We start from the raw sequence: 230,686 nt of genomic DNA, 5'->3' as shown, positions 1-230,686 counted from the left end.
CGTCTCGGCCTGGTTGAGCAGGAAGCGGCCGTCGCCGTCGGCGCTCGCCACCATCGCCTCGCGCGCATCATGGGTGAGGGGCAGGGGGCGCTCCTCCAGCGCCTCGCCGCGCGCGAGCAGCAGGTCGAGCGCTGTCGCATCGAGCCGGCGCAGGATCAGCACCTGCGCGCGGCTGAGCAACGCGGCGTTGAGTTCGAACGACGGATTCTCCGTGGTCGCGCCGACCAAAGTGACGGTGCCGTCCTCGACATAGGGCAGGAAACCGTCCTGCTGCGCGCGGTTGAAGCGGTGGATCTCGTCCACGAACAGGAGCGTGCGCTTGCCCAGCCGGGCATGATCGCGCGCCTCGGCGAACGCCTTCTTGAGATCGGCTACCCCTGAGAACACCGCCGAGATCGCGACGAAGCGCAGGCCCACCGCATCGGCGAGCAGCCGCGCGATCGTCGTCTTGCCGGTGCCGGGCGGCCCCCACAGGATCATCGACGACAGCCTTCCTGCCGCGACCATCCGCCCGATCGCGCCTTCCGGGCCGGTGAGGTGATCCTGCCCGACGACATCCGCCAGCCGCTGCGGGCGCAGCCGGTCGGCGAGCGGCGCGGTATCGGGCAGCGCCTCGGCGGTGGCGGGCGGATCGAAGGCGGCAAAAAGGTCGGCCATCTGCTCAAGATAGGGGCCCCGCGAAAAATTTCACAGCGGGGCTTGCGTCAAACACATCAAGATATATCTTAGCTGCATCGTGTTATTGAAAGGAACGATATGTTCGGAATGAACAAACGCGGCGGCCATCGCGGCCACCATCATCACGGCTTCGGTCATCACGGCATGGGTCGCGGCGGCTTCGGCGGTTTCGGCGGGTGGGGTGATCCATTCGGCGGCGGCCGGGGCGAGGGGCGTGGCGGTCCCGGCGGACGCGCGCGTCGCATGTTCGACGGTGGCGAGCTGAAGCTCGTGCTCCTCAAGCTGATCGCCGATGAGCCGCGCCACGGCTACGACCTGATCCGCCAGATCGAGGAACTGACCGGCGGCGCCTATGCGCCGAGCCCCGGCGTGGTCTATCCCACGCTTACGTTGCTCGACGACATGGGGCTGGTCGAGGTCGGCAAGAGCGAGGGCGCGAAGAAGCTGTTCACCGCCACCGAGGCGGGCAACGCCAATCTCGCGGAGAATGCCGAGCTCGTCGAGGCGCTGTTCGCACGGCTTGCCGAAGTAGGCCAGCAGAGCGCACGCACCGATGGCGCACCGATCCGCCGTGCGATGGGCAACCTCGCCATGGCAGTCCGCGGTCGGCTGATGGCCGATGGCGGCGAAACCGAGACGCTCCACCAGATCGCCGCTTTGCTCGACGAGGCGGCGCAGAAGATCGAGCGCCTCTGACATGACCCGGTTGCAGATGCTGCGTAAGCGGCTCGCGATCGTAACGCCGGGGCCGCACGCCCCGGCGGGAAAGGAAAAGACCATGACCACCAGCGCAACCGCCAGCGTGCCGACCACCAGCGCCAGCAAATACCTCCAGCAGCTCTGCAAGCACTGGCAGCACAATCTCGCGGTCGAGTTCACGCCCGAGCACGGCACGATCGTCTTCCCCAGGGATGCGCGCGGTGCCGACTGGCCGGCCGACGGGCTGGTGACGTTCGATGCGGGCGCCGAGGCGCTTGCGGTGCGGATCGACGCGAGCTCGGACGGTCAGCTCGAAGGGTTGAAGGGCGCGGTCGCGCGCCATCTCGATCGTTTCGCCTTCCGCGAGGCACCGCTCCGGTTCGACTGGCAGGCCGCCTGAGCGCACCCTATATCCGGCGGCGAAAGGATCTCTCATGGCCAACTATGCGAAGACCGACGCCGCCGTTGCGGCGCTCACCCCCGAACAGTTCCGGGTGACCCAGCAATCGGGCACCGAGCGGCCCGGTACCGGCCCGCTGCTCTACAATAAGGAGCCGGGCATCTACGTCGACATCGTCTCGGGCGAGCCGCTGTTCGCATCCTCGGACAAGTTCGAATCCGGCTGCGGCTGGCCGAGCTTCACCAAGCCGATCGAACCCGCGAATGTCGCCGAACTGCGCGACGTGTCGCACGGCATGATCCGCACCGAGGTCCGCTCGCAGCATGGCGATAGTCACCTCGGCCATGTGTTCGACGACGGCCCGCGCGATCGCGGCGGTTTGCGCTATTGCATCAACTCGGCCTCGCTGCGCTTCGTTCACCGCGACGACATGGAAGCGCAGGGGTACGGCGACTATCTGTCGCAGGTCGAAGAAGTGGCGTGAGCCGCGTGTGATCGTGAGTGACGAGAAGGGCCGCAGCGATGCGGCCCTTTTCGATGTTGCGGCTGGTAGATCGCCAAGCACTCCGTTCGTGCCGAGTAGGGATCGAGTAGCCCGCAGGGCGTATCGAGAACCCGTTTCGAAACACAGTTCCGCGCGAGGCCTGTCCTTTGATACGCTACCTCGATATGGGCCTTCGGCCCTACTCGGCAGCTACTCGGGACGAACGGAGCATAAGTGGTCAGCGCGGATTGGTCTTGGCATCCTGCTCCAGCAACAGCTTGGCAATCCCGGACCAATCCTTGTCCTGCATCCCCGCCTCGACCGCCTCGCTCATACGCCCGCGCACGGTGTCGAGCATCGGCAACCGCTTGCCCGCCTTCTCTGCCGCTTCGGTCGCGAGCCGCAGATCCTTGAGGCCGAGCTTCATGCGGAATCCGGGTTCATAATCGCCCGCCGCGATCTTGCTGCTGTAGGTCTGGTAGATCCGCCCCGGAAACAGCGTGCCGAGCATCAGCTCGAAAAACGCCTCGGCCGACACGCCATTGTCGCCGGTCAGCACCAGCGCCTCGGCCATCGCTTCAATCGCGAAGGTAATCATCATGTTGCCGGCGATCTTGGCGGCATTGGCCTGATGCGGTTCGTCGCCCAGTTCCCAGATTTTCTGCGTCATCGCCTCGAACGCAGGGCGGGCGGTGGCGTGCGCGGCGGCGTCGCCCGCCACCACCATGTTGAGCGCACCCGCTGCCGCCGCATCGGGCCGGCCGAACACCGGCGCGGAGAGATAACCGACCCCCGCCGTCGCATGCGCCGCCGCCAGCTCGTCCGCGAACGCGACCGAGATCGTCGCGGTGACGGCATGAACCAGCCCGGCGCGTGCACCGGTCAGCAACCCGGCGTCGAGTACGACCGAACGGATCGCGGCATCGTCGGCCAGCATGGTCAGCACCAGCTCGGTCTGGAACACCTCGGCCGGCGTCTCGACCATGCGCGCGCCGTCCACGGGCTTGCCGCCGTCGCCCGAGCGGTTCCAGATCAGCACCTCATGCCCGGCCTTGACAAGGTTGTCCGCCATGCCGCGCCCCATCGCGCCCAACCCGATCAAGCCTACCTGCATCATACGTCCTTTCAGTAGCGGTCGAGCGACAGGTCGCCCGTTTCGATCTCGGGTTTGCGGCCCGATATGATGTCGGCGATGACCTGCCCCGATCCGCATGCCATCGTCCAGCCGAGCGTGCCGTGGCCGGTGTTGAGGAACAGGTTGGGCAGGCGGGTCTTGCCGATCACCGGCACGCTGTCGGGCGTCATGGGGCGCAGCCCGGACCAGAAGGTTGCGCGCGCCAGATCGCCGCCTCCCGGAAACAGCCCGCCCACCGAATGTTCGAGCGTGGCGCGCCGCGCCTCGGGCAGATGGTTGTTGAAGCCTGAAATCTCCGCCATCCCGCCGACGCGAATGCGGTCGCCAAGTCGGGTGATCGCCACCTTGTAGCTTTCGTCAAGCAAGGTCGACACCGGCGCGCGGGTCTCATCGGTGATCGGCACGGTGATCGAATATCCCTTGACCGGATATACCGGCAGCCTGAGCCCGAGCGGTTTCACCAGCACCGGCGAATAGCTGCCCAGCGCGACAAGATAGGTGTCGGCGGTGATCCGTCCCGCATCGGTGACGACGCCGGTGACGCGCCCGCCCTCCTGCTCCAGCCGCAGGATCGTGCGGCCGTAATCGAACACCACGCCTGCATTTGCCGCAAGCTCGGCGAGCCGGTTGGTGAACTTGAAGCAATCGCCGGTCTCGTCATGCGGCAGGCGCAGGCCGCCCGCGATCGGCACTGCGCTGTTCGCCAGCCCCGGCTCGGCGGCGATGCAGCCGGCGCGGTCGAGCAACTCGAACGGCACGCCGCCCTCCTTCAACACCGCGATATCCTTGCCGGTGCCGTCGAGCTGCTTCTGTTCGCGGAACAGTTGCAGCGTGCCCTGCATCCGCTCGTCATAACGGATGCCGGTGAACTGGCGCAGCGCGTCGAGCCGGTCGCGGCTGTATTCGGCCACGCGCACCATCCGCGCCTTGTTGATCGCATAGCGTTCGGCGGTGCAGTTGCGCAGCATCGCCACCAGCCAGCGCAGCATCGCCATATCGGGCTGCGGGCGCAGGATCAGCGGGGCGTGGCGCATCATCAGCCACTTCACCGCCTTTTGCGGAATCCCCGGCGCCGCCCAGGGCGAGGCATAGCCGGGCGAAATCTCGCCCGCATTGGCGAAGCTCGTCTCCAGCGCGGGGCCGCGCTGGCGGTCGATCACCACCACCTCGTGCCCGGCCTGCGCGAGATACCAGGCAGAGGTGACGCCCACCACGCCGCTGCCGAGGACAACCACCTTCATCGCACGTCTCCTTGGGCGCGATCAGCCATCGCGCAGCAGCCGGTGTACCCGCGCGGTCAGATCGCTTACCGCGAAAGGCTTGGTCAGCACCTCCATGCCATGCCCGATATGACCGTGGTTGAGCACCGCATTCTCGGCATAGCCGGTGATGAACAGAATGCTGAGGCCCGGCACCAGCGCCCGCGCGCGCTCGGCCACCTCGCGCCCGTTCATGCCGCCGGGCAGGCCGACATCGGTGATGAGCATGTCGATCCGCTCGGCGCCGCGCAGGATCTCGATGCCCTCCGCACCCGTCGCCGCCTCCGCACAGGCATAGCCGAGTTCGGCCAGCGCATCGACCACGAGCATCCGCACGGTCGGCTCATCGTCGACGACGAGGATGGTCTTCTCGGCGGTGACATGAAGCGCCTCGGGCAACACCGGTGCGACCTCCTGCTCCTCCGCATCGCCGAGGTTGCGCGGCAGATAGAGGCAAACCATCGTGCCCTGGCCCACCTCGGAATAGATGCGGACCTGGCCATGGCTCTGCCGCGCGAAGCCATACACCATCGATAGGCCGAGACCGGTGCCCTCGCCGATCGGCTTGGTGGTGAAGAACGGATCGAACACCCGGTCGAGAATGTCCTTCTCGATGCCGACGCCGGTATCGCTCACGCAGACCGCGACATATTGGCCGGGTTCGAGGCCATGGCCCCTGGCACTGCGCTGGTCGATCCAGCGGTTGCCCGTCTCGATGGTAATCTTGCCGCCATCGGGCATCGCGTCGCGCGCGTTGATGCACAGGTTGAGGATCGCGTTCTCAAGCTGGTTTGCGTCGACCAGCGCGGACCACAGCCCGGCAGCGGCGACCGTCTCGATCTCGATCGCGGGGCCGACGGTACGCTGGACCAGTTCCACCAGTTCGCTCATCAGCCGGTTGATGACGATCGGGCGCGGGCTGAGCGTCTGCCGCCGCGAGAACGCGAGCAGCCGGTGGGTGAGGGCAGAGGCGCGCCGCGTCGCGCCCTGTCCTGCGGAGAGGTATTTCTCGACATCGCGCGTGCGGCCCTGCGCGAGCCGCGTGCCGATCATCTCGAACGAGCCCGAGATGCCGGCGAGCAGATTGTTGAAATCATGCGCCAAGCCGCCGGTGAGCTGTCCGACCGCCTCCATCTTCTGCGCTTGCCGCAGCGCTTCCTCGGTCGCGCGGAACCGTTCCTGCTCGGCGAGACGGTCGGTGATGTCGTAAGCGAACTGGAACGCCCCGATCCGCCGGCCATCGGCTGCCCGCAGCGCATTCAAGCGCAGCTCGTACGAGCGCGGATCGCCGCTTTCCTCGCCGTGACGGGCGATGGTGACGAACTCCTCTCCGGCCAGCGCGCGGTCCCACACCGAATGCAGCGCGGCGACCTGTTCAGGCCGATCGGCGAGCAGATCGAACATCCGGTCGCCGATCTTCGGCAGCACGCCGAAATTGCGCTGGAACTCGCGTGCGGCGGCGCTGTTCATCGCCATCCAGCGGCCGGTCAGATCGACGATCGAGACGAAGGCGTTCGCCGCCTCGACCACCTCCGCGAGCAGCCGCCGCTCGGCAAGTGCCTGCGTGACGCGCGCCTCCAGCGTCTCGTTGAGGCGGAGCAGCTCAAGCTCGGCCTTGCGGCGCGCGCTCACATCCTGGAACAGCACCGCCACCTGCTTCTTGCTTGGCGGCTCGATGCGGAAGGCGGAGAGCGAAAGATAGCGCCCGGTTTCCTCCAGCGCGCGCTCGAAGCGGATCGGCACGCCGGTGCGCAGCACGCCGCCATAGCGCGCCACCCAATCGTCCGCGGCTTCGCGGCTGACCATCTCGCGCAGCTTCTGCCCGACGACGTTCGGAATGCCGGCGTTGACCGCATAGGCGGCGTTCGCCTCGACATGCACGTAATCGCTCAACGGACCGTGCGGACCATCGAAGAACTCGATGATGCAGAAGCCCTCGTCCATCGTATCGAACAAGGTGCGATAGCGGTCGGCCTGTTCGGTGCGTTCGCGGATCGCGCGCTGCATCTCGAACTGGCTCATCACCTGGTTGGCGAGCACGGTGAGGGTGCGCCGCTGAAGATCGCTCAACTCGTGCGGCTTGGTGTCGAGTACGCAGAGCGTACCGATCGGCAAGCCTTCGGGCGTCTTGAGCAACGCGCCCGCATAGAAGCGCAGGCCGCCATCCCCGCTGACGAGCGGATTATGGTCGAACCGCGCGTCCTGGGTCGCATCGGGGATGAGCAGGAAATCCTGTTCGAGGATCGCGTGCGCGCAGAACGAGGTTTCGAGCGGCGTCTCGCGTACGCCCAGCCCGACCTCGGCCTTGAAGAACTGCCGGCCCTCGGCGATCAGGTTGACGACACCGATCGGCGTTCCGCACAGATCGGCGGCAAGCTGCGCCAGTTCATCGAACGCGGGTTCGCGCGGCGTGTCGAGGATCTGATACCTGTCCAGCGCCTCCAGCCGGCGTCGCTCACGCCCGGCTGCGTCAATTTCCTTCATGCCCGTCGCATATCCGATGTTGGCTCCGCTGTACGAGCGGATTTTCTAAACTGTCTCGGGGGCGGCAACGCATGTCGTGCGGCAACGATCCGGTGACGTGTCAGACGTGGGTCGCGGCGGCCTTCAGATCGTCCACGAAGCGGGCATATTCCTCCGCCTTGGCGGCAGGATCGGGCAGGCGCAGCAGGAAGCTCGGATGTACCGTGATCCACGCCGCGCCGCCACCGGGCAGATCGATCAGCCGCCCGCGCTCGCGGCTGATCGTCACCGTTTTGCCCAGCAGCGAACGCGCGGCGGTCGCGCCCAGCGCCACCGTCAGCTTGGGGCGGACCAGCGCGCGTTCCTGCTCGATCCACCAGCGACAGGCGGTGATCTCGCCCGCATCGGGCTTGGCGTGGATGCGGCGCTTCCCGCGCTGTTCGAACTTGAAATGCTTGACCGCGTTGGTGACGTACACGCCGCTGCGGTCGATCCCCGCCTCGACCATCGCACGGTCGAACAGTTGGCCAGCGGGACCGACGAACGGCGTACCGGCGAGATCCTCCTGATCGCCCGGCTGTTCGCCGACGAACATCATCGCCGCATCGACCGGTCCCTCGCCGAACACCGTCTGGGTGGCGTGTTCGAACAGGTGGCAGCGCGTGCAGCTCATCGCTTCCTCGCGCAAAGCACCCCATGCGCTGGCGATATTGCCGCCGGGCTTCACGCGTGCCGTTTCCACCATACCCGCCTCCCGCGCCTGTGCGCCTGCGATCAACTGCGGCACCAACGCGGTTTCGGGCATGTTTTTCCAATATTTGCGGGGCATCTCCTTGAGCATCGCGCCGACCTTCAGCCGTGCCGGGTTGAAGATCGCCGCGTAATAGCCGTGCCACAGCGCCTCGACCGGATCACCATCGGGCGCATCGGCCTTGGTCGCGCCCGGACCTTCGCTCAGCGTCTCGCCGTCCCAATGGATCGAGATTTCCGGGGTGAGGATCGACCAGCGCATCGCCGCGAACCGGTCGGTGAAGAAGCCGGCGTTGGCGCGCACGATGTGGAACTCGGGCTCGAACCACGCCACGAAACGCGGCGTGCCACCCTCATCCATCTCGCGGAAGCGCACGAACGCGCGCATCTTGTGGATGTCGCGCCGTACCGTCCGCGCCAGCCCCTCGACGCGGCGCACCAGCGGGTCGGCGGCATCGTCGAGCAGACCCGGCCGTTCGCGCAGCCGCACCAGCAATGTGTGGAGCAGCGCGAACCGCTCGCGATCGGTATGGAGGATCGCCTTGCGCGCGAGATCGACGAAAGCGCGCGGCACCGTGAAGTTGGCCGCAGGGGCGGGGGAGGGCAGATCGCCACCGAACAGTTCGCCCGCCTCGGTGCCGACGCGCCAGACGATCCGGTCGGGCGGCACATCGTCGCGCACCGCCGCGCGCACGCCCTCGCGCCAGCCGTCGAAATCGTCCTCGCTCTCGAGCGCGACGACCCGCATGTCCTGCGCGAGCGTCGTCACCCGAACAGCTCCATCTGTTTCGGCGCGGGCTTGGGCAGCGCCAGATCGAGCTTGTCGGCGAGCGCCACCGGCCGCCAGTCGCTCGCGATCAGGAACGGCCGCAGCTTGGTGATCGAGACGGTGAGCCGCCCGATATCGGCGAGCGCCAGCCGCCGCACGCGCCGCGCCGCGACGATCTTGTCGACCGCACGCGTGCCGAGCCCCGGTACGCGCAGCAACATCTCGCGCGGGGCGGTGTTGACGTCGACCGGAAAGCGATCGCGGAACTTGAGCGCCCATGCCAGCTTCGGGTCGATGTCGAGCCGCATCATGCCGTTATCGTCGGCCGCCGCCGCGACCTCGCTCGGCTTGAACTCGTAGAAGCGCATCAGCCAGTCGGACTGGTAGAGCCGGTGTTCGCGCATCAGCGGCGGGCGTTGCAGCGGCAGCACCGCGCTCGCATCGGGGATCGGCGAGAACGCCGAATAATAGACCCGCTTGAGATTGAACGCACCATACAGCCCGGCCGCGCGCGAGACGATATCGCGATCGGTCGCGGCATCCGCGCCGACGATCATCTGCGTGGATTGCCCGGCGGGCGCAAAGCGTGGCGCGGACTTGTAGTGTTTCTTGGCATCGGCGGTGTCGAGGATCGCGTCCGACATGCCCGCCATCGCGCCCTCGATACTCTCCTGCGTCTTCTCGGGCGCAAGCCGCTTCAGCCCGCTGACGGTCGGCAATTCGACGTTGATCGAGATGCGGTCGGCATGCAGCCCGGCCTGATGGATCAGTTCGGGATCGGCATCGGGGATGGTCTTGAGGTGGATGTAGCCGCGAAAATCGTGATCCTCCCGCAGGCTGCGCGCAACCTCAACGATCTGCTCCATCGTATAGTTGGACGAGCCGATGATGCCGGAGGAGAGGAACAACCCCTCGATATAGTTGCGCCGGTAGAAGGAGAGGGTGAGCCGCACCACCTCCTCGGCGGTGAAACGTGCGCGGCGGACGTTGCTGCTCTTGCGGTTGATGCAATAATGGCAGTCGAAGATGCAACTGTTGGTCAGCAGGATCTTGAGCAGGCTGATGCAGCGTCCGTCCGGCGCATAGGCATGGCAGATGCCCATGCCGGCATCGGTCGAGCCGATCCCCTTGCCGTCGCGCGACGAGCGCTTGACCGTGCCCGAGGAGGCGCAGCTCGCGTCGTATTTGGCGGCATCGGCAAGGATTTCGAGCTTCGCGCGGGTATCGAGCTGGGCCATATGTTCAATATATGTTCTTTGTTGCGGATTGTCGAGGAGACAACGCGTCAGCCTCGATAACGGCTGCAAAGATGGCGCCGCTCAGCGCAGGCAGGCATCCAGCCCGTCGTTGCGCACCACACCGACCCTCCGCGAGATCGTGTTGCCATGCCGCCGCACGAAGCCATGCGGATCGATCGCCGCGCGCTTCTTGGGCTGGGGCAACACCGCCGCGATCCGTCCGGCCTCGGCCGGGGTGAGCGACGACGCGTCATGGTGGAAGTAGCGCATCGCGCCGGCGTTGACCCCGTAGGTGCCGATGCCGGTTTCCGCGACGTTGAGGTACACCTCCATGATGCGGCGCTTGCCCCAGAGGTTCTCGATCAGAACGGTGAAATACGCCTCCAGCGCCTTGCGCGCATAACCGCCGCCCTGGATGAGGAACACGTTCTTTGCGGTCTGCTGGCTGATCGTCGAGCCGCCGCGGATGCGTCCGCCCCGCGCGTTGCGCTGATACGCCTTCTCGATCGCGGCAATATCGAAACCGTTATGCGAGCAGAACCGCGAATCCTCCCCCGCGATCGCCGCGCGCGGCATGTCCGGGTCGATCCGCGAGAGCGGCATCCATGATTTGGTGATGCCGTGCCCGCCGACCGCGTCACCGAGCATGGTGAGCGTGACGGGCGGCGGCACGAAACGGTAGAGCAGCACCATCGCCAACGACAGCATCAGGAACGCGACCACCAGCTTGATGATCCACCCGATCAGCCGGACGATCATCGAGCGGCGGGGCGGTAGTGGTGCTTCATATTCGGTGTTCCTGCGCAGCGGCGCCTCGACGGGTTGCATGCGTCACCATCACCCGTCGCGCGTCGCTCCGCAAGCATGGGCGTCAAGCGGCGACCAGCATCCGTTTGTCGCCGGCCAGTCGCATCATCGCCTTTTGCAGCTTCTCGAATGCGCGCACCTCGATCTGACGGACCCGCTCGCGCGAGACGCCATAGACCTGGCTGAGTTCCTCGAGCGTCTTGGGCTCGTCGGTCAGGCGGCGTTCGGTGAGGATATGCTGCTCGCGCTCGTTGAGATCGCTCATCGCATTCTCGAGCATGGTGTGACGCACGTCCGCTTCCTGCGCATCGGCGACGACCGTGTCCTGCAACGGCGAATCATCGGCGAGCCAATCCTGCCACTGACCTTCGCCGTCCTCGCGCATCGGCACGTTCAAGGAGGTGTCACCGCCCATCGACATGCGGCGGTTCATGCTCGTCACCTCGTCCTCGGTCACGCCGAGGTCGTGCGCGATCTTGGCGAGATGTTCGGGGCTGAGATCTCCATCCTCGAACGCGTCGAGCTTGGACTTCATGCGGCGCAGGTTGAAGAACAGCTTCTTCTGTGCCGCCGTGGTGCCCATCTTCACGAGGCTCCACGATCGCAGGATGAATTCCTGGATCGAAGCCCTGATCCACCACATCGCATAGGTGGCGAGGCGGAAGCCGCGATCGGCCTCGAACTTCTTCACGCCCTGCATCAGGCCGATATTGCCTTCCGAGATCAGCTCCGACACGGGCAGGCCATAGCCGCGATAGCCCATCGCGATCTTCGCGACGAGGCGGAGGTGCGACGTGACGAGCTGCGCCGCCGCATCGGTATCGCCATGCTCCTCGAAACGCTTGGCGAGCATATATTCCTGCTCGGGCGCGAGGATCGGAAACTTCTTGATCTCAGACAGATAGCGGTTGAGGCTCGCCTCGCCGCCAAGAGCGGGGATCGTCGCCGGTACGTTGCTGCCGGTGGCCATGATCAATCTCCCTTCAACGCGCACGCCCCATGAACGAGGCAGCGTGCGCTACGAAACCTATACGTTAAGACTATCGAACAGTTCCTGCATGTCCGACGGCATTTCGCTATCAAATGCCAAAGCGTTGCTTTCCAGCGGGTGAATGAACCCCAGACGTGCGGCGTGCAACGCCTGCCGGCGGAAATCCAATGTTTCCAGAACAGGCCGGTGGGCTGGTTTTGTTCTGCCATAAACCGGGTCGCCGAGCAAGGGGTGACCAATCGAGGCCATGTGGACGCGCACCTGATGCGTGCGTCCGGTCTCCAGCCGGCACTCGACCAGAGCGGCGTCGCGCAACCGAGCGAGCGTGCTGAAATGCGTGACCGCGCGCTTGCCGCCCTGGACGATCGCGACCTTCTTGCGGTTCTGCGGACTGCGCGCGAGCGGCGCGTCGACCTTGCCCGCCGCCGGGGTCGGCCGTCCGCCGACGATCGCCTTGTAGCGCCGGTCGATGCTGTGCGCGGCGAACTGCTTCGCCAGCCCCTCGTGCGCGCGGTCGGTCTTGGCGGCGACCATCAGCCCGGAGGTGTCCTTGTCGATGCGGTGGACGATGCCCGGCCGCGCGACCCCGCCGATCCCCGACAGCCGCCCGGCGCAATGGTGGAGCAGCGCGTTGACCAAAGTCCCGTCGAGATTGCCCGCCGCGGGATGGACGACCAGCCCGGCCTGCTTGTCGATCACGATCAGGTGATCGTCCTCGAACACGATCTTCAGCGCGATGTCCTGCGGCTCGTTATGCGCCGGACGCGGGGCGGGCACGTTGACGTGGTAGGTGCCGCCCGGCACCGCCTTGCTGGCCGGATCACGGCGCAACACCCCGGCCGCATCGGAAACGGCCCCGCTCGAGATCAGCGCCTTCAGCCGCTCGCGCGAGATCGTCGGCAACGCATCCGCAAGCGCGCGATCGAGCCGCAGCCCTTCGGCGTCGGCGACGCACGCTTCGATAGTGGAAACCCCCCGGTCCATAGAGTACGGATCTGGGTAGCATGTTGGAGATTTCAAGCACCGCGCTACATCGCATCATCGCGGATGCACATGCAGATCCCGCACGCGAGCGCTGCGGCTTGCTGTTCGGCGAACCTTTGCGGATCGTCTGGGCCGAGGCGTGCGCCAACGTCGCCAGCGATCCGGCGCGGACGTTCGAGATCGACCCCGGCGCGCTGTTCGCCGCGTTGCGGGCCGAACGCGCCGGCGGCGATCGCGTGATCGGCTATTGGCACTCGCACCCGAGCGGCGATGTGCGTCCCTCCGCCACCGATGCCGCGATGGCCGCGCCGGACGGCAAGCTGTGGCTGATCCTTTCGGGTGAGACGTTTGCGGTCTGGCGCGCCTGCAACGACGCCGCGTCCGCGCGCTTCGAGCCCGTGGCGTTCCGTGTCCGAGACGCTGACGCGGACCGGGCGACGGACGAACCGCGCCGCAACAACGGCGCCTGACCTCGGGCACGACTTGCGGCGACGCCGCCGCTGCGCCAAAGAGGCGCGACACGCGGGAGCCATGTCCTTGACCATCAACGCCGTCGACTTCGCCAGCCTGTTGTGCTCGCGCCTCTGCCACGATCTGCTGAGCCCGGTCGGCGCGCTCAACAACGGCCTCGAACTGCTCGCCGACGAGCATGATCCCGACATGCGCGCGCGCTGCCTGGAACTGCTCAGCGAAAGCGCCAAGGCATCCGCCAACAAGCTGAAGTTCTTCCGCCTCGCGTTCGGCGCGGCCGGCGGCTTCGGCGAGACGATCGACTCGCGTGAGGCGCGCGCCGCGATCGAGGGGCTGTTCGGCGATACCCACCGCGTGAAGCTCGGCTGGCTGGTCGAGGATCCGGTTCTGCCCAAGGCTGGCATCAAGGTGCTGCTCAATCTCGCGCTGATCGCGGGCGACGCGCTCATTCGCGGCGGTCAGCTCGATGTAGGCGCGGAATGCGTCGGCAAGCAGATGGAGATCGTCGTGCGCGCCGACGGGCCGCGCATCGTGCTCGACAACGAACTTCGCACCGCGCTGACCGGGGCGAGTGAAGGCACGGTCATCACGCCGCGCGCGGCGGCCGCGTATCTGGTCCAGTCGATCGTGGCAGAGTGCAAGGGCGAGATCCAGGTGTCCGAGCCCGAAGACCCGGTGCTGCTGTTTGGCGCGCTACTGACGGTAGCGTAAACCCGGCTTTAACGGCTGATCCTGCAAAGAGGCCCTCGCGCACGCCGAGGGCACATGGACGATCTTCTTCAGGAATTCATCGCAGAAACGCGCGAGACGCTGGAGGCACTTTCCGGTGAGATCGTCGCGTGGGAATCCGCGCCCGCCGACCGTGAACGGCTCGATGCAATCTTTCGCTTCGTCCACACGGTCAAGGGGAGCTGCGGCTTCCTCGATCTGCCACGTCTCAGCCGGCTGAGCCACGCCGCCGAGGATGTGCTGGCGGCCGTCCGCTCGGGCGAGCGCACCCCGGACACGCGCCTCGTCAACGCCGTTCTCGCGATCGTCGACCGCATCGGTGAGATCGTCGAGGCGATCGACGTCGGCGTCGCGCTCGACGACAGCGGCGAGGAACTGCTGATCGCCGCGCTCGACAAGAGTGCGGAGGTCGCCGCGCCCGCCGCAGCCACCGTAGCCCCCACGCCGCGCAGCAACCCGGCGCGCAGCGTGCGGCTCAACGTCGATCTGCTCGATCGCATGATGAGCGGCATGTCCGACATGGTGCTGGCGCGCAACGAACTCGCCCGTCGCCTGCGTGACGAAGGCGCCGATCCGGCCATCGAGGCGGCGCTCGAACGGCTGTCCACCACCGTCGCCGAGATGCGCGACACGGTGACGCGCACGCGCATGCAGAAGATCGACGCGCTGTTCTCCGCGTTGCCGCGCATGGTGCGCGATACCGCGGCCGAACTCGGCAAATCGGTGACGCTGCATATCGAAGGCAGCGATGTCGAACTCGATCGCGAGATGATCGAGATGATGCGCGATCCGCTCGTCCACATCGTCCGCAACGCGATCGACCACGGCATCGAGGCGCCAGCCGCGCGCCGTGCGTCGGGGAAGCGCGAGAACGGGCGGCTCACCGTCTCGGCACGCCAGTCGGGCAACCAGATCATCGTGCTGATCGAAGACGACGGCGCGGGGATCGACACCGCCGCGCTGGTCGCGAAGGCGGCGCGCAGCGGCGCGCACAGCGACGCCGAGCTGCGCGCGATGAGCGATCGCGCCAAGCTCGACCTGATCTTCGAGGCGGGCGTTTCGACCAAGGACAACGTCACCGCCATCTCCGGGCGCGGCGTCGGCATGGACGTGGTGCGTGCCAACGTCGAGCAGATCGGCGGCCGCATCGACCTGACCAACCTCCCCGGCAAGGGCCTGGCGATTGCGATCCACGTACCGCTGACGCTGTCGATCATCGCCGCGATCGGCGTGAGCGTGGGCGATCAGCGCTTCGCCATCTCGCGGCAGGCGATCGAGGAGATCGTATCGGTCGGCGGCGAGGCGATCCGCGTCGATCTGCTCGGCAGCACCGCCGTCGCCACCGTGCGCGACCGCCGCATGCCGCTGGTCGATCTCGGCGGCATGCTCGGGCTGTCGCGTGGCCGTGAGGCGGGCAAGCTCGCCATCCTCAGCATCCCGGGCGGCAGCTTCGCGCTGGCGGTGGACGACGTGCTCGACCACGAGGAACTCGTCATCAAGCCGGCCGCGCCGGCGGTGATGGCGACCGGTCTCTATGCCGGGCATACGCTGCCCGACACGGGCGTGCCGATGCTGCTGCTCGACTGCGCGGGCATCGCCGCACACGCCGGCATCCGCTTCTGGCGCGAGACGGTCGCCGAGGATGAGGGGCATGAGGCGGAGGAAAGCGCCGCCTCGGCGTTGCTGTTCGACGATCTCGACGGCGAACGCCGCCTGGTCGCGCTCGCCGCGATCGACCGGATCGAGCCTGTCTCGACCGCCGCGATCCGCTATTCCGCCGGCCGGCTGCGGCTGTCGCTCGACGGGAGGATCATCCCGCTGGTCGCGCAGGGCGATTGGGCGGCGCACGCGCAGGTCCACATCCTCCGGCTGCGCGATGGCGATACCGAGGTCGGCTACGCGATCCGCGAAGCGCGCGACATCGTCGATCTGCCCGAGATGGTGATGCCGGCGAGCGTGCCCGGCCCGATCGCCGGGGTCGCCTCGGTCGCGGGGCAGCAGATCGAGCTGCTCGACCTGTTCTGGCTGTTCGCCGAACATGGCGCAACGCCGCAGCACGCGGCGCCGCCGCTGTGCCTGCTCGACGGCAGCGAAACCGCGTGGATGACGAGCTTCCTCAAACCCGTGCTCGAAAGCGCCGGTTACCGGGTCGCGACCGCGATGAAGGGCGCCGATCTGCCCGACGTCGTGCTGACGATGGACGCCGCCGCGCCTGCGGTCGCGAGCACGGTGCCGGTGGTGCGCCTGCGCCGCGATCGTGACGCGACCGTCGCCGGCACCATCTATCGCTATGACCGCGAGGGCGTACTCGCCGCGCTCAACCTTTCCAGCGGAGCCCGTCGATGAGCGGCCTGTTCCTGATCGCCCACCTCGCCGGGCGCGCCGTGGCGATCGATTCGGCGCAGGTCGATTCGGTCGTGGATATCGGCACGATCATCCCGGTGCCGCGCGCCGATGCGCAGGTGCGCGGGCTCGCCGCGCTGCGCAGCCGCGTCGTCACCGTGATCGATCCGCGTGCGGCGATCGGCACGGCCAGTTGTGACACTTGCGGCAACCGCGCGGTCATCACCCGGATCGACGGGCACCATTATGCCATTCTCGTCGATACGCTCGAGGATGTCGCGCCGTTCGATTTCCGCCCGCTCGCCGCGGGCGTGGTCCTCGACGGGGTGTGGAGCGCGATCGGCTACGGCACCGTCGAGCTGAACGGCGAGCCGATCCTGACCGTCGATCTGCGCGCGCTGGTGCCCGGCGCAACTCCGTTAGCTGCCTGAGGCGCGAGTTAACCGGAATCGAAGGCTTTTGCGCCAAAACGGATATGTAAAGCGTTAAACGGGGTCGATAATGAAAACCTGCCTGGTGGTCGATGATTCGAAGGTGATCCGCAAAGTCGCGCGGCACATCCTGGAGACCCTGAACTTCAAGGTGACGGAGGCGGGCGACGGTCGCCAGGCGCTCGACAGCTGCCTTGAATCGGTGCCGGATGTGGTGCTGCTCGACTGGAACATGCCGGTGATGAGCGGGATGGACTTCCTGCGTGCGCTGCGCGATTCGACCGTGTCGCGCCGCCCGAAGGTGGTGTTCTGCACGACCGAGAACGGCATGGCGCACATCCGCGCCGCGATCGAAGCGGGCGCCGACGAATATGTCATGAAGCCGTTCGATCGCGAGACGCTCGAAAGCAAGCTGCAAATTGTCGGCATGGCCTGAGCGGAGCTGCGCCGGTGCCACTCGCCAGAGTGATCGAGCGGCCGATCGTCTCCGCCGCAGGCCAGACCCGTATCCTCGTCGTCGATGATTCGGCGGTGGCGCGGGCGGTCATCACGCGCGCGATCGAGGCCGATCCGCGCTTCAAGGTGGTGGGATCGGTGCCGCACGCGGCGGCCGCGCTCGGCTTCCTGCGGATCAACGCGGTCGACGCGCTGGTGCTCGATATTGAGATGCCCGGGGTCAACGGGCTTGCCGCGCTGCCCTCGCTGATCGCGGAGGGCAAGGGTGCCAAGGTGCTGATCGTCTCCTCATCCGCCGGTGTCGGCGCGTCGGCGACGATCGAAGCGCTCGCGCTTGGCGCGGCGGACACTCTGGTCAAGCCGGCGACTGGCGGCTTCACCGGGCGATTTTCCTCCGATCTGGTGGAAAAACTCAGCCGGCTGTGCACACGCGAGCAGGGCGGCGAACCAGTGCGTCCCGTACCGCGACGCGCCCCCGCCGACGGCTTCGACATCGTCGCGATCGGCGCTTCGACGGGCGGCATCCACGCTCTGAAGCTGATCCTCACCGAACTGCCCGCGAGTTTCACGCTGCCGATCCTCATCACGCAGCATCTGCCGGAATCCTTCATGCCCTATTTCGCGGCGCAGGTCGCGGTTCTCGCCAACCGGCCGTGCACCGTCGCCGAGGATCGCATGCGCATCCGTTCCGGCCAGGTCATCGTCGCGCCGGGAGACGCGCACATCCGCCTCGTCAGCACAGGCGAGGGCGCGGCGATCCGGCTGGTCAACCAGCGCGCGACCAGCGGCTGCATGCCCTCGGTCGACCCGATGTTCGAATCGCTCGCGGAGGTTTACGGCGCGCGCGCGCTGGCGATCGTGCTGAGCGGCATGGGGCGCGACGGCAACGAAGGCGCGGCGCAGGTCGCGCGGGCCGGCGGCGCGGTGGTGGTGCAGGATCGCGAGACGTCGGTCGTATGGGGCATGCCCGGCACAGTCGCGCGCTCGGGCTCGGCGCACGCCATCCTGCCGCCGGGCGAGATCGCCAAGCTCATCGTCGCCGGACGACGTCCGTCATGATGCCGCCCAGCAGCACGCCGCATGCGCGTGGCGCGATGAACCTGCTCGCCGCGCTGCTCGAATCGCGTACCGGCCAGCAGATCGGCAACGACCGCGCATGGCGGATCGAGACCGCGCTGGCTCCGCTGATGCGCGAGCGCGGTTACGAGACGCTCGATGCCTTCGCGGCCGCAGCCACCGGATCGAGCGAACTCGCCACCGCCGCCGTCAACGCGATGCTCAACCACGAAAGCTCGTTCTTTCGTGATGGCGGCGTGTTCGACCTGGTGGCCGAGGTCGCGCGCGATGTCCGTGCAAGCGCTGGCCCGCACCATCGGCGGCTGCGCGTCTGGTCGGCAGGCTGCTCGATCGGGCAGGAGCCGGTGTCGCTCGCCATCGCGCTCGCCGAAGTGACAGGTGGCGACGACGCTGCCGAGATCATCGCGACCGACGTGTCCGACGTGGCGCTCGCCCGCGCAAGGTCTGGTGTCTACTCGCAGTTCGAGATCCAGCGCGGGCTGTCGATCCGGCGCATGATCGGCTGGTTCGAGCCGCACGGCAACGAATGGGCGGTGAAGCGCGATCTGCTCCGCCATGTCCAGTATCGACGCATGAACATCGTCGCCGATCCGCTGCCCGGTGGCCGCTTCGACATGGTGCTGTGCCGAAACGTGCTGCTCTACCTTTCGCCCACGTCGCGCCGGCTGGTGCTGGATCGGATCGCCTCGACGCTGCGTCCCGACGGGTTGCTCGTGCTGGGCGCGGGCGAGACGGTGATCGGCCAGAGCGACTGCTTCCGCCCGAGCACGCGCTACCGTGGTCTCTATGAGTTGGCGAACGCGGCGAGACCGGGTATCGCAGCCGCTTGACCGGCGCGCCGCTGCCGCGCCGGGGCGAGCAGGAGCGTGCATGACGATCACCGAGACGGCGTCCCCCAATTTCGACGAGCGCACGCTGCCTGTCACCATGATCGTCCTCCATTACACCGGCATGGTCGATGCGCCGTCCGCGCTCGGCCGGCTGTGCGATCCGGCCGCCAAGGTGTCCGCGCATTATCTGGTGGACGAGGACGGTGCGGTTCACCGGCTCGTCGCCGAGGACAAGCGCGCCTGGCACGCCGGCGCGTCGCGCTGGCGGCGGATCGAGGACGTCAACAGCGCCTCGATCGGTATCGAACTGGTCAATCCCGGTCACGAACACGGCTATCGCGACTTCCCGGAGGCGCAGATCGACGCGCTGCTCGGCCTCGTCGGGGAGATCAAGGAGCGCTACGGCATCACGCGGGGCAACATCGTCGGCCATTCCGATATCGCGCCGACCCGCAAGCAGGACCCGGGCGAGCTGTTCCCCTGGGCGCGGCTCGCCCGCCTGCGCCTCGCGCTGCCGCGCCCGACCCGCAACCTTATGGACCCGATGTGGAGCGATGCCGGCTTCCTCATCGCGCTCGAACGCTTCGGCTACGACGTGACCGACAAGCTGGCGGCAGTCGTCGCCTTCCAGCGCCGCTACCGCCCCGAACTGATCGACGGGGAGATCGACGGCGAATGCCGCAGCATCCTGCTCGCTTTGTTGTTGCCGAAACCGCAGGGTGACGACTAAGGCACCCCATACCAGAGGGTCGGGCGGCCGCGTCGTACTTCGAGTACGCCGAGGAAAGTCCGGGCTCCGCGAAACGACGGTGCCGGGTAACGCCCGGCGGGGGTGACCCCAGGGACAGTGCCACAGAGAGCAAACCGCCGATGGTCCGTTGCGCAAGCACGGAGACAGGCAAGGGTGAAAGGGTGCGGTAAGAGCGCACCGCGCCTCCGGTAACGGCAGGCGGCATGGCAAACCCCACCGGGAGCAAGACCGAATAGGGACGGCACATGAGCATCGTTTCTGCTCGTCGTCCGGGTTGGTTGCTTGAGGCGGCGTGCAAGCGTCGCCCTAGAGGAATGGTCGCCTATCTTCCGCAAGGGGGTGGACAGAACCCGGCTTACAGACCCTCTGGTATCCTCCCCTTTGGCGACGCGCGGGCTTTGCCGGCGTCGCCCGGGCGGCTAGGCTCGTGCGATGCAAAGACATGACGCTGCGGCGGACGCGTACCGGCAACAGGGCTTCGCGCATCTTGAGGGCCTGTTCCCGCCGGAGGTGCTGCTCGCCTTCTATCGCCGGATGGAGGCGGATCTGAAGGCCGCGGGCACGCCGCTTCAGGGCTTCGCCGCGCGCGGGCCGTTGCTGCGGCAGCCGGCGCTGGAGGTCTATGCCTACCACTATACGCCGATGCTCGCCTTTCTGTGGGGGCTCACCCCGCGCATCGCGCTTGCGGTAGGGCGCGAGCTGCTGCCGACCTATGCCTATTTCCGTGCCTATCAGCAGGGTGACGTGTGCCGCGTCCATTCCGATCGTCAGGCTTGCGAACACAGCCTGTCGCTGACGATCGCTTACGGCGATAACCAGCCTTGGGCGCTGTCGGTCGAACGCGTCCGAACCGAGCATCCCATCGGCGAGGTGCAGGACGATTTCGGCGGCGCACCGTTCGCGTCGGTGGCGATGCGGGCGGGGGACGGGGTGTTATACCAGGGCGTTCACCACCGCCACGGGCGGCTCGATCCCAACCCGAACAGCTGGTCCGCGCACCTGTTCCTGCACTGGGTCGAGAAGGGCGGCCGCTATGGCGACCACGCGTTCGACCGTCCGGCGATCGAACGCGCCGCGCAGCCCGGGCGGCGCTGATCCGGTCAGCCCGGCGCGGCGGCGGAGCCGGCGAGCAGGCCGCCGTCGATCGTGATCTCCGTACCGGTGATGTAGGTCGCCTCGTCCGACGCGAGCATCGCCGCAACCGCGGCGACCTCCTCGGGCATGCCGAAGCGCCTGAGCGGGGTATCCGCAACCAGCGCCTGCATCCGCGACGCGCGCTCCGCCCCGGTGCCGAGCATCGGCTCCCACATCGGCGTGAGGATCGCGGCGGGATGCAGCGAGTTGCAGCGGATCTGCCAGCCCTGTTGCGCACAATACAGCGCCACCGTCTTGCTGTGGTTGCGGATCGCCGCTTTGGAGGAGGCATACGCGGCGGCGCCGGGGATGCCGACCAGCCCCGAACGCGACGAGATGTTGATGATCGACCCCGCGCCGCCCGCCTTCATCGCGCCGATCGCATAGCGGCAACCGAGAAAGGCGCCGTCGAGGTTGACGCGGTGCACCGCACGCCAGTCGGCCAGGCTGGCGTGTTCGGGATCGTGCGGCACTATACCGGCTTCGAAGCCGGTCACGCCGGCATTGTTGACCACCACGTCGGCCACCGGAACGATCCCGGCCAGCCGCAGCCAATCGGCCTCCTCGCGCACGTCGAGCGCTTCGAAGCGGCAGCCGATCTCGGCGGCGGCCGCAGTTCCGGCGGCCGTGTCGCAGTCGGTGAGGATGACGGTCGCGCCTTCGTCGTGGAAGCGCGCGGCGATCGCACGGCCGATGCCGCGCGCTGCGCCGGTGACGACGCAGGTCTTTGTGTTCAGTCGTTGCATGATGCTCTCGAAACAGGAGGTGCGTGGGCGGATCGCGTCCGCCGGTGCATGTCGTGCCGCCTTAGCGGTGACGCTGGATCATCTCGAAAGCCCCTCGATCATGCGCATCGCCGTAACCGGGCGCGGTTCTCGGCGCAAGGCAGCCACCCACCCCCACGCGAAAACTCGCGTTTGTCACCAATCGGTCATGGCAATGCAGCGCCCGGCTGCCTAGATGGATCGCTATGGCGCGTGCGACGAGACGAGACGATTGGGGCTTTCCGCGCTGGCGCGCGTATGGCGAGTCGAGCCGCGAGGCGGCGAAGGTGCGTTTGTGCGATCGCCACGGCTGTACCGAACCCGGCAACTGCCCCGCGCCCAAATCCCCCAACAGTCCGGAGCGCTGGTATTTCTGCCAGGAGCATGCCGGCGAGTATAATCGCGGCTGGAACTATTTCGAGGGGCTGAGCGCCGAGGAAGCGGCCGAGCGCGAGGCGGCGGAGACGCGTACCGCGGACGGTTACACCACGTCGCGGCACCAGCAATGGGCGGGCTCGGGCGACGGCACGCGCTCGCGCGACGAGTTGCGCGCGCTAGAGGTGCTCGGGCTGGAGGTGGATGCCGAATTCGAGGCGGTGCGCGTCGCGTGGCGGCGGCTCGCCAAGCAGAACCATCCGGACATCCGCCCCGGCGACAAGGAGGCGGCAGCGCGCTTCGTCGCCATTCAGGCCGCCTACGACGTGTTGCGCGTCGCGGAGGAGAACCGCGAGTGGAAGCCGCAGGCGTGAAGACGGTCCGCTCCGGCTGGTCGCGCACGCTGATGATCTGCACGAAATGTTCGAAGAAGGTCGGCGGCGGGTTCGGCCCGGGCGGCAAGAAGCCGCTTGCCAAAGTGCTGCGCAAGGAACTCGGGCTGAAATCGGGCCGCAAGGCGGCGATGGGGATCCTCGAGGTCAAGTGCCTTAAGGTTTGCCCCAAAGGCGCGGTGACGGTGGTCGACAGTCGCGACAATCATCACTGGAAGATCGTCCGGGCCGGCGCGCCGATCGACACGGTGATCGAGGAACTGGAACTGAACCCGTCAGCGCCGGTTCAGCATCTACAGGCTATGACGCCGTAATCATTCGGAGAATAGTCAAGATGCGTGTCACCCAGTGTCTTACCGCTCTCGCTGCGCTGGCCGCGATCGGTTCCGCCGTGCCGCTTCAGGCGCGCGACCACCTGACCGGCGAAGCCAAGCTCGCCAAGCTGCTCGAAGGCCGCACCGCCGGCAAGCCGGTCGATTGCGTGCCGATCACGCAGATCCGTTCCAGCGAGATCATCGACCATACCGCGATCGTCTATACAGGCAGCAACGGCACGCTGTACGTCAACCGGCCGAGCGGGGTGAACTTCCTCGACGACGACGACATCCTGGTCAGCGAGCCGCACAACGGCGAAGCCTGTCGGATCGATATCGTGCGGCTGATCGACCGTGGCTCCCGCATGCCGAGCGGGTCGATCGGGCTCAACGATTTCGTGCCCTATCCTCGCCCGCCCAAGCCGCCCAAGGCGGGCTGAACGCGAACCTCTTATTCCGCGGCGTAGCGCGCCGCCGTTTCGCGGATCAGCGCGATCATGTTGGGGATGCCCTGCGTCCGATTCGAACTGAGCTGGTTGCCGAGATCGAACGGGGCGAGCGCCCCGGCGATGTCGGTGGCGTTGATCGCCTGCGCCGATCGGTCCTGCACGGTCAGGAGCACCAGCGCGATGATGCCCTTAGTGATGGCGGCGTTCGAATCGGCGAGGAAGTGGAGCGTCCCGTCCTCGCGTCGCATCGGATAGACCCACACCGAGGCGGAGCAGCCGCGCACCAGCGTGGCGTCGGTCTTGAGCGGATCGGGCATCGGTTCCAGCGCCTTGCCAAGATCGATCAGCAGCCGATAGCGATCGTCGGGTTCGAGGAAGCTGTATTCGTCCTGTAGTTCGGCGAGTGTGGTCATGGCGGTGGCGGTAACGGGGCGGGGCGGGGACGTCCACAGGGTTCGAGGCGACCAGGGCAGTTCCCCGGCCTCCGCCGGGGATGAGCATTAAAGATCCACCCCCGCCGCGATCGCCTCCAGCTTGCGGATCCGTTCCTTGAGGTCGGCGATCTCGATGCGTGCGCTGGCGTTGGGCAGGGCAGGCGCGGTGCGGTCGCCCGGATGCTGCTGCAATTCCTGCTGCTTGAGCGCCAGCCAGCCGCGCCAGCCGGTCAGCGTGGCGTAGGTCAGCATCGCCAGCCCGGCGAGCGCGCTTGCCGCCATCGTGAGGTAGAAACCCGGGTCGGTCATGATCCCTGCTCCTGTGGGCATGAAGGTCACTTCTCGCGCAGCCGCTCGATCTCGCGATCGAGGCGGGCACTGCTGGTGTCGGCGTCGGTGGCGAGGCGTTCGAGCACGGCGATCCGCTCCTTCAGACCGCGCAGTTCGTCGCGCAGCCGCTCGTTCTCGGCCTTGCCCGCGCCGTCGTCACGGAAGGCGACGCTCTCGCCGGGCTTGCTGTGGACGACGCCGTAGCGCGCCATGACCACGCGACCGACCGTGATGACGACGATGATGGCGACGACCATTTCAAACGGGTTCATGCGGAAAACTCCCCTGATGCTGGAGCGATGTTACTGCGCGTGCGGCTGCGCGGCGAGCCGTTCCTGGCGGCGGCGTGGGCGATCGACGCTTTCGGTGGCGAACACGCCGGTCGCGGTCGCGGCGGCGAGGACGAGGAGGAAGCCGGTGAGGAACATGGGCGTACCTTTCCTGGCGCTGCGGCGGGGGCCGCGCGCTGGTGCGATTTGAGGTTTCGGGAGGGTGGAGGCGGGCGGCTCAGGGGAGCGCGCGCAACGCCTCGATTTCGCGCGAGGTGCGCTCGGCCGGGTCGGTGGCGATGCGTTCGAGCACCGCGATCCGCTCCTCGAGCCGGCCGATCTTCTGCGTCAGCCGCTCGTTCTCGGCGCTCAGCAACTCGGTCTGGCGGTCGCTCGACAACCGGTCGCGATCGTCGCGCTTGGCATCATCGAGCGGGTAGCCGTGCCTGGCGCGAACCCAAGTGTTGAACACCCGGCTCAGCGGCCAGATCGTGATGGCGGCAAGCGGTACGAGCATTCCCCAGGTGGACGACATGAGAGGTGATCCTGTTATCGGTTCGAGATGATGGCGGACGATCAGCGCAGGCTGTCGATCTCGTCGGCGAGGCGGGTGTTGCGGCTGGTGTACATCGTCTCGATGTCGCCGAGCCGGCGGTCGATGTCGCGGAACTTCGAGCGGACCTCCGCAGTCGAGCGAGTCGGGTTGCTGCGCACGCCCTGCCAGAATTTCTGGTCTTCCGGGCTTTCGTACAATCCGTAAGGCTTGGCATCCGCCATCCAGGCGACGAGGCCATAGGCGATCAGCGTCCAAGGGAAGCCGCCGACGATCGTCAGCACGACGATGCCGACGCGGACCAAAGTGACGTCGAGGCCGGTATAATCGGCAATCCCCGCGCAGACGCCCAGCCATTTGCGGTTCTGCTTGTCGAGGTAGAATTTGGTGCGGCTCGCGCTCATGGGTCAGTTCCTCTTGGAAAGGTCGTAGGATGGGCGCGGCTCGTGCGGCACGCCCGGGCGCCAGTCGGGATGATCGGCGGCGACGATGCGTTCGATCGTCTGGAGCCGATCCTCCAGCCTGCGGGCGAGCAGGTGGAGTTCGTCGAGCAGCTTCTCGTCCTCGTTGGTGATCTTGGGCGCCTGCTTCCACTTGGTGATGTAGTGCAGGATCACCCACGGCATGCCGATAAACAGGACGGCGCAGATGACGATGGGGAGGAAGACGTCCTCCATCTCAGCCCTCCTTGCCCATGCGGGCCTTCAGTGCGGCGAGTTCGGCATCGACCTTGTCGGCGGACTTCAGTTCGGCGATCTCCTCCTCGAGCGACTTGGGCGCGGCGCCGAACCCGGCTGCCTCCGCGCGGCCCTCGGCCATGTCGACGCGGCGGTCGAGCATGTCGAAGCGCGAGAACGCGTCCTGCATGCGCGGCCCGTTGACCATCTCGCGCAGCTTCACGCGGTTGTGTGCGCTTTCGAGCCGGGTGACGATCTGGTTCTGGCGGGTACGCGCCTCGCGCAGCTTGGTCTGGAGCTTGTTGATGTCCTCCTCCGAAGCGCGCAGCGCCTCGTCGAGCACCGCGATTTCCTGCTCGAGCTGATCGGCCATGTCGGCGGCTTTCTGCTTCTCGACCAGCGCGGCCTTGGCGAGATCCTCGCGGTTCTTGGACAGCGCCAGCTCGGCCTTCTCGGTCCAGCTATCCTGAAGCTTGCCGAGCTTTTCGATATGGCGGCGCATCTCCTTCTGGTCGGCGATGGTCCGCGCGGCGGAGGCGCGGACCTCGACCAGGGTCTCCTCCATCTCGAGGATGATCATGCGGATCATCTTCGAAGGGTCTTCCGCCTTGTCGAGCAGGTCGGTGAAATTGGCGGCGATGATGTCGCGGGTTCGGGAGAAGATGCCCATAACCAAAAATACTCCTTGGTAAGCAGGAAAAGCGGTGGTGTACCCTCACAGCTTTGCAGGGTCCGTGCCAATTTTCAAAACGGCGGATTTGCGGGCTTTCCTGAACGGATTGGCAGCTTGCGCGCCGCACGCTCTTGCCAAGCGTTGGGATTTTACGCCAAGCCTTGGCAATGGAGCGCACTACCCAGGTCATCGGCCAATCCGGCCCGTTTCTCGACGCGCTGGAGCGTGCCAGCCGCGCCGCCGCGCTCGACCGCCCCGTTCTGGTGATCGGCGAGCGCGGCACCGGCAAGGAATTGGTGGCCGAGCGGCTCCACCGGCTCAGCCCCCGCTGGGACCAGCCGCTCGTCATCATGAACTGCGCGGCGCTGCCGGAGACGCTGATCGAGGCCGAGCTGTTCGGGCACGAGGCGGGCGCGTTCACGGGCGCGACCAAGGCGCGGCAGGGGCGGTTCGAGGAGGCGCATGGCGGCACTTTGTTCCTCGACGAACTCGGCACCTTGTCGATGGCGGCGCAGGACCGGCTGCTCCGCGCGGTCGAATATGGCGAGGTGACGCGGATCGGCTCCTCGCGCCCGCTCCGCGTCGATGTGCGCATCGTCGCCGCCACCAACGAGCATTTGCCCGACAAGGTGATGCGCCACCAGTTTCGCGCCGATCTGCTCGACCGGCTGTCGTTCGAGGTGGTGACGCTGCCGCCCTTGCGCGCGCGCACTGGTGACGTGCCGGTGCTGGCCGAACACTACGGGCGCCGCATGGCCTCGGAAATGGGGCGGCTCGACTGGCCCGGTTTCTCGCGCGAGGCGATGGCGGAGCTGGTGGCGTATGACTGGCCCGGCAATGTGCGCGAGTTGCGCAACGTGGTGGAGCGCGCGGTGTATCGCTGGGAGCGCGATACGCCCATCGACGCGATCGAGTTCGATCCGTTCCAGTCGCCGCATCGGCCGCGCTCGGCACAGGGCGGGGCGATGGTGGTGGAGGCGGCGTCTGCACCTGCGGCCCCCGCGCTGCCGGCCGAAGACGAACCCGGCGACTTCAAGGGGCGCATCGCCAAGTTCGAGCGCGACCTGCTCAAGAAGGCGATGGCCGAGCATCGCTTCAACCAGCGCGCCACTGCCGATGCGCTCGGGCTGAGCTACGATCAATTGCGCCACGCGCTCAAACGGCACGGGTTGATCTCGGCCGGGGCGTAACTCCCATGGTCGCCCCGGCGCAGGCCGGGGCCGCTGTGTAGTTTGCGACTCGACTGCTCAAACGATGAGCCTACCCCAACCGTCACCCCAGTGAACGCTGGGGTCTCTCGCGGCTCTCTCGCGCGTCATCATGGAGAGACCTTAGCTTTCGCTGGAGTGACGTAAAGCGCGGAGTTGCGAACGGCTCGCAGTAAGTATCTGCGATTCATTCTCAATTCCGAATCGGTTGCGTAATAATCCCGGCGGACCCATTTCCGGGCGACAGGCGTTTGCCCGCTGATCCTGAACGTCTCTCAAGGAGGATATCCTATGGCTTTCGAACTTCCCCCGCTTCCTTTCCCCAAGGATGCGCTTGCGCCGACCATGTCCGCCGAGACGTTCGACTTCCACCACGGCAAGCATCACAAGGCCTATGTCGACAAGACCAACGGCTTCGTCACCGAAAAGGGTCTGGAGGGCAAGTCGCTCGTCGAGGTCATCAAGCATGCCAAGGAAACCGGCGACAAGGGCCTGTTCAACAACTCGGCGCAGGTTTGGAACCACACCTTTTTCTGGAACTCGCTGACCCCGAACTACGCCGCGCCGACCGGCAAGCTGGCCGAGATGATCGAGCGCGATTTCGGCTCGACCGAGGCGTTGGTGAAGGCGCTGGTCGCCGAATCGACCAACCATTTCGCGAGCGGCTGGGGCTGGCTGGTGCTGGAGGGCGACAAGCTCAAGGTCACGTCGCTGCACGACGCCGACACGCCCGTCGTCTATGATTACAAGCCGCTGCTGACGATCGACGTGTGGGAGCACGCCTATTACATCGATTACCGCAACGCGCGTCCGGGCTATCTCGAAGCGCTGACCGGCAAGATCCTCAACTGGGAATTCGCCGCGCAGAACCTCGACGGCGAGGGCGTGAGCCGGGCCGACCAGCAGGGCTAATCGCACCGTCGACAGGAAGAGGGGCCGGGAACCGTGGGGTTTCCGGCCCTTTTTCTTATCTGCACGTCGCCCCGGCGCAGGCCGGGGCCGCTCTGTTTGGGCGGGTGGCTTTCAAACAACCCGACGACCCCGGCATGCGCCGGGGCGACGTAAAGTTCACGCAGAGGCGCAGAGGGCGCAGAGATCCGACCCTGCTTGGCGAGGCGAGCGGCCACCTCAAGCGCAACACCTCGGCGTCCTCCGCGCCTCTGCGCGAACCCAATTTCGTGTCTGCGTTTAGGATGTGTCACGCGGAGGCACGGAGGCGCAAAGAGGTTGCGGGTCGGGCCGCTGTCAGCGTTCGGGCCGCGAGATGATCGGATCACGCGTGGGGCAAAGGCCTTTGCCCCACGCGTGATCGTGCCTGATGCTCACCCCTCCGGCGGGACGACCGGCGGCTTGTCGTCGCCGAGCGTCAGGCCGTGCTTCATCAGCATCGGTACGTTCGCCATCGCGAACACCAATGTGATGATGACGCAGCCGGGGAATTTGTACCACAGCCACGCATTCCACCCGGCATCCTTGCCCCAGGCGGCGAGCGTACCGCGCCACACCGCCTCGTTGGCGATCGCCATCGCCACGAAGAACACCGCCCAGTTGCGCGTCAGCTTGTGCCAGCCCGCCGCGTCGAGCCCCGGATAGGCGGTTTCGAGCAGTTGCTGGAGCAGCGGTCGCCCGGTCAGCCAGCCGAACAGCAGGATGCCCCCGAACAGCGCATAGACGAAGGTCGGCTTCATCTGGATGAACTGCTGGTCGTGGAAATAGATGGTCAGCCCGCCGAACACGAGCACCAGCACGCCCGTGATCCACAGCATCGGCGAGATCGAGCCGAGCTTGATCTGCGAGAACAGCAGCGCGGCGACCTCCGCGATCATGAACGCGATCGTCGCCGCGACCGCCTTCGCCACGGTCGGGCCGGGTGCGAGGTAGTTGACCGCGAAGAACACCAGCAGCGGCCCGTAATCGACCGCCATGCGCAGCATCGGCGCGTTGACCGGCTTCTTATCCACGGCTGCGTACTCCATCGACGCCGGCGATGATCCGCGAGACTTCGTTGGCATCGAACGGACGCAGATCGCCCATACCCTCGCCGACGCCGATCGCGTGGATCGGCAGCCCGTATTTCTCCGCCGCCGCGACGAGGATGCCGCCGCGCGCCGAGCCGTCGAGCTTGGTCATGACGAGCCCGGTCACCCCCGCCATCTCCTTGAACACTTCGATCTGGCTGAGCGCATTCTGCCCGGTGGTCGCATCCAGCACCAGCAGCACGTCGTGTGGAGCCGCCGGATTGAGGCGACCGAGCACGCGGCGGATCTTGGCGAGTTCGTCCATCAGCTCGCGCTTGTTCTGGAGCCGGCCGGCTGTGTCGACGATCAGCACGTCGGTGCCGATCGCGGTCGCCTGCTTGACCGCTTCGTACACGATGCCCGCCGCATCGCCGCCTTCCTTGCCGCTGATGATCGGCACACCCGCGCGTTCAGCCCAAGTGGCGAGCTGGCCGATCGCGGCGGCGCGGAACGTGTCGCCCGCCGCGAGCATCACCGCGTAGTCCTGCTCCTTCAGCCAGTGCGCGAGCTTGGCGATGGTGGTGGTCTTGCCCGACCCGTTGACGCCGATGACGAGGATCACCTGCGGACGCGGGAAGGCCTCGATCTCGAGCGGCTTGGCGACGCGCTCCAGTACCTTCTCGATCTCCTCGGCGACGGTCAGGCGGATGCCGAGATCCTCCATGTCGCGCTCGAAGATGCCGCCGGCGAGCCGGTCGCGGATGCGTGCCGAGGTTTCGGGGCCGAGGTCGGAGGCGATCAGCGCTTCCTCGATGTCGTCGAGCGTCGCGTCGTCGAGCGGCGCGGTGCCGAGCCCGACGAGGTTGCCGATCAACCGATCCGAAGTGCGTTTGAAGCCGCCGAGCAGGCGCTCGTGCCAGCCGGGGGTGGTGCTCATGCTGTGGTTTCCAGAAGCCTGATCCCCGGCGACGGCCGGGGTCCGGTCGGGGAGGTTGCGGTAATGGAGCGCAATGCGCCGTTACCGCCGTCCCCCAACTGGACCCCGGCCTGCGCCGGGGAACCAATGAGTGTTGTGCCGTCGACCGAGCCGATCACGACACGCTGAAGAGAACCGATCTCGGCGCGCGGCATCCGCACCTCGGCGAAGTTGCCGGCATGGCCCCGGTCGCCCGGCCGCTCGACCAGCACGTCCTGCGTGCTGCCGACCAGCCCGCGCAGCCACGCCGCCTTGCGCGCTGCCGCCGCCGCGCGCAGCTCGGCCGCGCGCGCCTTGCGGACCGCATCCGGCACCTGCGGCATCCGCGCGGCGGGTGTGCCCGCGCGCGGCGAATAGGGGAAGATGTGCGCGTGGACGATGTCGCAATCGTCGATCAGCGCGCGCGTGCCGGCGAACATCGCCTCATCCTCGGTCGGGAAGCCCGCGATCAGGTCCGCGCCGATCGCGATCTCCGGCCGTGCCGCCTTGAGCCGCGCGACCAGCGCCACTGCCTGTGCGCGGCCGTGGCGGCGCTTCATCCGCTTGAGGATCATGTCGTCGCCTGCCTGAAAGGAGAGATGGACATGCGGCATCACGCGCGGCTCGTGCGCGATCAGGTCGAACAGCCGATCGTCTATCTCGACCGAATCGAGCGATGAGAGCCGCAATCGCGCCAGCCCCGGCACGTGCGCAAGAATCCGCTCGACCAGCATCCCGAGCGACGGCGCGCCGGGCAGGTCGGGGCCATAGCTGGTGAGATCGACCCCGGTCAGCACGACCTCGCGGTAGCCAGCCTCGACCAGTGCGGCGATCCGCCCGATCACGCCGCCGGCCGGGACCGACCGGCTGTTGCCGCGCCCGTAGGGGATCGCGCAGAAGGTGCAGCGATGGTCGCAGCCGTTCTGCACCTCCACGAAGGCGCGGGCGTGCGCAGCGAAGGCGCTGGCGAGGTGCGGCGCGGTGTCGCGGACCGCCATGATGTCGCCGACCTGCACCTTTGCATCAGCCTTCCAAGCTGATTGCGTCAGTTTTTCCGCATTGCCGATCACGCGATCGACTTCGGGCATCGCCGCGAAGCTTGCGGGGTCGATCTGCGCCGCGCAGCCGGTCACGACGATCTCCGCCGCCGGGCGCTCGCGGCGCGCGCGGCGGATGGCGGCGCGCGTCTCGGCGACGGCGCTGTTGGTGACGGCGCAACTGTTGACGACCACCGTATCGCGGTCACCATCGCGTTCGTCGGCGAGCAGCGCGCGGATCGTCTCGCTCTCGGCGATGTTGAGCCGGCAGCCCAGGCTGACGATGTGAGGATCAGCCATACGCGTGGCCGGGGCGGTCGATCATGCGCGGTGATCTAGGGACAGGCGAGGCCGATGTCCATTCTAGCGCGACGCGCGGCGTGGATCGAAGCCGATCGGTGCACCAGGCTGACGCACCAGCCCGCGCGCGGCGAGCAGGCTGCGCGTACCCGCGACGCTCGCCGGTCGCCCGTAATGATGGCCCTGGCCGCGTGCACACCCCAGCACCCGCAGCCGCGTCGCCACGTCGTCGCTCTCGATGCCGACCGCAGTCGTGGGCAGGTTGAAGCAATCGCCGAGCCGCGCGGCCGCGGTGACGATCGCGCCATGATCGGGGTCGCTCATGCTGCTCACGAAGGCGCGGCTGATCTTGATGCGGTCGAACGGCGCCGCACGCAGATGCGCGAGACTGGAGAAGCCGTTGCCGAAATCATCCAGCACGAGCCCGACGCCCTGGTTCTTCAGGCTGGCGAGGGTCGACTGGACAAGCGGCAGATTGTCGAACAACGCCGCCTCGGTCACTTCCACCTCAAGCCGGGTGGCGGGGAAGGACGCCTCGGTCAGCACCTTGATGATCTTCTGTGCGAGCCACGCATCCTGCAACTGGCGCGGCGAGAGGTTCACCGACAGCGTCAGCGCCGCGTCCCAGTCGCGCGCCGCGACGAACGCCTGCCGCATCACCGACAACGCCAGATCGGCGATCATCCCGGTGTGCTCGGCGATCGGCACGAACGCGGCCGGCAGCACGAGCGTACCGTCGGGCTTCTCCCAACGCGCCAGCACCTCGAAACCGCACAGCCGGCCACTCACCAGATCGATCTGCTGTTCGAAATAGGGGGCGATCTCGTGGCGGTGGATCGCCCCGCGCAGGTTCGCTTCCAGCGTTGCGCGGGCCTCCTCGGCGCGCTCCATCGACTGATCGAACCAGGCGAAGCGGTTACGCCCGGCTTTCTTCGCCGCATACATCGCGGTGTCGGCGGCACGGAGCAGCGCGTCGATGCTGGCGCACCCCTGATCCGACCGTGCGACCCCGACCGAGGCGCTGATGTTGAGCACCAGCCCCTCGCACCGGAACGGCTGGGCAAGCTTGCTGATGGTACGCTCGACCACGCGTTCGACCGGGCCGGGGTGGCCTGCATCGAACAGGAAGGCGCAGGCGAACTCGTCCCCGCCGATCCGCGCGGTGAGCGCACCGCTCGGCATGGCTCGGGCGATCTCCCCGGCGACCTGTGCGAGCAGCGCGTCGCCGATTGGATGGCCGTGCAGATCGTTGACCGCCTTGAAATGATCGAGGTCGATCATCATCAACGCCACCGCCTTGTAGCGTCGCTGGGCCTGCGCATAGAGCGCCGCGCCTTCTTCCGCGAGGCTGCGGCGGTTGAGAAAGCCGGTGAGCGGATCGCGCGCGGCAAGCTGGTGCGCGCGCTCCTCGGCGGCGGTGCGCACCGCCACTTCGGTGGAAAGCTCACGGTGGCGACGCCAGCCGAACAGGATCAGCGCGACGTTGAGCAGCAGCGCGATCACCAGCGTCTGATCGACCTGTGGGCCGCCGGACAGCCCCGCGCTCAGCACCCGCGACAGCACGACGCTGCCGATCGCGACGAACAGCAGCGTCGCCGACACTGTGATCGTGCCGATCCAAAGATCGTGGCGAGGCGGCGTCTTCGTGTCCTTTCCGTCCTCGCGGTGCTTCAAACGCATTCCAACCTGCCCCGCAAAATCGTCGCCGGACTATGCCGACAAGCCGTGTATTTCGGGTTAAGCACCGGTGACTTGCGGTTTATGCGGGAAGCCGTTAAAGCGCGCCGCGAACGTCTCCTGCATGGGATTCGTAAAAGGCTCGCCCCGAGGGGTAACGCCGGCCGACGAGGTTTCGTCCGCCGGCGTCTTTTGCGTTTCTCGAGGCGGGTGAGCGTTCGAAGTGGAAGGTTTGACGATGTTCGACAGTCTCAGCGATCGTCTTGGCGGTGTGTTCGATCGGTTGCGCGGCCGTGGTGCGCTGACCGAGGCGGACGTGCGCGCCGCGATGCGCGAGGTGCGCGTCGCGCTGCTCGAAGCGGACGTCGCGCTGCCGGTCGCGCGCGAGTTCGTCGACAAGGCGACCGAGCTTGCGGTCGGTCAGAACGTGCTGCGCTCGGTCACGCCGGGGCAGCAGGTCGTCAAGATCGTCAACGACGCGCTGGTCGAGATGCTCGGCGGTGCGGACGGCGGCAATGCGGCCGAACTCGACATCGGCGTCACCCCGCCCGCCGTCATCATGATGGTCGGCCTGCAAGGCTCGGGCAAGACGACGACCACGGCCAAGATCGCGCGGCGGCTGTCGAACGGGCAGGCCGGACGCGAGCGCAAGAAGGTGCTGATGGCGTCGCTCGACGTCAATCGCCCGAACGCGCAGGAACAGCTCGCGACGCTGGGCACGCAGACCGAAGTGGCGACGCTGCCGATCGTGCCCGGTCAGCAGCCGGTCGATATCGCGCGGCGCGCGCTCCAGGCGGCGAAGCTGCAAGGTTACGACGTGCTGATGCTCGACACGGCGGGCCGTCTCCACGTCGATCAGGCGCTGATGGACGAGATGCGCGCCGTCGCCGACGTCGCCAAGCCGAACGAGATCCTGCTCGTCGTCGATGCGCTGACCGGGCAGGACGCGGTCAACGTCGCGACCAGCTTCTCCGAACATGTGCCGCTCACCGGCGTGGTGCTGACCCGCATGGACGGCGATGCGCGCGGCGGTGCGGCGCTGTCGATGCGCGCCGTCACCGGCAAGCCGATCAAGTTCGCCGGCACCGGCGAGAAGATGGACGCGCTCGAGCCGTTCCATCCTTCGCGTGTGGCGGGCCGCATCCTCGGCATGGGCGACGTGGTCAGCCTCGTCGAGCGCGCCGCCGAGACGATCCAGCAGGAAGATGCCGAGAAGATCGCGGCGCGGCTCGCCAAGGGTGAGTTCGATCTCAACGATCTGCGCGCGCAGCTCCAGCAGATGCGCAAGATGGGCGGCCTCGGCGCGCTCGCGGGGATGCTGCCGGGCTTGAAGAAGGCGCAGGGCGCGGTCGAACAGGCTGGCGGCGACAAGGTGCTGATCCACATGGATGCGATCATCGGCTCGATGACCGCAAAGGAGCGCGCCAAGCCCGAACTGCTCAACGCCAAGCGCAAGATCCGCGTCGCCAAGGGCGCGGGACTGACCGTGCAGGAGGTCAACAAGCTCCTCAAGATGCATCAGGAGATGGCGGGCGCCATGAAGAAGATCCGCAAGATGGGCGGGTTAAAGGGCATGGCGGCGATGTTCGGCAAGGGCGGTCTCGGTGGTGGTGGCATGGGCGGGCTCGGCGGGGCTGGCGCGCCGGATATCGGCAGCCTGATCGGCGGCAACTCGGGTGGTCTGCCTGGGCTGGGCGGCGGGCAAGCCAAGCTGCCGCCGGGCTTCGAGAATTTGATGAATCGCAAGAAGAAGTGATCGCGGCTGCGCCGATCGCGCAGTCTCAAACAACCGTTCCGGCACGCGCCGGAGCATCGGAATGAAGAAGAAGGAAACAGTTTAAATGGCACTCAGCATTCGTTTGTCGCGTGGCGGCTCCAAGAAGCGTCCTTACTACCGCATCGTCGTGGCGGACGCACGCAGCCCGCGTGATGGCAAGTTCATCGAGAAGATCGGCACGTACAACCCGCTGCTCGCCAAGGACGACGAGAAGCGCATCGTGCTCGACGCCGAGCGTGCCAAGCACTGGCTCGGCAACGGCGCGCAGCCGACCGACCGTGTCGCCCGCTTCCTCGACGTCGCCGGCGTGAAGGAGCGCGCAGCGCGCAACAACCCGAACAAGGGCAAGCCCGGCGAGAAGGCGACCGAGCGCGCTGAGGAACGCGCCACCAAGCTGGCGGAAGCCGAGGAAGCCGCCAAGGCAGCCGCAGCCGCTCCCGCCGAGGAAGCGCCCGCTGAAGAGGCTTCGGCCGAAGCGTAATGGCTGGAGATCGCCCCGTCACGCTGGCCGTCATCATCGGCGCGCATGGCGTGACGGGCGAAGTGCGGCTCAAGGTCTTCACCGAGGATCTTGGCCGCTACACGACGCTGAGCGCCAAGTCCGGCGTCGCGCTGACGCTCAAGTCGGCGCGGCCCGGCAGCAACGGCACGATCGCGCGCTTCGCCGAAGTGACCGATCGCAATGCCGCCGAGGCGCTTCGCGGCACCGAACTGACGGTGCCGCGATCGGCGCTGCCGCCGCTTGAGGACGGCGAATATTATCATGCCGACCTGATCGGCCTGCCCGCCGTCTCCACGACGGGCGAGGCGCTCGGCCTTGTCGTGACGGTCGAGGATTTCGGCGCGGGCGACGTGATCGAGATCGAGCGACCGGCGGTGGACGGCAAGCCGGGCGCGCGTTTCATGGTGCCGATGAACGCCGATGCTGTTCCCGAATGGGGCGAGGATCGGCTCGTCGTCGACGCTGCGTTCGTCGTGTGAGTTCCTTCGCCGCCACCATCCTCACGCTGTACCCGGATATGTTTCCGGGCCCGCTTGGCCACTCGCTCGCCGGGCGGGCGCTGGCGGAGGGGCGGTGGAGCCTCGACGCGCGCAACATCCGCGACTTCGCGACCGATCGCCACCGCACCGTCGATGACACGCCCGCAGGTGGCGGCGCGGGGATGGTGTTGCGCGCGGACGTGCTGGCTGCTGCGATCGACAGCGTCACAACCGGCGCGCCGCTGCTGGCGATGACGCCGCGCGGGCGGCCGCTCACGCAGGCGCGCGTACGTGATCTTGCGAGCGGTCCCGGCGTCACCATCCTGTGCGGGCGGTTCGAAGGGTTCGACGAGCGCATCTTCGAAGGCCGCAGGATCGAGGAAGTCTCAATCGGCGACTATATCCTGTCGGGCGGGGAAATGGGGGCGCTGGTGCTGCTCGACGCTTGCATTCGGCTGCTTCCCGGCGTAATGGGCGCGCCTTCCAGCGGGGATGACGAGAGCTTCGAAAGCGGCCTTCTCGAATATCCGCATTATACCCGACCTTATGAATGGGAAGGGCGCACGATCCCCGAAGTGCTGCGATCGGGGGATCATGCGAGGATCGCGGCCTGGCGAAAGCACATGGCCGAGACCGAGACACGGCTACGGAGGCCGGACCTTTGGGAACGTCACGAGGGCGTTCGGGTCAAGCCTCCCTCTGGCGCGCGGCGACAGACTAAGGACGCATGAGATGAATCTCATCCAGACGATCGAAGCCGAGAACATCGCAAAGTTTCTCGAATCGAAGAAGATCCCGGAGTTCCGCCCCGGCGACACGCTGAAGGTCGGCGTGAAGGTGGTCGAAGGCGACCGCACCCGCGTCCAGAACTACGAGGGCGTGTGCATCGCGCGCTCGAACAAGGGCATGGGTTCGAACTTCACCGTGCGCAAGATCAGCTTCGGTGAGGGCGTGGAACGCGTGTTCCCGCTGTATTCGCCGAACATCGACAGCATCGAAGTCGTCCGCAAGGGCGCGGTGCGTCGTGCCAAGCTGTACTATCTGCGCGGCCGCACCGGCAAGTCGGCGCGTATCGCCGAGCGCCGGGACAACCGTCCGGCCAAGGGCACCGTCGCCGCCGAATAAGCGGAGACGCCCACTCAGGCATCAGGAAAGGGCGCGGGAGCGATGCTCCGGCGCCCTTTTTTCTTGTTACGGCCCCGATGCGCTGATAACGCGCGCCTTAGTTGGGGAGTAGCATCCGGCCGAGTGCCGGGGGCGTGTCAACACACTTGCGCCTGCGTGGCGCATGGCACGACCAGCGGGCATACCGCCTTGCGAGACCAGCACGCTCCAAACCGCACCGGCCGGCATGGGGTGTGCTGTCGCGCGTCCGGTGGATAGTGTCATGAGCCCCGTTTCCATTGCGATCCTCTCCCTCAGCATGTCCGCGGATGCGTTCGCGGCCGCGATCGGGCGCGGCGCCGCGCGGCGGCCGAGCGTCGGTGGAGCGGTGCGCAACGGGCTCGTCTTCGGCGTGATCGAGGGGGTGACGCCGCTGCTCGGCTGGCTGGTCGGTTTCGCGACCAGCGCCTATGTCGCGGCGATCGACCACTGGATCGCGTTCGTGCTGCTGGGTGTGGTCGGCGGCAAGATGATCTGGGAGGCGATCCGCCGCGACAGCGAGCGCGGCGATCAGGGTGAGGAGGGCAACGGCGTCTGGTCGCTGATCCTCACCGCGATCGGCACCAGCATCGATGCGGCGGCGGTCGGCGTGTCGCTCGCGCTGCTCGACGTGCCGATCGTGGTGGTGGCGGTGTCGATCGGCTTCTCCACCTTCGTGATGGCGACGATCGGTCTGCTGATCGGTCGCGCCGTTGGGGGACGGTTCGGCGCGGCGGCGGAACTGCTGGGCGGCGTGGCGCTGGTGTTGATCGGCACCGGCATCCTGCTCGAACATCTCGGCTATCTGCCGGGCTGAGCGCCGCAGCCGTGTTGTGTTTGCAAGACACGACCGCCGCGCATAGAAGCGCGGCGATGAGGGCAGGGACATGAACGACGTGTCGATGACGACCGCTGCCGAGCCGGACGGCGCGCCCCGTATCGCGGTGCTCGACATCCTGCGCGGGGTGGCGATCCTCGGCATCCTGTTCATGAACATCAACGACATGGGGCAATCTTTGTTCGCCTCGTTCGACGACATCCGCCATCTCGGCTGGAGCCCGAGCGACCGCGTCGCCTGGATCTGCCGCGAGGTGTTGGCCAACGGCACCGCGCGCTGCCTGCTCGAGATGCTGTTCGGGGCAGGTATGGTGATCCTCACCACACGCGCGGCCGAAGCGGCGGGGCAGTTCGAGGTGCTGGGGCACTATTATGCGCGCAACCTGATCCTGCTAGCCTTCGGGCTCGTCCACGTCTTCATCCTGTTGTGGCCGGGCGATATTCTCCACACCTACGGCATCGCCGCGCTCATCGCGTTCCTGTTCGTGCAACTCCCGGGCGAGTGGCTGGTGGTGATCGGGCTCAACCTCGCGGCGATCACCTTGGTGTCGGGAGCGGCCGACCTCGCGACGGTGGCGCAGCGCCGTGCGACTTTGGCCGGCGTTGCGGTGAAACAGCATGCGGGCGAACCGCTCGATGCAGCCGACCGGGCCGCAGTCGTCGCGCAGACCGCGGACGATGCGCGCAAGGCCAGGATGAAGCGCACGCTCGCCGCGCAGGTCGTCGCGGAGGACACCGCGCGGCGTGGCACCGCGTTAAGCTGGGCGCAGGCTCAGTGGCATACGTTCGCGGTGATCGAGGGTTACGGGCTGGAGCTGCTGTTCGTGTGGGAGGCGGCCTCCACCATGCTGATCGGCGCGGGGCTGTTCAAGCTCGGCATCTTGCAGGGCGGGCGGTCGCGGCGGTTCTACGCACGTCTCGCGCTCGCCGGTTATGCGGTCGGCATCACCCTTCGCGGGGTTGCGGCGTGGCAGACGATGCGGTTCGACACCGCGCCCGGCATCGGCGACGCGACCGCCGAGGTGGCGCGGCTGGCGGTGACGCTTGGCCATGTCGGCGCGATCAACTGGCTGGTGACGACGACGCTCGGCGCGCGGCTGCTGCGGCCGTTCATGGCGGCGGGGCGGACCGCGCTGACGCTGTACATCGTGCAGACCCTCATGTGCCTGTGGGTGCTGTTTCCACCGTTTGCGCTGGCACTGTACGGCAAGCTGACCTGGGGACCGTTGATGGTGGTGGCGCTGCTGATCGATGCGGTGCTGCTGTGGGCCGCGAACCTGTACCTGCGGCATCTCGATATCGCGCCGGTGGAATGGGCATGGCGCTCTCTGGTCGAGGGCCGGCGCTTGCCATGGCGGCGGCGTCCGACCGCCTGACCGCCCAAGCGGCAGCCCCTTTACGTGCCGCGCGGCGACCGCGATAAGGCCGCTCCCGCCTGCCGTTCGCGCAGGCGATGTCGACCTGTGAGATGCGGAGATGATGTTTGCGAAAAGGCGCTTTGCTAGCCGGGATGCTGTTGTCGGCCGCATCGGTTCCGCTGATGGCCGCTGAACCCGCGCCGCCCGTGCAGGGCGCCCAAAGCGAGCCGCTGACGCTGTCGCGCGTGTTCGGCAGCCCCGATCTTGCCGGGCCGCAGCCGCGCGCGCTGAAGCTCTCGCCCGACGGCCTGTTGCTCACCTCGCTGCGCCCGCGCGCCGACGAGAAGGAACGGCTCGACCTGTGGGCACGCGACACCCGCACCGGCGCGGAACGCATGCTGGTCGATTCGCGGAAAGTCGGCAGCGGCGCGGAACTGTCCGAGACCGAGAAGATGCAGCGCGAGCGGGCGCGCATCGCCGGCAGCAAGGGCATCGTCGCCTATGATTGGGCGCCCGACGGCAAGTCGATCCTCGTGCCGCTCGACGGCGATCTCTATCTCGCCGGTCTCGATGGGCAGGTGCGGCGGCTGACCGATCAGCCGGGCGGGCAGCTCAATCCCGGCGTCTCGCCCCGCAGCGGCTTCGTCAGCTTCGTGCGCAACCAGAACCTGTACGTCCAGCCGCTCGCCGGCGGCGCGCCGCGCGCGCTGACGCAGGACGGCGGCGGCACCGTGCACTGGGGCGAGGCCGAGTTCGTCGCGCAGGAGGAAATGCACCGCTTCGCCGGCTATTGGTGGTCGCCGGACGAACGCCGCATCGCGGTCGAGCGGTTCGACGAAGCGCCGGTCGGCGTCGTCACCCGCGCGGCGATCGGCGCGAACGGGACCAAGGTGTACGACCAGCGCTATCCGGCGGCGGGTACGCCCAACGCGTTGGTCGACCTCTACGTGGTCGGGCTGGACGGCAAGCAGGTGAAGGTCGATCTCGGCGCCAACCGCGACATCTATCTCGCCCGCGTCGACTGGACGCCCGATGGCTCCGCTTTGCTCGTCCAGCGCCAGAGCCGCGACCAGAAGACGCTCGACATGCTCAGCGTCGATCCCGCGACCGGCGCGTCGAAGGTGTTGTTCACCGAGAAATCCGGCACGCGAAGCTGGCTCAACCTCAGCGATGCGTATCGGATGCTTGATGACGGCGGCCTGATCTGGTCGTCGGAGCGGACCGGCTACCGCCAGCTCTACCGCTACGCCAACGGCAAGTGGACCGCGCTGACGCATGGCGACTGGGTGGTGCAAGCGCTGATCGGTGTCGATCAGGCGGCGGGCAAGCTCTACTTCGTCGCCAACAAGGACGGCCCGCTCGAACAGCATGTCTATGCGCTCGATCTCAAGCATGGCAACGCGATCACCCGCCTGACCGAGGCCGGCTATTGGAACACCGCGACGATGGATGGCGCAGCGAGCCGCATCATCGTCACGCGCTCCAGCCCCGACCAGCCGCCGCAGACCTACCTCGCCGATACGGCGGGCGCACGGCTGGCGTGGATCAACGAGAATGCGGTGGTGCCGGGCCATCCTTACTACCCGTACCGCGCTGCGCACCGCGAAACGCAGTTCGGCACGCTCAAGGCCGAGGACGGCACCACGCTCTATTACGAGATGATCACCCCGCCGCTGGTGCCCGGCAAGAAATACCCGGTGTTCTTCCAGCATTACGGCGGCCCCGGCACCGGCCAGCAGGTCACGCGCGGCTGGGGCGGCCCGCTCGCACAGTATCTGGTGCAGCACGGCTATATCTTCTTCCAGATCGACAATCGCGGCTCGTTCAACCGCGGCAAGGCGTTCGAGGACCAGATCTACCGCGCGATGGGGACGGTCGAAGTAGCGGACCAGTTGGCGGGCGCTAAGTTCATCAAGAGCCAGCCGTTCGTCGATCCGAACAAGGTGGCGATCTACGGCTGGTCCTATGGCGGCTACATGACGCTCAAGATGCTGGAGGCGAACCAGGGCGTCTATGCGGCGGGCGTATCGGGCGCGCCGGTGACGAAGTGGGAACTCTACGACACGCATTACACCGAACGCTATATGGGCAGCCCCACCAAGGATGCCGCCGCCTATGCCAAGTCCGACGCGCTCGGCGATGCGGTGAAGATCGCCGATCCGCTGCTGCTGGTGCATGGCATGGCCGACGACAACGTCGTGTTTGAGAACTCGACCGCCTTCGCCGCCGAGATGCAGAAGAACGATCGCCCGTTCGAGATGATGTTCTACCCCGGCTACACCCACCGCGTCGGCGGGCCGGGGATCAGCGAGCATCTGTGGCACACGATCCTCAATTTCCTCGATCGCAACGTGAAGGACAAGTAATCGCGGCGCGGGCGGCACCCGCGCACGATTAGCAAAGCGGGTGGACGTGAGTGCGCAATCTCGCTACGCGCACGGCCCGCATTGGAGAAGATCATGGGTTATCGCGTAGTCGTCGCAGGCGCCACCGGCAATGTCGGGCGCGAAATGCTCAACATCTTGGCGGAGCGCGAGTTTCCGGCGGACGAGATCGCCGTCGTCGCCTCGTCGCGCAGCCAGGGCGACGAGGTCGATTTCGGCGAGACCGGCAAGAAGCTCAAGATCCAGAACATCGAGCATTTCGACCCGACCGGCTGGGACATGGCGCTGTTCGCGATCGGCTCGGACGCGACCAAGATCCACGCGCCGCGCTTCGCCGCCGCGGGCTGCACGGTGATCGACAATTCGTCGCTCTACCGCATGGACCCGGACGTGCCGCTGATCGTGCCCGAGGTGAACCCGGAGGCGATCGAAGGCTATCGCGCCAAGAACATCATCGCCAACCCGAACTGCTCGACCGCGCAGATGGTCGTCGCGCTGAAGCCGCTCCATGATGCCGCGAAGATCAAGCGTGTCGTCGTCGCGACCTATCAGTCGGTGTCGGGCGCGGGCAAGGCTGGCATGGACGAGCTGTTCGAGCAGAGCCGCAACATCTTTGTCGGCGACAGCGCAGAGCCCAAGAAGTTCACCAAGCAGATCGCCTTCAACGTGATCCCGCACATCGACAGCTTCCTCGACGACGGTTCGACCAAGGAAGAATGGAAGATGGTGGTCGAAACCAAGAAGATCCTCGACACCAGGATCAAGGTCCATGCCACCTGCGTGCGCGTGCCGGTGTTCGTCGGCCATTCGGAAGCGATCAACATCGAGTTCGAGAACGAACTCTCCGCCGAGGACGCGCAGAAAATCCTGCGCGAAGCCCCCGGCGTGATGCTGGTCGATAAGCGCGAGGACGGCGGCTACGTCACGCCGGTCGAGTGCGTCGGCGAATATGCCACCTTCATCAGCCGCGTGCGCGAAGACCCGACCGTCGAGAACGGTCTGTCGTTGTGGTGCGTGAGCGACAATCTGCGCAAGGGCGCCGCGCTCAACGCGGTGCAGATCGCCGAGCTGCTCGGCCGGCGCGCGTTACAGAAGGATTGAGGACGATGGACGCCGCCGGATCTTCGACCAGAATGACCGGCGGCTGCCAGTGCGGACGCATCCGCTACGCGGTCGCGGTCGACAGCGACGATGCGTATCTCTGCCATTGCCGGATGTGCCAGCGCGCCACCGGAGGCGTGTCGATCGCGTTCAAGAGCGTGCGGATCGCCGATCTGGAATGGACGACGCACGAGCCGGAGCGGTTCCGCTCCTCGCTGATTGCGCATCGCGGTTTCTGCCGGGATTGCGGCACGCCGCTCACCTTCGAGTTTATCGCGCCCGACGAGACGATGGATCTCACCGTCGGCAGTTTCGACCAGCCCGGTCGGTTCGTGCCGCGCCACCATTTCGCCGCCGAAAGCCTGCACGAAGCGTGGCTCGACACGCACGCTTTGCCGCGGATAAGGAGCGAGGATAACCCCTCGACCTCGAACCGCTGGATGGACGCCGTTGGCAAGCTCCCCGATTGAACCGCAGTTTTTCCACAGTTTCGATGGCGCGCGCCTCGCGTGGCGCGAAGTTGGCGAGGGGCGGCCGGTCGTCCTGATCCACGGCTATTTCTCCGACGCGTTCACCAACTGGATCCGCTACGGCCATGCCGCGCTGATCGCCGCGCGCGGCTTTCGCGTCGTCATGCCCGATCTGCGCGCGCACGGCAGCAGCGCCAAGCCGCATGACGCCGCCAGCTACCCGCCCGATGTGCTGATGCGCGACGGCTTCGCCCTGGTCGAGCATCTCGGGCTGACCGACTACGATCTCGCCGGCTATTCGCTGGGGGGACGCACGACGATGCGGATGCTCGCTAATGGCGCGCGCCCGCGCCGGGCGGTGCTGTCGGGCATGGGCTATCAGGGCATCATCGACACGCATGGCCGTGGGCGCTACTTCCGCCACGTCCTCACCAACCTCGGCAGCTTCGAGCGCGGCACCAACGAGTGGATGACCGAGGCCTTCCTCAAGACCACCAAGGGCGACCCGGCGGCGCTGCTGCGCATCCTCGACACGTTCGTCGACACGCCGCCGGCGTCGATCGCCGCGATCGCCACCCCCGCGCTGGTGCTGACCGGGGTGGATGACGATGACAACGGCTCTGGCGCGGAACTGGCGATGGCACTGCCCAACGGCGCGTTTCGCGAAATCCCCGGCAACCATATGAGCGCGGTGATGAAGCCCGAACTCGGCCAGGAAATTGCTGACTTCCTCGCGGCTTGACCGGGGCCGAGATGCGCCACAGTCTGTCGCATCGATAGATAAAAGGGACGATCATGAACCGCTTCGGTATCTCCACCGCCGCGCTGGCGCTTGCGCTCGCGGCAAGCCCCGCGCTCGCCCAGACTGCCGCACCCAAGCCGACGCCCGCACAGGCCGACGCCTTCGTCGCGGATGCCGAAAAGGCGCTCGCCGATTTCTCGACGCCGACGCAACAGGCCACCTGGATCAACGAGACCTACATCACCGACGACAGCGATGCGATCGCCGCGCGTTTCGGGGCCGAGAGCACCGAAATGCAGGTGAAATACGCGCTCGGCGCGGCACCCTTCGCGAGCCTGCCCGGCCTGTCGTTCGACACCAAGCGCAAGCTCGACCTGCTACGCGGCGGCCTGACGCTGCCCGCGCCGACCACGCCGGGCGCGGCGACCGAATTGTCGACCATCGTCACGCGTATGTCATCCGAATACGGCAAGGGCAAAGGCACGCTCGACGGCAAGCCGATCAACGGCAGCGATATCGAGGCGGCGATGGGCACCACGCGCGACCCCGCCAAGCTAAAGGAGATGTGGGTCAGCTGGCACGATCAGGTCGGCGCGCCGATGCGCAAGGACTTCGCGCGGCAGGTGGTGATCGCCAACCAGGGCGCAAAGCAGCTCGGCTTCGCCGATACCGGCGCGCTGTGGCGTTCGGGTTACGACATGCCGCCCGACCAGTTCGCCGCGCTTACCGACACGCTGTGGAAGCAAGTCGAGCCGTTATATGTCGCGCTCCACACCTATGTCCGCTGGAAGCTCAACGAGAAGTATGGCGACGCGGTGCAGGCCAAGACCGGGCCGATCCGCGCCGATCTGCTCGGCAACATGTGGGCGCAGGAATGGGGCAATATCTACGACGTGGTGGCGCCTAAGGGTGCGGGCGATCTCGGCTACGACGTCGGCGATCTGCTCAAGGCCAAAGGCTATGACCCGATCAAGATGTTCAGGACCGGCGAGGGTTTCTACACCTCGCTCGGCTTCCGCCCGCTGCCGGAGACGTTCTGGAAACGCTCGCAGATCGTCAAACCCGCCGATCGCGAGGTGCTGTGCCACGCCTCGGCATGGGACGTCGACAACAAGGACGATCTGCGCATCAAGATGTGCACCAAGGTGAATTCGGACGATTTCACCACCATCCACCACGAGATGGGGCACAACTTCTACCAGCGCGCCTATAACACCAAGCCGTTCCTGTACGAGAACGGCGCGAACGACGGCTTCCATGAGGCGATCGGTGACTTCATCGCGCTGTCGATCACACCGGACTATCTGGTGAAGATCGGCCTGCTCGATCCTGCGCACGTGCCGAGCCCGGACAAGGATATCGGCCTGCTGCTACGGCAGGCGATGGACAAGGTCGCGTTCCTGCCGTTCGGGCTGCTGATCGACAAATGGCGGTGGGAGGTCTTCTCCGGCAAGATCCCGGAAAGCCAGTATGAGAAGGCGTGGAACGACCTGCGCCTGCACTATCAGGGCGTCGTCCCGCCGGTGGCGCGCGACGAGAGCAAGTTCGATCCCGCCGCGAAGATGCACGTCGCCGCGAGCGTGCCGTACACGCGCTATTTCCTCGCGCGGTTGCTCCAGTTCCAGTTCTACGAGGCGGCGTGCAAGCAGGCGGGCTGGACCGGGCCGCTGCACCGCTGTTCTTTCTACGGCAACAAGCAGGTCGGCGCGAAGCTGAACACCATGCTGGCGATGGGGCAATCGAAGCCCTGGCCCGATGCGTTGCAGGCGTTCACCGGCAGCCGCGAGATGTCGGGGCAGGCGATGGTCGACTATTTCGCGCCGCTGAAGACCTGGCTCGACCAGCAGAACAAGGGGCATCCGAGCGGCTGGTAACGCCTCACCTGCCGCCCCGCGCGAGGGCGCGGGGCGGCAGCGCGGAGGATCAGGCGGTGGGCTTTGCCGTGTCGGTGTCGGTCTTGGTCTCGGCCGTCGCGTCCTTGCCCATGCCGACCGCATCCTGAACCTTGTCGACCAGACCTTCGACCGCCTTGGGCTTGCGCAGCGCGAACACCGCCGCACCCGCGGCTGCTACAGCCGCGACCGCGCCGCCCGCGATGGCGGGCCAGCGCGTAGCGGTCTTCGGAGTGGACTTGGCCTTCGCGGGCGTCTTGGCGCGCGTAGCGGGCTTTCTGGTGCTGGCGGGTGCGGACTTCTTCGCAGGCGACGCCTTCTTGGCGGGAGCAGGCTTGGCGGCGGCCTTGGCCGTCGCCGCCTTGGGCGCGGCTTTCGGCGCCGTCGACGTGGCGGCGGGCTTGCGTCCGCGCGTTTTGGTCGCGGTCTCGGGCTTCGAAGTTTCGTCGTCGGCCATAGCTCGATCCTATATCGTTGAGCGGCCGTAACGCATGGAACCCGTGACGGTTGCGAAATTTAACGGAACGGCGGCTCGTTGAACGCGCGCAGCTTGCGCGAATGGAGCTTGGCACCTTCACGGCGCAGTTCCTCGCACGCCTCAATGCCGATCTTCAGATGCTCGGCGATGGCACGCTCGTAGAAGCGGTTAGCCTGCCCCGGCAGCTTCAGTTCGCCGTGCAGCGGCTTGTCCGACACGCACAGCAGCGTCCCATAGGGCACGCGGAAGCGATAGCCTTGCGCCGCGATCGTCGCGCTCTCCATGTCGATACCGACCGCCCGGCTCAGCGAGAAGCGCAGCGCCGACTTCGAATAGCGCAATTCCCAGTTGCGATCGTCGGTAGTGACGATCGTGCCAGTCCGCAGCCGCCGCTTGAGTTCCTCGCCCGACTGGCCCGAGATCGTCTCGGCCGCGCGTGCCATCGCGAGCTGGACCTCGGCGATGGCGGGCACCGGGATCTCTGGCGGCAGCACGTCGTCGAGCACATGGTCGTCGCGCAGATAGGCGTGGGCGAGCACATAGTCGCCGATCCGCTGGCTCGGGCGCAGGCCGCCGCAATGCCCGATCATCAGCCACGCTTCGGGGCGCAGCACCGCGAGATGGTCGCAGATCGTCTTGGCATTGGCCGGGCCGACGCCGATGTTGACCAGAGTGATGCCGGTGCCGTCCGCCGCCATCAGGTGATAGGCGGGCATCTGATGGCGCCGCCACGCGCTCGTGTCGGCCATGAACGCCTCGACGTCATCACCGGCCTGCAACATCCGGCCGCCCGCGCCGGACAGACCGATGAAGCGGCTGCCTTCGCCGAGCTGATCGAACGCCCAGCGAATGAATTCATCGACATAGCGGTGGTAGTTGGTGAACAGAACGAAGCGCTGGACATGCTCGGGCGGTGTGCCGGTGTAATGCCGCAGCCGTGCCAGCGAGAAATCGGTGCGCAACCCGTCGAACAGCGCGAGGGGGCGGATCTCGTCGGTGATCGTGTAGAGGCCGTCGGCGATCTCGTCGCCGATATAGGCAAGCTCGGTCGCGGGGAAATGCCGCGACAGCTCGGCAGTCGATACGGTGTCGAGCCGCAGCGCATGGCCGGAATCGATCACATAGGGGAAGGGGATTTCCTGCCGCCCCTCGACCGCCTCGACCGAGACGTCGTAATCCTCGATCAGCAGCGTGAGCTGCTCGACCAGATAGTCGGCGAAGATCGCGGGTTTAGTGACGCTGATGCGATAGTCGCCTGCCGACACGAGCCGGCCAAACGATCGCGGCGGCGCGGTGGTCGCCCCACCGTTATAGCGGACGTGGATTTCCGGGTAGGCGAAGCTGCCGTCGTGCCGGCTGGCGGCATCGGGCACCGCGCCGGAATCGAGGAACGCGGTGAGCGCGGCCTGAAGGCGCTCGACTGAGGCAGTGTAGAGCCGATCGAGTTCGGCAACGATTTCGGCGGCGGATGCGGTTGTCGTCATCCACCGGGGCTAGAACAGCGCCGTTACGCTGGCAAGACAGCGTAACGGCGCGTGCCGGGTTCAGGCTTTCGCCTTGGCCTTGCCGGTGCCGGCGGGCTCGTCTTCCTCAAGCAGCTTCGATACGCCGAGCGCGGCGCCCGCGACCGTCGCGGCGACGCCCGCGCCGATCGCTGCGGCGGCGAGCGGATGCTCCTTCACCGCCTCGATCGTGGTTTCGACCGCCTGGCCGATCGCATCCTTCGCCTGCGTGAACAGCGAAGCGGAGGTGTCGGCGACGGTTTTCGCCGCATCCTGCGCGGCGGTCGTGGCGGTCTTGGCGGCGTCCTGCGCAGTGGTGGTCGCCGATTCGAGGATCGACGTGGTGCCGCCGGTTTCGGTGGTGTTGGTGGCTTCGGTGGTAGCTTCGGTCATGGAACAACCCTCCTTTGCTTCACGCCCTCAACGGACCGTGCGCAAGGGCGTTCCATGACCGCAACGGTTTCTCAGAGCTGGTCGAGCAGATATTCGGCGGTCGAGACCCTGAATTCGCCGGGTGCCTCGACGTTGAGCTGTTCAACGACGCCATCGTTGACCAACATCGAGAAGCGCTGGCCGCGCGTGCCCATGCCGAACTTGGCCGCATCCATCGTCAGGCCAAGCGCGGTGGCGAGATCGGCGCTGCCGTCCGCCAGCATGGTGATGCCGTCCGCGTGCGCATCCTTGCTCCACGCCGCCAGCACGAACGCGTCGTTGACGGCGGTGCAGGCGATCTCGTCCACGCCCTTCGCCTTCAGCGCATCCGCCTTTTCGATGAAGCCGGGCAGGTGGCGCGCCGAGCAGGTCGGCGTATAGGCGCCGGGCACGGAGAACAGAGCGACCTTGCGGCCGGCGAAATACTCCTGCGAGGCGACCTGATCGGGGCCGTCTGCGGTGACTTTGGTGAGGGTGACGTTGGGGATACGGTCGCCGACGCTGATCGTCATGGGAATCTCCGGATGATGGACGTGCCCTGATCGGCGCTTGGGCGTGGCATTTCAAGCGTGACGCGCGCGGATCGCCGGCTATGATCGCGGGCAATGGATTCGACGGTCTTCCTCACCGGGCAGTTGCTGCTCGCGCTTCCCGGCATCGGCGACCCGCGCTTCGAACGCGCGGCGATCGCGATGTGCGCGCATGACGAGCATGGCGCAGTCGGCATCGGCACGGGCGCGGTGATCGCCGATCTCGGCCTGCATGAATTGCTCGCCCAGTTCGAGATCGAGCCCGGCGTCGCACCCGATGCGCCGGTCCATTTCGGCGGGCCGGTCGAGCCGCAGCGCGGCTTCGTGCTGCATACGCCCGACTGGGGTGGGCAGGACACGATCGACGTCGCCGGGCGCTGGTCGCTGTCGGGCACGATCGACGTGCTGCGCGCCATCGCCGAGGCGAAGGGGCCGGCCCGGTGGCTCGTCGCACTCGGCTATGCCGGCTGGGGTGCGGGGCAGCTCGAGAGCGAACTGACCCGCCACGGCTGGTTCAATGCACCCGCCGACGCCGATCTTCTGTTCGGCAACGCCGCCGAGGACCGCTGGGAAAACGGGTTCAAGCGCATCGGCATCGATCCGCGTATGTTGGGGAGCGAAACCGGGCGGGCGTGATGCGCATCGCCTAGCTGTTCAGGTGCGCGAGATGACCCAGCTTGTCCGGATTGCGCATGATGTAGATCGCGCGGACCAGCCCGCCCTCGATCAGCAGCGCGGTGGTCTGAACGATCCCGTCGCGCTCGCGGGTGATGAAGCCGGGCAGGCCGTTGATCGTCGTGTAGCGCAACAGCTCTGCCGTCGCCCCTTGTGCCAGTCGCGCGAGCGCCGCGTGGGTGCGCACGATCTCGTCTGGCCCGCGGATCACGCGCGCCACCGCCGGGCGCTTGCCGCCGCCGTCCGAATACATCGCCGCATCGCCCGCGAGCAGCGTGCCGAGCCGTGCGATCTCACCGCCGCGCGCCGCCGCGAAGAACGCCTGCGCGATCTCCAGCCCGTGGCCGGGCTCGACCGGGAAGCGCGGCCGTTCGTTGCGGACATGCGCGCGCGCCCTCGCGGCGAGTTGGCGGCAGGCGGCGGCGTCCCGATCGAGCGTCCCGGCCACCGATTCGAAACTTTCGCCGAACACGTCGTGGAGCAGGAAGGCCGCGCGCTCCAGCGGCGAGAGCCGTTCGAGCGCGAGCATCAGCGGCAAGGTCACGTCGTCGTCGGGCTCGTCCTCGACTAGCGGCTCGGGCAGCCATTCGCCGACATACGCCTCGCGCCGCACCCGCGCCGACTTGAGGTGATCGAGGCACAGCCGCGTCACCACGCGGCGCAGGAAGGCAGCGGGCACCTGCACCGCCGCGCGCTCTGTCGCGGTCCAGCGCAGCCACGCGTCCTGCACCACATCCTCGGCATCGGCGAGCGAGCCGAGCATGCGGTAGGCGACACGCAGCAGCATCGGCCGCTGCGCATCGAACGTGGCTGCATCGGCGCTCACGCCTTCCAGCCGTAGCTCGGATCGAACATGTCGAAGCCGATCGCAACGCGGTTCCAGCCGTTGATGACGATGATCGCCATAGTCAGCTTCACCTGTTCCTCCTCGCTGAACTGCGCTTCCAGTGCGCTATACACCCGATCGGGTGCGCGGCTGGTCGCAACCTGCGTCAGATGCTCGGTCCAGTCGAGCGCGGCGCGCTCGCGCGGGGTGAACACCGGCGCCTCTTGCCAGGCGGCGAGAAGGGCGATGCGCTGCTCGGTCTCGCCCGCTTGCCGCGCTTCATAGGTGTGCATGTTGAGGCAGTTCGCACAGCCGTTGATCTGCGAGGCGCGGATCTTGACCAGTTCGACCAGCGGCTTTTCGAGGCCACTCGCCGCGACCTGATTGGAAAAGGCGAACCACGCCTTCATCAGTTCGGGAGCGGCGGCCATGTAGTTCAGGCGTGCGGTCATCGTCAGGTTCCTTTGCATCTTGCGGTTGATGCAAGCCTGACGAGACGGCGCGGCCGGATGTGACATGGCGCGACGAATTTTCCGCCGCGCCGACATATAAAGATATCTTTATGTTTGATCCGCCGGGCAAGCCGCGCTACGGGGCCGCCATCAACCGCGTAATCTGGAGATTCCCCACGTGGCCACCGTACTCGACCGCAAGAACGACTATGTCGTCGCCGACATCGCCCTAGCCGATTACGGCCGCGCCGAGATCAACATCGCCGAAACCGAGATGCCGGGCCTGATGGCGCTCCGTTCGGAATTCGGCGTGTCGCAGCCGCTGAAGGGTGCGCGCATCACCGGCTCGCTGCACATGACGATCCAGACCGCCGTGCTGATCGAGACGCTGACCGCGCTCGGCGCCGACGTGCGCTGGGCGACCTGCAACATCTTCTCGACGCAGGACCATGCCGCTGCCGCGATCGCCGCGTCGGGCGTGCCGGTGTTCGCTATCAAGGGCGAGAGCCTCGCGGATTACTGGGACTATGTCGGCTCGATCTTCGATTGGGGCGACGAGACCTGCAACATGATCCTCGACGATGGCGGCGACGCGACGATGTTCGCGCTGTGGGGCGCCAAGCTCGAAGCCGGCCAGACCATGCCCGAGCCCGAGAACGAGGAAGAGGTCGAGATGCAGCGCGCGCTCAAGGCGTTCATCGCCAAGAAGCCGGGCTACCTCACCGAGACGGTCAAGAACATCAAGGGCGTGTCGGAAGAGACCACCACCGGCGTCCATCGCCTGTACGCGATCTCGAAGAAGGGCGAGCTGCCGTTCCCGGCGATCAACGTCAACGACAGCGTCACCAAGTCGAAGTTCGACAACCTCTACGGCTGCAAGGAATCGCTGGTCGACGCGATCCGTCGCGGCACCGACGTGATGCTCGCCGGCAAGGTCGCCACCGTCGCCGGCTTCGGTGACGTGGGCAAGGGCTCGGCCCAGTCGCTCCGCAATGGCGGCGCGCGCGTTCTCGTCACCGAGATCGACCCGATCTGCGCGCTTCAGGCGGCGATGGAGGGCTTCGAGGTCGTGACGATGGAAGAGGCGGTTACCCGTTCGGACATCTTCGTCACCGCCACCGGCAATGCCGACGTCATCACCGCCGATCACATGAAGGCGATGAAGAACATGGCGATCGTCTGCAACATCGGCCACTTCGATAGCGAGATCCAGATTTCGGCGCTGTCGAACTACAAGTGGACCGAGGTGAAGCCGCAGGTCGATCTCGTCGAGTTCCCCGATGGCAAGCAGATCATCGTCCTGTCGAAGGGCCGTCTGGTCAACCTCGGCAACGCGACTGGGCACCCGTCGTTCGTGATGTCGGCGAGCTTCACCAACCAGACGCTGGCACAGATCGAGCTGTTCACCAAGGCCGAGAACTACGGCAACGACGTGTACGTCCTGCCCAAGCACCTCGACGAGAAGGTCGCGGCGCTGCACCTCGAGAAGCTCGGCGTGAAGATGACGACGCTGTCGCAGAAGCAAGCCGATTACATCGGCGTGCCGGTCGAAGGCCCATTCAAGCCGGACCACTACCGCTACTAAGGTTTGCGCTTAGCGTGACCGGAAAGGGGCTGCGGGAAACCGCGGCCCCTTTCTTTATACGGCTTCCGGGCCAGTCCACGGATCGAACGCGCGCGCGCGGATCCAACGGGTCGCGATCCATTTGACGCCTTGCACCACCGGCCGGCCCGCGTGCTGCGATGCCGGGTCGGGCGCGCCGCCGGCGAGCGTGTTGGCGAACAGGATCGCGTCGCCCGCTCTGGGGCGGATCGTCAGCCCGGTTGCGGCGAACACCGTCTCCCCGCCGGTGAAGCCGTCGTTCAGATAGACGATGACGGTCAGCACGCGCTGGTTGTGCGTCTGCGCGATCGTGTCGAGATGCGGGCGGTACTGCTGGCCGGGCCGGTAGCGCAACACGGTGAGCGCCTCGCCCTGATCGGTGTCGGTGCCGCTGATCGCCGCGATGCGGTGGTTGAGCGCGCGGATGACGAGATCCTCGCGCGCCGGCCCGATCACCGCTGCGTCGGAGGTACGGATCGGATGCGGCCGCCCCCGCCCGGTGACGGGATCGACCACCATCGCCGGTTCGAGCAGATCGCCGGACGTACGCGCGATGTGCGCGCACTCCGCCGGGGTGAACAGCCGTTCGAAGCGGAGGACGTGCGGGGCTTCTGACAATATCGCCGGCGACAGCGGGCTGGCCGGCCGACCATCGTCGGTGAGGTCCATCGCCGCGAGCAGATCGCGCTGAGACGCCGCGACCGGATCGCCCAGCGCCGCGCGGTCGAGCAGCGCCCGCGCCGCCGGCCAGGATGCGGGACCGCCGCTGCCGTTGGCGGTCAGCGCGATGTCGAGCAGCGCGGCATCGACATGCCCGATCCGCACCGCCTGCCGCAGCAGATCGCGCGCGCGCAACATATCGCGCGGGATCACCGCACCGATCAACAGCAGCCCGGCGAGGCGGAAGCACGCCGTCGCATCGTCGGCCGCGATATGACGCTCCAGCAGCGCGACTGCCTCGGCGGTGCGTCCCGCCGACAACAATGCGTTCCAGGGCGGACCGGCGTAGGGTGCAACCATCGGTACGGCTTACATAAAAAAGGGGCCGGTGACACCGGCCCCTCGTAGTGGGATGATCGTGGCGATCAGAAGTTCAGCTTCACGCCCGAGTAGAAGTAACGGCCCTTGTTGTCGAAGATGCCGGTGCCCCCACCGATGCCGGTCGAACCCAGCGGCGGCAGCTTGTCGGTGACGTTATCGACGCCGACGTAGAACATCGTGTCCTTCTTGATGTTCACGCCGACGCGAATGTCGTGGTACATGACCGCCTGATAGTAATTGTAGTTTGCGTAATCGAGGTTCTGCGCAGGCCGACCCTCGAAGCTGTTCAGGTTTTCATACGCGTCGACCGTCTGGCGCGACAGATAGCGCCCTTCGTAGTTTACGAAGAACTTGCCCACGAAATAATCGAGGTTGATGTTGAACTGATCCTTGGGCGAGCCGATCTCGCCGACGATCGTGTCGCCGTAGGTCGGATCGGTCGGATCGGTGAACGTGGTGTTCTCGAACTGATGCGTCCAGATCGCACGCGCGTTGACGCGCATGTTGTCGCCGATGCTGTGTGCATAGGTGACGGCGGTGTTCAGGCCGCGCGTATGGTATTGCGCATAGTTGAGCGAGCTGGCGAGCAGGCTGCCCTCGATGATGCGGAACGGCGTGCCGGTGATGCTGCCCTGTGCGTTGTCGCGCTGGAACGATCCGCAGAACGGATTGCTCAGCGACGGCGAATCGTAGCACTGGTTGGCGATGGTTTGCGCGTCGACCGTCGTGATGACGTTGTTCACCTTGATGTTGTAGTAATCGACCGTGATCGACAGGCCGCGCACCCAATGCGGTTGGACTACGACGCCGTAGGTGTACGAGTCCGACGTTTCCGCCTTCAGATCCGGGTTGCCTCCGCTCAGGATCTGCAACGACGACTGATAGATATAGTCGAACGGCGTGGCGCCTCCGGTGTTGATGCCGGCCGCGGCGCAGTTTGCGGCTCGGTACTGGGTGCCCTCGCCGATCTGGCGGGCTGCGCAGGGATCGCTGAAGCCAGGAGCGAAGTTCTGCTGCTGCGGCGCGTACAGTTCCTGCAGGTTCGGCGCACGCACCGACCGTGAGTAGGATGCGCGGAACGATAGGTCCGCAGCCGGCGAATAGGTGACGCCAGCGTTATACGCCCACACCGTACCGGCAGCACCGCGATAATCGGACACGCGGAACGCGCCCGTCGCGGTCAGTTCCTTGATGAGGAAGATATCCTTGAGGAACGGCACGCTGACTTCGCCGAACGCTTCCTTCACCGCGAACGCGGGCGGCGTGTAGTCCTGGATGGCGTTGTAGAACGTGTAGCCTTGCGAGACGAGCGGGTCTTCCTTGAAGAAGTTGGTCTCACGCCGGTATTCGCCACCGAACGAGAAGCCGATCGGGCCGCCTGGCAGATTGAAGAAGCTGCGCGTGCTGCCGGTGATCGAGCCGAGCAGATCGAGCTGGGTGATCTTGCCGCGGGCGATCGTGTCCTGGAGCACGTAGTTCTTCGCCGCCTGCGAGACCGCGCCGTAGCCGAACGGGTTGAACGGCTGACACGCCGCGATATCGGCCGCGAGCGTGGCGGGATGGCCGCCGAAATCGTCATACGCACGGCTTGGATCGATCTGCGAGCCGCAGACGATCTGGCCGGCAGCGTTGCGCTGTGCGTCCATCGCGAGCAGGAAACGCTGCTGGTTCAGGTTGCCCAGCACCTTGGTACGCTCGTCGAACTCGCCGTAGTTGGCGGACACTTCGTACTTCCAGTCGGTGTTGAACGTACCACGCAGGCCGCCGACGATGCGGAACGTCTCGCGCCTGGCAGCTTCCGACCGCGAGCCGAGATCGAGCAGGTTCTCGCGCAGCGGGAAGCGGAACGAGCCGTCTGCGATCGCGGCACGGTCTGCCGCGGTCAAGGCAACCTTGGTGGTGGGGAAGTTGGGATTCAACCCGCTGGCGAGGATCTGCTGCGTGATCAACGTGCGTGCCTGCGTGCTCAGGAACGGGTTGTTGAGTTCCGGATCCTCGTAGAAGCCGTCGATCGTCTGACCCTGGAAGAACGCTGGACCCGAACCGCCCGAGCTATACGATTCAGTGCGGACGTAGCTCGCCTCGATAAACGGCACGAGTGCCGGCGAAATCTCGAAGTGACCGACCAGGTTCGCGGAATAGCGGTCCAGCTTCGGCAGCATCTGGACGAGGTCGCCCTCGCGATTGGTGGTGCCGTTACCGCCGATGAACGACCCGTTGGGGCCAAGGCCGACGCGCGTGCCGGTCTGCGGCACCAGCGTTCCGTCCGGATTGAAGACGTAGCCGCACGAAAAGGCGAGGCCGTTCTTGTCCTTGCCGCAGATGCCGGCGCCCGTGTTCGACTGTGGGAACAGGATGTTGCCGCCGAGCGAGATCGTTGCCGAGCGGATGTCGCGCATGAAGGTGCGATCGGGAATGCCGTCGCTGCCGCCGGTCAGGCCGGCCGGGTCGGTATCGGTCGTCACGAAGCCGTTGGTTTGCGAGAAGGCCGAGGTATCCGATGCGAGATACTGGTTCTGACGCGCATATTCGAGGTCGATCGCGATGTTGCCGCGATCCTGCGCGAAGTTCTTGCCGGCAAGGATGCTGGCGTAATAAGCGCCCGCCGCGCCACGGCTGCTGACGCCGCCCTGTGCGTGGGCCTGCAGCCCGTCGAAATGGTCCTTCAGCACGAAGTTTACGACGCCGGCGATCGCATCCGAACCATAAACGGCCGACTCGCCGCCGGTCAGAATGTCGACGCGCTCGATCAGGTCGGTCGGCAGCGTGTTGATGTCGACCGACACCGCGTTGTTGAGGATGTCCGCGCCGACGTGGCGGCGGCCGTTGACGAGCACGAGCGTGCGCTGCGAACCGAGGCTATAGAGATCGATCAGGTTGAGGCCGCCAGTGCCGAGGAAGCGGGTCGAGTTCGACTGGCTGAAGGTGTTGGCGACCTGCGGCAGGTTGTTCAGCACGTCGCCGATCGAAACGCCGCCGGTCTGCTGGAGCTGTTCGCCCGTCACCGAGGTGATCGGCGAAACCGAGATCAGGTTGGGCGACACGATACGGCTGCCGGTGACGACGACGTCGGTGGCATCCTCGTTCGCTGGCGCCTGCGTGCCTGCGGCGGGCTGCTCGTCCTGCGTGGCGACCGGCGACTGTGTCTGCTGATCCTGCGCGCTCGCCGGCCCTGCGATGACGAGGCCGCCGAGGAAAGCGGCCGACCCAAGCGCGCTCGATGCGAGGAATTTGAGAGAACGCATTGCTTACACCCCTTTTATTTCTGCGATGACACAATCTGCCGCAATTTTGGCAGCGTTCAAGCGATGTTCAGGTTCAGGGTCCGTTCCGCAAATATGTGTTACAAAAAAGCAACATTATTTCTGCGTGATACTCAACTAAGTCACCTCCGCTGCAAGGATGGGTCGGCCCGGCTGGTGTTCGGAAGCGAGCGGGCTTTGCCTTGGCCGGAGCGCACGCTAGGGATCATGTGCGAGGGATACCCGGACATGGCGCCAAACAACGAACATCATCAATGAACGCGACGAGTGTTTCCGGGCTGGTGCTGTCGGGGGCGGTGCTGGCGGCGTTCGTCGTCGCGACCGCGTGGACGCTCTACGTCGGTCTGCGCGCCCGGCGCGAGGCTGCGGAGGCGGTGGCGGACAATGCGCGGCTGGCCGCACTGGTGGCATCCTCGCCCGCGCTCGTCGTGATCGTGCGCGCGGACGGCCGGATCGACGCGCCGGACCGGCTGGGCGAATGGCTCGGGCTGGCCAGTCCGCCGCGCTACCTTGCCGATCTCGGCACGGCTGGCGAGGGCGGGCTCGACCCTGCCGACGCGCGGGGCCTCGCCGAGGATATCGCGGCCGCGCAGAAGGCGGGGCGGCCGTTCTCGCGCTCGGTGCGGGCGCGCGGCGCCGCGCGTGCCTTGCTGGTGCGCGGCGCCAAGGCGGCCACCGATCTGCGCGCGCCGGGCGGAGTGGTGCTGTGGCTGTTCGACGCGACCGACAGCCTCGCCGAGATCGAGCGGTTGCGCGAGGAGGTCGAGGGCGCGCACCGCGCATTCGACGTGCTGACCGGGCTGATCCAGGCCGCACCGATGCCGATGTGGTATCGCGGCCCCGACATGCGCCTTGGCATGGTCAACAGCCACTATGCCGATGCGGTCGACGCCGCCGACCCCGAGGATGCCGTCACGCGTGGGCTCGAACTGGTCGAGGGCGGCGGGTTGGGCGGTCCGCTCGCGGGTGCAGTGGCGGCGCGCGAGAGCGCCCGGCTCCAGGTCAAGGCGATGCCCGCCACGATCAAGGGCGAGCGGCGGATGCTGCGCGTCTATGACGTGCCGATGCCCGACGGCGGCGTCGCCGGCTTCGCGGTCGATGTCGAGGATCTCGAACAGGCGCGCGCGACGATCAAGCGGCTCGGCGAGACGGAGCGCGCCACGCTCGATCGCCTGTCGGCGGGCGTCGCCCAGTTTGGGACCGACCGCGCGCTGACCTTCTTCAACCAGCCGTTCCAGCGTATCTTCGGGATCGAGAGCGAGTGGCTCGCCGATGCGCCCGAGTTCGACCGCGTGCTCGAACGCATGCGCGAGGCGAACCGGCTGCCCGAAGTGCGGGATTTTCCCGGCTGGAAGGCGGAGCGGCGCGCGTGGTTCGTCGCGACGAGCGGCGGGCTTGAGGAGCAATGGCATCTGCCCGGCGGCGTCCATTTGCGCGTGGTCGCACAGCCGCTTCCCGATGGCGGGCTGCTGCTGATCTTCGAGGATCGCACTGAGCAGGTTCAACTGGCCAGCGGCATGGATACGCTGCTGCGCGTGCGCACGGCGACGTTCGACAATCTGTTCGAGGCGCTTGGCGTGTTTGCCGCGAACGGGCGGTTGCAACTGTGGAACAACAAGTTCCGCACCTTGTGGGATTTCGAGGAGGCGTTCCTCGCCACGCATCCGCGTGTCGATGCGCTGGCGGAGGTGGCGGCATCGCGGCTCGCCAACCCGGATCGCGCGGCGCTGATCGGCGAGCTGGTCCGCGCCGCCACGGTCGAGCGGCAGCAGCGCGGCGGGCAGGTGCGCTTCGCGGACGGGCGCTATTTCGAATTCGCGGCGGTGCCGCTGCCCGATGGCAACGGGCTGTTCACGATGCTCGATACCACCGACCGCAGGCGGATCGAGACGGCCTTGCGCGACCGCAACGAGGCGCTGGAGGCGGCCGACCGGGTCAAGACCTCGTTCGTCGCCAATATGTCCTACGAACTGCGCACCCCGCTCACCTCGATCAGCGGGTTCGCGGAGATGCTCAACGCGGGCTATGGCGGTAAGCTCGGCGCCGATGCGGCGAGCTATGTCGAGGCGATCATGGACTCGGTGCAGCGACTGGGTGCGCTGATCGACGATGTGCTCGATCTCACGCAGATCGACAGCGGCGCGCCCGTGGTCGTGCGCGACGAGGTCGATCTGGTGCCGCTCTCGCGCGCGGCGGCGGCGACGATCGGCACGCTGGTGGAGCGGCGCGGGCTCGAGTTCGTGGTCGAGGTGATGCCCTCCGCCGGGATCGTGCGCGGCGATACCAAGCGTATTCGTCAGGTGATCGAGCATCTGCTCCGCCACGCGGTCGCGGGTACGCAGGCGGGCGGGCGCATCCTGCTCCACGTCGACGGCAATTCGAGCGCGGCGCGGATCGTCGTGTCAGATGACGGCGCGGGCATGAGCGCACAGGCCATGGAGCGCGCGTTCGATCGCTTCGCCCAGCCCGAAGTAACGCGCGACGGCGAGCGTGCGCTGGGGCTTGGGCTGCCGCTCGCGAGGCAGTTCGTCGAGGCGCATGGCGGCACGATCGAGCTGATGTCCGAACCCGGCGAGGGCACCGCGATCACCGTGCTGCTGCCGCGCAATCGATGACTGTGCTCGACCTTGCCGATGACGCTGCGAGCGCGGCGTTTGGCGCGCGGTTGGCGGCGGTGGTGCGCGCGGGCGACGTGATCACGCTGACCGGCTCGCTCGGCGCGGGCAAGACCAGCATCGCGCGCGCATTGCTCGCCGCTTTGGGGCTGGAGGGGGAGGCGCCGAGTCCGAGCTTCGCGATCGTCCAGCCGTATGCGCCGCCCGAAACGGCGCTGCCGGTGCTGCATGTCGATCTGTATCGCATCGAACAAGCCGAGGAGATCGAGGAACTCGGGCTCGACGAGGCGCTCGCCGATTCGGTGCTGATCGTCGAATGGCCCGATCGCGCGCCCGGTTGGTGGCCCGACGCACTCGCGTTGACGCTCGATTTCACCACGAGCGGTGGCCGCCGCTTGACAGCGCAGGTGCCGGCGGCATGGAAGGCGCGATGGCCCTTTCCATGATTCCGCCGCCGCAAGCGCGCGATTTTCTCCGCTCGCTCGGCTGGGGCGATGCCGCGATCGAGCCGCTCGCCGGCGATGCGTCGTTCCGGCGCTACTTCCGTGTCGTCGAACCGGCGCGCCGCGCGGTGCTGATGGACGCCCCGCCGCCGCATGAGGATCCGCGGCCGTTCATCGTCATCGCCAACTGGTTGGCGGAGCGTGGTTTCCGTGCGCCCGCGATCCTCGGCAGCGATCTGGAGCACGGCCTCGTCCTGCTCGAGGATTTCGGCGACGTGCGCTTGTGCGAAACCGCCGATGCCGAGCCTGCGCGCGAGAATGGACTGTATGCGGGCGCGATCGACCTGCTGGTCGATCTTCACGAACACGCCGCCGGCGATGTGCCGCCGTATGACCGCGCGGTGTTGCACCGCGAGGCCGACCTGCTGGTCGAATGGTATTGCCCGGCGGTCGGGATCGACCCCGACCTCGCGGGCTACACCGCCGCGTGGGACGCGGTGTTCGATGTCGCGCTTGAAGGCACGCCGGTTACGGTGCTGCGGGATTATCACGCCGAGAATCTGATGCTGCTCGAGGGCGGCGGCTTGGGTCTGCTCGACTTTCAGGACGCGCTCGCCGGGCATCCTGCCTATGATCTCGTCTCGCTGCTCCAGGACGCGCGCCGCGACGTGCCCGAGCGCGTGGAGACGGCGATGCTCGCGCGATACCGCGCCGCAACCGGTGCGGATGCGCGCTTTGATACCGCTTACCGGGTGCTCGGCGCGCAGCGTAACGCCAAGATCGTCGGTATCTTCACCCGGCTGTGGAAGCGTGACGGCAAGCCGCGCTACCCGACGCTGTGCCCGCGCGTATGGGGATATCTCAACCGCGATCTCGCGCATCCCGATCTCGCCCCGGTCAAGGCGTGGTTCGACGCCAACATCCCCGCCGACATGCGCGGCGATCCCATGGTGGTGGCCTCCGCATGACCGCGAAGAAGACGCTCGCGCTGCGTCCGAAGCCACCGGTGGCGGTGCCCGAAACCGCGATGGTGATGGCGGCGGGCCTCGGCAAGCGTATGCGTCCGCTCACCGCGACGCGCCCCAAGCCGTTGGTGGAGGTGGCGGGCAAGCCGCTGATCGACCATGTGCTCGACCGTCTGCGCGCGGCCGGCGTGAAGCGCGCCATCGTCAACGTGCATTATCTCGCCGATGCGCTCGAGGCGCATTTGCGCAACCGCGTGACCGGCATAGAGGTGGTCGTGTCCGACGAGCGTGGCCAGTTGATGGAGACCGGCGGCGGGCTCGTTCACGCACGCGACCTGATCGGTGACCAGCCGTTCGTCGTGGCGAACAGCGACAATCTGTGGATCGACGGGCCGACCGACGCGATCCGCCTGCTCGCCGCACAGTGGGACGATGCGCGGATGGACGCGCTGCTGCTCATGGTGCCGCTGGCGCGCGCGAACAACCACGAGGGGCAGGGCGACTTCCGGCTCGCGCCCGATGGCCGCATCACCGGCTGGCGCACCCCGGGCAAGCCAGCGCCGTTCGTCTATACCGGCGTGCAGATCCTGTCGCCGCGCGTGATCCGCGACTGGCCGGAGGGGCCGTTCTCGACGCGGCTGTTCTGGGACCGTGCGATCACGGCCGGGCGCGCATACGGCATGGTGCATCAGGGGCTGTGGTTCGACGTCGGCTCGCCCGCGTCGATCGGCAAGACCGAGGCGATCCTCGCGGATGGCTGAAGCCGTCGGGCTTCTCGTCCGTTCGTACCGAGCGAAGTCGAGGGACCAGCGCTTGTCCCTCGACTTCGCTCGGGACGAACGGTTGAGGTGGTTCGGGGTATGAGCCGCGTCGACAAACCGCAGCTCTATACCATCCCGGCTCACCGTGCGTTCGCCGATGCGCTGGCGGCGGGGCTGATCCGGCAGTTCGGCGCCGATCCGCTCGGGCTCGCGCGTGGGCTGGTGCTGCTCCCCAACAACCGCGCCAAGCGCGCCGTGACCGACGCGTTCGTGCGCGCGAGCGGGGGCGGACTGCTGCTGCCGCGCCTCGTCGCGATCGGTGATCCTGCGCTGGACGAGGCGGTGGGCGCGGCGCTCGACCCCGCTGATAATCCCGATCCGGCGCCGCCGGCGGTGCCGCCGATGCAGCGCCGGCTCATCCTCGCGCGGCTGGTCGCCGAGGCGCGCGACCGTGCCGGCCATCCGGTCGACGCGGCTGAGGCGGTGCGCCTCGCGGGCGATCTCGCGCGCACGCTCGACCAATTGCTGGTCGAGGAGGTGCCGCCCCGCCGCCTGCGTGAGATCGACCTTGGCGAGGAACTCTCGACCCATTGGCGGCGCGCGCTCGACCTGTTCGAGATCGTGCTCGATCGTTGGCCGGCGGAACTGGCGCGGCTCGGCTGTATCGATCTGGCCGACCGGCGCGCGCGGCTGCTGCGGCGGCTCGCAGGCCGCTGGCGGGATGCGCCGCCCACCGGCTTCGTGTGCGCGGCCGGCGTCACCGACACCGCTCCCGCGGTCGCCGCGCTGCTGCGCCGGGTGGCGACGATGCCGCAGGGCATGGTGGTGCTGGCCGATCTCGCCACCGACATGCCGCCGCCCGAGTGGGATGCGCTCGGCCCACACGAGGCCGACCCCGTCACAGGATTACGCAAGCGCGCGATCGAGACGCATCCGCAATTCCATCTCAAGCTGCTGCTCGACCGGATGGGGTTCAACCGCGCCGAGGTGATGCGCTGGCGCGACGCGAGCGAGTTCGACGCCACGCCCGCGCGCGGAAAGGCGATCGCCAACGCGCTCGCGCCGGCCGACTTCACCGGCAAATGGACCGATCTTCCCGCCGCCGAGCGCCGCCTTGCCGGGATCGAGGCGGCCGAACTCGCCACCCCGGCGGAAGAAGCGCAGGCGATCGCGCTTGCCTTGCGGGAAGCGCTGGAGACGCCCGAACGTACCGCCGCGCTCGTCACGCCCGATCGCGCGCTCGCGCGGCGGGTGGCGGCGCATTGCGGACGGTGGGGCATCGCGATCGACGATACCGCCGGGCGGCCGCTGTCGATCCTGCCGTCGGGCACCTTGCTGCTCGCGCTCGCCGATGCTGCCGCGCAGCGGTTCGCGCCGCTTGCGCTGCTGACCTTGCTCAAGCATCCGTTGGTCCGTTCGGGTGAGACGCGGCTGGCTTGGCTCGACGGCGCGCGTTCGCTCGACCGGGTGCTGCGCGGGCCGCGGCCTGCGGCGGGGCTCGACGGCATCGACGCACATCTCGCCGACGCGCCCAAGCGCGAGGCCGCGCGCCGGGCCGCTGCGGCGGTGTGGTGGCCGGAGGCGCGGGCGCTGCTTGCGCCCATCGAGAGCGTGTTCGCCGCCGGGATGCAGCCGCTCGGCACGCTGGTTGCGGCTTTGCGGGAGACGGCGCAGGCGCTGTGCGGGGACTTCCTGTGGAGCGGCCCGGCCGGGCGCGCAGCATCCGATTTCCTCGCCGACCTTGAGGCACGCGCGGACGAGGGGCCGCGGCTGGTCGAACCCGATACGCTCGCCGCGCTGCTGCGCACGCTGATGGACGAGATCGCGGTGCGTCCGCCGCAGGGCGGGCATCCGCGCCTCGCAATCTACGGGCTGATCGAGGCGCGGCTTCAGACCGCCGACCTGATGATCCTCGGCGGGCTCAACGAAGGCGTGTGGCCGGGGCAGAGCGCGCCCGACCCATGGCTCGCGCCGCGCATCCGCGTCGCGCTGGGTCTGCCGGGGCAGGAGCGCGGCGTCGGCATGGCCGCGCACGATCTGGCGAGCGCGCTCGGTGCGCCGGATGTGCTGCTCACACGCGCGCGGCGCGATGCCACGCAACCGGCGATCGCCTCGCGCTTTTGGCTGCGGCTTCAGGCGCTGGCGGGCGAAACCTGGGCGCGAGGCCGCGCGCTGCCGCTCGAACGCTGGACGCGCGATCTCGACGATCCCGGCGTGCACGACCCCGCCGATCAGCCTGCGCCCGTGCCCGACGCGTCGCTGCGGCCCAGGCAGATCGCCGTCACCGATGTCGACCGCCTCAAGGCCGATCCGTTCGCCTTCTACGCGCGCGCGATCCTGCGGCTCGCCCCGCTCGATCCGGTCGATGCCGATCCGAGTGCGGCATGGCGCGGCACCGCCGTTCACGCGATCCTTGAACAATGGGCGCGTGAAGACGACTGCCATCCCGACAAGCTGCACGACCGCGCGCGGGCGATGCTCGCTGACGAGCGCACGCACCCGATGATGCGCGCGCTGTGGCAGCCCCGCCTGATGCAGGCGATCGACTGGATCGCGCGCACGATCGCACAACAGGGCGAGGACGGCCGCACAGTGCTGGCGGTCGAGCAGCGCGGCAAGATCGACATCGCCGGCGTGACGCTGAACGGCACGTTCGACCGGATCGACCGGCTGGCCGACGGCGGCCTCGCGGTGATCGACTACAAGACCGGCACGCCGCCTTCGCCCGCGGCGGTGCGCGCAGGGTTCAGCCTGCAACTTGGCCTGCTCGGCCTGATCGCGGAGCGCGGCGGGTTCGAGGGCATCGCGGGGCAAGCGCGCGGCTTCGAATATTGGTCACTCGGCAAGCGTAGCGACCAGTTCGGTTACATCACCTCGCCGGTCGATCCGGCGGGCAAGAACGACAAGATCCTGCCCGAACAGTTCACCGCCATCGCCGCCGAGAATTTTGCGGGCGTGGTCGGCCGCTGGCTGACTGGCGTCGAGGCATTCACCGCCAAGCTCCACCCCGAATTCGCGCCCTATAGCGAGTATGACCAGTTGATGCGTCGCGACGAATGGTATGGCCGTGAGCGATAGCGGCACCGCATCCGCGCTCCCGCCGCTCAAGGACGATCAGGCGCGGGCGAGCGCACCCGACGGGCATGTCTGGCTGTCCGCCTCGGCCGGCACCGGCAAGACGCAGGTGCTGACCGCGCGCGTGTACCGGCTGCTGCTGCGCGGGGTCGATCCGTCGGCGATCCTGTGCCTCACCTTCACCAAGGCGGGCGCGGCCGAAATGGCGGGGCGGATCGGTGCACGGCTGGCGGCGTGGGTGCGCATGCCCGACGCGCAGCTCGGCAGCGACCTGATCGCGCTGGGCGAGGAGCCAAGTCCTGAGTTGCGGGCGAGGGCGCGGACGTTGTTCGCCAAGGTGCTGGACGCGCCGGGCGGCGGCATCCGCATCCAGACGATCCACGGCTTCTGCCAGAGCCTGCTCGCCGCCTTTCCGGTCGAGGCGGGGCTCGCCCCCGGCTTCCGCCCGATCGAGGCGCGCGAGGAAGCGGTGCTCGCGCGCGAGGCGCTGGCCGAGTTGCTGGTCGAGGCGGATGCGCAGGGCCGCACCCGTCCGATCGAGGCGGTCGGCGCACTCAGCGTGCGGCTCGGCGAGGGCGAGGCGGAGAAGTTCCTGATCGCCTGCGCGCGTGCGCCCAAAGCGATGGCGGCGCTGCCGGCCTTGTATGACGGTGTGGCCGCGTTCGTGCGCCGCCAGCTCGACCTGCCGGCCGGCGATATCGAGGCGGCGATCGTCGCCGGGTGCGAGGATTTCGACTGCGACGCGGTAGCGGCAATCGCCGCGGCCAACCGCGCGTGGGGCACCGCGACCGGTGGCAACCATGCCGACATTGCCGAATGCTGGGTCGAGGCGAACGCGGAGATGCGCGCGCGCATGCTAATCGATCTCGTCGGCGTGCCGTTCACCGCCAAGGGCGAGCCGCGCAAATATTCCAAGAAGTTGCTCGATGCCGACCCCGACTATGCGGAGCACGCGCAGGCAGTCGGCGAGGCGGCGACCGCGTTGCTGTCGATGCGCCACCGCGCGGGCTATGCCGATCTGCTCGCCGATGCGCTCGATGTCGGGCGCGACTATGCCGCCGCCTATGCGCGCGCCAAGCGGCGGCTTGGGGCAGTCGATTTCGACGATCTCATCGCCGCGACGATCGATCTGCTCGGCCAGCCCGGCATCGGCGAATGGGTGCGCTTCAAGCTCGACCGCGAGACCTCGCACATCCTGATCGACGAGGCGCAGGACACCAATCCGGAGCAATGGGCGATCATCGGTGCGCTCGCCGACGAGTTCTTCGCGGGCGAAGGCGCACATGGCGGCGAAACGCGCACGTTGTTTACGGTCGGCGATTTCAAACAGGCGATCTTCGGCTTTCAGGGCACCGATCCGCTCTATTTCGCGGCGGCCGAGCGTCGCTTCGGCACGCTTGCGCGGGCGGCATGGGACGCGGAGGACGAGGCACGCAAGTTCGGCGCACCAACCCAGGCAGGCGCATGGAACCGGCTGTCGCTGACGCAATCCTTCCGTTCGACCGCGCCGGTGCTGGAGTTCGTCGATGCGGCGATGGCGGCGGTGCCCGAGCCCGGCCTCGGCGCGGTCGCGACCCTCGAACGTCATGCCAGCGAGGTGCCCGGCCCAGGCACCGTCACGCTCTGGCCGCTGATCGTGGCGGGCGGCAGCGAGGAGGACGAGGAGGGCTGGATCGCCGATGCGACCCGCGAACTGGCGCGGCGCATCGCCAGGGCGATCAAGGGCTGGATCGGCACGCTGATGCTCGACAGCAAGGGCCGCACGCTCGAACCGCAGGACGTGATGATCCTCGTCAAGCGGCGCGGCGATCTCGCCTCGCTGATCGTCGCGAGGCTTTATGCGGAAGGGGTGCCGGTCGCGGGCGTCGATCGGTTGCGGCTCAACGCGCCGCTCAGCGTACAGGATCTGCTCGCCGCGATCCGCTTCGTGCTCCAGCCCGAGGACGATCTGTCGCTCGCGTCGCTGCTGGTCTCGCCGCTGATCGGCTGGACGCAGGACATGCTGATGGCGGCGGCGCCGCGCGGATCGGTGAGCCTGTGGCGACATCTCGAACGCACACGGGGGGACGATCTCAGTGCGCTGCGAGCGATGCTCGACCGCGCCGATATCGCCACGCCCTACCAGTTCCTCGAGGAACTGCTGTCGGGGCCGCTCGGCGGCAGGCGCGCGCTGCTGCGGCGGCTGGGGCAAGAGGCGCGCGATCCGATCGAGGAACTGCTCACCGCCGCGCTTCAGTTCGAGACGCAGGGCACGCCGTCGCTGCAACGCTTCCTCGACTGGTTCGATCGCGGCGAGGTCGAGATCAAGCGCGACCCGTCCGCGCCGCTCGACGCGGTGCGGGTGATGACCGCGCATGGCGCCAAGGGTTTGCAGGCGCCGCTGGTGATCCTCGCCGATGCGGCTGTCGATCCGACCAAGTCGCCGCGCAACACATTGCGCTGGCCGGTCGCCGAGATCGACGCGACGCTGCCGATCTTCCGCCCGCGCAAGGAGGAGGCCGGGCCGCTCGCCGAGATCGTTGAGGGCGTCGCCGCGCGCGAACTGGAGGAGCATTGGCGGCTGTTCTACGTCGCGGCGACGCGCGCGGAGGAACGGCTGGTGGTCGCCGGATCGCTCGGGCCCCTCGCCAACGGCGAGCCGCCGCCCGCCAGTTGGTACGCCGCCGCCGATCAGGCGATGACCGACCTCGCCGTCGAGACTGCGGCGGACGGCACGCGCAGCTACACCGGCAGCGCCAACCTCAAGCCGGTCAGGCGGCGCGAGCGCCCGAGCGTCACGACCGAGTCGCATGCGCCGGTGCCCGATTGGGCGCACCGCGCGGCCCCGATCGAGGCGCGCCCGCCGCGCCCGCTCGCGCCCTCGTCGCTAGGCGACGATGCGGTCGCCGACCCGCCGCCGACGCCGCTGATGCGCGAAGCTGCCGAGCGCGGGCGCTTGATCCATGCGCTGTTCGAGCGCTTGCCGCCGATCGCGCCGGAGGCACGCGCCGCCGCCGCCGAGCGCTGGCTTTCCGGACCGGGCGGCGTGGCCGAGGCCGCCACCCGCGACGAGATCGCGGCGACGGTGCTGACGATCCTCGCCGACCCGCGCTTCGCCGCTTTGTTCGGCGCGGGGGCGCTCGCCGAAGCACCGATCGCGGCGGTGGTTGGGGATGGCGTCGTCGTGTCGGGTACGGTCGACCGGCTGCTCGTCACGCCCGATCGCATCACCGTGGTCGATTTCAAGACCGGCCGCCGCGCGCCGCAGTCGCTTGCCGAGGTGCCGCCCTACCACGTCCGCCAGATGGCCGCCTATGTCGAGGCGCTCGGGGTGATCTTCCCCGGCCGCCCGGTCGAGGCGGCGTTGCTCTACACCGCCGCGCCGGTGCTGTTCGCGCTTCCGCCTTCGCTCCTCGCCGAGCACAAGCCCGGCTTTGCCGCCACGCAGCAAAGCTAGGCAAAGGGCGCTTGAGCCCGGCGGGTCGCCGCCCTACTTTATCGCCGACAAGGAGACGCTATCATGGCCACCAAGCAGATCACCGATTCCAGCTTCGACACCGACGTCCTCAAGGCGGACGGCCCCGTTCTCGTCGATTTCTGGGCGGAGTGGTGCGGGCCGTGCAAGATGATCGGGCCGAGCCTCGAGGAGATTTCCGAGGAACTCGGCGAGCAGGTGACGATCACCAAGCTCAACATCGACGAGAACCCCGATGCGCCCGGCAAGTACGGCGTGCGCGGCATCCCGACGATGATCCTGTTCAAGAACGGCGTGCCCGCCGCGACCAAGGTCGGCGCCGAGCCCAAGGGCCGGCTGAAGGCTTGGCTGGAGGGTGAACTCGCCTGATGAGGACTCCCGGTGCGTGACCATCCGTAAAAGCCCTGAGGGGTGTCTTACGGGTGGGCGCGTTAACCGCCCGGGACCTTCGATCCCCTAGAATGAGCCCATGGTTGCCACCCGGCGATCGTGGGCTTTTTCCTGGGGATTTTGATGAACAAGGTCGTGAATGCCGCGGTCGCCGTGGCGATGATGGTTTCGGCTGTGCCGGCGGGCGCACAGATGTCGGTTGCGGCGGTTGCCGCCCCGCTCGCAAGCGCGCCTGTCGCGGCGGCGGTTGCGCCGATGACGCCGCAGGCCGCGCAGTTGCTGCTGAAGTCGGGCACCGCCATCCGTCTGGTCGCCACGTCTGCGGTGACGTCGAAGGACGCCAAGGTCGGCGATACCGTGACCATGAAGGTCGCGCGCGACGTGGTCGTGAAGCACCAGCTCGTCGTTCCGGCGGGCGCGCTCGCCACCGGCGAGGTGACGCGCGTCAAGCACAACGGCCGCCTGGTGAGCGCCGGCCAGCTCGACGTCAAGGTTCAGTCGGTCGAGATCGAGGGCGTGCAGGTGCCGCTCAACATGCTCGTCCACGTCAAGGGTAAGGACACGTTCGGCACGTCCGGGCCGATCGACGGCCTGCTGTCGTTCGGTCCGTTCGCGGCGCTGATCTTCGGGCACAATGCGATCGTGAACCCCGGCACGAAGATGAAGGGCAAGCTCGTCGCGGACGTGCAGATGGCCGCACTTCAGCGCCCGTCGAAGACCGCGACCGCCGCGCTCTGAGCGACACGGCCGGCGCACCACGCGGGTGCGCCGGCACCGCTCGTCAACTGAGCGGGATCATCACCTGCGTCGCATAGCCCGGCCGATCGCGCAGCGCCTCGTACCACGCGCGCACATGCGGCAGATCGGGACGGGCGATGTCGAGCGTGAACCAGGTATGCGCATAGACGCCCATCGGAATGTCGCCGATGCCGAACGCCTCGCCCGACAGCCACGGCGTTTGCGCCAGATACCGGTCGAGGATCGTCATCTGCGCCGCGCAGGCCTCGGCCGAACGGACGATCGCCGCCGCATCGCGCTTTTCCGGTGCGTAGCGAACGAGGTTGAGGAAAGCGTCGCGCTGCGCGTCGGCATAGCCGAACTGCCAATCCATCCAGCGATCCCCCAGCGCGCGCATCGTCGGATCGTCCGGCCATAGCGCCGGCGCGTATCGGGCGGCGAGATAGCGCAGGATCGCGTTCGATTCCCACAGCACCAGCCCCGCGTCCTCGATCGTCGGCACCAGCCGGTTCGGGTTCATGGCCAGATACCCGGCGGTCATCCCGTGGACGCCGCCGACGTCATGGCGGACATAGGCGAGCCCGATCTCCTCGGCGAGCCAAGCGACTTTCTTGACGTTGTGCGAGTTGAGCCGCCCCCAGATCGTCAGCATCGCGCGCGTCAGCTCCGATAGTCGGCGTTGATCGAGATGTAACCGTGGGTCAGATCGCAGGTCCACACCGTCGCCGTGCCGTCGCCAAGCCCCAGATCGACGCCGATCTCGATGTCGCTGCCCTTCAGATGCGCGGCGACGGGCGCCTCGTCATACCCGTCCACCGCGAGCCCGCCGGTCGCCACCTGCGTATCGCCGAAGCGGATCGAGAGGAGGTCGCGCTCGGCCGGTTCGCCCGCCTTGCCGACTGCCATAACGACCCGGCCCCAATTGGCATCCTCGCCCGCGATCGCGGTCTTCACCAGTGGCGAATTGGCGATCGACAGCGCGACGCGGTGGGCGCTGCGGTCGCTCTCCGCCCCGGTCACGGCGATCTCGATGAACTTGGTCGCGCCTTCGCCGTCGCGCACCACCAGATGCGCAAGCTGGAGGCACAGATCGGACAGCGCCGCGCGGAACGCGTCCGCGCCGGCATCGTCCGACGCGGCGAGGGGAGCATTGCCCGCCCGCCCGGTCGCGAACGCCAGCACGGTGTCGCTGGTCGATGTGTCGCTGTCGACGGTGATGCAGGAGAAACTCGCGCGGTTCGCCTCGGCCAGCGCGGCTTGCAGGAAGCCGGGCTCGACCGCCGCATCGGTGAAGATGAAGCCGAGCATCGTCGCCATGTCCGGCGCGATCATGCCCGAGCCCTTGATGATACCGACCAGCGTCACCGTCCGACCGTCGACCACGGCGGTCGTCACCGCGCCCTTGGTGAAGGTGTCGGTCGTGCTGATCGCGGCCGCCGCATCCTCCCACCCGCACAGCGGTGCGGTGAGCGCGGCGTCGATCCCCGCCTCAGCCTTGTCGATCGGCAGCGGCACGCCGATCACCCCGGTGGAGGCGACGAACACGTCCGAAGGCTGGCAGCCGAGCGCACCGGCGGCACGCGCGGCGATCGCCTCGACAGCGGCGCGCCCGCGTGCACCGGTGAAGGCGTTGGCGTTACCGGCGTTCACCACCAGCGCGCGCGCGGCCCCGAGCGTCAGCGCCTTGCGGCACCATTCTACCTCGGGCGAGGGGCATCGGCTCTGCGTCGTCACCCCGGCGACGGTCGTGCCGGGATCCAGCGCGGCGAAGGTCAGGTCGCAGCGGTCCCACGCCTTGTAGCCCGCGCGCGCGACGTGCAGCGCGACGCCGGCGACCGGGGGTAGCGAGGGGAAAGCGGCGGGGGCGAGCGGGGAGCGGGTGTAGGCCATGATGCGCTCCTTAGATCGTGTCCGGCATGAGGCAAGACCCCGCACGCGACGGGTCGGGCCTTAATGACGATCAAGGCGGTTTCCTTGCGTCGACAAGGGAACTACTGCACTGCACAAACGTATCAAAAGCAAACGGGGGTTTGACAGGGCGCTGGCCGCAGACCCGCATCGGATGCAAGCGGAGCAAGCCTGCCAATGTCGATCACGCGCGAGATCCTTGATCCCGGCCTCGTCTTTCTTGCGACGATGAGTCTTACGACGACGATTCTGATGGCGATAACCATCCATCGTCCGTTCGTCGTCAAGATCGACTTGCAGCGCGAGCCGGCGGAACTGGCGCTTTCCATGGTGCTGTGCGGTGTAGTGGCGAGCCTCGCGACCGGTGTCGTGGCGGGATCGGTACTCGTCACCGGCGTCGCCACTTTGGTGACGCTCGGGCTCCGCTTCGCGCTGCCGCGGCTGACGATGGCGGGGGCGCAGCAGCTCGCGATGTTGCCGCTCGGCTGGATCGTCGGCTCGGCCTGGACGCTGCGTTTGTTCAGCGAGGCGAACATGCCCGCGTGGATCCTGGTGCTGACGGTCATAGCCAGCATCTTCTCCGCGCTGTGGCTGGCGGTGTCGTTCGCGGTCGCGCTGTCGCGGCAGGCGCTGATGACGCACCGCGAATGGCAGCGCCCGGTCGAGCCAGCCGATCCGCTCCATCCGCGCAAGGCGCCCAAGGTCTCGATCCACATCCCGTGCTACGCCGAGCCGCCCGAGGTGGTGATCGCCACGATCGATGCGCTCGCCGCGCTCGACTATCCCGATTTCGAAGTGATCGTGATCGACAACAACACCAAGGATCCCGATCTCTGGATGCCGCTTCAGGCGCATTGCGAGATGCTGAACCACGGCCGTACCGACAATCGTTTCCGCTTCTTCCACGTCGCCCCGCTCGACGGCGCGAAGGCGGGCGCGCTCAACTATCTGCTCAAGGGCGGTCATGTCGCCAAGGATGCCGAACTGGTCGCGGTGATCGACGCCGATTACCTGTCGACTCCGGACTTCCTGGCGCGGCTTGCCGGGTTCTTCGAGAACCCGCGTATCGGCTATGTCCAGACCCCGCACGATTACCGCGAGCATGAGGACAGCGCCTATCTGACTGCCTGTTATTGGGAATATATGCCCAACAACAAGATCGAGCTGTCGGGCCTGAACGAATATAACTCTGCGATCACGATCGGCACGATGTGCATCATCCGTAAGGATGCGCTGATCGACGCCGGCATGTGGGCGGAATGGTGCCTTACCGAGGATTCGGAAGTGTCGGTGCGCATCCGTGCGCTCGGCTATGATGGCATCTATCTGCGCGAGACGTTCGGTCGCGGGCTGATCCCCGAGACGTTCGAGGATTACAAGAAGCAGCGGTTCCGCTGGATCGCCGGGCCGGTGCAGCAGTTGCGCCGCCATTGGCGGCTGTACCTGCCGCAATCGATGGGCGGCTCGCCGAGGATTAACTGGTGGTCGAAGCTGCTCGAACTCCAGCGCGGAATCGAGCCGCTGCTCGGCGCGTTTGGTACGATCTTCGCGTTCGGCAGCGCGGTCGTCGGAGTCGCCCTGATCGCGCTCGGCCGTTTGCCGACGATCGATCTGCCCACCCCGTTCTGGGTGGCGGCGTGGATGGCGCTCGCGGGCACGCTGGCGAGCACGTGGTTCCGCTATCGTCTCAGCGACTGTCATAGCATCCGTGAGATGCTGCTCGGCGAAATCGCGCGCATGTCGCTCACCTATATCCAGATGCTCGGCGGCATTGCCGGCATGTCGCCGCGCCCGCTCGGCTGGCGGCGCACCCCGAAGTTCCAGGGGACCGCCGCCGGTATGCGCGCCTTGAAGGAGACGCTGCCGGAGACGCTGATCGGGATCGCGCATATCGTGCTAATCGTCGCGGCGTTGATGTTGCGCCGCGATCAGCATGACGACGTCGGCTTGCTGGTGGCGATGGGGGCGGCCGCATCGGGCATCCGCTTCCTCTGCGCGCCGGTCATGGCGTGGCTGAGCGAGCAGCGGCTGGCGAGCCTCACGGCCGAGCAGGAGCCTGGCGACGACGACGTCATGGTGACGCTTCGCGCGGCCTGACGCGGGTGGGTCGCGGGGCAGCCGGCGAAGCGTTCGTGTTCGCCCGTTCGGCTGGACGGATGCGACGAACCGCATTAGAGCGCACGGCGACTATGGAGTTCCTGCTTTTCCTCTGCGCGGCGCTGTCGGCATTGACCGGTGCGATCACCGGCGGCCGCGCGCCGGGCGTAGAGGTGCAGATCGAGCGTGTTTCGGCGCATGTCCGTGCGGTCCAGCCGATCGCGGCGCGTGCCGTTTCCGCGATCGTGCAGGCGCAGCGGCTGCCCATGCTCGGCGCGCTGCCCACGATAGTCATGCCCCATCCGTTTGCGCTGACCGGCACGATCCCGGCACGCGGCGAACGCCGGCGCGAATAGCGGCGGCGGGCGCGTCCGCTCGTTTTCAAGGCGGCGCACAACCATCTTTCCGTACAGCACCGCTGCCGGGCATCGTCCCGTGCGCGACCACCTTGAACAAACAGGACATCCCATGCTCGGCGGCCTTGCCAAATCCCTGTTCGGCTCCTCGAACGAACGCTACGTCAAATCGCTCGGCGCGATCGTCAACAAGATCAATGGGTTCGAGCCCGCAGTTTCCGCCATGTCGGACGAGCAGCTTTCCGCGCAGACGATCAAGTTCCGCGAGCGGCTGGCGAACGGCGAGAGCCTCGATAGCATCCTCCCCGAAGCGTTCGCGACCGTGCGCGAGGCGGCCAAGCGCACGCTCGGCCAGCGCCATTACGACGTGCAGATGGTCGGCGGCATCGTCCTTCATCGCGGCGAGATCGCCGAGATGCGCACCGGCGAGGGCAAAACGCTGGTGGCGACGCTCGCCACCTACCTCAACGCGCTGCCGGGCACCGGCGTCCACGTCATCACCGTCAACGACTATCTGGCGGCGCGCGACGCGGGCTGGATGTCGCAGGTCTATGCGTTCCTCGGGCTGACCACGGGCGTGATCGTGCCGAACCTCAGCGACCAGCAGCGCCGCGACGCTTATGCCGCCGACATCACCTACGGCACCAACAACGAGTTCGGCTTCGACTATCTGCGCGACAACATGAAGTACGATCGCGCGTCGATGGTGCAGCGCGCGTTCAACATGGCGATCGTCGACGAGGTCGATTCGGTGCTGATCGACGAGGCGCGCACCCCGCTCATCATCTCTGGCCCGACCGACGACAAGACCGACCTGTACCTCAGCGTCGACGCGGTGGTGAAGCAGCTCACCGCAGAGGATTACGAGAAGGACGAGAAGCAGAAGTCGATCATCCTGACCGAAGACGGCACCGAGAAGGTCGAGCGGATGCTCGAGGCGGCCGGGCTGCTCGAGGGCGCGAACCTCTACGATTTCGAGAACACGCAGGTCGTCCACCACGTCAACCAGTCGCTGCGCGCGAACATGATGTTCAAGGCGGACACCGATTACATCGTCAAGGACGGCAAGGTCGTCATCATCGACGAGTTCACCGGCCGCATGATGGACGGCCGCCGCTGGTCCGACGGTCTGCACCAGGCGGTCGAGGCGAAGGAGGGCGTCAACATCGAGCCCGAGAACCAGACGATGGCCTCGATCACCTTCCAGAACTATTTCCGCATGTACCCCAAGCTGGCGGGCATGACCGGTACTGCCGCGACCGAGGCGGCGGAGTTCTACGACATCTACAAGATGAACGTGGTGACGATCCCGACCAACGTGCCGGTCAAGCGCGTCGATGAGGAAGACGAGTTCTACAAGGACACGCAGGACAAGTTCCAGGCGATCGCCAAGAAGATCCGTGTCCATGCCGAGCTGGGCCAGCCGGTGCTGGTCGGCACCGTCTCGATCGAAAAGTCCGAACTGCTCAGCGAGTTCCTCGTACAGGAACAGGTGCCGCACAAGGTGCTCAACGCCCGCTTCCACGAAATGGAGGCGCATATCGTCGCGCAGGCCGGTCGCAAGTCGGCGGTGACCATCGCGACCAACATGGCGGGTCGCGGCACCGACATTCAGCTTGGCGGGAACCTCGAGTTTCGTATGCTCGACGAGCATCCCGATCTCGTCGAGGGCACGCCCGAGTATGAAGCGCGCGCCGCCGAGATCAAGGCGGAGATCGCCGCCGAGAAGCAGGCGGTGCTCGATGCGGGCGGGCTGTTCGTGCTCGGCACCGAGCGGCACGAGAGCCGGCGTATCGACAACCAGCTTCGCGGTCGCTCCGGGCGTCAGGGCGATCCCGGCCTGTCGCGCTTCTACCTCAGCCTTGATGACGATCTGCTGCGCATCTTCGGGCCGGATACGTTGTTCGCCCGCATGATGCGTTCGAACATCGGCGATGGCGAGGCGATCGGATCGAAGTGGCTTTCGAAGGCGATCGAGACCGCGCAAAAGAAGGTCGAGGCGCGCAACTACGACATCCGCAAGCAGGTCGTCGAATATGACGACGTGATGAACGATCAGCGCAAGGTGATCTACGAACAGCGCGCCGACATCATGGATGCCGATACGGTCGGCGACGTGGTCGAGGACATGCGGAGCGAAACAGTCAACGCCATTGTGGGCGAGGCGTGCCCGCCGGGCACCTATCCCGAGCAATGGGATATCGCCGGCATGAAGGAGAAGCTGCAAACGCAGCTCAACATCACCCCGCCGATCGACGACTGGCTCGCGGAGGAGGCGATCGACCCCGAGATCGTCGAGGAGCGCGCCCGCGCCGCCGCCGATGCGCAGGTCGCCGAAAAGGCCGCCGCGCTGGAGCCCGAGACATGGGTGCAGATCGAGAAGTCGATCCTGCTCCAGAACCTCGACCATCACTGGAAGGAGCATCTCGCCACGATCGAGGCGCTGCGGCAGGTCGTCCACCTGCGTGCTTACGCGCAGAAGACACCGATCAACGAATATAAGCAGGAGGCTTTCCAGCTGTTCCAGCGCATGCTCGACATGATCCGTGAGGAAGTGACGCGCACGATCGCTTACGCCGAGTTCCAGCTTCAGCCGCCGCCGGAACTGCCCGAGCTGCCCGACTTCATCACCCAGCATTTCGACCCGTTCACCGGCGAGGACGACAGCTACGATTTCGGCGCCGGGCATGTGACCAGCGCGATGCCGACGCTGTCGATCCCCAAGCCGGACGGGCATGAGATCGGCCAGGATCCGGCCGATTGGGCGGGCAACGTCAGCCGCAACGCGCCTTGCCCGTGCGGATCGGGGTTGAAATACAAGCACTGCCACGGCGCAGTCTGATCGGGGCAGGGGCGGCGCGGTGCCGCCCCGCACGTGACCAATATCGCGCCCGCGCGGATACCTGCGCGCGGCGGTACGTTGAGGCACCATGCCCCACGCCAGCAACATCGTCTATTGCGACGGCCCCGACAGCCCGCATGCGTTCGACATCGTGCCGGTCCTGCCGCGCACCGGCACGCTTGATGCGCAGTGCCCGGTATGCAAGGGGCACGGCCAGTGGAATACCGAGATCGATCTGGTCAGTTTTCGCTGCAAGCGCACCGCCTGCGGGCGCTGCTACGGCGCGGGCTGGGTCGAGACCGGGGATGATCCGATCGGGCTGCCCGATATCGTGATGACGCCGGATGGCCACCCGCGCTGGACGATCCGCTATGTGCCGCACGACGCGGCCGAGACGCCCGATCCAGCCGCACCCGGTCTTGCGCAGACCTGATCGCGACCTACCTTCCGGCCATGGCGACGAGCGTGCCGCCTGCATTCACCGGTGGAGCGAGACGATCATGGCCGACGACACGAACGCGAGCCGCAACCAGCCTGAAGGCTATGTCCCGCCCGAGGTTTGGACGTGGGATAGCGCGAACGGCGGCCAGTTCGCCAACATCAACCGCCCCGTCTCAGGCGCGACGCACGACAGGGAACTGCCGGTCGGCAAGCATCCGCTGCAACTCTATTCGCTCGGGACGCCCAACGGGCAGAAGGTGACGATCCTGCTCGAGGAACTGCTCGCCGCCGGACACGCGGGGGCCGAGTATGATGCGTGGCTGATCGAGATCGGCAAGGGCGACCAGTTCGGCAGCGGCTTTGTCGCGATCAACCCCAATTCGAAGATCCCCGCGCTCGCCGATCACACAACCGATCCGGTGATGCGCGTGTTCGAGAGCGGATCGATCCTGATCTACCTCGCCGAAAAGTTCGGCGCCTTCCTGCCGACGACGGGAGCAACGCGCACCGAGACGCTCAACTGGTTGATGTGGCAGATGGGCTCCGCGCCGTTTGTCGGCGGCGGGTTTGGGCATTTCTACGCTTATGCGCCGTTCAAGATCCAGTACGCGATCGACCGCTATGCGATGGAGACCAAGCGCCAGCTCCACGTCCTCGACACGCACCTTGCGAGCCGCACGTATCTGGCCGGTGACGATTATACGATCGCCGACATGGCGGTGTGGCCGTGGTACGGCGGGGTGCTGAACGGCGCGTACAATGCGCAGACGTTCCTCGACGTCGGCGAATACACCAATCTCGCGCGCTGGTCCGAACGGATCGCCGCGCGCGAGGCGGTGCAGCGCGGGCGCATCGTCAACCGCGTTGCCGGGCCGGGCCGGTTCCTGCGCGAGCGGCACGACGCGGGCGACTTCGCGCACGCCGAGAGCTGAAGCGCGTTCAGGCTTCGGCGAGCAGGTCCGGCGTGGCCTTGTGGTCGAGCCCGCGCGTGCAATCGATGAACGCGAAGATCCCGGCGGCGATCAGCACCATCGCCGCCACGCCCTGTAGCGGCAGATCGTAATTGCCGGTCGCGGCGACGACATAGCCGAACGCGACCGAGCAGACGAAGCCGCCGATGTTGCCGGCGGTGTTCATCACGCCCGAAGCGGTGCCGCCGAACCGCCCGCCGATCGCCATGCACATCGCCCAGGCGGCGGGCAGCATCAGGTCCATCACCATGAACGCCGCTCCGGCCAGCAGGATGATCGCGACCTTGCCGTGCGCGAGGCTCATCGCCACCAGCAGCGCGGCGGTGATCGTCAGGCACACGCAGGCGATCAGGCTGTAGGCGCGGCGGATGCCGATCCGCTCGGCCAGCCGGTCGCACAGCACGCCGCCCGCCAGATTGCCGACGATGCCGAGCAGGAACGGGATTGATCCGTAAACACCCATCTCAGCCACGGTAAAGCCCGCGCCCTTGACCATCCAGGTCGGGAACCAGCCGAAGAAGAACCAGCTTCCGAACGCATAGCAGCCGTACGCGAGCGCGATCAGCCACAGTTGCGGCAACGACAGCAGCTTGCGCCACGGCGTGCCCGAATGGCCTGCACCGGCGTCGCTGCCGATCTCGGCGACTTCCTCGGCTGTGATGCCGGGCTGGTCGGCAGGGCGGTCGTGGAACCAGCGCCACCACGCGATCGCCCATACGAAGCCGAGCGCGCCGAGGATCGCGAACACCGCGCGCCAGCCGAACATCGCGTAGGCGGGCACCAGCAGCAACGGCGCCAGCGCCCCGCCGAAGCGGCTCGCCGCCCAGATCACGCCTTGCCCACGCGCCCGCTCACGCGCCGGCAACCAGCGGTAGAGCACGCCCGACATGTTGGGATACGCCCCCGCCGCGCCGAGCCCGAACAGGAAGCGCGCGGTGGCGAGCTGCCAGAAGGTGCGGCAGATCGCGGTGGCGGCGGTGAACACCGACCACCACAGGGTGATCCGCGACAGCTCCTTGCGATAGCCATGCCGGTCGCCGAGCGCGCCCGAGGGCACCTCGAACACCGCATAGGCGATCACATAGGCGCTCAGCACCCAGCCCCATTCAGACGGAGTGATGCCGAGATCCTTCTGCATCGTCGGCCCGGTCACCGCGATCGCCAGCCGGTCGATGAAGGTGATGACCGACAGTGCGGCCAAGAAGCCGAGGACGATGCGGCGCTTCTTCACTTGGGCAAGCTTGCCAGCACGTCGCGCGCGCGCTCCATGCCGAGTTCCGGGCTGGAGAGGACAGGGGCCGCCACCGCGCCCGCCGGCAGCGCCGCGACGACGCGCGCCATCGAGGCTTGCGCGAGGATGATGACGTCCATGCCCTGCATCGCCTGCGTCAGTGCTTCGCCGACGATACGGTCGTGCGTCGCGCCGTCGCCCGCCATCACCGCCGCGAACGCGCCTTCGCAGACATGCTCGACGATCTCGACCGTCTTGCCCTGCTCCTGCGCGACCAGCCGCACGAGATCGGCGGTGGGGGTGAGCGTGGTCGAAAGCGTCGCGACCACGCCGATACGCGTGCCCATCGCCACCGCCTTCTCCGCCATCGCACGATCGACGCGCAGCACGGGCTGGTCGTACAGTTCCGCCGCCATATCGACCGCCCGCCCGATCGAGGAGCAGGTGACGAGCGCCGCGTCGCAACCGGCGTTGAACGCCGAGCCGACGAGGCCGATCACCTGCCGCATCGTCGCCTTTTGCAGATGCCCGGCGGCGATGGTGTTCTTGATCGTGCTTTCATCGACGAAGTGCAGGATGCGCACATCGGGCATGATCCGCCCGGCGATCTCGTTGAAGATCGGCGCGAGCACGGGCGAATTGTGAATGAGTCCAAGCGTGGGCACGCGGCAATCCTCTCAGGTATCAATCGTGAAGTCGTAAGCGCCCGAGCCGACCTCGAAGCGGGCCAGTTGGCCCACCGTCGTCAGCTTGCGGATATCGGTGTGCGTACCGAGCAACTGCCCACCTTCGCGCCACGCGCCGCCGCGCGCGGGGAGTTCGACCTCGGCGACCGTGTTGGCGGGGACGGTCAGGCGGAAGCGGGTGAGGCCGCTCGCGTCACCCTCGGTTTCGGCGGCGATCTCGCCCATGCACGAGGCGTAACGCGCGGAGACGCGACCGATCCCGGCGTACCAGAGCGGCCGTGCGGCGATGCGCGCGAAGCCCGGCGCGGCTGGCGCGATCCCGGCGAGGCGGCGGTAGAAGAAGCCGACCACCGCGCCGAACGCATAGTGATTGTAGCTGTTCATCGACAGATCGCCGGTGTCGCCGTTCCAGCGTTCCCACATCGTCGTCGCGCCCTTGGCGACCATGTACCCCCAGCTTGGATATGCGTCCTGGAGCAGCAGGCCGGCAACGTCCTCGTGCAGCCCAGCGTCGGCCAGCACGTCGAGAATGTAGGGCGTGCCGAGGAAGCCGGTCGACAGCTTCAGCCCACGCGCGCGGATTTCGTTGGCGAGCACCTGCGCGGCGGCGGCGCGCTGCGCCTCGGGCACGAGATCCATGTAGAGCGCGAGCACCTGTCCGGTCTGGCTGCCGTTGCCGGCGGTGCCGTCGGCGGCGACGAACTCGGCCGCGAAGGCCGCGCCGATCTTCGCGCGCAGGTCGCGGTAGCGGGCGGCATCGTCGGTGCGCCCGCTCGCCTCGGCCATGTCGGCCATCTGCATCGCCGCCCACGCCCAGAAGGCGGTCGCGCAGAGGATGCGCGGCGTGGTCTCGTCATCCGGCTTGATCGCATCGACCGACAGCCAGTCGCCGAGATCGAGCCCGCGCTCATGCCGCCAGATATGATCGGGGTTGCGGGTGAGCAGAAACGCCATCCAGCGCTCCATCGCCTCCCAGTTTTCGTCGATCACGGCAGTGTCGCCATAGCGCTGCCACAGCAGCCACGGCAGCACGATGCCAGCCTCGCTCCACCCCGCCGTCACCACGTCGGGATAGGACTGCGGTTGCGGCACCACGATCGGGTAAGCGCCGTCGTCGCGCTGCGCCGCGCGCGCTTCGAGCAGGAAGCGGCGGATGAACGGATCGACCTCCATGTTGAACGCGGCGGCATCGAGGAAGACGAGGATGTCGCCCATCCAGCCCATCCGTTCGTCGCGCTGCGGGCAATCGGTCGGCACCGCGAAGAAGTTCGAACGCTGGCTCCACAGCGCGTTGTTCCAGAACGCCTGAAGCATCGGCGCGTCGTGGAAGGTCATCGCCCCGGTCTGCTGCGCAGCGGAGTGGACGACGATGCCGAGTACGTCGTCGGCGGTCAGCACGCCGGGATACCCCTCCACCTCGACATAGCGGAAGCCGTGGTAGGTAAAGTGCGGCTCGAAGACTTCCTCACCGGTGCCTGCGAGCGTGAAGCGATCGGTCGCGCGCGCGAGCCGCAGGTTGGAGAGATCGGCGGTGCCATCGGCGTAGAGCAGTTCGGCGAAGCGCGCGGTGATCGTCGTGCCGGCGGCTCCGCGCGCGGCGATGCGGACCCAGCCGGAGAAATTCTGCCCGAAATCGAAAACATAGCGACCGGGCGCCGGCTCGGTAATCGACAACGCGCGGCGCGTGCCCATACGCTCGAGCGCGGGCGAGGTCTGCGCGATCAGCCGGGTGTCCGGGGCCTTGCCGCGTTTTGCGGCGGGCCAGGCCGACGCATCGAACCCGACCGCATCCCAACCCGGCGTCTCCAGCCGCGCGTCATAGGTCTCGCCGTCGTAAATCTCCGAGGTGACGATCGCCGATGCCCCGATCCGCCAATCGGGGCTGCTCGTCACCCACTCGCTTACGCCATCCGCATAATCGATCCGCAATTGCGCGCGGAAGCGGCGCGGGGCGGGGCCGAAGCCGTAGCGCTCGATCCGCCAGCCGAACGCGCTCGCATACCAACCGTCGCCGACCAGAGCCGCCAGCACGTTCTCGCCCGGCGCGATCCGCTCGGTTACGTCGTAAACCTGATACAGCACATGATCCGCCGCGACGCTGATCTCGGGCGCGAGGATCGCGTTCGACACCGGCGCGCCGTTGATCCGCGCATCGTAGGCGCCGAGCGCGGTGGCGTAGAGCCGAGCCGCCACGACGGGGCGATCGACGGTGAAGCTGGTGCGAAGCTGCATCGCCGGCTCGGGCGGGCGTGGGTCGTTGTGGACGTTCGCGCCGCTCGGCTGTGCAGGCACCCAGTGGGATGCGTCGAAGCCGGGTTCGATCCACCCCGCGTCGGGTGCGGGCCGCACCCGCCAGTCCGGCCCGCTGACGATCCGTTCGACGCTACCATCGGCGCGGTGCAGGCGGATCAGCGCGGCGAACGCGCCGCCATCGACCGGGAAGAACCCCTCGGTCTGCGCCTCGACCAGCGCGCAGATGCAGGTCTTGCCGGGCTTCACCTCGCCCGCGTACCGGCCGAGCGTACCCCAGAACGGCAGGTACGTGTCCCACCCGAAATGCCAGTCCAGTGGCGACGCCGCGCCGTTGATCCACACGCCACGCAGATGATCCTTGCCCGCCAGCAGCACCTCCGCGCGGACGAGATCGGCCGGCGCGTCGAAATCGAGCCGGAAGGCGTGGAGCCGCGCGTCGAGCGCGGTTTCGCTCCACACCCATTGCAGCCCGGCCGCGCGATCGGCGGCGGCGAAATCGTCCTCCACCTCGATCCAGTCTGCGCGCCAGTCCTCGGGCGAGAGCAGGCCGGTCTCGAACCATGCCGGCTCGGAGCGGGTGCCGTCGATTTCGACGTCCCACCAGACGCGCTGCATCGACGTGAGCGCGGGGCCGCCCCAGGCGATATCGACGCTGGCGGGGGATACAACGGTTACACTGTCCCACAGCAGATCGTCGCCTGTCAGCGCCGCGACGCTCGCCGCGGCGCGGATGCGGTAGGTGGCTTGGGTGGTGCCGCGCTTATCGCCCTCGACACGCCATGACAGGCGCGGACGCGGCGCCTCGGTGCCGAGCAGATCCTTGGTGTATTCGGTGCGGAGGTCGACGGCGCGCATGGTGATCCTGTAAGTTCCTCGCCCTCACTCTTCCTACCCGGCTGCGCCGGGCGGGCCCCCTCCCTCTCCCGGCGGGAGAGGGAGGGAGGCGCCGTAGGCGCCGGAAGGGTGAGGGTGATCCGGGCGTTTAGTAGGAAGAGAACAGCGCCTCGCGCGCTATGTTGAGCGCGGCGACCGCGTCCTGCCGGTCCTGCGCGGCCTGCAACGCCTCGAAATCGAGCTTGTCGAGCGCGCGTTCGATGCCTTTCAGGAAGCCGATCGCTGACTTCGCCGCCTCGACCGAATCCTCACGGAACGGGAACTGGTCGAGCTGCCACACGCCCTCCCACTTGTTCTTGCGCAGCGTGTAGAAGAATTCGAACAACTCGATCGGGTGAACCGAACCCGCGATCATGTCATCGTCCCAGCCGCGCAGATTGTCGTTCACGTCCATGCCGAACAGCCGCCCGTGGTCGATCGCGAGCTGCGCCGCATCCGCCGGGCTCTCGCCGCCGTACAGCGAATGGCCGAAATCGAGCAGGATGCCGACGTTGGGCACGCCCATCTTCTCGATGCCGAGCAGCGTGCGCGCGACCGAGTCGTAGCTCATGTGGTTGCGCGGCTCGCGTGGCTTGTATTCGATGACGAACTTGAGATCCGGGTTCTGCGTGGCCAGTTCGGCGACGCCCTCGATGCTCATCTGCCACAATTTGCGGTGGTCGGCCTGGAACGGATAGTCCCAGCCGTCCTGGCCCGGCCACAGCTTCACATAGTCCGCGCCGAAGTGGCGGACGATGTTGGCGGCGTCGTTGCACATCTCGTTGGCGAGGCGGCGCACACCCGCATCCGGATTGGTGAAGGCGCCTTTGGCAAACTGGCGCGTGTAGATTTCGGGCGTAATGCCGATCACCGAGAGGTTGTTGCGCTTCAGCGCCTCGCCGATAGCCTCGAGCGAGGTCTCGCCGCCCGGGAACGGATAGTTGATATCGACAACCGACAGATCGCCGACTTGCCCCGCCAGATCGATCATCTCCAGCAGCGAGCGCGGCGGGCCGTAGCCGTCGGTCGCGTAGCGATCCACATAGGTCGCGAAATGCCAGATCCCGGCACCGTAGCGCTGATTGCTCATACCTCGTCCTCTTCCCAATGGTGCCGGACGGGACGCGCGCAGGCGGCCGCTCCCGGCGGTTATGCTATGATGATCTCGACGCCCGCCCGCTCGATCACCGCGCGATCGGCGTCGCGGATGCCCTCGTCGGTGATGAGGATGTCGACCAGATCGATGCCGCCCAGCGCCGAGAAGGAGCGCGCGCCGATCTTGCTCGAATCCGCGACCAATATGGTCTTCTCCGCCGCGTCGATCATCGCGCGCTTCACCGCGATGTCGGACAACGCCGGATAGGTGAGCCCCGCGTCGAGATCGAACCCGGCGGTGGCGAGAAACAATTTCTGCACGAACAGCCCACGAAACGACTCGGCGGCGCGCTCGCCGCTGAGCGACAGCGTCGGTGCCTTGAACTGGCCACCGCTGACATGCACCTCGAACCCCGGCTCCGCGCCGAGCATCAGCGCGATGTTGAGCGCGTTGGTGATGACAGTCATGTCGCGGTGGCCGAGGATGTTCGCGGCAACCTCTGTGGTGGTCGAGCCCGAATCGAGGATGATCGTCTCGCCATCGCCGATCATCGCGGCGGCGCGTTTGCCGATGCGGCGTTTGGCATCCATGTTGTCGAGATGCTGGAGCGCCATCGCGCGGACCTGCTGTCGCACCGACTTCAGATACGCGCCGCCATGCTCGCGCACGATATGCCCGTCGCTTTCGAGTTTCTCCAGATCCTGCCGCACGGTCACTTCGGAAACCGAAAACGCCTGCGCCAGTTCTCGCACGCGCGCGCTGCCCTGTTCGCGCAGCCATTCGAGGATCTTGTTACGGCGGGTCTCACCCAGCGCGCGAGATTGCGAAGTGGCATTGGCCGGGCGAGCGAGGGGAGCTGGACGTTGCATGCCGCGACTATCCGCAGGGACGCGCTCGTATAGCAAGTCCGGACTGCGCAGTTTCGGCATCGTCACTCCCAAACGCCGACGATTTCGGATCGCTGGCACCGTATGCCGCCTGTTAGCTCCAACCTTCGGATTTTGTCAATTTGTCTGAGTGAAGTTTTGAAACGCAAATAATCGAAAGAGAATATGTTGCGTTTTCCCGCCGCTGGCGCTATCTGCCGGTTCAGGAGAGGGGACCAATGGGCAATCCACAACAGCTTCGGCCAGACGCCGGCGTCCGCACGGTTTCGCTGGATGCGCGGGTTGCGCATGTTCGCGAACGCGCGGGCTGGATGCGCCGCCGCCTGCTCGGCATGATCGTCGATGCGGGGCAGGGGCATCCCGGCGGCGATCTTTCGGCGACTGACATCATCGCTTCGCTCTATTTCGATACTCTTCGGATTGACCCCGCCGCGCCTGACGCGCCGAGGCGCGATCGCTTCGTGATGAGCAAGGGTCATTGCACCGGCGCGCTCTATGCGGCGCTGGCTGCGCGCGGGTTCTTCCCCGAGGCGGAACTCGCCACCTATCTGAAGCCGCTGTCGCGCCTCAACGGCCATCCCAACCGCACCTATCTGCCGGGCGTGGAGACCAACACCGGCCCGCTCGGCCACGGCTTCCCGGTCGCGGTCGGCATCGCGGTGGCGGGGCAGATCGACAAGGCGGGTTACCGCGTGTTCGTGCTGACCGGCGACGGCGAGTTGCAGGAAGGCAGCATGTGGGAGGCGGCGATGTTCGCTGGTCATCGCGGCCTCGGCAACCTTACCGTGATCGTCGATCGCAACGGCTTGCAGCAGGGTGCCGGCACGGAGGAGACCAACCAGCTCGAACCGCTTGCCGACAAATGGCGTGCGTTCGGCTGGGACGTGGTGGAGCTGGACGGGCATGATCCCGCCGCGCTGCTCGCCGCGTTCGACGATGCCGCGCGCCCGCGCGCCAAGCCGCGCTGTATCATCGCCAACACGATCAAGGGCAAGGGCGTGAGCTTCATGGAGAATCAGGCCGGCTGGCATCACGGCGTACCCAATGCCGAGCAATATGCGCAGGCGCTGGCGGAGCTGTCGGCGTGAGCGCGGCCACCGCACCCGCCGGCCTGTTCGACTGCCGCGACGCCTATGTCCGCACCGTGCAGGAACTCGCCGAGGCCGATCCGCGCATCGTCGCGGTGGTGAACGATTCGGTCGGCTCGTCCAAGCTGGGCAAGTTCCGCGAGCGTTTCCCCGATCGTCTCGTCAACGTCGGCATCGCCGAGCAGAATATGGTGAGCGTCGGCGCGGGGCTCGCCAATGGCGGCAAGATCCCGTTCGTCAGCGGCGCGGGCTGCTTCCTCACCGCGCGGGCGATGGAGCAGATCAAGGTCGATTGCGCGTACAGCCACGCCAATGTGAAGCTGTGCGGCATCTCCAGCGGTGTCGCTTATGGCGAACTCGGCGCGACGCATCATAGCATCGAGGACGTGGCGTGGCTCCGTGCGATCGACAAATTGACCGTGATCGTGCCGGCCGATCCGTGGCAGACCGCGCAGGCGATCCGCGCCGCCGCTGCGCATGACGGGCCGGTGTTCATCAAGATCAGCCGAATGCCGGTGCCCGAACTGACCCGTACCGACGCCAGCTTCGCGATCGGCACGGCGGAGACGCTGCGCGACGGGGGCGACATCGCCATCATCGCCAACGGCACGCTCGTCCACCACGCGCTCGCCGCTGCCGAGGCGCTGGCGGGCGAGGGCATCGCCGCGTGCGTCGTCAACATGGCGACCGTCTCGCCGATCGACGAAGCCGCGATCGCCGCCGCCGCCGCGACCGGTGCGATCGTCACCGCCGAGGAGGGACTCGCCCATGGCGGGCTGGGCGGTGCGGTCGCCGAATATTGTGCGCAGCATGCCCCGACGCGGATGCGGATGATCGGCTTCCCCGGCTTCGCGCCGACCGGATCGGCGACCTGGCTGATGGAGCATTTCGGCCTGAGCGCGACCGGCATCGCCGATGCCGCGCGCGAACTGCTTGGCACGAAGGCGGCGTGATGACCGCGCGCGCCATCCTCGCGATCGATCAGGGCACGACCAACACCAAGGCACTGCTCGTCGCGCCCGATGGGTCGGTGCTGCTGTCGCGGTCGCGGGCGATGCGCGTCGACTATCCGCGCGCGGGCTGGGCGGAGCAATCCGCGTCGGACATCTGGGAGGCGGTCGCCGCGCTGATCGGCGAGGTGCATGCCTCAGCGCCTGAGGTCGAGGTTGCGGCGCTCGCCATCTCCAACCAGCGCGAAACGGTGGTGGTGTGGGAGGCGGCGACCGGCCGCCCGCTCGCGCCGGCGGTGATCTGGCAATGCCAGCGCTCGGCCGATCGGCTCGAGGCGTTGCGCGGGGCGGGCCACGCCGACAGAATCGCGGCGCTGAGCGGGCTCGGGCTCGATCCGTTGTTCCCGGCGGCAAAGATCGCGTGGCTGCTGGATGCGATCCCCGATGGACGCGCGCGGGCGGCATGCGGCGAGATCCGGTGCGGCACGATCGACGCTTGGCTGTTGTGGAACCTCACCGGCGGCGCGGTTCATGCGACCGATCATAGCAATGCCTCGCGCACGCAGCTTTTCAACCTCGATACGCTCGGCTGGGACGCCGAACTGGCGCGGCTGTTCGATGTGCCGCTGAACATCCTGCCGACGATCCTGCCGTCCGACAGCCGCTTCGGCGAAGTAGCGCTGGGTGCGACCGTGCTGCCCGCCGGCACCCCCGTCCACGCGATGATGGGCGACAGCCACGCCGCATTGTTCGGCCATGGCGTCGATACGCCGGGACGCGGCAAGGCGACGATCGGCACCGGCAGCTCGCTGATGGTCGCGACGGAGCGGCGCGTACATTCGTCGCATGGCCTGTCGAGCACGATCGCCTGGAACCGGGGTGGCGTCGCGCAGCATGCGCTGGAGGGCAACATCTCGGTGTCGGGCCACGCCGCCGCGTTCGCGACCGCGCTGCTCGGAGTCGCCGACGAGATCGCGCTAACCGCGCTTGCCGAGACCGTTTCCGATAGCGACGGCGTGGTGTTTGTCCCCGCACTCGGCGGGCTGGGCGCGCCGCACTGGTGTACCGAGGCGCGGGGCACGATCTCGGGCATGTCGCTGTCGACCCGCCCCGCGCACGTCGCACGCGCCACGCTGGAGGCGATCGCGCTTCAGATCGGCGATGTGCTCGACGCGATCGATGCCGATCTCGGGCGACCGCTGCCCGAACTGCTCGTCGATGGTGGCGCGACGCGCAATCCGCTGCTCGTCCAGTTGATCGCCGATCTGCTCGACCGGCCGATCGTGCGCCCGCATGTCGCCGAGGCGAGCGCGCTCGGCGTGGCGCGGCTGGCGGGCGAGGCGGTCGGGCTGATGCCGCATGCGCCCGCGCCGCGTGATGCCGACACCTTCCACCCGGCGATGCCGCCCCAACGCCGCAATGCGATCCGCCGCCATTGGCGCGCCGCCGTCGCGCGCGCGGTGCGCCCTGCCGACCTTTCCGTAAACCTGACCGGAGCCGCGCTTCGCTCCGACCAGCCCAACCATGCGCCCACCGCGCCAGGAAAGGAAACCGCTGCCGAAGCGCCATAATCAACGACAAAAGGGGATGAGGACATGATTGGGGTTACTAAACTCGCCGGGAAGGGAGCCTTCCTGACCGGCGCAAGCCTTTGCGCGCTCTTTGCAGCCGGCATCGCGCACGCGCAGGACACCGCCGCACCGGCCACCGCGCTGCCCGCGACGCCGCAGGCCACCACGCCTGCCGAGAAAGCCGCCGCCGCAGATGACGCGGCCGAGACGATCGTCGTCACGGGCTCGCGCATCAAGAGCCCGACGCTCACCTCGCCATCGCCGCTGCAAGCGGTGACGGCGGAGGACATCCAGCGTACCGGCAAGCTCGACATTCAGGAGGTGCTGCAACAGAACCCGGCGTTCGGCGTGCCCGGCCAGTCGCGCACCACCTCGAACTACGGCGCGCTCAGCGCGGGCACGTCGACCGTCAACCTGCGCAACCTCGGGCCGAACCGGACGCTCGTGCTGATCGACGGCCGCCGCGTGGTAGCGGGCGTGCCCGGCACCGCGCAGGTGGATCTGTCGATGATCCCGAGTTCGTTCATCGAACGCGTCGACGTGCTGACCGGCGGCGCCTCCGCCGTGTACGGGTCGGACGCGGTCGCGGGCGTGGTCAACTTCATCTACAAAAAGAAGTTCGAAGGCGTGCTGCTCAACGCGCAGACCGGCATCTCCGAAAAGGGCGACGACACCCAATATTCGGCCGACCTGACGATCGGGCATAACTTCGACGACAATCGCGGCAACATCATGCTGTTCGGCGGCTGGCAGAAGCAGGGCGGCGTCGCCTCCGCCGCGCGCTCGCGCAGCTCGACCGACCAGACCAGCGTCGGTGCCGCCTTGCGCAGCAACGCGCTGACCAACAATAATCTGCTCGCCGCACAGCAATTGTTCGTCGCCAAGCCCAACAAATCGACCGTCGTGCCCGACAGCACGTTCAACGCGGGCACCGGCAATTACATCGTCGATGCGACCGGCACGGTGCGCCCGTTCAACTCCGCGACCGACGGGTTCGACCGCACGCCGTTCGACCAGATCGCTGTGCCGATCGAGAAGCGCCAGTTCGCCGGGCGTGGCAATTACCAGATCAGCGACAGCATCAACGTCTATGTCGAGGGCACCTATTCGAACACCAAGTCGCGCGGCCTGCTCGAGCCGTCGCCGCTGGTGCCGACCGGCTCGCTCGGCCTGTTCCGGCAGGGCAACGGGCGCTACGATATCGAACAGCTCGTCGTGAACCCGAACAATCCGGCGCAGTCGCAGATCGTGCGCAACCCGCTGGTGCCCGCCGGCCTCTACAACGTCGCGACCGACACCAACGGTGACGGCTTCCGTGACGTGGCGGTGTCGCGCCGCCTCGCCGAGTTCGGCCAGCGTTTCGCGATCTTCGACCGGACCAACCTGCGCTTCGTCGGCGGCCTCAACGGGCAGCTCGGCAGCGATTGGGATTGGGACGTGTCGTACAACTGGGGGCAGACCCGCGTTTCGAGCCAACTGACCGGGCTCATCAACCAGGATCGGGCGGTTCAGGCGCTCAACGTCATCCAGGACGTGTACGACGTCAACGGCAACGGCAACACCACCGAGGCGATCTGCGCCAGCGCCGAGGCGCGCGCGCAAGGCTGCGTACCGTGGAACGTCTATGGCGCGGGCAAGGCGTCGCCCGCGTCGCTCGCCTACCTGCAAGCCACCTCGACGCATGATGCGGTGCAGACGCTGGAGGTCGCCTCGGCCAACCTCTCCGGTGCGTTGTTCGAGTTGCCGGCGGGCAAGGTGCAGGTCGCGGTCGGGGCCGAATATCGCCGTGAGTCGAGTTCGGAGACGTTCGATCCGCTGTCGATCGCCGCGCGCAACGCGTACGTGCAGCAGACCAACACCTCCGGCAGCTTCGACGTGAAGGAACTGTACGGCGAACTCGTCGTCCCGCTGATCCACAACACGCCGGGCATCGACAATCTCACGCTGCGCGGCGCGGTGCGTATGTCGGATTATTCCACGGTCGGCACCTTCTTCGCCTATAACGGCGGGGTCGAATGGTCGCCGGTGCCCGACATCCGCTTCCGCGGCGTCTATGCCAAGGCGGTGCGCGCGCCGAACATCGGCGAACTCTATGCCGCGCCCTCGGTCACGATCTCCTCGGTCAACGATCCGTGCCAGGGCGTCACGCTCACCAGCACGGGGACGACCAGCACGGTCTGCCGCGCGAACCCGGGCGTGCTCGCCAACATCAATGCCAACGGCAGCTTCGTGCTCAACCAATCGGACCAGCAGGGCGTCGGCGGGTTGGCGGTGAGCAACCCGAACATCAAGGAAGAGAAGGCGACGACCTATACGCTGGGTGCCGTCATCAACCCGATCTCGGTCCACGCGCTGCGCAACGTCACGCTCACGCTCGATTACTACAACATCAAGCTCGACGGGGCGATCGCACGAACCAGCCAGGATTACATCCTGCGGCAATGCTACCAGCAGAACGACCCCAATTTCTGCTCGCTGATCTCGCGCCGGACGATCGGGTCGGGGCCGTATAGCGCAGGCTCGATCCAGCAGGTCAATTCGCAGCTCATCAACAGCGGCGGGTTGGTGACGCAGGGGCTCGATACGACCATGTCGTACCGGCAGAACCTGTCCGACTGGGGCTTGGGCAATGCGGCGGCGACCTTCTCGATCAGCTACACGCATCTGTTCAAGCAGGGCGGCACCCCGCTGACCGGCGCGGCCTATGACAGCACGCTAGGTGAGATCAACACCCCGCAGGATCGCGGCGCCTTCTCGCTCAGCTACGACAGCGATGTGGTGGGCGTGACGCTCAACGGCCAGTATATCGGCGCGTCCTACCTCGACGATCAGTATCGCAATCTGTTCAAGCTTGCCGACGGGTCGCTGCCCGACAAGAAGTATTTCCGGGTCGGCTCGGCCTTCTACATGGACGCGCAGGTGCGTTTCCACGTCAAGAAACAGTATGAGTTCTTCGTCGGCGTGAACAACCTGCTCGACACGCAGCCGCCCCCCGTCATCACCGGCCTGACCGGCGATGTGACCGGTACGGAAACGGCGGCAGGCACCTACGATCCGATCGGTCGGCGCTTCTACAGCGGTATCCGTCTCAAGTTCTGACGCTTCCTAACCGTTCGACCCACTGGGGCGGCGCGAGACGACTCGCGCCGCCCTTCTTTTGCGTCAGGTGCGGACATAGAAAAGGTGCGTGCCGACCCGCGCCACTTTGGTGAGGGAGTCGCGCCAATAGGGCACCATCCAGTCCGCATGGTAATGCGTAGCGCGCCCGATATCGGCGAAGACGTAACCCGCCAGCGCATGCCGCGCCGCCCGCCGCGCCGCATCCCAGCCGAGATGCACCGGCCTGCGCGCGAACGATCCGTCGCAGGTGAAGGAGAACTGGCAGCCGGTGGTACGTGTATAGCCCTGATAGACCACCCCGCAGATCGTGCGCGGGAAGCCCGGCGCGCGAACGCGGTTGAGGATCACCTGCATCACCGCCTGCTGCCCGCGCCGATCGTCGCCCGCTTCGTAAAGCGCGGCGGTGGCGAGGCACTCGGCCGCCTGCGCACGCGCCGCCGGCCCACCGCGGAACCGGTAAGGCGCCGCACGGACGCGCCGGCTCAGCACGATCGGCACCGCCGCGTTGGAGGCGCGGGCCTGCGCCATCGTTAGCGGGCGCGGTGCGTCGGGCGCGGTTTTGGCGAGCCGCCACGGGCCGAACAGGCTCGCGGCGAGGATGAGGATGGTTGCCGCGCCGAACACCAGCAGCCACCGCTCGGCAGCAACGTCGCGGTGTGCGACGCGCTTGGCCTTGCGGCGCTTTGTCGAAGTCCTACGTCGTTGCGCCATCGCCTGCGCCGCCTAGCCGAACCTCATGCGCAGCGCAGCCGCTTTTCTGCCGCTGACTATCGCGTTCGCGGCGAAACGGTTAGACGAGGCATATGCGTATCTTCACGATCGGTTACGAAGGCGCCACGCAGGCAGACGTCGTGCAGGCGCTCACGGACGCCGGGGTCAAGCTGCTCGCCGATGTGCGCGCGGTGCCGCTGTCGCGCCGGCCCGGTTTCTCCAAGAACAAACTGGCGGCGGGGCTGCGCGAGGCGGGGATCGACTATATCGGCCTCAAGGCGCTCGGCACCCCGCCGGAGGGCCGCGAAGCCGCGCGCAAGCACGATCATGCCCGGCTCGGGGCGATTTACGCCGGGCAGCTCGAACTTCCGGAGGCGCTGGCGCAGATGGCGCAACTCCACGCGCTCGCGGCGGAAACCCCGACCGCGCTGCTGTGTTTCGAGCGCGATCCGTCCGGCTGCCACCGCTCGCTGCTCGCCGAGGCGGCGATGCCGGAGGCGGAGGTTGTCAACCTGTTCGCCTGAGATCAGCGCGCGAGCTCGGCCTCGAGTTCGCCGAGCGACTTGCCCTCGTTACGCGGCGCCCAGATCGTGCCGACCAGCCCGCTGATGACGAGGAAGCCGGTCAGGATCCACGCCAAAGTGTGGAAGCCCGTCGCCGTCAGCACCGGCACGAAGAACGACCAGAAGCCGAGCGTCACCCGCACCACCGCGAACATCACCCCCTGCGCGGTGCTGCGCAGCAGCGTGGGGAACAGCTCCGAACTCCAGAGCTGGAAGAAGCATTGTGCGCCGAAACCCTGACCGATCGCCATCATCAGCACATGCACGATCGCCACCGGCAGGGTCAGGGGAAAGACCGCGAGCAGCGCCATGCCGACGACCTGAATGATCGCGGACGCCGCGAACAGTGCGCGCTGGTTCACCTTGTCCGACAGCGGCATGAAGATGAACGCGATCGAGAGCATGCCCGCCCCGAAGCTCAGCATCTGGAGTGTGACCGACATCGCCTGCGTCTGGCTGCCGACGGTGCGCAGGATGTACGGGAAGAAGAAACCGTTGGTGCCCGCCCACAAATTCCAGAACAGATACATGCCGACGAGGAACGCCATGCCGCCGATGTAGCGCGGCTGGAGCAGATCGCGCAGGCCCACGCGCCGGGTGGCGGCGACGGACTTCTCGGCCGCCTGCGCTTCCAGCCAGTGCGCGCTTTCGTGCATGCTCGATCGCAAAAAGGTCAGCACCACCGCGAGTATGGCGAGATGCGCGAACACCAGCCGCGCGCCGAGCAGCCCGAGCGGCGCGACGACGAGGAACAGCAGCAGCACGACGACCGGCCCCAGATACCACAGCACCTGCGCGACGCCGCTATGCTTGCCGCGCTCACGGTCGGGCGCGATCTCGGCGATCAGCGACCAGGAGGCGGGAATGTCCGCACCGACCGCGAGACCGACGAGGAAGAAGCCGAGCACGATCATCCACGGCGTCATCGCGAACACCAGCCAGCACATGCCGAACGCGTAGAACAGCATGTCATACTGGTAGATGCGCTTGCGCCCGAACTTGTCGCACAGCCGCCCGCCGATCATCGCGCCGAGCCCGGCCGAGATCGCATTGGGACCGAGCGCGGCGATCACCCCGACCAATGTCGGGCTCAGCCGATACGCTTCCATCCACAGCGCGAGCGCGACCCCGCCCGCGACGATCGAGCCGGCGTCGATATAATTGGCCAGCCCGGCGAGGATCGTGTTCTTCCAGTCGGTCCGTGTAGAACCGGGCTGGGCTGCGCTATGCGGCAAGGCGTTCTCTCCCGGATGGTCTGGCGCCCGTAAGGCTGGGCTTGTTGTTGCCGCGACCCTATCGCGGCGGAGCCGGTGGAGCAAGAGATGTCGCTTCGATCATTTTCGATTTCGGCAAGACAATTGACGCGAAGACTTTCGGGTGCTTTCGTTTGCGCAAACGAGGGAGGATGGCTTGACCGTATCGCGACGCACGATTTTAAGCGGAACGCTCGCCGCCGGCGCAATCGCCGCAGCACGCCCGGCGCACGCCGCGCCGGCCACGCAGGTGGAGCGCTGGGGCGTGTTCGAGGTGGCGCTGCCCGGACCGGCGCAGGGCAACCCCTTCGATGACGTCCGAGTCGCAGGCGTGTTCGAATGCGACGGCCGGAAGGTGCGCGTTCCTGGCTTCTACGACGGCGACGGCACGTACCGCATCCGCTTCAGCCCCGACACGCTCGGTCAATGGCGCTGGCGATCGGAGAGCAATGTCGAACCGCTCGACGGGCGGAGCGGCACGTTCCGCTGCGGGCTGCCGGGCAAGGGCAATCACGGGCCGGTGCGTGTCTCGCGCGACGGGTTCCACTTCAGCTATGCCGACGGCACGCCGTACCGGCAGATCGGCACCACCAGTTACTCCTGGGCGCTGCAATCCGATGCGAAGTGCGCGGAGACGCTCACCACGCTGCGCAGCGCGCCGTTCAACAAGATGCGGATGCTGGTCTTCCCCAACGTCGCATCGGTCGCGACCGACCCATTCGTGCGCACCGGGCCGGGCCCGCGCGACTGGGATCCGACGCGGTTCGACCCCAGCTATTTCCGCCGCTACGAGGATCGCATCCGCAAGCTAGGCGAACTCGGCATAGAGGCGGATATCATCCTCTATCATCCTTATGACGCCAAGCGCGGCTATTCGGACATGGCCCGCGCCGATGACGAGCGCTACGTCCGCTATGTCGCGGCCCGGTTCGGCGCGTTCCGCAACGTCTGGTGGTCGATGGCCAACGAATATGACGATGTGAAGACCAAGCGCACCGAGGATTGGGACCATCTGTTCCAGGTGCTGCAAGCCGCCGATCCGCACGACCGGCTGCGCTCGATCCACCAGATCAAAGTCTATTACGATCATCGCAAGCCGTGGATCACGCATGCCAGCGTGCAGAACGGCCACGCCGTGCTCGACGACGGGCGCGCCGAACTGCACCGCGCGATGACGGGCAAGCCGGTGATCTTCGACGAGGTGTGCTACGAGGGCGATATCGCCAAGCGCTGGGGTAACCTCTCCGCCGAGGCGCTGGTCGAGCGGTTCTGGTGGGGCACGATCGGCGGCACCTATGTCGGCCATAGCGAGACCTTCGCAAGCGATCGCAACGCCGACCTCTCATGGCTGGGGCAGGGCGGTTCCTTACGGGGGCACAGCGCGCCCCGGCTCGCCTTCCTGCGTCGCGTGCTGGAGGAAGGGCCGGTGCCCGGCATCGAGCCGATCCAGACGTGGTGGGGCTATCGGCTCGGCGGCAAGGAACAGGAATATTACCTCCGCTATTTCGGCGAGGATACGCCGAAGGCGTGGGCGGTGGCGCTGCCCGGTCGCGGTCCCGAGGCCTTGCGCCGCTACCGCGCGGACATCATCGATACGTGGAACATGACCATCACTCCGGCCGGGACTTTCGACATGGCGCAGATGAACGACTATGACGTCCACGATCCCGCCCGCCCGACCCTTGCGCTGCCGGGCAAGCCGTGGATCGCGGTGCGGCTGGTCCGCGCGTGAGCGATGCGCTGATCGCGGCGTTGCGCCGTGCCGTCGGCGTGCAGCACGTGTTGACGGGGGAGGCCGAGACGCACCGCTTCCGCACCGGCTATCGCTTCGGCCTTGGTCCGGCGCTGGCGGTGGTGCGGCCGGGCTCGCTGATCGAGCTGTGGCGGGTGGCGCAGGCGGTGGTCGAGGCGGGCGCGATCCTGATCCCGCAGGCGAGCAACACCGGCCTCACCGGAGGGTCCACCCCGGACGGCGACGACTACGACCGGCCGATCGTCATCGTCTCGACCATGCGCATCGCGGGGGTGCATCTCGTCAGAGACGGTGCGCAGGTGGTGTGCCTGCCCGGCGCCACGCTTGACGTGCTGGAGAGGACGCTCGCGCCGCTCGGGCGCGAGCCACATTCGGTGATCGGATCGTCGTGCATCGGCGCTTCCGTGCTGGGCGGCGTGTGCAACAATTCGGGCGGCGCGCTGGTGCGGCGCGGGCCGGCCTATACCGAACTGGCGCTCTACGCGCGCGTCGATGAAGGCGGCCGGCTGGAACTCGTCAATCACCTCGGTATCGACCTTGGCGACACGCCCGAGGAGATCCTCGGGCGTGTCGAGCGCGGCGGCTTCAGCGAAGCGCAGGTGCGCGATACCGGCGCACGCGCGTCCGATCAGGATTATGCCGCGCACGTCCGCGATGTCGACGCGGCGACGCCGGCGCGGTTCAATGCCGACCCCAAGCGGCTGTTCGAGGCGTCCGGTTCGGCGGGGCATGTCGTGCTGTTCGCGGTGCGGCTCGATACGTTCACAAAGGCCGCGGCCACGACCGTGTTCTACATCGGCTCGAACGATCCCGCCGATCTCGGCCGGTTCCGCCGCGAGATGCTGGCGAGCAACCTGCCGCTGCCGATCGCCGGCGAGTATATCCACCGCGACGCCTTCGTGCTGACCGAACTTTATGGCCGCGACACGTTCCTCGCGATCCGCTGGCTCGGCACCGCACGGCTGCCGGCGTTGTTCCGTTGGAAGGACCGGGTCGACGGCTGGTTCCGCCGCATTGGGCTGCGCGACGTGTCCGACAAGGCGATGCAGGCCGCCACCCGGCTCGGCCCCAGCCATTTGCCCAGGCGCCTGACCGACTTCCGCGACCGGTTCGAGCATCACCTGATGCTGCGCGTGGCCGAGGCGGATGCCGATGCCACCGAAGCGCTGCTCACGCGGGTGCTGGGTGCGGGGCAGGGCGCGTATTTCCGTTGCACCAAGGCGGAGGGCGATGCCGCCTTCACCCATCGCTTCGCCGCCGCCGGGGCGGCTGTGCGTTACCGCAGCGTGCATGCGCGCGAGGTGGCCGACATCGTCGCGCTCGACGTCGCGCTGCGCCGCAACGACGCCGACTGGTTCGAGATGCTGCCGGCCGACCTCGAACAGGGTATCGCGCACAAATTCTATTACGGCCATTTCTTCTGCCACGTCTTCCATCAGGATTACGTGATCCGCAAAGGCCATGATCCGCTCGCGATCGAACACGCGATGTGGGCGCTGCTCGATGCGCGTGGCGCGGAATATCCGGCCGAACATAACGTCGGGCACCTCTACAAGGCCAAGCCCGCGCTTGCCGATCACTATCGCGCGCTCGACCCGACCAACAGCTTCAATCCCGGCATCGGCCAGACTTCGAAGTGCGCGCACTGGCGATAAGCTGCACGCGCCGCCTCACTCAGAACGATTTCGCCGCGAGCGCGCATCCCAAGCCGAGGTGGTTCGTTGAAGGGGCGAAGGAGACGAGATCATGGCAATGCCCCCCGAGACCGAAGAACCCGGCTTCGAGCACGACGTGAACGAACTGCCGAAGGATCAGAACACGTCGGAACAGACACTCGAAGAGGAGCCCGCCATCGAGGAGGCTCAGGAGGAGGCCGCCGAGGAGCGCAAGGAAGGCGGCTACCAATAGGCGGCGCGCGCCGTCGCCGCTGCGAGCGACGGCGCTATGTCTCCGCGTCGGTTCCGCCGAACGCGGCTTCGATCGCGCCCAGCAGCGGCGGCGGATTGCTCAGCAGATGCTCGGCGTGATGCGCGGCGACCCAGCCGATCGCGCGACGGAGCGTAAAGCCAGCAAGCCGTGGACGGCGCACGCCTTCAGCCCGGTAGCAGTCGGGCATGACGGTGATGCCTAGACCGGCTGAGATCATCTGCAACACCCGCTCGTCATTAGTCGAGCGCAGCGCAAAATGCGGACGGATGCCGCGTTCGGTGAAGAAGCGGCTGGTTTCCGCCAGCGCCTCGCAATGACGACGGACGATCATCACCTCGCTGGCGATCTGCTCGGGCGCGAGTTCCGCCTCGTCGGCAAGCGGATGGTCGTGCTGGACGGCGAGACGATAGCCCTCGCTCCACACCGGCCGTTCGATAAAGCGGCCAGCACCGCGATCGACCAGCGTCAGCGCGATGTCGACCCGTCCTTTGGCGAGGTGGCTGACGATTTCGCGCTCGCTACCGTACACCAGCTCGAGCCGGTGTCGCTCGCCCGGCCGGCTGAGCGCTATGCCGCTCGCTAGCACCGCGCCGGGCACGCTAGTGAGCACGCCCAGCCGCAGCGACGCGAGGTTCGCCGATCCGCGCATCGCCTCAGCCGCGGCGTTGAACTCGCGCTCGATCCGGCGCGCATGCACGAGGAAACGCGCGCCTGCATCGGTCAGTTCGACGCGCTGGTTGGACCGGACGAACAGGGTGTGGCCGACTTCGCGCTCCAGCTTGGCGATGCCCACCGACAGCGTCGGCTGCGAGACGTTGCAGGCCGCCGCCGCGCGCGAGAAATTCCCCTGATCGACGACGGCGGTGAAATAGCGCAGCAGATACCGGTCGATCATAGAGCGCATCTATGCGGCCGCCGTTGCGATTTCAAATTCTGGCCAACCGGGCTGCCGCGATTGGCCGCAAGAATTAATGCTTCAACTGCTCGCGGTTCAGGCCCCGCGTGATCCCCGACGCGATCAGGGCAGGCGAGCGCCGCGGCGTGCTGTTCCCGCTCATGACGTGTCGCGCAGCGGCTCCGCATCGCGGCCGGTGCCCGGACCGGCCGCGTCGCTGGCATCAACACCCGTTGCGATAGTTCTGCGCGCGGTCGTGGTTCTGGTCGAGGTTCTTGCCGAGCAATCCGCCGCCGACCGCGCCGAGGATCGTGCCAAGCGTCCCACCGCCCAGAACGCTCCCGAGAACCGCGCCGCCTGCACCGCCGGCGATCAGACCGGTCGTGCCGCTGGAACGACGGCAATCCTGATAATACCGACGCTGGTCGCCACGATAATAGCGCCCGCCGTTATAGGCGCGCTGATCTTGCCCGCGATCGTAATCATACCCGCGTTCATAAGCGGCGCGATCATGATAGTCGTAACGCTGCGCCTGAGCGGGCGCCGCGACGCTCATCGGCAAGATCACGGCGGCGGCGAGGGCAGCGGCGAATTTCTGCTTCATCATCGTAGGTCTCCTTCAGGTGATGAAGACACTTTGCCGATTCGCGTCTGAAACGGTCCTGAACCCGTTGTGCAACAGCGGTTCAGCTTCACGAGACCTCGTCGGCTCGTTCCGATGTGCCTCAGGCTTTTGTCACATACGCGTCGCGAAGCCTGGCGAGATCGGCAATGTCAGGACTATCTCGTCGCAAAGGCATCCGGCACTTTCGAGCGCCGATAATTGTTGGCGTGAACTGGGTGCTTACAAGGCGATAGTGCCGAGGCGACAATCCCGCGTAACCACTGATCGGTGTTTGAAAGGTGGTGGACGCACTTGGGCTCGAACCAAGGACCCGCTGATTAAGAGTCAGCTGCTCTACCAACTGAGCTATGCGTCCGTACCGTTTTGAGTGGGAGGCGTTGGTGCGCGTCCCCGTCGGGAGGCGCGCTGATACCATCCGCTCCGCGCGATGCAACCCCCTTTTTGCTACCAGCGTACGGTTTTTCGGTTCTGCCGGTCGATCGACATCAGCACGCCCAGACACAGCATCACCGTCATCTGCGCGGAGCCGCCGAAACTGATGAGCGGCAGCGGTACGCCGACCACGGGCGCGAGCCCCATCACCATCGCCATGTTGATGGAAACGTAGAAGAACAATGTCGTGGCGAGCCCGGCGGCGGTCAACCGGGCGAAGCGGCCTTCGGCTGCCTGTGCGACGTTCATGCCCCAATAGATGATCGTGAAGAAGGCGAGGATCAGCAGCACGCCGCCGACCAGTCCCCATTCCTCCATCATCGTCGCCAGCGCGAAATCGGTATGTCCCTCGGGCAGGTAATCGAGGTGGCTCTGCGTGCCGTTGAGGAAGCCCTTGCCGAGCACGCCGCCCGACCCGATCGCGATCTTCGACTGGCTGATGTGATAGCCGATGCCGAGCGGGTCGCTCTCGGGATCGAGGAAGACGAGGATGCGGTTGCGCTGATAACCGTGCAACACGAAGTTCACCGCCAGCGGCACCGCCGCGCCGATCGCCAGCGCGCCGCCGATGAACAGCCTTAGCGGCACGCCCGCCAGGAACATCACGGTCACGCCGCTCGCGCTGATCATCAGCGCGGTGCCGAGATCGGGCTGCTTCATCACCAGCGCGGCGGGGACGAGGATCAGCCCCATCGCCGGCCAGACCGCGCTGAACCGCCGCGTCTCGCCCGCCGGCAGGCCATCATAGAATTTCGCAACCGCCAGCACGATCGCGAGCTTCATCAGTTCGGACGGTTGCAGGCGGATGATGCCGAGATCGAGCCAGCGCTGACCGCCACCGCGCACCGCGCCGATTAGTTCGACCAGCACCAGCAGCACCACCAGCCCGCAATAGGCGGGCAGGGCGGCCTTGCTCCAGCCGCGCGCCGGCACCAGCGACAGCCCGACCGCGCCGGCGAGGAACACGAAGAAGCGCACCCCTTGCGACAAGGCCCATGGCCGCACGCTGCCGCCGGCGGCCGAATACAGCACCAGCAGGTCGAAGCATCCGATCGCCAGTGTCAGCAGGATGATGATCCACGGCAATTGCGAGATCGGCTTGGGAACGTAGTCGCGCGCGCTCACTGGTCTGCCTCCGTCGTGCCGTCGGCGGCGATGCTGTTGCCGGCCGCGGTGGTGCGCGCCACCCGTTCGGCTGCGGACACGTCGGCGGCGGTGGCGGCGTTGACGGCGGGCGCCTCGGTCGGCGCGGTCACGTTGAGTTCGGTCTGCACCGCCTGCGCAGGCGGCGGCGCGTTCGCGGCGGCGCGATAGGCGGTCGCCTCCGCCGTCATGCGCGTGCGGATGTCGCCACCCCAGGTCGGCTCGAGTTCGGCGAGCGTCGCCAGCGCTTTGTCGCGATCGAACATATAGGTCATGATGTCGCGACCGATGCCCGGCGTGTCGAGATTGCGCACGGTATGGCCGCCGTGTTCGAGCACGACAGCGGTGGCGTAGCGCGGCTTGTCGGCGGGCGCGAAGCCGATGAACAGCGCGTGGTCGCGCAGCTTGAACGGCAGCGACGCGTTCTTGAGCACGCCGCCGGCGCGCTCCGCCATAGTGATGCGGCGGACCTGCGCGGTGCCGGTCTTGCCGGCAATCGCGACGCCGGGAATCTGCATGCGCGCGGCGGCGCCGGTGCCACCACCGTTGACCACGCCGAACATCGCATCGCGCACTACCGCAAAATGCTGGGGGTCGATCCCAAGATCGGCCGGTGTCGGGGCGGTGCCAGCCAGAATCGTGGGGTGAAGCGCCTTTCCCGAGGCGAGGCGCGACGCCATGACGGCAAGCTGAAGCGGATTGGCGAGCACATAGCCTTGGCCGATCGACGCGTTGAGCGAATCGGCGACCGTCCATTGATCCTTGTATTTCCGCAACTTCCACGCGGGATCTGGCACCGTGCCGTAACGCTGCGAGGCAAACGGCAGGTCGAATTTTTGCCCCAGCCCCATCGACCGCGCGACCGGCGCAATCGCGCCATAGCCGACCCGCCGCGCCATCTCGTAGAAGTAGATGTCGCAGCTCTGCATGATCGCGTTTTTGAGATCGAGCGGCCCATGCCCGCGCTTCTTGTGGCAGTGGAAGATGCCATTGCCGACGCGCAGCGCGCCGGAGCAATTCACCCGGTCGCTCGCGTTCACGCCGGCGGCGAGCAGCGCGAGACCGTTCATCGGCTTGACCGTAGAACCGGGCGGATAAAGCCCTTGTAACACCTTGTTCATCAAAGGAACATGGTCGTTGTCCGACAGCATCTTCCATTCGAGATGGCTGATCCCGTCGGAGAAGCTGTTGGGGTCGTAGGCCGGCATCGAGACCATCGCCAGCATCTCGCCGGTGAGGCAATCGATCACCACCGCCGAACCCGAATTGGTGCCAAGCCGGCGGGCGGTGAACTCCTGTAGCCCGGCGTCGATCGTCAGCCGTGTCGTCTGGCCGGGTGTATCCGGGCGGGTGGCGAGTTCGCGCACCAGCTTGCCGCGCGCGGTGACTTCGACCCGCTTGGCACCCGGTTCGCCACGAAGCTGCTTTTCGAGTGTTTTTTCAAGACCATCCTTGCCGAGTTTGAAACCCGGTACGAGCAGCAAGGGATCCTTGGTCTTGAGATATCGCTCCGCCGAAGCGGCACCGACATAGCCGGTCAGATGCGCCACCGCAGCGCCCGCCGGATAACTGCGCGCGAAGCCCCGTGTCGGGGCGACACCCGTCAGTTCGGGCAGATGAACGCTTACCGCCGCGAACCGCTCCCAATCGAGATTGTCGGCAACCTGCACCGGCTGGAAGCCGGCCGCGTGCTTGAGATCGGCGGCGATGCGCGTCATCTCCTCGGGCGGAAGCTGGAGCAGCCGCTGGAGTTCGGCGAGCACGCGCTCCTTGTCCTCGAGCAGATCGGGGATCAGATCGACGCGGAAATCAGTGCGGTTGTTCGCGATCGGCGCGCCGTGGCGGTCGACGATCCATCCGCGACGTGGCGGCACCAGCGTCATGTTGACGCGGTTGCTTTCGGACAACAGGCTGTAATGCGTATTCTCGGCGACGGCGAGCCACGTCATCCGTCCGGCGAGTACCAGCGCCACGCCGCCCTGCACGGCGCCCAGCATCATCGCACGGCGCGAGAAACTATAGGTTTGCGTGGCTTCGGTGACGATACGCGGTGGTCGGCTCATGCCGGTTCGTAATCCCGATCGAGCCAGGCGCAAAGCAGCGATGCCACCGGAAACAGCATGATCGAGGCGAGCACCTGGAGCAGCAGCACGGTATCGACATGCGCGCCGAACGGCACCGCGATGAAGCGGCCTGCGATCAGGAAGAAGGCGGTGCCGCCGGCCGCGATCAGCCAGTTATGCCAGAAATCGCGGAACACCAGCCGCTCGTCGATCATGTCGATCATGAAGAAGCACAGGGTCCAGACCGTGATGGCGAGGCCGAACGGCTGGCCGCTGAGCAGATCGTCGAACAGGCCGAGCGCGAGTGGCGCCCACACCGGAATCGCGTTCGGTCGAAGCAGGCGCCATGCGAGCAGCATCAGCAGCCCGATCGGCGGCAGGAAGGGAAATGCGGCGATGGTCGGCCACACGCTCACGCACGAGCCGAGCATCACCGTCAGCGCAGGCATGAACTGCCCGAAGCTGGTCTCGGGCGCCTCGTCGAACGGCCCGCGGCGCTGCCTCATGGCTTGGGTACCGCCGTCGGAGTTGGGGTCGGCGCAGGGGCGGGAGGCGGTGGCAGATAGGCGCGCTGGACGATCGCGAAATCGAGCGTGCTGGCGCGCATCACCGATTCCGCCAGCACGATGTCGCGGCCGTGGCGCAGGATCTTCGCGACCGGGACGCCCGGCGGATAGATCCCGCCCGCACCCGAGGTGACGAACACCTCGCCCGGCGCAAAGGTCGCGGCCGCGCTGCTGACCGAGCGGATATCGACCAGCCCGTCGCCACGCCCGACCGCGAGCGCCGGCAGACCGTCGCGCGTGCGCCGTACCGGCACCGAGCTTTCCGGATCGGTCAGCAGCAGCACGCGCGCGGTGTTCGGCCCCGCTTCGAGGATCTGGCCGATCAGCCCGTCTGGCCCGAGCACGGGCTGGCCGCGCTCGACGCCCTGCCAGCTTCCGGCGTTGAGTACGGCAAAACGTCGCGTGCTGGCCGGCGACGAGCTCACCAGCCGCGCCGCGACCACCGGCACACCGATCCGCTCGCGCATCGCGAGCAGCCCCTTCAGGCGGCGGTTCTCATAGGTGATCGCGCGCGCGCGCATCACCAGCTTGCTTTCGTCGGCGATCTGCTTGCGAAGCTGCGCGTTCTGGTCATGCACCATCACATAGCCGCCGATGCCGCCGGGCACCGAGCCGACCGAGCGACCGAACGACGACAGCACCGAGGAGACCGGCGCCGTCACTTCGGTGATCGCGCTGCGCGCCGCCCCGAACGTGTTGGGATCGAAATAGGACAAGGCGAGCAGGATCGCGCCGACCAGCGCCCCCGCCACGGCGAAAACATAGGTCGCGAATACGCCATATTGCGCCCGGCGCGAAAACCCCGGACGCCGATTGTTCGACGGCGCCATCAATCCCTCGTCCGATGCCGCTACCGGCGGTTGGAAGCCTGTCGTCCCTTACACTTGGCCGACGATCTTGCGTAGCCGGTATCGCATTCGCGCGACATCGGCGACGCATATCGCCTACGCGCTGTGCAGAACGCCGCGGAACACCGGGTCCTCGAGCGCGCGGCCGGTGCCGAGTGCGACGCAGGTCAGCGGATCGTCGGCGACGGTGACGGGCAGGCCGGTCTCGTCGCGCAGCACGTCGTCGATGCCTTTGAGCAACGCGCCGCCGCCGGTGAGGACGATGCCCTGATCGACGATATCCGCCGCCAGTTCGGGCGCGGTGTTCTCGAGTGCGATGCGCACGCCTTCGACGATCGTGCCGACCGGTTCGGACAGCGCCTCGGCGATCTGGCCCTGGTTGATCTGGATCTCTTTGGGCACGCCGTTGACGAGATCGCGACCCTTGATGTGGATCGTCAGGCCGATGCCGTCCGCAGGGGGCTTGGCGACGCCGACTTCCTGCTTGATCCGCTCGGCCGTGGCGTCACCGATCAGCAGATTGTGGTTGCGGCGCACGTAGGAGACGATCGCCTCGTCCATCTTGTCGCCGCCGACGCGGACCGACGTGGTGTAGGCGAGGCCACGGAGCGACAGCACCGCGACTTCGGTGGTGCCGCCGCCGATATCGACCACCATCGAGCCGATCGGCTCGGTGACGGGCATGTCCGCGCCGATCGCCGCCGCCATCGGCTCCTCGATCAGCCACACTTGGCTGGCGCCCGCGTTCGAGGCGGCATCGCGGATCGCGCGACGTTCGACCGAGGTCGAGCCCGACGGCACGCAGATCACGATCTGCGGCCAGCGCATGAAGCGCCGCTGCCCGCCGTGGACCTTGTGGATGAAGTGCTTGATCATCTGCTCGGCGACGTCGATGTCGGCGATCACACCGTCGCGAAGCGGGCGGATCGCCTGGATGCTGTCCGGCGTCTTGCCCATCATCAGCTTTGCGTCGTCGCCGACCGCCTTCACGCGCTTGACGCCGTTGAGCGTCTCGACCGCCACCACCGACGGCTCGTTGAGCACGATGCCGCGCCCGCGCAGATAAACGACGGTATTCGCGGTCCCGAGATCGATCGCCATGTCATGCGACATGAATTTGAAGAAACGCGAGAAGAAGGCCATGAATCGTTCCGTTCTGGGCCGCGGCGGCTACGACGCGGCAATTCGCACTGCTCCGCGCTTCGTTTTCATAGCCAGTGCGTCCAGAGCTGTTGCCCAGATCGCGTAAGGTGAATGCGGGTCGCGGGATGGCTGCGCTTGGGCTACAGCATGACTCATGTCAATACGGCGCCTTCCCGAACATCTGGTCAATCGAATCGCAGCCGGCGAGGTGGTCGAACGCCCTGCCAGCGCGCTGAAGGAACTGGTCGAAAACGCGATCGATGCGGGTGCAACGCGCATTTCCATTCGGCTCGCCGCAGGCGGGACAGAACTCATCGAAGTGACCGACGACGGCTGCGGCATGACGCCGCCCGACATGACGCTCGCGCTCGAACGGCACGCGACCTCTAAGCTGCCCGACGAAGCGATCGAAGCCGTTGCGACGTTGGGTTTTCGCGGCGAGGCGTTGCCCTCGATCGCGAGCGTCGCGCGGCTTTCGCTGGAGTCGCGGCTGCGTGGGCAAGAAGGCTGGTCGCGAATCGTCGACAATGGCGCGGTGACGGGCGAGGGGCCAGCAGCGATTCCCCCCGGTACGCGCGTTCGTGTCGAGGCTTTGTTCGAGCGCGTGCCCGCGCGGCGCAAGTTCCTGCGTTCGGCGCGGTCGGAATATGCCGCCAGCCTCGATGTGGTGAAGCGGCTGGCGATGGCGCGGCCGGACATCGGCTTCACGCTCGACCATGACGGCAGGCGGGTGCTGACCGTCGCGGCGGGCGAGAGCCTGCCGGACCGGGTCGCCGCGCTCACCGATCGCGGGCTGATCGAGAACGGTATCGGCATCGATCTGGAGCGCGAGGGCGTGACGCTCGGTGGCATCGCCGGGCTGCCGACGTTCAACCGCGGCATCGCCGATCATCAATATCTGTTCGTCAACGGCCGGCCGGTGAAGGACCGGCTGCTCGCCGGCGCGGTGCGCGGCGCCTATGCCGAACTGCTCGCGCGTGACCGGCATGCGGTGGTGGCGCTGTTCCTCGACTTGGCCGGCGATCTGGTCGACGTGAACGTACACCCCGCCAAGACCGAGGTGCGCTTCCGCGAGCCGGCGCTGGTGCGCGGGATGATCGTGAGCGGGTTGAAGCGCGCGCTCGACGCGGCCGGGCACCGCAGCGTGCAGCGCCCGGATGCGGGCGCGCTGGAGATGTGGCGCAGCGAGCCGGTAGCGCCATCCCACGAGCCCGATCTGTGGGGCGCGCCGGCTCCGGCGTTTGCGGGTGTGGCCGACTGGGTGCGAGAGGAGACACCGTCTCTTAGCGCGCACGCGGTGTTCGATCGCCGCCCGTCCTTCTCCGCGCCACCCCCGCAAGCGCGCGCAGAGCCTGCCTACACCCCGCCGCCGGAAACGGAGCGCTACCCGCTCGGCGTGGCGCGCGGGCAGGTGGCGCGCACCTATATCGTCGCCGAGGCGGAGGACGGGCTGGTGCTGGTCGATCAGCATGCCGCGCATGAGCGGCTGGTGCTCGAACGGATGCGCAAGGCGATGGCACATGGCGGCGTGGCGTCACAGGCGCTGCTGCTTGCCGAAGTGGTCGAGCTGGACGAACCTGCCTGCGACCGGCTTGAAGCGCGCGCTGCCGAACTGGCCGAGTTCGGGCTCGATCTCGATCGCTTCGGTCCGCGCGCGATGCTGGTGCGCGGCGTGCCGGCGCTGCTCGGGCAGGGCGACGTCGTCGGCCTCGTCACCGACATCGCCGACGAACTCGCCGCCTTCGACGAGGCGCTGAGCCTCAAGGAACGGCTCGATCACGTCGCCGCGACGATGGCGTGCCACGGCTCGGTGCGTGCCGGTCGGGTGCTGTCGGTCGCCGAGATGAACGCGCTGCTGCGCGAGATGGAGGTGACCCCGCATTCGGGCCAGTGCAACCACGGCCGCCCGACGTGGGTGAAACTCGCACACGGCGATATCGAGAAGCTGTTCGGAAGGCGGTGAGCCGCCCACAACGACCGATCCGCCACAAGGTTTCCCGACCGGTAATGTTAAGAGAAAATTCGCCCATTCCGGGCTAGCACGCCGCCATCACCCGACTGAAGGTGGCGATGCACTTCGACCTTTTCACACTCTATGTCCTCGCGATCGGAACGCTGCTCGTCAGCGCGGCGATGACCGTGTGGGAGTGTCAGGCGCTGCCGGATCGGCGTCGCGAACTCGTCACGCTCGGTAGCGGCTATGCGATGCTTGCGGTGGGCTGTGCGGTGGCGACCGTGCGGAGCCACCTCGGCGTTGCCGGCTCGGCGCTCGGCAGCCTCACCATCGCGGCGGGATATCTGCTGATCCTCGACGGCGTGGCGATGCTCGGCGGCCGACACTATCGCGTGGCAAGTGCCGCGTTGATGACCGTCCTGATGCTGGCCTGGCTGGCGATCGGCCCGGTGGCCGAGGCGGCGATGTGGAGCTATGGCGGCGCCGTGCCCGTCGCGCTGGTCTCCACGGTGACGGCGTACGAGGCATTGCGGGGCGACCGCTCACGACCGTTACGCGCGCGCTGGATCGTCGCGGCGGTGACAGGCGTGCATGCGCTGCTCTATATCGGCCGCACGGTCGCGCTGCCCGTGCTGGCCGCGCGCTACGGTGCCGATCTCGTCGCGGCGGCGGGGAAGATCACGATGTATGACGGCGTGCTCTACTCGGTCTGCCTGCCGATGGCGGCGCTCGCATTGCTGCGGGAAGAGGCGCATCGCAACATCCTCGATGTTTCGCACACCGATTACCTCACCGGCCTCGCCACGCGGCGCTGGTTCTTCGAGGAGGCTGCGCGCTTGCTGCATCGCGCCGACCCGCGCCGACCGATGACGCTGCTGGTGTTCGATCTCGACCATTTCAAAAGCGTCAACGACCGCTACGGCCACGCGACCGGTGACGAAGTGCTGCGCGTGTTCGCCCGGCTCGTCCGCGATGCGATCGGCGTCGACGCGATCGCGGCGCGCATGGGCGGCGAGGAGTTCGCCGCGCTGCTGCCGGGCGTCGATGGGGCGTGCGGCCGGCTGGTCGGTCAAAGCATAGCCCGGCATCTGGCGGAGACGATCATCCACGGCGAACGTGGCGTGCGCTTCACCGCCACCGTCAGCATCGGCCTGTCCGAATATGGCGTTGATGCGCATGACATCGCCGAGTTGCTCTCCGCCGCCGACCGCGCGCTGTACCTGGCGAAGACGCTGGGCCGCAACCGTGTCGAAACCGCGCGTCCGTGCGAGATCCACGCGGCGGCCTGAGGCTCATCGCGTGGGTGCAGCGTCGGTTCGCAGCCTTTCGAGATAGGTCACGAACATATCGGCGAGCGCATCGGAATAGGTGTCGATCTCACCGGCCAGCGCCCGATCCTCCGACAGTCGCTTGCCCGCATCGGCAAGCGTCATCATTACCAGATTGCCGGCTATGTCGCGTGTCGTCGCGTCGCACGCGGGTAACGCCTCGGCCATGAACGCCTGCATGATCGGGCTGCCGCGCAGGCGCGGCACCTGCGCTTCGGGCGCGTCGCGGTAATAGGGCGCGGCATCGTCGAGCGCGATGCGCATCTCCGCCTCCTCGCATTCCGAACGCACAAAGGCATGGACGAGCCGTCGTAGCCGATCGAAGGGCGCGATCGCCGGATCGGAAAGGATGGCGCGCATCAACGCGCCGGTCTCGCGCCACTCGTCGCTTTGCAGACGGAACAGGATCGCCGCCTTGTTCGGAAAATACTGGTAGAGCGAGCCGACGCTCACCCCGGCCCGTTCCGCGACTCGCGCGGTGGTGAAACGGTGCGCGCCGTCCTCCGCCAGAACGCGAGCGGCGGCTTCGAGAATGTCCGCCACGAGCTGAGCCGAACGTGCCTGCCGTGGCGATTTGCGCGCGGAAATCCTTGGGTTCTCGTGATCGGCCAACGCGCGCTCCGGGATGCGACTAGGGAATGCGATGGATTATTCGTATTTTTGCGAGGTGCGCAACACCGCGCGCTTTTCGGAGACAGATATGTCCAGCCTTACCACCGCCCCGATCGCGCCGCTGCTCGCAGCGTTGTTCGCCGATGCCGATCGCAGCGACACCGGATTGCCGCCCGCGCTTGCCGACCTCTCGACGGCGGAGCGCGCCGCGATGCTCCGCAGCAAGACGGACTATCGCGACCTCTACGGCCGCATGAAGGATTCGCCGCTCGCCGTCTCGCGCGAGACTGGCGTCCTGCTCTACATGCTGGCGCGCGCGACCGGCGCGACCTCGATCATCGAGTTCGGCACGTCGTTCGGCATTTCGACGCTCCACCTCGCCGCTGCGCTGCGCGACGGGCAAGGCGGCCGCATCATCACCACCGAGTTCGAACCGTCGAAGGTCGCGCGCGCGACCGGGCATTTGGCGGCGGGTGGCGTGCTCGACCTCATCGATCTCCGCGAAGGCGATGCGCTCGAAACCCTCGCCCGCGATCTGCCGGAGACGATCGACCTCGTGCTGCTGGATGGCGCCAAGGCGTTGTACGGCGATATCCTCGATCTGCTCGAAAGCCGGTTGCGGCCGGGCGCGCTGCTGATCGCCGACAATGCCGACATGTGCCCGGACTATGTCGCGCGCGTGCGGGCGGCGGACGGTGCGTATCTGTCGATCCCGTTCGGCCTCGATGTCGAGCTGTCGATGCGGCTTGCCTGAAGCGGCCGAGGCAAGCAGGGGGTAGGGCGAGGGCTCAGCCCTCGCTCACCCGCACCCGCTTGAGGCGCGGCAGCCGTTCGAGATCGGCCGCCTGCTTGATGCCGTTGCGCAGTTCGTCGCGCTTTTCGTGGATCGAGGCGATCACCGGCCCGACCGCGACGCCGAGATCGGTCAGCACCGCCTCGGACAATTGCAGCGAGCTTTCCAGCGTCTCGGGCACCGCATCCGAAACGCCGGCGCGATACAGCTCGGCGGCATGATCGACGTCGCGCGCGCGTGCGATGATCGTCAGGTCGGGCACCCAGCCGCGCACGCGCCGCGTGAGCTGCACGGTCAGCACCGGATCGTCCATCGTCAGGATCAGCGCTCTGGCCCGCCCGAGATTGAGCCGGTCGACCAGTTCGGGTCGCGACACATCGCCGAAGATCAGCGGATAGCCGTCCCGCCGCGCCGCCTTCACCGTGTCGATATCCGCCTCGACCGCGACATAGGGCTGGCCATGCGTGGCGAGCATGTCCGCCACCATCCGCCCGACCCGGCCGAACCCGATGACGACGGTGCCCGGCCCCTCGCGCGGGATCATCAGTTCGGGCGCATCGCCGCCACCGCTGCAATCCTCGATCCGCAGCGCCATCCGCCGCCCCGCCCAGGCAAGCAACGGGGTGATGGTGAGGCCGATCGCGGTGACGGTCTGCCAGAAGGCGGCGGTCGACGGCGCGATCAGCGCGGCCTGCGCGGCGGTGCCGAGCACGATCAGGGTGGTTTCGGACGGGCTCGACATCAGCAGCCCGGTCTCCGCCGCCACGCCCGACTTGACCCTGCCGAGCTTGAGCAACGCGAACGTCACCAGCGACTTGACCGCGATCACGCCGAGGATGCCGAGCAGCAGCGACGCCCAATTCTCCACGACCGTTCGCAGATCGAGGCTCATACCCACGGTGATGAGGAACACGCCGAGCGCGAGCCCCTTGAACGGCGCGGTCATCACCTCGACCTCGCTATGGTAATCCGTCTCCGCGATCAGCAGCCCGGCGAGCAGCGCGCCGACGATCGGCGACAACCCCGCCGCCGCCGTGGCGAGGCTGGCGGCGATCACGATCAGCAGCGATGCGGCGAGGAACAGCTCCGGGCTCTTGGTGCGCGCGGCCTGCGCGAACAGCCGCGGCAGGATGAAGCGCCCGCCGATGAACATCACCGCCACCGTCACCAGCCCGCGTGCGAGCACGCCGACGAAGGCCCAGTCGCCACCGCTCGCATTCGGCGAGAACGCGGCGAGCACGAAGATGATCGGCACCAGCGCGAGATCCTCGAACAGCAGCATCGCGAACGCGGACCGCCCGACCGCGCTGGTCGTCCCCGCGATCGGCAGCACCAGCGCGGTGGAGGAGAGCGTCAGCGCGAAGCCGAGCCCGATCGCGCCCGGCCATTCCTGCCCGAGCAGGTGGAGCGCGACGCCGATGATGAGCCCGGACCCGATCAGTTCGGCCGCGCCATTGCCGAACACCTGCGCGCGCATCGCCCATAGTCGACGGAACGACAGTTCGAGTCCGATCGAGAACAGCAGCAGGATGATGCCGAATTCGGCGAACGGCTCAATCGCGTGCGTGTCGGAAATGGTGATGTAGTAGAGCCAGGGGTAGCTCCCCACCAGTGACCCGAGCCCGGCCGGGCCGACCAGCACGCCGACGAGGATGAAGCCGATCACCGGGCTGATCCGGAATCGCGCGAATGTCGGGATCACGAGCCCCGCCGCGCCAAGGATGACGAGCGTGTCGCTCAGGCCGTTATTGTCGAGCGCCAGTGCCATACGGCCATCTAAGCGGATCGTGCCGGGCTTGTCAGCCGGTGAGTGACGGTTCTGTCACTTTAATCGGTATCGGATGGCCGCCCGCCCGCAGGCGAGCGGCCATTGGCATCAGGCGGCTAGGATTTCGCCCATCTTGGCTTCGAGGTTGACGCGAACCGCCTCGAAGAACTGCTCGGTCGTCATCCATGCCTGGTTCGGGCCGATCAACAGCGCCAGATCCTTGGTCATCTTGCCGCTCTCGACGGTCTCGATGCAGACCTTCTCCAGCGTCTCGGCGAACTTGGTCACCTCGGGCGTGCCGTCGAACTTGCCGCGGTAGATCAGGCCGCGCGTCCACGCGAAGATCGACGCGATCGGGTTGGTCGAGGTCGCCTTGCCCTGCTCGTGCATACGGAAGTGGCGCGTGACGGTGCCGTGCGCGGCCTCGGCCTCGACCGTCTTGCCGTCCGGCGTCAGCAGCACCGAGGTCATCAGGCCCAGCGAGCCGAACCCTTGCGCGACCTGATCCGACTGGACGTCACCGTCGTAGTTCTTGCAGGCCCAGACGAACTCGCCGTTCCACTTGAGCGCCGATGCGACCATGTCGTCGATCAGGCGGTGCTCGTAAACGATGCCGGCTTCCTTGAACTTGTCCTTGAACTCGGTCTCGAACACTTCCTGGAACAGATCCTTGAAGCGACCGTCATACGCCTTGAGGATGGTGTTCTTGGTCGAGAGGTACACCGGCCACTTCAGGTTGAGGCCGTAGTGCATCGAGGCGCGCGCGAAATCGCGGATCGAATCGTCGAGGTTGTACATCGCCATCGCGACGCCGGGCGACGGGAAGTCGAACACTTCCTTGTCGATCTTGGTGCCGTCCGCGCCGTCGAACACCAGGCGCAGCTTGCCGGGGCCGGGGACGAGGAAATCGGTCGCGCGATACTGGTCTCCGAACGCATGACGGCCGACCACGATCGGCTTGGTCCAGCCCGGGATCAGGCGCGGCACGTTGGAGATCACGATCGGCTCGCGGAAGATCGTACCGCCGAGGATGTTGCGGATCGTGCCGTTGGGCGACTTCCACATCTGCTTGAGGCCGAATTCCTGAACGCGCGCCTCGTCCGGGGTGATCGTCGCGCACTTCACGCCGACGCCGTACTTCTGGATCGCCTTGGCCGAATCGATGGTGATCTGGTCGTTGGTCTCGTCGCGCTTCTGCACGCCGAGATCGTAATATTCGAGATCGATGTCGAGATAGGGGAGGATGAGCCGCTCACGGATCCACTGCCAGATGATCCGCGTCATCTCGTCGCCGTCGATCTCCACGACGGGCGTCTTCACCTTGATCTTCGCCATATGTCTCTCTTGTTCAGGAGGAGGTTTGGCAAGCGTCTAGGAGCAAGGTGCGTGCGGATCAACCGCTCGCGGAGCATGCGACGGCAATTGTGTTGGGGTGCGCCAGCGCGTAGGTCGAAGCGATGCCTTCGCTCGAAAAACCCGAAATCACCACCTCCACGGTCAAATGGCGTTTCGCCGACATGCACCCCGAAGGGCGCAAATACGTTGCGATCGCCGCCGTCATCACCTTCGTGGTCTGGCTGTTCGTTCCGATCCTGACCTGGCCGATGATCGCCGTCACCGCGTGGGTGGCGCTGTTCTTCCGCGATCCGGTCCGCGTCACGCCGCAAGGCGAGGGGCTGGTGATCGCTCCGGCCGACGGGCTCATCACCATGATCGAGCGGGTGCCGGTGCCGCGCGAGATCGCCGGGCCGGGTGGCCTCGGCGAGCTGCCGCTGGTGCGGGTGTCGATCTTCATGTCGGTGTTCGACGTCCATATCAACCGCACGCCGATCGCGGGGACGATCCGGCAGGTCGTCTATATCTCCGGCAAGTTCCTCAACGCCGATCTCGACAAGGCGAGCGAGGAGAACGAGCGCCAGCATATCGTCGTCGAGGATCGCGACGGGCGGCGGATCGGCTTCACGCAGATCGCCGGCCTGCTCGCACGGCGGATCGTGCCGTTCGTCAAGGCGGGGGACATGGTCGCGCGCGGGCAGCGCGTCGGGCTGATCCGCTTCGGCAGCCGCGTCGATGTGTTCCTGCCCGAGGATTGCGCCTGCCAGGTCGCGCTCGGCCAGCGCAGCATCGCCGGCGAGACGGTGCTGGGCCGCGTCGGCGGCATCGTGACGGTCGGAATTTCGCAATGACGAAGGCACGCCGCTAGGATGCGCCGCCCGCTTCGCCGCACGCAGCGCGGGCTGCCGCTTCGCGCGGTCGCCCCCAACGCCGTCACCGCATTGGCCCTGTGTTTCGGGCTGACCGGTATCCGCTATGCGATCTCGGCCGACTGGGAGGCGGCGGTGGCGATGATTATGATCGCTGCCGTACTCGACGGGCTCGACGGCACCGTGGCGCGACTGGTGCGTGGGGAAAGCCGGTTCGGCGCGGAACTCGATTCGCTGTCGGATGCGATTTCGTTCGGCGTGTCGCCGGCAGTGATCCTGTATCTGTGGTCGCTCAAGGATGTGCCGCGCGTCGGCTGGTTGTGCGCGATGGTGTTCGCGGTGTTCTGTGCGCTGCGACTGGCGCGGTTCAACGCCAACATCGACGTGCGCGAACAACCACACAAGTCCGCCGGCTTTCTGACCGGGGTGCCGGCGCCGGGCGGTGCCGCGCTGGCGATGCTGCCGCTGTATCTATGGTTCTGGACCGGCCAGCCGTGGCTCCGCTCGCCCGCGATCGTGTTGCCGTGGGTAGCGGCGATCGCGGCGCTTATGGTGTCCAGCGTCGCCACGTTCAGTTGGGGGTCGCTCAAGCTACGCGACCATATCCGCTTCGAGGCGATCGCTTTCGTCGTGCTGCTCGGCGCCGCGCTGATAACGGCACCGTGGCATACGCTGACCGCACTGTGCATCGGCTATCTGGCGACGCTGCCGTTCAGCATCGCCAGCTATCGCCGGGTCAGGCGGCTTCGCGAATCGCTGCCGGGCGGACCCGCGGCGCCGGCCGTGCCCGCGTCCGGACCCGACGTTCGCTAACCACGACGAACGCGTTGGCGGCGAACGCACCGTCCGCCTCGCCGCGCAGCAGCGCCACGATCCGCGGCATAGCCGGCAGGAGCGTGAACGCGAAAACCCATACCGAGGCCGCGAAGGCCGCGGCGAACATCATGCTATCGAGAACTGCGACCATTCGCTCAAATCCCTGAATACGCGGGTGAACTTCCCGGTTAAAAGAAACTTACCCACAGCTTTGTTCCATGTACCGCTGTTGACCATGGTATGTTCCGCATTTGTACCTAGTGTCAAGCTTGATTTTCGCGAAAGGCCGCGCTAACGGGCGCGTCTTCACACCCCACATGGGAAGCATATAGGCCGGTGTCCGGAGGGTAGCCCTCAAGGATCACTCGCTTCCCAGAGGCTTAACCGGAAAGGAATGATCCTATGGCGGCACCTGTCGTCACCATGCAGCAATTGCTCGAAACGGGCGCGCACTTCGGCCACCAGACCCACCGCTGGAACCCGAAGATGAAGCCTTACATCTTCGGCGACCGCAACGGCGTCCACATCCTCGATCTCTCGCAGACCGTGCCGCTGCTCGCGCGCGCGCTCGAGTTCATCAGCGCGTCGACCGCCGCCGGCGGCAAGGTGCTGTTCGTCGGCACCAAGCGTCAGGCGCAGGAGCCGGTCGCTGACGCCGCGCGTCGTGCGGGCCAGCATTTCGTCAACCATCGCTGGCTGGGCGGCATGCTCACCAACTGGAAGACGATCTCCAACTCGATCAAGCGCATGAAGGCGCTCGAGGAGCAGCTTTCGGGCGACACGCACGGCCTCACCAAGAAGGAAGTGCTCCAGCTCACCCGTGAGAAGGACAAACTCGAACTGTCGCTCGGCGGCATCCGCGACATGGGCGGCATTCCGGACGTGATGTTCGTGATCGACGCCAACAAGGAAGAGCTGGCGATCAAGGAAGCCAACACGCTCGGCATCCCGGTCGTCGCGATCCTCGATTCGAACGTCTCGCCCGATGGCATTGCCTTCCCGGTTCCGGCGAACGACGACGCGAGCCGCGCGATCCGCCTGTACTGCGAAGCCGTCGCGATCGCGGCGACGCGCGGTGGCCACGAGCAGGCGACCCGTCGCGGCCATGACTTCGGTGCGATGGAGCAGCCCCCGGTAGAGGAAGCACTGACCGTCGAGACGCCGGCCGCCGAGCCAGGCGATGTGCCGCCGGTCGCGCCCGAGGTCGAGATGGCCGCCGAGAGCGAACGCCAGCTCGACGCCTGAGCGTCGCTGAACTGACATATGGACGGGGTAGGGCGCGGCCTTACCCCGTCCGTACCCATATCTGCAAAACCTGATGAGGAATTTGACATGGCCGATATCACAGCCGCTGCGGTGAAGGACCTGCGCGAGAAGAGCGGCGCGGGCATGATGGATTGCAAGAAGGCACTGACCGAGGCCGCCGGCGACATGGATGCCGCGATGGACTGGCTGCGCGCCAAGGGCCTCGCCGCCGCCGCCAAGAAGTCGAGCCGCACCGCCGCCGAAGGTCTGGTCGGCGTCGAAGTGTCGGGCACCAAGGGTGCTGCGGTCGAGGTGAACTCGGAAACCGATTTCGTCGCGAAGAACGTGCAGTTCCAGACGTTCGTGCGCGACGTCGTGTCTGTCGCGCTCGAAATGGGCGACGATGTCGAGACGATCAAGGCGACCTCGCTCGGCGAGAAGACCGTCGAGGAGACGCTCGTCACCAACATCGCCACCATCGGCGAGAACCAGGCGATCCGTCGCGCCAAGCGCCTCGAAGTGACCGCCGGCGCAGTCGTGCCGTACATCCACAACGCCCAGGCCCCCGGTCTCGGCAAGATCGGCGTGCTGGTCGCGCTGGAGAGCGAAGCGGGCGCGGACGTGCTCGAGCCGCTCGGCAAGCAGATCGCGATGCACATCGCGGCGGCTTTCCCGCTCGCGCTGACCACCGACGGCATCGACCCCGCCATTGTCGAGCGTGAAGCCGCGATCGCCAAGGAAAAGGCCGCCGACAAGATCGCCGGCAAGCCGCCCGAGGTTGTCGAGAAGATCATCCGTGGTCCGGTCGACAAGTTCCTCAAGGAAAACGCGCTGCTCACGCAGGCGTTCGTGATGGACGGCAAGACCCCTGTGCAGGACGTCATCGCCGCTGCGGCGAAGACCGCCGGCACCGCAATCACGCTCAAGGACTATGTCCGCTTCCAGCTCGGCGAAGGCATCGAGAAGGAAGTCAGCGACTTCGCGGCCGAAGTCGCCGCCGCCTCGGGCGTTCCCGCCAAGGCGTAAAATCCCGTGCCGCCCGCTGCCGGATGTCGGCGGCGGGCGGACGGTTTCGTCTGCACGATATGACGAAAACTTCAGCACGGTTTCCGCGCTTCCAATCGCGAAGGGCCGCGACTAAGGTCCGCCCCGCACCCGCCCTCAACATGATGGAATCCCGTGAGCGATCCTAGATTCAAGCGCATCCTGTTGAAATTGTCGGGCGAAGTCCTGATGGGCGAGGGCGGTCTGTCGATCGACCCCGCCGTCACCGCGCGCGTCGCCGGTGAGATCGCCGATGCCCGCGCCGCCGGCTACGAGCTGTGTGTGGTCGTCGGCGGCGGCAACATCTTCCGTGGCCTCTCTGCCGCCGCCAAGGGCATCGAGCGCGCGACCGCCGATTACATGGGCATGCTCGCCACCGTCATGAACGCGCTGGCGGTGCAGAATGCGCTCGAACAGATCGGCGTCGATACGCGCGTCCAGTCGGCGATCCCGATGCAATCGGTGTGCGAGCCGTTCATCCGCCGCCGCGCCGAGCGCCATCTCGAAAAAGGCCGCGTGGTGATCTTCGCCGCCGGCGTCGGCAGCCCGTTCTTCACCACCGATAGCGGCGCTGCTTTGCGCGCGGCCGAAATGAAGTGCGACGCCTTGTTCAAGGGCACCTCGGTCGATGGCGTCTATGATGCCGACCCGAAGAAGGTGCCGACCGCAAAGCGTTTCGAAACCGTGGGTTACAGCACGGTGCTGGCGCAGGATCTCAAGGTGATGGACGCCAGCGCCATCGCCTTGTGCCGCGACAACAACATCCCGATCGTCGTGTTCAACATCCGCGAGCATGGCAATCTTGCCGCCGTGCTGCGTGGTGAGGGCGTCTCGACGGTCGTTCAGGCTCAAGGAGAATAACATGGCCGCCTACGACAAGGCTGATCTCGAACGTCGCATGAGCGGCAGCGTCGAAGCGCTCAAGAGCGATCTCGGCGGCCTGCGCACTGGCCGCGCGTCGATTTCGCTGCTCGATCCGGTCACGGTCGAGGTGTATGGCGCGCACATGCCGCTCAACACGATCGCCACCGTATCGGTGCCCGAGCCGCGCATGATCTCGGTGCAGGTGTGGGACAAGTCGAACGTCGGCCCGGCCGACAAGGCGATCCGCTCGGCCGGGCTCGGGCTTAATCCGATCGTCGACGGCCAGACGCTGCGCCTGCCGATCCCGGACCTGACCGAGGAGCGCCGCAAGGAACTCGCCAAGCTCGCCGGCAAATATGCCGAGGGCGCGCGCATCGCCGCGCGTAACGTGCGCCGCGACGGCATGGACAGCCTCAAGACCGACGAGAAGAAGGGCGTCATCTCGGAGGACGAGCGCAAGCGGCTCGAGACCGAGGTGCAGAAGCTGACCGATGCGACCATCGCCGATATCGACGCGGCGGCGACCGCGAAGGAAAAGGAAATCCTGGGCAAGTGAGCACCAGGCCCGCCCCGGCTGCGCGGATGGCCGACGGCGTGGCGATACCCCGCCATGTCGCGATCATCATGGACGGCAACGGCCGTTGGGCGAAGAAGCGATTCCTGCCGCGTGTCGCCGGTCACAAGGCGGGCATCGACGCGGTGCGCCGCGTCACCCGCGCCGCGCGGGCGATGGGGATCGACGCGCTGACGCTCTACGCCTTCTCCTCCGAGAACTGGCGGCGCCCCGAGGATGAGATCAGCGACCTGATGGCGCTGATGCGGGTGTTCATTCGCTCCGATCTCGACGAGCTGGTGCGCGAGAACGTGCGGCTGCGCGTGATCGGCGATTACCGACGTTTCTCGCCGGATCTGGTCGTGCTCGTCGACGATGCGATCGCGCGCACCGCCGGCAACACCGGGCCGATCCTCGCGGTCGCGCTCAACTACGGCTCGCAGGCGGAACTCGCCAACGTCGCGCGGCGGTTGGCCGAGCAGGCGGTGCAGGGCGAACTCGATCCGGCCACGATCGACACCGACCTGATCGAATCGCAGCTCGACACCTACGATCTCCCGCCGCTCGACCTGCTGATCCGCACGTCGGGCGAGGTGCGGCTGTCCAACTTCCTGCTGTGGCAGGCGGCCTATGCCGAACTGCTGTTCACCGAGACCTTGTGGCCGGATTTCGACGGCGACGCGCTGGCCGACGCGGTGGCGACCTTCGCCCAGCGGCAACGCCGGTTTGGGGGCCTGTGAACGACGGTCCCGTGCGGAACGGCGCGCCGCGCAAGCGGCCTTCCGAACTTGCGCTTCGCATTATCGTGGGCATTGCGCTGATCGCGGTGGCGCTGGTCGCGATCGTCGCGGGCGACATCGTGTTCTGGGTGGTCTGCGTCGCGCTCGGGCTGCTGATGATGGCGGAATGGTCCGATCTGATGAAGACGCCCCCGTCACTGAAGCGGCTCGCGCAGTTCGCCCTGTTCGTGCCGCTCTCGGTCATGGCGCCGATCATGGCGGGACCGGGGTTCTTCACGCTCGGATTGCTGGCCGGCGCGGCGTTCTTCATCGTCATCGTCACGCAGCGGCCGACGCTGGCGGCGGGCGCGTTGTACGTCGGCCTGCCGACGCTCGCGCTGCTGGCGATCCGCGAACAAAAAGAGGGCATCGTCTTCACATTGTGGGTGCTCGCCTCGGTGTGGGCGTGCGACATCGGCGCCTATACCGCTGGCCGTGCGATCGGCGGGCCGAAGATCGCGCCTGCGATCAGCCCGAACAAGACATGGGCCGGGCTGATCGGCGGCATGGTCTTCGCGGGTCTGTTCGGGCTGGCGATGCATTACGGCTATGGCTTGCCGCTGCGGCTGACGCTGGCCACGCCGTTCCTCGCGGTAATCGCGCAGGCCGGCGATTTTTACGAGAGCTGGCTCAAGCGCCGTGCAGGCGTCAAGGACAGCGGCAACATCTTCCCCGGCCACGGTGGCGTGCTTGACAGGCTCGACGGGCTCGTGCCCGTAGCGCCGGTGGCCGCGTTTCTGGTCATCTTGCCGAGATTCTATTTCTGATGAAGACGGTTACGATTCTGGGCGCGACGGGCTCCGTCGGCTCCTCGACGCTCGACCTGATCGAGCGCGAGCCGGGTGCCTTTCAGGTGCTCGCGCTCACCGCGCACCGCGATGTCGCAAAGCTCGCGGAGGCGGCGATCCGCACGCGCGCGAAGCGTGCCGTGGTGGCCGACGAGGGATGCCTCGGCGCCTTGCGCGAGGCGCTGGCGGGTAGCGGCATCGAAGCGGCGGGCGGCGCGCAGGCGGTCAGCGACACCGCCCATCTCGGCGCGGACGTGACCATGGGCGCGATCGTTGGGTGCGCCGGTCTGGAGCCGACGCTGGCGGCCATCGAGCAGGGCCGCACCGTCATCATCGCCAACAAGGAGCCGCTGGTTTCGGCAGGCGACGTCGTGCTGGCGGCGGCGGCACGGAGCGGCGCGACGTTGCTGCCGGCCGATTCCGAGCATAACGCGATCTTCCAGTGTTTCGACGTCGCGCGGCCCAACCGCGTGCGCCGGATCATCCTCACCGCCAGTGGTGGCCCGTTCCGCGATTGGTCGCTCGACCGGATGCGCGGCGTCAGCGTCGAGCAGGCGGTGGCGCACCCGAACTGGTCGATGGGCGCGAAGATCTCGGTCGATTCGGCGACGATGATGAACAAGGGCCTCGAACTGATCGAGGCGGCGCGGCTGTTCCCGGTGCCGCATGACGCGATCGAGATCATCCTCCATCGCCAGTCGGTGATCCACTCGATGGTCGAATATGTCGACGGCTCGACGCTCGCGCAGCTCGGCCCGCCCGACATGCGTGTGCCGATCGCGAGCTGCCTCGCTTGGCCGGACCGTATGGCGACACCGATGGCGCCGCTCGATCTGGTCGGCATCGGCCGGCTCGACTTCGAGGCGCCGGATGCGGTGCGCTTCCCCGCGCTCAGACTGGCGCGCGAGGCGCTCGATGCGGGTGGCGCGCGCCCGGCGATCCTCAATGCCGCCAACGAAGTCGCGGTGGCGGCTTTCCTCGATCGCAAGATCGGCTTCCTCGAAATTGCCGCAATCGTCGAAGATACCTTGGCTCGCTACGATCCGCCCGCGCCTGGGGCACTCGCCGACGTGCTTGCCGTCGACGCGGAGGCGCGGGTGATCGCGGTCGAGCGAGTAGAGGATTGCGCCCAGTGACCCATAGCCCCGGCTTCCTGCTGACCGTGCTGGCGTTCGCGCTGGTGATCGGCCCGCTGATCTTCCTGCACGAGATGGGACATTATCTCGCCGGGCGGATGTTCGGCGTTAAGATCGACGCGTTCTCGATCGGCTTCGGGCAGGAGGTGTTCGGTTTTACCGACCGGCGCGGCACACGCTGGAAGTTCTCGTGGCTCCCGCTCGGTGGCTATGTGAAGTTCGCCGGCGACATGAACGCAGCCAGCCAGCCCGACGCCGCGTGGCTGATGCTGCCGCCGGAGGAGCGCGCGCGCACGTTGCAGGCGCGGCCGGTGTGGCAGCGCGCGATCGTCGTCGCGGCGGGGCCGATCACCAATTTCATCGTCGCGATCGCGATCCTCGCGGGTTTTGCGCTTGCCTACGGTGTCAACGCGACGCCGTCCGTAGCCGGTGCCATCCAGCCCGGAAGCGCGGCGGCGCGCGCGGGTCTCCAGCCGGGCGACAGGATCACCAGCATCGGCGGGCGCGGCGTGGCGACCTTCGCCGATCTCGCCCAGTTCACCGTCCTGCGTCCCGATGAGCGTGTGACGGTCGCATTCGAACGGAATGGTCAGCCGCTGACGCGCGATGTGACGATCGGCGCGCTGGTGCAGCGCGACGCGTTCGGCAACGAGTTCCGTAAGGGGCTGCTTGGGATCGCGCCGACAAAGCCCGTGCTGCGCCCGGTCGGCGTGCTGGAGGCGCCGGTTCAGGGCGTGAAGATGACCGGTGAGATCCTGCGCGGGACGCTCGACGGGTTGGGGCAGATCCTCACCGGACGGCGCTCGGTCGATGAACTGGGCGGGCCGCTGCGCATCGCCAAGGTTTCGGGCGAGCAGCTTTCGCTTGGGTTGCCCGCATTGATCTGGATGATCGGGGTGATCTCGATTAATCTGGGATTCATCAACCTGTTGCCAGTTCCGATCCTCGACGGTGGCCATTTGTTCTTCTACGCGATCGAGGCCGCGCGGCGGCGGCCGGTGCCGGTGCAGGTGCAGGAGTGGGCGTTTCGCGGCGGCCTCGCCGCGATTCTCGCGCTGATGCTGATGGTGACGTTCAACGATCTGGGATCGTTTGGGCTCTGGAAGAACCTCACCGGCTTGATCGGTTGACGAAGGTGAGGCAGGGCGGGTCCGCGGTGTTGCGGCCCGTGCGTGATATTTTCTCCGATTTGGGGTGGGAAGTGACAGCGATCAAGGTTTCGACGTTCGGAAAGTATGTGCTCGTCACGCTTATGGCGGGTACGGTGCTTTCCACGATGCCGAGCGCGGCCAACGCCCAGGACGGGATGGGCCAGGGTGGCATGGGCGGCATGGGCCAGGGCGGCGGCATGGGTGGCCACCGCGGTGGCGGGCACCGCGGCGGTGGCGGCGGTGAGCGCGGCGGGCGTGGTGCCGCGCAGCCGATCACGATGCCGCCCCCGCCTTCGAACAGCCCGGCGGTGGTCGTCACCGATCCCAACGCCAAGAAGATCGTGTCGCTCCGCGTCGAAGGGTCGCAGCGGATCGAGCCCGAGACGGTGCTGTCCTATACCAAGCTGCGCGTCGGCATGGCGTACAACAACGAACTGCTCGATCAGGCGATCAAGGATCTGCTCGCCAGCGATCTCTTCGCCAATATCGAGATCAGCGGTGCGGTGTCGGGTGATATCGTGCTGCGCGTGCGCGAGAACCCGATCATCAACCGGGTAATTCTGGAGGGCAACAAGCGCCTGAAGGAAGACAAGATCACCAAGGAGATCAAGCTCAAGCCGCGCCAGATCTTCACGCGCACCGCCGTCCGTCAGGACGTGGCGCGCATCGTCGAACTGTATCGCCGGCAGGGCCGTTTCGCCGCCGCGATCGAGCCGAAGATGGTCACGCTCGACCAGAACCGCGTCGACGTCATCTTCGAGATCAACGAGGGGCCAAAGTCCAAGGTCCGCCAGATCAACATCCTCGGCAACGAGGTGTTCTCCGACAAGACGCTGCGTGGCCAGATGGCGACCAAGGAAGCGCGGCTTACGACACTGCTCAGCTCGAACACGAGCTACGATCAGGATCGTATGGCGTACGATCAGCAAAAGATGCGTCAGTTCTACCTGACCAACGGCTATGCCGACTTCCGCGTGACCTCCGCCGTCGCCGAGCTGACGCCGGACAAGAAGGACTTCATCATCACCTACGTGGTGGAGGAAGGGAAGCGCTACAAGTTCGGTGACGTGACGGTCGACAGCGACATTCGCGATTTCGACAACAAGAAGGTCGCCGCTGGCCTCACGATCAAGAAGGGCGACTGGTACGACGCCAAGAAGGTCGAGGACACGGTCGATAGCCTCAACCAGTCGGCGGGTCTGGTCGGCTATGCGTTCGCGGATACGAACCCCGAGTTCAACCGCGACAAAGAAAACCTCACGATGGGGATCAACTTCCACATCGCCGAGGCCAAGCGCACCTATGTCGAGCGGATCAACGTCACCGGCAACACGCAGACGCAGGACAAGGTGATCCGGCGCGAGATCCGTCTTGCCGAGGGGGACGCGTTCAACAGCTTCCAGGTCAAGCGTTCGCAGGACCGCATCAACTCGCTCGGCTTCTTCCAGGACAAGTTCGAGATCAAGCAGAGCCAGGGGTCTTCGCCCGATCGCGTCGTGCTCGATGCCAATGTCGAGGAGAAATCGACCGGCGAGCTGTCGCTGTCGGCAGGCTATTCGAGCCTTGAGAGCTTCATCATCCAGGCGTCAATCACCCAGCGCAACTTCCGCGGCAAGGGGCAGGAGCTGCGCGCCAGCGTCAACTACTCCTATTACTCCAAGTCGGTCGATCTCGGCTTCACCGAACCATATCTGTTCAACAAGAACATCGCGATCGGTGGCGACATTTTCCGGCGCGACTACAACGCGTTCAACTACGTCGGCGACAGCCGCCAGACGACCTATACGCAGGTGTCGACCGGCTTCCAGCTTCGTGCCGGTATTCCGCTCACCGAATATTGGTCGCTGGCGGCGCGGTACGGGCTCACCTACGATCAGGTCGGATTGGATTCGACCTACTTCAAGTCGGACGGTTCGTGTAATGTGCTCACCGCCGGTCGCTATCTCTGCGAGGCGATCGGCAACCGGTGGACGTCGTCGGTCGGCTATTCGTTGATCTTCGATTCTACCAACAGCCGCCTGCGCCCGACCGCGGGGCAGAAGTTCAGCGTGAGCCAGGACTTTGCAGGTCTTGGCGGCGATGTGCGTTACATCCGCACCCGCTTCGATGCGACCAAGTTCAAGAACATCGGCGCCGGCTTCATCGGCTCACTGCATGTCGAAGGCGGCTACATCCACTCGCTCGAAGGCAGCAAGGCGGCGGGGGTCGATCCGGTCCGCATCACCGATCGCTTCTATCTCGGCGAACCCGACTTCCCCGGCTTCGACATTCGCGGCATTGGCCCGCGCGTGACGCGTACGCCGTACACGACCGATTCGACCGGCAAGCAGATCCTCGTCACCGATAAGGACAGCATCACCGACGACGCGCTCGGTGGTAACAAATATTATGTCGGTCGCCTCGAAATGCAGATTCCGCTCGGCTCCGGCGCGCGCGAACTTGGGCTGCGCCCGTCGATCTACGTTCAGGCTGGCGCGTTGTGGGGCATCCGGCGCCCGCAGGCGACCGTTCCGGTCTGTTCGGATGGTTCGACAACCGATTGTTTGTTGACGACGGTCGACCCAGTGACCGGTCGCCAGACAGTGCAAGCGATCAACAGCAACGTACTGGCCAGCAACGGCCAGCAACTATACGTCGTGCCATCCACCGATGCGACCGCGCCGAGCCAGACCACGACCTGTCAGGTCGGCTATTCCTCGACCGTAGGCGGCGCCTGCTCGGGCACGTCGATCAACACCAAGTACACGACCAGCACCGCGCCGTTCCTCGAACAGTTCCTTGGCGATTCGGCGCAGCCGCGCGTGTCGGTCGGCGCGGGCGTGAACTGGAACTCGCCGTTCGGGCCGCTGCGCATCGACGTCGCTTATGCTCTTCTCAAGGTGAAGGGCGATGATACCAAGCTCGTGACATTCAACGTAGGGACACAATTCTGATGAACACGTTCAAGACGGTTTTGCTCGGTTGCGCCATTGTCGCTCCGGCAGCGTTCCTCGCCGGTCAGGCGAACGCGCAGGTTTCGGGCATCGGTTTCGCCGATCCCGAGTCGGTGATCCTCGGCGCCAAGGCGCTGGACGCCGCCAACCAGTCGATCGCGACGACCTACAAGGCGCAGCTCGATCAGGCGCGTACCCGCCAGCAGGCGCTCGATACCGAATTGCAGACGCTGATCGCGCCGATCGATACCAACAAGGACAAGCAGCTCTCCGACGCCGAGGTTCAGGCCGCGCAGGCCGCCAAGAGTCCGGCGCTCGCCAAGCTCGAAGCCGCGCAGAAGGCTGGTCAGCAGGAAGTCAGCCGGCTGCGTCAGCCTGCCACGCTCGCCCAGGCCTATGCGATCGAGCAGATCGCGATCAAGTACGACGCCGCGATGAAGGCGGTGGTCGCTGCCAAGAAGGTCAACCTGCTGCTGTCGGCCGGCGCGGTTCAGTACAACAGCCCCGACGCAGACCTGACCGATGAGATCAAGGCCGAGCTCGATCGCCAGACCCCGACCGTTTCGGTCACGCCGCCCGCCAACTGGCAGCCGAGCCAGCAGACCGGCCAGCTTTTCCAGCGCTATCAGCAGCTGGTCTACTACAGCGCGATGCAGCGTCAGCAGCAGGGTGCGGCAGCGCCGGCGGGCGCTGCGCCTAAGAACGCGCCGCAGGGCCGCTGATCCTGACGATGAGCGACGACGAAGCACCGCGCACCACCGGCCCGCTCGATATCGCGCGGGTCATGGCGGCGCTGCCGCATCGTTATCCGATGCTGCTGGTCGACCGTGTCGAGGAGATCATCCTCGACCGGTCGATCACGGCGATCAAGGCGGTGACGATCAACGAGGGCTTCTTCCAGGGGCATTTCCCCGGACGGCCGATCATGCCCGGCGTGCTGATCGTCGAGGCGCTGGCGCAGGCGGCGGGCGTGCTCGCGGTCGAAAGCCTCGGCCTCGCTGGCTCTGGCAAGCTCGTCTATTTCATGGCGATCGACGGGGCGAAGTTCCGCAAGCCGGTCGAGCCGGGCGTGCTGATGAAGCTGGAGGTCGAGTTCGTTCAGAAGCGCGCGAGCGTCTGCAAGTTCGCCGGCCGCGCGACGATCGACGGCCAACTGGCCGCCGAGGCGAACTTCACCGCGATGATCGCCGACCCGCCCAAGGCGGCGTGAGGCCGTGGACGGGCTGACGTGGTTCGGCCTGATCGCGCTGTCGTTTACGTTGCTGTGCTACGCGCTGGAGAGCCGTTCGACGTGGTGGATCCTCGGCTTTGCCGTCGGGTGTGTGCTGGGGTCGATCTACGGGTTCCTGCAAGGCGCGTGGCCGTTCGGCGTAGTCGAGGCGATCTGGTCGGTCACCGCCTTGGTGCGGTGGTTGTCCGCGCGGCGCACGCCCGAGTTGCACTGAGCGCGCAGCTCTGTTAGGGGCCGCGCCTTCGTGGCTGGTCGGAAACCAGCGACATTTTCCGGAGATTCGACATGAAGAGCAACATCCATCCCGACTACCACACGATCAAGATCCAGATGACCGACGGCACCACGTTCGAGACGCGCTCGACCTGGGGCAAGGAAGGCGATCTGATGCAGCTCGAGATTGATCCGCTCGCGCATCCGGCATGGACCGGCGGCAAGGGCCAGATGCTCGACGCCGGTGGTCAGGTGGCGCGCTTCAACAAGCGCTTCGGCGGCATTTCGCTCAGCGGCAAGAAGTAAGCACGCCGAGGTCGTTAGCGGCGCGTTAACCGCTGCGGACTAGCTTCTCCTCTCGCGCCGCCGGGCGTAGAGAGGGGAAGCCATGATCGCCGCCGAATACGAACCCGCGCTCAGCAATGGCCGTCGCCGCAGCCCGCGCGCGCCGGTGTCGCTCGACGCGAAGATCGGGCGGGGTGGTCTTGACCGGACCCTGTGCAAGATCACCGATCTGTCCCTGCACGGCGCGCGATTGCACACCTATTCCCCCCTCAAAAGCGGCTCGATGATCTGGCTGACGTTGCCCAAGCTCGGGCAGATCAGCGCGACCATCATGTGGGCCGACGAGTTCGTCGCGGGGTGCCAGTTCCATCACCCGCTGGATGACGAAGCGTTCGAGAGCCTTGCGGGCGCACACGGCGCGGCCTGAGATCAGGCCAATGTCAGCACATCCGCATGCAACGCGGCGAGCACACCTCCTCGCGGGTGTTTCTGTAAGGCGCCCGGTTGCTCCGGATGGATCGACAGCCGATCGCCGCGACTGAGCGCGGCAGCATCCGCGTAGCGCACATCATTCGCGGCGAGCAGGCCGCTATGCTTCACCCGGCCCGACTGCCCTGCCGGAATATCCTCCCACGCGACACCCGCCCGCAGCGACGGGTGATCGTTCGCCGTCATCAGCCGCACCGTTCCGGGCATATCCGCGACCGCAACGACGCTTCCCATCGGGATGCCGGTGTTCGAAGCGTTGAGCAGCATCGCTTCCTGGTCGGCGAAGCTCGGGCGATAGCGTGCGCCGGGCGCATAGGTGCCCACGGTCGCGCGTTGGCCGAGTGCCCGCGCGATCACGCCGATGATCGCTTCGTTCGACATGCCCGAATAATCCTGCGCGAACCGCACCGTGACAGGCGCGCCCCCGTCGATCGCGACCTGGAGCGTGCGCGGCCGCGCGGTGCAATTGCCGAGCCGGTGCGCGAGGCTGGTGATCGTCACGTCCTGCTTCAGACCGACCGGCTTGCCTGAGATGTCGCCCCAGCCATAGACGAACCCCGCCATGCCCGGCGTGCCCGGCACCGTGGTCAGCTTCGGGTTCGTGCCATCGCCGAACATCAGCGGCACCGCATCGCCCGACACGCGGACCGAGGAACCCGGCCCCTTGGTTGCGCTGGCGATCATCAGCGCCAGACCGAAATCCGTGTTGACGAACACGACTTGCCCATTGCCGTGGCCGCTCACCTTGATCTCGGCATGGTCGGCGGGTTGCTCGGCGAGCGTCGTGGGGAGCCAAGGCGAGGGGCCGTAGTGGATCGCGCCGTGCAGCCGATTGCCGATCAGCACGCACTGATCGCGCTGGCCGGAGCCGAGCGGCAGGATGATGAGCGCCGCACCGCCCGCTTCCTTCACGCTGAAGTCGCAATCGGTGATCTCGACCATCGTCGGCGCACGGAAGTCGACGTTGGTATGGTAGCTGAACGCGCCCCGCCGTGCCGAGAAGCTCGATTTCTGGAGGCGGACATGCACGCCGCTCGATAGCCCCGCGCCGACCGCATAGTCGCTTTTCCAGGTGTTGGCCGGTGCGGTGTTGCCGAGATGCGAGACGGTGCAGTTGATGATCTCGTGAACCGCGCCGGGAACATGCCCGTTGGTCTCGAGGTGAATGGCATAGCGCAGGTTGCGCGCGGTGATGGTGAGGTTCTCGAGCCGAGCGGTCTGGTCGAGCCACAAGGTCGAAGTGGCCTCGATCGCCTTGGCCGGGGCGCTGTCGGGCAGTTCGCCGCGCAGGATGGTCGTCGCGCGGTCGGCGCCGACGATATCGACGAACTTGCGCGTGTGCCATTCCACGTCGGTGTAGATGCCGGGCGCGACGTCGAGCGTGTAGCGCCGCGCCGCACCGGCATCGCCGATCGCGGCAAGCGCGGCGGGGATGCCGGCCGCGTCGCCGCCCGTCTTCGCCACGCGCCGCACGATCGCACCGCTGGCGAGTGCTGCCGCGCGCCACGCAACGAACGGCGCGAGCAGCGCGCCTGCGATCAAGGTCCGGCGGGCAATCCGCATCATGTCACCTCATTGTTGTCGAGCGCCGTCACCACCGCGATAGGCTTGCCGCGCCGGTACGGCTATGCTTATCACCGCGCGCGGATCGCACTGGGGAACGGGCAATGCAGAATCGATCGGCCACGGTTGCCCCGGGGGATCTGACGCCGCTGATCCCGGGCAGCGAAGCGAAGACGCGCAAGTCTTCCGGCTATTTCGAAGGGGTGCAATGCCTCCGCTTCGCCGCCGCGCTGATGGTGGTGTGCGCGCATGCGACCTTCTACGCCAAGGAACGGCTGGCGCCGGGCACGATCGTCTGGGACGCGGGCACGGCGGGGGTGAACATCTTCTTCGTCATCAGCGGTTTCGTGATGATGACGACCGCGCCCAGGTTCCAGACGCTGCCGAACGGCTGGATCGGCTTCGGGCTTCGGCGTCTCGCACGCATCGTTCCGCTTTACTGGCTGATGACGAGCTTCAAACTGCTTGCCCTGTTGATGGTTCCGGCGGCGGTGCTGCACGCGAAGATCGACTGGGGGTTCATCGCGAAATCGTACTTCTTCGTGCCTGCGTACAATTCCGATGGTCAGGTCGAACCGCTGCTCGGCGTCGGCTGGACGTTGCTGTACGAGATGATGTTCTACCTGATCGTCACCATTGCGATCGCGGTGCGCGCCAACATCCTGCTGTTCTGCACGGTTGTGCTGGGGCTGTGCGCGGCCGGCTCGCTGTTGCGGCCCGAGCATTTTGCACCCGGTCTGCTGTATTTCAGCCCGATCATGCTCGAATTCCTGATTGGCATGGCAATCGCGAAGTGGCCGGGCGCGCAACGCCTGCCGCTGGCGGCATGCGGGGCGCTGATCGTGGTCGGCTTCCTGATCCTGTTCTTCCGGCCGTTCATGAGCCTCGGGATCATCCTGCTGTCACGCTCGATCCCTGCGGGGATGATCGTGCTTGGCGTCGTCGGGCTCGAGCGCTTCGTGCCGCGCTTCCCGCGGGCGATGGTGTTCTTCGGCGCGGCGTCCTATTCGCTCTATCTGGTCCATCCGCTGGTGGCGCCGGGTGCTCCGGCGATCCTTGCGAGGCTCCACCTTCACAGCGTCGCGCTGTCGGTGGTCGGCAGCCTCGCCATCGCCGTTACCGCCGCGACCGTCGCCTTCTACCTGTTCGAGAAGCCCATCGGCGATGCGCTGAGCGCCCGCATCGCCAAGCTGCGCCTGCGCTGACCGCCTCAGACGCTACTGGCGCGCACCGCGCAGCAGCGGGGGAGCGGGGCGGGGCGCGACTGTGAAGGTCGCGACGATCCGGTCGAGTTCGGCGGCGCGGGTGCCGGTTTCGGTGCTGGTCCTGTTGAGCCGGTCGACCAGATGGCCGTTGTCGGCGGCGATGCCGTCGATCTGCTCGACCATTGCGCTGATCTGTTCGATCGCCTGCGCCTGCACCTGGTTCGCCATCGCGATCTCGCGCAGCGTCGTCGCGCTCTCCTGCCCGGCTTCGAGCATCGTGGAGAGCGTGTCGGTCACCTCGGCCATCAGGCGCGAGCCGCTGTCGAGATCGGACCGGGTCTGATCGACGAGATGCTTGGCCCGGTCGGACGCTTGCGACGCGCGATGCGCGAGCGACTGGATCTCGCTCGCCACCACCGAGAAGCCGCGCCCCGCGTCGCCGGCACGCGCCGCCTCGATCGACGCGTTGAGCGCGAGCAGTCCGGTCTGCGATACCACCTCGTCGATGATCCGCATCACGTCGAAGATCGTCGCGGAGGAGGCGTTCATGCGCGACATGGCGGCGCGCGCACCGTCCAGAACCGCGCTGCCGGCCTGCGCCGAACGCGCGGTCTCGCGCGCACGGGCGCTTGCCGCCTCGGTTAGCCCGGCGTTCTGCGTCACGGTTCGCGACAGGCCGGCGATCTCCGTCGATGCGCTGCGGATCGTGCTGGACTGGCGATCGCTGCGGCCAGCCAGATCCCCGGTTTCGAGCTTCAGGGTGGCGGTGGCGGCGTCGAGCCGTTGCGAGGTGTCGTGCAGTTCGGCGATGATGACGGAGAAGCGTTCCGCCACCGCATTGGCATCGCCTTGCAGCTTGGCGAAGGCACCCTTGAAGTTCCCGCAAGCGCGGATTGTCAGGTCGGTCCGCGCCAGCGCCGACAGGACGCGCCCGGTTTCGCCGAGCCCTTCGTCCATCGTCTCGACCAGTGCGTTGACGGAGTGCGCGAGCGCGTTGATCTCGCGGTCCTCGAACCGCTCGGTTACGCGCTGCGAGAAATCCCCTGCGATCGCGGTATCGACCACCCGGCCGAACAGGGTCTGGAGCATCGCCATGCGCCGGGAGCGCTCGTCCGCTTCACGCGCGAGCCGATCGACCTCGGCGTGGGTCAGTTCGATCACCCGTGCGCGATCGGCTTCGAACACGCTGACCGCGCGGGCCATGCCGCCGATCTCGTCGCGTCGCGCCGTGATCGCTTCGGGCAGCGCCGTGTCGCGCCCGGCGACGATTGCGTCCAGGCTATCGGTCACGCGCTTGAGCGGGCGCAGGATAAGCCGGTTGAGCACCGCCCAGATCGTCAGCAGCATCGCCATCAAGGTCACCGCAGTAAGCGCGATGCCGGTCCAGGCCGAAGCGCTGAGTTCACGGAGCGCCGCCGAACGGTCGGCCACGACGCCGACGTACCAGTCTGCGGCAGGCAGACCGGGGATGTGCGCGAAGGTCACGATCATCGGCCTGCCCGCGCTGGTGACGTGGTTCCAGGTGCCGCCGATCGTGGATGCTTGCCCGTCGAACAGCCGCGCGATCGGCTGGCCGACGAACTGCCGGTCCGGGTGAACCAGCACCTTGCCCTGCCGGTCCACGATCAGGACGTAGGCGTGCGCGGGTTTGTCGGTGTCGAGCATGCGCACCAGGCTGTCGATCGAGAAGTCGGCGGCGGTGACACCGACCAACCGGCCGTCACGCCGGTGTGGCGTGGCGATCGTCACGACATCCTGCGCGAGCGACGCGTCGCGGTACGGGGTGGTGAGGATGGTGCGCCCGTGCCCCACGGCCTGGCGGAACCACGGCCGCTTGCGCGGATCGTAGCCCGCAGGCAGCGACCGGATGCGCGGGTAGTTGTAGAAGGCACCCGTCTCCGCCGAACCGTAATAGGTGCCGAGAAAACTGTTGAGCAGCACCTGATGCACGAAGGCTTTGTCGGGCGTTTCGCCGGGCGGCAGCATCGCGACGTCTTCGTCGGCGGTTTCGACCAGCATGCGCCGCCCGTCGAACCACAGCCCCGCCGCGCGCGCCTGCGCCTGCGCGATCGCGCTGAGGGTATGACTGACATCGCGCTCGATGCGTCGGCTGCTCGCTTGGTACGACAATGCCGCCGCCACGGAGAAGATGACGAATGACGACAGCGCAGTTGCTAGCAGCATCTGCGTCGTCAAGCTGCCTCTCGCCCGCTCAAGTAAAGACTGCCTCGTTATCGAGGTCGTGCGCCATGTCATACCAACCGGCTAACAGCAGATGATGAAGGCGGCGTTAAGCGCCCGTCGGCGGGTTCGTCTTGCGGCGATTACGTAGGTCGCAGCCAGGACTTGCCCGGCGAACCGCTGGATATGGCTAGGCCTTGCGGTTGTGCAGCTTCGCCCGCATCACCCGGCAATTCCGGGTGATGCGGGTCACCATCAAGCCTGTTCGGTAGCCTTGCGCCGCGTGCGCTTTGCGGGAGCGGCGTTCTCGTCGCTGGCGGCAGGCGCCTGGTCCTGCGTTGCTCCACCGCCGCGGCCTTTCCGGCCAAGACCGATCTTCTGCGCCATCTCGCGACGCGCCAGTGAGTAGTTTTCCGAAACCATCGGGTAATCGGAGCGCAGGTTGTAGCGCTCGCGGTACTGAACGTCGGTCAGACCGTGCGTCGAGAGATGACGGCGCAGCGTCTTGTAAGGCTTGCCGTCGATCATCGAAATGATGTGATCCTTCGAGGCCAGCGATTTACGCACTGAAACCGCGGGCGTGTATTCTTCCGCAGGGGCCGATACCTCCTCCGAAGCACCCGTCGCCGACGAACCCGAACCGAGTTCGATGATGGTCGTGTGCATCGTGCGCAGAAAGGCGGGCACATCGTCTGCTGACACGCGGTTGTTCTGGTTGCCGAGCCACGCGATCGTCAGTTCGGTCGCGAGTTCGACCGGGTTCAGGGTCTCTTCTGCCATATCAATTCTACCCTATATGTTGCCGCGATGTTTCGCTGCGCCGAAGGAAGTATCCACTGTCGGACAATGCTTCAGTGACAAAGTTTCGTCATGGAAGCAAATCGTTGTTGCCGCAAACATCGGCTGGAACCGTCTGCGATGGTCTGATCGCAACATGAAAACGCCATGAGCAGTATCTAGCGTACCCGAAATGGGTTACGCGCCGCCATCACGATGCTGCCGCTGAACTCCGTTAACGCGACCGATTACATCAGGTGGCCGGCAGATCGTCGCGCGTGGAGAGATAATCCAGCACCGCGTCCGCCGCGCGCTCTGCGGCCGGGCGTTCCGATCGCGAAAACGTCTCGGCATCTGCGATCCGCTGAACATCGCGGTACGCGTGCGGTGCCGCGCGTGCATGCGCGATCGCGTCCGGCAGTTGATCCATGGTTTCGATCACCTCGCCCAGCCGCCAGTGCGCATAGTCCGCCGACGTGCGCCAGTCCGGCCGGTGCGTGTTGAAGAAGATCGCCGGGCGCGGACGCTGGATCCACTCGTAGATCTGGCTCGACACGTCGCCCAGATAGATATCGGCAGCGCGGACATAGCTCATGTCGATCGAACGCCGGCTGCCGGTGTCGATCAGGATGTGCGGATGGCCTATGAAGCGCGCTGGCACATCGGGGCGGTAGCGCACTTTCCGGTGGATGAGCGACGTATGCACCCGGCGTTTGAACAGCATCACATGCGGCGCGAAGATCAGGTTCAGCGAGTCCTGCGCGGCGAACCAGTCGAGGATCTGCTCGCCGTGCGTGTACCATGACGACAGCAACGGGTTGAAATGCGGGTTGTAGAGAATAGTTGGCCGGTCGTTGTCGAAGAACCGCGGGCGGGCGGTGAGGTTGACCGCGTCGAACTTGGGATAACCGACGACGGCGTGGCCGCGCTCGGTGATGAGCCCCAGTGAGAGCATGCGGTTGCGGACCTTCTCGCCCGACAGCAGCACCAGATCGAAGTGGCGGGTGGCGGGCTGGAACCCGGCCGCGCCGTCGCCGGCGCCATGCGGCAGGTAGATCAGCTTCAGCGCGTCCAGCCCGAAACGGGTCTTGAGCAGCGTCGAGGTGGTCTCGGGCACGACCAGCGCGTCGAGCTTCGCGAACACCGCCAGATTCTCGCGCAGGATGGCGATGCGGCGAAAGGGCGCGACGTGACGCAGCAGCCGATCGGCCACCCGGCTTGGCCAGCCGACGTCGAGCATCGTGTAGCGCACGGCGTCCGACGGCGGCAGGATGGCGCTGGCGACGTTGCGCTGTTCAGCGCTCGACGTCAGGATTTCGACCGCGATGCCGCGCGACGCGAGCGCCGCTGCGATGGGGATCGTGTGCGGGATCTGATGCGTCGCATCGTGGTTGAAGAGGAAGCCGATCCTCATCGCCGGAGGAACGCGGCGATGGCCTCGGCGGCACGCGCGGCGGCGCCGGGGCTGCGGTCGCCCAGCGAGGCGGCGGCGCGGGCTTCCTGACGATCACGGTACAGGTGGTGGCGCGCAGGTGCGGCGTTGATCGCCGGCATCAGTTCCTCGGGCCGCGAGATCACGTCGCCGAGGTGCCAGTGCGCGAAATTGGGATTGTCCTTCCAGTCGATGCCGTGCGGGTTGAGGAACACGCAAGGGCGGGGCTCCGCGAGGAACTCGTACACCTGACTGCTGATATCGCCGACGTAGATATCGGCGGCGCGGGTATAGCTCATGTCCACCGACCGGTCCGAGCCGACGTCGATCAGCACACGGTCGGTCGAGCGCGACCGCCAATAGGCTTTCGTCCGCGCGCTACGACGGCGGAACAGTTTGACGTGCGGCGCGACGATCAGATTGTACGTGTCCGTCGCTGCGAAGTCCGCGAGCATCGGTTCGATGAACGCACTCCATGACTGAAGCCCGCGTGTCTTGTGCGCGTTGTAGAGGACAGTCGGCCGTCTGGTCTCGAACAGCGGGTCGGAGGCACGAAGCAGGCGCTCCGCCGTCTCCAGCTTCACCAGCCCGACCTCGCGGTAATTGTCCGCGCGGATATGGCCGAGCGCCAGCATCCGCTCGGTCGATTTCGGCCCGGCCACCAGCACATAATCGAACATCCTCAGCCGCGCCGAGAAACCGACTCTGCCATCGCCGGCGCCATGCGGCAGGTAGATCTTCTTCGGCCGGGCACTTTCCGAACGCCTCTCGAACAGCCGGAAGGCGGTGTCCTCGACGGTGAAGATCGCGTCATAGCCGAGCAGGTCCGGTTCGTTCGAGCGGTAGATCGAGCTTTTGTAGAAGCCGAAGATCCTGATCCGCTCGACCACGCGGGCGGGCAGGCTGCGCTTCATCCGGATATAGTCGAACGGCGCCTCGCCATAGGCCAGCCGGATGCGTTCGAGATGGTGGACCGACTCCGGGTCGTTGTAATAGATCGTCACGCGCACACCCGGCATCCGGCGTAGTTCGAAAGCGACCGCAAGCCCGTGGTAGCATTGATATGGTTCGGCAATGAAAAGAAAGGCGATATCCATTTTCGAACGCCGTAAGAGTGCGCCTAGGCTTACGTCAACGGACATGAAGCCGTAATGGCCCGATCGATCTCGCGGGTTCTGGACAGACTGAGCGGGGAAACGCCGCTTCTGCGTACCTTCCGCAACGCCGGCTGGCTTCTGATCTCCAAAATCCTCGGCGCGGTGCTGAGCCTCATCTACCTCGCGATGGCGGCGCGCGGGCTGCATGCCGCCGGCTTTGGCGAGTTCGCGCTGATCCTCGGACTGGCGCAGGGCATGGCTGCGCTGGTCGGCTTTCAGAGCTGGCGGATCGTGCTGCGCTGGGGCACCGAGCCGATGCTGGCGGGCAGGGCCACGCAGGTCTCCGCGTTGATCTGGTTTTGCGGCATCCTCGACGTCGTGGCCGCAATGGCGGGATGCGCCATCACCGTGGCGCTGGTCCGCGTGCTGGCGCCGCACTTCGGCTGGTCGCGCGGGACGGCGGACCACGCGATCCTGTTCGCGTTTGTGCTGTTGCTCACCGTGCGGTCGACCGCCGTCGGGGCGCTGCGGCTGCACGACCGTTTTCGCGACGGCGCGCTCGCCGATACCGCGACCCCGGTGTTCCGGATGATCGGCGCGGTAGTGGCGGTAGCGGTCGGTGCCAGCGTCGACGGGTTCCTGTGCGCGTGGGCGGTGGCCGAGATCGCCACCGCCTGCGCGTATTGGGGGTTGGTCTGGTACAGGGTGAGGCCGGCGGCGGCCGGATTACGACTGGCCGATGTCGCCGGGGTGCCCCGCGCGCACGGTGCATTCTGGCGGTTCGCGCTGTTCACCAACCTCAACTCGACCTTCTCCTCGGCGAGCCAGCAGGTCGCGCTGCTGGCGGTCGGGTCCGCCGCCGGGGCGGTGTCGGCCGGCTACTTCCGGCTGGCGCACCAGCTCGGTCAGGCGCTGCTCATCCTCGCCGAGATGTTGAGCCGCTCGCTCTATGCAGAGATGGCGCGGGTGAGTGCGAGCCGGAGCAAGGGCGCGATGACGACGTTGCTCGAACGCACCAATCGCGCGGCGCTGTTCGGGGGGCTGGCGGTGTTTTGCGTGGTCGCTATCCTCGGCAAGCCCGCCTTGTATCTGATCGGCGGCGCGGCGTACCTGCCCGCCTATCCTGCTCTCGTCATCCTCGGCGCGGCCGCTGCGGTGCAACTGGTCGGCGTCAGTTTCGAGCCGGCATTGATGGCGCTGGGGCGTACCGGCACGCTGCTGATGGTGCGGGTCGTGGCGCTCGCATGTCTCGGTGGGCTGCTCGCGCTGCTGCTGCCGCGCATCGGCATCATCGGCGCGGCCGTCGCGATGCTGGTCGACGCTTTCGTCGCCGTGGCATTGCTGTGGATCTTCACACGGCGGAGCGCCGCTACGGCAGAACGCCTGTCTCCCTGAGTGTGCGGCGGGCGATGCCGCGGATGCGGACTGCGTTGGCATGCGGCGTGTTGGTGGTGCGTTTGACGTCGATCAGCGTGACCGGCCCTGCCGGCGCGAGCGTGTGCAAGCCTTGCGTGAAGGGCGCCATCCAGTCGGGTGCGGAGGGGCCGGCGGCATCGCTCGCCTCGAATGCCGTTTCGCTCAGGGTGGTGATGGTCAGCAGCCGGATCGCTCCGCCGTAGGTCTGCCGGCAATCCTGCACCGGCAGCGTGATGACTCCGTCGCGCACGATCGGCACGCCTCCCGGCCGCGCGCTTGCCAGATCGACGCGGACCGGGTTGCGCGGGTGAAGATGCCAAGGGCCGGTCAGCGTCTCGGCCCAGGCGACGTGGAGGTGGCTGCGCCGCGCCGCCTTGTCGGCTGAGGGCGAATAGAACAGCCACCACTTGCCGGCATGATATAGCGGCGTCGCATCGATCGCCGCGCCGTCGAGCGGGATGTCGCACACCGGCTCCCAGTCGAACGGGAATTGCCGCGCGCGATAGAGCGTCATCGTGCCCGACCGATAGGCTTCGGGCAGCATCCAGGTCTCGCCATCGGCTTCGAACACGAACGGGTAGGAGAGGTGCCACGGCGTCTTCAGGACGGTGCGGCAGTCGAGCAGTTTCAGATGCTCGTCGTAGCGCAGCACGTCGATATGGCCGATCCGCGTCCGGTAATCGAACGCCTCCGCAAAAACGTGGAGCGTGCCATCGCGCCATAACCCGAACGGGTCCGCCCGGAACGCCATGTGCCGCATCTCGGGCAACCAGACGATCGCTGCGGGGTCGATACCGTCGCGAAGCATCGCGTTTACGTCCTGCCGCACGATCGCACAGCGCCATATGTCCATCGGGCGCAGCATGTCGTCTCCCTTGCTGGCGATGCCCTAAGCGACGGCCGCGGGTTTATCCAGCCCGACGTTCCTCTTGGCGCGAAGGGCCGTCGAGTTGAAACACGGCACCGTCAGCCATATCTCGCTTCCGATGTTATCCCTCCGGACTGCCCTCGCTGCGCTCTGCGTTCTATCCGCTGGGGTCGTCACGCCTGCGGTGGCGCAGGCGATGGACCCCGATGCAGCAGCGTGCAGCGATCCCACCGCAGTCGCCGTGCGCGTCCACATCACCGGCTTCAAGAATGGCGACGGCACCGTCCGGGTACAGGCCTATGGCGACAGGCCCGACGATTTCCTCGCGACGGGGAAGTGGTTGCGCCGGGTCGAGGTGCCGCTGAACGGACGGCGCGCGCTCGATGTGTGTCTGCGGCTGCCCCGCTTCGGCGTCTATGCGCTGGCGGTGCGCCACGATGCCAATGCGAACGGCAAGTCCGACTGGAACGACGGTGGCGGCTTCTCGCGCAATCCTCGCCTCTCGCTGTTTCACCTCAAGCCTGCCTTTGCGGATGTGGCGGTGACGGTGCGCCGCGACATGGCCGCTGTCCCGATCGTGATGAACTATCGTCAGGGGCTGTCGATCAGGCCGATGCAGGACGCGTCGACGCGTTAGTCGGTCGGCGCGCGATCGCTGTTCCAGTCGACGATCCGCCAGCCGCGTTGCTCGGCGTGCCGGCGCAACGGGGCGTGGGGATTGGTCGCGATCGCCTCGTCCGCCCATTCGAATGTCGCCACGTCGGAGACATGATCCGAATAGAAGCGGATGTGGGCGTCGGCGCGGGCGATCCCCGCGTCCGCCAGCCACGCCTCCAGCATCGCCCGCTTCGCCGCGCCGTAGCAGTTCGGACCCGCCAGCGACGGCGTGATCTCACCCGCGGCGTTGCGCCGCGCCTGTGTGGCGACGAGATCGGCCACACCGAGCTGGTCGGCAATCGCGCGGGCGTAAAAGGCATGCGCGGCGGTGGCGATGACGATGCGCCGCCCCGCCGCACGATCCGCCGCGATCTGCGCGCGTGCGCCCGGTCGGATGTGGTGCGTCATGCGTCGGGCGAAACGCTCCGCCGCGAGCGTCGCCGTCTCAGCGCTGATAGCGGGGCCGAGCATGACGCGGTGCATCGCCTCCTTGAGTCGGTCGCGGTCACGATGCGTGAGCGCGACGATGCCGGCGAGCGGCGCCGCCGCCAGCCGCCACGGCGCGACTGTCCGCGCCGCGTGCAGCAGGAACGGCGTCCAGGTCGGCAGGCTGGTGATGGTCCGGTCGAGATCATAGACCGAGATCGCGACGGCACGCGCGGTCATTCCACCAGGCCGCGCACCAGATCGAGATCGCCGGGCTTGTCGACATCGACCGCCGCCAGGCCGAACGGAGTCTCGACCATGCGCGCGCGAACCCCTGCACGGCTGCCGATCTCAGCCAGTGCGGCGGCAAGCGTCAGCCGCCCGAACGCGTACCGGAGCAGCGGCCCCAGCCCCAGCCGCCGAACGATCCGCCACGGCCGCTTGCGATCACGCTCGACCTCCTGCCAGAGGTCGAGCGCCGCCTTGGCGGCGGGCGTGGCGAGCCAGAACAGGTTGCAGCCCGACCAGTCGCCATCGGCGAAATGCAGGTAGGTCCGCCGCGTGGTCGGGGCATCGCGAACGATCGTTTCGCGTCGCGCAAGCAGCACCGCGATGTCGGCGTCGACCGGCACCCCGCCGAGGAACGTCGTGATCCACTCGGCGCGCAGCAACGCGTGGTCGGCGGTCGTCAGCAACAGCGGCGCTCCGCCGAGTGCAAACCCGCTCGCGGCACTTGCGCTCGGGCCTGCCTCTGCGGCGATCGGCTCGGTGCCGAGCCGCAGCGCCTCGCGGCGCACCTGATCGTTGTCGGTGCTGACCAGGATACGCCCGGCGCCCGCTGCACGCAGCGCGTCGGCCACCCGGGCGAGCATGGTCCGCCCGCCGATGTCGATCAGCGCCTTGTGGTCGCAGCCGGCATAGGCGGCAACCGGATCGACACCGCCCCGCGAGCCTGCGAGGATCAGGGCGTTGAAGGTCATTTGCCGCTGACGTGAAGCACGCGCCAGAGCACGCCCGGCGCCGCGAGCACGGGATGCCGTTCGCGCCATGGCGTGAGCGCGATGTGCACCCCGGTATGCCGCTCGATCTTCCACAGCCCGTAGCGCGCCGCGCCGTCGAACGTGAACGCGGCTTTGACCAGCCGCGCGACGTTGAGCAGCTTGCCCGCCGCAGCCCGCGTCAGCCACGCCTGCGCGAGACGGCGGCATTCGTCGAAGCTGAGCGACGGAAACAGGCTGGCGCCCGATCTGTCGAAGCGGATGCCGCTCGCCTGCCATGCGAGCGGAAGCAGACGATCGTAGCGCTCGGGCGCGTGGCCGAGGATCTGCGCCTCACGACCGGGCGGCTCGACCCGGAACTCGACGCGGTACGTTTCTCGCAGCAACGCGCGCCAGAAATCGCTCGGCGCACCCCGGCGCGGCCCGAGAGCGGCGGCGAAGCGGCCGGCGGTCTTGACCGCCTCGGCGACTGCGGCGAGCGTGCGCTGGCGGTTCGTCTCGCCAAGGCTCCACACCAGCGCGCTCGGCTGGGCGAACCGGATCCACACCGTCGTGTCGAGCAGCGCGCCGCTCGCCGCGCGTTCGAACGTCGCCAGCGGCATGGTCGCCACCTTGGCGCGAATGGTCCGCGCGCCAACCGCGATCTCGTGGTAGCTCACATCCGGCCAGAGCGTGCCGAGCGCGATCCGCCGCACCAGCGACCCGCGCGTGCGCGTCGTCAGCACGTAGAAATCGAGGATATCGTCGAGCGCGCCGGTCCGCAGCACCGATCCGTAGAACAGCACCGCCACTCCGCCCAGCCGCGTCGCAAGCGTCTGCGCCACCGACCGGATCTCCGGCGACACCTCGGTCGACAGTTCGCGCGTCAACACCGCCTGCAACGTGTCGGTCATGGCACCACGAACGCGAGCGGCTCGCCGCGATCGAGGATCAGGTCGCCGCCGGGAAAGGTCTCGCCATCGAGCACGAAGGCGGAGTCGAATTTCAGCCGGACGCGGTCGGGCGTGCGGCGATGATAGCCGAACCGTTCGAGCCATGCCGCTTCCGACCCCGCGAGCAGCGCCGGCAGCGTCGCCAGCAGATGACGCGGCGGCGCATCGACGCCGAGGATCTTCAATCCCGCCCGCTCGCGCCCGAATGGACGCAGGCCGAGCGGCAGCCGCTCCAGCGTCGACCCGAGGATCAGGTAGAATGCCTGCTCGATCCGCGCGCTATCGTCCAGCGTCACCGCCACGTCGAGCCCGCGCCGCCAACGATTGCGCGGTCCGCCGAACGCCGTCTGCGCGATCGCCGCCGCCAGCGAGAGGCCGACCGCCAGCCCGCGATAGCCGCCGAGGCCGTGGACGTCCTGCGCGATCGCGGTCGCATCGACGAACGCGCCCGCGCCGAACAGGAACCCGCGCAGATGCGGTGCCGCCGCCGCGGCATGCCGCACCTCGATCGGAGACCGCAGCCTGACCTGACCCGCCGTGATCGCCGTCAGCACATCATCGAGCGACCAGTTGGTCGGAATGCCGAGGTCGACCGCCAGCGCGTTGGTCTTCCCCGACGGGATGATCGCGATTTTGGGCAGGCCGTCGCGGAAATAGGCGGCGGCGATGCTGAGTATGTCGCGGATCGTTCCGTCGCCACCATCCACCACCAGCACGTCGATCTTGCGCTTGGCGAAGCGCGCCAACGCATCGCGCAGGTCCTGCTCGTCCTGCGGGAAGGACCAGTCCAGCGCCTGCGTCATCTCGCGCGCGGCGAGGGCCTGCCCGAGATTGCGGTGGGCACGGCGGTTGAAGATGATGCCGACGTTGGTCGGAAACGGTTCGACGGTGCGGTATGTCGCCCGCCGCGATATCGCTCCCATGCCGCTATGCGGAACGAGATGAGCCAATGGCCCTGTGCCGCTTCGCAGTTTGAAATGACTCATACGTCACGCAATTGTCACAAAGTGTTTCTGTTTGAAACAATTAAGTTCGCGCACGCTGGAGCGGCGTTCGAAACCCGGTCGCAGCCCGTTTGCGGGGCGATGAGGAAGCGGCGTGGTCGGCCGCTATGTCGAGGCCGGATTCTGTGCCGCGTCGGCATGACAGGCGGTTGGCCTGGTTTGCTGCGAGAACCGAGATGAGGCTGCTACTCGACCACCGAATAAGCAAAAAGGATTGTCTTATCCGTGGCGGGCGTATTATGCGCGGCCGGCATTTTCGCCAGCGTCAAAGGGAAGAGTAATGAACCGGATCGCTGGGGTGGAACTGGGCGGCACCAAATGCATCGTCGTGATCGCGGATACCGAGGGGCATATCGCGCACCAGCATCTGATCCCGACGACCGACCCCGCGACGACTCTGTCGGCGATCGTCGAAACGCTCGACCAATGGTGGGAGATGGCGCGGTTCGACGCACTCGGCATCGCCTCGTTCGGGCCGCTTGATCTCGATGTGGGATCGCCGACCTACGGCAGCATCACCTCGACCGCGAAACCCGGCTGGCGCGCGACGCCGATCGTCGGGCCGCTCGCTGCGCGATATGCCGTGCCGATCGCCTTCGATACGGACGTCAACGGTGCGGCGTTCGCCGAGCGACGCTGGGGCGCCGGGCAGGGCCTAGACGATCTGGCCTATGTGACCGTCGGCACGGGCGTCGGGGTGGGTTTGATCGTCAACGGGCGTGCGACACGCGGGCTGGGGCATTGCGAGGCGGGGCACATGCGCGTCGCGCGCTTGCCGGGCGATCATTGGCCGGGCGCCTGCCCTTATCACGGCGACTGCGTGGAAGGGCTGGCGGCGGGTCCGTCGATCGCGGCGCGCCTGGGGCGTGCGGGCGAGTCGGTGCCGGCCGACGATCCGGTGTGGGATACGGTGGTCGAAGCGGTGGCGCAGATGCTTCAGGCGCTGGTGTCGAGCACCGGACCGCGGCGCATTCTGATCGGCGGCGGGGTAATCGCGCGCCGGCCGGCGCTGATCGGCCGGATCGAAACGCGGCTGCGCGATCTGGTCGGGCGATATCTCGTGCTGCCGACCGAGCGGTTCGTCATTGCGCCCGGTCTTGGGGCGGAAGCAGGGCCGCTGGGCCCCATCGCGCTGGCGCTATGTGGTGCCGAACGACCGCAAACCGCAGCGGTGTGACACGTCCGCCACAGTGACGACACTTTCATTAAAAGAAATTGTAAAACTTATCTTGTGGAGGAAATCGGTTTCAGGATAAGCATGCGTCATCGGTGATCGGGTGCTCTGCGGAGCCGCGACACGGTATCTGAAGGGGGAGAGTTCGATGCGGCAGGCGACGACGAAAACGATCATGCGGGTCGCCCTGGCGGCATCGACGATGCTGGCGACGCCCGTCTTCGCGCAGGCAGGCGCAGCGCCCGACCCGTCTCCCGCCGATGCCGCGGCCCAGCCCGCGCCGGCAACGCTGAGCCCCAGCGCACCCGCCGAAGCACCGGCGGCCCAGGCCGATGTCGTCGTCACGGGATCGCGCATCACCTCCAGCGGGTTCACCGCGCCGACCCCGACGCAGGTGCTGAACGCCGATGCGATCGCCAAGAACGCGCAGCCCAACATCTTCACCACCGTCGCGCAGTTGCCGTCGCTCCAGGGGAGCACCGGCACCACCGTCGGCGCAAACGGCACGTCGACGGGCGTGCAGGGGTTGAGCACGCTCAGCCTGCGCGGCCTGCAACCGATCCGCACGCTAACGCTTATCGACGGCCAGCGCATCGTCGGTGCGAACGTCACCGGCGTGGCCGATGTGAGCCTGTTCCCGCAATTGCTGATCGACCGGGTCGACGTAGTGACCGGTGGCGCCTCCGCATCCTACGGATCGGACGCGGTGGGCGGCGTGGTCAACTTCGTGACCAACACGCGCTTCCAGGGGTTCCGCGCCAACATGCAGGGCGGCGTCAGCACCTATGGCGATGACGGCAACTATACGTTTCAGGCCGCGGCCGGAAAGGCGCTGCTCAACGACCGGCTCCACCTGATCGGCAGTGCCGAGTACAGCCATGAAGATGGTATCGGCAGCGCCGGCTTCGGCGTCGGCTCCGACCCGAACGGCAGCGGCCCGAACGGCCGCAACTGGCTGGTCGCGCGCAACCTCATCAATCGCGGCATCACCAACGACGGGCGTCCGCAATATCTCGACCGCAACTTCACCCAATCCTACCAGACCGCGCTGTACGGGCTGATTACCTCCGGGCCGTTGCAGGGCACCGCCTTCGATGCCGCCGGTAATCCGTATCAGTTCCAATACGGGTCTAACGGCGTGCCGCTCAAGAACGCGGCGGGTACGGTGCAGGGCTGCTACAACGGGCTGTGCGAAGGCGGCGACCGCTCCGGCAACGTGACCAACGGCAACGCGCTGCAATCGGCGCTCACCCGGATCGACGGCTATGGCCGCGTCGGCTTCGACATCGACCCGGACAACGAGATCTACGCGACCGTGAACATCGCGCAGGTCGGCACGAGCAACGTCCCGAACCCCGGTTCCGCGCAGTTCGGCAATCTGACGATGCAATGTTCCAACCCGTTCGTGCCGGCGTCGATCCAGACGGCGTGCGCGGCGAACGGCATCACCAGCTTCGGCTACGGCGTCGACAATGCGATCTTCCCGGACTTCGTGACGGTACACACCAACCGCGACCAATATCGCTTCGTCGGCGGCGCGAAGGGCAAGTTCCAGGCATTCGGCACGAGCTGGCGCTATGACGCGTATGGCGAGCACGGCACCGAAATCACCGACATCCACGTCTATAACATCCCGCTGATGCCGCGCTATAATGCGGCGATTCAGGCGGTGCGTGGCGCGAACGGCGTCATCACCTGCGCGAACCCGGTGGCGGTGGCGAGCGGCTGCGTGCCGATCAACATCTTCGGCGGCCAGACGCCGAGCGCCGCTGCGCTCGGATACGTCGAGCCATCAGCCGGCCCGTCGCAGCATACCCGCCAGACGCAGGACGTGGCGAGCTTCGCGATCAACGGCGATCCGCTGCGCCTGCCGGCCGGACCGCTGTCGGTCGCGTTCGGCGGCGAATATCGCCACGAGTTCTACGAGGTGAAGGGCGATCCGTACGGCAACGGCGTCACCGCCGCCAACCAGAACACCAGCGCTTACCCGGCCGATCCGCTGCTCAACCCGCTCGGCAACAATTGGTACGCGGGCAATTATCACGACGGACGCGGCGCCTACAGCGTGTACGAAGGGTTCCTCGAACTCAACGCGCCGTTGTTCGACAGCGCGGCGATCGGCAAGGCGAACCTCGATATCGCCGGGCGCGGCACGCATTACAGCACGTCGGGTACGGTCTATACGTGGAAGGTCGGCGGCACCTGGACGACGCCGCTCGACGGCATCCGCCTGCGCGCCGTCACCTCGCGCGATATCCGCGCGCCCAACCTGAGCGAGCTGTATGCGGCGCCCGTCACCAGCAACCGCACCGGCACGGTCGATCCGTTCAACAACCGCACCATCACTGTGTTGCAGACGACTGCGGGCAATCCGAACCTGAAGCCGGAAATCGCGCGCAACACCGAAGTCGGCATCGTGCTGTCGCGCCCGTCCTGGGCACGCAACCTGAACCTGTCGTTCGATTACTACCGGATCAGCCTGAAGGGCGCGATCGCCGCACTCGATGCGCAGACGCAGATCAACCTGTGCTATTCGGGCGTGACCTTCACCTGCGGCACCTTCAACCTCAGCGATCCGAACAACGCATCGGTGACGGTGCAGTCGTTCAACCTCGCGTCGATCTTCACCGACGGCTTCGATATCGAAGGCAGCTACCAGATCCCGCTCGATAGCGTCGGCCTGCCGGGCAAGATCTCGCTGCGGGCGCTCGCCACGCACGTGAAGAACTTCGTTACCGACCGCGGCCTGCCGGGCACGATCCCGATCCAGGGCGCGGGCGTCAACCTCGGCGCGGGTGCGACGCCGCATTGGAAGGTGCTGGCGAACCAGGACTGGAGCACCGACAAGGTCAGCCTGACGGTGCAGGAACGCTGGTTCAGCGCGGGCGTGCTTGCGAACGAATATGTCGTCTGCTCGACCGATTGCCCGGTCTCGACCGTCAACAACCCGACCATCGACCGCAACCGCCTGGCGGGCGCGCTGTATATCGACCTCAGTGCGTCCTATACGTTCACCAAGGGTCTTCAGGCCTATGTGAAGGTCGACAATCTGTTCAACAAGGACGCGGCGACCGTGCCGAGCGACATCACCAACCCCGGTCTCTACGACGTAATCGGCCGCATGTACCGCTTCGGCATCCGCGCCAACTTCTGATCCAGTCCCCCCCGAACTGGCCCGGTGCGACCTCCCCGTCGCACCGGGCTGTCTTTTCTTCAGCGCCGACGATGAGGATAGCCGATGGTCCCGCTCCTGCTGATCGCCGCCGACGCACCGACCGCCGCCGGCCCCGCGATCGAGCGGATCATCCGGACGATGACCATCGAGGAGAAAGCCAGGCAGCTCGGCAGCGGGGCGCCTGCTTTGCCCAAGGCCGGACTGCCGGCCTATGATTACTGGAGCGAGGGGCTGCACGGTCTGGCGCGCAACGGCATCGCCACCGTATTCCCGCAAGCGATCGGGCTGGCGGCGAGCTGGGACCCGGCGCTGCTGCACCGCGTCGGCGAAGTCATCTCGACCGAGGCACGCGCCAAATACAACGCCCTGCCACGCGAGGCCGACCGGCGGCGTTTCGCCGGGCTGCATCTATGGTCGCCCAACGTGAACATCTTCCGCGATCCGCGCTGGGGGCGGGGGCAGGAGACCTATGGCGAAGATCCCTATCTCACCGGCTCGCTTGGCGTCGGGTTCGTGACCGGCATCCAGGGACCGGACGTCGACCATCCCAGAGCGATCGCCACGCCGAAGCATTTCGCGGTCCACTCCGGACCGGAGGCGGGGCGCGACAGCTTCGATGTCGATGTATCGCCGCGCGACATGGCGGAGACCTACTCACCAGCGTTCCGCAGGACGCTGACGGAAGGGCGCGCCTTGTCGACGATGTGCGCGTACAATTCGCTGCACGGCACGCCCGCCTGCGCGTCGAGCGCGTTGCTGACGGGTCGTGCGCGGGGGGACTGGAAATTCGGCGGGCTGATCGTGTCGGATTGCGACGCGGTCGGGTATATCACCACCTATCACAATTATCGGCCCGATCTGCCATCGGCAGCGGCGGCGGCGCTTTCGGCGGGCACCGATCTGGACTGCGGGCCGAGTTACGATGCCTTGCCCGCGGCCGTGCGGCAGGGGCTCATCCCGGAAACGATGCTCGACACGTCGCTGCGGCGCGTGTTCGCCTCGCGCGCGGCGCTCGGCATCGCCTTTGGGCAGCGCAGCCCGTGGGATCGGATCAGGCCGAGCGAGAACGATACGCCTGCCCATCGCGCGCTCGCGCTGAAGGCGGCGGAGGAGTCGTTGGTGCTGCTCACCAACAAGGATCGTCTGCCGCTGAAGGCCGGCACCCGCATCGCAGTGATCGGGCCGAATGCGGACTCGCTCGATGTGCTGGAGGCGAACTACCACGGCACCGCCTCCGCGCCGGTCACGCCGCTCGAGGGTATCCGGGCGCGGTTCGGTGCGGCGCGGGTCCGCTATGCGCAGGGCAGCGTTCTGGCCGAAGACGTGCCTGTGCCCGTGCCCGAAACCGCATTGTCGGCCGATGGTGCGCCGGGTCTGCGCGGTGAGTATTTCAGCGGCACCGACACGGCGGCCGCACCCATATTGCGTCGGCAGGATCGCAAGATCGACTTCGACTGGGACCGCGCACCGCCGGTGCGTGGCCTCACGCAGCCGCGCTACAGCGTGCGCTGGACCGGCCGACTGACACCGCCGGCGGCGGGCCGATACCGCCTGCGTCTCGACGTGCCGCGCTGCTTCGATTGCGACGGTCACGATCCCGTGCGGCTGTGGCTCGACGGGAAGCCGATCATCACCGATGACGGCAGCGACGCGCATGTCGAGGCGGAGATCGATCTGACGGACGCGCGTCCGCGCGACATTCGCATCGAATACGATCACAGAAGCGAGGACGGCGGCATCGGCCTCCGCTGGGTCGCGCCCGCCGCCGCGCAGCAGGCGGAGGCGATCGCGGCGGCGCGCGATGCCGATGTCGTGGTGGCGTTCGTCGGCCTCTCGCCAACGCTGGAGGGCGAGGCGCTGCGGCTCGAAGTGCCCGGCTTCAACGGCGGCGATCGCACTGCGATCGAACTGCCCGAACCGCAGCGACATATGCTTGGCGCGCTCGCCACGGCGGGCAAGCCGCTGGTGGTGGTTTACATGACAGGCTCGGCACTCGCCGACCCGTGGAGCAAGCAGAATGCCGATGCGGTGGTGAACGCATGGTATCCGGGTCAGTCGGGCGGGACCGCGATCGCGCGGATGCTGGCGGGCGACGCCAATCCCGCCGGGCGCCTGCCGGTGACATTCTATGCCGCGACCCGCGATCTGCCGGCGTTCATCGATTACAGCATGAAGAACCGGACGTACCGCTTCTTCACCGGCACGCCGCTCTATCCGTTCGGGCACGGCCTCAGCTACACGCGCTTCGCCTACACGGCCGCGTCGCCTGCGGCGGTGAGCATCACGGCGGGCGCGCCAGTGATCGCCAGCGTCACCGTCGCCAATGTCAGCAAGGTGGCGGGCGACGAGGTCGTGCAGGCGTATCTCGCGCCAACCGCGCCGCAGGAGCAGGGACGGACGGTGCCGGTGTTGCAGCGGCAGCTCGTCGGCTTCTCGCGCATCGCGCTGAAGCCCGGGGAACACCGCACTGTGAGCCTCACGATCGACCCGCGCGATCTCAGCCTGGTCGAGCACGACGGCACTCGTGCGATCGCGCCGGGCAAATACCGGCTGTTCGTCGGCGGCGGGCAGCCCGGCGATGCGGGCGGCGTGTGGAGCGACATCACCATCACCGGCGCACGCACCGTCCTGCCGAACTGATCGGGTCGTTATCGCGCGGCGATGACGATTTCCTTCGGACGACGCGGGTCGGCGATCTCGAAGCGTAGCGTCTCGGCGGCGGGATCGGTCGTCGCCGCGATGGCCCGGCCGGCGCCGGAAACGCCCGCCTGTCCCGCCCAGCCATGTACGATGATCGCGATCTGCTTCCACCAGGGCGCGTAGCGGCCTTCGCGCGCGTCGAAGTTCAGGCGCAGTCCACTCGCATCCTCGGTGCAGCGCAGATGCTGGCGAAGGAAGCCGCCGCGCGTGAACGCCATCGAATGCCCGTCATCGGCATACAGGTCGCCGGTGCAGTCCGGCCCCGGATAGATGTGGAGTTCGAGCGGTCCGGTCGGCGTCTCCGACAGGCTCTGCACAAGCGGCTGGCGCGGCAGGATGGTGCCGGCGCGTACGAATACCGGCAGCGTGTCGAGGCGCGGCGTCTGCGTCACCAGCGCCGCACCACCGTCGCGCGCGTCGGTGGATGGGTGGCCAACCACGCGCCGCCCGCTCCACAGATCGAACCAGCCGCCCGCCGGCAGGCACACGTCATAGGCTTGCGGCGACTCCATCTTCGGCGGCGGCGCCACCAGCAGCGCGCGGCCGACCGTGAAGGTCATCGCCTGATCGCAGCTTCGCGCATTCAGCAGCGCCGGATAGTCGTAGAACACCGGCCGCATAATCGGGTCGCCCGCGCGCGCATTCACGTCCGCGAGCGCGTAGAGATACGGTGCGAGCCGGTAGCGTTCCTCGATGAAGCGGCGGCGGATGGCGAGATGCTCGGGGCCGTCCACCCACGGCTCGGTACGCGGTTTGCCCTTGTCGCTGTGGTCGCGGAAGATCGGGGTGAACGCGCCGATTTCGAACCAGCGCGTCAGCAACTCGGCGCTCGGCCCACCGGTGAAGCCGCCGACATCCGCACCCGCATAAGCGAACCCAGACAGGCCGAGGTTGATGAGCTGATGCACCGACAGCCGCAGATGATCCCAGGTCGAGCTGTTGTCGCCGGTCCATGTCACCGCATAGCGCTGGCCTCCGGCAAAGCTTGCGCGCGTCATCACGAACGCGCGCTCGTCGGGACGGAGCGCGCGCAACCCCTCGAACGTGGCGCGCGTGTTCTGCATGCCGAACACGTTGTGGACCTCGGCATGGGTCGCGTCGCGCGGGGTGAAATCGTCGCTGGCGATGTGGTGGACGGTATCGAGCGGCATCGTCTTGGTCGGCGTGTCGAATACCGCCGGCTCGTTCATGTCGTTCCAGAAGCCGGCGATGCCGTCTGTCACGAACGGCTTGTAGAGCGTGCCCCACCAGTCGCGCGCGCTCTGGTCGGTGAAGTCGGGGAACACCGCCGGGCCGGGCCAGACGGGGCCGACGAAAATCGATCCGTCGGGATTGCGGACGAAATGCTTGGCGGCAGCCCCGCTGTCATAGGGCGCATAGCCTTCGCCTGGCGCGGCGGCGATGTGGAGATCGGTGATCGCCACCAGCTTGATGCCATTCCGGTCGAGATCGTGCGCCAGCCCGGCGAGATCGGGAAAGGTCTGGCGGTTGACGGTGAAGGGGCGGTTGCGATCCTGAAAGTCGATGTCGAGCCACATCGCGTCGGTCGGCACATGCTCCGCCCGCAGCCGTGCCGCGACCTGGCCGACCTCGCCCGCCGTCATGTAGCCGAAGCGCGACTGCTGATAGCCGAACGACCAGCGCGGCGGCAGCGGTGCCCGTCCGGTCAGATCGGTGTAGCAGCGCACGACCTCGGCCATCGAGGGGCCGGCGATCAGATAATAATCTACCGGGCCGTCGGGCGCGCCCATCGTGATCCGGTCGGGATCGACATGGCCGAAATCGAAGGATGCGCGAAACGTGTTGTCGAGCAACAGGCCATAGCTGCCGCCCGGGCCGCCAGCGCCGATGAAGAACGGGATCGACTTGTAGATCGGGTCGCGCGTGCTCGAGAAGGCGACGTCGGTGTTCCAGTCGACATAGGTCTGGCCGCGCCGGTTGAGATCGGCGCCGGTCTTGTCGCCGAGCGCGAAGATATGCTCGCTTTGCGGCAGGTCCTTTCGCAGCACGAAGCCGGTGCCGGTCACGGCGATGGGATCGGTGGCGGAGATGACGTTCCCGGCCAGATCGGTGACGGTCACGCGCCCTCCGGCGATCCGCACGCGTAGCTGGCGGGTTGCGAAACCGTCAGCGGTGGAGGCTACGGTCACGCTGCGGGCGCGAGCTGCCGCCGGCACAGCCCAGCTCGCATCTTCAGGCAGGTGGCCGTTGGCGGCGATGCGAATGCGCAGGACCTGATCGGTCAGCGCGGTGATACGCGTCAGCGTCGTACCACTGCGCACCTCGATGCCGTCGCGCAACGCAGCGGTCGATGAGGTGACGACGGGCTGCGGCGCGGCGGCAAGCGCGGGGGCGGCCGAGAGCAGGGCGAGCACCGCCACCCCGACACGCAAGCGATCACGACGCATTCAGCCTCTCCCACCCGATTAAGTAAAATCATCTAATCAAGTCTTGCGGTCGTCTGTCAACTCGGGGCAGACAGGTGCGGTCGGCGGATGGCCGGCGGGCGAGGGGGTTCATGAACACGTCGAGAGTCAAAGCCTGTGCCGCCTGCCTGATCGCGAGCGTGGCGAGCGTCCCGCTTCTGGCGCAGCAGATCGAATGGCCGTCCTCGCGGATCGCGCACCCCAAGCGCGCGGTGATCGGCCCGTATGACGCGGTGTTCCTGGCAGGCTCGGACGCGCTGCGCCATGTCGCGCAGGGGTATGCGGCGGGCGAGCCGCTGCCCGCCACAGCGACATGGACGCTGCGCGCGTGGATCAAACCGTCTGCGCTCGCCAAGGGGCATGTCGTCGTCGCGGCGATCGGCGCGGCCGAGAGCGCGACCGCGCGCCGCTTCGCGCTGGACGATGCGCGCCCTGCGTTCGAACTGGGCGAGACCCGCCTGCGCGCCGCCAAGCCGATCACCGCGGATCGCTGGCACCTGCTCGTCGCGGCGGCGGAGGGCGGCGTGGTTCGCTTCTCCGTCGACGGCAAGCGCGCCGGCACCGCCCGGATTGATCCCCCTGCGGCCGAAGCGCTTGTGGTGATGGGGCCGCGTCTCGCCGGTGAAGCGGGCTTCGCCGGCCACATCGCCGGGCTGACGCTCGAGCCGACGGCGCGTACCGATGCCGAGGTCGTGGCGCTCGGCCGCACCCCGCCCGACGATGCGCTGACCCGGTTCGAGGATGCCAGCCCGTCATGGCCGCTTCAGGTGAAGACGAATTACGGCCTCGCCGCGCCGCAACCCGCGTGGGAATTGCCGGTTGCCAAGGCGCCGCCCGCGCGCGGCGTGGCGAAGCCGTTGCCGAACGCGCCGACACTCGAAGCGGTCGGCGAGCGGCGGTACGCGATCAACGGCTGGCGGCTGATCGACGCGCCGCACGCGGCGGGCGACGGCGTGGCGATCTCGCGCGCCGGCTATGACGCGCGGCACTGGTATGCGGCGACGGTGCCGGGCACGGTGCTGACGACCCTGGTCGATCGCGGGGTCTATCCCGATCCCACGATCGGCCTCAACAACATGGCGATCCCCGAAAGTCTGGCGCGGCAGGACTATTGGTATCGCACCGAGTTCCTGCTGCCCGCCGCGCCGGGCAAACGGCTGACGCTGACGCTCAACGGCGCGAACTACGCCGCGCAGGTCTGGGTGAACGGCGCATCTGTCGGCGATATGAAGGGCGCCTTCATCCGTGGCCGGTTCGACGTTACCGATCGGCTGCTGCCTGGCCAGCGCAACAGCATCGCGGTGCGCGTGTCGCCGCCGCCGCACCCCGGTATCGCGCACGAACAGTCGCTCGCGGGCGGGCGCGGCGACAATGGCGGCGCGCTGATGAGCGACGGACCAACCTTCGGCGCAAGCGAGGGGTGGGACTGGATCCCGGGCGTGCGCGACCGCAACACCGGCCTGTGGCAAGGCGTGGAGCTTGCCGCGACCGGCACGGTGACGATCGGCGACCTCGATGTCGTCACGCATCTGCCGCGCGCGGACAACAGTGTCGCGCAAGTCTCGATCACCGTGCCCGTCACCAACCATGGCACCGCGCCCGCCGACACCACCGTGCGCGCGGCGTTCGACGATGTTTCGGTCGAGCGCGTCGTCTCCGTGGCGGCGGGCGCGAGCGTGACGATGCGGTTCACACCCGCCGATTTCCCGCAGCTCACGGTCGCGCACCCGAAGCTGTGGTGGCCCAACGGCTATGGCGATCCCGCGCTCCACCGGCTTCGCCTGAGCGCCGCGATAGGTCACGAAATGTCCGACAGCCGCAGCCTCGATTTCGGCATGCGCAGCGTGACGTACGAACTCGCCTCGCTCGACCACGCGGGCACGCTGCGCCGCGTGCTGGTCGATTCCGCACGCGCGCGCGACCTTGGCACGCCGGTGATCGACGAGCGGCACGCGGCACTTCGCAAGGTGCGCGGCGGCTGGGCGGATTCGCTGATGCCGGGCGCGGAGACCTCGCCCGCCGTCACGACGCTGCCCGACGATCCGCTCGGCACGCAGTTGGTGCTGCGCGTCAACGGCGTCCGTATCGCTGCGCGCGGCGGCAACTGGGGCATGGACGACATGCTCAAACGCGTCGCCCCCAACCGGCTCGACCCGTATTTCCGCCTCCACCGCGAGGCTGGCATGAACATCATCCGCAACTGGATGGGGCAGAGCACCGAGGAAGCGTTCTACGCGCTTGCCGATCGCTATGGGCTGATGGTGCTCAACGATTTCTGGGAATCCACTCAGGACGGCGATGCGGAGGCGCAGGACGTGCCGCTGTTCGTCGCCAACGCGCGCGATGTCGTGCGGCGATTCCGCAACCACCCCTCGATCGTCTTGTGGTTCGGCCGCAACGAAGGCGTGCCGCAGCCCGCGCTTCAATCCGCGTTGCAGGACATGGTGTGGCAGGAGGACGGCACGCGGCTTTACAAGGGCAATTCGCGGATCATCAATCTCGCCGGCTCGGGGCCGTACGAATGGCATCCGCCGGAGGATTACTTCACCAGCTATCCGCGCGGTTTCGCGGTCGAGGTCGGCACCGCGAGCTTCCCGACGCTGGAATCGTGGCAGCGCACCGTGCCGGAGGCGGACCGTTGGCCGATCGGCGACACCTGGGTCTATCACGACTGGCATCAGGAGCGCGGCGTGTCGATGGCGAGCTTCATGCAGGCGCTGGAGACCGAGTTCGGGCGCCCGCGCGACCTAGCCGACTTCGAGCGCAAGGCGCAGATGCTCAATTACGAGTCGTACCGCGCGATCTTCGAGGGGTTTGCCGCCGGGCTGTGGACGACCAACAGCGCGCGGATGCTGTGGATGACCCATCCGGCATGGCCGTCGGCGGATTTCCAGATCTATTCGTCGGATTACGACACGCACGCCGCCTTCTACGGCACGAAGAAGGGCGCCGAGCCGGTGCATGTCCAGATGAACCAGCCCGGCCGGCAGGTGACGATGGTCAACACCACGCTGTCCGCGCTGAGCGGGGTGAGGGTGGTCGCGCACGTTACCGATCTTGCCGGCGCGCCGGTGCTGTCTCGCGACGCTGTGGTCGATCTGCCCGCCAACCGCACGGTCGCGGCATTCGCGTTGCCGATCGACGCGGCGCTGGGGAAGGGGCCGGTGCTGATCCGGCTTGAGGCGTTTGCGCGCGACGGGACGCGGTTGTCCTCCAACTTCTACTGGCAGGCCGCGAAACCGGCGGACCTCAAGGCGCTCGCCGCGATGCCGCAGGCGGTGCTGCGCGCGCAAAGCCATGACGAGGCGGGTGCGGACGGCGAGCGGGCGGTGCGTATCGATCTCGCCAACACCGGCGCCACGCCGGCGTTGCAGGCCAAGCTGACGCTGTTCGATGCGAAGGGCGTACAGATCCTGCCCGCCTATTTCAGCGATAATTACGTCTCGCTGCTCCCCGGCGAGACGCAGCGCGTAACCGTGCGCTACCCGCAGGCACGCGGGGAGTCGACGGTGCGGCTGCGCGGCTGGAACATGGCGGAGACGGTGGTGGCGCGCGGCGAGTGAGCCGCGCTACACCAGCACCGACACGGCGAGGGTCAGCACCAGCGCGACGATCGAGATCAGCGTTTCACACACGGTCCAGCTTCGGATCGTATCGGCGACGCTCAATCCGAAATACTCCTTCACCAGCCAGAAGCCGCCGTCGTTGACATGGCTGAGGATGACCGATCCCGCGCCTGTCGCCAGCACCAGCAATTCAGGGCGGATGCCCGGATTGGCCGCAGCGAGCGGCGCGACGATCCCGGCCGACGTCGCCATCGAGACGGTCGCGGAGCCGGTCGCCACCCGCATCAGCGCGGCGATCAGCCATGCCAGCACCACGATCGGCAGATGTGCGGCCGACGCCGCCTGCACGATCGCGGCCGATACGCCGCTTTCGGTGAGGATGCGTCCGAACCCCGCACCGACGCCGACGACGAGCGTGATCATCGCGGTCGGCGCGAGGCAGTCGTGGGTGAAGTGTTGGATGGCCTCGACGTTCATCCCGCGCGCCAGGCCGAGCGTCCAGTAGCTCACCAGCACCGCGACGAGCAGCGCCGCCACCGGCGTGCCGACGAAACGAAGCGCGCCGTCGAGCGCCGAACCCGGCGTCGCGACGGCGGCGGCGAGGCTCCCGGCCAGCATCAGCACCACCGGCAGCAGCAAGGTGAGCAGCGTCGTCGCGAACCCCGGCAGCACGCGCGGTTCGGCCGTTTCGACCACCTCCGCGACCGGCGCGGTGGATGGCGCGAGCCGTGGCACCACCAGCCGCGCGTAAAGCGGTCCGGCGATGGCGGCGGTCGGCACGCCGACGATCAGCGCGAACAGCACGGTCAGGCCGACGTCGGCGTGATACGCCTGCGTCGCCAGCATCGCCGCCGGGTGCGGCGGCATCATCGCATGCGCCACCGACAGCCCCGCCGCCATCGGCAGGCCGACCCGCATCGCATGCTGCCCCAGCCGGCGCGCGACCGTGAAGACGATCGGCACCAGCAGCACGAAGCCGACTTCGAAGAACACCGGCAGGCCGATGATGAGCGCGACCGTCATCATCGCCCAATCGGCGCGGCGCGGCCCGAAGAAGCCGATCACCGTATCGGCGATCCGCTCCGCCCCACCTGATTCGACCATCATCTTGCCGAGGATGGTGCCGAGCCCGACGACCAGCGCGATATGGCCGATTGCGCCGCCGACCCCGGCCTCGAACGTCTTGACGATCGTGTCCGGCGGAAGGCCCACCGCGAGCGCGAGGCCGAGCGATACCAGGATCAGCGCGATGAACGGGCTGAGCCGCGCGCGGACGATCAGCCCGATCAGTGTGGCGACCGCGACGGCCGCCGCGACCAGCAGCGGCGCGCCCGCCGTCATGTCAGGGCTGCTTCCAGGCGATGCAGTCGACCTCGACCTTGCAGTCGACCACCATCTGCGACACGACGCAGGCGCGTGCGGGCGGGTTCTCGCCGAAATATTCGCGGAAAACGCGGTTGAACGACTGGAAATCGCGCGCATCGTCGAGCCACACGCCACACCGCACGACATGTTCGGGGCCGTAGCCCGCTTCGGCGAGGATCGCGAGCACGTTGCGGATCGCCTGATGCGTCTGGGTGAGGATGCCGCCTTCGACCAGCTCGCCATCGACCATCGGCACCTGTCCCGAGACGTAGAGCCAGCCGTCCGCCGCCACCGCGCGCGCGAACGGGAGATGCTGGCCACCAGTGCCGGTGCCGCCTTCGACGCCGTAGCGTTTGATACCTTCGGTCATGTCAGTGTCCTTCTTCTTCATTGAGCTTGCGCGCGTCGCAACATCCTGCCGCCGCGCTCGCCCGTCGCGCCATCGCGAGCGAGCGTGCGAACGCCGTTCACCCACACGCCGTGGATGCCGGCGGCGGGCCGTGCGGGATCGTCGTAAGTGGCGCGATCGGCGATGCGGGCCGGGTCGAACAGCACGAGATCGGCGGCGTAGCCTTCACGCACGTAACCGCGACCGGTCAGGCCGAACCGATCCGCGGGCAGGCCGGTCATCTTGCGGATCGCCTCCGCTACCGGGAACAGCCCGCGATCGCGCGCATAATGCCCGATCACGCGCGGGAAGCTGCCCCACAGCCGCGGGTGGGGACGCGGATCGCACGGCAGCCCGTCCGATCCGATCATGGTGAGCGGGTGCGCGAGGATATTGTCGACATCCGCCTCCGCCATGCAGTGATAGACCGCGCCGGCGGGTTGCAGGCGGCGCGCGGCGGCACGCAGATCCATGTCCCAGTCGGCGGCGATATCGGCGAGCATGCGCCCCGACACGTCCGGCTCGCTTTGCGACCATGTGATCTTGATCGGCGTTTCGGGCACGACCTGTTTCAGGTCGAGTGTCGAGGAACTGGCGGTATAGGGATAGCAGTCGCAGCCGACCGGGTGATCCGCCGCCTCGAGCTTCGCCAGGATCTCGCCGCTACGCCCGTACTGGCTGGCCCCCGCGCATTTGAGATGCGACACGACGACCGGCGCGGCTGCGTGGCGGCCGATCGCAAACGCTTCGTCGAGCGCGGGAACGATATCCTCCGCTTCGCTGCGCAGGTGCGTGCAATAGACTGCGCCACGCCCGCGCAACGCCTCGGCCAATACCATCACCTCGGCGGTAGGCGCGGCATGCGCGTTGGCGTAGGCGAGACCGGTGGACAGCCCGAACGCGCCGGCATCGAGCGCGGCATCCAGATCCGCCCGCATCGCGGCGATCTCGGCTTGTGTCGCGGCGCGATCAAGCCGGTTCATGTGGCGGGCACGCAAGGCGGTGTGGCCGACCAGGGCGACCACGTTCGTCGCCGGACGAGCCCGATCGACCGCTGCCGCATACTCGGCGAACCCGGCATAGCGGAACTGCGCCGCCGGGCCGAGCAGCACGAGCGGGTCCGCCAGCTCCTCCACCGCATGGAACGGCGTGCTGGCGCTGATCCCGCAATTACCGACCACGACGGTCGTCACGCCCTGGCTTGTCTTCGCCGCCATATCGGGCGTGGCGATGACGACGAGATCGTCGTGCGTGTGCGCGTCGATGAAGCCGGGAGCCAGCGTAAGGCCGCGTGCATCGACGGCATCGGCCGGCACGCGTGCCGTACATGGTGTAATCTCGACGATGATGCCATCGCGGATCGCGACGTCGGCGCGGAACGGCGGTGCGCCGCTGCCATCAAGGATGTCGGCGCCGGCGATGATCGTGCATGTCATTCCCGGCCCCCGTATCCAGAACGGCATTGTCACCGCATCGACAATTAATGTAAACAAATTTCGTTATCAGGAGACGAGGCGTGGCGGATCAGCACTTCGAACTGAACAAGGGCGTGGGCCATGTCGACGCGGTGGCGTGGAACCTCCTGGCGGGTGACGTTCCGTTTCCGGCAGCGGTGCTGGACGAGCGGCGGATGCGGCACAATCTCGATTGGATGCGCGGTTTCATAGAGGCTTACGGCGTATCGCTTGCACCGCATGGCAAGACGACGATGGCGCCCAGGCTGTTCCAGCGCCAACTGGACGCGGGCGCCTGGGGGATCACGGTCGCGAACAGCCAGCAGGCGCAGGTGGCCGCCGCGCACGGCGTGCGGCGGATCCTGATCGCCAATCAGATCGTCGGCACCGCCAACCTCGCCGCGATCGCCGATCTGGCCGGAACGCCCGGTATGGCGCTGTTCTGCATCGCCGATTCCGCGGCAGGCGTCGCGCTGCTGGGCGCGGCTTGCCGGGCGCGGGGTGCGACGTTGGACATTCTGGTCGAACTCGCGCCCGAGCCGGACCAGCCCGGTTTTCGCACCGGCGTGCGCGACGCGGCCGGGCTCGACGCGGTGCTGGCCGAATTGGAGCGCTGGCACGGGCATCTGCGACTGGCCGGCATCGAGTTCTACGAAGGCGTGCTGCCTGACGAGGGCGAGGTGCGCCGCTTCGTGCGGCGCGCGGCGGAGACGACCGCGCGTTTGGTGGCGGAAGGGCGGTTCGCCCGCACACCCGCGATCCTCTCCGGCGCCGGTTCCGTCTGGTACGACGTGGTTGCGGAAGAAACCGCGCCTCTGGCCCGAGCCGGCACGGTCGAGGTGGTGCTGCGGCCGGGCTGCTACATCAGCCACGACGACGGCGTATATCGGATCGCGCAGGAGCAGATCCTGAAACGCAACGCCGTCGCGCCGAGCTTTGGCGAGGCGCTGCTGCCGGCGCTGCGCATCTGGGCGGTGGTGCAGTCGCTGCCCGATCCGTCCCGCGCGATCGTCGCGATGGGCAAGCGCGACGTGGCGTTCGACGCCGGGCTGCCGCGCCCTGCGACGGTGTTCCGCACAGGTCGCGAGGATCGTCCCATCGGCGCGCCGGCGCACTGGGAGGTGACCGGCCTGATGGATCAGCACGCCTATCTCGCGATCACGCCGGGCGACGACATCGCGGTCGGCGACGTGATCGCGTTCGACATCTCGCACCCATGCCTCACCTTCGACAAATGGCGGCGGCTGCTGGTGGTGGATGACGATTACCGCTGCACCGAAGTGGTCGAGACGTTCTTCTGACACGGCGGCGGACGGCGCGACGCCGCCCGCCGGCCTGTCACGCGCGGGTGCCGGAAGGTGGCCGGTCCGCCTTTGCCGTGCCGAAACGCGACGGCTTCGCGCCCATCGTGAATTCCAGCGTGCCGCCTTCGATCAAATCGCGGTGCGCGATCCAGTTGCGCGTCCACGGCCGCCCGTTCCACCGCACCGATTGCACGTAGGGACGGTCGGGCGCGTTGCCGATCGCCTGCACGCGCAGCAGCTTGCCCGCGCCGACGCGCACCTCCGCCGTGTCGAACAAAGGCGAGCCGAACACGTAGATGCCGGTGGTCGGATCCACAGGATAGAAGCCGAGCGCCGACAGAATGAACCACGCGCTCATCTGCCCGCAATCGTCGTTGCCGATCACGCCATCGGGATCGTCCTTGTACATCTCGGCGCACAGCCGGCGCACCATCGCCTGGGTCTTCCACGGCGCGCCGACATATGCGTAGAGGTAGGCGGCATGCTGGTCGGGTTCGTTGCCGTGCGCATATTGGCCGACCAGCCCGGCAATGTCGGGCGGCGCGTTGGCGGGTAAGGTCGAGGGCGCGTTGAAGAACGAATCGAGCTTGGCCTCATACGCCGCCTCGCCGCCGAAATGTGCGATGACGCCGTAGGGATCGTGCTGGTTGAGGAACGTCGCCTGCCAGCCGTTCGCCTCGGTATAATCGCGCCAGTGCGGCTCGGGCATGTGGCCGAGCTGGACCGGATCGTATGGCGTCCACCAGCTTCCATCGGCGAAGCGCGGGCGGGCGAAGCCGATCTTCGCGTCGCTCACGTTGCGCCAGTTGCCGCTGCGTTTGCGCAGGGCCGCCGCATCCGCCGTGGCCCCGGCCGCGTCGGCAAGGATCGCCATCGCATGATCGTCATAGGCATATTCCTGCGTGCGGCTGACCGCTTCCTTCACCGTGTCGGCGGGCACGTAGCCGAGCCGGAAATACGGCTCGCGGCCGAGCGTCGCGCGCGTGTCCTTGAACGCGGGGTCGAACGCATGCTTGCGAATGTTGGGCCATGCGGCGGCATAATCGGCGGCGATGCCCTTCACACAGGCCTCGGCGAGGACGACCACCGAATGCGTGCCGTTCATGCAACCGGTCTCGACGCCCTGGAGCGGCCAGGTCGGCGGACCGAACGGGCTTTCCTGCGTCTGGCGGATCAGGTCGTGGACGAAGCGCTGCGCCATGTCGGGGCGCACCAGCGTCATCAGCGGGTGGAGCGCACGGTACGTATCCCACAGGGAATAGGCGCTGTAGGCGCGCTCGCCCGCAGGCAGGGTGCGGACCTGCTGGTCGAGCCCGACGTACCGGCCGTCGCGGTCGCTGAACAGGGTCGGCCCCATGAAGGCGTGGTAAAGCGCGCTCGCCATGATCGTGCGCTGCGCCGGCGTGCCGCCCGAGACGCGTACCGCGCCAAGCGTCTCCGCCCACGCCCGGCGCGCAGCCGTGCAGGCCGGATCGAACGCCCAGCCGGGCGCCTCCGCCAGCGCATCGCGCGCGCCCGCGACGTCGACCGCCGAGATGCCGGTCTTCAAGAGGATCGGCGCGCCGCCGGCCTCGTCGAAGAACAAGGCGACCTTGAGCTTGTGACCGGACACGCTGCGCGTGCCGCTCGGCGCTGGGGAGTCGCCGTCGCCGAAGAACTGCACCCGGTCGGGCTTGCGCGACATTTGCATCGCGAAGTGGATGCGCCGCCCTTCGGCCCAGCGGAACACCTGCCGGCTGCCGGTCAGCATGCCGGCCGCGTCGATCGCGAGCGAGGCGTCCTCGATCCGGATCGGCTCGTCCGCGCTCTCCTGCTTGCAATGCGCGAAGTCGATCAGGATGTGCCCCGCGCCGGCCGGGAAGCTATAGCGATGCAGCCCGGTCCGCTCGGTGACGGTGAGTTCGGCCAGCACGCCCGATTCCAGTTTGACGCGGTAGTAGCCCGGCTCGGCATGTTCGTCCGAATAGCGCTGGCGATAGCCGGCAGACGGGTTCTGCGGCGTGCCCGCGACGAGCTTGAGCGCGCCCCGCGTCGGCACCACCAGCACGTCGAGCATGTCGCCGATGCCGGTGCCCGACAGATGCGTGTGCGAGAACCCCATGATCGAGCGATCCGACTGATGGTAGCCGGAGCAGGCGTCCCAACCGGCATTGTTGGTGTCGGGCGACAGTTGCACCATGCCGAACGGCATCGTCGCGCCGGGAAAGGTGTGGCCGTGCCCGCCCGAGCCCACGAACAGGTCGGGCGGCGTCACGTCCGGCCGCTGGGCGAGGCTGGCTCCCGGAACGGCGGCGGCGAAGGCGGCGATCGCCGAGCCTCCGAGAAGCTCGCGACGGTTGGCACGGATCAAACGAATGTCTCCTTGGGAACGGGGCGGACGCATCAGAAGGTCTGCGCGAGCAGCGCGGGGCGGCGGCGTTCGAGATCGAGGATCAGCTCGCCGAACAGACCGTTGGCCCAGGCGAACCACGGGCGTGAATATTGCGAGGGGGCGTCCTGGTTGAACGACTCGTGCATGAAGCCGGTGCCGGCATGCGTGGTCTTCAGCCACGTCAGGCACTGGCGGATCTCGCGATCGTCGTCGCTGGTCATCGCGCGGGCGATGATCGACATCGGCCAGATCATGCCGAGCCCCTTGTGCGGGCCGCCGATCCCCTCGGCCGCCTTGCCGGCGAAGAAATACGGATTGCGCGCGCTCCACGCCAGCGCGCGGGTGCGGCGGTACAGCGGATCGCCCCGCGCCACCGCGCCGAGCAGCGGCAGCGCCGACAGGCTCGGCACATTGGCGTCGTCCATGAACAGCGCATTGCCGAACCCGTCGACCTCATAGGCCCAGACCTCACCGCCCGCGCCGTCCGGCATCCGGCCATGCGCCTGCAACGCGGCCTCGACCTGATCGGCGAGCGCCCGGCACTCGGCGGCGGCCGCGCTATCGTGCCGCGCTTCGGCATGGACCTGCGCGAGCATTCGCAACGCCGCGACCGCAAACAGATTAGACGGGATCAGGAACGGCAGCGTGCAGGCGTCGTCGGAGGGGCGGAACATCGAATGGATCAGCCCGACCTTGCGGGTCGGCGCGCCGACGCCTTTCAGCATCAACGTCTCGGTGGCGCGGCGGCTGGCGCGTTCGAACCGGTAAGGACCATCGTCGTGAAACCGCTGCTGCTCGCGCATCGTCGCCACCGCACGCGCCATCGCCTGCGACCACAAGGTGTCGAACGGTGCGACGTCACGCGTTGCGGTCCAATATGCATGCGCGAGGCGCAGCGGGTAACACAGCGAGTCGAGTTCCCACTTCCGCTCCGCGACCCCCGATTTCATCTCGGTAAAGTCGTCGATTGCGCCGAGATTCGATTTGGCTTGCGGATCGGCCATGAACGCATTGGCGTAGGGGTCGATCAGGATGCAACGCGCCTGCCGCTGGATGACGCCGCGGAACAGCCGGCGCAGATCGGCATCGTGCGGCGTCAGATGCACATAGCTCTGCAATTGCGCAGAACTGTCGCGCAGCCACATCGCCTCGATATCGCCGGTGATGACGAACGTGTCCGGCTTGCCGTCGATGATGCCCGGGCGGACGGTGGTGTCGAGCGTGTTCGGGTAGCAATTCTCGAACAGCCACGCGATCTCCGGATCGGCGATGCGCGCGCGGACGCGTGCGATCTCGCGTTCGACCGCACGGCTCGTGAAGCGCCGTTCGCCGAGCGGCGGGCGTCGGCTCGGTCGGAACGGTTCCGCCGCGCGCGCCGGCAATACCGCCGTGAGCGGCACAAGCGCACCAGCGACCAGAAGATCGCGACGGCTGATCTGCGCCGCTGCGGCGGATGCTGGAGTCACGATATCCCTCTCTCAACGACGCGATGGCTCGCTGCCGACCAGCGGCTTCACGTACAGGCTAGGATCACAGCAGAGGCCGATCAAGCAGATTTAAGAAATTTGTTTTTGTTTTTTGGCAAGAGGCGGTGAGGCTGGGAAGTCGATCGCGAACGTGAAATGGCGCGTGGGGCGATCCGGTGCGGCAGCGGGGTTGCGCGGTGAGCGTCGAAAGGGCAGCGTGAAGGCGATGGACATGCAACGGGACGCTCAACGGGACGTACGCGGCGCGCGGCTTGCCGTGTCGCTCTCCGGAACCAACCTCGCGCGCGCCAGCGACTACAACCAGCGCGTCGTGCTTCAGGCAATCCGATCGAGCAGCGAGACCACCCGCGTCGAACTGAGCCGGATGACCGGGCTGACCGCGCCGACCATCGCCAACATCACGCGGCGGCTGATGGATGCGGGCCTCGTCAAGGAGATCGGGCGTTTGCAAGGGCCACGCGGGCAACCCGCCATCCGGCTCACCATCGACGCGCTTGGCTGCATCGCCATCGGCCTCAACATCGATCGCGATCATCTGACGCTGGTTGCGCTGGATCTCGCCGGGCAGGTTCGCGGCAGGATCTCGCGCGATATCGCCTTCGCGCTACCCGAGAATGTGGCAGACTTCGTGACGGCCGGTCTCGAGCCGCTTCTGGCTCAGGCGGGCGTCGACCGCGACCGGGTGCTCGGCGTCGGCGTCACGTTGCCGGACGATCTCGGCAGCATCGCCTTGCCCGGCCGCCCGGAAACCTACGAACGGTGGGCGGAGCTTTCGATCGCCGATCTGCTCGCGCCGCTTTTGCCCTGGCCGGTGCTCGTCGACAACGACGCCGCTGCGGCCGCAATCGGGGAGGCGCAATCGGGCGCCGGCCTGGGGCTGGCGAGTTTCTTCTACATCTTCATCAGCTCCGGGCTCGGCGGCGGATTGATGATCGACCGGCATTACGTCGAGGGCGCGAACCGACGCAGCGGCGAACTCGGCCTGCTACCCGACGTGACGAGCGACAGGCTGGGCGCGCTGGTGCAGGATGTGGTCTCGCTCTCGGCGCTGATGCAATATCTCGCGCAGGCGGGCTGCGGCGTCGACAGTCCGTCGCGTATCGACCCGACCGATCCCGCGATGAAACCGGTTCTCGATCGCTGGATCGAGGATGCCACGCGCGCGCTGGTCGCACCGCTCGTCAACATCAACTGCCTGATCGATCCGCACGCGATCATCATCGGTGGGCGGCTGCCCGATGTGATGATCGACGATCTGATCGCGCGGCTGACCGCCCGGTTGGCGGAGTACCGCCTGCCGGTGCATGCACCGCTCTCCCGCGCGACGATGGCAGGAGATGCGCCCGCGATCGGCGCGGCGATCCTGCCCTATCTCGATCGATTGTTGCCGTCCGACATGATCCTGATGCAGGCGGGCAGGCTGGATTAACCTCCGCGCCGACCGACGTGTCGGCCGTGCCCCTCGCGGCCCACCGAGGCGGCTGCGAGATGCCAGCCTGCGTGATCCGGACGGCGGCGGATCACGTTCCCGGCTGGATATACGGCACGCGCGCGAACAGCTCGCGCTGCCAGCGGCGTGGGTCGTTTTCGATGCGGCTGGTCACGTCGAAGATCATCGTCGCGCGTTTCGACAGATCGTATTTCGGCCATGCCGCGAGCCCCGCATGGTTGGGATCGCCGGTCTTGGCAAAGGCGACGAAGCTGTCCTGCATCGCGATAGAGGCGGCGCGCGCATCCGCGCCCGTGCCGGTCTGCGAGCCGCTCGCCCCCAGAGTGCCGAACACCAGAGGGATATCCATCGTGTGGAAGGCGCCGCGCCGTGGGTCGGTGCGTGAGGTGAAATCGACCTGATAGACCCAGGCCGGCGCACCGGCGCGGGCGCGCTCCTCCGCCTCGATCACCTGTCCGCGCCAGCTTCGCCCGGCGGTGCTCGCGGCGTAGAACACGTCGGTCGGCGACCAGTTGGGGAACTGCTTGCGATATTCGCCGACCACCCATTCGGGCAGGATGTCGATGCGCAGATCGGGCGCCAGCCGATCGGGTAATGTTTCCCAGGTGAGGTCGCGCACCGTGTCGGGCGAGACGAAGGCGCGCGTCTCGTCATGCACGTTGCCGAGGATCATCGGGATCTTCAGCCCGATCGGGTTGGCATCGGGCCAGAACGGGTGACGCACCAGCCACTTCATGTCGAGCGTCGGCGCGAATGACAGGCCACCGCCGAGGATCGGATCGGTCGCGTGCAGCCCCTCGACCAGCTTCTCGGTCGGCATGTCGAGCAGCGGCTGGAGGGTGTCGGGCCTGACGCCCAGCTTGGCGAGATAGGCGCGGGTGCGATCGGTGGCGTGGAGCGGGCCTTGCGCGGTCACCTGCTGCCCGCTCATCGTCGCGGCGCGGTGGAACAGGCCTTGCGCGGCGGGCATTCCGGTCAACGTCGCGATCTTGGCGCCGCCGCCCGACTGGCCGAACAGCATCACACGGGCCGGATCGCCCCCGAAAGCGGCGATATTGTCGCGCACCCATTGCAACGCGCAGATCAGGTCGAGCTGGCCGGCATTGCCGCTGTCGGCAAAGCGCGGGTCGAGCCGCGCGAGGTAGAGATACCCGAACGCGTTTAGCCGGTGGTTCACCGTCACCACCACCGCATCGCCGCGCGCCGCCAGCGCCGCGCCGTCGTTGAGCGGATCGGTGACGCTGCCGTTCGCGTAGGCGCCGCCGTGGATGTAGAGCATCACCGGTAGTTTCGTGCGCCCGTCCGGATTGGCGGTCCACACGTTGAGGTACAGGCAATCCTCCGACTGCGGCTGGTAACCGCCGGTCTGCGGGCAAACCGGGCCGAAGCCGGTCGCGGCGCGCGGCTGTCCCGGCGTGGCGTACGGGCGGGGCGCCCGGAACCGCTCGGCGGTGGCGTAGCGGATTCCGCGGAAGCTCCACACCGGATGCGCACCTGCGCCGGCATGACCTTCGCCGGCGAAGATGCCGGACGGCGCGACGACCCGCGCCGCCTGCGTCACCGCGCGCGCCGCGTGCGGCAACAGCGCCAGCGCGGCGGCACCAGCACCGCTGCTCAGGATCATACGACGATCGAGGACAATCGGATGCTCTTCCAGCCTGTGCGCCATACCTGTCGATCCTCTCCGCCCCGTATCGGACTTGCCCCAAGGTAAACCGGTGTCAGCGCGTAAGGCAAGTGCCGGCTTTGGCTGTGTCATGCGCGCGGTGCGTGCACGAGGTAAGGGCTGCCCATCTACGTCCGAACGACGTCGATCCTCGGCCTGTTTTTCGCACGGCAGCCGCACCTGCATAACAACAGCCATTGACTGATATTCCAATCGCGGCAATTGGTATAGCCAATGTCATCAAGAGCGGAGCACGAGCTCGCCTGTCTGGAGAGGGTCATCATGCCGAACACGTCGCTTCTTCTCGCTTCGGTCGCCGTCGTGGCGTCGAGTCTGCCTGCCACCGCGCACGCGCAAATGGCGGCATCCGCCCAACCCGCACCGGAGGAGGCCGCCACGCAGGATATCGTCGTCACCGGGCTGCGCGCATCGCTCAGCAATGCCGCCAATCTCAAGCGCGGGTCGGATCAGATCCAGGATTCGATCGTCGCCGAGGATATCGGCAAGCTGCCCGACACCAACATCGCCGAGACGCTCCAGCGTATTCCCGGCGTGCAGATCTCCCGCAACACGCGCGGCGAGGGCAATACCTACGTCGTACACGGGCTCAAGCAGGTGATGACGACTGTCGACGGCCGCGCCCTGTTCGGCACCACGGATCGTACCGCGCATCTGCTCGATTTCTCCTCCGATATCCTCGCCGGCGTGACAGTGTACAAGACACCGACCGCCGACCAGATCGAGGGGGGCTTGGGCGGCCTCATCAACGTCGACACCGCGCGGCCGTTCGATTTCAAGGGCTTCCACCTTGCGATGACGGGGGCGGCGACCTATTCCGAGTTTCAGGACAAGGCCGGCCCGCGCCTGTCGGGCATCGTCTCGAACCGGTGGGACACCAACATCGGCGAGATCGGCGTGCTCGCGGGCGGGCAGTTCGAACGCTTCTATTCGGCCGGCTATCAGTCCGCGACCAACACCTATGCCACCAACACCGCGCTGTTCGGCACGCCGACGCGCATCCCCAGCCAGGTCACGCCCGGCTACGAGACCGGCGACCGGGTACGCACCTCCGCTTACGGTTCGGTGCAGTGGCGGCCGAGCGACGCGCTCGAGTTCCACCTCGACACGATCTACAGCCATTCGGGCGGGCACAGCTATACACAGCAGTTGAGCGTACAGGCCGACGCGCAGAGCCGCGGCATCGGCACCCCGGTGTACAAGTCGGGCTCGACCACGCCGGCGAGCTATTCGGTCGCCAATGCGCTGCTCAAGTCCAGCGTCAACGCCTATGACAATCCCTACGACACGCTGAACATCGCGTTCGGCGGCAAATACACCTCCGGCGCGTTCAAGCTGACCGCCGAAGGCTCCTATGTGCGCAGCAATGGCCCGTTCTACGCGCGCAATGCCGTCGTCACCACGCGTGCGCCGCGCGCCGACATCACGCTGACCGGCGACACGCCCAACGTCGCCATCTCGGGCGTCGATCCGACCAACGCCGCCGCGTTCGGATCGCCGAGTTTCTTCGAATATGGCACCAGCCAGGACGGCCGCGAACCGTCGTTCCGCACCGACGCGACCTACGATATCGACGCCGGTCCGTTCAAGGCGCTGATGGCGGGCTTCCGCTGGGCGCACCACCGCGCGATCTACGATTTCTTCAGCCAGGGCGGCAGCACGCTGACGCAACCGCTGTCGGGCATCCTCGCGCAGACGCCGGACGACGTGTTCCAGGGGCAGGACGTCTCGACCAACCAGTGGACGGTGGTGGGCAGCAGCTTCGTCAAGAACGCGACGGCCTATCGCGCGCTGTTCGGCGCGGGGCCGAACAATCCGGCGAACAGCCCGGGCAGCCATTACGATTATCGCGAGACGACGCTGGCGGGCTATGTCTCGACCAAGTTCGGCTTCGATCTCAGCGTGCCGGTCGATGGCAATGTTGGCGTGCGCTACGTCCGGACCGACCCGAAGCAGACCGTGCTGGTGCTGAACAGCAGCGGTGCCTATGCGCCGCTGTCGGGTGGCACGCCCTATGACAACTGGTTGCCGAGCGCGAACGTCCGTTTCAAATTCACGCCCAATCTGTTCCTGCGGCTCGGCTATTCGAAGGCGGTGACGCGGCCGGACTTCGGCAATCTCTCGCCGGCAGTGCTCGCCAACCCGACCAGTTTGACCGCGAGCGGCGGCAACCCCGATCTCAAGCCGACCAAGGCCGATCAATATGACGTGTCGCTGGAATATTATTTCGGAAAGTCGAACTACGCCTCGGTCGCGCTGTTCCAGAAGGACGTGAACGGCTTCGTGCAGAAGTTCGCTGCGAACGAGCAGGTGGGTGGCCAGACCTATCTCGTCACGCGCCCGCGCAACAGCAGCAACGGCACGATACGGGGCTTCGAACTGACCTATCAGCAGTTCTTCGATTTTCTGCCCGGCCTGCTCAGCGGGTTCGGCATCCAGGGCAATTACACTTATGTCGACAGCAAGCTGACCGTGCCCGGCATCGCGCGCAGCGTACCGGCCGATCTGCTGTCGAAGAACGCGTACAATGTCACCGGCATCTACGAAAAGGGCCCGGTATCGCTCCACGCGTCGTACAACTGGCGTTCCAAGAGCCTCCAGACCAACGCGGCCGACCCGTTGCAGACCCTGTGGAACGCGCCGCAGCGGTCGCTCGATTTCTCGGCGACGTTCCAGGTCAATAGCTGGCTGTCGCTGAAGGCGGACATGGTCAACGCGACGGTGGCCTATCAGAACCAGTTCTACGGCACGCCCGACCAGCCCGCTCTGGCCGATCAGCTCGATCGTTCGTACCAGCTCGGTTTCCATGTCAACTTCTGAGCGGATCGCGTGAAGCGGCTTTGGTGGCTGGCGGCGGCGGCGGTTCTCGCGACACCGGCCGCCGCACAACTCGACGGCAATGCCGATGAGGCCAAGGTGCGCTCCTATGTGCTGCCCGATCCGCTGCGCATGGCGGACGGGACACCCGTCACCACCGCGCAGCAATGGCGGGCGAAGCGTCGCCCCGAGTTGCTCGCTTTGTTCACGCGGACGATCTTCGGCGCGGCACCGCCACGTCCGAAGGCCGAGCGCTTCGTCCTCACCGACAGCGACGCGCAGGCACTCGGCGGCGCCGCGATCCGCAAGCAGGTGACGATCCTGCTCGACGGCACGCCGCATGGGCCGCAGATGTCGGTGCTGCTCTATCTGCCCGCGCACGCACGCGGCCCGGTGCCGGTGTTCGTAGGGCTGAATTTCCACGGCAATCAGGCGGTCGCGGCCGATCCGGCGATCGCGATCACGCCCAATTGGGTGGCCGCGCCCGGCACCGGCATCGTCAAGCACGGCGCGACCGCCGCCTCGCGCGGGATCGAGGCGGACGAATGGCCGATCGCGCGGATCATCGCCGCCGGCTACGGTGTCGCCACCTATTTCCCCGGCGATCTTTATCCCGACGGCGACACCATGGTCGCCGAGAGCATCCAGCCGTTCTACCGCACCAATCCGTCCGACCCGGCGCATTGGGGGGCGATCGCGACCTGGGCATGGGGGCTGAGCCGGGTGTATGATTATCTCGCCACCGACCGCGCGGTCGACGCGCGACGCGCCATCGTCATCGGCCATTCGCGCTACGGCAAGGCGGCGTTGTGGGCGGGCGCAACCGACCCGCGTTTCGCCGCCGTCGTCTCCAACGATTCGGGTGAGGGTGGCGCGGCGCTGTACCGACGCAACTTCGGCGAGACGATCCGGGTGATGAACCGCTACTGGTTCGCGCCGACCTTCAAGACCTATGCCGAGCGTGAGACGGACCTGCCGATCGACGCGCACGAGCTGATCGCGCTGATCGCCCCGCGCCCGGTGTACGTCGCCAGTGCGAGCGAGGACTGGTGGTCCGACCCGCATGGTGAGTTCCTCGCCGCCAAGGGCGCCGACCCGGTGTATCGATTGCTGACCAACGATGGATTGGCGGCTGAGACGATGCCGGCGGCGGGGCAGGGCGTGCTGTCGCGCATCTCCTACCATCTGCGCGTCGGCCCGCATGAGATCACCGCGTGGGACTGGGATCGCTACATCCGCTTCGCCAATCGTTACCTTCCAGCCACGCGTTGACGTTCGGCGCGCTTCGGTCGATTAAACTGAAATATCAGTTTAACCGGACGGAGGCGCATAGTGATCGACCCACTTCCCTTTTTAAAAGCGCTCGGCCCGGTCGGGTTTGGCGGCGGGTCGGTCGGCAATCTGTTCCAGGCGATCTCCGACGACACGGCCGAGGCGGCGGTCGTCACGGCGCTGTCCGCCGGGATCGGCTATATCGACACTGCGCCGCATTATGGTTTCGGCCTGTCCGAGCGGCGGATCGGGCGCGTGCTGGCGCGCGCCGATGCCGGGGAACGCGTGATCGTCTCCACCAAGGTCGGGCGGTCGCTGGTGCCGGTGACGGGCGTGGACCTGACGCAGCCGCGTCAGGCGTTCATCTCGCCCGAACCGTTCGAGAGCGTGTTCGACTATAGCTACGACGCGGTGATGCGATCGTGGGAGGGCAGCCGCCGGCGGCTCGGCCGCGAGCGGATCGACATTCTGCTCGCGCATGATCTCGGCCGCATGGCCCACGGCGACGATCATCCCGCGCTGTTCCGCACGTTTCTGGAGGGCGGCTACCGGGCGATGCGCGAACTGCGCGACGCCGGCATGGTGCGCGCGATCGGGATCGGCGTGAACGAAGTGGCGGTGTGCATCGAGGCGCTTGAAGCGGCCGATTTCGACGTGCTGTTGCTGGCCGGCCGCTATACGGTGCTCGAACAGACTCCGCTCGACCGGCTGTTCCCGCTCTGCGCTGAGCGCGGCGTCGCGGTGATCGTGGGCGGCCCATACAACAGCGGCATCCTCGCGGTGGGGTCGCGCGGCGGCGGCCATTACGACTACGGCCGCGTGCCTCCGGGAATTCTCGCACGCGTTGCCGCGATCGAGGCGGTCTGCGCACGCCATGACGTTCCGCTTGCCGCCGCCGCGCTGCGCTTTCCGTTGGCGCACTCACAGGTGGTAACCGTGATTCCGGGCATGGATGGCGCGGAGCAGGTGCGACGCACGGCGAGCCTCGCCGCGCTGCCGATCCCGCCGCAGCTCTGGACCGATCTGAAGGCGGAGGGTCTGCTCCGCGACGATGCGCCGGTGCCGACAGCAAGTGGACCCGCTTGACCACGTTTATCAAGACGTATATCTGAAATCTCAGAATGCGCGGTTAAAAACGAATGCGCATCGAGAGGGGATCGGACATGCGCATCAAACAGAGATTGTCGTTCGGCGCCAGCCTTGCCGCTGTGCTTGCCACACCAGCGTTTGCGCAGGACGCGCTTCCGCCCGCGTCGGCACAGACCACCCCGACCGCCGACCTGAGCGACCAGCAGGCGCAGGATATCATCGTCACCGGGCTGCGCGGCAGCCAGCAGCAGGCGATCGAACTCAAGCGCGATGCCGTCAACGTGGTGGATTCGATCACCACGCAGGATATCGGCAAGCTGCCCGAACAGAACGTCGCGGAATCGCTCCAGCGCATTCCGGGCGTGACGATCTCGCGCAACGGCGGCGACGGGCAGTTCGTGTCGGTGCGCGGTCTCGGCCCGCAGTTCAACGTGGTGACGCTCAACGGCCGCACGCTCGCCACCGACAATATCGGCCGCGAGTTCAGCTTCGATATCCTCCCCTCCGAACTGATCGGCGGCGCGGACGTGTACAAGAGCCCGACCGCGAAACTGAATGGCGCCAGCATCGGCGCGACCGTCGACGTGCGCACGATCCGCCCGCTCGAACAGAAGCCGTTCGTGCTGGCTGGCTCGTTCGACATGCAAAACGATTCGCTGCCCGGCACCTGGAACCCGCGCGCCTCGGGCGTGCTGAGCTGGCACAATGCCGACGACACGTTTGGCGTGTCGCTGGTCGGATCGTACCAGAAGCGCGACATCCGCATCGACGAGTTCGACATCGGCGCAGGGTGGCTCCAGCACAGCAGCACCGACAGCTATTACCGGGGCCGCGTCGCGCCGAGCGTCGGGGCGTTCACTAACGTCACCATGCCGTCCAACGTCTCCCCATTCTTCAACACCTCGAAGCGTGAGCGGATCGGCGGCAGCGGTACCGTCCAGTACAAGCCGACCGAGACGATCACCATGACGCTCGACGGTTTCTATTCGAGGCTGAACCAACTCGATCATCAGGCCGGCATCGCCTATGATTTCGCGGCGGGCACGCTCGTCAATCAGGTGGTCGAGAACGGCGCGGCCCAATCGCAGACCTTCACCGGCGGCACGGTGGACGAGATCGTCTCGCGCACGCCGCGTATAGCGACCACCTATCTGGTCGGCTACAATCTCGACTGGAAGAAGGATGATTTCCACCTGTCCGGCGACGTGTCCAAATCGCGAGCGACGCGGACCGGCAACGAGGATTCCTATTTCTCGACGATCCGTCGCACCAACTCGACGCTGACATGGGACCGGCGCACCGGCAGCCCGATCTTCGACATCGCCTTCTCCAATCCGAACTACAGCAACGCGCCGACCGACCTCTCGCATATCGGTGCGCATTACGAGGCCGATGGCGGCACCAACACGCGCGACGACACGCTCGAATTCCACCTCGACGGCGACTGGCAGGCGAGCGAGGCGATCAAGGTCTATCTCGGCTTCGAACATACCGATCGCGCCAAGACGGCGGATTCGATCTCGATGTCGCCCGCCTCGCAATGCGCCTTCTGCGGGGGCGGGGTGTACGTGCCGATGCCGGCGTCGCTGTTCACCACCACACCCGGCAACTGGTTCCCCGGCTATGGCGGCAACACCGTGCGCCAGTGGGTCGATTACGATCCGCGCGCCTTCACCGAGGCGCTGGCCGCGTACCGGAGCAGCACGCCCGGCTTCGTCGGCTATACCCGCCCCGTGTTCAACCCGGCGCAAAGCTCGGTGGTGAAGGAGCATGTCACGATCGGATATCTGATGTTCGACGTGAAAACGGACCTCGGCTCTATGCCGATCGCGATCAACGCTGGCGTGCGCTTCGAGGATACCGCCTTCAGCTCGAACGGCGCAGCGCAGACGATCATCTCCGCGCGGCCGAATGGCGGCGGTCAGAACATCATCGCGCTGTCACCGGTGGTGCCGATCGGCTTCAACGGGCATTATACCGATCTGCTGCCGTCGATGAACGTCAAGCTCGACCTCACGTCCAAGCTGGTGTTCCGCTTCGCCACCTCGCGCGTGATGAGCCGCCCGACGCTGACCGATCTTTCGCCTGCGCAGAGCATCCTGTCCAATCCCGGCAACGAGCAGATCACGCGTGGCAACCCGGACCTGCTGCCGTTCCGCGCCTCGCAGATCGAGACGGGTCTCGAATGGTATCTCAACCGGTTCTCGCTGCTGTCGGGGGCGCTGTTCTACAAGAGCATCGACAGCTTCGTCGCCAAGACGACAACGCCGCAACTGGTCGATCAGGTGACGTTCCAGGTGACGACGCCGACCAACGGCAAGGGCGCGACGGTGAAGGGCTTCGAGCTGAGCTATCGGCAGGCGTTCGCCGGTCTGCCCGCACCGTTCGACGGGCTCGGCGCGCAGGCGAGCTACACCTTTGTCAGCAGCGACGCCAAATACGCCAATCAGGTGAGCGGATCGAGCTACGGCCTCGAAGGATTGTCGCGCAATTCGTACAGCCTCGTCGGTTTCTATGAGAAATATGGCATCCAGGCGCGCGCCGCCTATACGTGGCGCGACACGTATCTGGTGGTGGCGAACGGCCGCAACGGGTTGCCGACCTATTTCGCGCCGTACGGGCAGCTCGATGCGAGCCTGAGCTACAACATCAACGACCATTTCTCGATCAGCGTCAACGCGCTCAACCTGAACAATGCCAAGGAGTTCACCTATCAGGTGATCCCGTCGCAGACCTTCAGCTACGCGCTGACCGGGCGGCGGTTCCTGCTGGGTGCGCGGGCGCGGTTCTGAACGAGGGGGCACCGCGTTTCTGCCCCCGCCCGACGCCAGGTTCAGCGCGCGTCGGGCGGGGTCAAGCGATCACGGCTGATCGGACAGACGATAGACGCAGGCCATTTCCGCCCAGCTCGGTTGGCCGGTCGCGGCGATCGGGCGTTGCAGCGCCGCCATCTCGTTGGCCCAGGCGCGGATCACGGGATCGCTCGCGTCCGCCTCGGCCAGCGCTTCGGGATCGAAATCCTCGCCGACCTCCATGATCATGAACAATCGGTCGGCGACGCGGTAGATCTCCATCTCCACCACGCCGCCCGCCCGGATGTTCGCGTTCACCTCCGCCGGCGGCCCGTCGGTACGGTGGCGGCGTTCATACTGCGCGAACACCGCCGGATCGTCCTGGAGGTCGAGCGCGAGGCAGAGCCGGCGCGTCACGTGTTGCTCCAGCCGCCGTCGATGACGTGGATCGCGCCGGTGGTGTAGCTCGACAGATCGCTGGCGAGGTACAGCGAGAGCTCGGCGATCTCCTCCGCCCGGCCAATCCGACCCATCGGCTGGCGCGCGACGAACTGCGCGCGTGCGGCCTCGGCATCGCCGGTCGCCGCGAGCCGCTCGTCGAGCGAGGGTGACTGCACCGTGCCCGGGCAGATCGCGTTGCAGCGCACCCCTTGCGCGACGAAATCCGCCGCGACCGATTTGGTGAGGCCGATCACCGCCGCTTTCGACGCGCCATACGCGAAGCGGTTGGTGACCCCGATCACCGATCCCGCCACCGACGCCATGTTGACGATCGCCCCGTTGCCGCCGGCGATCATCGCCGGCAGTAGCGCCTGGATCATCAGCGTCGGCGCGCGCACGTTGAGATCGAACGACAGGTCGTAACCGCGTGTGGTGGTGGAGAGGATGTCGCCCGCGTCGACATAGCCGGCGCAGTTGAACAGCACGTCGACCTTACCCGCAGCGGCGCCGAACGCCGCGATCGCCTCGGCATCGAGCAGATCAACGACATGCGTCTCACAGCCCGCCAGCGACGCCAGCGTCTCCGCATTAACGTCGAGCGCGAGCACGGTCGCGCCCTCACGCGCGAACAGCTCGGCGGAGGACCGCCCGATCCCCTGACCCGCGCCGGTGACGACCGCGCGCTTGCCTGCCAGCCGACCGCTCATGCCTGCGCCCCCGACTGCACGAGCGTCTGGCGCTGCGTGCCGAGCCCGTCGATGCCGAGTTCGACCACGTCGCCCGCCTTCAGGTACGTCGGCGGTTTCTGCCCGAGCCCAACCCCGGCGGGCGTTCCGGTCGAGATCACGTCGCCGGGCATCAGCGTCATGTAGCGGCTGATGTGGCTGACCAAGGTCGCCACGCCGAAAACCATGTCGGCACTGGTGCCGTCCTGATAGCGGTGGCCGTTGACCTCAAGCCACATGCCGAGCGCTTGCGGATCGGCGACCGCATCGGCGGTGAGCAGCCATGGTCCGATCGGGCCGAACGTGTCGCAGCTCTTGCCCTTCACCCATTGCCCGCCATGATCGAGCTGGAAGGCGCGTTCCGACACGTCGTGGACCAGCACATAGCCGGCGACATGGTTCATCGCCTCGGCCTCGCTCACGTCGCGCGCGACGTCGCCGATGACGACGCCGAGTTCGACCTCCCAATCGGTCTTTTCCGAGCCCCGCGGGATGCGCACATCGTCATTGGGCCCGCAGATCGCGGTGGTCGCCTTCATGAAGATCACCGGCTGTTCGGGCACCGGCAGGTTCGACTCGGCAGCATGATCGCGGAAGTTCAGTCCGACGCAGATCATCTTGCCGACCCCACCGACCGATGCGCCGATGCGCGTGCCTTCGGGGATCGCCGGGAGCGCGGCGAGGTCGAGCCCACGCAACCGGTCGAGCCCGGCGCGGGTCAGCGTCTCGCCAGCGATATCGGCGACGATGCCGGTCAGGTCACGCGGCACGCCGGCATCGTCGAGGATCGCAGGGCGTTCGGCGCCGGGCGCGCCATAGCGGGCTAGTCTCATGATGGTCCTTTCAGAGGGAAAGTGCGTAGAAGTCTGTCGCGCAGGTCACGAACAGGCGTTCGGCGTCGGCGGAGGCGGCAAGATCGCGCGACAGGTCGAGCCAGTCGCGCCAGCTTTCGCCGACGAGGCCGATCACCGGCCAGTCGCTGCCCCACATCAGCCGATCGCGAAAGCGGGCGACGAGGTGGTCGACATAGGGGATCAGCGCATCCGCCGGATCGCCCGCCGCCTGTTCGGTGCGCAGCCCCGACAGCTTGCAGGCACAGCCGAGATCGGCGAGCGCGGCGATATCGTCACGCCAAGGATCGAGCCCGCCGCGCGCGGCCGAGGGTTTGGCGGCATGGTCGATGACGACCGGCAGCGTTGGCCACGCCTGCATGAACCGCGCGAGCATGGGCAGATGGCGAGGCTCGATCAGCGCGTCGAGCCGCAGGCCGTGTTCGGCCATCGCGGCGAGCGCGGGCGCGACCTCGGTGCGGAGCAGCCAGTCGGTGTCGGCCATGCCTTGCAGCATCGGGCGCAGCCCCTTGAGGCGCGGGTTCGCCGCCAGCGTGGCGATCCGCGCGGGCGCGTCCGCAGCGGCGAGATCGACCCAGCCGACCACGCCCTTCACCAGCGGCTCATCGGCGGCAAGCGCGAGCAGCCAGTCCGTATCGTGATCGGTCGGCTGCGACTGCACCAGCACCGTGCCGATCAGATCGACCCCGGCCGCCGCCGCCTTCAGTTCGGCGGCGCCGAAATCGCGGTGGATGCTCGCTTCGGCGGGCGTCGGCCATTCATGGCCGGGTTCGCCGAGGGACCAGAAATGCTGATGTGCGTCGATTACCCGCACGATGTCATACCATGCCCAGGATCCGTTGCAGCGCCGCCTGGAAGTGGTGCGACAGCGCCGCCTCCGCCGCATCGCCGTCGCGCGCCTGGCAGGCGGTGAGGATATCGAGATGCTCGCGCAAGGTGCGCAACACCAGCGGCTTGGTGACGAGCCGCTCCATCCGCACCAAGGTAACGTAGTTTTTGAGCCGCCGCGCGGTCGTTTCGACGAGCGGGTTGCGCAGGCTGGCGATCATGTTGCCGTGCAGCCGCTGTTCGACCGCATCGAGCGTCGCGATCGCATCGGCGTCGAGTTCGCCCGTTTCGAGCCGCTCCATCAGCGCGTGATGCTCGTCGATCAGCGCCTGAATGTCCGCCGCGTCGCCGGTTTCCGCGAACGCCCGCGCCGCTGGCCGCTCGATGATCGAGCGGAACTGATAGGTCGAGCGCGCCAACTCCAGATCGGCCTTGGTGAACTGGATGCCCGAGCGGGGATGGATCGTCACCAACCCCTCGGATTCGAGTGCGCGTAAAGCGTCGCGCAGCGGCTGCACCGGCAGATCGAGCCGCTTCATCAGCTCGGCCTGTGACAGGAACGCACCCGCCGGTACGGTACGATCGAACAGCCCCTGAAGGATCGTGCGATAGGCTTTCTCGCCGAGCCGCAGCACGGCATCCGATTCCGCCGTGTCGGTGATCCGCGCGCGCGAGGTCTTCTTGGGCTTTGTTACGGTCATGCACAGGCTGATACCGCTTCGCGCCCGGCGGAATCAATCGCGATCGGCGGCGCGCGCAGCGTGCGGTCGGCCGCGAGCGGGACAGTGAGGTCGGCACGGCCCGGTATTTCGGCAAGGATATGGCGCGTCAGCCGCTCGTAATGCGCGACGAAGCGGGCGATTGCGGCATCGTTCATCACACCCGCGCCCGATGCGGCGGCGCGCAAGGCGCTCTCCTGCTGGCGGCGCCAGTCGATCACGGTGGCGATGTCGGGCGCGGCGAGCAGCACCAGCGCGTCGAGCCGCGCGAACAACGCCTGATACGCACCTGCGAGCGCGGCGTTGCTTGCGCGCCGCCAGACGCCATCGCCGTCCTCGTCGCGTTCGAGCGGGTTGACCGGCGTGTCGAGCGCCGCTTCCGTTTCGGGCACCGCGCCGACGCACCAGCCTTCGAACACCAGCAGCCGGCACGGCGCGGGGGCGGCGGGCCAGCGGTCGCGCGGCGCGGGATCGTCCTGCGCCTTGTCGAAGCGCGGCAGCGTCACCGGCTCGCCGCGATCGAGCGCCGCGAAGACCTCAAGCCCGAGCGCGACGTCGTGCGTGCCGGGCACGCCGCGCGTGGCGAACAGCGGGTGAACCTCGCGCGCCATCGCGGCACGGGCATCATGCGACAGATAAAGATCATCGAGCGACAGCATCGCCGCGTCCGGGAACTGCCGCACCAGCGCCGCCGCGATTGTCGACTTGCCGCTGCCCTGCGCGCCGCACAGCCCGATCACGAGTGGCCGGTCGCGCGGGCGCGCCAGCCGTTCGGCGACGAACGCCACCACGATCGCCTCCGGCGTCACCGCACCGACCGGATCGGCAGCACGAGGAACGAGCCGGCCAGCACGAACGCCCCGGCGACGATGAACAGCAACGGATAATCGTTATGCGTCATCGTCAGCAGCGCGGCGGCAAGCACCGGGCTGAGGATCTGCGGCACGTTCACCGCTGTCGTCAGGATGCCGAGATCCTTGCCGGTGGCATCCTCGCCCGGCTCCGCCTTGGGAAGCACTTCCGTCATCAGCGCGAGATCGACCGACATGAACGCGCCATAGCCGAGCCCGATCAGCACCGCATAGGCATACATTCCGCCCATCGACGGGAACAGCAAAGGCATCGCCACCGCCGCCGCCATCACCACGCTGGCCGCGAACACCAGCGGCTTGCGCCGCCCAAGCCGATCCGAGATCAGCCCGGAGCCGAGCCCCGACGCGACCAGCGCGACGAACGTCACCGACGACAGCGCGGCGATCGCGGCGTTAGCGCGCATCTGCGAAAGGCCGATATGGTCCTGCAAGATGTAGAGCAGATAGGTGACGATCGCCTGATAGCCCATATAGATGGTGAACCGGCCGAGGAACGCCCAGGCGAAATCGGGATGTTCGCGCGGCGACACCCAGAAGCCCTTGAGGAACCCGCCTAGCCGGAACGGCGCGGCCGGTGGCAGAACGACGCGCGGCTCGGGGTTGACGATCACGAACGCCAGACATGCGACGATGATGCCGCCACCGAGCAGCGAATAGGCCAGCACCAGCCGATCCGCGAACAGTCCGCCATAGATCGTGCCTGCCGACACTCCCGCCGTCATCGCCGCGCCGACCACCCCCGAGGCGAGCCCGCGCTCCGCCGCCGCGAAGCGATCCGCCACGATCGTGGTGATGGCGGGCTGCATCGCGTTGAGCGTGATGGTCGCAATCACCCAGAACAGCGTGATGCCGGCGATGTCGCGCATATGCGGCACCACCATCAGCGCCGCACCGCCGAGAATCGCGCCGAGCACGATCCACGGCGTCCGCCTGCCGAACCGGCTGCGCGTCCGATCCGACAAGGCGCCCGCAATCGGCGTGGCGAGCGTGCTGAACACCGACGTGATCGCGAATACGATGCCGAGCGAGCGCGTCTTGGCGGCGGGATCGATATTCTGGATCTGGTTGGGCAGCAGCACGCCGAGGACCGCAGCATAGAGCGTGAGCAGCACGAAGAATACGAGTCCCAGCGACACCAGAAGCGTCCACTTCGCCGCCCCGACGACATGTGGCGCATTCAGCACCTCCGGCAGCGGCGCGGCCGCCGCCAGCACGCTGTCGTCGGCGGTGAGCGTCACGCCGCCTGCGCCTGCGCCACGCGCGGCGCGTCGCCGAGATCGGCGTCGGCGAGCAGATCCGGGCGGCGATGCTCGCGCCGCGCCGTCTCGCTCAGCACGAGGCCGTGGCCGGGTTCGGGATTGCCGCGGATCAGGCCGTCGCGAATCTCGAATGGCCGCTCGACGAGATGGTCGAAATTCTGGAAGCTGTATTCCAGCCAGCGCACGCCCGGCAACGCCAGCGCCATGTTGACGCCGATCTCCAGGAAAGTGTTGCCGAACGTCACTTCCACATTGGCTTCCTCGGCGAGCCAGCCGGCACGCATCACGTCGCTGACCTGCCCGTGGACGTTGAGCATGTCGCACGCACGCGCTTCGAGCAACCGCCGCTTGCCGCCGAGATCGAGATACTCGCCCGCGTTTATCCGCGTCAGCCGCATATTGCGCAGCAGCCGCAGCCCGTCGAAATCGTCGCGCGGGATCGGGTCTTCGGCCCAGTGGATGGTGTGGCCGGCCTTGGCGAAGGTCTCCAGCGCGACGATCGTCTCGCGCGCGGTCCATGCTTCGTTGGCGTCGATCATCACCGGCAACCTGTCGCCGACGACGCGGCGCAGCAGGTCGAGCCGGTGGACATCGCGGTCGAGATCAGCATGGCCGACCTTGATCTTGAAGCCGCGATAGCCCTCGGCGGCGGCGCGTCCGAACAGCTCGCTGAACGCCGTGTCGGACAGATGGAAGTCGAGCCCGCTTGCATAGACCGGCACGCTATCGCGCTTGGCATGGAGCATCTCCCACAAGGGCAGCTCGTTCTGCTTGGCGAACAGATCCCACACCGCATGCTGAAGCGACTCCTCGAACGGCAGCGACAGCCGCCGCACGTTGCCGCCGCGCGCCCGCCCGAAGCCGAGCGCTAGCGCCGCAGTCTCGCGGCCCTCCAGCGCCGGCCATGCCTCGGCGGCGAAGATGCGCACGATCTCGGCTTCGTCGGGGAAGGGCTGGAACAGGGTCTGCGCGAAGCCGAGCCCGACGCGGCCGGCACCGTCGACCAGCTCGATCGCGGCGACGTTGGCGCTGTCGGCACGCACCTGCGAATCCCCGATCACGCGGTCGCGGCGGAACTGGAAGCGGGTGATCCGGAATTCGACGATCTGGGTTGAGTGCATCGCCGTTGATCTCGCAATTGACATATCAGATTCGCTAGATGATTATATAAACATCGGCAAGGCGCAAACATATTTTGGCGTGTCGGCCAGTTCAGAGGTGAGGATGGCGCAACTTTTCGGGCAGGCGATGACCCGGCGGGGAATCGCGGAACATGCCGGCATGCTGTCGCAATTCGCCGGCGTGCGGCTGATGACGCTGGGCGACGGGGTGGAGCGCGGCATCCGCCTGCTCGAATTCCGCACCGGCAGCGGCTTGCGCTTCACCGTGCTGGTCGATCGCGCGCTCGACATCGCCGATTGCGAGCATAACGGCCGCGCGATCGGCTGGCACTCGCCGGCCGGCTTCCGCCATCCGGGGCTGCACGAATATGAAGGCGAGGGCGGGCTGTCGTGGCTGCGCTCGCTGTCCGGGCTGATCGTCACCTGCGGGCTCGACCACATCCTGTTCATGGATGAGGCGGATGCATCGCAGTATGTTTACGGCCCGCGCAAGACGGTGGCGTCGTCGCTGCACGGGCGGGTCGGCACGATCCCGGCGCGGCTGACCGGCTACGGTGAGCGCTGGGAAGGCGACCGCTGCATCCTGTGGTGCGAGGGCGTGGTCCAGCAATCAACCGTGTTCGGGGAAGACCTCCACCTGATCCGCCGGATCGAGGCGGATGTCGGCGGCGATACGATCCGGCTGGTCGATCGCGTCGTGAACCACGGTTTCTACCGGACGCCGCATATGTTCTGCTACCATATCAACGTCGGCCATCCGGTGCTGGCGGAGGGCTCGCGCTATCTCGCGCCGGTTCGCGACGTGGTGTGGGCGGCGCATGCCGGCGAGGGGTATCGCGCGCAGGATCAGGGCTATCGCACCATGCCCGCCCCGCGCCGCGACTTCCACGAACAGGTCTGGCAGCACGAGCTTGCCGCTGATGCGGACGGGCGCGTGCCGGTGGCGCTGGTCAACGATGCGATCGGGCTCGGCTTTCAGGTCGAGACGCGCAAGGACCAGTTCCCCTGCCAATATGAGTGGCAGAACCTTCAGGCCGGGCAATATGCGGTCGGCCTCGAACCATCGACCAACCATGTGTTCGGCAAGCCCTTCGCCAAGGAGCGCGGCGAGCTGGTCTGGCTCGAACATGGCGAGGAGCGGCTCTACGAGACCGAGTTGAGCGTGCTCGACGGCGCGGAGGCGATCGCGGCTGCCGAGGCGCGCATCGCCGGGCTGGCCGTTCAGCCGGGCGAGGATTTTCCAGAACCGTCAGGTAACTTTGCGCTCATCACCGGACGGAGCGCGGCATGAGCATCGCCGGGCGACGCATCCTCTACACCGGCGCGGCGGGCGGGCTTGGGCTGCCGACTACGCTCGCGTTCCTCGAACGCGGCGCGCAGGTCATCGCGGTCGATCACGATCCGGCCAAGCTGGCGGCGCTGTCCGAGGCGGCTGCGGGGAACGAGCGGCTGACCGTCCTGGCGACCGACCTCGCCGATCTTGACGACTGGCGCGCCGCGCTGGCGGGCGTGGGCGAGATCGACGTCGTCATCAACAACGCGGCGATCTACCCGTCCAAACCGTTCGAGGACTATACGATCGCCGAGCATCAGGCGGTGCAGCGCGTCAACGTCGATGCCGGCATCGTCGCGGTGCAGGCGGCGCTGCCCGGCATGAAGGCGCGGGGCTGGGGGCGGATCGTCAACATCGCCAGCGTGACGATGTATGGTGGCTGGGCGCTGCTGTCGCCCTATGTCGCCTCCAAGGGCGCGCTGCTGGGCCTCACGCGGGCGTGGGCGCGCGAGTTCGGCGCGCACGGCATCACCGTCAACGCGGTCGCGCCGGGTGCCTTCCCGACCGATGCCGAGGCGATCCACCCCGATCCGGAGGGCTATACGCGCTTCGTGCTCGATCATCAGGCGGTGAAGCGGCGCGGCACGCCCGCCGACATCGCCGCCGCGCTCGCCTTTCTCGTTTCGGACGAGGCGGGCTTCATCACCGGCCAGACGCTCAACGTCGATGGCGGCTGGGTCATGCAATGAGGAACGACATGGGAATCTTGGGCGGCTACCGCGTGCTCGACTGTTCGATCGCGATGGCCGGGCCGTTCGCGGCGCAGCGGCTGGGCGATCTCGGCGCGGACGTGGTGAAGATTGAGCCGGTGACGGGCGAGTGGCAGCGCCACGCGGCGGCAGGCGGCGCGCGCGGCAACCGCATCAACGTGTCGTTCCTCTCGCTCAACCGCAACAAGCGCTCGCTCGCGGTCGATCTCAAGTCGGCGGAGGGCAAGGCGGTGCTGCTGCGGCTCGTCGCCGAGGCCGACGTGTTCATCCAGAACTACCGGCCCGGCGTGGCGAAGCGGCTTGGCGTGGATTACGCGGCGCTGTCGGCGATCAATCCCCGGATCGTCTATGTCTCGATGTCGGGCTATGGCGAGAGCGGGCCGTATGTCGACCGGCCGGGGCAGGATCTGCTGTTGCAGGCGCTGTCGGGCGCGATGCTGTCATCGGGGCGCGAGGGCGATCCGCCGCAGCCTGCGGGTCAGTTCCTCGCCGATGCAGTGACGGCCTATAGCGCGTTCGAAGGCGTGCTGGCGGCCTTGCTCCACCGCGAGCGGACCGGCGAGGGGCAGTTGGTCGAGGTCAACATGCTCGACGCGGTGACGACCTTCCAGATGCAGGAACTGTCGGTCCACACCGTCGGGGGCAAGCCACAGACGCGCTCGGCCGAGCCGCACGCGCACAGCTATATCCGCGCGCCCTATGGCGTGTTCGAAACGCGCGACAGTCACATCGTCATCGCCTTTGCGAGCCTGTCACGCTTTGGCGCGCTGATCGGCGAGCCGAGCTTCGCGGGCATGGATGACGAGGCGGATAGCTGGACGCACCGCGACGCGATCTTCGCCGCCACGCGCGAGCGGCTGAAGGCGCGCACGACCGCCGAATGGCTCGACCTGCTGCTGCCCGCCGGCATCTGGGCGGGGCCGGTGCATGGCTATGCCGACCTCGTCGCCGATCCGCAGATCGCGCACAACGGCACCTTCGTCGAATATGACCATTCGAGCGAGGGGCGGGTGAAGGCGCCGGGCTTCCCAATCCGTTTCTCCAAGACGCCGTCATCGGTGGTGCGCGGCGCGCCGCAGGTCGGCGAACATAGCCGCGAGGTGCTGGCCGAGGCCGGCTTCGACGCGGCGGCCATCGACGCCTTGCTGGCGAGCGGCGCGGTGAAGCAGGACTGATGACGTACCGTGGACTGACCTGGGACCATCCGCGCGGCTATCAGGCGCTGGAGGCGGCGTCGGCGCGCGCGGGCGGGCTGATCGCTTGGGATCGCCAGCCGCTCGAAGGGTTCGAGGCGCATCCGATCGCCGACCTGTGCGCGCGCTACGATCTGGTCGTGATCGATCACCCGCATGTCGGCGAGGCGGTCGCGGCCGGGTGCCTGCGCCCGCTCGAGACGCTGTTCGCGGCGGCTGAGATTACGGCGTTCCGGCGCGAGGCGATCGGGCCGTCGCTCGACAGCTATCGCTATGGCGGGCAGCATTGGGCGTTGCCGCTCGATGCCGCGTCGCAGGTGATGGCGTACCGTGCCGACCTGCTCGACGACGATCCGCCCGAGACATGGGCGGAGGTGGTCGCGCTGCGCAAGCCGGTCGCGCTGTCGCTGGCGGGACCGCATGCCGCGCTGACCCTGTGGTCGATCGCCACCGCGTTCGGCGATCCCCCCGCCGTGGCGGACCCGGAGCGGCTGTTCACCGGCGACGCGGTGCTCGCCGCGCTCGATGTGATGGCGGACCTTGCCGCGCGCATGCCGGCGATGGCGCGCGCGCTCAACCCGATCGGTCTGCTCGGCGCGATGGCGGCGGGCGAGGACGTGGCACTGTGCCCGCTCGTCTATGGCTATGTGAATTATGCCGCGCCGGTCGATCCCGCCGCGCGGCCGCTACGCTTCGCCAATGCGCCGCGCGGCTCACGAGGCGGCCGCCCCGGCTCGACATTGGGCGGGACCGGCATCGCCGTCTCGACGCGGGCTGATGTGTCGCCCGAGTTGCTCGATCATCTGCGCTGGCTGATGGGTGCGGAGGCGCAGACGCGCTTCATTCCCGACCATGCCGGCCAGCCGAGCCGGCGCGCGGCGTGGCGCGACGCGCGGGTCAACCGCGACTGGAACCACTTCTACGCCGCAACCGAGGCGACGCTCGAACTCGCTTATGTCCGCCCGCGCCACGATGGCGCGATCGCCTTCCAGACCGAGGCCGCCGAACTGATCCGCACCGGCCTCGACACGCGCCGCGGGCATGCCGCGATCCGCGACGATCTTGAGGCGGTGTATGCCGCCAGCCGCCAACCGGGTGCCGAACGATGACCGACCTTATCCGCTTCACGATCGACGGCCATGTCGCGACGATCACGCTCAACCGGCCCGAAAAGTTCAACGCCGCCACCCCCGAGATGTCCAAGGCGATCATCGCCGCGACCGAGACGTGCGACCGCGACCCGCAGGTGCGCTGCGTGATCGTGACGGGTGCGGGGCCCAAGGCGTTCTGCGCCGGTTCGGACATCACGACGCTCGACGATTATGCGACGCCGTGGGACTTCCGCAACCGTGCCGATTATTGCGATGCGATCCACGCTTTACGCAAACCCAGCATCGCCGCGGTCAACGGCCACGCGCTCGGCGGCGGGCTGGAGACGATGCTGTCGTGCGACATTCGCATCGCGTCGACCAATGCGAAGTTTGCCGCGCCGGAGGTGAAGCTCGGCTGGATCGGCGGCGGGGGCATGGCGGCGCTGCTCAGCCACGCGATCGGCCAGTCGAATGCGGCGATGATGCTGATGACCGGCGATCCGATCGACGCCCAGCGCGCGCTCGCCTGGGGGCTGGTGAGCGAGGTGCTCGACCCCGACGACCTGCTGCCCCGCGCCCGCGCGCTGGCCGAGACGATCGCCGCCCGCGCGCCGATCGCCGAGGAAACCGCCAAGGCCAACCTCCAGGCGGCGGTTTCGATGCCGCTCGACAAGGCGATGGCCTATGAGCGCGATTTGCAGGCGATCTGCTTCGCCACCGCCGATGCGGCGGAGGGGCGCGCCGCCTTCGCCGAGAAGCGCGCACCGGTTTTCCAGCGGAAGTGAGGATGCCACGATGACGACCCGTTCTGCCTTTCGCCGCATCGTGGCGCTGGCGCTTGCCGGATGCGCGCTGGCCGGTGCCGCCGCGCAGGATCGCCAGCCGTGGAGCGATCGCGTGAAGGCACCCCAGATCGCGATCTTCGTGTCGCCGCAGGGCGACGATGCGGGCCCTGGCACGGCGGCGCGGCCCTACCGCACGCTCGAACGCGCACAGCGTGCGGTGCGGCTCGGCAATGCCGACGCCGACGTGACGGTGACGATCGCGGACGGCGAGTACCGGCTGGACAAGCCGCTCACCTTCGGCGTCGAGGATGGCGGCCAGAACGGCCGGCTGGTGACGTGGCAGGCGGCGGAAGGCGCGGCGCCGGTGCTGAGCGGTGGCACGCCGGTCAGCGGCTGGAAGGTCTTCGATGCCGCGCGCCAGATCTACGTCGCCAGTGTGCCAAAAGGCTTCGACGCGCGCCAGCTCTGGGTGGACGACCAGCTCGCCCCGCGTGCGCGCATCGAGATTTCACGCAGCGCGGTGACGTTCGCCCGCGCGGGCCTCACCATCACCGATCCGGCGGCGGGCGATCTCGCCAAGCTGCCGCAGCCGAACCGGCTCGAGGTGATCGGCACCGGCTTCTTCACCAACCGCTACGCGCCGGTGGCGAGTGTGCGCGGCAACATGCTGGTGATGCAGCAGCCGGCGTGGGACAACAATCTGTGGGGCTATGACACGCTTGCGCGGCCGGTCAGCGCGAAGCTCGCGCATCTGTATCTCGCCAATTCGCTCGCCTTCCTGCGCCAGCCCGGCCAGTGGTTCCTCGATCCGGTCGCGGGGCGGCTCTACCTGCGCCCGCCCGCCGGCAAGGCGATCGACAGCCTCCGGGTCGAGCTGCCGCGGCTGCCGTATCTCGTCGCGGTCAGCGGTACGGCGGCGCAGCCGGTGCGCGACCTGACGTTCCGGGGCCTGCGCGTGTCGTACAGTAGTTGGACCGGGCCGAGTTCGCCCGAGGGCTATGCCAACCAGCAGAGCGGCGCGTTCCTGACCGGGCGCACGCCGAACTACCCCGACGATCCGATCGGCACGTGCAGTTGGGGTTGCCGCGCGTTCGAGACGCGCCGCAACGACTGGTCGCAGATACCGGCCGCCGTGCAGGTCTCCGCCGCCGAACGGATCACCTTCGATCGCATGGTGTTCGCGCACCTCGGCCAAATCGGCATCGGCATCGGCAACGACGACGCCACGGTGGCGAGCGGCGTGGGGCTCGGCACGCGATCGGTTTCGGTGACGCGCAGCGTGTTCGTCGATCTCGCCGCCGGCGCGATCGGGGCAGGCGGAGTGAGCCGCGCGGCGCATCATCCCGATCATCCGTGGCAAGCGAACCGCAACCTGCTGGTACGCAACAACCGCATCCGCTGGGTGAGCCAAGAGTATAAGGACAATGGCGCGATCCTCAGCACCTATGTCGACAGCGCGCTGATCCTCAACAACGACATTTCCGACGTGCCGTATGATGCGATCTCGATCGGCTGGGGCTGGGGGCTGAACGATGTCGGCGGCAACGTGATCTACCGCATGGCGGAGCGCGGCTATTACGACCATTCTGCCAATCTGATCTACGACACGCCAACGCTGCACCGTAACGTGATCGTCGCGTTCAACCGCATCCGGCGCGCCAAGACGCTGTTCGCGGATGGTGGCGCGATCTACAATCTTTCGGCTTCACCGGGCACGGTGATCGCGGAGAATTACGTGTCGGACATTCCCGGCAAGATCGCGCTGTATCTGGACGAGGGGTCGAAGGACATCACCGTGCGCGACAATGTCGTGACCGGCGCGGGGCGGTGGCTCAACGACAATACCGTGCGCGCGAGCTATCCGCTGCGCGTCACCTACGGCAACCGCGCGACCGGCAACTGGCACGACGGCACGGCGATCGGCGGCGAATGGACTGCCTATGGCGACAATCTGATCCTCGACGATCATCTCGTGCAGGGCGGCGCATGGCCCGCCGGCGCGCGCCGCGTGATGGCGGAGGCCGGCATCGAGGCCAAGGCCGGCCCGGTCGCTTACGGCGCGGCCCAGCCCGAGGCGAACTAACGCGGGCGCTACTGCGCGATCGGCTCGACGTCGATCGCGGAGACCAGGGCATCGCCCGCCGCGCCGTGGAAGCGGAGGTGCAGCGTGCCGTCGTGCACCTCCGCCGGCAGCGTCACCGCCGCCGCGCGTAGCGCGCCGCCGCCGAGCGCGAACCAGTCGACCCGGCGCGGCGCACCATCGCCGACGGCTAGCGAGAAGATGCGCTTGCCCGCCGCCTGCGCCTCCGGCTCGAAGCCGCGCACCGTCACGCGGTAGCGGCCGTTTTCGAGCGGTACGGCATAGTCGAATGCGCCGCCGCTGCGATAGCTTTCAAACAGATCGGGCGTGTCGGTGTCACGCACCACCTTCCGCGCGCTGGCGGTCGCGCCGGTGGCGTAGAGTTCGCGCTTGAACACGTTGAGCGTCTCGCCGGTGCCGCCGGTGAAATACATGTCCGAGCCATAGCGCGTCCCATTCGCCAGCCGCACGCCGGTCAGCGTCCCGGCACGGATATGCACCGCGCGTTCGGGGCCAGCGTAGCGCCAGGCGATCGCGCTCTCGATCGGCGTGGACACCCCGGCGGCGGTCGCCACCAGCCGGTTCTCGCCCATCGCCAGCCGCACGCCCGGCCACACGCAGACTGCATCGGCGCACGCCACCGTGCCGACCTTCGCGCCGTTCAGCGACAGCGTTGCGCTGCCCGCGTTGCTATAGGCGCGTACGTCGTTCACGCGGTACGCGCGGTCCGCATAATGCGCGCCGGCGAGCTGGATCATCGGGCGGTCGCTCCACGCCGCCTGATAGAAATAAAAGGCGTCCTTGCGCGTCTTGCGGTCGAAGCTCACCAGCCCCTTGGTGTTGAGGTCGCTGCTGTCGCCCTCCTGCCGCAGATCGCTGGTCGCATCGAACATCTGCCAGGCGAACGAGCCCCACATGAAATCGAGCGGCTTGATCGACTTCCACAAGGCCTCGTGCAGCACCGCCTGATATTCCTCGGGCTGCGGGCGCGAGATGTTCTCGACCCGGCCGCCCCACGGATTGTCGGTATGCTGGCTGGTCGCCCCGCCGCCGCCATATTCGCCGATCCCGACGGGCAGGGCGGGGCGCAGCGCGTGGAGTTGCGTGAGCAGCGGGCCGAGGTCCGCGCCTTCGCCGACCCGGCCCTTGCCGTACCAGCCGAGATAGAGGTTGTAGCCGACCGTGTCGGCGGTGCCGGAGGAACGATCGCGGAAATCGTCCGCCTCGCCCGGCAGCGGCTCGCAACACACTGCGATGGTGGTGGGACGGTCGGGGTCTTCCTGCTTGGCGACGCGGTCAACCGCCTCCATCAGCGGGCGCGCGTTGGAGGGCGTGAGCTTCTTCGAGCTGAGGTTGGTGACTTCGTTGCCGATCCCCCACACCGCCACCGAAGGATGGTTGTAGTTCTGGCGGATCATCTCCACCATCTGCTGGCGCGCGCTTGCCAGCATCTCCGGTGGCGTATCGCGCTCACCAAGCGGCGCGGTCAGGTTGACGAGGCCGATCTCGCTCCACAGGATCAGCCCGTCGCGATCGGCAAGATCATAGACGGTGCCTGCCTGTTCGTAATGCGAGAGGCGCACCGCGTTCGCGCCCATCTCGCGGATCAGCCCGAGATCCTCGGCATGATCGGCGTCGCTCAGCGCCCAGCCCTTGTCCTGCCGGTCCTGATGCTTGGTGACGCCGTGCAGCGCCAGCTTGCGGCCGTTGAGGAAGAAGCCGTGCGCGGGATCGATCCGCACGTCGCGCAGGCCGAGTGGCTGGCGCACACTGTCGAGCAGCCGCCCGCGCGCGTCGCGCACTTCGACCGTGGTCTGGTAGAGATACGGGTCGGCGGTGCCGTTCCAGCGATGCGGACGGGCGATGTCGAGCGGGGCGATCACCTCCTGCATCGTGCCGGCCGCGACCGATACGCCGCGACGATCGCGCGCGACTTCGCTGCCGGCCGCATCGCGGACGACGGTCGCCACGTCGAGCCGCGCCGCGCGACTGGCGGTGTTGCGGACACGCGTGCGCACCGCGACCCTGGCGGCCTGATCGGTCAGCGCGGTCACGCGCGCATAGCTGCCCGGGCCGCCGTGATCGAGCAGATCGACCTGCGCGCTGCCGGTCACGATCAGCGAGACCGGGCGGTACAGCCCGCCGTACATAAAGAAATCGCCCGAGATCGGCACGATGTTGCGCGTCGTGCTGCCCGGCGCGGGCGCGGAATTGTCGACCTTCACCGCAAGCACGTTGTCGCCGCTCGCATGCAGCGCATCGGTCGCATCGAAGCGGAAGCGGCTGAACGCGCCAGCGTGGCTGCCGAGCTTCACGCCGTTCACCCATACATCGGCGATGATGCTGGCGGCGTCGAATTCGAGATACACGCGCCCGTCCGCTGCCTTGGCCGGTGTCGCGAAGTGCACGCGATACCAGCCGATGCCGCGATCGGTATTGGCGTCGGCACGGCGCGTGGTGTCGTAATTGCCGACCCGGTTCCAGGTGTGCGGCACCTGCACGGCGTCCCACGCCACATCGTCATAGTCGATGCGGCTCGGATCGCCGGGCGCGGCGTAGCGGAACCTCCACCCGTCGGCGAGGCGCGCGGTCGTGCGCCCGGTTTGCGCGGACGCGGCGGCCTCGCCCGGTTGCGCGGCAGCGGGAGCGAGCGGCACGAGCGTCGTCGCCAGCGCAGAAGCCGCGAGGAGAAAACACGTGTTGCGCATGGGCAGCATCCTCATGATCCGGTTCAGGTCAGCGCCGACAGATCGACCATGTGCGGTTGACCGGCGCGCAACCGAACCTCGGCAGTCCGGCCGCCGAAGCGGAGCGTGCGCTTGCCGCTGCGCTCCGGGTGGAGCATCACACGGAAAGGCGCGCCCCCCTGCCAGTCGAGATCGACCGTGCAGCCGCCCCGCACCCGCACGCCTTTGAGCGAGCCCTCGGGCCAGGCCGTGGGCAAGGCCGGCAGCAGGTCGATCAGCGTGCCCCGGCTCTGCACCAGCATTTCGAGGATACCGGCGGTGCCGCCAAAGAACGAATCAATCTGGAACGGCGCGTGGAAGCCGAGCATCCCGTTGGCGTTCGGCTCGCTCTGCAACAAGCGGCGGACCAGCAGGTGCGCGTTCTCGGCATCGCGGAACCGGGCGGACAGCGCGATCCGCCATGCCAGCGCCCAGCCGGTCGCCTCCGTGCCGCGCAACGCCAGCGAGCGGCGCGCGGCGGCAGCGAGCGCGGGGGTCTCGTCGAGGTTGATCTGGCCGCTGGGATAGACCGCGTAGAGGTGTGAGGTGTGGCGGTGGGTCTGTTCGCGCGCATCGGCGTCCCAGTCGAGCAGCCACTCCTGCAACTGCCCCGCCTTGCCGATGCGATCGGGCGCGAGCCGGGCGCGCATCGCCGCGCAGCTCTGACGGAACGCGGCGTCGGTGCGCAAGGTGCGCGCTGCATCGATCGTGCGATCGAACAGGTCGCGCAGCAACTGCCGGTCCATCGCCGGACCGGCGCAGAGCGTGCTGCCATGGCCGTGATCGTTCTCGGGCGACAGCGACGGGTTGGTGAGCATCGTGCCGCTCGCCGAATCCTCGACCAACGTATCGAGGAAGAACAGCGCCGCGCCGCGCAGCAGCGGGTAGATGCGGCGCAGATACGCAGGGTCGCGGTGATAGTCCCAATGGTCCCACAGCTGGCAGCTCAGCCACGCGCCGCCCATCGGCCACAGTCCGGTGCGGCTATGATCGACCGGCCCCGAGGCGCGCCACAGATCGGTATTGTGATGCGCGACCCAGCCGCGCGCACCGTACATCGCCGCTGCGGTGTGCGCGCCCGAGATCGCCAGTTCCTCGACCATACGCGTCAGCGGTTCGACGCATTCGCCGAGGTTGCCGGTGTCCGCCGGCCAGTAGTTCATCTCGGTATTGATGTTGATCGTATATTTGGAACCCCACGGCGGGCGGTTGCTGTCGTTCCACTTGCCCTGAAGGTTGGCGGGCTCACCACCGCGCGACGATGCGATCAGCAGATAACGGCCGAATTGCACGAACAGCGCCGCCAGCGCCGGATCGGGACGGCCGAGCGCACGGCTGGCGCGCTGGTCGGTCGGGCGGGTGGCGGCTTCGCTGGTGCCGAGGTCGATCGACAGGCGGCGGAACAGGCGGCGATGATCGGCGCAATGCGCGTCGCGAAGTCGATCCCAGCTTTTCACACGCGCCGCCGCGATCCGGCGCTGGACGAGCGCGACGGGATCGCCGCCGACGTCGACCGGCGAGCGAAAGCTCGTCGCCGCCGCCACCAGAACCGTGACGGCGCGCGCGTCGCGGATGCGCACGACCGGGCCGGCGCGCTCGATCGTGCCGCCCTCAAGCACCACCTCGGCCGCCGCGGCGAAGTGCAGCGCGCCGGTGATGCCGTAATCGGTGTTGTTGATGCCCGCGATCAGCAGCGACGCGGGGCTAGGCGCGCTGGCGGTGTTGCGCTGGCCGCTGGTAAGCTGGCATTCCAGCGCGAACGGCTGGTCGGCGGTGATGCGGATCGCGATGACATCGTCCACCGCCGAAGCGAACGCCTCGCGCCGGTAGCGTACCCCGTCCGACACGAAGCTGGTGGTGGCGATCGCCGCATCGAGGTCCAGTTCGCGGCGATAGTCGCTGATGGAGGTTTCGTTAACCCCGGCCAGATCGAGCATCAGATCGCCCACCGACTGATACGACATCTCTCGCGGCGGGGTCGCCTGGACCTGCGCCTCGGCCAGCGCCTCCGCCTCGGCATAGCGGCCCGCGAAGATCAGCGCGCGGACCTGCGGCAAGGCGGCGCGCGCATTCGGATTGACGTTGTCGTACGGCCCACCCGAGAACAGCGTGCCCTCGTTCAGTTGCACACGCTCGCGCTTGATCTGCCCCATCAGCATCGCGGCCAGCCGGCCGTTGCCGATCGGATATCCGTCTTCCCACGCGGCGGCGGGCTTGGCGTGCCACAGCAGCGTCGCGTTGCGGTCGGCCGCGGGCACGCCAGGATCGGCCGCCGCCGACGCAGGCAGAGCCGCAACGAACGTGCCGGCGGCAGCGGCGCCGATCACGGTCCGCCGCGTCGGCGATGGCGAAAGCGGGTGCAAGGTCATGGTCAAAGCGATATCGATTATGCAATATCAAACGCAACAGAAGAAATTTCAGATCAGCGCGTTTGCGCGGGCAAGAGGGTTATGAGGCAGCGACTCGATCGTCACACAGTACGCGTGCTCGCGGCCCTGATCGGCATGTTGGCCGCATCGCTCCTGTCGCCCGGCGCGCAGGCGGCGGCACGACAGGACATGATCGTCGCACAGACGTGGCGGTCGATCCTGTTCGAAGCCGATGCGGCCGGCAAGGCTGCGGCCGCCGATGCTCCGTTCCAGCGGATCGACGCCGACGACAGCCGCTGGCAGAGCGTCACCGTCCCGCACAACTGGCAGGGCTACGCCTATGACCGGCAGGTGGTGCGCGGCGCGCGGCATGGCGTCGCCTGGTATCGCACGCACCTCGCGCTCACGCCGGCAAAACCCGACGAGCGCATCCAGCTCCGGTTCGAAGGCGTCAACAGCTATGCCAGCGTGTGGCTCAACGGCCGCCCGGTCGGGCGGCATGGCGGCGGGCTGACCAGCTTCACGCTCGACGTGACCGGAGCGGCGCGCGGCGGCGACAATGTGCTGGCGGTGCGTGTCGACAATCCCGCCGGCATTCAGGATCTGCCCTGGGTGTCGGGCGACGATCAGGCGGACGGCGGCTGTTGCGAGGGGTCCCAGCCGTTCGGCATCTTCCGCCCGGTGCATGTCGAGCGCACGTCGGCGCTGCGCGTTCAGCCGTTCGGCCTGTACGCCTGGGGCGCACTCGCCGATATCGACGCGCAGCACGCGCGGCTGACCATGCGCACCGAGATCGAGAACCGATCGACCCGCGCACGGCGGTTCACGTTGATCGGGCAAATGCTCGACCCGAGCGGGCGCGTGGTGGCCGAGCAGCGCGCCGAGCAGACGCTCGCACCGGGCGCGACGCAGCAGATCGATCGGCCGTTGCCGGCGATCCTGCGCCCACATCTGTGGTCGCCGTCCGCGCCGACGCTCTACACGCTGCGCGCGCGGCTGGTCGAGGCGGGACGAACCGTCGACGAGACGAGCACGCCCTACGGCATCCGCACCGTCGAGATCCGCGCCGATGCGACCGGTGCGCGCCGGCTGTACCTCAATGGTGCGCCGTTCATCGTGCGCGGCATCGGTGAATACGAACATCTGCTCGGCGGATCGCACAGTTTCTCGCCCGCGCAGATTGCCGCGCGCGTCGAACAGGTGCGGGCGGCGGGCTTCAACGCCTTTCGCGACGCGCATTACCCGCACAACCTCGCGTATGGCGACACGATCGCGCGCGACGGGCTGCTGTGGTGGCCGCAGTTCAGCGCGCATCTCTGGTTCGACACGACTGGCTACCGCGCCAACTTCAAGGCGCTGATGGCCGATTGGGTGCGCGAACGACGCAACAATCCGGCGGTGTTCCTGTGGGGACTCCAAAATGAGAGCCGCTTGCCGAAGGATTTCGCGCAAGAGATGGTGGCGGTGATCCGCGCTCTCGATCCGACAGCATCGGTGCAGCGGCTGGTGACGACCTGCAACGGCGGCGACGGTGCGGACTGGAACGTGCCGCAGAACTGGTCGGGCACTTATGGCGGCAACCCCGATCGTTATGCGGACGAAGTTACGAAGCAGGGTATGGTCGGCGAATATGGCGCCTGGCGCAGCCTCGAACTCCACGCCGAGCCGCCGTATGACGCACACGCTTTCTCCGAGGAGCAGATGGCCGCGCTGATGCAGAAGAAGGCGCGGCTTGCCGACAGCGTGGCGGATCGCAGCGTCGGGCAGTTCCACTGGCTGCTCGCCACGCACGAGAACCCCGGCCGACCGATGCGGCAGGACGGCACGCAGATTTGGGACGGCGTGCGCGAACTCGACCATGTCGGCCCGGCCAATAACAAGGGGCTGATGACGCTGTGGGGCGAACCGCTCGACGTCTATTACATGTTCCGCGCGCGGCAGGTGCCGATGCGGGGGGCGCCGATGGTGTATATCGTCTCGCATACCTGGCCGGACCGCTGGTCGGAGCCGGGCGTGCGATCGGGCATCGAGGTCTATTCCAACTGCGATGCGGTGGAGCTGTTCAACGATGCCGCGAGGCACATCTCGCTCGGCCGCAAGACGCGCGATGCCGAGCAGCGCTTCCGCTGGGATGGCGTGCCGGTGCGCTACGGTGTGCTGAGCGCGACGTGCCTCGACGGCGCGGGCGCGGTGAAGGCGAGCGATCTGGTGCGGCTGCCGCTGCTACCGCCCGCGCCCGGCGCGCAGGCCGATGGCGCCGGCCAACCCGCCGTGACGCGCGGTATGCCGGGGCTGACCTATCTCTACCGGGTCAACGCCGGCGGCACCGCGCTGGTCGATGCGGCGGGTCAGCGCTGGGCGGGCGACCGGCACTGGATGAAGGGGGGCGCGTGGGGCTGGACGAGTTGGGCGGACGCTTACCCCGAACTCGATCCGGCGCTCGGCAGTCGGCGCAAGACCTTCGACGCGATCGCCGGCACCGACACGCCCGCTCTGTTCCAGACCTTTCGCTACGGGCGCGAGGCGCTCCGCTACCGGTTCGCGGTGCCGCCCGGGCGCTACCGTGTCGAACTCTATTTCGTCGAGCCGTGGTACGGCCGGGCCGGCATCGACGCGCCCGGCTGGCGCCGCTTCGACGTCGCAGTCGATGGGCGCACGGTGATCCGCGACCTGGATATCTTCAAGGAGGCCGGCTTCGACACCGCGCTGAAGAAGGTCGTCACCGTCGAGGCGCGGGGCGGGCAGATGGAAATCGGCTTCCCGCACACCGACGCGGGGCAGGCGATCGTCACCGCGATCGCGATCGCCGCCGAGCGACCCGTCGCCGCCGCGCCGCCGGAGCCGGCGAATGAAACCGACGTGGTCGTCGTGAAAGGCGCAGGCGTGCGGCAGTATGTCGATAATGGCGACGAGGCGTTCGCCAGCGCGGGATCACGCTGGACGCATCTGCCGCACGAGCTGCTCGACAGCGATGCGGTGCTGCCGGCGGATGGCGCGCCGACCGTTCGCGCCAAACGTCCCGCCGTCGCCTATCTGGCGCTTGCGCCGGGGCGGACGGCACCGGACGGTTGGAGCGATACCAGGCTCTCGGCCGCTCTGGTCGGTGCGGACGGCCTTCGCGAGGTCCATTTCGCCTCGCGCAAGATCGGGGCGGGCGCGGATATCGACCTGCCGGCGGGGGTGCCGGCGCTGATCCGCCGCGCCTTGCTGTCGCCTTATGCGCCCGGCCAGTTCAGCTTCGCGCGCGACAAGGGGCTCAAGGAAGCCGAGGCGGGCAAGCCGACCGGCGGCACGGTGGCGACGCGGCTGAAGGGCTATGGTGGGCAGGGCTATGTCCAGTTCGGTAGCGGCGCGGCGGGGCTCGACTGGCCCTTGCAGACCGATGTGGCCGGGCAACACCGTTTCCGGCTGCGCTATTGGGCGAACGACGCGGCCAGTGGTGAGTTGCGGATCACCGACGCGAGCGGGCTGGTGGCAGCGCGCATGCCGGTCGCATTCGCGCCCGGTGAGGGTTGGCAGGAGGTCGCCGTAGAAACGTCGGGGATGATCAACGCCGGCGCATACACGCTGCACCTCGACGTGGCCGCTGCGAACGATCTCGCCATCGACTCGGCTCGCGTCGACTGATGCGAGCGGTCGCTAGGGTAGCGCGCGCAACCGCTCGAACAGCCGCCGGTCGATCGGCAACACCGTGCCATGCCGTGCCCCCGGCGGCATGCGCAGGCCCGCGACCGGCGTCCAGTGGACGAGATCGCTCGACTCGACCGCGTTGAACTGCCTGGTGCGATAGGCATCGTAATAGAGGCGGTAGCGGTCGCCGATCCGGGTCGCGGTCGGGCCTTCGGTCCACGGCTCCGTCACCGGAGCAGATAGCGGGCCGAACGGGCCGAGCGGCGAGGCCGCGCGTGCGATGCGGATGGTCTTGCGCAACGGATCGAGCCGCTCGTCCTTGACGATCAGGTAGAGCGCGCCGTCCGCCGCGCGCAGGAAGGTCGCGTCGATCACCGTGAAGCCGGGATCGAACAGCACCCGCGTCGGCGAGAACGCGACGAAATCGCGCGTGGTGGTACAGAAGATGCGGTTGTCCATCCCGCGCACCGAGCTGGCTTTCGCTTGCGGGAACATGCCGGGCACCGTGCTCGACCAGAACAGGACGAAGCTGCGCGTCGCCGCATCCCAGATGCCCTCCGGCGCCCAGACGTTCCGTGCAGCCGGAAACGCCGCCATCACCGGAACGGCTTGCTGCGGCGACCAGTGGACCAGATCGTGCGAGGTGGCATGGCCGAGCGTGGTGTCCTGCCAGCCGGTCGTCCAAACGAGGTGGAACGGGTCGTGTCGGCTAGGCCCTCGGAACAGGCAGGGGTCGCGCAACAGGCGCTCGGTGCCCGCTTCGGGGCGCAACACGCTGCGGCCGCCTGCGACGACATCGAACTGTGTTCCGTCGATGCTGGTGGCAAGGTGCAGCCCCGCCGCGTCGCTCGCCTGCGCATCGGCCCGAAAATAGGCGAACAGCCACGGCCCGCGCGGTTCAGCCACGCGCGGGGGCGGCGCATTGGCAACCGCCCCAAGACCCAGCGCGCAAAGCACTTCGCGCCGGTTGAGATGTTGCCCCGTAACGCCACCGCCGCGATGCAGGCGCGGTTGCCGCCCGCCCGGCAACCGCGGGATCATGCTCCCCGCTCCCGTCAGAAGTTCATCCGCACGCCGGCGTAGAAGCGGCGCCCGATCTGGTCATAGACATAGCCGGTGCCGGGCAGGCCGCTCCACAGCGCGGGCGGGCGCGTGTCGGTCAGGTTCTTCACGCCGACGAACATCTGGTACACGCTGTTCACTTTGAAGCGGACCTGCGCGTTGGTGTAGATATAGGGCGGGATGCGGAAGTAATCCTTGTCGACCGGCGTGCCGTCGGCGAGCAGATATTGCGCGCGGAACGGCTGGTCGAAGAAGTACGGCGACTGATACTGACCGGTCAGCGTCAGGCCGAAATGGTTGTCGTCGTAGCTGACGCTCACCGTGGCGGGATCGGATGCGGTGCCGAGTTCGCCCTTCAAATTCCGCCGCGTCGCGGTCGCGGTCGCCCGGCTGTAGCTGCGCAGCAAGTGGCTGTAGCTGACCGAGAAGCTGAGGCTGCCCGGAAGACCAAGCGCACGCAGGCTCGTCAGGTACGACAGCGTGAAGTCGAGGCCCTCCACCAGCCGCTCGCTATCGTTGTTGGTGAGCTGGCTCGAATAGAATTCGATCGATCCGGTGCTGTACACGCCGGTATCGGAGGTGCGGCGCTGGATCAGCCCGCAAAAATATTGCTGGTCCTGATTGTAACAGAGATCGGCGGCAGTGGAGATGTTCTGACCGCCGATGCCGTTGTCGATCAGCAGCTTGTAGTAATCGCCCGCGATGGTGAGATTGCGCAGCGCATGGATAGAGACGGGGTTGATGACCGCGCCTAACGTATAGGTGCTGGCGCTTTGCTCGCGCAGGTTGGGATTTGGCGCGGTGAACGTCGTGACGCCCGCCTGATCCTGGTTGTTGAGCGTGAACACGCCGTTATGCGCGTTGATGTTGGCGACGATGGTCGGGTCGCGGCGGCAGATCTCACTCGCGCGACCGCTGCTGGTGAGGGTGATGCCCTTGCAGGGATCGGTCACGCTGTCGATCGTGGTCGTGGCAGGGCGGTACAGTTCGCTGATGTTGGGCGCGCGCGTGGCATGCGCATAGGTGCCGCGGAAGCGAATGTCGCGGATCGGCGCCCATTCGACCGCGCCGTTGTAGGCGAAGAACGTCCTGCTGAGCGACGAGTAATCCGACGCACGCACTGCGCCGCGCACCGTCAGGTTGTCGAAGAAGCGGACCTTCGAAAGGATCGGCAACTGCAACTCGGCATAGGCTTCCTTGACGGTGAAGCTGCCCCCGGTATCGACCTGCTGCGCGTATCCGTTGCGCCCGGCATTGGCGAGCGGATCGAACGACTCCCGGCTTGCTTCGCGCCGATATTCCGCACCCACCGCGAGCTGGACCGAGCCGCCCGGCAAAGGAAACAGCGGCCCCGACAGGTTGACGCCGGCATTCTCAAGCGTCTGTCGCGCGCTGCGCACCACATTCGCGCTGGTATAGGCGGTCGCCGCCGGGCTAAGAGTGTTGGCGCCGTAGATGTTGGCGGGAACGCAGCCGGCAGCGCGCGCCTGCACATTGGCGCAGATCGCCTCGGTGCGATTGCCGTTGTTGTTCACGTCGAACAGGTCGGGCACCACGTCGAGCGCGAAGGCCATGTTGTATTCGTTGACCACCCCGTGCGTGATCTGCGACGCGGTCGTCACGCCATACGAATAGAAGCCGTCATACTTCCACGGGCTGTCGCCGATCGTGCCTTCGGCGCCGATGGTGAACTGGAACTGGTCGCGGTCCGCTTCGGAGCGGACCGGGCCGTATTCGTTCATGCGCCGGCTGACGCTGATGTCCTTCAGCCCGTCGCCGGTAGTGTCGGTGGCGGCGTTGAAGATCACGTCGGGGACGAGCGGATTGCGTACCTTGGTCGTCACCCCGGCGGGCGAGGTGACGAACGATTCGATGTTGTAGAAGCCCTTGGTGCCCGGGAACGTGCCGAGCCCGCCCGACGTCGTCAGTCCAAGCGGGTTGAGGTAGGCGGTCGTCTTGGTGCGGCCGTAGGTGCCCTGCACGAACACGTTCATATGGTCGAGCACCTGATAGTTCAGGCGCGACGCGAACGTATAGCGATCGAGCGGGGAGGCGAGGGCGCCGAACGGCGCGCCGTTGTAGATGTCGGTCGCGGTGTTGAGCAGGCGGCCGGTGCCGTCCGCGTTGACCGTATAATTCTTGCCGCCCGCCGTGAACAGGCCGGAAGGCGTCACGTTGCCATAGATGCCGACGCCCACGAACAGGTTCTGCGCAGCGGCGACGTTGGCGTCGCTGCGCGTCGCGGTGCGCTGCACGGTGCCGAGGCTGGTGTAGCCCGCCGCCGTATAGTCGCGGTTCGCCGCCGATACGGCCTCCTGCTTCGACCATCCCGCATAGACGAGGATGTTGCCCTTGTTGTCGGCGAAGTTGCGGCCGAAGGTGATGTCGGCCTGATATTCGGCATCGTCGCCGCGTTCGGACAGGCCGGCCTGCGCGTTCGCCTGAATACCGTCGTAATGTTTCTTGTAGATGAAGTTGACGACGCCGGCGATCGCGTCCGAACCATAGACCGCCGACGCGCCGCCGGTCAGCACCTCGACCCGGTCGACGAACCCGGTCGGGATGAAGCCGACGTCGACCGCGCTCGATCCCGGCGCGCCCGGCACCGCGCGCCGCCCGTCGATCAGCACCAGCGTCAGATTGGGCCCCGCGTTGCGCAGGCCGATCGTGGAGAGGCCGGTGCCGGTGCGGCTGCCGTTCGAAGTGGTGCGGCTGTTGCCGGGGTTGCCGAACGCCGGGTTGAGCTGGATCGCATCCTGGATGTTGATGAACGCCTCGCGCTTGATCGCCTGCTGGTCGATCACCTGAAGCGGGCTGGGCGAGACGAGGCTGGGGTTCGCGAGGCGGCTGCCGGTGACGATCACGTCCTGCGCGGCGGCGGTGCCGGCCGGGCTGCTGACCGGCGGCGACTGTCGATCGAGCGTGGCCGGCGGCGTCGCGTCGCTTTGTTGTGGCGCGGGGGCTGGCGCGCCCTGCGCGTGAGCGGCCGCAGCCTGGCTCATCGCGATCGCGAGGCCGGCCGTGGTCATCAGATATGTGGGGCACTTTCGCATGCTCTCTCCTCCCGGTACTGACGCTGGAACGCCTTGTGCCTCACCGGTAAACTTGTAATAGAATGTTGTCAAACGGCAGTCGCTGCATGCGGGAGAGTTGCTGCACCGATCGCTGTTTCGCAAGAGCAATATCCTGCGTATTTCAGTGCTTTAAGGTATGGTTGAGTTCGCGGTGTCTTAGCGGCGGCGTTCTTCTCATGATGGCTGCACCGTCTCTCTTGCGCAGATTGCGAGTCATCCGCTGAGTGAACAATCTGGAATATTTGTAAGGTCTTGCTTGACTAAGATGCGATGGTGGGCGACCGTTCGGAGCGGGAGGACAGGGACATGGCGCACAGCATTTCGTCGGCGACTCGCGTCTGGCTGATCGCGCTTGTCATGCTGGCCTTCGCAGCGCTCGCGCGCCCAGCATCCGCAGGGCCGCTACGCGTGTCTCCGCATGCGCCGGGCGCGTATCGCACCGTGCAGGCCGCGGTGGACGCGCTGCCCGCGCGCGGCGGCACGATCCTGATCGCGCCCGGCCGCTATCGTGGGCAGGTGCGGATCGGCAAGCCGCACGTTCGGCTGATCGGTCAGGGCGCGCGGCCCGAGGATGTCACCGTCGTCGCGGGGGAAAGCGCCGCCACCAGCGGATCGATCTACGCCTCCGCGACGCTTCACGCGGCGGGCGACGATTTTCAGGCGCAAAACCTCACCATCGCGAACGATTGGGGCAGCATCGCCAAACAGGGCGCGTCGCAGGCGGTCGCGCTGGCAATCTCGGGCGACCGCGCGGTGGCAGAACGGGTGCGCATCCTCGGCCGGCAGGATACGCTCTACCTCGCCCACCCGCCCGGACAGGTCACGCGGCAGATGTTTCGCGACTGCTATGTCGAGGGCCATGTCGATTTCATCTTCGGCAACGGTCAGAGCTATTTCGATGGCTGCACGATCCACGGCGTCGACCACAGCACCGTGATGTTCACCGCGCAGAGCCGCAACGTCCCCGCCGAGCGCGACGGCTTCGTGTTCACGCATTGCACCTTCACAGCGGGGACGGCGCCGGGCGGCGTGTATCTCGGCCGGCCGTGGCGGCCTTATGCGCGCGTCGTGCTGATCGACAGCCGCGTCGACACGCCGCTCGCGGCCGGCGGGTGGCGCGAGTGGAAGCCCGGGCTGACGCATGATGGCACCACCGCCACCTATGCCGAGTATCGCACGCAGTTCACGCACGGCGCGCCGACGGCCTCGCGCTTGCGGACACTGAGTGAAGCGGAGGCGGGCAAATACACGCTCGACAGCTTCTTCGCCGGGGATACCGGCTGGACACGATTGGGAGATGCCTCGTGATGACGATCGACCGCCGCGCGCTGCTGCTGGGCGCGGCCGCCGGAACCGCGCTGACCGCGGCTCGCGCTGCGCCTCCGGCCGACGACTGGGCACCTGCCGAGCGCATCCTCGCGCGCATCCGGCCGCCACGTTTTCCGGCGCGCGTGTTCGACATCCGGCGCTACGGCGCGGATGCGGCGAGTCAGTCGCGCACCACCGCTGCGATCCGTGCTGCGATCGCGGCGTGCATCGCGGCCGGCGGCGGGCGTGTGCTGGTGCCGACGGGGGTCTGGCCGACCGCCGCGATCCGGCTCGGCAGTCGGGTCGAACTGCATCTCGAAGCGGGTGCGACCCTGCGCTTTTCCACCGACCCTTCGGACTATCTGCCGATGGTGCTGACCCGCTTCGAGGGCGTCGAGTGCATGAACTACGCGCCACTGATCTACGCGCTCGACGCGGAGGATGTCGCGATCACCGGCGCGGGCACGCTCGACGGGCAGGCGAGCCAGGCGAACTGGTGGGGCTGGGCGAAGAACGCGACGCCCGAGGTCGCCGCCGGCCACCGCGCCGCGCAACAGCGGCTGACCGCCCTCGCCACCGCCGGTGCGCCCGTTGCGGAGCGGTGGATGGGGCCGGGCGCGTATCTGCGGCCGAGCTTCGTCCAACCTTATCGCTGCCGCAACGTGCTGATCGAGGGCGTGACGGTGGTCAACTCGCCGATGTGGCTGCTGCATCCGGTGCTGTGCCGGAACGTCACCGTGCGCGGGGTGACGCTCAACTCGCTCGGCCCCAACAGCGACGGTTGCGATCCCGAGTCGTGCCGCGACGTGCTGATCGAACGCTGCGACTTCACCACCGGCGACGATTGCATCGCGATCAAGAGCGGGCGGGATTACGACGGCCGCCGCATCAACGTGCCGAGCGAGGACATCATCGTGCGCAACTGCCGGATGCGCGACGGGCATGGCGGCGTGTCGCTGGGCAGCGAAGCCTCGGGCGGCATCCGCAACATCTATGTGCGCGATTGCCGGATGGGCGGATCGAACCTGCTGCGCGCGCTGCGGCTCAAGAGCAATGCGCAACGCGGCGGCTATATCGAGAACGTGCTGTTCCGCGACGTCGATGTCGACAGCGTGGGCGAAGGCGTGCTGGAGATCAGCCTGCGCTACGGTAACGACGAGGGCGGCGCGTTCCCGCCGCGCCGGATGGGCGGGGTGACGATGCGTAACGTGCGCAGCGCGGGCAGCCTCTACGCGCTTGACGTGCAGGGGACGAGTGCGCTGCGGGTCGATGCGATCCGCATCGTCGACTGCCGCTTCGACGGCGTGCGCCATGGCAATCGCCTCGCCGATGCCGACGTGACGGCCGAGCGCGTGACAATCAACGGCCGGCCGTGGCAGCCGGGGGATGCGGCGTGATCCGGCTGATCGGCGCTTTGTGCCTGCTGTTGTGCTGGCCGGCGCTGGCCGAGGCGAAAACCGTGACCGTCTCGCCGCACGGGAGCCTGCGCACAATCGGCGCGGCGATCGAGGCGCTGCCCGCGTTCGGCGGAGAGATCCGCATCGCGCCGGGCACCTACCGCGAGAAACTCTGGATCACCAAGCCCAACGTCCGGCTGGTCGGCACCGGCAAGCGGCCCGACGATGTGGTGCTGGTCTATGGTGACAGTTCGATCAACGTCGGCAACACCTACCAGACGCCGAGCACCTATGTCGCCGCCGACGGCTTCCGCGCCGAGAACGTCACCTTCGCGAACGACTGGGCGCGCGACCCCGCGCACAAGAGCGCGCAGGCGGTGGCGCTCGCGGTGTCGGGGGATCGCGCGGTGTTCCGCCGCGTGCGCGTGCTCGGCACGCAGGATACGCTCTACCTCGTCCACCCGCAGAACCAGCAGACGCGCGTCGTGTTCGAAGATTGCTATGTCGAGGGACATGTGGATTTCGTGTTCGGCAACGCCAAAGCGTATTTCCAAGGCTGCGAGTTGCATGGCCTCGCCCGCAACAACGTCTTCTACACAGCGCAGAGCCGCGCCCGCCCCGACGACGACAGCGCCTTCGTGTTCGACCATTGCCGGTTGACGGCGGACCCGGCCGCGCGCGGCATCTATTTTGGCCGGGCATGGCGGCCCTATGCGCAAGTGGTGTGGCTCGACACGCAGATCGACGCCCCGCTTGACCCCGCCGGCTGGCGCGAATGGTATCCCGATCGCTCGAAGACGTTGCTTACCGCCGCCTTCACCGAATATCGCTCGCGCGGACCCGGCGCGTCGGACGCGACGCGCGAACCGCACGCGCGCATCCTGAGCGATGCCGAGGCGGCGCAGTGGTCTCTCGCCGCCTTCTTCAAGGGCGACACGGGCTGGATCGACTAAGCATATCGACATTCAAGACTGCGGGTTCGACCTCCGTCCACCCGACCGTCACCCCGGACTTGTTCCGGGGTCCACCTCTCGGCATCCGACAAGGATAGAGGCTCAACCACTGCGCGTGCGGCTGAGTGGCCCCCTGAACAAGTCCGGGGTGACGTGGGAAGCCGCATTGTCGATCCCTTTTAAACCCGCACCAGCCGGATCGCCATCCACGGCCGGCCCGGCATGGCGATGGTCGGGCGGTCGGGAGCGTGGTGGGTATATTTGTCGCGCTGCGCCATCTTGAACAGGCCGTCCACCGGCGTGATCGTCATGTTCCAGGTGTCGATCAGCTCGGCGCGGTAGCTGTTGTGCGGATCGTCGTCGCGGCCGGGCAGCACCACCGGCCATTCGGACGGCGCGGCCTCGCCGAAATAGCGGAGGTAATATTCGAACGGCTTGCCGCCGAGGTGATATTCGTACCACGTCTCGATCGGCTCGATGCCCGGCGCGGGCGCGCTGTCGAGGATCGTGCGCAGGAAGGCGAGGCGCGGCCAGCTCGTGCCGACCAGCTTGCCGCCTTGCCCGAGCCACGATCCGTCTGTCTTGCCGGGCGATGAATAGGTCTCGCTATGCCCGACATAGGTGCCCGCGATCGTGCCCCACCAGAACCGCTCGACCAGTTCCTCGCCCTTCAACTGACCCCAGCGGCGTTCCGAATTGCCCTCGTACAGCACCTCGTCGAAGATCACCGCCTTCTGCGCGAAGTTGCGGTGCGGCTGGGCGCGCGCATCGTCGAGCACCGCGCTGCCGTTCTGGATGCTGGCGTGGGTGATCCACGGTTTGCGATGATCGTAATAGATGTTGATCTGGTGGATCGAGCGCAGCCGGTCGTGCGGATCGGCGGCTTGCAACACCTGGAAATTGTGGTCCCAGTCGGCCATCGTCTTGGTCTTCACGCCATCATATTCGTTGGCCATCGACCACCAGACGTTCCGATACGCGCCAAACCGCGCGGCGACGTAGCGGATGTAGCGCTCGTCGTCGGCGCGCTTCATGTCGGAGAAGCCGCGCACCTTGGCATAGGGGTGGAACAGGATCACGTCCGCCTGGATGCCGAGGTCGAGCAGCCGTTTGATCCAGCCTTCGTAGCGGCGGAAGTACGCCGGGTCGGGGCGGGTCGGATCCCAGTCCGTCGGGCCAGTGCCGGTGGCGACGAACGGATCGCCCGCCGCAGAGGGCACGTTGGGGAAGATGAGCATGCGGATCTTGTTGAACGGTGCGGCCTTGAGCGTCGCCAGCGTCTGCTCGCAGCGCTCAGGCGTTTGCAGCGCCCAGGAATAGGCGGTGGTGCCGACCTGCCGATAGGGCGTCCCGTCCGCATAGGTGAAGTGATAGCCGTCGGCGCTGACGCGCACCGGGCCGTGGTTGCCGAGGGAGGGCAGGGTGCAGCGGCACGAGCCGCGCTTGCCGTCTAGCGGTTCGACATTGCTCGCCGTCTCCCACCGCCAGATGCCGAGCACGGCGGGACTGAAGCGGATGCGGTAGGTGCCGTCGCCGTCGTAGAAGCCGGGCACGGTCACGCTGGCGTCGTCATTGGTGAAAGTCGCGGCGAGGCGGATATCGTCGATCGGGTTGCCCTGATCGGGACCGGCGAAGCTCAGTTCGAGCACGCCCCAGCGCTCGACCGGGGTGATACCGCCGTCCCGTGCCCGGGCGGCGGTCGCGCCCGCTGCCGCACCGGCTGCTACGACACCTTGCAGAATGTGACGACGCGAAGGGATCATAAGGGGTCTCCTAAGTAGCTGCCCGGGCGCTGCGGCAGCGCGCCCTATCACCGATTATCAACCTAACAGAAGTTGACAGACTTGTAATGGTGTCGTACCACCTTGTCACGCGGTCATCATGCGATTGGCGTGATCGGTAGCGGCAGCACGTCGCGCTCCGGCAGCGTCCGGCGTGCTGAGTACCCTCCTCCCCCTCCGGCGCGGGCACGTGGCCCGCGCCATTTTTTTATCGGTGGGGACGGCGCCTCGCCCAGCTTTCCTCGATGTGCGCGCGCATCGCCTGCGCCGCCGCATCGCCGTCGCCCGCAACGATCGCCGCGCAGACGGCGCGGTGCGCGGCATGCGTTTCCCGGACATGCGCCACGTCGGGCGTGCCGCTATAGCCGTGCGAGCGCAGCGCCTCGTTCTGGAGTCCGTCGATCACCGCCTTGCTCAGCCGGTCGCCCGACATGCGCATGATGAGATCGTGCAGCACGACGTCCTCACGCCCGTATTCCGCCGGCGTTCCGGCAAGCGCATCGAGCTTGGCGAGCTGTGCGGCAAGCGCGGCGAGCGCCTCCGGCGTACGACGCGCGGCGGCCTTGGCGGCCATGGCGCTTTCCAGCAGCGCGCGGATTTCACAGAGATTGTCGAGGAAGGCGAGGCCATCGGCGCGCTCGAACAGGTTGGCGAGCACCAAAGGATCGAGCATGTCCCACGCATCCGCCTCGCGCACGATCGTGCCGCGCCCCTGTTGGGAGACGACCAGCCCCTTCTGCGCAACCGCGACGGTCGCTTCACGGATGACGGTGCGGCTGACCTGATAGGTCCGGCCAAGCGCCGCCTCCGGCGGGAGCGCGCTGCCGGCCGGATAGGCTTCGGTCACGATCGCGCGCACCAGATCCTCCACCACCGCCTCGGCGAAACGCGGGCGGCGGCCGATGCGCGGGAAGTCTTCGAGCAGGGGCGGCGTCATGGCGTCGCCCGGCGTAGCCGTGTTCTCGGGAAGCTGCAAAGCGCGCGTCCTATCGGGCCAGCGTGGTGGTCGTGCCGAGCGCGATGCCGCTGCAATCCTTCGCCCGCACCGTCTCCGCACGCGACGCGGGCGAGGCGATGCCGTCGAGGATCGCGCCGGCCACGTTGGTCAGCGAAATGGCGGGTCGCGCGTCGGGCGTGTCGGTGCGGAACGCCACGTCGCGCAAGGTCACGCGGCGGGCGTTGCGCGCGTAAAAGCCGAAGGCGGGCAGGGTGCCCAGATACTTGACCTCGAGGCTGGTCTCGCGGCGATATTCGGGCACGCGCGCGGCATCTTCGGCAGTGCCGCCACCGCGCGAGGTGATCTCGATGCCGGAGAAGCTGATGTCCTCGCTCGGCGCCTCCGCCAGCCCCTCGATCCCGCACGGGTAGCGCGGGTCGACGCCCGAGGCGACGATATTGTCAAACCGCACCCGCCGCACCGCGCCCACGCCGGTGCCGGCGGGCGCGCGCAACCGCGCGCCGTGGTGGACGAACAGCGGATGGTTGACCGGATCGCGCAAGATGATGCCGGAGATCGATACATCCTCCAGCGTGCCGCCATCGACGATGCCGACGAGGATGCCACGGCTGGTCGTACAGATACAGTCGGCGATGCGGATGTTGCGGTAGCCGCCGTTGGTTTCGGTGCCGAGCTTGATGCGGCCGAACGGGCCGGAGCCGTAATCGGTCGGGCGATAGGTGCCGTCGAGCACCGATCCGGTCAGGAAGCCGCTCGTGCGGCAGTTGGCGACCTCGATGTCCTCGCACAGCACCGCGCGGCCGAGCGCATAGCTGCTCTTGAGCACGATCGCATCGTCCTTGGGCGAATTGACCGTGCAGTTGAGCACGCGCACGTCGCGGCAGCAGTCGATGTCGATGCCGTCGCGATCGGTGTCGATCATCAGGCCGTCGATCCGCATTGAGCTGCACCCATGCGCCATCAGCGCGAAATGGCCGCCGAGCAGGATCGTCACGTCCGCGACATGCACGTTGCGGCACCGCACCAGCCCGATCGCCTTGTTGGCGCGCCCGACCTCGCGCGCCTCCTCGGGATCGCGCAACGCAAGCTCGCGCGGGGTGATGCCGAGCGCGGCGGCGGACTGGAAGTTGGGCCGTGCGTGCCAGCGCTCGCCGGTGCCGGCGCGATCGAGCCCGAGGCCGTGGATCATGCCCGGCCCGACGATACCGATGTTGCTCGCGCCATCGGCGTAGATCAGGCTGTTGTGGACGTGGGTGATGCCGAAATCCTGGAACTGCTCCTCCAGATAGTTTTCGGGCGCGTCGTAGTGCGCGCCGTCCGCATCCGGGTTGGCGGCGATCAAGGTTGCGCCGGCGGTGAGCATCAACGTGATATTGTCGACCAGCCGGATCGAGAAGCACAGATATTTGCCCGGTGGCACGACCACGGTGCCGCCGCCCCGCTTCGCCGCCGCGGCGATCGCGCGATTGATCGCGCCGCTGTCGATCGTCTTGCCGTCGCCTTTCGCGCCATAGTGGCGCACGTCCTCGAACACGCCGGCAAGGACGGCGGCATCGGCGGCATGCGGCAGGGCCAGCGTGGCCATCGCGGCGGTGGCGCCGAGCAGTTGCCGTCGGTCGATCGGCGTGGCGGTGTCCATCAGGTGTCGGCTCCTTGAGGTTCGGCGGCACTCGTCCAGCGGATAGCGGTGATGCCGCCGCCGACGCCGTGGCGCCCCGGCTTGCGGCTGTCGACGAGCAGGCGGAAGCGGTCGGTGTCGACCGGATGGAAACGGATGCGGTTGAGCCCGGCGGCGGGGACGGCGGGTGTCGCCTCCGCCTCGGCGACCGGCTGCCAGCCATGGCCGTCCCAATACACCACCGCCGCGCGCAGCGGCGGCTTGTGGCGCACCTCGTCCTCGTAGCAATCCCAGGCGATCGCGCCGATCCGCACCGGTGCGGGCAGCGTCACCTGCAACCAGTCGGTGGCGAGGCCCGAGCCGTAATAGTCCCACAAGGCATCGGCATCGCTGTCGCTACCGATCACCGCGACGGGCGATTGGGCTTTCCAGAACGAGGCCGTCACGGTGGGCTTGGTCACGCGACCGGGGCCGATCGCGTCCTCGATCGCGGGCGCGACCCCATGCGCTGCCGCTTCGGTCAGCGGCGCGGTCAGCCGCCCCAGCGTCGCCCGCCGCGCGGCAACGCGTCCATCGACCAGCACCGTCAGCCCCGCGCCATGCCCGTGGCGTGCGCCGGTGCGATCCCACACGATCGCCACGTCGTGCCCGCGATACCGCACGCCGCGCAGTGCGAAATGGTCCCACGCGCCCGCCGGCAGCATAGGGTCGATCTCGATCGTCGCATCGTCGCGCGGGCGCAGCCCGCACAGCCCGGTGATGATCAGGTCGGCGTAGGTCGAGTGGTTGTAGCCACGCGTCTCGCTCGTCCAGCGACCGGTGAGCGGTTGCAGGCTCTCGCCGATCCACGGCTCGCGGTGGCCGCCCACCATGCGATATTGGCTGCGCGTATAGGTGCCGAGCAGATCGAGCCAGGTCGTGCGGTCGACTGGCGCGGGGTCGCCGCGCGCGATCAGGTTGGCGAGCGCGACGAGCGTCTGGCTGGTCGCATAGGGCCAGGACGATCCGTTCCAGCGCGAATCATCGTCGGTCAGTTCGAAGCCTGCGTTGCGCCGCTCCAGCGTGGTCGGCCCGAACGGCGCGCGAAACCCCTGCGGATCGGCGAGCTGGCCCCACGCGGAGGCGAAGCGCGCGTCGGGCAGATCGAAGTACCAGGGCAGATAGCCGACCAGCTCGCGCGTCCTCGACAGCGCGCCGGTATCGTGGCGGATCGTGTCGAAGAAACCGGTCGCCGGGTTCCACAGCCGCGTCTCGACCAGTGTCTTCAGCGCGGCCGCGCGCGCATCATAGGCATCGGCGAGCGTCGTCATGCCGAACCCGCGCGCGAACGCGGCGATGGCGCGGGCGTCGCCATATTGATAGCTGTTGAGCGTCGGACGCAGGCCCTGTGGCCCGCTCGCCGCCTCCTCCATGCCGTCGTTGACCGCCATTTGCGTGTAGAGGCCCGATGGCGTGCGGAACACATCCTCCCACGCGTGGTAATTGTGGACGAGCGGTTGGAGCATCGCCGCCGCGAACGCCCCGTCCGGGTGGACGCGGTGCAGCCCGAGCGCGGCGGTGGCGATCCAGCAACTGAAGCCGCGTAGCGGCGCATTCGGGTTGGTCAGCCAGAAGCGGAGGTAATCGCGCATCGGCTGCGGGTCGCGCAGCCAGCGCCCTTCAAGGATGTGGTGCGCGGCGGCATCGACGATCGTGTTGTGCCGCCCCGCCCAGGGCACATGATACGGGAACTCCCACACCACCCAGCCATCTTGCGACCGTTTCAGGCTACGGCGGAAGCTGCGCCAGCGAAAGTAATAGATCTCGCGAATGCCTCCGTCGGGGCAGTCGAAGAACGGCACGTTCGCCCTGATCCACGCGCTCTCGTCGGCATCGCCGAGCAGGTGCGCGAGTCCATCCCAGTCGCTGCGCGCTGTCGCCGCCACGGCCGGGAGGATCGCGCTCGCACCCAGCGCCTTCAGCACAGCGCGGCGGGCATAGCCGGTGTCGCTCATGCCGCCTTCGCGATCGCGCCGGCCAGATTGGCGAGGATCGCGTACAGCGACCACAAGCCGATCGCGGCGATGACGAGCAGGATCGCGGTCTGCCACCAGCGATTGACGTGCCCGTCGAGCATGAAGCGCCGGCTCGACGTCAGCACCAGGATGCCGAGCAGGATCGGCGGCAGCGTGATCGCGGTGATGACGCTGGTGCCGAACACGCTGATCCGTACCAGATCGGGCGCACCGGGCAAGGTGATGACCAGCGGCACGACGATGAAGCAGGCGATCATGACGCGGTTGAACCACGGATCGTCGGCGAGTTTGGCGTAACCCGCGCCGCGCCGCGTGCCGAGGTGCAGCCCGTCGAACATCATCCGCGCGAAGCCGTGCGCCTGCGCGGGGAAGCTGGTGAACGCCTTCAGCCCGAAGGCGAGCCACAGCAATGTCGGCCCGACCGGCCCGACCGCCATGCGCATCATCCGCGCCAGCCCCGCTTCGTTCGACACGGTCACGCCGGTGCCGCGGATCGTCTCGGCCGCGACGATCCAGATCAGCAGGTTGATGAGGAGCAGCGGCACCATGCCCGATGCGAGATCGAACTTTTGCACCGCGCGGTGCTGCGGCCCGTCCCAGCCGCGCTCCGCCATGAAATACGGGTAGAGCAGGTTGGCGGCCGATCCGCCGATCGTGCCGATCGTCGCGACCGCGATGAACAGCGCGTCGAACGGCCCGTTGTTGTGCGGCACCGCGAAGGTGAGGCCCTTCACCAGCGCCGGCCAGTCGACATGGCCGATCCGCACCAGGGCATAGACGAACGAACCGAGGATCACGACCGAGGCGACGCGCGCGCTCCATTCGAGGAAGCGGAAGGCGTTGCCGCGTGTCAGCGCGAGCGCGGTGGCGATCACCACCGGCACGCCCCAGAAGAAATGCCCCCATTCGCCGCCGCGCCGCCCGGCGAGTTCAAACAGCCCGACCGTGCCCGCGCGCAGGAAGGCGGACTGGACGATTATGCCATACACCAGCATCGTCACCGCGAAGAACAGCGGAAAGCCGCGCCACACGCGTGCATAGCCGGCCATCAGCGAACGGTCGCCGAATCGGTTCTGGAGCTTGTACTTGGCAATGGCGGAGATCATGCAATAGCGCGCGCCGAGCGCCACGATCAGCGTCCACATCAGCGCATAGCCGTAGTTCGCGCCGGAAATGCTCGAACTGATGAGATCGCCCGTGCCGAGGAAGGTCATGGCGAGGACGAGGCCGGGGCCGAGCCCGGCGACGCGTCCGCGCAGCGCGATCGGCAGGCCCTGCGGCAGATCGGCGGCTACGGGTTCCTGCGCGGCATCGGTGAGCCCGCTCATGCCGCGACCTGCCGCGCGGCGGCGTGTGCTTCGCGCACGATTGCGGCAAGCGTGTCGGGCGCGCCGAAGCCGCCTGACTTGGTCGCGAGCGTGAGGCCCGCCCGCCCCGCGATCGCTGCTACCGGCACGCCGGGCGCGCACTCGTGCGAGGGCAGCAGCACGTCGGCGTCGAGCGCGCGCAGAACCGCGGCGGCGGTATCGCCGCCCACCGCCAGGATCGTGCGCGCACCGACCGCTTTCACCTGCGCGGCCACGCGGGCGGCGAGCCGCGCCGCGACAGAGGCGGGCGGCTCGCCGGTGTCATCCGCCTCGGCGCGGACCAGCACGACCGGCCCGGTGAGCAATCCCCCGGCGCTTAGCGCATCGATCTGTACGGCGGTAATCGGATCGCGCGATCCGATCGCCAACACGATCGGCAGCGCGAGGGATGGGGCCTGTTGCGCCCGTTCGGCGCCGAACTGCGCGGCAATGGCGGCGGCGAGCCCGCGTGCGCCCACCATCAGCACGTCGGCGCCTTGCGCGATCAGTCCGCGCGCGACCGTCTCCAGTTCGTCGGCGGTGGCGACGTCGTGGATTTCGACAGGCGCAAGGCCTGCGAACCGCGCGGCGATATCGATGGGGCTATCGACCCCGCGACCCTGTACGTGCCCGGCTCGAACGATCCGTGCCTGATCGGGGATGGCCGGACACAGCGCCGCCCGCGTGCGACCGGACGCCGCCATCAGCGCGGCGGTCTCGACGGCGACGTGCCCTTTCAGGCGGCTGTCGACCTTCTTCATGACGATGTGCGGGGTATGCTCCGCCAGCGCCGCCCAGCTTTCGACGACGCGCGCGGCTGCGTCGGCAGCAGGGAGGTCGCGGCTCTGCGTGTCCACCACCAGCACGTCGGGATCGTCCGTTGCGGCGGCAGCCACTCCGGCGCTGCCGATCGCAACGCGCACGCTCAGCCCCCGCGCGACGAAGGGCGTGGCGCTGTCGAGCGCGCCCGTCAGATCGTCGGCGAGCAGCACGATCCTTGTCGCCAAACCCCGTTCCTCTCCTGAATGCGGCGCTTGCCGGCGTTGCACGCTTCACAACATGTAAGTCATAATATGTCAAATTAAACGTGATTGCGTCGATCTTCCCCGACCGGCGCGGCGCGAAAGCCGGATGATTGGGAGTTTTGGCGTGACAACTCAATTTACAGGATGACAGATTTGCCTGCGCCCGGTAAGTGTCGTGCCAACGCCATCGGCGAAGGAGGGGGCATGAAAGCCGACGACACAGCAGCGCCGATCGTCATCACCGCCGGGGATCCGGCGGGGATCGGGCCGGAGATCGTCTGTCGCGCGCTTGCCGACCTCGACGCGGCGACGCTGGCGCGAACCCGCGTGGTCGGCCCGCGTGCCGTGCTCGAACAGGCAGCGCGTCTCGTCGGTACGGATGTGCGCTTCGGCGACGGCGCGGGTGCGGTCCGGCTCGACGATATCGCGCTCTCTGCCCCCGTCGCGTTCGGCAAGCTCGATCCGATCGCGGGCGACGCCGCCTATCGCACGATCGTCCGCGCGGTCGAGATCGTGCGGGCTGAGGGCGGTTGCATCTGCACCGCGCCGATCAACAAGGAAGCGATGAACGCCGCCGGCCACCGCTTCGATGGCCATACCGGGCTGCTCGCGCATCTCACCGGCGCGCGTGCCTCGTTCATGCTGCTCGCGTCCGAACGGCTGTCGACGATCCACGTCTCTACGCACGTCTCCCTCGCCGAGGCGATCCGCCGGGTCGAGCCGAAGCGCGTCCTCGCGACGATCCTCGCCGGCGCGGCGCAGCTCCGCCGCATCGGCACGCCCAAGCCCCGTATCGCGGTCGCCGGGCTCAACCCGCATTGCGGCGAGCACGGCCTGTTCGGTGACGAAGACGATCGCGGCATCGCGCCCGCCGTCGCGCAGGCGCGCACGCACGGCGTGGATGTGAGCGGGCCGATCTCGCCCGACACGGTATTCCACCGCGCCTATCAGGGCGAGTTCGATCTGGTCGTCGCGCAATACCACGATCAGGGCCACATCCCGACCAAGCTGGTCGCGTTCGACACGACCGTGAACGTGTCGCTGGGGTTGCCGATCGACCGGACCTCGGTCGACCACGGCACCGCCTTCGATATCGCCGGCACCGGCCGCGCCAGCCACGTCAACATGATGGCTGCACTCGCCTATGCCCGTCGCCTGGCCGATGCGCCGCGCGTCGCGAAGACCGCGGAGCTGGCGGCATGAGCGCGCCGCTGCCGATCCGCGGCATCTTCGCCGCGTCGTTCACCGCCTTCGGCTCCGACGGCACGGTCGATCCCGCACGCACCGCCGAACATGCGCGCCACCTGCTCGACAGCGGCTGCGACGGGATCGCCCTGCTCGGCACCACTGGGGAGGCGAATAGCCTGTCGACCGCCGAACGGCGCGACGTGCTGGAAGCGGTGGTCGCCGCCGGGATCGATCCGACGCGGCTGGTGCCCGGCACCGGCCTCTGCGCCGCCCCCGAGACGATTGACCTCACCCGCCACGCCCGCGCGCTCGGCGTGCGGACGGTGCTGCTGCTGCCGCCCTTCTATTACCCCGATCCGAGCGAGGACGGCTTGTTCGCGCATTACGCGCGCGTGATCGAGGGCACGCGCGACCCCGGCCTGACTGCGATGCTCTACCACATTCCGCAGATGAGCGGCGTTCGGATCACGCCCGGTCTGCTGCGGCGGCTGATCGCGGCCTATCCGGGCGTGATCGTCGGGGTGAAGGATTCGAGCGGCGACCTCGACCATATGCGCGGCCTCGTCGCGGCCTTCCCCGGCTTGTCGGTGTTCGCCGGGGCGGATCACCTCGTCGGGCCGCTGCTGCGCGCCGGCGGGGCAGGGGGTATCACCGCGACCTCCAATCTGATCGCGCCGTGGCTCGCCGATCTCGCGCGGTGTATCGCGGCCGGCGAACCGCCCGAGCGCACTCGCGCGATCGAAACGCGCATCACCACGGCGCGCACGCTGTTCCAGCGCTGGCCGCAGATCCCGGCGCTCAAGGCCGCGCACGCACTCCGCACAGGTACGCCTGATTGGGCGACGGTGAGGCCGCCGTGGCTGCCGCTCGATGCTGCCCCGCAGGCGGACCTGGCCGAGGCGATGGCGCGCCTGTTCGAAGACGGTGCGGAGGAGGTGTCGTGAAGCGGATCTGGCTGGCCGGGACGGCGCCGGTGATGATCGCGGCGGCGGCGGCGATCGCGCAACCGCAAAACGAACCAGCCCCCGCGATGGTCGACATCCCCGCCGGCCGTTTCGTGATGGGCGCCGAGGATGGCTTGTCGCGCGACTATTACAACGAGCGCCCCGCGCACCCGGTGACGATCAGCAAGCCGTTCCGCATCGCCGCGCACGAAGTCACGATCGCGGAGTGGCGGCGCTTCCGCCTCAACGCGCCGATCTCCACCGAAACGACGCCCTATGTCGCGGGCATAAGCTGGGACGATGCGGTCGCCTATGCGGCGTGGCTGTCGCAGCGCACCGGCCGCCACTATCGCCTGCCGACCGAGGCCGAGTGGGAATATACCGCTCGCCTCGCGCTGCGCGACCCTAAGCGCTACGGTGCGGTCGTCGGGCTGGAGGGTGGACCGCAGGAATGGACCGCCGATCGCTTCGGCACGTATCCGCTCGAGGCGCAGACCGATCCGACCGGCGCGGCATCGGGCGCGCTGCGGGTGGTGCGCGGCGGGCGGATCGGCTTCAACCCCAAACGCGCAAAGACCGATCCCGAAGTCGAGATCGACTATACCAGGCCCGAGGCTCGGCTCGCCTTCCCGCCGGGCTTCGCACCCAAGGCCGGGGCGGAACAGGGCGGCGGCTTTCACACGATCGGCCTGCGATTGGTCGAGGCGCCCGATCCCGCGCCGCACGACCTGCCGGTCACGCCGCCGCTCAACACGGTCGGCGTGCGCACCGATCTCGCCACCGCGAGCATGGGGCCGGACCCGAGCAAGCCCTATTTCCGCCGCCGCGTCTATCTGCCCGCGCCGCCCAACAACACCGGCGGCGCGACGATCGACGCCTCGGGCTGGGACGCGCTGTTCCGCAATCACCATCACAGCCCCGGCATCACGGTGATGCCCAACGGCGACGTGCTGATCGCGATCTACACCAGCTACCGCGAGTATGAGGCGGGCACGATGATCGTCGCGACCCGGCTGCGTCACGGCGCGGATCAATGGGATCCGCCGTCGCCGTTCGCGGATATCGTCGGCGTCAACGATCATGCGCCGCTGCTGCTGCGCGACGGCAAGACGGTGCGCTTCTTCTGGGGATCGCCGTATTCGGGTGGCAGCGAATGGGGGAAGAAGGACTTCCCGTTCCACTGGATGACGAGCGAAGACAGCGGCGCGAGCTGGTCCGCCATCCAATACCCGCGCTTCGCCGGCCCGGTGGGGCCGCACAATCGCCAGCCGGTCAACACCGCGTTCCGCGATTCGAAGGGCCGGCTGCTGCTGTCGAGCGACGGCGCGGCGGCGGACGGCGTGCCTGGCTCGACCGACGCGGTCGGGCTGCTCTGGGCGAGCGATGACGACGGGCGGACGTGGCGCGACACCGGCGGGCGCACCTTCGGCCGCCACACCACCTTCGTGGAGGCAAAGGACGGTCGCATCCTCGGCTTCGGCGGCAAGAGCACCGATATCGACGGCTTCATGCCGCTCGCCACCTCGCACGATGGCGGCAAGAGCTACGTGAAATCGCAGACGCCGTTCCCCGCGCTCGGCTCGGCGCAGCGCCCGCAGATCCTGCGGCTGAAAAGCGGGCGGCTGATGATGCTGGGCGACTACGTGCGCACCAAGCCGCTGCTCAGGCGCGTGCCGCAGCGCGGTTCCTATGTCGCGATCTCCGCCGACGACGGGAAGACGTGGCGGTTCAAGTCGCTGCCCGGCGCGGAACGCTCGGAAAAGCCCGATCGCGCGCGAGACATGGAGGGTTCGACGCTCGGCTATGTCGCCGCCGCGCAGGGCGACGACGGGGTGATCCACGTCGTCACCTCGGTCACGGTGCCGGCGGTCGCGCTCGCCTTCAACGAAGCGTGGCTCGATGCACCCGACGCACCGGCCCCCGCCGCCGCCGCGCTCGACGGCAACGACGTGACCGGCGTCACCGGACGCACCAGCCATGAGGAGCATTACCCTGACGGCGGCGTGCGCGGGCGCTGGTCGGGCGGGCGGGGCAGCAACGGCGCGTTCGTACTCGATGGCCCGCAGCGCTGGTTCTACCCGAACGGCAAACCCGAGTGGGAGGTCGAATACCGGCTCGGTCGCAAGGTCGGTGTCGAGCGCAATTACGATGTGACCGGCACGCTCGTTTCCGAACGCCGCTTCACCGGCGGCGATCGGTTCACCTGGACGCGCTGGTGGGCGCCCGGCAAGATGCGCAGCATTTCCGAATGGAACGGGCAGGCCGCCGATGGCCGCGCGCGCGTCTGGACGGCGGCGGGCAAGCTTGTCAGCGACGTGGTGTTCAAGGACGGGCTGCTTCCCGGCCACGTTTTCACGCCGGGCGGCACCCCGCCGGAGAACGTCCAGTGACAGCGCCCGATCCGTTTCGCCCGGTCGTGATCGAGCGACCCGCGCGCCTCTATTTCGGGGTCGGCTGCATCGGCGAGGTCGGCGCGTTCGCGGCGCGGCGCGGGGTGCGCCGCACATTGCTCATCACCGCGCCGTTCTTCCGCGACCGCATCGGCGATCTCGGATTGGACGGCGAGGTCAGCGTGTTCGACGGCGTCGATCGCGAGCCCGATACGGCGATGGTCGCGGCGGCGCGCGGGCTTGCCGATACGGTGCGCCCCGATCTGATCGTCGGGGCGGGCGGCGGCAGCGTGATGGATCTGGCCAAGCTGATCGCCGTCCTCGCCGGATCGGAAGTGGCGCTGGCGGACGTGGTCGGCGTCGACCGGGTGCCGTCGCGCACGATCGCACTCGCGCAGGTGCCCTCCACCGCCGGCACGGGCAGCGAGGCGGGTCCGCGCGCTTTGGTGAGCGATCCCGCGAGCGGCACCAAACTCGCGATCGAAGCGCAACAGATGGTGGCCGATCTCGTCGTGATCGATCCCGCGCTGGCGCGCACCGTCCCCGCGACCATCACCGCCGAAACCGGGCTCGACGCGCTGGCCCATTGTGTCGAGGCGTTCACCAACGTCCGCGCGCATGCCGCGACTGACCTCTATGCGCGCGAGGGCATCCGCCTGATCGGCCGCTACCTGCGCCGCGCGGTGGAGAACGGCGACGATCTCGACGCACGCGCCGGGCTTGCGCTCGCCGCGCTCTATGGAGGCTACTGCCTGGGGCCGGTCAACACCGCTGCCGGGCACGCCGTCGCCTACCCGCTCAGCACGCGGCATGGCATCTCGCACGGGCGCGCCAATGCGATCATCTTTCCGCACATCCTTGCGCACAATGCGCCGGCCGTGCCCGAGCGCACGCGCGAAATCACCGAACTGCTCGGGCTCGGCACCGTAGGCCATAATGCGGTGTTCGCCGCCGCGAGCGCGTTCTGTCGCGATCTCGGCATCGACATGCGGCTGTCCGCGCACGGCATCGGCGCGGGCGATCTGGACGCGATGGCGGCTGAGGCGGCGGCGATCCGGCGGCTGCTCGACAACAACCCGCGCGCGATCGATCAGGCCGAGATCGCCGGCATCTACCGCGCCGCGCTGTAACGCGTCAGAGGCTGAGGTCGATCAGCCCGCCGCCGAACAGCCGGTCGCGCGAGTGGCGGATGTGCGCGCGCATCGCATCGCCCGCCGTCTGCGCGTCGCCGGCGGCGATCGCCTCGACGATGCGGCTATGCTCGTCGGTGGATTCGCCGAGCCGGCCCGACGGCTTGAGCAACGCCATACCGTGCAGCTTCATGCCGATCGCGATCTGATCGCGCAACGCAGCCAGCACCGAGGAGAAATACTGGTTGTTCGACGCCTTGGCGATGGTGAGGTGAAATTCGAAATCGACATCCTCGCGGTGGACGTGATCGGCGGTGGCGCGCTCCAGCCGGCGCAGGATCTCGCCGAGCTGTGCGATCACCGCGTCGCTGCGGCGCCCTGCGGCGAGTTCGGCGCATTTGCCCTCAATCGTCTCGCGAAACTCGAAGCAGCGCTGGATATCGGCGATCGTCTCCGCCGGCCCAAACAACTGCGGCACGTCCGCCATGTCGTCCGCCGCTTCGCCCTGCTGGCCGAGCACGAAGCTGCCCGCGCCCTGTCGTGAGTAGATCACTCCGTCGTCGCGCAACCGCTTGAGCGCATCGCGGATGACAGGCCGCGACACCTCGAACGAGCGGGCGAGCTCGTGCTCGCTCGGCAACTTCGTCTCGCGCGAATAGCGACCGCTGGAGATCAGCCCGAACAGATGCTCGTACACCTTGTCCGCGAGCGTGCCGCCACGCTGGCTGTCCGCACTTGCATCGCCGCTTGTAAGGACGGGGATCGGATCGGGCGTCGCGTTCTGCTGCATCCCGTGAGGGATACCCCGCTCCGTGTCACTTGGGAAGCAGCGTTCTGCGCTTGTTTTACAAGTGGCGGCATCGTCAGGTCGGGCGTTCCCAAGTGCTCGAATGGAAGATTGGCGACCACGCGTCTGCGATGACGTTCCTTTTGAAGGCGGATTCTAGGGGGTCGGGGAGAACGTGCGTCCGCGACAGGCTGGCGGAAGAGGTGGGATTCGAACCCACGGAGAGCTTGCACCCTCGCCGGTTTTCAAGACCGGTTCCTTAAACCACTCGGACACTCTTCCTTACCCGCTACGGCTCGCAACGCGGTGGATCCGATCCCGAATCGCGTTGCCTCCGGCCGGTTGTATCGCTTCTCCATTCTCGCGCCCGCTTCCGCAAGCGCTGGATGCTTGAAGGACGCGGCCGCCGCTCACCCCGTAGCACGCCGAGACCGGCACCGCTTACGGCGGGAACGGCGTTTTGTGCAAGGGGGCAGCCTTTGGGGGTTCATGTCGGCGCGGGCTTGTGCCAGAGTCATGTTCATGCGGGGCTTTACCAGATCTTTGACGGCGATCGGCGCGGCGCTCTCCGCCTTACTCGCGGTGCCGGCCGGCGCGCAGGATGATGCGGGCTTTCAGGCGTTCCTCGGCCAGTTGCGGGTGCAGGCGCGCGCGCAGGGCGTGTCGAACGCGACGCTCGATGCGGTGCTGCCGACGCTGACGCTCAACCAGCGCGTGATCGACCTCGATCGCCAGCAGCCGGGCAATCCCGCCAGCACCGCAACGCCGCCTTATGCGCCGTACCGGATCGCGCACGTCGATGCACAGCGGATCAGCCGGGGTCGCGCCGCGTATCAGGCACAGCGTTGGCGGCTCAAGAAGATCGAGGACGAAACCGGCGTTCCCGAATCGATCATGGTGGCGATCTGGGGCAACGAGACCAATTACGGCGTGGTGATGGGCGGGTTCGACCTGCCGCGCGCGCTCGCCTCGCTTGCCTATGAGGGGCGGCGGCGCGACCTGTTCACCGACGAGTTCATCGGCGCGCTCAAGATGCTCGATCGCGGCGTGCCGCGTTCGAAGCTGGTGGGGAGCTGGGCCGGCGCGACGGGCGGGCCGCAGTTCCTGCCCTCGGTCTATAACCGGCTCGCACGTGACGGCGATGGCGATGGCCGCGCCGACATATGGACGAGCGACGCGGATACGCTCGCGTCGATCGGCAATTACTTCGCCAACGCCGGCTGGCGGCCCGGCCAGCCTTGGGGCGTCGCGGTCGACGTGCCGGCCGGGTTCGACCGCTCGCAGATCGTCAACCGCCTCGTCAGCCCGCGCTGCCCGCGCGTGTTCCAGCGGCACAGCGGCTGGAAGACGATGGCGGAATGGCGCGCGCTCGGCATCGTGCCGCAGAGCCGCGCCTGGCCTGCCGACAGCGTGCTGGCGACGCTGATCGAGCCCGATGGTCCGGGCAACACCGCCTATCTGCTGACGGGAAACTACCGCGTGATCCTCGATTACAATTGCTCGAACTTCTATGCCCTGTCGGTCGGACTGCTGTCCGACGCGGTCTCGCGATAGATGTTGCTGCTCGTTCTTGCCGCTGCGCTCGGCGGTGCCGATCGCCGTCCCGCACCGAAAGCGGATGCGGCTGCCGATCAGCCGCGCGCCGGGTGGTCGCAGCCGATGCAACCCGCGTCCGGCCCGCAGGATGCTCCGCCCGATATGCCGCAGGGCACCGGCCCGCGTGCAACGTCGGGCGCGGCGCTGTTCGATATGGTCGCAGTCGCGCAACCCGGTGATGACGCTCGCGGTGTCTCGGTTTCGGCGGCAGGCGCTGCGCCCGGGAGTTTCGTCGAAGTGACCGAGCTGGGGCAGGGCCATACGATCCTCGCGCTGGTCGCCTCGAACGAAGCGCCCGGCGGGGCGGTGATGCTGTCCGCAGGTGCGTTCCAGGCGCTCGGCATCTCACCTGGCGCCGGCGTACGCGTGCGTGCCGCGCTGCCGAGCCCGCAGGATCAGACGGCGCTGCGCTCGGGCGCGGCGGCTTCTGCGCGGATCGACGCGCCCGAGGTGCTGCTCAAGGCGCTGCGCCGGCGCGTACCTGCGTCGGTCGCGGCGGTGACAGCCCCGACGCGCCCGGTACGCCAGCGCTCCGGGGATCCTGCGCCAAGCCGCGTCCGTGCACCCGCACTCGCACCGGACGACGATGCATCGCCCGGCGCGCCTTATGCGACGCCCGCGCCGGTTGCGCGCAACCAGCCGCACGCGGCCTCTCATGCTCCGGCCCCGCACGCCCCGGCACCCGCGCCCGCGCTTCGCTCGGGCTATGTCGTGCAGGTCGCAGCCCTGTCATCAGGCCCGCGTGCCAACGACCTCGCGCGCACGCTTGGTGGGCGCGTGATCGGCGGGGGTGGGCTGTACCGCGTCCAGCTCGGCCCGTATGGCGATGCTGCCACGGCCAATCGCGCGCGTGACGCGGCGGCGCGGCGCGGCTATCGCGACGCGCGTGTCGCCCGCACACAGTAGAATTCCAGCGTAACAGGACCGCTCCCACATGAAGAAACTGATCGCCGCTTCCGTCCTCGCGCTCGTCGCGGTGCAGCCCGTGCTGGCGGCCGCGCCGCAGTTCGATACGCCTGCGCCGGTGGCGTATATGGAGGATCTGTCCTCGGGCTCGATCCTGTACCAGAAGGATGCCGACCGCCGCATGCCGCCCGCGTCGCTGGCGAAGATGATGACGGTCTATGTCGCGTTCAGCCTCGTCAAGAGCGGCGACCTCAAGCTCGACCAGCAGTTCGAGATGCAGCCCGAGACGTGGAAGAAGTGGCATTCGCAGGGCTCGACCATGTTCCTGTCGGCGGGCGAGAAGGTCAGCGTCGCCGACCTGCTCTACGGCATCGTCACCTTGTCGGGGAACGACGCGTGCGTGGTGCTGGCCGAGGGGATCGCCGGGACCGAACCGTCGTTCGTCGAGCGGATGAACCGTGAGGCGGCGAAGATCGGCCTCAAGAACAGCCACTTCGGCACGTCGAACGGCTGGCCCGATGGCGGTGCGACCTATGTGACCGCGCGCGATCTCGCCACGCTCGCCAAGGCGACGATCACCAACTTCCCGGACCTGTACAAGCGCTTCTATTCGCGGCCCGATTTCACCTGGGGCAAGACGCTGGGTGCGGGCGCGGCGATCAAGCAGGAGAACCGCGACCCGCTGCTCGGTCGCGTGGCCGGCGCCGACGGGTTGAAGACCGGCCATACCGAGGAGGCTGGCTACGGCTTCACCGGCTCGGCGATCCAGAACGGGCGTCGCCTCGTGATGGTGCTGGCGGGTCTCGGCACCTATGGCCAGCGCGCCGAGGAATCGGTCAAGTTCATGAACTGGGGCTTCCGCTCGTGGCAGGCCAAGCCGATCGTGTCGAAGGGCAAGAAGGTCGAGACCGCCGAAGTGCAGGGCGGCAGCACCAATCATGTCGATCTCGTCGCCGGCTCGAACCTGACCGCGACGCTGCCCGCCGGGGTCGGTTCGGAAATGTCGCTCAAGGTGGCATATGACGGCCCGATCAAGGCACCGATCAAGGCTGGCCAGCACATCGCGGATCTGCTCGTCACCGCGCCCGACATGCCGGTGCAGCGGCTGCCGCTCGTCGCCGCGACTGATGTTGCGGAGGCGGGCTTCTTCGGCCGGGTGTGGGCCGGGCTGATGAGCCTGTTCGGCGCGTAAGATGACGGACGATCGCGGGCGCTTCATCTCGCTGGAAGGCGGGGAGGGTGCCGGCAAATCGACTCAGGCGCGGCGGCTCGCCGAGGTCTTGCGCGAACGCGGAATCGAGGCGGTCGTCACCCGCGAACCCGGCGGCAGCGAGGGCGCTGAAGCCGTGCGCGCGCTGCTGTTACAGGGTGCGCAGGGCCGCTGGAGCGCGCGTAGCGAGGCTTTGCTGTTCGCCGCCGCGCGTACGGATCATGTCGAGAAGACCATCGAGCCCGCGCTCGATGCCGGGGCCTGGGTGATCTGCGACCGCTTCCTCGACAGCAGCCGTGCCTACCAAGGGCTCGCGGGCGGGATCGCCGACACCGACATCCTGGCGCTGCACAGCTTCGGTTCGGGAGGGTTGCTGCCGGACCGCACCTTCGTGCTGGAAGTGTCCGTGGAGCAGGGCCGCGCGCGTGCGGAAAGCCGTGACGGCGCGGCGGCGGATCGTTTTGCGGCACGCGGAGACGCGTATCACGCCGATGTCGCGGCCGCCTTCCGCCGCTTTGCCGACACCGAGCCCGCGCGCTTCCGGCTGATCGACGCATCGGGCGACGCCGACACCGTAACGCAGGCGCTGCTCGCCGGGCTCGCCGATCTGCTGCCATGACGCTGCCGGTCGGCAACGATGCGGCGCACGCGGCGTTCGCGGCGGCGATAGCGGGCGGCTCGCTCCACCACGCCTGGCTGTTCGCCGGGCCGGAGGGGATCGGCAAGGCAAGCTTCGCACGCGCCGCCGCGCTGCGGCTGCTCGCCGACGCAGGTGCGCCGGGCACGCTGCCGCCCGGCTTCGAGGTGCCCGAGGATCATCAGACGCGCAGGTTGATCGAGGCAGGTTCGCACCCCGATTACCGTGAACTCAAACGTTTGCCCAAGGAATCTGACAAGACGGGTCAGGAACTGGCGCGCAGCATCACCATCGCACAGGTGCGTGCGCTGCTGCCGATGTTCGGGATGAAGCCGTCGCTGTCGCCGCGCCGTGTCGTGCTGATCGACGCGATCGACGATGTCGAGCGGCCGGGGGCCTCCAACGCGTTGCTCAAGAGCCTCGAGGAGCCGCCGGCGGGGACGATCTTCATCCTCATCAGCCACGCGCCCGGCCGGCTGCTGCCGACGATCCGCTCGCGCTGTCGGCTGCTCCGCTTCGATCCGCTCGGCGAAGCGGACATGCGGCGGATCGTCCAGGCGCAGTCGCCGCAGGCCGATGATGCCGAAATCGACGCGCTGGTGCGAGCCGGCGCGGGCTCGCCGGGGCGGGCACTGGGCTTCGCAGGGCTCGATCTCGCCGCGCTCGACGGTGCGCTGGCGGCGATCGCGCGCGACGGAGATCGCAGCAACGCGCGGCGTGTGAAGCTCGCCAAGCTGCTCGCGCCCAAGGCCGCGCAGCCGCGCTACGAAGCCTTTCTCGACCGCGTACCCGCCTTCATCGCCGAACGCGCGCGCACCCGGCATGGCGAACCGCTGCGCGTGGCGCTCGACAGCTACGACGCCGCCCGCGCGTTGTCGGCGAGCGCGCGCGCCCTGTCGCTCGATACCCAAGGAACGGTGTATGAAATGGCCGGCCTCGTTGCGAAGCTCGCCGCCCCGGCTTAGGGAGGGGCATGGCCGAACCCTATTATATCACCACCGCAATCAGCTACCCCAACGGCAAGCCGCACATCGGCCACGCCTATGAAGCAATCGCCGCCGATGCGATCGCCCGCTTCCAGCGGCAGGCCGGGCGCGAGGTGCGCTTCCAGACCGGCACTGACGAGCATGGCCTCAAGATGGTGCAGACCGCACGCGACAAGGGGCTTGAGGTACGCGCGCTCGCCGACGAAATGTCCGGGCTTTTTCGCACGATGTGCGACAGCCTTGATATCTCATATGATCGTTTCATCCGCACTACCGAGCCCGATCATCACCGCGCCAGCCAGGCGATCTGGCAGGCGATGGCGGATGCCGGCGACCTGTATCTAAGCCGCTACGAAGGCTGGTATTCGGTGCGCGACGAAGCCTTTTACGACGAGAAGGAACTCGTCGACGGGGAAGGGGGCGCCAAGCTCTCACCGCAGGGCACGCCCGTCACCTGGACCGCCGAGGAAAGCTGGTTCTTCCGTCTCTCCAAATACCAGCAGCCGCTGCTCGATCATTACGCAGCCAATCCCGACTTTATTCGCCCCGAAAGCCGCCGCAACGAGGTGCTGCGCTTCGTCGAGGGCGGACTCGCCGATCTTTCGGTGTCGCGCACCAGCTTCGACTGGGGCGTAAAGGTGCCGGGCAGCGACGGTCACGTCATGTACGTGTGGGTCGATGCGCTGACCAACTATCTGACCGGCGCGGGCTATCCCGACGATGCGGCAACGCTGGCGAAGTTCTGGCCGGCCGATCTCCACCTGATCGGCAAGGATATCGTGCGTTTTCATGCGGTTTACTGGCCGGCGTTCCTGATGAGTGCGAAGCTGGCGCTGCCGAAGACGGTGTTCGGCCACGGCTTCCTGCTCAACCGGGGCGAGAAGATGTCGAAGTCGCTCGGCAACGTCACCGATCCCGCCGACCTGATCGCGCGTTTCGGCGTCGATGCGGTGCGTTATTTCCTGCTGCGCGAGGTGTCGTTCGGGCAGGACGGCAGCTATTCGGCCGAGGCGATCGTCACGCGGATCAACGCCGATCTTGCCAATGGTTTCGGCAATCTGGCGCAGCGCACGCTGTCGCAGATCTTCAAGAATTGCGACGCCGCGCTGCCCGCGATCCACGGCCATGATACGGCCGACAACGCTCTGTTCGAAATTGTCGGCAAGGCGGTGCACGAGGCGATGCCGGCGGCGTTCGGCGACCTCGCGCTGTCGCACGCGACCGAGCATTGGATGCAGGCGGTCTATGCGTGCAACGCCTATATCGACGAACAGGCGCCGTGGAAGCTGCGCAAGACCGATCCGGCACGCATGGAGACGGTGTTGGCGACGCTCTACATCTGCATCGCGCAGCTCGCGGTGGCGATCCAGCCGATCATCCCGCGCAGCGCCGCGACCCTGCTCGACCGGATGGGCGTTGCCGCCGACCTACGCGATTTCACCGCGATCGGCTCGCATTGGTATTCGCCACTGGCCGAGAGCGGCTTCCGGCTCGATCAGCCGGTCGGGTTGTTTCCCCGGCTCGAACTGCCCGCCGAGGACGCTGCCTGATGTTCGCCGACAGCCATTGCCACCTCGATTACAAAGGGCTTGGCGACCGGCAGGCGGAGGTGCTCGCCAACGCCCGCGCGCGCGGTGTGGAGGTGATGCTCAACATCGCCACGCGCGAGAGCGAGTGGGACATGGTGCTCGGCACCGCCGAGCGCGAGGCCGATGTCTGGGCAACGGTCGGCATCCACCCGCATGAGGCGGACCAGCACCCGGACGTCGACACTGCCCGACTGATCGAACGCGCGCAGCATCCGCGCGTGGTCGGCATCGGGGAGACAGGGCTCGATTACTATTACGACAAGAGCGATCGCGAGCGTCAGCAGGCGAGTTTCCGCGCCCATATCGCTGCCGCGCGGGCGACGCAGTTGCCGATCGTGGTGCATACCCGCGATGCGGAAGAGGATACCGCCGCGATCCTGCGCGAGGAGATGGAGCAGGGGGCTTTCCCCGGCGTGATTCACTGCTTTACCGCGAGCGATGCTTTTGCAGATGTGGCACTTGCGTTGGGTTTCTACATCTCGATCTCAGGAATTGTGACGTTCAAGAACGCGCAGGATCTGCAAGCCACCGCCAAGCGCCTGCCGATCGACCGGCTGCTGATCGAGACCGACGCGCCGTTCCTCGCGCCGGTCCCGCATCGCGGCAAGACCGGCGAGCCGGCCTTCGTAGCGGACACCGCTGCTTTCCTCGCGGGCCTGCGCGGCGAAGCGATCGAAACGCTGGCGGCGGCGACCGCACGCAACTTCTATACTTTGTTCAGCAAGGTTCGCGCATGAAGGTGCGGGTGCTCGGCTCGGGCACGTCGTCGGGCGTGCCGCGGATCGGGAACGACTGGGGCGCGTGCGACCCCGCCGATCCGCGCAATGCGCGCACGCGCGCGTCGATCCTGGTCGAGACAACGACCACACGCATCCTCGTCGATACCGGGCCGGACATGCGCGCGCAGTTGCTCGCCGCACGCGTCGGCAGCGTGGATGCGGTGATCTGGACGCACGACCATGCCGATCACACCCATGGCATCGACGATCTGCGGCAGGTGTATCACGAGATGGGGCGGCCGGTACGCGGGCTGGCGCGACCGTGGACCGCGCGCACGCTGACGACGCGATTCCCCTATGTGTTCGCCGGCGCGGGTGGCTATCCGCCGACCGCGACGATCGAAGACTTGGGCGACGTATTCACCATCGGCGATATCGCGATCCGGGTCGCGGATCAACCGCACGGCACGATCACGTCGGCTGGCTTGCGCTTCGAGGCTGATGGCAAGAGTTTAGGATATGCGACCGATATCAAGGAGATGACGCCGGCTGCTGAGGCGATCTACCAGCATCTCGATGTGTGGATCGTTGACGCCCTGCGGGAGCGAGTTCATCCGAGCCATGCCGATCTCGCCACCACATTGGGCTGGATCGAGGCGCTCACGCCGGGTCGGGCGGTGCTGACGCATATGGATCACTCGATGGATTATGCCACGCTTGCGGCGCATCTGCCGGCCGGCGTCGAGCCGGGGTACGACGGACTGGAGATCGTGCTGTGACGGGCGACGTGCTGCTCTACGCCGCGATGTTGCTGCTGCCCGTGTCGGCGTTGATCGCGCGACGGTTGCCTCTGGGCGAAACGCTCAAGATGGCGTTGGCGTGGGCGGCGATCTTCGGTTTCCTGTATCTCGTGGTGGTGATGTGGCAAGCGGCGATGGGAGTCGGTGCAAACGCGCGAGGACTGCTCGGCTTCTGAGTGCGAGTTTAACATAATATATATTATCGAACTGACGGGGGAAGGCGAACTGGAATGGTTGATCGGCTGGTAAGCATCATGGCGCGCCTCCGTGATCCGGTGAACGGCTGCGAATGGGATCGTGCGCAGACTTTCGCGTCGATTGCGCCGTACACGATCGAGGAAGCCTATGAGGTCGCCGATGCGTGCGAGCGCGGCGACATGGCGGATCTGCGCGACGAACTCGGCGACCTGCTGCTCCAGGTCGTGTTCCATAGCCGCATGGCCGAGGAAGGCGGCCACTTCACGTTTGCTGACGTCGTGACGTCGATCAGCGACAAGATGGAGCGCCGCCACCCGCATATCTTCGGCGACGCAGCCGAAGGCGGTAACCATATCTGGGAGCAGATCAAGGCTGACGAGCGCGCCGCCAAGGCCGCAAGCACGACCGCGCCGGGTGCGCTCGATGGCGTGGCGCTCGGCCTGCCCGCGCTGCTGCGTGCGGAGAAGTTGCAGAAGCGCGCCGCGCGCGTCGGCTTCGACTGGCCCGATACCGATGGTCCACGCGCAAAGATCGACGAGGAACTCGCCGAGGTGGCCGGCGCAAGCACGCAGGCTGAACGCGAGGAGGAAGTCGGCGATCTGCTGTTCGCGGTGGCGAACCTGGCGCGCAAGCTCGGCGTCGACCCGGAGGCGGCGCTGCGCGCAGGCAATGCGAAGTTCGAACGGCGCTTCCGCGCGATGGAAGCGGCCGACCCGGCATTCGCCACGCGCGATCTCGCAACACAGGAAGCGCAATGGGTAGCCGTGAAAAAAGCTATGGCAGAGAAACCCGTGGCGTAACTATCGCGCCAGTACGAAACACGTCGCGATCACCAGGCACAAGACGCCGACACCAAGCCCGATGATGACCCGCTGTTGCACCTGAACCCGCTCGAGCAACGACTGGTTGCTCGCGGCGAGCGCCCCGATCAGCGTGGTTGCCTCGGTTAATTGCTTGTTGAGGGTCAGGATCGCATCCTCCGCCGCATCGAGACGCGCGAGGAGCGCGGGCGGCGTACCCTCGACCACGACGCCATTCTCCTGCCGTACGAACTCGTCGCGCGTGCGCGGCAGGTTCGCGAACAGCTTCGATGCGCCGGATATGATGTCGGGCGCGTTCTCGAGCACCTTGTTCCAAGGCACTTGCGCAATCACGCCGAGCAAGCTGGCCGTCATCATTCCCCCCACCCAGTCCGATCCGCGTCAGCGCGTCAGGAAGCGCTCGTAATCGCTCGGCGCCATGCGCACGTCGTACACCGCATGTTCGCCGTCCGCCTCCTGCCCAAGCACCTCGCCATGGGCGTGCAGCCAGGCGGCGGCCGCACCATCGCCGGGATCAAGCGTGATCGAGTAGCGACGGTGGCCTTGCGTCAGGAGCCCGCCGATCGCCTCAACCAGCGTATCGACCCCTTCCCCGCTCAGCGCCGACAGCGCGACCACGTCATCGCGTCGTGTGGCCTCGGCGAGCATATCCTCGCGCGCTTCGCCTTCGAGCAGGTCGAGCTTGTTCCACGCCTCGATGCGCGGCGTGGTGTCGGCAACGCCGAGATCGCGCAATACCCCCTCGACATCGGCGCGCTGCGCCTGCGTGTCGGGATGCGCGATGTCGCGGACG

General features: G+C 67.4%; 195 protein-coding genes, 2 tRNA genes and 1 other RNA gene (2 of these 198 only partly in view). 109 read left to right on the top strand and 89 right to left on the bottom strand.

Going from position 1 to position 230,686, the window contains the following annotated elements; genetic code table 11:
- A protein-coding gene (locus AC3ANX_RS10835) for a replication-associated recombination protein A (protein WP_488333294.1) crosses the window boundary here: on the bottom strand, positions 1 to 657 show its 5' end (the start). It extends 660 nt beyond the left edge of the window; only the first 657 of its 1,317 coding nucleotides appear in the window; the start codon lies at positions 655 to 657; its stop codon lies off the left edge, out of view.
- 108 nt (positions 658 to 765) lie between these two features.
- Between AC3ANX_RS10835 and AC3ANX_RS10830 the strand changes: the two genes are divergently transcribed.
- From AC3ANX_RS10830 to msrB, 3 genes are all read left to right on the top strand, one after another.
- Positions 766 to 1,374 carry a PadR family transcriptional regulator gene (locus tag AC3ANX_RS10830; RefSeq protein ID WP_488333293.1) on the top strand — a complete coding sequence of 203 codons (609 nt, stop codon included), beginning with the start codon at positions 766 to 768 and terminating at the stop codon, positions 1,372 to 1,374.
- Between the two features lie 82 nt (positions 1,375 to 1,456).
- Positions 1,457 to 1,777 (top strand): DUF2218 domain-containing protein, encoded by a 321-nt coding sequence (locus AC3ANX_RS10825; protein WP_488333292.1) that lies wholly within the window; start codon positions 1,457 to 1,459, stop codon positions 1,775 to 1,777.
- Between the two features lie 34 nt (positions 1,778 to 1,811).
- A complete protein-coding gene (msrB, locus tag AC3ANX_RS10820; protein ID WP_488333291.1) occupies positions 1,812 to 2,261 on the top strand; it encodes a peptide-methionine (R)-S-oxide reductase MsrB in 450 nt (149 codons plus the stop codon).
- Positions 2,262 to 2,499: 238 nt separating this feature from the next.
- Here msrB and AC3ANX_RS10815 read toward each other — a convergent pair whose 3' ends face one another.
- The 8 genes from AC3ANX_RS10815 to AC3ANX_RS10780 form a co-directional block, all read right to left on the bottom strand.
- Positions 2,500 to 3,333 (bottom strand): NAD(P)-dependent oxidoreductase, encoded by an 834-nt coding sequence (locus AC3ANX_RS10815; RefSeq protein WP_488333290.1) that lies wholly within the window; start codon positions 3,331 to 3,333, stop codon positions 2,500 to 2,502.
- A gap of 53 nt (positions 3,334 to 3,386) precedes the next feature.
- A complete protein-coding gene (locus tag AC3ANX_RS10810) occupies positions 3,387 to 4,637 on the bottom strand; it encodes a D-amino acid dehydrogenase (protein ID WP_488333289.1) in 1,251 nt (416 codons plus the stop codon).
- 21 nt (positions 4,638 to 4,658) lie between these two features.
- Positions 4,659 to 7,139, bottom strand: coding sequence for a PAS domain-containing protein (locus AC3ANX_RS10805; RefSeq protein WP_488333288.1), 2,481 nt, complete (start codon positions 7,137 to 7,139; stop codon positions 4,659 to 4,661).
- A gap of 100 nt (positions 7,140 to 7,239) precedes the next feature.
- Positions 7,240 to 8,616 (bottom strand): UdgX family uracil-DNA binding protein, encoded by a 1,377-nt coding sequence (locus AC3ANX_RS10800; RefSeq protein ID WP_488336932.1) that lies wholly within the window; start codon positions 8,614 to 8,616, stop codon positions 7,240 to 7,242.
- A gap of 17 nt (positions 8,617 to 8,633) precedes the next feature.
- A complete protein-coding gene (locus AC3ANX_RS10795; protein ID WP_488333287.1) occupies positions 8,634 to 9,875 on the bottom strand; it encodes a putative DNA modification/repair radical SAM protein in 1,242 nt (413 codons plus the stop codon).
- 81 nt (positions 9,876 to 9,956) lie between these two features.
- Positions 9,957 to 10,634 carry a monofunctional biosynthetic peptidoglycan transglycosylase gene (gene mtgA / locus AC3ANX_RS10790; RefSeq protein WP_488336931.1) on the bottom strand — a complete coding sequence of 226 codons (678 nt, stop codon included), beginning with the start codon at positions 10,632 to 10,634 and terminating at the stop codon, positions 9,957 to 9,959.
- A 112-nt stretch (positions 10,635 to 10,746) separates the two neighbouring features.
- Positions 10,747 to 11,652: an RNA polymerase sigma factor RpoH gene (gene rpoH, locus AC3ANX_RS10785; protein WP_488333286.1), complete on the bottom strand. Its 906-nt coding sequence runs from the start codon at positions 11,650 to 11,652 to the stop codon at positions 10,747 to 10,749.
- A gap of 57 nt (positions 11,653 to 11,709) precedes the next feature.
- A complete protein-coding gene (locus AC3ANX_RS10780; protein ID WP_488333285.1) occupies positions 11,710 to 12,657 on the bottom strand; it encodes an RluA family pseudouridine synthase in 948 nt (315 codons plus the stop codon).
- 20 nt (positions 12,658 to 12,677) lie between these two features.
- Here AC3ANX_RS10780 and AC3ANX_RS10775 point away from each other — a divergent pair, with 20 nt between their 5' ends.
- From AC3ANX_RS10775 to AC3ANX_RS10730, 10 genes are all read left to right on the top strand, one after another.
- Positions 12,678 to 13,127, top strand: a complete 450-nt coding sequence (locus AC3ANX_RS10775) for a M67 family metallopeptidase (protein ID WP_488333284.1) — start codon at positions 12,678 to 12,680, stop codon at positions 13,125 to 13,127.
- A 67-nt stretch (positions 13,128 to 13,194) separates the two neighbouring features.
- A complete protein-coding gene (locus AC3ANX_RS10770; protein WP_488333283.1) occupies positions 13,195 to 13,839 on the top strand; it encodes a histidine phosphotransferase family protein in 645 nt (214 codons plus the stop codon).
- Positions 13,840 to 13,893: 54 nt separating this feature from the next.
- On the top strand, positions 13,894 to 16,203 hold the full coding sequence (locus tag AC3ANX_RS10765) for a chemotaxis protein CheA (RefSeq protein WP_488333282.1): 2,310 nt from the start codon (positions 13,894 to 13,896) through the stop codon (positions 16,201 to 16,203).
- Positions 16,200 to 16,631 carry a chemotaxis protein CheW gene (locus AC3ANX_RS10760; protein WP_488333281.1) on the top strand — a complete coding sequence of 144 codons (432 nt, stop codon included), beginning with the start codon at positions 16,200 to 16,202 and terminating at the stop codon, positions 16,629 to 16,631. Before AC3ANX_RS10765 ends, AC3ANX_RS10760 begins: the two co-directional genes overlap by 4 nt.
- Before the next feature lie 70 nt (positions 16,632 to 16,701).
- Positions 16,702 to 17,067, top strand: a complete 366-nt coding sequence (locus tag AC3ANX_RS10755; protein ID WP_488333280.1) for a response regulator — start codon at positions 16,702 to 16,704, stop codon at positions 17,065 to 17,067.
- Positions 17,068 to 17,081: 14 nt separating this feature from the next.
- A complete protein-coding gene (gene cheB, locus AC3ANX_RS10750) occupies positions 17,082 to 18,146 on the top strand; it encodes a chemotaxis-specific protein-glutamate methyltransferase CheB (protein ID WP_488333279.1) in 1,065 nt (354 codons plus the stop codon).
- Complete coding sequence (locus tag AC3ANX_RS10745; protein WP_488333278.1) at positions 18,143 to 18,994, top strand: CheR family methyltransferase; 852 nt, start codon at positions 18,143 to 18,145, stop codon at positions 18,992 to 18,994. Before cheB ends, AC3ANX_RS10745 begins: the two co-directional genes overlap by 4 nt.
- A 40-nt stretch (positions 18,995 to 19,034) precedes the next feature.
- The gene (locus AC3ANX_RS10740; RefSeq protein ID WP_488333277.1) at positions 19,035 to 19,724 is read left to right on the top strand and encodes an N-acetylmuramoyl-L-alanine amidase; all 690 of its coding nucleotides are present in this window, start codon (positions 19,035 to 19,037) and stop codon (positions 19,722 to 19,724) included.
- 11 nt (positions 19,725 to 19,735) lie between these two features.
- Positions 19,736 to 20,119, top strand: an RNA gene (gene rnpB / locus AC3ANX_RS10735) — RNase P RNA component class A.
- A 58-nt stretch (positions 20,120 to 20,177) separates the two neighbouring features.
- Positions 20,178 to 20,840 (top strand): hypothetical protein, encoded by a 663-nt coding sequence (locus tag AC3ANX_RS10730; RefSeq protein WP_488333276.1) that lies wholly within the window; start codon positions 20,178 to 20,180, stop codon positions 20,838 to 20,840.
- Positions 20,841 to 20,845: 5 nt separating this feature from the next.
- Here AC3ANX_RS10730 and AC3ANX_RS10725 read toward each other — a convergent pair whose 3' ends face one another.
- Entirely contained in the window at positions 20,846 to 21,625 is a 780-nt protein-coding gene (locus AC3ANX_RS10725; protein WP_488333275.1) for an SDR family oxidoreductase, read from the bottom strand.
- A gap of 224 nt (positions 21,626 to 21,849) precedes the next feature.
- Here AC3ANX_RS10725 and AC3ANX_RS10720 point away from each other — a divergent pair, with 224 nt between their 5' ends.
- The 3 genes from AC3ANX_RS10720 to AC3ANX_RS10710 are packed head-to-tail and all read left to right on the top strand — an operon-like array spanning position 21,850 to position 23,164.
- The gene (locus AC3ANX_RS10720) at positions 21,850 to 22,392 is read left to right on the top strand and encodes a J domain-containing protein (protein ID WP_488333274.1); all 543 of its coding nucleotides are present in this window, start codon (positions 21,850 to 21,852) and stop codon (positions 22,390 to 22,392) included.
- Complete coding sequence (locus AC3ANX_RS10715; RefSeq protein WP_488333273.1) at positions 22,374 to 22,724, top strand: hypothetical protein; 351 nt, start codon at positions 22,374 to 22,376, stop codon at positions 22,722 to 22,724. Before AC3ANX_RS10720 ends, AC3ANX_RS10715 begins: the two co-directional genes overlap by 19 nt.
- Positions 22,725 to 22,744: 20 nt before the next feature.
- A complete protein-coding gene (locus tag AC3ANX_RS10710; protein WP_488333272.1) occupies positions 22,745 to 23,164 on the top strand; it encodes a hypothetical protein in 420 nt (139 codons plus the stop codon).
- An 11-nt stretch (positions 23,165 to 23,175) separates the two neighbouring features.
- Here the strand turns inward: AC3ANX_RS10710 and AC3ANX_RS10705 are convergent, their stop codons facing one another.
- From AC3ANX_RS10705 to pspA, 8 genes are all read right to left on the bottom strand, one after another.
- Positions 23,176 to 23,586 (bottom strand): SufE family protein, encoded by a 411-nt coding sequence (locus tag AC3ANX_RS10705; protein ID WP_488333271.1) that lies wholly within the window; start codon positions 23,584 to 23,586, stop codon positions 23,176 to 23,178.
- Positions 23,587 to 23,673: 87 nt separating this feature from the next.
- A complete protein-coding gene (locus tag AC3ANX_RS10700) occupies positions 23,674 to 23,916 on the bottom strand; it encodes a hypothetical protein (RefSeq protein WP_488333270.1) in 243 nt (80 codons plus the stop codon).
- A gap of 26 nt (positions 23,917 to 23,942) precedes the next feature.
- Entirely contained in the window at positions 23,943 to 24,209 is a 267-nt protein-coding gene (locus tag AC3ANX_RS10695; RefSeq protein ID WP_488333269.1) for a hypothetical protein, read from the bottom strand.
- Between the two features lie 30 nt (positions 24,210 to 24,239).
- The gene (locus AC3ANX_RS10690) at positions 24,240 to 24,365 is read right to left on the bottom strand and encodes a hypothetical protein (RefSeq protein WP_488333268.1); all 126 of its coding nucleotides are present in this window, start codon (positions 24,363 to 24,365) and stop codon (positions 24,240 to 24,242) included.
- A gap of 79 nt (positions 24,366 to 24,444) precedes the next feature.
- The gene (locus AC3ANX_RS10685; RefSeq protein ID WP_488333267.1) at positions 24,445 to 24,741 is read right to left on the bottom strand and encodes a hypothetical protein; all 297 of its coding nucleotides are present in this window, start codon (positions 24,739 to 24,741) and stop codon (positions 24,445 to 24,447) included.
- Between the two features lie 41 nt (positions 24,742 to 24,782).
- Positions 24,783 to 25,163 (bottom strand): envelope stress response membrane protein PspC, encoded by a 381-nt coding sequence (gene pspC / locus AC3ANX_RS10680; RefSeq protein ID WP_488333266.1) that lies wholly within the window; start codon positions 25,161 to 25,163, stop codon positions 24,783 to 24,785.
- 3 nt (positions 25,164 to 25,166) lie between these two features.
- Entirely contained in the window at positions 25,167 to 25,436 is a 270-nt protein-coding gene (gene pspB, locus AC3ANX_RS10675; protein ID WP_488333265.1) for an envelope stress response membrane protein PspB, read from the bottom strand.
- A gap of 1 nt (position 25,437) precedes the next feature.
- Positions 25,438 to 26,106 carry a phage shock protein PspA gene (gene pspA / locus AC3ANX_RS10670; protein WP_488336930.1) on the bottom strand — a complete coding sequence of 223 codons (669 nt, stop codon included), beginning with the start codon at positions 26,104 to 26,106 and terminating at the stop codon, positions 25,438 to 25,440.
- Between the two features lie 170 nt (positions 26,107 to 26,276).
- Between pspA and pspF the strand changes: the two genes are divergently transcribed.
- Positions 26,277 to 27,299 (top strand): phage shock protein operon transcriptional activator, encoded by a 1,023-nt coding sequence (pspF, locus tag AC3ANX_RS10665; protein ID WP_488333264.1) that lies wholly within the window; start codon positions 26,277 to 26,279, stop codon positions 27,297 to 27,299.
- Positions 27,300 to 27,608: 309 nt separating this feature from the next.
- Entirely contained in the window at positions 27,609 to 28,229 is a 621-nt protein-coding gene (locus AC3ANX_RS10660) for a superoxide dismutase (protein WP_488333263.1), read from the top strand.
- A gap of 410 nt (positions 28,230 to 28,639) precedes the next feature.
- Here the strand turns inward: AC3ANX_RS10660 and AC3ANX_RS10655 are convergent, their stop codons facing one another.
- The 4 genes from AC3ANX_RS10655 to AC3ANX_RS10640 all read right to left on the bottom strand — a co-directional run bounded on the left by AC3ANX_RS10655 (position 28,640) and on the right by AC3ANX_RS10640 (position 33,247).
- On the bottom strand, positions 28,640 to 29,278 hold the full coding sequence (locus tag AC3ANX_RS10655) for an inner membrane-spanning protein YciB (protein ID WP_488333262.1): 639 nt from the start codon (positions 29,276 to 29,278) through the stop codon (positions 28,640 to 28,642).
- The gene (gene ftsY, locus AC3ANX_RS10650; protein WP_488333261.1) at positions 29,271 to 30,212 is read right to left on the bottom strand and encodes a signal recognition particle-docking protein FtsY; all 942 of its coding nucleotides are present in this window, start codon (positions 30,210 to 30,212) and stop codon (positions 29,271 to 29,273) included. The genes AC3ANX_RS10655 and ftsY overlap by 8 nt, the downstream gene beginning before the upstream one ends.
- Entirely contained in the window at positions 30,209 to 31,567 is a 1,359-nt protein-coding gene (gene mtaB, locus AC3ANX_RS10645; protein ID WP_488333260.1) for a tRNA (N(6)-L-threonylcarbamoyladenosine(37)-C(2))-methylthiotransferase MtaB, read from the bottom strand. The genes ftsY and mtaB overlap by 4 nt, the downstream gene beginning before the upstream one ends.
- A 63-nt stretch (positions 31,568 to 31,630) precedes the next feature.
- On the bottom strand, positions 31,631 to 33,247 hold the full coding sequence (locus tag AC3ANX_RS10640) for a putative bifunctional diguanylate cyclase/phosphodiesterase (protein WP_488333259.1): 1,617 nt from the start codon (positions 33,245 to 33,247) through the stop codon (positions 31,631 to 31,633).
- Positions 33,248 to 33,482: 235 nt separating this feature from the next.
- Between AC3ANX_RS10640 and ffh the strand changes: the two genes are divergently transcribed.
- The 12 genes from ffh (at position 33,483) to AC3ANX_RS10580 (ending at position 45,911) form a co-directional block, all read left to right on the top strand.
- Positions 33,483 to 35,000: a signal recognition particle protein gene (gene ffh, locus AC3ANX_RS10635; protein WP_488333258.1), complete on the top strand. Its 1,518-nt coding sequence runs from the start codon at positions 33,483 to 33,485 to the stop codon at positions 34,998 to 35,000.
- 85 nt (positions 35,001 to 35,085) lie between these two features.
- Entirely contained in the window at positions 35,086 to 35,502 is a 417-nt protein-coding gene (gene rpsP, locus AC3ANX_RS10630; protein ID WP_488333257.1) for a 30S ribosomal protein S16, read from the top strand.
- On the top strand, positions 35,502 to 36,002 hold the full coding sequence (gene rimM / locus AC3ANX_RS10625) for a ribosome maturation factor RimM (RefSeq protein ID WP_488333256.1): 501 nt from the start codon (positions 35,502 to 35,504) through the stop codon (positions 36,000 to 36,002). The genes rpsP and rimM overlap by 1 nt, the downstream gene beginning before the upstream one ends.
- A gap of 38 nt (positions 36,003 to 36,040) precedes the next feature.
- A complete protein-coding gene (gene trmD, locus AC3ANX_RS10620) occupies positions 36,041 to 36,733 on the top strand; it encodes a tRNA (guanosine(37)-N1)-methyltransferase TrmD (RefSeq protein WP_488336929.1) in 693 nt (230 codons plus the stop codon).
- A gap of 1 nt (position 36,734) precedes the next feature.
- The gene (rplS, locus tag AC3ANX_RS10615; RefSeq protein WP_488333255.1) at positions 36,735 to 37,127 is read left to right on the top strand and encodes a 50S ribosomal protein L19; all 393 of its coding nucleotides are present in this window, start codon (positions 36,735 to 36,737) and stop codon (positions 37,125 to 37,127) included.
- A gap of 262 nt (positions 37,128 to 37,389) precedes the next feature.
- On the top strand, positions 37,390 to 37,962 hold the full coding sequence (locus tag AC3ANX_RS10610; protein WP_488333254.1) for a manganese efflux pump MntP: 573 nt from the start codon (positions 37,390 to 37,392) through the stop codon (positions 37,960 to 37,962).
- 70 nt (positions 37,963 to 38,032) lie between these two features.
- Positions 38,033 to 39,358: a DUF418 domain-containing protein gene (locus AC3ANX_RS10605; RefSeq protein WP_488333253.1), complete on the top strand. Its 1,326-nt coding sequence runs from the start codon at positions 38,033 to 38,035 to the stop codon at positions 39,356 to 39,358.
- Positions 39,359 to 39,522: 164 nt separating this feature from the next.
- Entirely contained in the window at positions 39,523 to 41,706 is a 2,184-nt protein-coding gene (locus tag AC3ANX_RS10600) for a S9 family peptidase (protein ID WP_488333252.1), read from the top strand.
- A gap of 93 nt (positions 41,707 to 41,799) precedes the next feature.
- Positions 41,800 to 42,825 carry an aspartate-semialdehyde dehydrogenase gene (locus AC3ANX_RS10595; protein ID WP_488333251.1) on the top strand — a complete coding sequence of 342 codons (1,026 nt, stop codon included), beginning with the start codon at positions 41,800 to 41,802 and terminating at the stop codon, positions 42,823 to 42,825.
- A gap of 5 nt (positions 42,826 to 42,830) precedes the next feature.
- Entirely contained in the window at positions 42,831 to 43,295 is a 465-nt protein-coding gene (locus AC3ANX_RS10590; RefSeq protein ID WP_488333250.1) for a GFA family protein, read from the top strand.
- Positions 43,276 to 44,037 (top strand): alpha/beta fold hydrolase, encoded by a 762-nt coding sequence (locus AC3ANX_RS10585; RefSeq protein ID WP_488333249.1) that lies wholly within the window; start codon positions 43,276 to 43,278, stop codon positions 44,035 to 44,037. Before AC3ANX_RS10590 ends, AC3ANX_RS10585 begins: the two co-directional genes overlap by 20 nt.
- Before the next feature lie 53 nt (positions 44,038 to 44,090).
- Positions 44,091 to 45,911 carry a M2 family metallopeptidase gene (locus AC3ANX_RS10580; RefSeq protein ID WP_488333248.1) on the top strand — a complete coding sequence of 607 codons (1,821 nt, stop codon included), beginning with the start codon at positions 44,091 to 44,093 and terminating at the stop codon, positions 45,909 to 45,911.
- A gap of 49 nt (positions 45,912 to 45,960) precedes the next feature.
- On the opposite strand, the gene AC3ANX_RS10575 is transcribed toward AC3ANX_RS10580, so the two are convergent.
- From AC3ANX_RS10575 to AC3ANX_RS10560, 4 genes are all read right to left on the bottom strand, one after another.
- Positions 45,961 to 46,386: a hypothetical protein gene (locus AC3ANX_RS10575; protein ID WP_488333247.1), complete on the bottom strand. Its 426-nt coding sequence runs from the start codon at positions 46,384 to 46,386 to the stop codon at positions 45,961 to 45,963.
- Positions 46,387 to 46,445: 59 nt separating this feature from the next.
- Positions 46,446 to 47,891 (bottom strand): AMP nucleosidase, encoded by a 1,446-nt coding sequence (locus AC3ANX_RS10570; protein WP_488333246.1) that lies wholly within the window; start codon positions 47,889 to 47,891, stop codon positions 46,446 to 46,448.
- Between the two features lie 60 nt (positions 47,892 to 47,951).
- Positions 47,952 to 48,302 carry a hypothetical protein gene (locus AC3ANX_RS10565; RefSeq protein WP_488333245.1) on the bottom strand — a complete coding sequence of 117 codons (351 nt, stop codon included), beginning with the start codon at positions 48,300 to 48,302 and terminating at the stop codon, positions 47,952 to 47,954.
- A gap of 71 nt (positions 48,303 to 48,373) precedes the next feature.
- On the bottom strand, positions 48,374 to 48,853 hold the full coding sequence (locus tag AC3ANX_RS10560) for a redoxin family protein (RefSeq protein ID WP_488333244.1): 480 nt from the start codon (positions 48,851 to 48,853) through the stop codon (positions 48,374 to 48,376).
- A gap of 93 nt (positions 48,854 to 48,946) precedes the next feature.
- On the opposite strand from AC3ANX_RS10560, the gene AC3ANX_RS10555 reads away from it, so the two are divergent.
- The gene (locus tag AC3ANX_RS10555; RefSeq protein WP_488333243.1) at positions 48,947 to 49,507 is read left to right on the top strand and encodes a YqgE/AlgH family protein; all 561 of its coding nucleotides are present in this window, start codon (positions 48,947 to 48,949) and stop codon (positions 49,505 to 49,507) included.
- A gap of 10 nt (positions 49,508 to 49,517) precedes the next feature.
- Here AC3ANX_RS10555 and AC3ANX_RS10550 read toward each other — a convergent pair whose 3' ends face one another.
- Both AC3ANX_RS10550 and AC3ANX_RS10545 read right to left on the bottom strand, forming a co-directional pair.
- Complete coding sequence (locus AC3ANX_RS10550) at positions 49,518 to 50,333, bottom strand: sigma-70 family RNA polymerase sigma factor (RefSeq protein ID WP_488336928.1); 816 nt, start codon at positions 50,331 to 50,333, stop codon at positions 49,518 to 49,520.
- A gap of 35 nt (positions 50,334 to 50,368) precedes the next feature.
- On the bottom strand, positions 50,369 to 50,824 hold the full coding sequence (locus AC3ANX_RS10545) for a carboxymuconolactone decarboxylase family protein (protein ID WP_488333242.1): 456 nt from the start codon (positions 50,822 to 50,824) through the stop codon (positions 50,369 to 50,371).
- 178 nt (positions 50,825 to 51,002) lie between these two features.
- Here AC3ANX_RS10545 and ahcY point away from each other — a divergent pair, with 178 nt between their 5' ends.
- Entirely contained in the window at positions 51,003 to 52,409 is a 1,407-nt protein-coding gene (ahcY, locus tag AC3ANX_RS10540) for an adenosylhomocysteinase (RefSeq protein ID WP_488333241.1), read from the top strand.
- A 54-nt stretch (positions 52,410 to 52,463) separates the two neighbouring features.
- Here ahcY and AC3ANX_RS10535 read toward each other — a convergent pair whose 3' ends face one another.
- Both AC3ANX_RS10535 and AC3ANX_RS10530 read right to left on the bottom strand, forming a co-directional pair.
- Positions 52,464 to 53,447, bottom strand: a complete 984-nt coding sequence (locus AC3ANX_RS10535) for a 2OG-Fe(II) oxygenase (protein ID WP_488333240.1) — start codon at positions 53,445 to 53,447, stop codon at positions 52,464 to 52,466.
- A gap of 65 nt (positions 53,448 to 53,512) precedes the next feature.
- Complete coding sequence (locus AC3ANX_RS10530; RefSeq protein ID WP_488333239.1) at positions 53,513 to 56,713, bottom strand: TonB-dependent receptor domain-containing protein; 3,201 nt, start codon at positions 56,711 to 56,713, stop codon at positions 53,513 to 53,515.
- Between the two features lie 272 nt (positions 56,714 to 56,985).
- Between AC3ANX_RS10530 and AC3ANX_RS10525 the strand changes: the two genes are divergently transcribed.
- From AC3ANX_RS10525 to AC3ANX_RS10490, 8 genes are all read left to right on the top strand, one after another.
- Entirely contained in the window at positions 56,986 to 59,346 is a 2,361-nt protein-coding gene (locus AC3ANX_RS10525) for a sensor histidine kinase (protein ID WP_488333238.1), read from the top strand.
- The gene (gene tsaE, locus AC3ANX_RS10520) at positions 59,343 to 59,792 is read left to right on the top strand and encodes a tRNA (adenosine(37)-N6)-threonylcarbamoyltransferase complex ATPase subunit type 1 TsaE (RefSeq protein WP_488333237.1); all 450 of its coding nucleotides are present in this window, start codon (positions 59,343 to 59,345) and stop codon (positions 59,790 to 59,792) included. Before AC3ANX_RS10525 ends, tsaE begins: the two co-directional genes overlap by 4 nt.
- Positions 59,789 to 60,757, top strand: coding sequence for an aminoglycoside phosphotransferase family protein (locus tag AC3ANX_RS10515; protein WP_488336927.1), 969 nt, complete (start codon positions 59,789 to 59,791; stop codon positions 60,755 to 60,757). Before tsaE ends, AC3ANX_RS10515 begins: the two co-directional genes overlap by 4 nt.
- Positions 60,754 to 61,515, top strand: coding sequence for a nucleotidyltransferase family protein (locus AC3ANX_RS10510; RefSeq protein ID WP_488333236.1), 762 nt, complete (start codon positions 60,754 to 60,756; stop codon positions 61,513 to 61,515). The genes AC3ANX_RS10515 and AC3ANX_RS10510 overlap by 4 nt, the downstream gene beginning before the upstream one ends.
- Before the next feature lie 99 nt (positions 61,516 to 61,614).
- Positions 61,615 to 64,593, top strand: a complete 2,979-nt coding sequence (gene addB, locus AC3ANX_RS10505; RefSeq protein WP_488333235.1) for a double-strand break repair protein AddB — start codon at positions 61,615 to 61,617, stop codon at positions 64,591 to 64,593.
- The gene (gene addA / locus AC3ANX_RS10500; protein ID WP_488333234.1) at positions 64,577 to 68,026 is read left to right on the top strand and encodes a double-strand break repair helicase AddA; all 3,450 of its coding nucleotides are present in this window, start codon (positions 64,577 to 64,579) and stop codon (positions 68,024 to 68,026) included. The genes addB and addA overlap by 17 nt, the downstream gene beginning before the upstream one ends.
- Positions 68,027 to 68,089: 63 nt before the next feature.
- Positions 68,090 to 68,413, top strand: a complete 324-nt coding sequence (gene trxA / locus AC3ANX_RS10495) for a thioredoxin TrxA (protein ID WP_069205968.1) — start codon at positions 68,090 to 68,092, stop codon at positions 68,411 to 68,413.
- A gap of 144 nt (positions 68,414 to 68,557) precedes the next feature.
- Positions 68,558 to 69,172: a hypothetical protein gene (locus tag AC3ANX_RS10490; RefSeq protein WP_488333233.1), complete on the top strand. Its 615-nt coding sequence runs from the start codon at positions 68,558 to 68,560 to the stop codon at positions 69,170 to 69,172.
- A 43-nt stretch (positions 69,173 to 69,215) separates the two neighbouring features.
- On the opposite strand, the gene AC3ANX_RS10485 is transcribed toward AC3ANX_RS10490, so the two are convergent.
- Entirely contained in the window at positions 69,216 to 69,824 is a 609-nt protein-coding gene (locus tag AC3ANX_RS10485) for a glutathione S-transferase family protein (RefSeq protein WP_488333232.1), read from the bottom strand.
- Between the two features lie 8 nt (positions 69,825 to 69,832).
- Entirely contained in the window at positions 69,833 to 71,062 is a 1,230-nt protein-coding gene (gene argJ, locus AC3ANX_RS10480; protein ID WP_488333231.1) for a bifunctional glutamate N-acetyltransferase/amino-acid acetyltransferase ArgJ, read from the bottom strand.
- Positions 71,063 to 71,332: 270 nt separating this feature from the next.
- Here argJ and AC3ANX_RS10475 point away from each other — a divergent pair, with 270 nt between their 5' ends.
- From AC3ANX_RS10475 to yghU, 5 genes are all read left to right on the top strand, one after another.
- Entirely contained in the window at positions 71,333 to 73,177 is a 1,845-nt protein-coding gene (locus tag AC3ANX_RS10475) for a glycosyltransferase (RefSeq protein ID WP_488333230.1), read from the top strand.
- Between the two features lie 92 nt (positions 73,178 to 73,269).
- On the top strand, positions 73,270 to 73,533 hold the full coding sequence (locus AC3ANX_RS10470; RefSeq protein WP_488333229.1) for a hypothetical protein: 264 nt from the start codon (positions 73,270 to 73,272) through the stop codon (positions 73,531 to 73,533).
- Positions 73,534 to 73,645: 112 nt separating this feature from the next.
- Positions 73,646 to 76,375, top strand: a complete 2,730-nt coding sequence (gene secA / locus AC3ANX_RS10465) for a preprotein translocase subunit SecA (protein WP_488333228.1) — start codon at positions 73,646 to 73,648, stop codon at positions 76,373 to 76,375.
- 88 nt (positions 76,376 to 76,463) lie between these two features.
- Complete coding sequence (locus tag AC3ANX_RS10460; RefSeq protein ID WP_488333227.1) at positions 76,464 to 76,808, top strand: hypothetical protein; 345 nt, start codon at positions 76,464 to 76,466, stop codon at positions 76,806 to 76,808.
- Between the two features lie 67 nt (positions 76,809 to 76,875).
- Positions 76,876 to 77,748: a glutathione-dependent disulfide-bond oxidoreductase gene (gene yghU, locus AC3ANX_RS10455; protein ID WP_488333226.1), complete on the top strand. Its 873-nt coding sequence runs from the start codon at positions 76,876 to 76,878 to the stop codon at positions 77,746 to 77,748.
- A gap of 7 nt (positions 77,749 to 77,755) precedes the next feature.
- On the opposite strand, the gene AC3ANX_RS10450 is transcribed toward yghU, so the two are convergent.
- The 5 genes from AC3ANX_RS10450 to AC3ANX_RS10430 all read right to left on the bottom strand — a co-directional run bounded on the left by AC3ANX_RS10450 (position 77,756) and on the right by AC3ANX_RS10430 (position 84,795).
- Positions 77,756 to 79,018 (bottom strand): MFS transporter, encoded by a 1,263-nt coding sequence (locus AC3ANX_RS10450; protein ID WP_488333225.1) that lies wholly within the window; start codon positions 79,016 to 79,018, stop codon positions 77,756 to 77,758.
- On the bottom strand, positions 79,015 to 79,683 hold the full coding sequence (locus tag AC3ANX_RS10445; protein WP_488333224.1) for an aspartate/glutamate racemase family protein: 669 nt from the start codon (positions 79,681 to 79,683) through the stop codon (positions 79,015 to 79,017). Before AC3ANX_RS10445 ends, AC3ANX_RS10450 begins: the two co-directional genes overlap by 4 nt.
- A gap of 12 nt (positions 79,684 to 79,695) precedes the next feature.
- Positions 79,696 to 82,812: a family 78 glycoside hydrolase catalytic domain gene (locus AC3ANX_RS10440; RefSeq protein ID WP_488333223.1), complete on the bottom strand. Its 3,117-nt coding sequence runs from the start codon at positions 82,810 to 82,812 to the stop codon at positions 79,696 to 79,698.
- Positions 82,813 to 82,939: 127 nt separating this feature from the next.
- Positions 82,940 to 83,920, bottom strand: a complete 981-nt coding sequence (locus tag AC3ANX_RS10435; RefSeq protein ID WP_488333222.1) for a sugar phosphate isomerase/epimerase family protein — start codon at positions 83,918 to 83,920, stop codon at positions 82,940 to 82,942.
- A gap of 59 nt (positions 83,921 to 83,979) precedes the next feature.
- A complete protein-coding gene (locus AC3ANX_RS10430; protein WP_488333221.1) occupies positions 83,980 to 84,795 on the bottom strand; it encodes a DeoR/GlpR family DNA-binding transcription regulator in 816 nt (271 codons plus the stop codon).
- 236 nt (positions 84,796 to 85,031) lie between these two features.
- Here AC3ANX_RS10430 and AC3ANX_RS10425 point away from each other — a divergent pair, with 236 nt between their 5' ends.
- The 4 genes from AC3ANX_RS10425 to AC3ANX_RS10410 are packed head-to-tail and all read left to right on the top strand — an operon-like array spanning position 85,032 to position 91,521.
- Positions 85,032 to 85,901 carry a transketolase gene (locus tag AC3ANX_RS10425; protein ID WP_488333220.1) on the top strand — a complete coding sequence of 290 codons (870 nt, stop codon included), beginning with the start codon at positions 85,032 to 85,034 and terminating at the stop codon, positions 85,899 to 85,901.
- Positions 85,898 to 86,854, top strand: coding sequence for a transketolase family protein (locus tag AC3ANX_RS10420; RefSeq protein ID WP_488333219.1), 957 nt, complete (start codon positions 85,898 to 85,900; stop codon positions 86,852 to 86,854). The genes AC3ANX_RS10425 and AC3ANX_RS10420 overlap by 4 nt, the downstream gene beginning before the upstream one ends.
- Positions 86,854 to 88,422: an FGGY family carbohydrate kinase gene (locus AC3ANX_RS10415; RefSeq protein WP_488333218.1), complete on the top strand. Its 1,569-nt coding sequence runs from the start codon at positions 86,854 to 86,856 to the stop codon at positions 88,420 to 88,422. Before AC3ANX_RS10420 ends, AC3ANX_RS10415 begins: the two co-directional genes overlap by 1 nt.
- Positions 88,423 to 88,446: 24 nt before the next feature.
- Positions 88,447 to 91,521 carry a TonB-dependent receptor domain-containing protein gene (locus tag AC3ANX_RS10410; RefSeq protein WP_488333217.1) on the top strand — a complete coding sequence of 1,025 codons (3,075 nt, stop codon included), beginning with the start codon at positions 88,447 to 88,449 and terminating at the stop codon, positions 91,519 to 91,521.
- 63 nt (positions 91,522 to 91,584) lie between these two features.
- Here the strand turns inward: AC3ANX_RS10410 and AC3ANX_RS10405 are convergent, their stop codons facing one another.
- A complete protein-coding gene (locus AC3ANX_RS10405) occupies positions 91,585 to 92,253 on the bottom strand; it encodes a cell wall hydrolase (protein ID WP_488333216.1) in 669 nt (222 codons plus the stop codon).
- 92 nt (positions 92,254 to 92,345) lie between these two features.
- Here AC3ANX_RS10405 and AC3ANX_RS10400 point away from each other — a divergent pair, with 92 nt between their 5' ends.
- Positions 92,346 to 92,777, top strand: a complete 432-nt coding sequence (locus tag AC3ANX_RS10400; protein WP_488333215.1) for a DUF488 domain-containing protein — start codon at positions 92,346 to 92,348, stop codon at positions 92,775 to 92,777.
- 2 nt (positions 92,778 to 92,779) lie between these two features.
- On the opposite strand, the gene AC3ANX_RS10395 is transcribed toward AC3ANX_RS10400, so the two are convergent.
- The gene (locus AC3ANX_RS10395; protein ID WP_488333214.1) at positions 92,780 to 94,051 is read right to left on the bottom strand and encodes an MFS transporter; all 1,272 of its coding nucleotides are present in this window, start codon (positions 94,049 to 94,051) and stop codon (positions 92,780 to 92,782) included.
- A 175-nt stretch (positions 94,052 to 94,226) separates the two neighbouring features.
- Here AC3ANX_RS10395 and AC3ANX_RS10390 point away from each other — a divergent pair, with 175 nt between their 5' ends.
- The 3 genes from AC3ANX_RS10390 (at position 94,227) to AC3ANX_RS10380 (ending at position 97,730) form a co-directional block, all read left to right on the top strand.
- Positions 94,227 to 95,801: a DUF5060 domain-containing protein gene (locus AC3ANX_RS10390; protein ID WP_488333213.1), complete on the top strand. Its 1,575-nt coding sequence runs from the start codon at positions 94,227 to 94,229 to the stop codon at positions 95,799 to 95,801.
- Positions 95,798 to 97,477, top strand: coding sequence for a D-lactate dehydrogenase (gene dld / locus AC3ANX_RS10385; protein WP_488333212.1), 1,680 nt, complete (start codon positions 95,798 to 95,800; stop codon positions 97,475 to 97,477). Before AC3ANX_RS10390 ends, dld begins: the two co-directional genes overlap by 4 nt.
- Before the next feature lie 91 nt (positions 97,478 to 97,568).
- Positions 97,569 to 97,730, top strand: a complete 162-nt coding sequence (locus tag AC3ANX_RS10380) for a hypothetical protein (protein ID WP_488333211.1) — start codon at positions 97,569 to 97,571, stop codon at positions 97,728 to 97,730.
- Between the two features lie 34 nt (positions 97,731 to 97,764).
- Here AC3ANX_RS10380 and AC3ANX_RS10375 read toward each other — a convergent pair whose 3' ends face one another.
- From AC3ANX_RS10375 to AC3ANX_RS10340, 8 genes are all read right to left on the bottom strand, one after another.
- Positions 97,765 to 98,646, bottom strand: a complete 882-nt coding sequence (locus tag AC3ANX_RS10375; protein WP_488333210.1) for a LysR family transcriptional regulator — start codon at positions 98,644 to 98,646, stop codon at positions 97,765 to 97,767.
- Positions 98,647 to 98,869: 223 nt separating this feature from the next.
- Positions 98,870 to 99,253, bottom strand: coding sequence for a hypothetical protein (locus AC3ANX_RS10370; protein ID WP_488333209.1), 384 nt, complete (start codon positions 99,251 to 99,253; stop codon positions 98,870 to 98,872).
- A gap of 297 nt (positions 99,254 to 99,550) precedes the next feature.
- A tRNA-Lys gene (locus AC3ANX_RS10365) sits at positions 99,551 to 99,626 on the bottom strand.
- An 89-nt stretch (positions 99,627 to 99,715) separates the two neighbouring features.
- A complete protein-coding gene (gene rodA / locus AC3ANX_RS10360; protein WP_488333208.1) occupies positions 99,716 to 100,828 on the bottom strand; it encodes a rod shape-determining protein RodA in 1,113 nt (370 codons plus the stop codon).
- Positions 100,825 to 102,909 carry a penicillin-binding protein 2 gene (gene mrdA / locus AC3ANX_RS10355; RefSeq protein ID WP_488333207.1) on the bottom strand — a complete coding sequence of 695 codons (2,085 nt, stop codon included), beginning with the start codon at positions 102,907 to 102,909 and terminating at the stop codon, positions 100,825 to 100,827. The genes rodA and mrdA overlap by 4 nt, the downstream gene beginning before the upstream one ends.
- Positions 102,906 to 103,415 (bottom strand): rod shape-determining protein MreD, encoded by a 510-nt coding sequence (locus tag AC3ANX_RS10350; RefSeq protein ID WP_488333206.1) that lies wholly within the window; start codon positions 103,413 to 103,415, stop codon positions 102,906 to 102,908. Before AC3ANX_RS10350 ends, mrdA begins: the two co-directional genes overlap by 4 nt.
- Positions 103,412 to 104,305 carry a rod shape-determining protein MreC gene (locus tag AC3ANX_RS10345; protein ID WP_488333205.1) on the bottom strand — a complete coding sequence of 298 codons (894 nt, stop codon included), beginning with the start codon at positions 104,303 to 104,305 and terminating at the stop codon, positions 103,412 to 103,414. Before AC3ANX_RS10345 ends, AC3ANX_RS10350 begins: the two co-directional genes overlap by 4 nt.
- 114 nt (positions 104,306 to 104,419) lie before the next feature.
- A complete protein-coding gene (locus tag AC3ANX_RS10340) occupies positions 104,420 to 105,466 on the bottom strand; it encodes a rod shape-determining protein (protein ID WP_488333204.1) in 1,047 nt (348 codons plus the stop codon).
- Between the two features lie 154 nt (positions 105,467 to 105,620).
- Here AC3ANX_RS10340 and mutL point away from each other — a divergent pair, with 154 nt between their 5' ends.
- Positions 105,621 to 107,429 (top strand): DNA mismatch repair endonuclease MutL, encoded by a 1,809-nt coding sequence (gene mutL, locus AC3ANX_RS10335; RefSeq protein ID WP_488333203.1) that lies wholly within the window; start codon positions 105,621 to 105,623, stop codon positions 107,427 to 107,429.
- Positions 107,430 to 107,536: 107 nt separating this feature from the next.
- Positions 107,537 to 108,709, top strand: coding sequence for a GGDEF domain-containing protein (locus tag AC3ANX_RS10330; protein WP_488333202.1), 1,173 nt, complete (start codon positions 107,537 to 107,539; stop codon positions 108,707 to 108,709).
- 3 nt (positions 108,710 to 108,712) lie between these two features.
- Here AC3ANX_RS10330 and AC3ANX_RS10325 read toward each other — a convergent pair whose 3' ends face one another.
- On the bottom strand, positions 108,713 to 109,291 hold the full coding sequence (locus tag AC3ANX_RS10325; RefSeq protein WP_488333201.1) for a TetR/AcrR family transcriptional regulator: 579 nt from the start codon (positions 109,289 to 109,291) through the stop codon (positions 108,713 to 108,715).
- Between the two features lie 157 nt (positions 109,292 to 109,448).
- Between AC3ANX_RS10325 and AC3ANX_RS10320 the strand changes: the two genes are divergently transcribed.
- Positions 109,449 to 110,114: an O-methyltransferase gene (locus tag AC3ANX_RS10320; protein WP_488333200.1), complete on the top strand. Its 666-nt coding sequence runs from the start codon at positions 109,449 to 109,451 to the stop codon at positions 110,112 to 110,114.
- A 34-nt stretch (positions 110,115 to 110,148) separates the two neighbouring features.
- On the opposite strand, the gene AC3ANX_RS10315 is transcribed toward AC3ANX_RS10320, so the two are convergent.
- Together AC3ANX_RS10315 and AC3ANX_RS10310 are read right to left on the bottom strand one after the other, a co-directional pair.
- On the bottom strand, positions 110,149 to 111,921 hold the full coding sequence (locus AC3ANX_RS10315; protein ID WP_488333199.1) for a cation:proton antiporter domain-containing protein: 1,773 nt from the start codon (positions 111,919 to 111,921) through the stop codon (positions 110,149 to 110,151).
- A gap of 108 nt (positions 111,922 to 112,029) precedes the next feature.
- Complete coding sequence (locus AC3ANX_RS10310) at positions 112,030 to 113,256, bottom strand: NADP-dependent isocitrate dehydrogenase (protein WP_488333198.1); 1,227 nt, start codon at positions 113,254 to 113,256, stop codon at positions 112,030 to 112,032.
- Between the two features lie 122 nt (positions 113,257 to 113,378).
- Here AC3ANX_RS10310 and AC3ANX_RS10305 point away from each other — a divergent pair, with 122 nt between their 5' ends.
- From AC3ANX_RS10305 to AC3ANX_RS10230, 16 genes are all read left to right on the top strand, one after another.
- Positions 113,379 to 114,107, top strand: a complete 729-nt coding sequence (locus AC3ANX_RS10305) for a phosphatidylserine decarboxylase (RefSeq protein WP_488333197.1) — start codon at positions 113,379 to 113,381, stop codon at positions 114,105 to 114,107.
- Between the two features lie 18 nt (positions 114,108 to 114,125).
- Complete coding sequence (locus tag AC3ANX_RS10300; RefSeq protein WP_488333196.1) at positions 114,126 to 114,938, top strand: CDP-alcohol phosphatidyltransferase family protein; 813 nt, start codon at positions 114,126 to 114,128, stop codon at positions 114,936 to 114,938.
- Positions 114,939 to 115,343: 405 nt separating this feature from the next.
- A complete protein-coding gene (rpsB, locus tag AC3ANX_RS10295; RefSeq protein ID WP_488333195.1) occupies positions 115,344 to 116,186 on the top strand; it encodes a 30S ribosomal protein S2 in 843 nt (280 codons plus the stop codon).
- An 87-nt stretch (positions 116,187 to 116,273) separates the two neighbouring features.
- A complete protein-coding gene (gene tsf, locus AC3ANX_RS10290) occupies positions 116,274 to 117,212 on the top strand; it encodes a translation elongation factor Ts (protein ID WP_488333194.1) in 939 nt (312 codons plus the stop codon).
- 207 nt (positions 117,213 to 117,419) lie between these two features.
- Complete coding sequence (gene pyrH, locus AC3ANX_RS10285; protein ID WP_488336926.1) at positions 117,420 to 118,091, top strand: UMP kinase; 672 nt, start codon at positions 117,420 to 117,422, stop codon at positions 118,089 to 118,091.
- A gap of 1 nt (position 118,092) precedes the next feature.
- Positions 118,093 to 118,650: a ribosome recycling factor gene (frr, locus tag AC3ANX_RS10280; RefSeq protein WP_488333193.1), complete on the top strand. Its 558-nt coding sequence runs from the start codon at positions 118,093 to 118,095 to the stop codon at positions 118,648 to 118,650.
- Positions 118,651 to 118,676: 26 nt separating this feature from the next.
- Positions 118,677 to 119,387 carry an isoprenyl transferase gene (locus tag AC3ANX_RS10275; RefSeq protein ID WP_488336925.1) on the top strand — a complete coding sequence of 237 codons (711 nt, stop codon included), beginning with the start codon at positions 118,677 to 118,679 and terminating at the stop codon, positions 119,385 to 119,387.
- A complete protein-coding gene (locus tag AC3ANX_RS10270) occupies positions 119,384 to 120,193 on the top strand; it encodes a phosphatidate cytidylyltransferase (RefSeq protein WP_488333192.1) in 810 nt (269 codons plus the stop codon). The genes AC3ANX_RS10275 and AC3ANX_RS10270 overlap by 4 nt, the downstream gene beginning before the upstream one ends.
- Positions 120,193 to 121,350, top strand: coding sequence for a 1-deoxy-D-xylulose-5-phosphate reductoisomerase (dxr, locus tag AC3ANX_RS10265; protein WP_488333191.1), 1,158 nt, complete (start codon positions 120,193 to 120,195; stop codon positions 121,348 to 121,350). Before AC3ANX_RS10270 ends, dxr begins: the two co-directional genes overlap by 1 nt.
- Entirely contained in the window at positions 121,347 to 122,480 is a 1,134-nt protein-coding gene (gene rseP / locus AC3ANX_RS10260; RefSeq protein ID WP_488333190.1) for an RIP metalloprotease RseP, read from the top strand. Before dxr ends, rseP begins: the two co-directional genes overlap by 4 nt.
- A gap of 122 nt (positions 122,481 to 122,602) precedes the next feature.
- A complete protein-coding gene (bamA, locus tag AC3ANX_RS10255) occupies positions 122,603 to 125,434 on the top strand; it encodes an outer membrane protein assembly factor BamA (RefSeq protein WP_488336924.1) in 2,832 nt (943 codons plus the stop codon).
- Positions 125,434 to 126,156 carry an OmpH family outer membrane protein gene (locus AC3ANX_RS10250; RefSeq protein ID WP_488333189.1) on the top strand — a complete coding sequence of 241 codons (723 nt, stop codon included), beginning with the start codon at positions 125,434 to 125,436 and terminating at the stop codon, positions 126,154 to 126,156. Before bamA ends, AC3ANX_RS10250 begins: the two co-directional genes overlap by 1 nt.
- 8 nt (positions 126,157 to 126,164) lie before the next feature.
- A complete protein-coding gene (gene fabZ / locus AC3ANX_RS10245; RefSeq protein ID WP_488333188.1) occupies positions 126,165 to 126,644 on the top strand; it encodes a 3-hydroxyacyl-ACP dehydratase FabZ in 480 nt (159 codons plus the stop codon).
- Between the two features lie 4 nt (positions 126,645 to 126,648).
- On the top strand, positions 126,649 to 126,879 hold the full coding sequence (locus AC3ANX_RS10240; protein ID WP_488333187.1) for a hypothetical protein: 231 nt from the start codon (positions 126,649 to 126,651) through the stop codon (positions 126,877 to 126,879).
- Between the two features lie 71 nt (positions 126,880 to 126,950).
- Complete coding sequence (gene rpmE, locus AC3ANX_RS10235; RefSeq protein WP_488333186.1) at positions 126,951 to 127,184, top strand: 50S ribosomal protein L31; 234 nt, start codon at positions 126,951 to 126,953, stop codon at positions 127,182 to 127,184.
- Between the two features lie 82 nt (positions 127,185 to 127,266).
- Complete coding sequence (locus tag AC3ANX_RS10230) at positions 127,267 to 127,590, top strand: PilZ domain-containing protein (protein ID WP_488333185.1); 324 nt, start codon at positions 127,267 to 127,269, stop codon at positions 127,588 to 127,590.
- A gap of 2 nt (positions 127,591 to 127,592) precedes the next feature.
- On the opposite strand, the gene AC3ANX_RS10225 is transcribed toward AC3ANX_RS10230, so the two are convergent.
- A complete protein-coding gene (locus AC3ANX_RS10225; protein WP_488333184.1) occupies positions 127,593 to 129,218 on the bottom strand; it encodes a hypothetical protein in 1,626 nt (541 codons plus the stop codon).
- 101 nt (positions 129,219 to 129,319) lie between these two features.
- Here AC3ANX_RS10225 and AC3ANX_RS10220 point away from each other — a divergent pair, with 101 nt between their 5' ends.
- Positions 129,320 to 130,420 carry an acyltransferase family protein gene (locus tag AC3ANX_RS10220; protein ID WP_488333183.1) on the top strand — a complete coding sequence of 367 codons (1,101 nt, stop codon included), beginning with the start codon at positions 129,320 to 129,322 and terminating at the stop codon, positions 130,418 to 130,420.
- Between the two features lie 12 nt (positions 130,421 to 130,432).
- On the opposite strand, the gene AC3ANX_RS10215 is transcribed toward AC3ANX_RS10220, so the two are convergent.
- The 4 genes from AC3ANX_RS10215 to AC3ANX_RS10200 form a co-directional block, all read right to left on the bottom strand.
- Complete coding sequence (locus AC3ANX_RS10215) at positions 130,433 to 132,676, bottom strand: methyl-accepting chemotaxis protein (RefSeq protein ID WP_488333182.1); 2,244 nt, start codon at positions 132,674 to 132,676, stop codon at positions 130,433 to 130,435.
- A 180-nt stretch (positions 132,677 to 132,856) separates the two neighbouring features.
- Positions 132,857 to 133,381 carry a Ros/MucR family transcriptional regulator gene (locus AC3ANX_RS10210; protein WP_488333181.1) on the bottom strand — a complete coding sequence of 175 codons (525 nt, stop codon included), beginning with the start codon at positions 133,379 to 133,381 and terminating at the stop codon, positions 132,857 to 132,859.
- A gap of 250 nt (positions 133,382 to 133,631) precedes the next feature.
- The gene (locus AC3ANX_RS10205) at positions 133,632 to 134,792 is read right to left on the bottom strand and encodes a hypothetical protein (RefSeq protein WP_488333180.1); all 1,161 of its coding nucleotides are present in this window, start codon (positions 134,790 to 134,792) and stop codon (positions 133,632 to 133,634) included.
- Positions 134,789 to 135,907 (bottom strand): hypothetical protein, encoded by a 1,119-nt coding sequence (locus AC3ANX_RS10200; protein ID WP_488333179.1) that lies wholly within the window; start codon positions 135,905 to 135,907, stop codon positions 134,789 to 134,791. Before AC3ANX_RS10200 ends, AC3ANX_RS10205 begins: the two co-directional genes overlap by 4 nt.
- Positions 135,908 to 135,961: 54 nt before the next feature.
- Here AC3ANX_RS10200 and AC3ANX_RS10195 point away from each other — a divergent pair, with 54 nt between their 5' ends.
- Positions 135,962 to 137,302, top strand: a complete 1,341-nt coding sequence (locus AC3ANX_RS10195) for a lipopolysaccharide biosynthesis protein (RefSeq protein WP_488333178.1) — start codon at positions 135,962 to 135,964, stop codon at positions 137,300 to 137,302.
- On the opposite strand, the gene AC3ANX_RS10190 is transcribed toward AC3ANX_RS10195, so the two are convergent.
- The gene (locus AC3ANX_RS10190; RefSeq protein ID WP_488333177.1) at positions 137,277 to 138,188 is read right to left on the bottom strand and encodes a glucosamine inositolphosphorylceramide transferase family protein; all 912 of its coding nucleotides are present in this window, start codon (positions 138,186 to 138,188) and stop codon (positions 137,277 to 137,279) included. The genes AC3ANX_RS10195 and AC3ANX_RS10190 overlap by 26 nt on opposite strands.
- Positions 138,189 to 138,387: 199 nt before the next feature.
- Here AC3ANX_RS10190 and AC3ANX_RS10185 point away from each other — a divergent pair, with 199 nt between their 5' ends.
- Positions 138,388 to 138,828, top strand: coding sequence for a DUF2141 domain-containing protein (locus tag AC3ANX_RS10185; RefSeq protein ID WP_488333176.1), 441 nt, complete (start codon positions 138,388 to 138,390; stop codon positions 138,826 to 138,828).
- Here the strand turns inward: AC3ANX_RS10185 and AC3ANX_RS10180 are convergent.
- Genes AC3ANX_RS10180 through AC3ANX_RS10165 form a run of 4 tightly spaced genes read right to left on the bottom strand, consistent with a single transcriptional unit; the run spans position 138,825 to position 142,127 of the window.
- Complete coding sequence (locus tag AC3ANX_RS10180) at positions 138,825 to 139,514, bottom strand: HAD family hydrolase (protein WP_488333175.1); 690 nt, start codon at positions 139,512 to 139,514, stop codon at positions 138,825 to 138,827. The genes AC3ANX_RS10185 and AC3ANX_RS10180 overlap by 4 nt on opposite strands.
- Positions 139,511 to 140,254 (bottom strand): nucleotidyltransferase family protein, encoded by a 744-nt coding sequence (locus AC3ANX_RS10175; RefSeq protein WP_488333174.1) that lies wholly within the window; start codon positions 140,252 to 140,254, stop codon positions 139,511 to 139,513. Before AC3ANX_RS10175 ends, AC3ANX_RS10180 begins: the two co-directional genes overlap by 4 nt.
- Positions 140,251 to 141,165 (bottom strand): hypothetical protein, encoded by a 915-nt coding sequence (locus tag AC3ANX_RS10170; protein WP_488333173.1) that lies wholly within the window; start codon positions 141,163 to 141,165, stop codon positions 140,251 to 140,253. The genes AC3ANX_RS10175 and AC3ANX_RS10170 overlap by 4 nt, the downstream gene beginning before the upstream one ends.
- Complete coding sequence (locus AC3ANX_RS10165; RefSeq protein ID WP_488333172.1) at positions 141,162 to 142,127, bottom strand: diacylglycerol/lipid kinase family protein; 966 nt, start codon at positions 142,125 to 142,127, stop codon at positions 141,162 to 141,164. Before AC3ANX_RS10165 ends, AC3ANX_RS10170 begins: the two co-directional genes overlap by 4 nt.
- Before the next feature lie 361 nt (positions 142,128 to 142,488).
- On the opposite strand from AC3ANX_RS10165, the gene AC3ANX_RS10160 reads away from it, so the two are divergent.
- From AC3ANX_RS10160 to AC3ANX_RS10150, 3 genes are all read left to right on the top strand, one after another.
- The gene (locus tag AC3ANX_RS10160) at positions 142,489 to 143,385 is read left to right on the top strand and encodes an ROK family protein (protein ID WP_488333171.1); all 897 of its coding nucleotides are present in this window, start codon (positions 142,489 to 142,491) and stop codon (positions 143,383 to 143,385) included.
- Between the two features lie 172 nt (positions 143,386 to 143,557).
- Positions 143,558 to 146,536: a TonB-dependent receptor plug domain-containing protein gene (locus AC3ANX_RS10155; RefSeq protein WP_488333170.1), complete on the top strand. Its 2,979-nt coding sequence runs from the start codon at positions 143,558 to 143,560 to the stop codon at positions 146,534 to 146,536.
- 84 nt (positions 146,537 to 146,620) lie between these two features.
- On the top strand, positions 146,621 to 149,197 hold the full coding sequence (locus tag AC3ANX_RS10150; RefSeq protein ID WP_488333169.1) for a glycoside hydrolase family 3 C-terminal domain-containing protein: 2,577 nt from the start codon (positions 146,621 to 146,623) through the stop codon (positions 149,195 to 149,197).
- Between the two features lie 8 nt (positions 149,198 to 149,205).
- Here the strand turns inward: AC3ANX_RS10150 and AC3ANX_RS10145 are convergent, their stop codons facing one another.
- A complete protein-coding gene (locus AC3ANX_RS10145) occupies positions 149,206 to 151,665 on the bottom strand; it encodes a glycoside hydrolase family 31 protein (RefSeq protein ID WP_488333168.1) in 2,460 nt (819 codons plus the stop codon).
- Between the two features lie 110 nt (positions 151,666 to 151,775).
- Here AC3ANX_RS10145 and AC3ANX_RS10140 point away from each other — a divergent pair, with 110 nt between their 5' ends.
- A complete protein-coding gene (locus AC3ANX_RS10140; protein WP_488333167.1) occupies positions 151,776 to 155,246 on the top strand; it encodes a glycosyl hydrolase 2 galactose-binding domain-containing protein in 3,471 nt (1,156 codons plus the stop codon).
- Between the two features lie 6 nt (positions 155,247 to 155,252).
- On the opposite strand, the gene AC3ANX_RS10135 is transcribed toward AC3ANX_RS10140, so the two are convergent.
- From AC3ANX_RS10135 to AC3ANX_RS10125, 3 genes are read right to left on the bottom strand one after another with little or no spacing between them, the layout of a single operon-like run.
- Complete coding sequence (locus AC3ANX_RS10135; protein ID WP_488333166.1) at positions 155,253 to 156,590, bottom strand: GntT/GntP/DsdX family permease; 1,338 nt, start codon at positions 156,588 to 156,590, stop codon at positions 155,253 to 155,255.
- 1 nt (position 156,591) lies between these two features.
- Entirely contained in the window at positions 156,592 to 156,984 is a 393-nt protein-coding gene (locus AC3ANX_RS10130) for a RidA family protein (RefSeq protein ID WP_488333165.1), read from the bottom strand.
- A 17-nt stretch (positions 156,985 to 157,001) separates the two neighbouring features.
- Entirely contained in the window at positions 157,002 to 158,438 is a 1,437-nt protein-coding gene (locus AC3ANX_RS10125; protein ID WP_488333164.1) for an N-acyl-D-amino-acid deacylase family protein, read from the bottom strand.
- An 80-nt stretch (positions 158,439 to 158,518) separates the two neighbouring features.
- Here AC3ANX_RS10125 and AC3ANX_RS10120 point away from each other — a divergent pair, with 80 nt between their 5' ends.
- Positions 158,519 to 159,757: an amino acid deaminase gene (locus AC3ANX_RS10120; protein WP_488333163.1), complete on the top strand. Its 1,239-nt coding sequence runs from the start codon at positions 158,519 to 158,521 to the stop codon at positions 159,755 to 159,757.
- A gap of 37 nt (positions 159,758 to 159,794) precedes the next feature.
- Here AC3ANX_RS10120 and AC3ANX_RS10115 read toward each other — a convergent pair whose 3' ends face one another.
- Entirely contained in the window at positions 159,795 to 162,110 is a 2,316-nt protein-coding gene (locus tag AC3ANX_RS10115; protein ID WP_488333162.1) for a GH92 family glycosyl hydrolase, read from the bottom strand.
- Between the two features lie 32 nt (positions 162,111 to 162,142).
- Positions 162,143 to 163,597, bottom strand: a complete 1,455-nt coding sequence (locus AC3ANX_RS10110) for a glycoside hydrolase family 125 protein (RefSeq protein ID WP_488333161.1) — start codon at positions 163,595 to 163,597, stop codon at positions 162,143 to 162,145.
- Positions 163,598 to 163,829: 232 nt separating this feature from the next.
- Here AC3ANX_RS10110 and AC3ANX_RS10105 point away from each other — a divergent pair, with 232 nt between their 5' ends.
- Positions 163,830 to 165,047, top strand: coding sequence for an ROK family transcriptional regulator (locus AC3ANX_RS10105; protein ID WP_488333160.1), 1,218 nt, complete (start codon positions 163,830 to 163,832; stop codon positions 165,045 to 165,047).
- A 91-nt stretch (positions 165,048 to 165,138) separates the two neighbouring features.
- Here the strand turns inward: AC3ANX_RS10105 and AC3ANX_RS10100 are convergent, their stop codons facing one another.
- Positions 165,139 to 166,692, bottom strand: coding sequence for a carboxylesterase/lipase family protein (locus AC3ANX_RS10100; protein ID WP_488333159.1), 1,554 nt, complete (start codon positions 166,690 to 166,692; stop codon positions 165,139 to 165,141).
- A 324-nt stretch (positions 166,693 to 167,016) separates the two neighbouring features.
- Here AC3ANX_RS10100 and AC3ANX_RS10095 point away from each other — a divergent pair, with 324 nt between their 5' ends.
- From AC3ANX_RS10095 to AC3ANX_RS10080, 4 genes are all read left to right on the top strand, one after another.
- Positions 167,017 to 169,572: a TonB-dependent receptor gene (locus AC3ANX_RS10095; RefSeq protein ID WP_488333158.1), complete on the top strand. Its 2,556-nt coding sequence runs from the start codon at positions 167,017 to 167,019 to the stop codon at positions 169,570 to 169,572.
- 9 nt (positions 169,573 to 169,581) lie between these two features.
- Positions 169,582 to 170,841, top strand: a complete 1,260-nt coding sequence (locus AC3ANX_RS10090; RefSeq protein WP_488333157.1) for an alpha/beta hydrolase family protein — start codon at positions 169,582 to 169,584, stop codon at positions 170,839 to 170,841.
- Between the two features lie 60 nt (positions 170,842 to 170,901).
- Positions 170,902 to 171,927 (top strand): aldo/keto reductase, encoded by a 1,026-nt coding sequence (locus tag AC3ANX_RS10085; RefSeq protein WP_488333156.1) that lies wholly within the window; start codon positions 170,902 to 170,904, stop codon positions 171,925 to 171,927.
- A 77-nt stretch (positions 171,928 to 172,004) separates the two neighbouring features.
- The gene (locus AC3ANX_RS10080; RefSeq protein ID WP_488333155.1) at positions 172,005 to 174,722 is read left to right on the top strand and encodes a TonB-dependent receptor; all 2,718 of its coding nucleotides are present in this window, start codon (positions 172,005 to 172,007) and stop codon (positions 174,720 to 174,722) included.
- A gap of 69 nt (positions 174,723 to 174,791) precedes the next feature.
- Here AC3ANX_RS10080 and AC3ANX_RS10075 read toward each other — a convergent pair whose 3' ends face one another.
- The 8 genes from AC3ANX_RS10075 to AC3ANX_RS10040 are packed head-to-tail and all read right to left on the bottom strand — an operon-like array spanning position 174,792 to position 181,538.
- The gene (locus AC3ANX_RS10075; RefSeq protein WP_488333154.1) at positions 174,792 to 175,139 is read right to left on the bottom strand and encodes an L-rhamnose mutarotase; all 348 of its coding nucleotides are present in this window, start codon (positions 175,137 to 175,139) and stop codon (positions 174,792 to 174,794) included.
- Complete coding sequence (locus AC3ANX_RS10070; RefSeq protein ID WP_488333153.1) at positions 175,136 to 175,870, bottom strand: SDR family oxidoreductase; 735 nt, start codon at positions 175,868 to 175,870, stop codon at positions 175,136 to 175,138. The genes AC3ANX_RS10075 and AC3ANX_RS10070 overlap by 4 nt, the downstream gene beginning before the upstream one ends.
- Complete coding sequence (locus tag AC3ANX_RS10065; RefSeq protein ID WP_488333152.1) at positions 175,867 to 176,721, bottom strand: fumarylacetoacetate hydrolase family protein; 855 nt, start codon at positions 176,719 to 176,721, stop codon at positions 175,867 to 175,869. The genes AC3ANX_RS10070 and AC3ANX_RS10065 overlap by 4 nt, the downstream gene beginning before the upstream one ends.
- Before the next feature lie 10 nt (positions 176,722 to 176,731).
- Positions 176,732 to 177,553, bottom strand: a complete 822-nt coding sequence (locus AC3ANX_RS10060; protein WP_488333151.1) for an amidohydrolase family protein — start codon at positions 177,551 to 177,553, stop codon at positions 176,732 to 176,734.
- 4 nt (positions 177,554 to 177,557) lie between these two features.
- On the bottom strand, positions 177,558 to 178,268 hold the full coding sequence (locus tag AC3ANX_RS10055; RefSeq protein WP_488333150.1) for a GntR family transcriptional regulator: 711 nt from the start codon (positions 178,266 to 178,268) through the stop codon (positions 177,558 to 177,560).
- Positions 178,265 to 179,095 (bottom strand): kinase, encoded by an 831-nt coding sequence (locus tag AC3ANX_RS10050; RefSeq protein WP_488333149.1) that lies wholly within the window; start codon positions 179,093 to 179,095, stop codon positions 178,265 to 178,267. Before AC3ANX_RS10050 ends, AC3ANX_RS10055 begins: the two co-directional genes overlap by 4 nt.
- Positions 179,092 to 180,396 (bottom strand): MFS transporter, encoded by a 1,305-nt coding sequence (locus tag AC3ANX_RS10045; protein ID WP_488333148.1) that lies wholly within the window; start codon positions 180,394 to 180,396, stop codon positions 179,092 to 179,094. Before AC3ANX_RS10045 ends, AC3ANX_RS10050 begins: the two co-directional genes overlap by 4 nt.
- Positions 180,393 to 181,538 (bottom strand): mandelate racemase/muconate lactonizing enzyme family protein, encoded by a 1,146-nt coding sequence (locus AC3ANX_RS10040; RefSeq protein ID WP_488333147.1) that lies wholly within the window; start codon positions 181,536 to 181,538, stop codon positions 180,393 to 180,395. Before AC3ANX_RS10040 ends, AC3ANX_RS10045 begins: the two co-directional genes overlap by 4 nt.
- A gap of 103 nt (positions 181,539 to 181,641) precedes the next feature.
- Here AC3ANX_RS10040 and AC3ANX_RS10035 point away from each other — a divergent pair, with 103 nt between their 5' ends.
- From AC3ANX_RS10035 to AC3ANX_RS10010, 6 genes are read left to right on the top strand one after another with little or no spacing between them, the layout of a single operon-like run.
- Positions 181,642 to 182,829, top strand: coding sequence for an aldose 1-epimerase family protein (locus AC3ANX_RS10035; RefSeq protein WP_488333146.1), 1,188 nt, complete (start codon positions 181,642 to 181,644; stop codon positions 182,827 to 182,829).
- Positions 182,826 to 183,560 (top strand): SDR family NAD(P)-dependent oxidoreductase, encoded by a 735-nt coding sequence (locus AC3ANX_RS10030; RefSeq protein ID WP_488333145.1) that lies wholly within the window; start codon positions 182,826 to 182,828, stop codon positions 183,558 to 183,560. Before AC3ANX_RS10035 ends, AC3ANX_RS10030 begins: the two co-directional genes overlap by 4 nt.
- Before the next feature lie 8 nt (positions 183,561 to 183,568).
- Positions 183,569 to 184,756, top strand: a complete 1,188-nt coding sequence (locus tag AC3ANX_RS10025; RefSeq protein ID WP_488333144.1) for a CaiB/BaiF CoA transferase family protein — start codon at positions 183,569 to 183,571, stop codon at positions 184,754 to 184,756.
- Positions 184,756 to 185,883 (top strand): ABC transporter substrate-binding protein, encoded by a 1,128-nt coding sequence (locus tag AC3ANX_RS10020; protein WP_488333143.1) that lies wholly within the window; start codon positions 184,756 to 184,758, stop codon positions 185,881 to 185,883. The genes AC3ANX_RS10025 and AC3ANX_RS10020 overlap by 1 nt, the downstream gene beginning before the upstream one ends.
- Positions 185,880 to 186,650, top strand: a complete 771-nt coding sequence (locus AC3ANX_RS10015; RefSeq protein WP_488333142.1) for an enoyl-CoA hydratase/isomerase family protein — start codon at positions 185,880 to 185,882, stop codon at positions 186,648 to 186,650. The genes AC3ANX_RS10020 and AC3ANX_RS10015 overlap by 4 nt, the downstream gene beginning before the upstream one ends.
- Before the next feature lie 10 nt (positions 186,651 to 186,660).
- A complete protein-coding gene (locus AC3ANX_RS10010; protein ID WP_488333141.1) occupies positions 186,661 to 188,733 on the top strand; it encodes a right-handed parallel beta-helix repeat-containing protein in 2,073 nt (690 codons plus the stop codon).
- Positions 188,734 to 188,741: 8 nt separating this feature from the next.
- Here the strand turns inward: AC3ANX_RS10010 and AC3ANX_RS10005 are convergent, their stop codons facing one another.
- Together AC3ANX_RS10005 and AC3ANX_RS10000 are read right to left on the bottom strand one after the other, a co-directional pair.
- Positions 188,742 to 191,438, bottom strand: coding sequence for a glycoside hydrolase family 2 TIM barrel-domain containing protein (locus AC3ANX_RS10005; RefSeq protein ID WP_488336846.1), 2,697 nt, complete (start codon positions 191,436 to 191,438; stop codon positions 188,742 to 188,744).
- A gap of 23 nt (positions 191,439 to 191,461) precedes the next feature.
- Entirely contained in the window at positions 191,462 to 193,825 is a 2,364-nt protein-coding gene (locus AC3ANX_RS10000) for a glycoside hydrolase family 95 protein (protein ID WP_488336845.1), read from the bottom strand.
- A 114-nt stretch (positions 193,826 to 193,939) separates the two neighbouring features.
- On the opposite strand from AC3ANX_RS10000, the gene AC3ANX_RS09995 reads away from it, so the two are divergent.
- Positions 193,940 to 197,452, top strand: coding sequence for a malectin domain-containing carbohydrate-binding protein (locus tag AC3ANX_RS09995; protein WP_488336844.1), 3,513 nt, complete (start codon positions 193,940 to 193,942; stop codon positions 197,450 to 197,452).
- 12 nt (positions 197,453 to 197,464) lie between these two features.
- On the opposite strand, the gene AC3ANX_RS09990 is transcribed toward AC3ANX_RS09995, so the two are convergent.
- Positions 197,465 to 198,496 (bottom strand): glycoside hydrolase family 43 protein, encoded by a 1,032-nt coding sequence (locus AC3ANX_RS09990; RefSeq protein WP_488336843.1) that lies wholly within the window; start codon positions 198,494 to 198,496, stop codon positions 197,465 to 197,467.
- A gap of 14 nt (positions 198,497 to 198,510) precedes the next feature.
- Entirely contained in the window at positions 198,511 to 201,570 is a 3,060-nt protein-coding gene (locus AC3ANX_RS09985) for a TonB-dependent receptor domain-containing protein (protein ID WP_488336842.1), read from the bottom strand.
- Between the two features lie 327 nt (positions 201,571 to 201,897).
- Between AC3ANX_RS09985 and AC3ANX_RS09980 the strand changes: the two genes are divergently transcribed.
- From AC3ANX_RS09980 to AC3ANX_RS09970, 3 genes are read left to right on the top strand one after another with little or no spacing between them, the layout of a single operon-like run.
- Positions 201,898 to 202,899, top strand: a complete 1,002-nt coding sequence (locus AC3ANX_RS09980) for a pectinesterase family protein (RefSeq protein ID WP_488336841.1) — start codon at positions 201,898 to 201,900, stop codon at positions 202,897 to 202,899.
- Entirely contained in the window at positions 202,899 to 204,296 is a 1,398-nt protein-coding gene (locus AC3ANX_RS09975) for a glycoside hydrolase family 28 protein (protein ID WP_488336923.1), read from the top strand. Before AC3ANX_RS09980 ends, AC3ANX_RS09975 begins: the two co-directional genes overlap by 1 nt.
- Positions 204,293 to 205,249, top strand: a complete 957-nt coding sequence (locus tag AC3ANX_RS09970; protein ID WP_488336840.1) for a pectinesterase family protein — start codon at positions 204,293 to 204,295, stop codon at positions 205,247 to 205,249. The genes AC3ANX_RS09975 and AC3ANX_RS09970 overlap by 4 nt, the downstream gene beginning before the upstream one ends.
- Positions 205,250 to 205,428: 179 nt before the next feature.
- Here AC3ANX_RS09970 and AC3ANX_RS09965 read toward each other — a convergent pair whose 3' ends face one another.
- The 6 genes from AC3ANX_RS09965 to AC3ANX_RS09940 form a co-directional block, all read right to left on the bottom strand.
- Complete coding sequence (locus AC3ANX_RS09965) at positions 205,429 to 207,012, bottom strand: DUF5060 domain-containing protein (protein ID WP_488336839.1); 1,584 nt, start codon at positions 207,010 to 207,012, stop codon at positions 205,429 to 205,431.
- Positions 207,013 to 207,238: 226 nt separating this feature from the next.
- Positions 207,239 to 207,967, bottom strand: a complete 729-nt coding sequence (locus tag AC3ANX_RS09960; protein WP_488336838.1) for a FadR/GntR family transcriptional regulator — start codon at positions 207,965 to 207,967, stop codon at positions 207,239 to 207,241.
- A gap of 49 nt (positions 207,968 to 208,016) precedes the next feature.
- Positions 208,017 to 209,627, bottom strand: a complete 1,611-nt coding sequence (locus AC3ANX_RS09955) for a rhamnogalacturonidase (protein WP_488336837.1) — start codon at positions 209,625 to 209,627, stop codon at positions 208,017 to 208,019.
- On the bottom strand, positions 209,627 to 211,600 hold the full coding sequence (locus AC3ANX_RS09950) for an MGH1-like glycoside hydrolase domain-containing protein (protein ID WP_488336836.1): 1,974 nt from the start codon (positions 211,598 to 211,600) through the stop codon (positions 209,627 to 209,629). Before AC3ANX_RS09950 ends, AC3ANX_RS09955 begins: the two co-directional genes overlap by 1 nt.
- Complete coding sequence (locus AC3ANX_RS09945) at positions 211,597 to 212,949, bottom strand: Nramp family divalent metal transporter (protein ID WP_488336835.1); 1,353 nt, start codon at positions 212,947 to 212,949, stop codon at positions 211,597 to 211,599. Before AC3ANX_RS09945 ends, AC3ANX_RS09950 begins: the two co-directional genes overlap by 4 nt.
- The gene (locus AC3ANX_RS09940; RefSeq protein ID WP_488336834.1) at positions 212,946 to 213,974 is read right to left on the bottom strand and encodes a four-carbon acid sugar kinase family protein; all 1,029 of its coding nucleotides are present in this window, start codon (positions 213,972 to 213,974) and stop codon (positions 212,946 to 212,948) included. Before AC3ANX_RS09940 ends, AC3ANX_RS09945 begins: the two co-directional genes overlap by 4 nt.
- 222 nt (positions 213,975 to 214,196) lie before the next feature.
- On the opposite strand from AC3ANX_RS09940, the gene pdxA reads away from it, so the two are divergent.
- Genes pdxA through AC3ANX_RS09920 form a run of 4 tightly spaced genes read left to right on the top strand, consistent with a single transcriptional unit; the run spans position 214,197 to position 219,644 of the window.
- Entirely contained in the window at positions 214,197 to 215,195 is a 999-nt protein-coding gene (gene pdxA / locus AC3ANX_RS09935) for a 4-hydroxythreonine-4-phosphate dehydrogenase PdxA (RefSeq protein WP_488336833.1), read from the top strand.
- Positions 215,192 to 216,124: a dihydrodipicolinate synthase family protein gene (locus AC3ANX_RS09930; protein WP_488336832.1), complete on the top strand. Its 933-nt coding sequence runs from the start codon at positions 215,192 to 215,194 to the stop codon at positions 216,122 to 216,124. The genes pdxA and AC3ANX_RS09930 overlap by 4 nt, the downstream gene beginning before the upstream one ends.
- The gene (locus AC3ANX_RS09925; protein ID WP_488336831.1) at positions 216,121 to 218,514 is read left to right on the top strand and encodes an SUMF1/EgtB/PvdO family nonheme iron enzyme; all 2,394 of its coding nucleotides are present in this window, start codon (positions 216,121 to 216,123) and stop codon (positions 218,512 to 218,514) included. Before AC3ANX_RS09930 ends, AC3ANX_RS09925 begins: the two co-directional genes overlap by 4 nt.
- Positions 218,511 to 219,644, top strand: coding sequence for an iron-containing alcohol dehydrogenase (locus tag AC3ANX_RS09920; protein WP_488336830.1), 1,134 nt, complete (start codon positions 218,511 to 218,513; stop codon positions 219,642 to 219,644). The genes AC3ANX_RS09925 and AC3ANX_RS09920 overlap by 4 nt, the downstream gene beginning before the upstream one ends.
- 4 nt (positions 219,645 to 219,648) lie before the next feature.
- On the opposite strand, the gene AC3ANX_RS09915 is transcribed toward AC3ANX_RS09920, so the two are convergent.
- Positions 219,649 to 220,434 carry a FadR/GntR family transcriptional regulator gene (locus AC3ANX_RS09915; RefSeq protein ID WP_488336829.1) on the bottom strand — a complete coding sequence of 262 codons (786 nt, stop codon included), beginning with the start codon at positions 220,432 to 220,434 and terminating at the stop codon, positions 219,649 to 219,651.
- Positions 220,435 to 220,623: 189 nt separating this feature from the next.
- A tRNA-Ser gene (locus AC3ANX_RS09910) sits at positions 220,624 to 220,713 on the bottom strand.
- A gap of 240 nt (positions 220,714 to 220,953) precedes the next feature.
- Between AC3ANX_RS09910 and AC3ANX_RS09905 the strand changes: the two genes are divergently transcribed.
- The 10 genes from AC3ANX_RS09905 to mazG are packed head-to-tail and all read left to right on the top strand — an operon-like array spanning position 220,954 to position 229,872.
- Positions 220,954 to 221,985: a lytic murein transglycosylase gene (locus AC3ANX_RS09905; RefSeq protein WP_488336828.1), complete on the top strand. Its 1,032-nt coding sequence runs from the start codon at positions 220,954 to 220,956 to the stop codon at positions 221,983 to 221,985.
- Complete coding sequence (locus AC3ANX_RS09900; RefSeq protein ID WP_488336827.1) at positions 221,986 to 222,933, top strand: SPOR domain-containing protein; 948 nt, start codon at positions 221,986 to 221,988, stop codon at positions 222,931 to 222,933. It begins immediately after the preceding gene.
- Between the two features lie 28 nt (positions 222,934 to 222,961).
- Positions 222,962 to 224,125: a D-alanyl-D-alanine carboxypeptidase family protein gene (locus AC3ANX_RS09895; protein WP_488336826.1), complete on the top strand. Its 1,164-nt coding sequence runs from the start codon at positions 222,962 to 222,964 to the stop codon at positions 224,123 to 224,125.
- Between the two features lies 1 nt (position 224,126).
- Positions 224,127 to 224,762 carry a dTMP kinase gene (gene tmk, locus AC3ANX_RS09890; protein WP_488336825.1) on the top strand — a complete coding sequence of 212 codons (636 nt, stop codon included), beginning with the start codon at positions 224,127 to 224,129 and terminating at the stop codon, positions 224,760 to 224,762.
- On the top strand, positions 224,759 to 225,745 hold the full coding sequence (locus tag AC3ANX_RS09885; protein WP_488336824.1) for an AAA family ATPase: 987 nt from the start codon (positions 224,759 to 224,761) through the stop codon (positions 225,743 to 225,745). The genes tmk and AC3ANX_RS09885 overlap by 4 nt, the downstream gene beginning before the upstream one ends.
- Before the next feature lie 8 nt (positions 225,746 to 225,753).
- A complete protein-coding gene (metG, locus tag AC3ANX_RS09880; RefSeq protein ID WP_488336823.1) occupies positions 225,754 to 227,316 on the top strand; it encodes a methionine--tRNA ligase in 1,563 nt (520 codons plus the stop codon).
- Positions 227,316 to 228,092, top strand: coding sequence for a TatD family hydrolase (locus AC3ANX_RS09875; protein WP_488336822.1), 777 nt, complete (start codon positions 227,316 to 227,318; stop codon positions 228,090 to 228,092). Before metG ends, AC3ANX_RS09875 begins: the two co-directional genes overlap by 1 nt.
- The gene (locus AC3ANX_RS09870; protein ID WP_488336821.1) at positions 228,089 to 228,853 is read left to right on the top strand and encodes an MBL fold metallo-hydrolase; all 765 of its coding nucleotides are present in this window, start codon (positions 228,089 to 228,091) and stop codon (positions 228,851 to 228,853) included. Before AC3ANX_RS09875 ends, AC3ANX_RS09870 begins: the two co-directional genes overlap by 4 nt.
- Positions 228,850 to 229,050, top strand: coding sequence for a hypothetical protein (locus AC3ANX_RS09865; protein ID WP_488336820.1), 201 nt, complete (start codon positions 228,850 to 228,852; stop codon positions 229,048 to 229,050). The genes AC3ANX_RS09870 and AC3ANX_RS09865 overlap by 4 nt, the downstream gene beginning before the upstream one ends.
- A gap of 54 nt (positions 229,051 to 229,104) precedes the next feature.
- Positions 229,105 to 229,872 (top strand): nucleoside triphosphate pyrophosphohydrolase, encoded by a 768-nt coding sequence (mazG, locus tag AC3ANX_RS09860; protein WP_488336819.1) that lies wholly within the window; start codon positions 229,105 to 229,107, stop codon positions 229,870 to 229,872.
- Here the strand turns inward: mazG and AC3ANX_RS09855 are convergent, their stop codons facing one another.
- Together AC3ANX_RS09855 and hflX are read right to left on the bottom strand one after the other, a co-directional pair.
- On the bottom strand, positions 229,873 to 230,250 hold the full coding sequence (locus AC3ANX_RS09855) for a hypothetical protein (protein ID WP_488336818.1): 378 nt from the start codon (positions 230,248 to 230,250) through the stop codon (positions 229,873 to 229,875).
- Between the two features lie 24 nt (positions 230,251 to 230,274).
- Positions 230,275 to 230,686 carry the end of a GTPase HflX gene (gene hflX / locus AC3ANX_RS09850; RefSeq protein ID WP_488336817.1) on the bottom strand. 875 nt of this gene lie beyond the right edge of the window, so only the last 412 of its 1,287 coding nucleotides appear in the window; the start codon falls outside the window, past its right edge — the gene reads right to left on this strand; it ends in the stop codon at positions 230,275 to 230,277.

The sequence above is a fragment of the Sphingomonas sp. BRN-1R genome, assembly GCF_057748035.1.
This window is presented reverse-complemented; position numbering and strand designations above follow the sequence as displayed.

Bases quoted from the DNA above. Each gene is read 5' to 3' on its own strand.
- AC3ANX_RS10830 (WP_488333293.1), top strand. From the start codon at position 766: ATGAACAAACGCGGCGGCCATCGCGGCCACCATCATCACGGCTTCGGT.
- AC3ANX_RS10825 (WP_488333292.1), top strand. From the start codon at position 1,457: ATGACCACCAGCGCAACCGCCAGCGTGCCGACCACCAGCGCCAGCAAA.
- msrB (WP_488333291.1), top strand. From the start codon at position 1,812: ATGGCCAACTATGCGAAGACCGACGCCGCCGTTGCGGCGCTCACCCCC.
- AC3ANX_RS10815 (WP_488333290.1), bottom strand. From the start codon at position 3,333: ATGGCGGACAACCTTGTCAAGGCCGGGCATGAGGTGCTGATCTGGAAC.
- AC3ANX_RS10810 (WP_488333289.1), bottom strand. From the start codon at position 4,637: ATGAAGGTGGTTGTCCTCGGCAGCGGCGTGGTGGGCGTCACCTCTGCC.
- AC3ANX_RS10805 (WP_488333288.1), bottom strand. From the start codon at position 7,139: ATGAAGGAAATTGACGCAGCCGGGCGTGAGCGACGCCGGCTGGAGGCG.
- AC3ANX_RS10800 (WP_488336932.1), bottom strand. From the start codon at position 8,616: ATGCGGGTCGTCGCGCTCGAGAGCGAGGACGATTTCGACGGCTGGCGC.
- AC3ANX_RS10795 (WP_488333287.1), bottom strand. From the start codon at position 9,875: ATGGCCCAGCTCGATACCCGCGCGAAGCTCGAAATCCTTGCCGATGCC.
- mtgA (WP_488336931.1), bottom strand. From the start codon at position 10,634: ATGATCGTCCGGCTGATCGGGTGGATCATCAAGCTGGTGGTCGCGTTC.
- rpoH (WP_488333286.1), bottom strand. From the start codon at position 11,652: ATGGCCACCGGCAGCAACGTACCGGCGACGATCCCCGCTCTTGGCGGC.
- AC3ANX_RS10780 (WP_488333285.1), bottom strand. From the start codon at position 12,657: ATGGACCGGGGGGTTTCCACTATCGAAGCGTGCGTCGCCGACGCCGAA.
- AC3ANX_RS10775 (WP_488333284.1), top strand. From the start codon at position 12,678: ATGTTGGAGATTTCAAGCACCGCGCTACATCGCATCATCGCGGATGCA.
- AC3ANX_RS10765 (WP_488333282.1), top strand. From the start codon at position 13,894: ATGGACGATCTTCTTCAGGAATTCATCGCAGAAACGCGCGAGACGCTG.
- AC3ANX_RS10760 (WP_488333281.1), top strand. From the start codon at position 16,200: ATGAGCGGCCTGTTCCTGATCGCCCACCTCGCCGGGCGCGCCGTGGCG.
- AC3ANX_RS10755 (WP_488333280.1), top strand. From the start codon at position 16,702: ATGAAAACCTGCCTGGTGGTCGATGATTCGAAGGTGATCCGCAAAGTC.
- AC3ANX_RS10745 (WP_488333278.1), top strand. From the start codon at position 18,143: ATGATGCCGCCCAGCAGCACGCCGCATGCGCGTGGCGCGATGAACCTG.
- AC3ANX_RS10740 (WP_488333277.1), top strand. From the start codon at position 19,035: ATGACGATCACCGAGACGGCGTCCCCCAATTTCGACGAGCGCACGCTG.
- AC3ANX_RS10730 (WP_488333276.1), top strand. From the start codon at position 20,178: ATGCAAAGACATGACGCTGCGGCGGACGCGTACCGGCAACAGGGCTTC.
- AC3ANX_RS10725 (WP_488333275.1), bottom strand. From the start codon at position 21,625: ATGCAACGACTGAACACAAAGACCTGCGTCGTCACCGGCGCAGCGCGC.
- AC3ANX_RS10720 (WP_488333274.1), top strand. From the start codon at position 21,850: ATGGCGCGTGCGACGAGACGAGACGATTGGGGCTTTCCGCGCTGGCGC.
- AC3ANX_RS10710 (WP_488333272.1), top strand. From the start codon at position 22,745: ATGCGTGTCACCCAGTGTCTTACCGCTCTCGCTGCGCTGGCCGCGATC.
- AC3ANX_RS10705 (WP_488333271.1), bottom strand. From the start codon at position 23,586: ATGACCACACTCGCCGAACTACAGGACGAATACAGCTTCCTCGAACCC.
- AC3ANX_RS10700 (WP_488333270.1), bottom strand. From the start codon at position 23,916: ATGACCGACCCGGGTTTCTACCTCACGATGGCGGCAAGCGCGCTCGCC.
- AC3ANX_RS10695 (WP_488333269.1), bottom strand. From the start codon at position 24,209: ATGAACCCGTTTGAAATGGTCGTCGCCATCATCGTCGTCATCACGGTC.
- AC3ANX_RS10690 (WP_488333268.1), bottom strand. From the start codon at position 24,365: ATGTTCCTCACCGGCTTCCTCCTCGTCCTCGCCGCCGCGACCGCGACC.
- AC3ANX_RS10685 (WP_488333267.1), bottom strand. From the start codon at position 24,741: ATGTCGTCCACCTGGGGAATGCTCGTACCGCTTGCCGCCATCACGATC.
- pspC (WP_488333266.1), bottom strand. From the start codon at position 25,163: ATGAGCGCGAGCCGCACCAAATTCTACCTCGACAAGCAGAACCGCAAA.
- pspB (WP_488333265.1), bottom strand. From the start codon at position 25,436: ATGGAGGACGTCTTCCTCCCCATCGTCATCTGCGCCGTCCTGTTTATC.
- pspA (WP_488336930.1), bottom strand. From the start codon at position 26,106: ATGGGCATCTTCTCCCGAACCCGCGACATCATCGCCGCCAATTTCACC.
- pspF (WP_488333264.1), top strand. From the start codon at position 26,277: ATGGAGCGCACTACCCAGGTCATCGGCCAATCCGGCCCGTTTCTCGAC.
- AC3ANX_RS10660 (WP_488333263.1), top strand. From the start codon at position 27,609: ATGGCTTTCGAACTTCCCCCGCTTCCTTTCCCCAAGGATGCGCTTGCG.
- ftsY (WP_488333261.1), bottom strand. From the start codon at position 30,212: ATGAGCACCACCCCCGGCTGGCACGAGCGCCTGCTCGGCGGCTTCAAA.
- mtaB (WP_488333260.1), bottom strand. From the start codon at position 31,567: ATGGCTGATCCTCACATCGTCAGCCTGGGCTGCCGGCTCAACATCGCC.
- AC3ANX_RS10640 (WP_488333259.1), bottom strand. From the start codon at position 33,247: ATGCGTTTGAAGCACCGCGAGGACGGAAAGGACACGAAGACGCCGCCT.
- ffh (WP_488333258.1), top strand. From the start codon at position 33,483: ATGTTCGACAGTCTCAGCGATCGTCTTGGCGGTGTGTTCGATCGGTTG.
- rpsP (WP_488333257.1), top strand. From the start codon at position 35,086: ATGGCACTCAGCATTCGTTTGTCGCGTGGCGGCTCCAAGAAGCGTCCT.
- rimM (WP_488333256.1), top strand. From the start codon at position 35,502: ATGGCTGGAGATCGCCCCGTCACGCTGGCCGTCATCATCGGCGCGCAT.
- trmD (WP_488336929.1), top strand. From the start codon at position 36,041: ATGTTTCCGGGCCCGCTTGGCCACTCGCTCGCCGGGCGGGCGCTGGCG.
- rplS (WP_488333255.1), top strand. From the start codon at position 36,735: ATGAATCTCATCCAGACGATCGAAGCCGAGAACATCGCAAAGTTTCTC.
- AC3ANX_RS10610 (WP_488333254.1), top strand. From the start codon at position 37,390: ATGAGCCCCGTTTCCATTGCGATCCTCTCCCTCAGCATGTCCGCGGAT.
- AC3ANX_RS10605 (WP_488333253.1), top strand. From the start codon at position 38,033: ATGAACGACGTGTCGATGACGACCGCTGCCGAGCCGGACGGCGCGCCC.
- AC3ANX_RS10600 (WP_488333252.1), top strand. From the start codon at position 39,523: ATGGCCGCTGAACCCGCGCCGCCCGTGCAGGGCGCCCAAAGCGAGCCG.
- AC3ANX_RS10595 (WP_488333251.1), top strand. From the start codon at position 41,800: ATGGGTTATCGCGTAGTCGTCGCAGGCGCCACCGGCAATGTCGGGCGC.
- AC3ANX_RS10590 (WP_488333250.1), top strand. From the start codon at position 42,831: ATGGACGCCGCCGGATCTTCGACCAGAATGACCGGCGGCTGCCAGTGC.
- AC3ANX_RS10580 (WP_488333248.1), top strand. From the start codon at position 44,091: ATGAACCGCTTCGGTATCTCCACCGCCGCGCTGGCGCTTGCGCTCGCG.
- AC3ANX_RS10575 (WP_488333247.1), bottom strand. From the start codon at position 46,386: ATGGCCGACGACGAAACTTCGAAGCCCGAGACCGCGACCAAAACGCGC.
- AC3ANX_RS10570 (WP_488333246.1), bottom strand. From the start codon at position 47,891: ATGACGACAACCGCATCCGCCGCCGAAATCGTTGCCGAACTCGATCGG.
- AC3ANX_RS10565 (WP_488333245.1), bottom strand. From the start codon at position 48,302: ATGACCGAAGCTACCACCGAAGCCACCAACACCACCGAAACCGGCGGC.
- AC3ANX_RS10560 (WP_488333244.1), bottom strand. From the start codon at position 48,853: ATGACGATCAGCGTCGGCGACCGTATCCCCAACGTCACCCTCACCAAA.
- AC3ANX_RS10555 (WP_488333243.1), top strand. From the start codon at position 48,947: ATGGATTCGACGGTCTTCCTCACCGGGCAGTTGCTGCTCGCGCTTCCC.
- AC3ANX_RS10550 (WP_488336928.1), bottom strand. From the start codon at position 50,333: ATGCTGCTGCGTGTCGCCTACCGCATGCTCGGCTCGCTCGCCGATGCC.
- AC3ANX_RS10545 (WP_488333242.1), bottom strand. From the start codon at position 50,824: ATGACCGCACGCCTGAACTACATGGCCGCCGCTCCCGAACTGATGAAG.
- AC3ANX_RS10535 (WP_488333240.1), bottom strand. From the start codon at position 53,447: ATGGTTGCACCCTACGCCGGTCCGCCCTGGAACGCATTGTTGTCGGCG.
- AC3ANX_RS10530 (WP_488333239.1), bottom strand. From the start codon at position 56,713: ATGCGTTCTCTCAAATTCCTCGCATCGAGCGCGCTTGGGTCGGCCGCT.
- AC3ANX_RS10525 (WP_488333238.1), top strand. From the start codon at position 56,986: ATGAACGCGACGAGTGTTTCCGGGCTGGTGCTGTCGGGGGCGGTGCTG.
- tsaE (WP_488333237.1), top strand. From the start codon at position 59,343: ATGACTGTGCTCGACCTTGCCGATGACGCTGCGAGCGCGGCGTTTGGC.
- AC3ANX_RS10515 (WP_488336927.1), top strand. From the start codon at position 59,789: ATGATTCCGCCGCCGCAAGCGCGCGATTTTCTCCGCTCGCTCGGCTGG.
- AC3ANX_RS10510 (WP_488333236.1), top strand. From the start codon at position 60,754: ATGACCGCGAAGAAGACGCTCGCGCTGCGTCCGAAGCCACCGGTGGCG.
- addB (WP_488333235.1), top strand. From the start codon at position 61,615: ATGAGCCGCGTCGACAAACCGCAGCTCTATACCATCCCGGCTCACCGT.
- addA (WP_488333234.1), top strand. From the start codon at position 64,577: ATGGCCGTGAGCGATAGCGGCACCGCATCCGCGCTCCCGCCGCTCAAG.
- trxA (WP_069205968.1), top strand. From the start codon at position 68,090: ATGGCCACCAAGCAGATCACCGATTCCAGCTTCGACACCGACGTCCTC.
- AC3ANX_RS10490 (WP_488333233.1), top strand. From the start codon at position 68,558: ATGAACAAGGTCGTGAATGCCGCGGTCGCCGTGGCGATGATGGTTTCG.
- AC3ANX_RS10485 (WP_488333232.1), bottom strand. From the start codon at position 69,824: ATGCTGACGATCTGGGGGCGGCTCAACTCGCACAACGTCAAGAAAGTC.
- argJ (WP_488333231.1), bottom strand. From the start codon at position 71,062: ATGGCCTACACCCGCTCCCCGCTCGCCCCCGCCGCTTTCCCCTCGCTA.
- AC3ANX_RS10475 (WP_488333230.1), top strand. From the start codon at position 71,333: ATGGCGATAACCATCCATCGTCCGTTCGTCGTCAAGATCGACTTGCAG.
- AC3ANX_RS10470 (WP_488333229.1), top strand. From the start codon at position 73,270: ATGGAGTTCCTGCTTTTCCTCTGCGCGGCGCTGTCGGCATTGACCGGT.
- secA (WP_488333228.1), top strand. From the start codon at position 73,646: ATGCTCGGCGGCCTTGCCAAATCCCTGTTCGGCTCCTCGAACGAACGC.
- AC3ANX_RS10460 (WP_488333227.1), top strand. From the start codon at position 76,464: ATGCCCCACGCCAGCAACATCGTCTATTGCGACGGCCCCGACAGCCCG.
- yghU (WP_488333226.1), top strand. From the start codon at position 76,876: ATGGCCGACGACACGAACGCGAGCCGCAACCAGCCTGAAGGCTATGTC.
- AC3ANX_RS10440 (WP_488333223.1), bottom strand. From the start codon at position 82,812: ATGCGCGCCGTCGACCTCCGCACCGAATACACCAAGGATCTGCTCGGC.
- AC3ANX_RS10435 (WP_488333222.1), bottom strand. From the start codon at position 83,920: ATGAGCAATCAGCGCTACGGTGCCGGGATCTGGCATTTCGCGACCTAT.
- AC3ANX_RS10430 (WP_488333221.1), bottom strand. From the start codon at position 84,795: ATGCAACGTCCAGCTCCCCTCGCTCGCCCGGCCAATGCCACTTCGCAA.
- AC3ANX_RS10425 (WP_488333220.1), top strand. From the start codon at position 85,032: ATGGGCAATCCACAACAGCTTCGGCCAGACGCCGGCGTCCGCACGGTT.
- AC3ANX_RS10415 (WP_488333218.1), top strand. From the start codon at position 86,854: ATGACCGCGCGCGCCATCCTCGCGATCGATCAGGGCACGACCAACACC.
- AC3ANX_RS10410 (WP_488333217.1), top strand. From the start codon at position 88,447: ATGATTGGGGTTACTAAACTCGCCGGGAAGGGAGCCTTCCTGACCGGC.
- AC3ANX_RS10405 (WP_488333216.1), bottom strand. From the start codon at position 92,253: ATGGCGCAACGACGTAGGACTTCGACAAAGCGCCGCAAGGCCAAGCGC.
- AC3ANX_RS10400 (WP_488333215.1), top strand. From the start codon at position 92,346: ATGCGTATCTTCACGATCGGTTACGAAGGCGCCACGCAGGCAGACGTC.
- AC3ANX_RS10380 (WP_488333211.1), top strand. From the start codon at position 97,569: ATGGCAATGCCCCCCGAGACCGAAGAACCCGGCTTCGAGCACGACGTG.
- AC3ANX_RS10375 (WP_488333210.1), bottom strand. From the start codon at position 98,646: ATGATCGACCGGTATCTGCTGCGCTATTTCACCGCCGTCGTCGATCAG.
- AC3ANX_RS10370 (WP_488333209.1), bottom strand. From the start codon at position 99,253: ATGATGAAGCAGAAATTCGCCGCTGCCCTCGCCGCCGCCGTGATCTTG.
- mrdA (WP_488333207.1), bottom strand. From the start codon at position 102,909: ATGAGCCGACCACCGCGTATCGTCACCGAAGCCACGCAAACCTATAGT.
- AC3ANX_RS10350 (WP_488333206.1), bottom strand. From the start codon at position 103,415: ATGAGGCAGCGCCGCGGGCCGTTCGACGAGGCGCCCGAGACCAGCTTC.
- AC3ANX_RS10345 (WP_488333205.1), bottom strand. From the start codon at position 104,305: ATGGCGCCGTCGAACAATCGGCGTCCGGGGTTTTCGCGCCGGGCGCAA.
- AC3ANX_RS10340 (WP_488333204.1), bottom strand. From the start codon at position 105,466: ATGGCCTTCTTCTCGCGTTTCTTCAAATTCATGTCGCATGACATGGCG.
- mutL (WP_488333203.1), top strand. From the start codon at position 105,621: ATGTCAATACGGCGCCTTCCCGAACATCTGGTCAATCGAATCGCAGCC.
- AC3ANX_RS10330 (WP_488333202.1), top strand. From the start codon at position 107,537: ATGCACTTCGACCTTTTCACACTCTATGTCCTCGCGATCGGAACGCTG.
- AC3ANX_RS10320 (WP_488333200.1), top strand. From the start codon at position 109,449: ATGTCCAGCCTTACCACCGCCCCGATCGCGCCGCTGCTCGCAGCGTTG.
- AC3ANX_RS10315 (WP_488333199.1), bottom strand. From the start codon at position 111,921: ATGGCACTGGCGCTCGACAATAACGGCCTGAGCGACACGCTCGTCATC.
- AC3ANX_RS10310 (WP_488333198.1), bottom strand. From the start codon at position 113,256: ATGGCGAAGATCAAGGTGAAGACGCCCGTCGTGGAGATCGACGGCGAC.
- AC3ANX_RS10305 (WP_488333197.1), top strand. From the start codon at position 113,379: ATGCCTTCGCTCGAAAAACCCGAAATCACCACCTCCACGGTCAAATGG.
- AC3ANX_RS10300 (WP_488333196.1), top strand. From the start codon at position 114,126: ATGCGCCGCCCGCTTCGCCGCACGCAGCGCGGGCTGCCGCTTCGCGCG.
- rpsB (WP_488333195.1), top strand. From the start codon at position 115,344: ATGGCGGCACCTGTCGTCACCATGCAGCAATTGCTCGAAACGGGCGCG.
- tsf (WP_488333194.1), top strand. From the start codon at position 116,274: ATGGCCGATATCACAGCCGCTGCGGTGAAGGACCTGCGCGAGAAGAGC.
- pyrH (WP_488336926.1), top strand. From the start codon at position 117,420: ATGGGCGAGGGCGGTCTGTCGATCGACCCCGCCGTCACCGCGCGCGTC.
- frr (WP_488333193.1), top strand. From the start codon at position 118,093: ATGGCCGCCTACGACAAGGCTGATCTCGAACGTCGCATGAGCGGCAGC.
- AC3ANX_RS10275 (WP_488336925.1), top strand. From the start codon at position 118,677: ATGGCCGACGGCGTGGCGATACCCCGCCATGTCGCGATCATCATGGAC.
- dxr (WP_488333191.1), top strand. From the start codon at position 120,193: ATGAAGACGGTTACGATTCTGGGCGCGACGGGCTCCGTCGGCTCCTCG.
- bamA (WP_488336924.1), top strand. From the start codon at position 122,603: ATGGCGGGTACGGTGCTTTCCACGATGCCGAGCGCGGCCAACGCCCAG.
- AC3ANX_RS10250 (WP_488333189.1), top strand. From the start codon at position 125,434: ATGAACACGTTCAAGACGGTTTTGCTCGGTTGCGCCATTGTCGCTCCG.
- fabZ (WP_488333188.1), top strand. From the start codon at position 126,165: ATGAGCGACGACGAAGCACCGCGCACCACCGGCCCGCTCGATATCGCG.
- rpmE (WP_488333186.1), top strand. From the start codon at position 126,951: ATGAAGAGCAACATCCATCCCGACTACCACACGATCAAGATCCAGATG.
- AC3ANX_RS10230 (WP_488333185.1), top strand. From the start codon at position 127,267: ATGATCGCCGCCGAATACGAACCCGCGCTCAGCAATGGCCGTCGCCGC.
- AC3ANX_RS10225 (WP_488333184.1), bottom strand. From the start codon at position 129,218: ATGATGCGGATTGCCCGCCGGACCTTGATCGCAGGCGCGCTGCTCGCG.
- AC3ANX_RS10220 (WP_488333183.1), top strand. From the start codon at position 129,320: ATGCAGAATCGATCGGCCACGGTTGCCCCGGGGGATCTGACGCCGCTG.
- AC3ANX_RS10215 (WP_488333182.1), bottom strand. From the start codon at position 132,676: ATGACATGGCGCACGACCTCGATAACGAGGCAGTCTTTACTTGAGCGG.
- AC3ANX_RS10210 (WP_488333181.1), bottom strand. From the start codon at position 133,381: ATGGCAGAAGAGACCCTGAACCCGGTCGAACTCGCGACCGAACTGACG.
- AC3ANX_RS10205 (WP_488333180.1), bottom strand. From the start codon at position 134,792: ATGAGGATCGGCTTCCTCTTCAACCACGATGCGACGCATCAGATCCCG.
- AC3ANX_RS10200 (WP_488333179.1), bottom strand. From the start codon at position 135,907: ATGGATATCGCCTTTCTTTTCATTGCCGAACCATATCAATGCTACCAC.
- AC3ANX_RS10195 (WP_488333178.1), top strand. From the start codon at position 135,962: ATGGCCCGATCGATCTCGCGGGTTCTGGACAGACTGAGCGGGGAAACG.
- AC3ANX_RS10190 (WP_488333177.1), bottom strand. From the start codon at position 138,188: ATGCTGCGCCCGATGGACATATGGCGCTGTGCGATCGTGCGGCAGGAC.
- AC3ANX_RS10185 (WP_488333176.1), top strand. From the start codon at position 138,388: ATGGACCCCGATGCAGCAGCGTGCAGCGATCCCACCGCAGTCGCCGTG.
- AC3ANX_RS10180 (WP_488333175.1), bottom strand. From the start codon at position 139,514: ATGACCGCGCGTGCCGTCGCGATCTCGGTCTATGATCTCGACCGGACC.
- AC3ANX_RS10175 (WP_488333174.1), bottom strand. From the start codon at position 140,254: ATGACCTTCAACGCCCTGATCCTCGCAGGCTCGCGGGGCGGTGTCGAT.
- AC3ANX_RS10170 (WP_488333173.1), bottom strand. From the start codon at position 141,165: ATGACCGACACGTTGCAGGCGGTGTTGACGCGCGAACTGTCGACCGAG.
- AC3ANX_RS10165 (WP_488333172.1), bottom strand. From the start codon at position 142,127: ATGGGAGCGATATCGCGGCGGGCGACATACCGCACCGTCGAACCGTTT.
- AC3ANX_RS10160 (WP_488333171.1), top strand. From the start codon at position 142,489: ATGAACCGGATCGCTGGGGTGGAACTGGGCGGCACCAAATGCATCGTC.
- AC3ANX_RS10155 (WP_488333170.1), top strand. From the start codon at position 143,558: ATGCGGGTCGCCCTGGCGGCATCGACGATGCTGGCGACGCCCGTCTTC.
- AC3ANX_RS10150 (WP_488333169.1), top strand. From the start codon at position 146,621: ATGGTCCCGCTCCTGCTGATCGCCGCCGACGCACCGACCGCCGCCGGC.
- AC3ANX_RS10145 (WP_488333168.1), bottom strand. From the start codon at position 151,665: ATGCGTCGTGATCGCTTGCGTGTCGGGGTGGCGGTGCTCGCCCTGCTC.
- AC3ANX_RS10140 (WP_488333167.1), top strand. From the start codon at position 151,776: ATGAACACGTCGAGAGTCAAAGCCTGTGCCGCCTGCCTGATCGCGAGC.
- AC3ANX_RS10135 (WP_488333166.1), bottom strand. From the start codon at position 156,590: ATGACGGCGGGCGCGCCGCTGCTGGTCGCGGCGGCCGTCGCGGTCGCC.
- AC3ANX_RS10130 (WP_488333165.1), bottom strand. From the start codon at position 156,984: ATGACCGAAGGTATCAAACGCTACGGCGTCGAAGGCGGCACCGGCACT.
- AC3ANX_RS10125 (WP_488333164.1), bottom strand. From the start codon at position 158,438: ATGACATGCACGATCATCGCCGGCGCCGACATCCTTGATGGCAGCGGC.
- AC3ANX_RS10105 (WP_488333160.1), top strand. From the start codon at position 163,830: ATGCAACGGGACGCTCAACGGGACGTACGCGGCGCGCGGCTTGCCGTG.
- AC3ANX_RS10100 (WP_488333159.1), bottom strand. From the start codon at position 166,692: ATGATCCTGAGCAGCGGTGCTGGTGCCGCCGCGCTGGCGCTGTTGCCG.
- AC3ANX_RS10095 (WP_488333158.1), top strand. From the start codon at position 167,017: ATGCCGAACACGTCGCTTCTTCTCGCTTCGGTCGCCGTCGTGGCGTCG.
- AC3ANX_RS10080 (WP_488333155.1), top strand. From the start codon at position 172,005: ATGCGCATCAAACAGAGATTGTCGTTCGGCGCCAGCCTTGCCGCTGTG.
- AC3ANX_RS10070 (WP_488333153.1), bottom strand. From the start codon at position 175,870: ATGAGCGGTCGGCTGGCAGGCAAGCGCGCGGTCGTCACCGGCGCGGGT.
- AC3ANX_RS10065 (WP_488333152.1), bottom strand. From the start codon at position 176,721: ATGAGACTAGCCCGCTATGGCGCGCCCGGCGCCGAACGCCCTGCGATC.
- AC3ANX_RS10055 (WP_488333150.1), bottom strand. From the start codon at position 178,268: ATGACCGTAACAAAGCCCAAGAAGACCTCGCGCGCGCGGATCACCGAC.
- AC3ANX_RS10040 (WP_488333147.1), bottom strand. From the start codon at position 181,538: ATGCACTCAACCCAGATCGTCGAATTCCGGATCACCCGCTTCCAGTTC.
- AC3ANX_RS10035 (WP_488333146.1), top strand. From the start codon at position 181,642: ATGGCGCAACTTTTCGGGCAGGCGATGACCCGGCGGGGAATCGCGGAA.
- AC3ANX_RS10030 (WP_488333145.1), top strand. From the start codon at position 182,826: ATGAGCATCGCCGGGCGACGCATCCTCTACACCGGCGCGGCGGGCGGG.
- AC3ANX_RS10025 (WP_488333144.1), top strand. From the start codon at position 183,569: ATGGGAATCTTGGGCGGCTACCGCGTGCTCGACTGTTCGATCGCGATG.
- AC3ANX_RS10020 (WP_488333143.1), top strand. From the start codon at position 184,756: ATGACGTACCGTGGACTGACCTGGGACCATCCGCGCGGCTATCAGGCG.
- AC3ANX_RS10015 (WP_488333142.1), top strand. From the start codon at position 185,880: ATGACCGACCTTATCCGCTTCACGATCGACGGCCATGTCGCGACGATC.
- AC3ANX_RS10010 (WP_488333141.1), top strand. From the start codon at position 186,661: ATGACGACCCGTTCTGCCTTTCGCCGCATCGTGGCGCTGGCGCTTGCC.
- AC3ANX_RS10005 (WP_488336846.1), bottom strand. From the start codon at position 191,438: ATGCGCAACACGTGTTTTCTCCTCGCGGCTTCTGCGCTGGCGACGACG.
- AC3ANX_RS10000 (WP_488336845.1), bottom strand. From the start codon at position 193,825: ATGACCTTGCACCCGCTTTCGCCATCGCCGACGCGGCGGACCGTGATC.
- AC3ANX_RS09990 (WP_488336843.1), bottom strand. From the start codon at position 198,496: ATGATCCCGCGGTTGCCGGGCGGGCGGCAACCGCGCCTGCATCGCGGC.
- AC3ANX_RS09985 (WP_488336842.1), bottom strand. From the start codon at position 201,570: ATGCGAAAGTGCCCCACATATCTGATGACCACGGCCGGCCTCGCGATC.
- AC3ANX_RS09980 (WP_488336841.1), top strand. From the start codon at position 201,898: ATGGCGCACAGCATTTCGTCGGCGACTCGCGTCTGGCTGATCGCGCTT.
- AC3ANX_RS09975 (WP_488336923.1), top strand. From the start codon at position 202,899: ATGACGATCGACCGCCGCGCGCTGCTGCTGGGCGCGGCCGCCGGAACC.
- AC3ANX_RS09965 (WP_488336839.1), bottom strand. From the start codon at position 207,012: ATGATCCCTTCGCGTCGTCACATTCTGCAAGGTGTCGTAGCAGCCGGT.
- AC3ANX_RS09960 (WP_488336838.1), bottom strand. From the start codon at position 207,967: ATGACGCCGCCCCTGCTCGAAGACTTCCCGCGCATCGGCCGCCGCCCG.
- AC3ANX_RS09955 (WP_488336837.1), bottom strand. From the start codon at position 209,627: ATGGACACCGCCACGCCGATCGACCGACGGCAACTGCTCGGCGCCACC.
- AC3ANX_RS09950 (WP_488336836.1), bottom strand. From the start codon at position 211,600: ATGAGCGACACCGGCTATGCCCGCCGCGCTGTGCTGAAGGCGCTGGGT.
- AC3ANX_RS09945 (WP_488336835.1), bottom strand. From the start codon at position 212,949: ATGAGCGGGCTCACCGATGCCGCGCAGGAACCCGTAGCCGCCGATCTG.
- pdxA (WP_488336833.1), top strand. From the start codon at position 214,197: ATGAAAGCCGACGACACAGCAGCGCCGATCGTCATCACCGCCGGGGAT.
- AC3ANX_RS09930 (WP_488336832.1), top strand. From the start codon at position 215,192: ATGAGCGCGCCGCTGCCGATCCGCGGCATCTTCGCCGCGTCGTTCACC.
- AC3ANX_RS09915 (WP_488336829.1), bottom strand. From the start codon at position 220,434: ATGCAGCAGAACGCGACGCCCGATCCGATCCCCGTCCTTACAAGCGGC.
- AC3ANX_RS09905 (WP_488336828.1), top strand. From the start codon at position 220,954: ATGCGGGGCTTTACCAGATCTTTGACGGCGATCGGCGCGGCGCTCTCC.
- AC3ANX_RS09900 (WP_488336827.1), top strand. From the start codon at position 221,986: ATGTTGCTGCTCGTTCTTGCCGCTGCGCTCGGCGGTGCCGATCGCCGT.
- AC3ANX_RS09895 (WP_488336826.1), top strand. From the start codon at position 222,962: ATGAAGAAACTGATCGCCGCTTCCGTCCTCGCGCTCGTCGCGGTGCAG.
- tmk (WP_488336825.1), top strand. From the start codon at position 224,127: ATGACGGACGATCGCGGGCGCTTCATCTCGCTGGAAGGCGGGGAGGGT.
- AC3ANX_RS09885 (WP_488336824.1), top strand. From the start codon at position 224,759: ATGACGCTGCCGGTCGGCAACGATGCGGCGCACGCGGCGTTCGCGGCG.
- metG (WP_488336823.1), top strand. From the start codon at position 225,754: ATGGCCGAACCCTATTATATCACCACCGCAATCAGCTACCCCAACGGC.
- AC3ANX_RS09875 (WP_488336822.1), top strand. From the start codon at position 227,316: ATGTTCGCCGACAGCCATTGCCACCTCGATTACAAAGGGCTTGGCGAC.
- AC3ANX_RS09870 (WP_488336821.1), top strand. From the start codon at position 228,089: ATGAAGGTGCGGGTGCTCGGCTCGGGCACGTCGTCGGGCGTGCCGCGG.
- mazG (WP_488336819.1), top strand. From the start codon at position 229,105: ATGGTTGATCGGCTGGTAAGCATCATGGCGCGCCTCCGTGATCCGGTG.
- AC3ANX_RS09855 (WP_488336818.1), bottom strand. From the start codon at position 230,250: ATGATGACGGCCAGCTTGCTCGGCGTGATTGCGCAAGTGCCTTGGAAC.